Source organism: Bradyrhizobium sp. IC4059 (assembly GCF_020193615.1).
GTDB classification, from domain to species: Bacteria; Pseudomonadota; Alphaproteobacteria; order Rhizobiales; family Xanthobacteraceae; genus Bradyrhizobium; species Bradyrhizobium yuanmingense.
This window is the reverse complement of sequence record NZ_JADYVH010000002.1, coordinates 394,985-615,262: the sequence shown is the minus strand read 5'-3', so window position 1 is coordinate 615,262 and position 220,278 is coordinate 394,985. Positions and strand designations below refer to the sequence as shown.

231 protein-coding genes and 5 pseudogenes (1 of these 236 running past the window's edge) are annotated in these 220,278 nt (G+C 64.6%); 115 read left to right on the top strand and 121 right to left on the bottom strand.

From position 1 onward, the window contains the following. Positions 1-613: 613 nt before the first annotated feature. From I6F12_RS08935 to I6F12_RS08920, 4 genes are all read left to right on the top strand, one after another. The gene (locus I6F12_RS08935; protein WP_225155996.1) at positions 614-4,384 is read left to right on the top strand and encodes a vitamin B12-dependent ribonucleotide reductase; all 3,771 of its coding nucleotides are present in this window, start codon (positions 614-616) and stop codon (positions 4,382-4,384) included. 69 nt (positions 4,385-4,453) lie between these two features. Further along, a complete protein-coding gene (locus I6F12_RS08930) occupies positions 4,454-6,058 on the top strand; it encodes an AAA family ATPase (protein WP_225155995.1) in 1,605 nt (534 codons plus the stop codon). Positions 6,059-6,191: 133 nt separating this feature from the next. Continuing rightward, positions 6,192-6,707: a ParB N-terminal domain-containing protein gene (locus I6F12_RS08925; RefSeq protein ID WP_109143929.1), complete on the top strand. Its 516-nt coding sequence runs from the start codon at positions 6,192-6,194 to the stop codon at positions 6,705-6,707. An 87-nt stretch (positions 6,708-6,794) separates the two neighbouring features. Continuing rightward, on the top strand, positions 6,795-7,658 hold the full coding sequence (locus tag I6F12_RS08920; protein ID WP_225155994.1) for a nitroreductase family protein: 864 nt from the start codon (positions 6,795-6,797) through the stop codon (positions 7,656-7,658). A gap of 139 nt (positions 7,659-7,797) precedes the next feature. Here the strand turns inward: I6F12_RS08920 and I6F12_RS08915 are convergent, their stop codons facing one another. Then, positions 7,798-8,064, bottom strand: coding sequence for a DUF2312 domain-containing protein (locus tag I6F12_RS08915; protein ID WP_025575662.1), 267 nt, complete (start codon positions 8,062-8,064; stop codon positions 7,798-7,800). A 44-nt stretch (positions 8,065-8,108) separates the two neighbouring features. Between I6F12_RS08915 and I6F12_RS08910 the strand changes: the two genes are divergently transcribed. Beyond that, positions 8,109-8,906: a phasin family protein gene (locus I6F12_RS08910; protein ID WP_225150861.1), complete on the top strand. Its 798-nt coding sequence runs from the start codon at positions 8,109-8,111 to the stop codon at positions 8,904-8,906. A gap of 188 nt (positions 8,907-9,094) precedes the next feature. Here the strand turns inward: I6F12_RS08910 and I6F12_RS08905 are convergent, their stop codons facing one another. After that, entirely contained in the window at positions 9,095-9,397 is a 303-nt protein-coding gene (locus tag I6F12_RS08905; RefSeq protein ID WP_225155993.1) for a hypothetical protein, read from the bottom strand. Between the two features lie 298 nt (positions 9,398-9,695). On the opposite strand from I6F12_RS08905, the gene I6F12_RS08900 reads away from it, so the two are divergent. Next, positions 9,696-10,694, top strand: coding sequence for a hypothetical protein (locus I6F12_RS08900; protein WP_225155992.1), 999 nt, complete (start codon positions 9,696-9,698; stop codon positions 10,692-10,694). A 179-nt stretch (positions 10,695-10,873) separates the two neighbouring features. On the opposite strand, the gene I6F12_RS08895 is transcribed toward I6F12_RS08900, so the two are convergent. The 7 genes from I6F12_RS08895 to I6F12_RS08865 all read right to left on the bottom strand — a co-directional run bounded on the left by I6F12_RS08895 (position 10,874) and on the right by I6F12_RS08865 (position 15,692). Continuing rightward, positions 10,874-11,377 (bottom strand): hypothetical protein, encoded by a 504-nt coding sequence (locus tag I6F12_RS08895; protein WP_036022860.1) that lies wholly within the window; start codon positions 11,375-11,377, stop codon positions 10,874-10,876. A 225-nt stretch (positions 11,378-11,602) separates the two neighbouring features. Beyond that, on the bottom strand, positions 11,603-12,643 hold the full coding sequence (locus I6F12_RS08890) for an acyl-CoA desaturase (RefSeq protein ID WP_225155991.1): 1,041 nt from the start codon (positions 12,641-12,643) through the stop codon (positions 11,603-11,605). 223 nt (positions 12,644-12,866) lie between these two features. Then, positions 12,867-13,148, bottom strand: a complete 282-nt coding sequence (locus I6F12_RS08885) for a hypothetical protein (protein WP_036022858.1) — start codon at positions 13,146-13,148, stop codon at positions 12,867-12,869. A gap of 251 nt (positions 13,149-13,399) precedes the next feature. Then, complete coding sequence (locus I6F12_RS08880) at positions 13,400-14,047, bottom strand: cell envelope biogenesis protein TolA (RefSeq protein WP_225155990.1); 648 nt, start codon at positions 14,045-14,047, stop codon at positions 13,400-13,402. A gap of 96 nt (positions 14,048-14,143) precedes the next feature. Then, a complete protein-coding gene (locus I6F12_RS08875; protein WP_057029035.1) occupies positions 14,144-14,548 on the bottom strand; it encodes a VOC family protein in 405 nt (134 codons plus the stop codon). A 237-nt stretch (positions 14,549-14,785) separates the two neighbouring features. Continuing rightward, a complete protein-coding gene (locus tag I6F12_RS08870) occupies positions 14,786-15,145 on the bottom strand; it encodes a cytochrome c (protein WP_128261901.1) in 360 nt (119 codons plus the stop codon). 94 nt (positions 15,146-15,239) lie between these two features. Next, positions 15,240-15,692: a pyridoxamine 5'-phosphate oxidase family protein gene (locus I6F12_RS08865; RefSeq protein ID WP_225155989.1), complete on the bottom strand. Its 453-nt coding sequence runs from the start codon at positions 15,690-15,692 to the stop codon at positions 15,240-15,242. Positions 15,693-15,925: 233 nt separating this feature from the next. On the opposite strand from I6F12_RS08865, the gene I6F12_RS08860 reads away from it, so the two are divergent. Beyond that, on the top strand, positions 15,926-16,276 hold the full coding sequence (locus tag I6F12_RS08860) for a zinc ribbon domain-containing protein YjdM (protein ID WP_036000193.1): 351 nt from the start codon (positions 15,926-15,928) through the stop codon (positions 16,274-16,276). Between the two features lie 6 nt (positions 16,277-16,282). On the opposite strand, the gene I6F12_RS08855 is transcribed toward I6F12_RS08860, so the two are convergent. Further along, positions 16,283-17,197, bottom strand: a complete 915-nt coding sequence (locus I6F12_RS08855) for a DMT family transporter (RefSeq protein ID WP_225155988.1) — start codon at positions 17,195-17,197, stop codon at positions 16,283-16,285. An 85-nt stretch (positions 17,198-17,282) separates the two neighbouring features. Continuing rightward, positions 17,283-17,699, bottom strand: a complete 417-nt coding sequence (locus tag I6F12_RS08850) for a nuclear transport factor 2 family protein (protein ID WP_225113950.1) — start codon at positions 17,697-17,699, stop codon at positions 17,283-17,285. 129 nt (positions 17,700-17,828) lie between these two features. On the opposite strand from I6F12_RS08850, the gene I6F12_RS08845 reads away from it, so the two are divergent. After that, on the top strand, positions 17,829-18,389 hold the full coding sequence (locus I6F12_RS08845) for an Ada metal-binding domain-containing protein (protein ID WP_225155987.1): 561 nt from the start codon (positions 17,829-17,831) through the stop codon (positions 18,387-18,389). On the opposite strand, the gene I6F12_RS08840 is transcribed toward I6F12_RS08845, so the two are convergent. Further along, on the bottom strand, positions 18,386-18,637 hold the full coding sequence (locus I6F12_RS08840; RefSeq protein ID WP_225155986.1) for a hypothetical protein: 252 nt from the start codon (positions 18,635-18,637) through the stop codon (positions 18,386-18,388). The genes I6F12_RS08845 and I6F12_RS08840 overlap by 4 nt on opposite strands. 171 nt (positions 18,638-18,808) lie before the next feature. Then, complete coding sequence (locus tag I6F12_RS08835) at positions 18,809-19,012, bottom strand: hypothetical protein (RefSeq protein WP_025035973.1); 204 nt, start codon at positions 19,010-19,012, stop codon at positions 18,809-18,811. A gap of 241 nt (positions 19,013-19,253) precedes the next feature. Between I6F12_RS08835 and I6F12_RS08830 the strand changes: the two genes are divergently transcribed. Further along, on the top strand, positions 19,254-20,585 hold the full coding sequence (locus I6F12_RS08830) for a hypothetical protein (RefSeq protein ID WP_225155985.1): 1,332 nt from the start codon (positions 19,254-19,256) through the stop codon (positions 20,583-20,585). Between the two features lie 4 nt (positions 20,586-20,589). Here the strand turns inward: I6F12_RS08830 and pdxY are convergent, their stop codons facing one another. Then, a complete protein-coding gene (pdxY, locus tag I6F12_RS08825; protein WP_225155984.1) occupies positions 20,590-21,405 on the bottom strand; it encodes a pyridoxal kinase in 816 nt (271 codons plus the stop codon). Between the two features lie 124 nt (positions 21,406-21,529). On the opposite strand from pdxY, the gene I6F12_RS08820 reads away from it, so the two are divergent. Beyond that, positions 21,530-21,874: a multidrug efflux SMR transporter gene (locus I6F12_RS08820; protein WP_025035970.1), complete on the top strand. Its 345-nt coding sequence runs from the start codon at positions 21,530-21,532 to the stop codon at positions 21,872-21,874. Positions 21,875-21,916: 42 nt separating this feature from the next. Here the strand turns inward: I6F12_RS08820 and I6F12_RS08815 are convergent, their stop codons facing one another. From I6F12_RS08815 to I6F12_RS08805, 3 genes are all read right to left on the bottom strand, one after another. Further along, the gene (locus tag I6F12_RS08815) at positions 21,917-22,123 is read right to left on the bottom strand and encodes a hypothetical protein (protein WP_036000235.1); all 207 of its coding nucleotides are present in this window, start codon (positions 22,121-22,123) and stop codon (positions 21,917-21,919) included. 129 nt (positions 22,124-22,252) lie between these two features. Next, positions 22,253-22,534 carry a hypothetical protein gene (locus tag I6F12_RS08810; RefSeq protein WP_345944146.1) on the bottom strand — a complete coding sequence of 94 codons (282 nt, stop codon included), beginning with the start codon at positions 22,532-22,534 and terminating at the stop codon, positions 22,253-22,255. A 225-nt stretch (positions 22,535-22,759) separates the two neighbouring features. Further along, a complete protein-coding gene (locus tag I6F12_RS08805; protein ID WP_225155983.1) occupies positions 22,760-24,682 on the bottom strand; it encodes an FAD-binding monooxygenase in 1,923 nt (640 codons plus the stop codon). A 99-nt stretch (positions 24,683-24,781) separates the two neighbouring features. On the opposite strand from I6F12_RS08805, the gene I6F12_RS08800 reads away from it, so the two are divergent. Both I6F12_RS08800 and I6F12_RS08795 read left to right on the top strand, forming a co-directional pair. Next, positions 24,782-25,246 (top strand): MarR family transcriptional regulator, encoded by a 465-nt coding sequence (locus I6F12_RS08800; protein WP_036000241.1) that lies wholly within the window; start codon positions 24,782-24,784, stop codon positions 25,244-25,246. 118 nt (positions 25,247-25,364) lie between these two features. After that, positions 25,365-25,796 (top strand): hypothetical protein, encoded by a 432-nt coding sequence (locus I6F12_RS08795; protein ID WP_036000243.1) that lies wholly within the window; start codon positions 25,365-25,367, stop codon positions 25,794-25,796. A 42-nt stretch (positions 25,797-25,838) separates the two neighbouring features. Here I6F12_RS08795 and I6F12_RS08790 read toward each other — a convergent pair whose 3' ends face one another. Then, the gene (locus I6F12_RS08790) at positions 25,839-26,435 is read right to left on the bottom strand and encodes a L,D-transpeptidase (RefSeq protein ID WP_167361659.1); all 597 of its coding nucleotides are present in this window, start codon (positions 26,433-26,435) and stop codon (positions 25,839-25,841) included. Between the two features lie 343 nt (positions 26,436-26,778). On the opposite strand from I6F12_RS08790, the gene I6F12_RS08785 reads away from it, so the two are divergent. Both I6F12_RS08785 and I6F12_RS08780 read left to right on the top strand, forming a co-directional pair. Continuing rightward, positions 26,779-27,852 carry a hypothetical protein gene (locus I6F12_RS08785; protein WP_225155982.1) on the top strand — a complete coding sequence of 358 codons (1,074 nt, stop codon included), beginning with the start codon at positions 26,779-26,781 and terminating at the stop codon, positions 27,850-27,852. 488 nt (positions 27,853-28,340) lie between these two features. Beyond that, on the top strand, positions 28,341-28,571 hold the full coding sequence (locus I6F12_RS08780) for a hypothetical protein (protein ID WP_057029028.1): 231 nt from the start codon (positions 28,341-28,343) through the stop codon (positions 28,569-28,571). Position 28,572: 1 nt separating this feature from the next. Here the strand turns inward: I6F12_RS08780 and I6F12_RS08775 are convergent, their stop codons facing one another. Then, positions 28,573-29,355, bottom strand: a complete 783-nt coding sequence (locus I6F12_RS08775) for an SDR family oxidoreductase (protein ID WP_225155981.1) — start codon at positions 29,353-29,355, stop codon at positions 28,573-28,575. Between the two features lie 127 nt (positions 29,356-29,482). On the opposite strand from I6F12_RS08775, the gene I6F12_RS08770 reads away from it, so the two are divergent. Together I6F12_RS08770 and I6F12_RS08765 are read left to right on the top strand one after the other, a co-directional pair. Next, complete coding sequence (locus tag I6F12_RS08770) at positions 29,483-29,875, top strand: hypothetical protein (RefSeq protein ID WP_036000295.1); 393 nt, start codon at positions 29,483-29,485, stop codon at positions 29,873-29,875. Between the two features lie 107 nt (positions 29,876-29,982). Further along, on the top strand, positions 29,983-30,231 hold the full coding sequence (locus I6F12_RS08765; protein WP_025035957.1) for a hypothetical protein: 249 nt from the start codon (positions 29,983-29,985) through the stop codon (positions 30,229-30,231). 18 nt (positions 30,232-30,249) lie between these two features. Here the strand turns inward: I6F12_RS08765 and I6F12_RS08760 are convergent, their stop codons facing one another. From I6F12_RS08760 to I6F12_RS08725, 8 genes are all read right to left on the bottom strand, one after another. After that, on the bottom strand, positions 30,250-30,435 hold the full coding sequence (locus I6F12_RS08760; protein ID WP_036000257.1) for a hypothetical protein: 186 nt from the start codon (positions 30,433-30,435) through the stop codon (positions 30,250-30,252). Between the two features lie 176 nt (positions 30,436-30,611). Then, positions 30,612-30,893 carry a cell division topological specificity factor MinE gene (gene minE, locus I6F12_RS08755; RefSeq protein ID WP_036000260.1) on the bottom strand — a complete coding sequence of 94 codons (282 nt, stop codon included), beginning with the start codon at positions 30,891-30,893 and terminating at the stop codon, positions 30,612-30,614. Beyond that, positions 30,890-31,705: a septum site-determining protein MinD gene (gene minD, locus I6F12_RS08750; protein WP_036022837.1), complete on the bottom strand. Its 816-nt coding sequence runs from the start codon at positions 31,703-31,705 to the stop codon at positions 30,890-30,892. Before minD ends, minE begins: the two co-directional genes overlap by 4 nt. Positions 31,706-31,726: 21 nt before the next feature. Next, on the bottom strand, positions 31,727-32,425 hold the full coding sequence (gene minC / locus I6F12_RS08745; RefSeq protein WP_225155980.1) for a septum site-determining protein MinC: 699 nt from the start codon (positions 32,423-32,425) through the stop codon (positions 31,727-31,729). 259 nt (positions 32,426-32,684) lie between these two features. Continuing rightward, entirely contained in the window at positions 32,685-33,776 is a 1,092-nt protein-coding gene (locus I6F12_RS08740; protein ID WP_225155979.1) for a substrate-binding domain-containing protein, read from the bottom strand. A gap of 185 nt (positions 33,777-33,961) precedes the next feature. Next, positions 33,962-34,462 carry an SMI1/KNR4 family protein gene (locus tag I6F12_RS08735; RefSeq protein WP_036022833.1) on the bottom strand — a complete coding sequence of 167 codons (501 nt, stop codon included), beginning with the start codon at positions 34,460-34,462 and terminating at the stop codon, positions 33,962-33,964. 94 nt (positions 34,463-34,556) lie between these two features. Beyond that, positions 34,557-34,814, bottom strand: a complete 258-nt coding sequence (locus I6F12_RS08730; RefSeq protein ID WP_036000273.1) for a hypothetical protein — start codon at positions 34,812-34,814, stop codon at positions 34,557-34,559. Positions 34,815-34,880: 66 nt separating this feature from the next. Beyond that, a complete protein-coding gene (locus I6F12_RS08725; RefSeq protein WP_036000297.1) occupies positions 34,881-35,831 on the bottom strand; it encodes a DUF2778 domain-containing protein in 951 nt (316 codons plus the stop codon). 207 nt (positions 35,832-36,038) lie between these two features. Between I6F12_RS08725 and I6F12_RS08720 the strand changes: the two genes are divergently transcribed. Next, entirely contained in the window at positions 36,039-36,479 is a 441-nt protein-coding gene (locus I6F12_RS08720) for a DUF1810 domain-containing protein (protein WP_036000275.1), read from the top strand. A 10-nt stretch (positions 36,480-36,489) separates the two neighbouring features. Here I6F12_RS08720 and I6F12_RS08715 read toward each other — a convergent pair whose 3' ends face one another. Together I6F12_RS08715 and I6F12_RS08710 are read right to left on the bottom strand one after the other, a co-directional pair. Continuing rightward, a complete protein-coding gene (locus I6F12_RS08715) occupies positions 36,490-37,266 on the bottom strand; it encodes a crotonase/enoyl-CoA hydratase family protein (RefSeq protein ID WP_036000278.1) in 777 nt (258 codons plus the stop codon). Between the two features lie 35 nt (positions 37,267-37,301). Next, on the bottom strand, positions 37,302-37,784 hold the full coding sequence (locus I6F12_RS08710; RefSeq protein ID WP_225155978.1) for a tautomerase enzyme: 483 nt from the start codon (positions 37,782-37,784) through the stop codon (positions 37,302-37,304). A gap of 126 nt (positions 37,785-37,910) precedes the next feature. On the opposite strand from I6F12_RS08710, the gene I6F12_RS08705 reads away from it, so the two are divergent. The 3 genes from I6F12_RS08705 (at position 37,911) to I6F12_RS08695 (ending at position 41,465) form a co-directional block, all read left to right on the top strand. Further along, positions 37,911-38,498: a helix-turn-helix domain-containing protein gene (locus I6F12_RS08705; protein WP_225155977.1), complete on the top strand. Its 588-nt coding sequence runs from the start codon at positions 37,911-37,913 to the stop codon at positions 38,496-38,498. A 14-nt stretch (positions 38,499-38,512) separates the two neighbouring features. After that, positions 38,513-39,298, top strand: a complete 786-nt coding sequence (locus I6F12_RS08700) for a fumarylacetoacetate hydrolase family protein (RefSeq protein WP_225128566.1) — start codon at positions 38,513-38,515, stop codon at positions 39,296-39,298. Between the two features lie 85 nt (positions 39,299-39,383). Next, a complete protein-coding gene (locus I6F12_RS08695) occupies positions 39,384-41,465 on the top strand; it encodes a HAMP domain-containing methyl-accepting chemotaxis protein (protein ID WP_225155976.1) in 2,082 nt (693 codons plus the stop codon). 103 nt (positions 41,466-41,568) lie between these two features. On the opposite strand, the gene I6F12_RS08690 is transcribed toward I6F12_RS08695, so the two are convergent. Both I6F12_RS08690 and I6F12_RS08685 read right to left on the bottom strand, forming a co-directional pair. After that, complete coding sequence (locus I6F12_RS08690; protein WP_036022824.1) at positions 41,569-42,159, bottom strand: NAD(P)H-dependent oxidoreductase; 591 nt, start codon at positions 42,157-42,159, stop codon at positions 41,569-41,571. A 50-nt stretch (positions 42,160-42,209) separates the two neighbouring features. Then, positions 42,210-43,157: an AraC family transcriptional regulator gene (locus I6F12_RS08685; RefSeq protein WP_225149530.1), complete on the bottom strand. Its 948-nt coding sequence runs from the start codon at positions 43,155-43,157 to the stop codon at positions 42,210-42,212. A 296-nt stretch (positions 43,158-43,453) separates the two neighbouring features. Between I6F12_RS08685 and I6F12_RS08680 the strand changes: the two genes are divergently transcribed. Genes I6F12_RS08680 through I6F12_RS08670 form a run of 3 tightly spaced genes read left to right on the top strand, consistent with a single transcriptional unit; the run spans position 43,454 to position 46,065 of the window. Further along, positions 43,454-44,566 carry a DUF2336 domain-containing protein gene (locus I6F12_RS08680; protein WP_225156141.1) on the top strand — a complete coding sequence of 371 codons (1,113 nt, stop codon included), beginning with the start codon at positions 43,454-43,456 and terminating at the stop codon, positions 44,564-44,566. Then, entirely contained in the window at positions 44,563-44,895 is a 333-nt protein-coding gene (locus I6F12_RS08675) for a PilZ domain-containing protein (protein ID WP_036033812.1), read from the top strand. Before I6F12_RS08680 ends, I6F12_RS08675 begins: the two co-directional genes overlap by 4 nt. Before the next feature lie 51 nt (positions 44,896-44,946). Beyond that, complete coding sequence (locus I6F12_RS08670) at positions 44,947-46,065, top strand: HD domain-containing phosphohydrolase (RefSeq protein ID WP_225155975.1); 1,119 nt, start codon at positions 44,947-44,949, stop codon at positions 46,063-46,065. A 26-nt stretch (positions 46,066-46,091) separates the two neighbouring features. Here the strand turns inward: I6F12_RS08670 and I6F12_RS08665 are convergent, their stop codons facing one another. Together I6F12_RS08665 and I6F12_RS08660 are read right to left on the bottom strand one after the other, a co-directional pair. After that, the gene (locus tag I6F12_RS08665; RefSeq protein ID WP_036000317.1) at positions 46,092-46,295 is read right to left on the bottom strand and encodes a hypothetical protein; all 204 of its coding nucleotides are present in this window, start codon (positions 46,293-46,295) and stop codon (positions 46,092-46,094) included. Between the two features lie 133 nt (positions 46,296-46,428). Then, a complete protein-coding gene (locus tag I6F12_RS08660) occupies positions 46,429-47,106 on the bottom strand; it encodes a nitroreductase (RefSeq protein ID WP_225114113.1) in 678 nt (225 codons plus the stop codon). A gap of 115 nt (positions 47,107-47,221) precedes the next feature. On the opposite strand from I6F12_RS08660, the gene I6F12_RS08655 reads away from it, so the two are divergent. Beyond that, positions 47,222-48,184 (top strand): alpha/beta hydrolase, encoded by a 963-nt coding sequence (locus I6F12_RS08655; protein ID WP_225155974.1) that lies wholly within the window; start codon positions 47,222-47,224, stop codon positions 48,182-48,184. A 6-nt stretch (positions 48,185-48,190) separates the two neighbouring features. On the opposite strand, the gene I6F12_RS08650 is transcribed toward I6F12_RS08655, so the two are convergent. Continuing rightward, positions 48,191-48,652, bottom strand: a complete 462-nt coding sequence (locus tag I6F12_RS08650; protein ID WP_036000328.1) for a cupin domain-containing protein — start codon at positions 48,650-48,652, stop codon at positions 48,191-48,193. A gap of 202 nt (positions 48,653-48,854) precedes the next feature. On the opposite strand from I6F12_RS08650, the gene I6F12_RS08645 reads away from it, so the two are divergent. The 3 genes and pseudogenes from I6F12_RS08645 to I6F12_RS08635 all read left to right on the top strand — a co-directional run bounded on the left by I6F12_RS08645 (position 48,855) and on the right by I6F12_RS08635 (position 51,071). Then, positions 48,855-49,103 carry a hypothetical protein gene (locus tag I6F12_RS08645; RefSeq protein WP_036000331.1) on the top strand — a complete coding sequence of 83 codons (249 nt, stop codon included), beginning with the start codon at positions 48,855-48,857 and terminating at the stop codon, positions 49,101-49,103. A gap of 291 nt (positions 49,104-49,394) precedes the next feature. After that, positions 49,395-50,447: a type II asparaginase gene (locus I6F12_RS08640; RefSeq protein ID WP_225155973.1), complete on the top strand. Its 1,053-nt coding sequence runs from the start codon at positions 49,395-49,397 to the stop codon at positions 50,445-50,447. Positions 50,448-50,619: 172 nt separating this feature from the next. Then, a pseudogene (locus I6F12_RS08635) lies at positions 50,620-51,071 on the top strand (transposase). Between the two features lie 167 nt (positions 51,072-51,238). On the opposite strand, the gene I6F12_RS08630 reads toward I6F12_RS08635, so the two are convergent. After that, positions 51,239-52,861, bottom strand: coding sequence for an ABC-F family ATP-binding cassette domain-containing protein (locus I6F12_RS08630; RefSeq protein WP_225155972.1), 1,623 nt, complete (start codon positions 52,859-52,861; stop codon positions 51,239-51,241). Between the two features lie 117 nt (positions 52,862-52,978). Here I6F12_RS08630 and I6F12_RS08625 point away from each other — a divergent pair. After that, a pseudogene (locus tag I6F12_RS08625) lies at positions 52,979-53,083 on the top strand (DUF3750 domain-containing protein); the annotation flags it as partial. 60 nt (positions 53,084-53,143) lie between these two features. Here I6F12_RS08625 and I6F12_RS08620 read toward each other — a convergent pair. Beyond that, positions 53,144-54,424, bottom strand: a complete 1,281-nt coding sequence (locus I6F12_RS08620; protein WP_225155971.1) for an amidohydrolase/deacetylase family metallohydrolase — start codon at positions 54,422-54,424, stop codon at positions 53,144-53,146. A gap of 415 nt (positions 54,425-54,839) precedes the next feature. Here I6F12_RS08620 and I6F12_RS08615 point away from each other — a divergent pair, with 415 nt between their 5' ends. From I6F12_RS08615 to I6F12_RS08595, 5 genes are all read left to right on the top strand, one after another. After that, on the top strand, positions 54,840-55,967 hold the full coding sequence (locus tag I6F12_RS08615; RefSeq protein WP_036000349.1) for a TRAP transporter substrate-binding protein: 1,128 nt from the start codon (positions 54,840-54,842) through the stop codon (positions 55,965-55,967). 114 nt (positions 55,968-56,081) lie between these two features. Then, a complete protein-coding gene (locus tag I6F12_RS08610) occupies positions 56,082-56,684 on the top strand; it encodes a TRAP transporter small permease subunit (RefSeq protein WP_025035930.1) in 603 nt (200 codons plus the stop codon). Further along, entirely contained in the window at positions 56,681-58,030 is a 1,350-nt protein-coding gene (locus I6F12_RS08605) for a TRAP transporter large permease subunit (protein ID WP_036000352.1), read from the top strand. The genes I6F12_RS08610 and I6F12_RS08605 overlap by 4 nt, the downstream gene beginning before the upstream one ends. Before the next feature lie 31 nt (positions 58,031-58,061). Then, on the top strand, positions 58,062-59,462 hold the full coding sequence (locus tag I6F12_RS08600; RefSeq protein WP_225155970.1) for an amidase: 1,401 nt from the start codon (positions 58,062-58,064) through the stop codon (positions 59,460-59,462). Then, positions 59,459-59,629, top strand: a complete 171-nt coding sequence (locus I6F12_RS08595) for a hypothetical protein (protein ID WP_157284651.1) — start codon at positions 59,459-59,461, stop codon at positions 59,627-59,629. Before I6F12_RS08600 ends, I6F12_RS08595 begins: the two co-directional genes overlap by 4 nt. Before the next feature lie 74 nt (positions 59,630-59,703). Here I6F12_RS08595 and I6F12_RS08590 read toward each other — a convergent pair whose 3' ends face one another. Beyond that, the gene (locus I6F12_RS08590; RefSeq protein ID WP_036000430.1) at positions 59,704-60,162 is read right to left on the bottom strand and encodes an Rrf2 family transcriptional regulator; all 459 of its coding nucleotides are present in this window, start codon (positions 60,160-60,162) and stop codon (positions 59,704-59,706) included. Between the two features lie 87 nt (positions 60,163-60,249). Between I6F12_RS08590 and I6F12_RS08585 the strand changes: the two genes are divergently transcribed. Together I6F12_RS08585 and I6F12_RS08580 are read left to right on the top strand one after the other, a co-directional pair. Further along, positions 60,250-61,017, top strand: a complete 768-nt coding sequence (locus tag I6F12_RS08585; RefSeq protein ID WP_225155969.1) for a class I SAM-dependent methyltransferase — start codon at positions 60,250-60,252, stop codon at positions 61,015-61,017. A 266-nt stretch (positions 61,018-61,283) separates the two neighbouring features. Then, a complete protein-coding gene (locus tag I6F12_RS08580; RefSeq protein ID WP_225155968.1) occupies positions 61,284-62,531 on the top strand; it encodes a glycosyltransferase in 1,248 nt (415 codons plus the stop codon). 575 nt (positions 62,532-63,106) lie between these two features. Here I6F12_RS08580 and I6F12_RS08575 read toward each other — a convergent pair. Continuing rightward, complete coding sequence (locus tag I6F12_RS08575) at positions 63,107-63,361, bottom strand: hypothetical protein (protein ID WP_036022803.1); 255 nt, start codon at positions 63,359-63,361, stop codon at positions 63,107-63,109. A gap of 163 nt (positions 63,362-63,524) precedes the next feature. Between I6F12_RS08575 and I6F12_RS08570 the strand changes: the two genes are divergently transcribed. Then, a complete protein-coding gene (locus I6F12_RS08570; protein WP_036000436.1) occupies positions 63,525-64,259 on the top strand; it encodes a DUF3750 domain-containing protein in 735 nt (244 codons plus the stop codon). Positions 64,260-64,438: 179 nt separating this feature from the next. Here the strand turns inward: I6F12_RS08570 and I6F12_RS08565 are convergent, their stop codons facing one another. Next, the gene (locus I6F12_RS08565; RefSeq protein WP_225141693.1) at positions 64,439-65,842 is read right to left on the bottom strand and encodes a DUF305 domain-containing protein; all 1,404 of its coding nucleotides are present in this window, start codon (positions 65,840-65,842) and stop codon (positions 64,439-64,441) included. A 433-nt stretch (positions 65,843-66,275) separates the two neighbouring features. Here I6F12_RS08565 and I6F12_RS08560 point away from each other — a divergent pair, with 433 nt between their 5' ends. Next, on the top strand, positions 66,276-67,028 hold the full coding sequence (locus I6F12_RS08560; protein WP_050995868.1) for a hypothetical protein: 753 nt from the start codon (positions 66,276-66,278) through the stop codon (positions 67,026-67,028). A 158-nt stretch (positions 67,029-67,186) separates the two neighbouring features. Here I6F12_RS08560 and I6F12_RS08555 read toward each other — a convergent pair whose 3' ends face one another. From I6F12_RS08555 to I6F12_RS08535, 6 genes and pseudogenes are all read right to left on the bottom strand, one after another. Beyond that, on the bottom strand, positions 67,187-67,765 hold the full coding sequence (locus I6F12_RS08555) for a cupin domain-containing protein (RefSeq protein ID WP_225155967.1): 579 nt from the start codon (positions 67,763-67,765) through the stop codon (positions 67,187-67,189). Between the two features lie 75 nt (positions 67,766-67,840). Continuing rightward, entirely contained in the window at positions 67,841-68,689 is an 849-nt protein-coding gene (locus I6F12_RS37140; protein ID WP_050995869.1) for an enoyl-CoA hydratase/isomerase family protein, read from the bottom strand. Further along, positions 68,675-69,343 (bottom strand): annotated as a pseudogene (locus I6F12_RS37135) (type 1 glutamine amidotransferase domain-containing protein); the annotation flags it as partial. The gene I6F12_RS37140 and the pseudogene I6F12_RS37135, both read right to left, overlap by 15 nt. A 111-nt stretch (positions 69,344-69,454) precedes the next feature. After that, positions 69,455-70,762, bottom strand: a complete 1,308-nt coding sequence (locus I6F12_RS08545) for an epoxide hydrolase family protein (RefSeq protein WP_225155966.1) — start codon at positions 70,760-70,762, stop codon at positions 69,455-69,457. Positions 70,763-70,935: 173 nt separating this feature from the next. Continuing rightward, positions 70,936-73,680: a winged helix-turn-helix domain-containing protein gene (locus I6F12_RS08540; RefSeq protein ID WP_225125637.1), complete on the bottom strand. Its 2,745-nt coding sequence runs from the start codon at positions 73,678-73,680 to the stop codon at positions 70,936-70,938. Between the two features lie 305 nt (positions 73,681-73,985). Then, entirely contained in the window at positions 73,986-74,729 is a 744-nt protein-coding gene (locus I6F12_RS08535; RefSeq protein WP_225155965.1) for a hypothetical protein, read from the bottom strand. A 245-nt stretch (positions 74,730-74,974) separates the two neighbouring features. On the opposite strand from I6F12_RS08535, the gene I6F12_RS08530 reads away from it, so the two are divergent. Together I6F12_RS08530 and I6F12_RS08525 are read left to right on the top strand one after the other, a co-directional pair. Continuing rightward, entirely contained in the window at positions 74,975-76,063 is a 1,089-nt protein-coding gene (locus I6F12_RS08530; protein WP_036022787.1) for an alpha/beta hydrolase, read from the top strand. Between the two features lie 126 nt (positions 76,064-76,189). Beyond that, positions 76,190-77,086: an alpha/beta hydrolase gene (locus I6F12_RS08525; protein WP_036022786.1), complete on the top strand. Its 897-nt coding sequence runs from the start codon at positions 76,190-76,192 to the stop codon at positions 77,084-77,086. A gap of 97 nt (positions 77,087-77,183) precedes the next feature. On the opposite strand, the gene I6F12_RS08520 is transcribed toward I6F12_RS08525, so the two are convergent. Beyond that, complete coding sequence (locus I6F12_RS08520) at positions 77,184-77,888, bottom strand: hypothetical protein (RefSeq protein ID WP_225155964.1); 705 nt, start codon at positions 77,886-77,888, stop codon at positions 77,184-77,186. 303 nt (positions 77,889-78,191) lie between these two features. Between I6F12_RS08520 and I6F12_RS08515 the strand changes: the two genes are divergently transcribed. Continuing rightward, the gene (locus I6F12_RS08515; protein WP_036022783.1) at positions 78,192-78,644 is read left to right on the top strand and encodes a hypothetical protein; all 453 of its coding nucleotides are present in this window, start codon (positions 78,192-78,194) and stop codon (positions 78,642-78,644) included. A 102-nt stretch (positions 78,645-78,746) separates the two neighbouring features. Here I6F12_RS08515 and I6F12_RS08510 read toward each other — a convergent pair whose 3' ends face one another. The 3 genes from I6F12_RS08510 to I6F12_RS08500 form a co-directional block, all read right to left on the bottom strand. Then, entirely contained in the window at positions 78,747-79,568 is an 822-nt protein-coding gene (locus I6F12_RS08510) for a tetratricopeptide repeat protein (protein ID WP_225155963.1), read from the bottom strand. A gap of 69 nt (positions 79,569-79,637) precedes the next feature. Then, positions 79,638-80,339 carry a GrlR family regulatory protein gene (locus I6F12_RS08505; RefSeq protein WP_225156139.1) on the bottom strand — a complete coding sequence of 234 codons (702 nt, stop codon included), beginning with the start codon at positions 80,337-80,339 and terminating at the stop codon, positions 79,638-79,640. Between the two features lie 193 nt (positions 80,340-80,532). Then, positions 80,533-81,567, bottom strand: a complete 1,035-nt coding sequence (locus tag I6F12_RS08500; RefSeq protein ID WP_036000382.1) for a glutamine synthetase beta-grasp domain-containing protein — start codon at positions 81,565-81,567, stop codon at positions 80,533-80,535. A 539-nt stretch (positions 81,568-82,106) separates the two neighbouring features. Between I6F12_RS08500 and I6F12_RS08495 the strand changes: the two genes are divergently transcribed. Continuing rightward, positions 82,107-82,310 (top strand): DUF2735 domain-containing protein, encoded by a 204-nt coding sequence (locus I6F12_RS08495; RefSeq protein ID WP_036022780.1) that lies wholly within the window; start codon positions 82,107-82,109, stop codon positions 82,308-82,310. A gap of 111 nt (positions 82,311-82,421) precedes the next feature. Here I6F12_RS08495 and I6F12_RS08490 read toward each other — a convergent pair whose 3' ends face one another. Next, positions 82,422-82,748, bottom strand: coding sequence for an MliC family protein (locus I6F12_RS08490; protein ID WP_225114128.1), 327 nt, complete (start codon positions 82,746-82,748; stop codon positions 82,422-82,424). Between the two features lie 86 nt (positions 82,749-82,834). Here I6F12_RS08490 and I6F12_RS08485 point away from each other — a divergent pair, with 86 nt between their 5' ends. The 4 genes from I6F12_RS08485 to I6F12_RS08470 all read left to right on the top strand — a co-directional run bounded on the left by I6F12_RS08485 (position 82,835) and on the right by I6F12_RS08470 (position 85,463). Continuing rightward, positions 82,835-83,578, top strand: coding sequence for a tyrosine-protein phosphatase (locus I6F12_RS08485; RefSeq protein WP_036022792.1), 744 nt, complete (start codon positions 82,835-82,837; stop codon positions 83,576-83,578). Between the two features lie 24 nt (positions 83,579-83,602). Next, the gene (locus tag I6F12_RS08480) at positions 83,603-84,283 is read left to right on the top strand and encodes an SDR family oxidoreductase (RefSeq protein ID WP_225155962.1); all 681 of its coding nucleotides are present in this window, start codon (positions 83,603-83,605) and stop codon (positions 84,281-84,283) included. 98 nt (positions 84,284-84,381) lie between these two features. Further along, on the top strand, positions 84,382-85,068 hold the full coding sequence (locus I6F12_RS08475; RefSeq protein WP_225155961.1) for a DUF2161 family putative PD-(D/E)XK-type phosphodiesterase: 687 nt from the start codon (positions 84,382-84,384) through the stop codon (positions 85,066-85,068). 95 nt (positions 85,069-85,163) lie between these two features. Further along, a complete protein-coding gene (locus tag I6F12_RS08470) occupies positions 85,164-85,463 on the top strand; it encodes a hypothetical protein (protein WP_036000395.1) in 300 nt (99 codons plus the stop codon). A gap of 79 nt (positions 85,464-85,542) precedes the next feature. Here I6F12_RS08470 and I6F12_RS08465 read toward each other — a convergent pair whose 3' ends face one another. From I6F12_RS08465 to I6F12_RS08435, 7 genes are all read right to left on the bottom strand, one after another. Then, positions 85,543-86,148, bottom strand: coding sequence for a GNAT family N-acetyltransferase (locus tag I6F12_RS08465; protein WP_109143965.1), 606 nt, complete (start codon positions 86,146-86,148; stop codon positions 85,543-85,545). A gap of 152 nt (positions 86,149-86,300) precedes the next feature. Next, complete coding sequence (locus I6F12_RS08460) at positions 86,301-86,699, bottom strand: PaaI family thioesterase (protein WP_036000401.1); 399 nt, start codon at positions 86,697-86,699, stop codon at positions 86,301-86,303. Between the two features lie 140 nt (positions 86,700-86,839). Further along, positions 86,840-88,042, bottom strand: coding sequence for a kynureninase (gene kynU, locus I6F12_RS08455; RefSeq protein WP_225155960.1), 1,203 nt, complete (start codon positions 88,040-88,042; stop codon positions 86,840-86,842). 8 nt (positions 88,043-88,050) lie between these two features. Continuing rightward, entirely contained in the window at positions 88,051-88,890 is an 840-nt protein-coding gene (gene kynA, locus I6F12_RS08450) for a tryptophan 2,3-dioxygenase (RefSeq protein WP_036033884.1), read from the bottom strand. 31 nt (positions 88,891-88,921) lie between these two features. Continuing rightward, a complete protein-coding gene (locus I6F12_RS08445) occupies positions 88,922-89,734 on the bottom strand; it encodes an alpha/beta hydrolase (protein WP_225155959.1) in 813 nt (270 codons plus the stop codon). A 243-nt stretch (positions 89,735-89,977) separates the two neighbouring features. Continuing rightward, positions 89,978-91,255 (bottom strand): ArgE/DapE family deacylase, encoded by a 1,278-nt coding sequence (locus tag I6F12_RS08440; RefSeq protein ID WP_225155958.1) that lies wholly within the window; start codon positions 91,253-91,255, stop codon positions 89,978-89,980. A gap of 54 nt (positions 91,256-91,309) precedes the next feature. Next, a complete protein-coding gene (locus I6F12_RS08435; RefSeq protein WP_225146683.1) occupies positions 91,310-92,035 on the bottom strand; it encodes a pyridoxamine 5'-phosphate oxidase family protein in 726 nt (241 codons plus the stop codon). Positions 92,036-92,109: 74 nt separating this feature from the next. Between I6F12_RS08435 and I6F12_RS08430 the strand changes: the two genes are divergently transcribed. Beyond that, positions 92,110-93,579: a PLP-dependent aminotransferase family protein gene (locus I6F12_RS08430; RefSeq protein WP_225155957.1), complete on the top strand. Its 1,470-nt coding sequence runs from the start codon at positions 92,110-92,112 to the stop codon at positions 93,577-93,579. Positions 93,580-93,646: 67 nt separating this feature from the next. After that, positions 93,647-93,892 carry a DUF6719 family protein gene (locus I6F12_RS08425; RefSeq protein ID WP_225155956.1) on the top strand — a complete coding sequence of 82 codons (246 nt, stop codon included), beginning with the start codon at positions 93,647-93,649 and terminating at the stop codon, positions 93,890-93,892. A gap of 10 nt (positions 93,893-93,902) precedes the next feature. Here I6F12_RS08425 and I6F12_RS08420 read toward each other — a convergent pair whose 3' ends face one another. Both I6F12_RS08420 and I6F12_RS08415 read right to left on the bottom strand, forming a co-directional pair. Continuing rightward, positions 93,903-94,265 carry a hypothetical protein gene (locus tag I6F12_RS08420; protein ID WP_036022768.1) on the bottom strand — a complete coding sequence of 121 codons (363 nt, stop codon included), beginning with the start codon at positions 94,263-94,265 and terminating at the stop codon, positions 93,903-93,905. A 32-nt stretch (positions 94,266-94,297) separates the two neighbouring features. Further along, positions 94,298-94,462, bottom strand: a complete 165-nt coding sequence (locus tag I6F12_RS08415) for a hypothetical protein (protein ID WP_167361658.1) — start codon at positions 94,460-94,462, stop codon at positions 94,298-94,300. Positions 94,463-94,873: 411 nt separating this feature from the next. Between I6F12_RS08415 and I6F12_RS08410 the strand changes: the two genes are divergently transcribed. After that, positions 94,874-95,086, top strand: a complete 213-nt coding sequence (locus tag I6F12_RS08410) for a hypothetical protein (protein WP_036000463.1) — start codon at positions 94,874-94,876, stop codon at positions 95,084-95,086. A gap of 12 nt (positions 95,087-95,098) precedes the next feature. Here the strand turns inward: I6F12_RS08410 and I6F12_RS08405 are convergent, their stop codons facing one another. Then, entirely contained in the window at positions 95,099-95,647 is a 549-nt protein-coding gene (locus I6F12_RS08405; protein ID WP_036000425.1) for a CreA family protein, read from the bottom strand. 208 nt (positions 95,648-95,855) lie between these two features. On the opposite strand from I6F12_RS08405, the gene I6F12_RS08400 reads away from it, so the two are divergent. From I6F12_RS08400 to I6F12_RS08380, 5 genes and pseudogenes are all read left to right on the top strand, one after another. Continuing rightward, positions 95,856-97,379, top strand: coding sequence for a L,D-transpeptidase (locus I6F12_RS08400; RefSeq protein ID WP_225155955.1), 1,524 nt, complete (start codon positions 95,856-95,858; stop codon positions 97,377-97,379). A gap of 89 nt (positions 97,380-97,468) precedes the next feature. After that, positions 97,469-98,037: pseudogene (locus I6F12_RS08395) on the top strand (glutathione peroxidase). Positions 98,038-98,216: 179 nt separating this feature from the next. Further along, positions 98,217-99,236 (top strand): polysaccharide deacetylase family protein, encoded by a 1,020-nt coding sequence (locus I6F12_RS08390; protein WP_225155954.1) that lies wholly within the window; start codon positions 98,217-98,219, stop codon positions 99,234-99,236. Between the two features lie 9 nt (positions 99,237-99,245). Continuing rightward, positions 99,246-99,797: a dihydrofolate reductase gene (locus I6F12_RS08385; RefSeq protein WP_225155953.1), complete on the top strand. Its 552-nt coding sequence runs from the start codon at positions 99,246-99,248 to the stop codon at positions 99,795-99,797. A gap of 298 nt (positions 99,798-100,095) precedes the next feature. Continuing rightward, a complete protein-coding gene (locus tag I6F12_RS08380) occupies positions 100,096-101,211 on the top strand; it encodes a helix-turn-helix domain-containing protein (RefSeq protein ID WP_051056837.1) in 1,116 nt (371 codons plus the stop codon). A gap of 3 nt (positions 101,212-101,214) precedes the next feature. Here the strand turns inward: I6F12_RS08380 and I6F12_RS08375 are convergent, their stop codons facing one another. Next, entirely contained in the window at positions 101,215-101,667 is a 453-nt protein-coding gene (locus tag I6F12_RS08375) for a DoxX family membrane protein (protein WP_036000486.1), read from the bottom strand. Positions 101,668-102,019: 352 nt separating this feature from the next. Beyond that, entirely contained in the window at positions 102,020-104,329 is a 2,310-nt protein-coding gene (locus tag I6F12_RS08370; RefSeq protein ID WP_225140286.1) for an NADP-dependent malic enzyme, read from the bottom strand. A 239-nt stretch (positions 104,330-104,568) separates the two neighbouring features. Here I6F12_RS08370 and I6F12_RS08365 point away from each other — a divergent pair, with 239 nt between their 5' ends. Further along, complete coding sequence (locus tag I6F12_RS08365) at positions 104,569-106,533, top strand: hypothetical protein (RefSeq protein WP_225155952.1); 1,965 nt, start codon at positions 104,569-104,571, stop codon at positions 106,531-106,533. A 44-nt stretch (positions 106,534-106,577) separates the two neighbouring features. Here the strand turns inward: I6F12_RS08365 and I6F12_RS08360 are convergent, their stop codons facing one another. Together I6F12_RS08360 and aspS are read right to left on the bottom strand one after the other, a co-directional pair. Next, positions 106,578-106,733 carry a hypothetical protein gene (locus I6F12_RS08360; RefSeq protein ID WP_158284410.1) on the bottom strand — a complete coding sequence of 52 codons (156 nt, stop codon included), beginning with the start codon at positions 106,731-106,733 and terminating at the stop codon, positions 106,578-106,580. Positions 106,734-106,902: 169 nt separating this feature from the next. Then, positions 106,903-108,675 (bottom strand): aspartate--tRNA ligase, encoded by a 1,773-nt coding sequence (aspS, locus tag I6F12_RS08355; RefSeq protein WP_225155951.1) that lies wholly within the window; start codon positions 108,673-108,675, stop codon positions 106,903-106,905. Positions 108,676-108,872: 197 nt separating this feature from the next. On the opposite strand from aspS, the gene I6F12_RS08350 reads away from it, so the two are divergent. Genes I6F12_RS08350 through I6F12_RS08335 form a run of 4 tightly spaced genes read left to right on the top strand, consistent with a single transcriptional unit; the run spans position 108,873 to position 111,609 of the window. Beyond that, positions 108,873-110,345 (top strand): protein adenylyltransferase SelO, encoded by a 1,473-nt coding sequence (locus I6F12_RS08350; RefSeq protein WP_225155950.1) that lies wholly within the window; start codon positions 108,873-108,875, stop codon positions 110,343-110,345. 12 nt (positions 110,346-110,357) lie between these two features. After that, a complete protein-coding gene (locus I6F12_RS08345; RefSeq protein WP_225114143.1) occupies positions 110,358-110,930 on the top strand; it encodes a hypothetical protein in 573 nt (190 codons plus the stop codon). After that, a complete protein-coding gene (locus I6F12_RS08340; RefSeq protein ID WP_225114144.1) occupies positions 110,927-111,361 on the top strand; it encodes a hypothetical protein in 435 nt (144 codons plus the stop codon). Before I6F12_RS08345 ends, I6F12_RS08340 begins: the two co-directional genes overlap by 4 nt. Next, positions 111,358-111,609 carry a hypothetical protein gene (locus I6F12_RS08335; protein ID WP_225155949.1) on the top strand — a complete coding sequence of 84 codons (252 nt, stop codon included), beginning with the start codon at positions 111,358-111,360 and terminating at the stop codon, positions 111,607-111,609. The genes I6F12_RS08340 and I6F12_RS08335 overlap by 4 nt, the downstream gene beginning before the upstream one ends. A gap of 4 nt (positions 111,610-111,613) precedes the next feature. On the opposite strand, the gene I6F12_RS08330 is transcribed toward I6F12_RS08335, so the two are convergent. Then, complete coding sequence (locus tag I6F12_RS08330) at positions 111,614-112,621, bottom strand: M23 family metallopeptidase (protein WP_225155948.1); 1,008 nt, start codon at positions 112,619-112,621, stop codon at positions 111,614-111,616. 253 nt (positions 112,622-112,874) lie between these two features. Between I6F12_RS08330 and I6F12_RS08325 the strand changes: the two genes are divergently transcribed. Genes I6F12_RS08325 through I6F12_RS08310 form a run of 4 tightly spaced genes read left to right on the top strand, consistent with a single transcriptional unit; the run spans position 112,875 to position 116,887 of the window. Then, a complete protein-coding gene (locus tag I6F12_RS08325) occupies positions 112,875-113,726 on the top strand; it encodes a phosphodiesterase (RefSeq protein ID WP_225155947.1) in 852 nt (283 codons plus the stop codon). Between the two features lies 1 nt (position 113,727). After that, complete coding sequence (locus I6F12_RS08320) at positions 113,728-114,678, top strand: sugar ABC transporter permease (protein WP_225155946.1); 951 nt, start codon at positions 113,728-113,730, stop codon at positions 114,676-114,678. Continuing rightward, positions 114,675-115,544, top strand: coding sequence for a carbohydrate ABC transporter permease (locus I6F12_RS08315; RefSeq protein WP_225155945.1), 870 nt, complete (start codon positions 114,675-114,677; stop codon positions 115,542-115,544). Before I6F12_RS08320 ends, I6F12_RS08315 begins: the two co-directional genes overlap by 4 nt. 11 nt (positions 115,545-115,555) lie before the next feature. Next, entirely contained in the window at positions 115,556-116,887 is a 1,332-nt protein-coding gene (locus I6F12_RS08310; protein ID WP_057028986.1) for an ABC transporter substrate-binding protein, read from the top strand. 76 nt (positions 116,888-116,963) lie between these two features. Here I6F12_RS08310 and I6F12_RS08305 read toward each other — a convergent pair whose 3' ends face one another. Next, positions 116,964-117,953, bottom strand: a complete 990-nt coding sequence (locus tag I6F12_RS08305; RefSeq protein ID WP_225155944.1) for a zinc-dependent alcohol dehydrogenase family protein — start codon at positions 117,951-117,953, stop codon at positions 116,964-116,966. A 103-nt stretch (positions 117,954-118,056) separates the two neighbouring features. On the opposite strand from I6F12_RS08305, the gene I6F12_RS08300 reads away from it, so the two are divergent. Both I6F12_RS08300 and rnd read left to right on the top strand, forming a co-directional pair. After that, on the top strand, positions 118,057-118,956 hold the full coding sequence (locus I6F12_RS08300; protein WP_225155943.1) for a LysR family transcriptional regulator: 900 nt from the start codon (positions 118,057-118,059) through the stop codon (positions 118,954-118,956). Positions 118,957-119,306: 350 nt separating this feature from the next. Beyond that, entirely contained in the window at positions 119,307-120,455 is a 1,149-nt protein-coding gene (gene rnd, locus I6F12_RS08295) for a ribonuclease D (protein ID WP_036000537.1), read from the top strand. Between the two features lie 165 nt (positions 120,456-120,620). Here the strand turns inward: rnd and I6F12_RS08290 are convergent, their stop codons facing one another. From I6F12_RS08290 to I6F12_RS08270, 5 genes are all read right to left on the bottom strand, one after another. Beyond that, on the bottom strand, positions 120,621-122,003 hold the full coding sequence (locus I6F12_RS08290; protein ID WP_225155942.1) for an aspartate aminotransferase family protein: 1,383 nt from the start codon (positions 122,001-122,003) through the stop codon (positions 120,621-120,623). Positions 122,004-122,199: 196 nt separating this feature from the next. After that, entirely contained in the window at positions 122,200-122,370 is a 171-nt protein-coding gene (locus I6F12_RS08285) for a hypothetical protein (RefSeq protein ID WP_167361657.1), read from the bottom strand. Between the two features lie 30 nt (positions 122,371-122,400). Beyond that, positions 122,401-122,964 carry an isochorismatase family protein gene (locus tag I6F12_RS08280; protein ID WP_036000543.1) on the bottom strand — a complete coding sequence of 188 codons (564 nt, stop codon included), beginning with the start codon at positions 122,962-122,964 and terminating at the stop codon, positions 122,401-122,403. 25 nt (positions 122,965-122,989) lie between these two features. After that, the gene (locus tag I6F12_RS08275) at positions 122,990-123,610 is read right to left on the bottom strand and encodes a GNAT family N-acetyltransferase (protein WP_225155941.1); all 621 of its coding nucleotides are present in this window, start codon (positions 123,608-123,610) and stop codon (positions 122,990-122,992) included. Beyond that, positions 123,597-124,214 carry a hypothetical protein gene (locus tag I6F12_RS08270; RefSeq protein WP_036000548.1) on the bottom strand — a complete coding sequence of 206 codons (618 nt, stop codon included), beginning with the start codon at positions 124,212-124,214 and terminating at the stop codon, positions 123,597-123,599. The genes I6F12_RS08275 and I6F12_RS08270 overlap by 14 nt, the downstream gene beginning before the upstream one ends. 68 nt (positions 124,215-124,282) lie before the next feature. Between I6F12_RS08270 and I6F12_RS08265 the strand changes: the two genes are divergently transcribed. Further along, positions 124,283-125,323 (top strand): LysR family transcriptional regulator, encoded by a 1,041-nt coding sequence (locus I6F12_RS08265; RefSeq protein ID WP_036000552.1) that lies wholly within the window; start codon positions 124,283-124,285, stop codon positions 125,321-125,323. Positions 125,324-125,340: 17 nt separating this feature from the next. Here the strand turns inward: I6F12_RS08265 and I6F12_RS08260 are convergent, their stop codons facing one another. After that, positions 125,341-126,507 carry an autotransporter outer membrane beta-barrel domain-containing protein gene (locus I6F12_RS08260; protein ID WP_225155940.1) on the bottom strand — a complete coding sequence of 389 codons (1,167 nt, stop codon included), beginning with the start codon at positions 126,505-126,507 and terminating at the stop codon, positions 125,341-125,343. A 379-nt stretch (positions 126,508-126,886) separates the two neighbouring features. Here I6F12_RS08260 and I6F12_RS08255 point away from each other — a divergent pair, with 379 nt between their 5' ends. Both I6F12_RS08255 and I6F12_RS08250 read left to right on the top strand, forming a co-directional pair. Beyond that, positions 126,887-127,093, top strand: coding sequence for a cold-shock protein (locus I6F12_RS08255; RefSeq protein WP_027576280.1), 207 nt, complete (start codon positions 126,887-126,889; stop codon positions 127,091-127,093). Positions 127,094-127,118: 25 nt separating this feature from the next. Next, positions 127,119-127,508: a DUF6678 family protein gene (locus I6F12_RS08250; RefSeq protein ID WP_225155939.1), complete on the top strand. Its 390-nt coding sequence runs from the start codon at positions 127,119-127,121 to the stop codon at positions 127,506-127,508. A gap of 13 nt (positions 127,509-127,521) precedes the next feature. Here the strand turns inward: I6F12_RS08250 and purN are convergent, their stop codons facing one another. Together purN and purM are read right to left on the bottom strand one after the other, a co-directional pair. After that, positions 127,522-128,175 (bottom strand): phosphoribosylglycinamide formyltransferase, encoded by a 654-nt coding sequence (gene purN, locus I6F12_RS08245; RefSeq protein ID WP_225156138.1) that lies wholly within the window; start codon positions 128,173-128,175, stop codon positions 127,522-127,524. Positions 128,176-128,189: 14 nt separating this feature from the next. Continuing rightward, positions 128,190-129,263 carry a phosphoribosylformylglycinamidine cyclo-ligase gene (purM, locus tag I6F12_RS08240; RefSeq protein WP_036000563.1) on the bottom strand — a complete coding sequence of 358 codons (1,074 nt, stop codon included), beginning with the start codon at positions 129,261-129,263 and terminating at the stop codon, positions 128,190-128,192. A 156-nt stretch (positions 129,264-129,419) separates the two neighbouring features. On the opposite strand from purM, the gene I6F12_RS08235 reads away from it, so the two are divergent. The 4 genes from I6F12_RS08235 (at position 129,420) to ppx (ending at position 134,575) form a co-directional block, all read left to right on the top strand. Next, on the top strand, positions 129,420-129,962 hold the full coding sequence (locus tag I6F12_RS08235) for a CDP-alcohol phosphatidyltransferase family protein (RefSeq protein WP_028180509.1): 543 nt from the start codon (positions 129,420-129,422) through the stop codon (positions 129,960-129,962). A gap of 92 nt (positions 129,963-130,054) precedes the next feature. Continuing rightward, positions 130,055-130,732 (top strand): DnaA/Hda family protein, encoded by a 678-nt coding sequence (locus tag I6F12_RS08230; protein WP_036000575.1) that lies wholly within the window; start codon positions 130,055-130,057, stop codon positions 130,730-130,732. A 135-nt stretch (positions 130,733-130,867) separates the two neighbouring features. Continuing rightward, on the top strand, positions 130,868-133,057 hold the full coding sequence (locus I6F12_RS08225; protein WP_036000566.1) for an RNA degradosome polyphosphate kinase: 2,190 nt from the start codon (positions 130,868-130,870) through the stop codon (positions 133,055-133,057). Positions 133,058-133,072: 15 nt separating this feature from the next. Next, a complete protein-coding gene (gene ppx / locus I6F12_RS08220) occupies positions 133,073-134,575 on the top strand; it encodes an exopolyphosphatase (RefSeq protein WP_225141654.1) in 1,503 nt (500 codons plus the stop codon). A gap of 4 nt (positions 134,576-134,579) precedes the next feature. Here ppx and I6F12_RS08215 read toward each other — a convergent pair whose 3' ends face one another. From I6F12_RS08215 to ndk, 4 genes are all read right to left on the bottom strand, one after another. Beyond that, positions 134,580-135,704: a PepSY-associated TM helix domain-containing protein gene (locus I6F12_RS08215; RefSeq protein WP_225155938.1), complete on the bottom strand. Its 1,125-nt coding sequence runs from the start codon at positions 135,702-135,704 to the stop codon at positions 134,580-134,582. Between the two features lie 117 nt (positions 135,705-135,821). After that, positions 135,822-137,798: a TonB-dependent siderophore receptor gene (locus I6F12_RS08210; RefSeq protein WP_225155937.1), complete on the bottom strand. Its 1,977-nt coding sequence runs from the start codon at positions 137,796-137,798 to the stop codon at positions 135,822-135,824. A gap of 705 nt (positions 137,799-138,503) precedes the next feature. Next, positions 138,504-139,364, bottom strand: a complete 861-nt coding sequence (locus I6F12_RS08205) for a TerC family protein (protein ID WP_225155936.1) — start codon at positions 139,362-139,364, stop codon at positions 138,504-138,506. 41 nt (positions 139,365-139,405) lie between these two features. Further along, complete coding sequence (ndk, locus tag I6F12_RS08200) at positions 139,406-139,828, bottom strand: nucleoside-diphosphate kinase (protein ID WP_036000620.1); 423 nt, start codon at positions 139,826-139,828, stop codon at positions 139,406-139,408. 304 nt (positions 139,829-140,132) lie between these two features. Here ndk and I6F12_RS08195 point away from each other — a divergent pair, with 304 nt between their 5' ends. From I6F12_RS08195 to I6F12_RS08185, 3 genes are all read left to right on the top strand, one after another. After that, positions 140,133-140,414: a sulfur globule protein precursor gene (locus I6F12_RS08195; protein WP_074447892.1), complete on the top strand. Its 282-nt coding sequence runs from the start codon at positions 140,133-140,135 to the stop codon at positions 140,412-140,414. A gap of 213 nt (positions 140,415-140,627) precedes the next feature. Continuing rightward, positions 140,628-140,801, top strand: a complete 174-nt coding sequence (locus I6F12_RS08190) for a hypothetical protein (RefSeq protein ID WP_167361656.1) — start codon at positions 140,628-140,630, stop codon at positions 140,799-140,801. Positions 140,802-140,847: 46 nt separating this feature from the next. Beyond that, positions 140,848-142,707, top strand: coding sequence for an ABC-F family ATP-binding cassette domain-containing protein (locus I6F12_RS08185; RefSeq protein ID WP_225150950.1), 1,860 nt, complete (start codon positions 140,848-140,850; stop codon positions 142,705-142,707). A 134-nt stretch (positions 142,708-142,841) separates the two neighbouring features. Here the strand turns inward: I6F12_RS08185 and I6F12_RS08180 are convergent, their stop codons facing one another. Beyond that, on the bottom strand, positions 142,842-143,807 hold the full coding sequence (locus I6F12_RS08180; RefSeq protein ID WP_225155935.1) for a tripartite tricarboxylate transporter substrate-binding protein: 966 nt from the start codon (positions 143,805-143,807) through the stop codon (positions 142,842-142,844). 325 nt (positions 143,808-144,132) lie between these two features. On the opposite strand from I6F12_RS08180, the gene I6F12_RS08175 reads away from it, so the two are divergent. Further along, positions 144,133-145,110: a hypothetical protein gene (locus I6F12_RS08175; protein ID WP_225155934.1), complete on the top strand. Its 978-nt coding sequence runs from the start codon at positions 144,133-144,135 to the stop codon at positions 145,108-145,110. A gap of 116 nt (positions 145,111-145,226) precedes the next feature. Here I6F12_RS08175 and I6F12_RS08170 read toward each other — a convergent pair whose 3' ends face one another. Continuing rightward, positions 145,227-145,697, bottom strand: a complete 471-nt coding sequence (locus I6F12_RS08170) for a MarR family winged helix-turn-helix transcriptional regulator (RefSeq protein ID WP_109143994.1) — start codon at positions 145,695-145,697, stop codon at positions 145,227-145,229. A gap of 97 nt (positions 145,698-145,794) precedes the next feature. On the opposite strand from I6F12_RS08170, the gene I6F12_RS08165 reads away from it, so the two are divergent. Together I6F12_RS08165 and I6F12_RS08160 are read left to right on the top strand one after the other, a co-directional pair. After that, positions 145,795-146,163: an antibiotic biosynthesis monooxygenase family protein gene (locus I6F12_RS08165; RefSeq protein WP_036000602.1), complete on the top strand. Its 369-nt coding sequence runs from the start codon at positions 145,795-145,797 to the stop codon at positions 146,161-146,163. Between the two features lie 23 nt (positions 146,164-146,186). After that, positions 146,187-146,660, top strand: coding sequence for a hypothetical protein (locus I6F12_RS08160; RefSeq protein WP_036022723.1), 474 nt, complete (start codon positions 146,187-146,189; stop codon positions 146,658-146,660). Positions 146,661-146,699: 39 nt separating this feature from the next. Here the strand turns inward: I6F12_RS08160 and I6F12_RS08155 are convergent, their stop codons facing one another. The 3 genes from I6F12_RS08155 to I6F12_RS08145 all read right to left on the bottom strand — a co-directional run bounded on the left by I6F12_RS08155 (position 146,700) and on the right by I6F12_RS08145 (position 149,299). Next, complete coding sequence (locus tag I6F12_RS08155) at positions 146,700-147,182, bottom strand: hypothetical protein (protein ID WP_081494469.1); 483 nt, start codon at positions 147,180-147,182, stop codon at positions 146,700-146,702. Positions 147,183-147,340: 158 nt separating this feature from the next. Next, a complete protein-coding gene (locus I6F12_RS08150) occupies positions 147,341-147,793 on the bottom strand; it encodes a DNA polymerase III subunit chi (RefSeq protein WP_057028976.1) in 453 nt (150 codons plus the stop codon). Between the two features lie 6 nt (positions 147,794-147,799). Further along, positions 147,800-149,299: a leucyl aminopeptidase gene (locus tag I6F12_RS08145; RefSeq protein WP_057028975.1), complete on the bottom strand. Its 1,500-nt coding sequence runs from the start codon at positions 149,297-149,299 to the stop codon at positions 147,800-147,802. Between the two features lie 338 nt (positions 149,300-149,637). Between I6F12_RS08145 and lptF the strand changes: the two genes are divergently transcribed. The 9 genes from lptF (at position 149,638) to I6F12_RS08100 (ending at position 159,579) form a co-directional block, all read left to right on the top strand. Further along, a complete protein-coding gene (gene lptF, locus I6F12_RS08140) occupies positions 149,638-150,804 on the top strand; it encodes an LPS export ABC transporter permease LptF (RefSeq protein WP_036000642.1) in 1,167 nt (388 codons plus the stop codon). Further along, positions 150,801-151,898, top strand: a complete 1,098-nt coding sequence (gene lptG, locus I6F12_RS08135) for an LPS export ABC transporter permease LptG (protein WP_036000645.1) — start codon at positions 150,801-150,803, stop codon at positions 151,896-151,898. The genes lptF and lptG overlap by 4 nt, the downstream gene beginning before the upstream one ends. Then, a complete protein-coding gene (locus tag I6F12_RS08130; protein ID WP_225155933.1) occupies positions 151,898-154,387 on the top strand; it encodes an LPS-assembly protein LptD in 2,490 nt (829 codons plus the stop codon). The genes lptG and I6F12_RS08130 overlap by 1 nt, the downstream gene beginning before the upstream one ends. 61 nt (positions 154,388-154,448) lie before the next feature. Continuing rightward, positions 154,449-155,384, top strand: a complete 936-nt coding sequence (locus tag I6F12_RS08125; RefSeq protein WP_036000650.1) for a SurA N-terminal domain-containing protein — start codon at positions 154,449-154,451, stop codon at positions 155,382-155,384. Continuing rightward, positions 155,384-156,451 (top strand): 4-hydroxythreonine-4-phosphate dehydrogenase PdxA, encoded by a 1,068-nt coding sequence (gene pdxA / locus I6F12_RS08120; protein ID WP_225155932.1) that lies wholly within the window; start codon positions 155,384-155,386, stop codon positions 156,449-156,451. Before I6F12_RS08125 ends, pdxA begins: the two co-directional genes overlap by 1 nt. Further along, complete coding sequence (rsmA, locus tag I6F12_RS08115) at positions 156,451-157,308, top strand: 16S rRNA (adenine(1518)-N(6)/adenine(1519)-N(6))-dimethyltransferase RsmA (protein ID WP_225155931.1); 858 nt, start codon at positions 156,451-156,453, stop codon at positions 157,306-157,308. The genes pdxA and rsmA overlap by 1 nt, the downstream gene beginning before the upstream one ends. A 23-nt stretch (positions 157,309-157,331) precedes the next feature. Next, positions 157,332-158,390: an alcohol dehydrogenase gene (locus I6F12_RS08110; protein WP_225155930.1), complete on the top strand. Its 1,059-nt coding sequence runs from the start codon at positions 157,332-157,334 to the stop codon at positions 158,388-158,390. A gap of 74 nt (positions 158,391-158,464) precedes the next feature. Continuing rightward, complete coding sequence (locus I6F12_RS08105; RefSeq protein WP_225155929.1) at positions 158,465-158,701, top strand: hypothetical protein; 237 nt, start codon at positions 158,465-158,467, stop codon at positions 158,699-158,701. Between the two features lie 158 nt (positions 158,702-158,859). Next, positions 158,860-159,579, top strand: coding sequence for a Crp/Fnr family transcriptional regulator (locus I6F12_RS08100; RefSeq protein WP_225112265.1), 720 nt, complete (start codon positions 158,860-158,862; stop codon positions 159,577-159,579). 10 nt (positions 159,580-159,589) lie between these two features. Here the strand turns inward: I6F12_RS08100 and I6F12_RS08095 are convergent, their stop codons facing one another. After that, a complete protein-coding gene (locus tag I6F12_RS08095) occupies positions 159,590-160,327 on the bottom strand; it encodes a Crp/Fnr family transcriptional regulator (protein ID WP_225155928.1) in 738 nt (245 codons plus the stop codon). Between the two features lie 154 nt (positions 160,328-160,481). On the opposite strand from I6F12_RS08095, the gene I6F12_RS08090 reads away from it, so the two are divergent. Both I6F12_RS08090 and I6F12_RS08085 read left to right on the top strand, forming a co-directional pair. Next, positions 160,482-160,721, top strand: a complete 240-nt coding sequence (locus I6F12_RS08090) for a hypothetical protein (protein ID WP_036000675.1) — start codon at positions 160,482-160,484, stop codon at positions 160,719-160,721. Between the two features lie 17 nt (positions 160,722-160,738). After that, on the top strand, positions 160,739-161,440 hold the full coding sequence (locus I6F12_RS08085; protein WP_036022712.1) for a Crp/Fnr family transcriptional regulator: 702 nt from the start codon (positions 160,739-160,741) through the stop codon (positions 161,438-161,440). Here the strand turns inward: I6F12_RS08085 and I6F12_RS08080 are convergent. The 3 genes from I6F12_RS08080 to I6F12_RS08070 all read right to left on the bottom strand — a co-directional run bounded on the left by I6F12_RS08080 (position 161,428) and on the right by I6F12_RS08070 (position 162,954). Further along, entirely contained in the window at positions 161,428-162,039 is a 612-nt protein-coding gene (locus I6F12_RS08080) for a cupin (protein WP_036000681.1), read from the bottom strand. The two genes, I6F12_RS08085 and I6F12_RS08080, sit on opposite strands and share 13 nt — an antisense overlap. A 115-nt stretch (positions 162,040-162,154) precedes the next feature. Further along, positions 162,155-162,640 (bottom strand): SRPBCC family protein, encoded by a 486-nt coding sequence (locus I6F12_RS08075; protein WP_225155927.1) that lies wholly within the window; start codon positions 162,638-162,640, stop codon positions 162,155-162,157. Continuing rightward, positions 162,637-162,954 (bottom strand): metalloregulator ArsR/SmtB family transcription factor, encoded by a 318-nt coding sequence (locus I6F12_RS08070; protein ID WP_225155926.1) that lies wholly within the window; start codon positions 162,952-162,954, stop codon positions 162,637-162,639. The genes I6F12_RS08075 and I6F12_RS08070 overlap by 4 nt, the downstream gene beginning before the upstream one ends. 267 nt (positions 162,955-163,221) lie before the next feature. On the opposite strand from I6F12_RS08070, the gene I6F12_RS08065 reads away from it, so the two are divergent. Next, the gene (locus tag I6F12_RS08065; RefSeq protein ID WP_225155925.1) at positions 163,222-164,424 is read left to right on the top strand and encodes a hypothetical protein; all 1,203 of its coding nucleotides are present in this window, start codon (positions 163,222-163,224) and stop codon (positions 164,422-164,424) included. On the opposite strand, the gene gmk is transcribed toward I6F12_RS08065, so the two are convergent. The 9 genes from gmk to I6F12_RS08020 form a co-directional block, all read right to left on the bottom strand. Next, complete coding sequence (gmk, locus tag I6F12_RS08060) at positions 164,357-165,016, bottom strand: guanylate kinase (protein ID WP_036000695.1); 660 nt, start codon at positions 165,014-165,016, stop codon at positions 164,357-164,359. The genes I6F12_RS08065 and gmk overlap by 68 nt on opposite strands. A 3-nt stretch (positions 165,017-165,019) precedes the next feature. Then, positions 165,020-165,907 (bottom strand): YicC/YloC family endoribonuclease, encoded by an 888-nt coding sequence (locus tag I6F12_RS08055; RefSeq protein ID WP_109144007.1) that lies wholly within the window; start codon positions 165,905-165,907, stop codon positions 165,020-165,022. 117 nt (positions 165,908-166,024) lie between these two features. Continuing rightward, positions 166,025-167,308, bottom strand: coding sequence for an endolytic transglycosylase MltG (gene mltG / locus I6F12_RS08050; RefSeq protein WP_036000702.1), 1,284 nt, complete (start codon positions 167,306-167,308; stop codon positions 166,025-166,027). Between the two features lie 127 nt (positions 167,309-167,435). Next, positions 167,436-168,701 (bottom strand): beta-ketoacyl-ACP synthase II, encoded by a 1,266-nt coding sequence (fabF, locus tag I6F12_RS08045; protein WP_109144009.1) that lies wholly within the window; start codon positions 168,699-168,701, stop codon positions 167,436-167,438. Between the two features lie 108 nt (positions 168,702-168,809). Next, a complete protein-coding gene (locus I6F12_RS08040) occupies positions 168,810-169,049 on the bottom strand; it encodes an acyl carrier protein (RefSeq protein ID WP_008551805.1) in 240 nt (79 codons plus the stop codon). 312 nt (positions 169,050-169,361) lie between these two features. Further along, the gene (gene fabG, locus I6F12_RS08035; protein ID WP_025035827.1) at positions 169,362-170,099 is read right to left on the bottom strand and encodes a 3-oxoacyl-[acyl-carrier-protein] reductase; all 738 of its coding nucleotides are present in this window, start codon (positions 170,097-170,099) and stop codon (positions 169,362-169,364) included. 12 nt (positions 170,100-170,111) lie between these two features. Beyond that, positions 170,112-171,071 (bottom strand): ACP S-malonyltransferase, encoded by a 960-nt coding sequence (gene fabD / locus I6F12_RS08030; protein ID WP_225155924.1) that lies wholly within the window; start codon positions 171,069-171,071, stop codon positions 170,112-170,114. Positions 171,072-171,259: 188 nt separating this feature from the next. Continuing rightward, positions 171,260-172,285: a fatty acid desaturase family protein gene (locus I6F12_RS08025; protein WP_036034039.1), complete on the bottom strand. Its 1,026-nt coding sequence runs from the start codon at positions 172,283-172,285 to the stop codon at positions 171,260-171,262. Between the two features lie 3 nt (positions 172,286-172,288). Further along, complete coding sequence (locus I6F12_RS08020) at positions 172,289-172,993, bottom strand: TetR/AcrR family transcriptional regulator C-terminal domain-containing protein (RefSeq protein WP_036000718.1); 705 nt, start codon at positions 172,991-172,993, stop codon at positions 172,289-172,291. A 347-nt stretch (positions 172,994-173,340) separates the two neighbouring features. Between I6F12_RS08020 and rpsF the strand changes: the two genes are divergently transcribed. The 4 genes from rpsF (at position 173,341) to rplI (ending at position 175,816) form a co-directional block, all read left to right on the top strand. Further along, positions 173,341-173,808, top strand: a complete 468-nt coding sequence (gene rpsF / locus I6F12_RS08015; protein ID WP_025035823.1) for a 30S ribosomal protein S6 — start codon at positions 173,341-173,343, stop codon at positions 173,806-173,808. A 5-nt stretch (positions 173,809-173,813) separates the two neighbouring features. Then, positions 173,814-174,053: a 30S ribosomal protein S18 gene (gene rpsR, locus I6F12_RS08010; RefSeq protein WP_007592020.1), complete on the top strand. Its 240-nt coding sequence runs from the start codon at positions 173,814-173,816 to the stop codon at positions 174,051-174,053. Positions 174,054-174,187: 134 nt separating this feature from the next. Further along, complete coding sequence (locus tag I6F12_RS08005) at positions 174,188-175,165, top strand: DUF2232 domain-containing protein (protein ID WP_057028958.1); 978 nt, start codon at positions 174,188-174,190, stop codon at positions 175,163-175,165. 51 nt (positions 175,166-175,216) lie between these two features. Continuing rightward, the gene (rplI, locus tag I6F12_RS08000; RefSeq protein ID WP_036000730.1) at positions 175,217-175,816 is read left to right on the top strand and encodes a 50S ribosomal protein L9; all 600 of its coding nucleotides are present in this window, start codon (positions 175,217-175,219) and stop codon (positions 175,814-175,816) included. 75 nt (positions 175,817-175,891) lie between these two features. On the opposite strand, the gene I6F12_RS07995 is transcribed toward rplI, so the two are convergent. The 3 genes from I6F12_RS07995 to I6F12_RS07985 form a co-directional block, all read right to left on the bottom strand. Next, on the bottom strand, positions 175,892-176,359 hold the full coding sequence (locus tag I6F12_RS07995) for a PaaI family thioesterase (protein ID WP_036000734.1): 468 nt from the start codon (positions 176,357-176,359) through the stop codon (positions 175,892-175,894). A gap of 11 nt (positions 176,360-176,370) precedes the next feature. Next, positions 176,371-176,967, bottom strand: coding sequence for a TetR/AcrR family transcriptional regulator (locus tag I6F12_RS07990; protein WP_225155923.1), 597 nt, complete (start codon positions 176,965-176,967; stop codon positions 176,371-176,373). Positions 176,968-177,078: 111 nt separating this feature from the next. Beyond that, a complete protein-coding gene (locus I6F12_RS07985) occupies positions 177,079-177,924 on the bottom strand; it encodes a hypothetical protein (RefSeq protein WP_225155922.1) in 846 nt (281 codons plus the stop codon). A gap of 275 nt (positions 177,925-178,199) precedes the next feature. Between I6F12_RS07985 and I6F12_RS07980 the strand changes: the two genes are divergently transcribed. After that, positions 178,200-179,450, top strand: a complete 1,251-nt coding sequence (locus I6F12_RS07980) for a cyclopropane-fatty-acyl-phospholipid synthase family protein (protein WP_036022698.1) — start codon at positions 178,200-178,202, stop codon at positions 179,448-179,450. 9 nt (positions 179,451-179,459) lie between these two features. Here I6F12_RS07980 and I6F12_RS07975 read toward each other — a convergent pair whose 3' ends face one another. Continuing rightward, the gene (locus I6F12_RS07975) at positions 179,460-179,771 is read right to left on the bottom strand and encodes a hypothetical protein (protein ID WP_225155921.1); all 312 of its coding nucleotides are present in this window, start codon (positions 179,769-179,771) and stop codon (positions 179,460-179,462) included. Positions 179,772-180,216: 445 nt separating this feature from the next. Between I6F12_RS07975 and I6F12_RS07970 the strand changes: the two genes are divergently transcribed. Beyond that, entirely contained in the window at positions 180,217-181,722 is a 1,506-nt protein-coding gene (locus tag I6F12_RS07970) for a replicative DNA helicase (RefSeq protein WP_036000744.1), read from the top strand. A 54-nt stretch (positions 181,723-181,776) separates the two neighbouring features. Then, on the top strand, positions 181,777-183,054 hold the full coding sequence (gene alr / locus I6F12_RS07965; protein ID WP_225156137.1) for an alanine racemase: 1,278 nt from the start codon (positions 181,777-181,779) through the stop codon (positions 183,052-183,054). 11 nt (positions 183,055-183,065) lie between these two features. Here the strand turns inward: alr and I6F12_RS07960 are convergent, their stop codons facing one another. Then, positions 183,066-183,281 carry a cysteine rich repeat-containing protein gene (locus tag I6F12_RS07960; protein WP_225155920.1) on the bottom strand — a complete coding sequence of 72 codons (216 nt, stop codon included), beginning with the start codon at positions 183,279-183,281 and terminating at the stop codon, positions 183,066-183,068. A 39-nt stretch (positions 183,282-183,320) separates the two neighbouring features. On the opposite strand from I6F12_RS07960, the gene I6F12_RS07955 reads away from it, so the two are divergent. Then, positions 183,321-184,091 carry an exodeoxyribonuclease III gene (locus tag I6F12_RS07955; protein WP_109144012.1) on the top strand — a complete coding sequence of 257 codons (771 nt, stop codon included), beginning with the start codon at positions 183,321-183,323 and terminating at the stop codon, positions 184,089-184,091. Between the two features lie 175 nt (positions 184,092-184,266). Here I6F12_RS07955 and I6F12_RS07950 read toward each other — a convergent pair whose 3' ends face one another. After that, the gene (locus tag I6F12_RS07950; protein ID WP_225155919.1) at positions 184,267-185,043 is read right to left on the bottom strand and encodes a potassium channel family protein; all 777 of its coding nucleotides are present in this window, start codon (positions 185,041-185,043) and stop codon (positions 184,267-184,269) included. Positions 185,044-185,181: 138 nt separating this feature from the next. Between I6F12_RS07950 and I6F12_RS07945 the strand changes: the two genes are divergently transcribed. The 10 genes and pseudogenes from I6F12_RS07945 to I6F12_RS07900 all read left to right on the top strand — a co-directional run bounded on the left by I6F12_RS07945 (position 185,182) and on the right by I6F12_RS07900 (position 192,422). Then, complete coding sequence (locus tag I6F12_RS07945) at positions 185,182-185,382, top strand: hypothetical protein (RefSeq protein WP_141697612.1); 201 nt, start codon at positions 185,182-185,184, stop codon at positions 185,380-185,382. Positions 185,383-185,549: 167 nt separating this feature from the next. Next, on the top strand, positions 185,550-186,290 hold the full coding sequence (locus I6F12_RS07940; RefSeq protein WP_036000760.1) for a FadR/GntR family transcriptional regulator: 741 nt from the start codon (positions 185,550-185,552) through the stop codon (positions 186,288-186,290). A 51-nt stretch (positions 186,291-186,341) separates the two neighbouring features. Further along, positions 186,342-187,244 (top strand): annotated as a pseudogene (locus I6F12_RS07935) (NAD(P)-dependent oxidoreductase); the annotation flags it as partial. 10 nt (positions 187,245-187,254) lie between these two features. Further along, positions 187,255-187,938 (top strand): amino acid ABC transporter permease, encoded by a 684-nt coding sequence (locus I6F12_RS07930; RefSeq protein WP_225155918.1) that lies wholly within the window; start codon positions 187,255-187,257, stop codon positions 187,936-187,938. Positions 187,939-187,945: 7 nt separating this feature from the next. Then, positions 187,946-188,614: an amino acid ABC transporter permease gene (locus I6F12_RS07925; RefSeq protein ID WP_036000865.1), complete on the top strand. Its 669-nt coding sequence runs from the start codon at positions 187,946-187,948 to the stop codon at positions 188,612-188,614. 1 nt (position 188,615) lies between these two features. After that, complete coding sequence (locus tag I6F12_RS07920) at positions 188,616-189,374, top strand: amino acid ABC transporter ATP-binding protein (RefSeq protein ID WP_036000768.1); 759 nt, start codon at positions 188,616-188,618, stop codon at positions 189,372-189,374. Positions 189,375-189,395: 21 nt separating this feature from the next. Further along, positions 189,396-190,190, top strand: a complete 795-nt coding sequence (locus I6F12_RS07915; protein ID WP_036000770.1) for a transporter substrate-binding domain-containing protein — start codon at positions 189,396-189,398, stop codon at positions 190,188-190,190. A gap of 72 nt (positions 190,191-190,262) precedes the next feature. Next, entirely contained in the window at positions 190,263-190,709 is a 447-nt protein-coding gene (gene rpiB / locus I6F12_RS07910) for a ribose 5-phosphate isomerase B (RefSeq protein WP_036022692.1), read from the top strand. 12 nt (positions 190,710-190,721) lie between these two features. Beyond that, positions 190,722-191,639, top strand: a complete 918-nt coding sequence (locus I6F12_RS07905; RefSeq protein ID WP_225155917.1) for a ribokinase — start codon at positions 190,722-190,724, stop codon at positions 191,637-191,639. A gap of 57 nt (positions 191,640-191,696) precedes the next feature. After that, complete coding sequence (locus I6F12_RS07900; RefSeq protein ID WP_225155916.1) at positions 191,697-192,422, top strand: sulfite exporter TauE/SafE family protein; 726 nt, start codon at positions 191,697-191,699, stop codon at positions 192,420-192,422. Positions 192,423-192,434: 12 nt separating this feature from the next. Here I6F12_RS07900 and I6F12_RS07895 read toward each other — a convergent pair whose 3' ends face one another. Further along, positions 192,435-194,504 (bottom strand): EAL domain-containing protein, encoded by a 2,070-nt coding sequence (locus I6F12_RS07895; RefSeq protein WP_225112249.1) that lies wholly within the window; start codon positions 194,502-194,504, stop codon positions 192,435-192,437. Continuing rightward, a complete protein-coding gene (locus I6F12_RS07890) occupies positions 194,504-195,616 on the bottom strand; it encodes an ABC transporter substrate-binding protein (RefSeq protein ID WP_225156136.1) in 1,113 nt (370 codons plus the stop codon). Before I6F12_RS07890 ends, I6F12_RS07895 begins: the two co-directional genes overlap by 1 nt. Positions 195,617-195,842: 226 nt before the next feature. Here I6F12_RS07890 and radA point away from each other — a divergent pair, with 226 nt between their 5' ends. The 6 genes from radA to I6F12_RS07860 all read left to right on the top strand — a co-directional run bounded on the left by radA (position 195,843) and on the right by I6F12_RS07860 (position 202,103). After that, a complete protein-coding gene (gene radA / locus I6F12_RS07885) occupies positions 195,843-197,288 on the top strand; it encodes a DNA repair protein RadA (protein WP_225155915.1) in 1,446 nt (481 codons plus the stop codon). 167 nt (positions 197,289-197,455) lie between these two features. Continuing rightward, positions 197,456-198,085 carry a CvpA family protein gene (locus I6F12_RS07880; protein WP_036000794.1) on the top strand — a complete coding sequence of 210 codons (630 nt, stop codon included), beginning with the start codon at positions 197,456-197,458 and terminating at the stop codon, positions 198,083-198,085. A 29-nt stretch (positions 198,086-198,114) separates the two neighbouring features. Further along, positions 198,115-199,638: an amidophosphoribosyltransferase gene (gene purF / locus I6F12_RS07875; protein ID WP_225155914.1), complete on the top strand. Its 1,524-nt coding sequence runs from the start codon at positions 198,115-198,117 to the stop codon at positions 199,636-199,638. Positions 199,639-199,653: 15 nt separating this feature from the next. Continuing rightward, positions 199,654-199,797, top strand: a complete 144-nt coding sequence (locus I6F12_RS07870; RefSeq protein WP_225155913.1) for a hypothetical protein — start codon at positions 199,654-199,656, stop codon at positions 199,795-199,797. 66 nt (positions 199,798-199,863) lie between these two features. Then, positions 199,864-200,604 (top strand): SDR family NAD(P)-dependent oxidoreductase, encoded by a 741-nt coding sequence (locus tag I6F12_RS07865; protein ID WP_225155912.1) that lies wholly within the window; start codon positions 199,864-199,866, stop codon positions 200,602-200,604. Between the two features lie 281 nt (positions 200,605-200,885). Then, complete coding sequence (locus I6F12_RS07860; RefSeq protein WP_050991666.1) at positions 200,886-202,103, top strand: ABC transporter substrate-binding protein; 1,218 nt, start codon at positions 200,886-200,888, stop codon at positions 202,101-202,103. A gap of 133 nt (positions 202,104-202,236) precedes the next feature. On the opposite strand, the gene I6F12_RS07855 is transcribed toward I6F12_RS07860, so the two are convergent. The 9 genes from I6F12_RS07855 to I6F12_RS07815 all read right to left on the bottom strand — a co-directional run bounded on the left by I6F12_RS07855 (position 202,237) and on the right by I6F12_RS07815 (position 212,017). Then, positions 202,237-203,493, bottom strand: a complete 1,257-nt coding sequence (locus tag I6F12_RS07855) for a TCR/Tet family MFS transporter (RefSeq protein ID WP_225155911.1) — start codon at positions 203,491-203,493, stop codon at positions 202,237-202,239. After that, positions 203,490-204,872, bottom strand: a complete 1,383-nt coding sequence (der, locus tag I6F12_RS07850) for a ribosome biogenesis GTPase Der (RefSeq protein WP_225149493.1) — start codon at positions 204,870-204,872, stop codon at positions 203,490-203,492. Before der ends, I6F12_RS07855 begins: the two co-directional genes overlap by 4 nt. 125 nt (positions 204,873-204,997) lie before the next feature. After that, complete coding sequence (locus tag I6F12_RS07845; RefSeq protein WP_057028947.1) at positions 204,998-205,534, bottom strand: hypothetical protein; 537 nt, start codon at positions 205,532-205,534, stop codon at positions 204,998-205,000. A 31-nt stretch (positions 205,535-205,565) separates the two neighbouring features. Further along, positions 205,566-206,219 (bottom strand): tetratricopeptide repeat protein, encoded by a 654-nt coding sequence (locus tag I6F12_RS07840; protein WP_036022675.1) that lies wholly within the window; start codon positions 206,217-206,219, stop codon positions 205,566-205,568. Positions 206,220-206,384: 165 nt separating this feature from the next. Continuing rightward, positions 206,385-207,977, bottom strand: a complete 1,593-nt coding sequence (locus tag I6F12_RS07835) for a class I adenylate-forming enzyme family protein (RefSeq protein ID WP_225155910.1) — start codon at positions 207,975-207,977, stop codon at positions 206,385-206,387. A gap of 72 nt (positions 207,978-208,049) precedes the next feature. Beyond that, entirely contained in the window at positions 208,050-208,634 is a 585-nt protein-coding gene (locus I6F12_RS07830) for an NnrU family protein (protein ID WP_057028945.1), read from the bottom strand. Positions 208,635-208,704: 70 nt separating this feature from the next. Next, positions 208,705-209,283, bottom strand: a complete 579-nt coding sequence (locus tag I6F12_RS07825; protein ID WP_225156135.1) for a hypothetical protein — start codon at positions 209,281-209,283, stop codon at positions 208,705-208,707. A 76-nt stretch (positions 209,284-209,359) separates the two neighbouring features. Further along, a complete protein-coding gene (locus tag I6F12_RS07820) occupies positions 209,360-210,337 on the bottom strand; it encodes an ABC transporter substrate-binding protein (RefSeq protein WP_225155909.1) in 978 nt (325 codons plus the stop codon). 57 nt (positions 210,338-210,394) lie between these two features. Beyond that, a complete protein-coding gene (locus tag I6F12_RS07815; protein WP_036034125.1) occupies positions 210,395-212,017 on the bottom strand; it encodes a peptide chain release factor 3 in 1,623 nt (540 codons plus the stop codon). Positions 212,018-212,175: 158 nt separating this feature from the next. On the opposite strand from I6F12_RS07815, the gene sugE reads away from it, so the two are divergent. Next, positions 212,176-212,490, top strand: a complete 315-nt coding sequence (sugE, locus tag I6F12_RS07810; protein ID WP_036022660.1) for a quaternary ammonium compound efflux SMR transporter SugE — start codon at positions 212,176-212,178, stop codon at positions 212,488-212,490. Here sugE and I6F12_RS07805 read toward each other — a convergent pair. From I6F12_RS07805 to I6F12_RS07775, 7 genes are all read right to left on the bottom strand, one after another. After that, entirely contained in the window at positions 212,483-213,487 is a 1,005-nt protein-coding gene (locus tag I6F12_RS07805; protein ID WP_036022657.1) for an inorganic phosphate transporter, read from the bottom strand. The genes sugE and I6F12_RS07805 overlap by 8 nt on opposite strands. A 94-nt stretch (positions 213,488-213,581) precedes the next feature. Next, positions 213,582-214,226, bottom strand: coding sequence for a DUF47 domain-containing protein (locus I6F12_RS07800; RefSeq protein WP_036000836.1), 645 nt, complete (start codon positions 214,224-214,226; stop codon positions 213,582-213,584). Positions 214,227-214,382: 156 nt separating this feature from the next. Next, complete coding sequence (locus tag I6F12_RS07795) at positions 214,383-215,351, bottom strand: branched-chain amino acid ABC transporter permease (RefSeq protein WP_036022655.1); 969 nt, start codon at positions 215,349-215,351, stop codon at positions 214,383-214,385. 1 nt (position 215,352) lies between these two features. Further along, the gene (locus I6F12_RS07790) at positions 215,353-216,216 is read right to left on the bottom strand and encodes a branched-chain amino acid ABC transporter permease (protein WP_036000843.1); all 864 of its coding nucleotides are present in this window, start codon (positions 216,214-216,216) and stop codon (positions 215,353-215,355) included. A gap of 76 nt (positions 216,217-216,292) precedes the next feature. Next, positions 216,293-217,513, bottom strand: a complete 1,221-nt coding sequence (locus I6F12_RS07785) for an ABC transporter substrate-binding protein (RefSeq protein WP_036000846.1) — start codon at positions 217,511-217,513, stop codon at positions 216,293-216,295. A gap of 56 nt (positions 217,514-217,569) precedes the next feature. After that, a complete protein-coding gene (locus I6F12_RS07780; RefSeq protein ID WP_036022650.1) occupies positions 217,570-218,316 on the bottom strand; it encodes an ABC transporter ATP-binding protein in 747 nt (248 codons plus the stop codon). Then, positions 218,309-219,064, bottom strand: a complete 756-nt coding sequence (locus I6F12_RS07775) for an ABC transporter ATP-binding protein (RefSeq protein ID WP_018317619.1) — start codon at positions 219,062-219,064, stop codon at positions 218,309-218,311. Before I6F12_RS07775 ends, I6F12_RS07780 begins: the two co-directional genes overlap by 8 nt. A gap of 340 nt (positions 219,065-219,404) precedes the next feature. On the opposite strand from I6F12_RS07775, the gene I6F12_RS07770 reads away from it, so the two are divergent. After that, entirely contained in the window at positions 219,405-220,052 is a 648-nt protein-coding gene (locus I6F12_RS07770) for a hypothetical protein (RefSeq protein ID WP_167361655.1), read from the top strand. Between the two features lie 3 nt (positions 220,053-220,055). Here the strand turns inward: I6F12_RS07770 and I6F12_RS07765 are convergent, their stop codons facing one another. Beyond that, positions 220,056-220,278, bottom strand: the 3' portion of a protein-coding gene (locus I6F12_RS07765; protein WP_036000881.1) for an ArsC family reductase. The gene runs 137 nt beyond the window's last position; the window shows 223 of its 360 coding nt (coding positions 138-360); its start codon lies beyond the right edge, outside the window — the gene reads right to left on this strand; its stop codon occupies positions 220,056-220,058.

Below are 220,278 nucleotides of genomic sequence, written 5' to 3'. Positions count from 1 at the left end.
GCGGGATGAAGGCCCCGCGTCATCACGGCATGCAAATTTTTTCAGTTGGGAATCCCTGAGGACTCACTGATACTTGGGTCCACGACAGGCGCGGCGAAGACCCCTGTTATCCCCCGCAATCCACCATATTTAGTATTTGATTCAGGAACTCGCACTAGTTCTTGACGGGCGCAGCGGAGAGTCCTAGCTTTCGGTCCGTTCGGCGCGAGTGAGTTTGCGTCCCGCCGGCACTCCCCCAAAGGGTCTCGCAAATTTCAGCTCCGCCAGCCGGCCAAAGGCTGCGGATGAGGGCTTGTCTGCCCTCGGAATGCAGGCTCTTCGGGGCGCCAGAACGGGCCGGCAACAGGCTCGGATGGCATCGATGACGAAGTGACGTTGTGGGGCGTTGAACGCATGTCGCGCACATCCCCTTGGGGGCGGATGGGTGTGGACATGCCGGCGGGATGATTGATGCGACGCATCGAGCTCGCGCCGGGAAAAAACAGGGCCGGATCCACCGGCTGAACTGCGGTGCTCCAAGGCCGAACGGCCGAAGGCGCCGCGAATGCAATGACGACCCGGCACGCCCTCAACGAGGGGCGGGACCGGTCAAAGAAAAGGACGGGGCAAGACCATGCGGATTGAGCGGCGCCACACCACTTCGGGACAGTCACCTTATGCGGGTATCGAATTCCGCCTGACCACGTCGGAGATTCGCAATCCCGACGGCTCGGTCGTGTTCAAGCTTGATAACGTCGAGGTGCCGAGCGAGTGGTCGCAGGTCGCCTCCGACGTGCTGGCTCAGAAATATTTCCGCAAAGCGGGCGTTGCCGCGCGCCTGAAGAAGGTCGAGGAGGAATCCGTCCCCTCCTTCCTGTGGCGCTCCGTGCCCGACACTGATGCCCTCGCCGCGCTGCCCGAGAAGGAGCGCTATGTCAGCGAGCTCTCGGCCAAGCAGGTGTTCGACCGCCTCGCCGGCTGCTGGACCTATTGGGGCTGGAAGGGCAAGTACTTCTCGACCGATGAGGACGCCCAGGCCTTCTATGACGAGCTCCGCTACATGCTCGCCATGCAGATGGTCGCGCCGAACTCGCCGCAATGGTTCAACACCGGCCTGCACTGGGCCTATGGCATCGACGGCCCCGGCCAGGGCCATTATTACGTCGACCCCTTCACGGGCAAGCTGACCAAGTCCAAGTCGGCCTACGAGCATCCGCAGCCGCATGCCTGCTTCATCCAGGGCGTCGGCGACGACCTCGTCAACGAGGGCGGCATCATGGACCTCTGGGTCCGCGAAGCCCGCCTGTTCAAATACGGCTCCGGCACCGGCTCCAACTTCTCGCGCCTGCGCGGCGAAGGCGAAAAGCTCTCCGGCGGCGGCCGCTCCTCCGGGCTGATGAGCTTCCTCAAGATCGGCGACCGCGCTGCGGGCGCGATCAAGAGCGGCGGCACCACGCGCCGCGCCGCCAAGATGGTCGTCGTCGACGTCGATCACCCCGACATCGAGACCTATATCGACTGGAAGGTGAAGGAGGAGCAGAAGGTCGCCGCCCTCGTCACGGGCTCCAAGATCAACCAGAAGCACCTCAAGGCCGTGCTGAAGGCCTGCGTCAACTGCGAAGGCTCGGGCGACGATTGCTTCGACCCCGAGAAGAACCCTGCCCTGCGCCGCGAGATCAAGCTCGCGCGCCGCAGCCTGGTGCCCGACAATTACATCAAGCGCGTCATTCAGTTTGCCAAGCAAGGCTACAAGGACATCCAGTTCGACACCTACGACACCGACTGGGATAGCGAAGCCTATCTCACCGTTTCAGGCCAGAACTCCAACAACTCGGTCTCGCTGAAGGACGACTTCCTGCGCGCGGTCGAGACCGACGGCGATTGGAATCTCAACGCCCGCACCTCGAAGAAGGTGACGAAGACTCTGAAGGCGCGCGACCTCTGGGAGAAGATCGGCTACGCCGCCTGGGCCTCGGCCGATCCCGGCCTGCACTTCAACACCACGATGAACGACTGGCACACCTGCAAGGCGTCCGGCGACATCCGCGCGTCCAATCCGTGCTCGGAATACATGTTCCTGGACGACACGGCGTGCAATCTCGCCTCGGCCAACCTGCTGACGTTCTACAACACCGACACCAAGCGCTTCGACGTCGAGGGCTATGAGCACCTCTGCCGGCTCTGGACCATCGTGCTCGAAATCTCGGTGATGATGGCGCAATTCCCGTCGAAGGCGATCGCCGAGCTCTCCTACGAATTCCGCACGCTCGGCCTCGGCTACGCCAATATCGGCGGCCTCCTGATGACCATGGGCTTGCCCTATGACAGCAAGGAAGGCCGCGCGCTCTGCGGCGCCCTCACCGCTGTGATGACCGGCATCACCTACAAGACCTCCGCCGAGATCGCCGCCGAGCTCGGCACCTTCCCCGGCTACAAGAAGAACGCCGCGCACATGCTGCGCGTGATCCGCAACCACCGCCGCGCCGCGCATGGCCAGTCCAACGGCTATGAAGCGCTCAGCGTCAACCCGGTGCCGCTCGACCTCGTCTCCTGCCCGCAAGCAGACCTCGTCGGCCATGCCCAGGCAGCCTGGGATGCAGCGCTCGAGCTCGGCGAGAAGCACGGCTATCGCAACGCCCAGACCACGGTGATCGCGCCGACCGGCACGATCGGCCTCGTCATGGATTGCGACACCACCGGCATCGAGCCGGACTTCGCGCTGGTCAAGTTCAAGAAGCTCGCCGGCGGCGGCTACTTCAAGATCATCAACCGTGCCGTGCCGGCCGCGCTGCGCGCGCTCGGCTATCGCGAGAGCGAGATCGCCGAGATCGAGGCCTACGCCGTCGGCCACGGCTCGCTGGCGAACGCCCCCGGCATCAACGTCACCACGCTGAAGGCCAAGGGCTTCACCGACGAGGCCATCGCCAAGGTCGAGAAGGCCCTGCCGACCGCCTTCGACATCAAGTTCGCCTTCAACAAGTGGACCTTCGGCGAAGACTTCATCCGCGACCAGCTCGGCATCGGCGCCGAGGCGATCGCAGCTCCCGGCTTCGACCTGCTCCAGGCCGTCGGCTTCACCAAGCGCGAGATCGAGGCCGCCAACGTCCACATCTGCGGCGCGATGACCGTGGAAGGTGCCCCGCACCTCAAGGCCGAGCACTATCCGGTGTTCGACTGCGCCAATCCCTGCGGCAAGATCGGCAAGCGCTACCTGTCGGTCGAGAGCCACATCCGCATGATGGCGGCGGCGCAGCCCTTCATCTCGGGCGCGATCTCCAAGACCATCAACATGCCGAACGACGCCACGGTGGAGGACTGCAAGTCCGCCTACATGCTGTCGTGGAAACTGGCATTGAAGGCCAACGCCCTCTATCGCGACGGCTCGAAGCTCTCACAGCCGCTCAACTCGCAGCTCATCAGCGACGATGAGGACGAGGATGATGCGGTCGAGCTGCTGCATGAAAAGCCGATGGCGGCGCGCGCCACGCATGTGGCCGAAAAGGTCGTCGAGAAGCTGGTCGAGCGCATCGTCGTGATGCGCGAGCGCGAGAAGATGCCCGATCGCCGCAAGGGCTACACCCAGAAGGCGGTCGTCGGCGGACATAAGGTGTATCTGCGCACCGGCGAATACGATGACGGCCGTCTCGGTGAGATCTTCATCGACATGCACAAGGAAGGCGCGGCGCTGCGCTCCTTCATCAACAACTTCGCCATCGCGGTGTCGCTCGGCCTGCAATACGGCGTGCCGCTCGACGAATATGTCGACGCCTTCACCTTCACCCGCTTCGAGCCGGCGGGCCCCGTGCAGGGCAACGACAGCATCAAGTACGCGACCTCGATCCTCGACTACGTCTTCCGAGAGCTCGCGGTGAGCTATCTCAGTCGCTTCGACCTCGCCCACGTCGATCCCAACGAGACGGGCTTCGACGCGCTCGGCAAGGGCGTCGAGGAAGGCAAGGAGCCGGACGAGGACGGCGGCCAGCACGCGACCAAACTGGTCTCGCGCGGCCTCACCCGCTCGCGCACGGACAACCTCGTCGTGATGCGCGGCGGCTCGGCCGCGGTCAGCCAAGGCAACGACAGCGCGCCGTCAGGCGGCAGCCGGGTCACGGCGCTGGCCGCCCACGGCGCTAGCGCCCGCGTCGGCGACGCCATCGAAGGCGCCGTCGCCCTGAAGCAGGAAGCCCAGCACGATCTGTCGCCGACGGAGAAGCTCGAGCAGCTGCAATGGAGCAAGGCCGGCACCGCCGCGACCGCAGCCCCCACCAAGGCCGAGCGCCGCGCGGAAGCCAAGGCCAAGGGCTACGAGGGCGAGATGTGCAGCGAGTGCGGCAACTTCACGCTGGTGCGGAATGGCACGTGCATGAAGTGCGATACGTGTGGAAGCACGACGGGGTGTTCGTGAGAATGTACCACCACTAACCTACAGAAGGCCGCTCCGTAGAGCGGCCTTCACTTTTTGTGGACGAAGTCAATGCAATTCAAATTCGTAATCCCCACGCCATCCGGTGAAATGCAATTCGATGTATCGCCAGGATCTTCAATTCTATTCGTTGGCCCCAATGGGGGCGGCAAGACGAGGCTCGCAGTCAAAATCGAAGAACAACTTGGGCCGCAAGCACATCGCGTCTCAGCGCACCGGCTTCTGAGCCTCAATCCTACAATCGCAAAGATCAGCGAAGGAGACGCCCTCCGCGGTCTCAAATTTGGCGTAGCAACGCCCCATGGCCAAATCGCTCATCGCCCTGGTAGCCGCTGGCAGCAGAACGCTGCCGTTTCACCGTTGAATGATTATGATTACTTGATTCAGGCTCTCTTTGCCGAGCAGGCAAACACTGCTCTAAAGACACATCGGAACACGCGAGCCGGAAGTCGGGAAAGCGCACTACCGACACAGTTTGAGAAGCTAGTTGATATCTGGGATCGCTTATTACCTCAGCGGACGCTGAAGATCACCGGCGATGACATTCAAGTATCTTCAGGCACTCAAGCTGCATACAGCGCTTCCGACATGAGCGATGGCGAGCGAGCCGTATTTTATCTTATCGGGCAAACGCTACTGGCAGCAGAAGGCAGCCTGATCATTTTTGATGAACCTGAACTACATATCCATCGAGCAATCATGTCTCGGCTTTGGGACGAACTTGAGGCCGCGCGACCCGACTGCGCGATTGTCTTCATATCGCACGACCTGGAATTTGTGGCTTCACGCAAGGGGCAAAAATTCGTCTTGCGCGACTACAATCCCGCTACCGGCTGGGCCGTCGAAGCCGTTCCCGAGGACGCTGGGTTCAGCGAAGATATTACGAATCTCATCCTTGGTAGTCGAAAGCCTGTCCTTTTTGTCGAGGGGCAGGGCAGCAGCATCGACCAAGCCATCTACCGGGCGTGTTATTTCGATTGGACTATCATTCCTCGCGGCTCTTGCGAAGAAGTCATTCACGCGGTGGTGACCATGCGTGCCAACGCGACGCTTACGCGCGTGACCTGCTCGGGCATCGTTGATGCCGACGCTTACGATCCCTCAGAACTCGAGTTCATGGAAAGCAAAGGCATCGCTGTGCTACCGGTGTCGGAGATTGAAAACATCCTTCTTTTGCCAAGCGTCCTTCAGGCAATTGCAAAGGCTGAAGGATACGCTGGAACCGCTCTTCAAACCAAAGTGTCCAACATTCTTGAAGAACTCTTTGCACATGCCCGTGACGTCAAGAATCAAACTCCAATCGTTGTTCGATATTGCCGGCGAAGGATTGATCGCACTCTAAAGAAGATCGACCTCAGTGATGCCTCCGACGCAACCGCGCTGGCAGCTGACTACGCGGCAAAGACAGATGCTCTGGATGTAGCAGCTCTCGCAAAGCTCGCGACTGACAGCATTCAGAGCGCCTTAGCCACAAAGAATGCACCCGAATTGCTCAAATGGTACGATAACAAGGGAATCTTGAGTATCGCCTGCAAAGCAAAAGACACATCTAAGGTCTTATTCGAACAGTGGATCGTTCGAGCTTTGCGCAACGATATGGCTCCCGAAGTCTCAGCGGCGATCCGAGCAGCATTACCGGCGATTGCGGCAAGGTGATCTCTGGCCGATTCCGACTTCGATTCCGATCCACACTCCCCCCGAATTACCTTTGCCATCGAGCCCTTCCCTCCTAAACTCCCGCTACCACCGGCATGGGTTCCGACGGGCCCGGTAGAAGCGGAGTAAGGTGATGCCCAAACCGGAAAGCTTCCCGATCGAGAAGATCTTCGTTCCCACGAAGCAGAAGAAGGCCATCAAGCCCGAGATCGTCGGAGAGATCGCGGAAAGCATGCTGGAGATCGGACAACAGGCTCCCATCTCCGTTCGGCTCGACGGAGACCGCCTGGTTCTGGTCGAGGGACTGCATCGGTTAGAAGCCTGCAAGGCGCTCGGCGAGACGACCATTCTCGGTGTCCTTGTTACGGCCGAGCTTGCTCAGCACAAGCCGCTGCTCACCGAGCGACCTGAAGTCGAGGCGGAACGCATCAAGATGGCGCGATTGAAACAGTTGCGCCTCGAGAAGGAAGCCGCCGAGGCATCGGCGGCTGCCTTGAAGGGCGTCAGGCAGGCGGAAGCGCCGCGTACCCGTTCGACGAAAGGCGTGCGCGACAATCCGAAGGCATCCCCGGGCCGGATTGTGAAATCGAAACCGAAATCATTGTCGGACTGGATCACACAGCAAAAGGGCAGCGGCGGCCGCTATTGATGGCCGCCCATTGCGTCCACGCCGCGCTTCCACGTCCGCGCCTGCCGCCCTACACTCCCGCCAAACATAAGATCGGGAGGACCCACCATGGCCGACGCCCCGCTGTTCCAGGACGTGATCCGCCGCCGCCGCAGCGTGCGGAGGTTCGAGCCGGGCCGCAGCGTTGGCCGTGACGTGCTGGAGCGGATCGTCGATTGCGGGCGCTGGGCGCCGTCAGGGGCGAACGTGCAGTGCTGGGATTTCATCGTCGTCGATGATGCCGCGATGCGCGACAAGGTGCTCGCGGTATTCCTGCGCCAGGCGCAGCGGCTGGTGGATCACGCCAAGGGCTTCCCGGCCGTGAAGAAGACCTATCTCGCCAACACCGTCGCGATCATCCTCCTGCTCGGCGATCCCCGCTGGAAGGTCTGCTTTCCGCAGGCGACCTCGCCCGAGTTCGACGCCGAGTACCGCGACAACAACGAGGCGATCTTCTTCTGCTCGCTGGGCGCGGCCATCCAGAACATCCAGCTCGGCGTCACCGCGGAAGGGCTGACCTCGGCCTGGCTCTCTGGCGGCGGCGAGGCCGAGACCAATCGCGAGCTCAGCGAAGTCCTGGGTTATCCCGAATGGATGACGGCCTATGGCACCATCCCGATCGGCTATCCCGCCGTGGACCAGGACCGCCGCTACCGCCGTCCGCTCGGTCAGCTCCTGCACTGGAACGGCTACCAGAAGCAGCAATATCGCCGGCATGCCCAGGTCGATTTCTACGAGAGCACGCTGCGCCCCTTCGCGATGTATCGCGACCAGGAATCCATGGACGCCTGGCCGGACCGCGACGAGATGCTGGGCGAGTGGAAGGATGCCTTCACCGGTCCCGTCAGCAACCCCGCGCAAACCCTCGAAAGCGAAGCCGACTTCTCACACCCGCGGGTGATCGGCCAGGCCACCAAGCGGCGTCGAAGCTGAGCGCCTGAACCTGCTCGGCCTCGCGGCGGCCATGCCAGAAATTTCGGGCTCCGTAACCCCACCCCGCAATTTCGTGCTTGGGTGATGGCCGCAATCCCGGAGATCGCGGCTATCTTTTACGTCGATCAGACAGATCGTCTCACGCCGCTTTCGCCTGCTCCGGCGAGGCCGTCTCCATCGCGCGCATGTAGAGGTCGAGCAGGCTTTCGCGCTCGTCGCGCTCGTTCTTGTCTTCCTTGCGCAGCTTGATGATCTCCTTGAGGATCTTCACGTCGAAACCCTCGCCCTTGGCTTCCGCGAAGACTTCCTTTTTCTGTTCGCTCAACTCCTGCATTTCGCTGTCGAGGTTCTCGATCCGCTCGACGAAGGAACGGATCTTGCCGCCGGGAATGGTGATGTCGGACATGGTGCCTCTTTGCTGACTAAGGTCGTGAAAATGCCCGCAAAGAAATGACCAATGTGTTAACCGAGTTGCCGCACCCGATGCCATCGCGCCGCAGCGATACCCGGGACAGGCGACCACCCCGCAGCTATCTGGATCGGCGACTTCTTGCCGGATGCATCGAAGATGCGGCGGCAAAATCTCACCACATGGCCGCCACGCAAGCGACAGCCCGCAATCGCGATTTCAGCGCAAACGCGACGGAGGCTCGCGGCTTCATCGATATTCAGGAGCCATTTGCAATGTTGAGTGCGGTGGACAACAAGCCAAGGGGAAAATCCGGCCGGCGCGGCGGCAAGAAGAAATCGGGACATCGGACCGGGGCCGGCGAGCAACGCGCAAGTGCAGCGCATCAATTGCCGGATGCCTCGACGGAGAACAGGCAAGAGACCGAGGAAAAGACCGAGCAAGAGCCGAGCCGACACATCAGTGCGGAGATACCTTCGGCTGCGGCCTTGCCGGACGAGGCTTCCGGGATGGAGCTAGCTGCAAGCCCGCCCGTCGTACCGGTCGAACCCTTCCAGGCCAGCACGCAAGCGATTGCCGACGCCTATAGCGACTACATCAGGACCTCGCTTGAGCAAGCCTGGAGCTTCCTGGGAAAGCTCGCGACGGCGCGTTCACCCGTCGAGGCCTTTGAGCTTCAGATGGCGTACGCGAAACAGGCCTGCGACTCGTTTGTCGCCGAATCCCAGAAGATCGCCGAGCTGCATGAACAATTGACCAGAGAAAGGGTCATGCATCTTGAGGGGTTCGTGGCCAGGCTCACCCAGACCACGCTCGAAATCCGCACGATACGTCACTAACGACGGGTGCACATTGCGGCGCCGCGGGACGTAAGGTGGGTTAGCTGGCGGTTGCGCGAAGCGCGGTCCGCCGGCGTAACGCACCACCTCTCCGCCGCCGAGATCAAAGAGGCGGGTTACGCTCCCGACCTGCGCTTTGCGCCGTCGCGGAGCTAACTCACCCTACGCGCCTGAGGACCGCCTGGAGTTCAGTACCCTGACTTCGTGCCGGTGGTCGACCCGGTGCCCGCGCCTGTGGTTTGACCTGTGGTTTGCCCTGTAGTTCTTCCTGGAGCGTAGCTCGACGCGCCGGGGCTGGTTTTCTTCGAGGACTTCGCCTGCTGCTTCTTCTTATGTCCCGGAGCGTAGCTGGAAGCGCCCGGCTCGCCCTTCTTGGAACCCATTTGCTGCATCTCATGACCTGGCGTCTTGCTCGATACGCCCTGAGCAAACACGGCTGGGGCTGTAGCCATGACAACGGCAGCCGAAAGCGCGATGATCATTGCTTTCATGTTGTCCTCCTCGAACAAGCCCCTCAAAGGAAACGGAATGGACTAGCGCCCGTTCCCGTCAGCGAACGCTCATGGCGCCGCGGGGCTGGACGCCCCTGGGATCGCTTCGATCCGCTCGACTACCCTACGAAATGCGCTTTGCGCAGTCGCGGCGACAACCCATCCTACGCGCTCACGCCGCCCGCTCCCTCGCCCGTCATAATTTCTCCTTTGCACACGCGTTGTGTCTGATAGCAGCGAGACCTATCCTTGATCGGACTGCCTCCCATTGACGCCCGACCGGATGGAGAGCGCATCGATGCCTGACACGAACGACCACAAACCCGATACCGACAAGCCTGATGCGGCCAAGCCTGAAACCGCCAAGCCGGACGAGGCGCGCGCCGACGGTGGGCTGGCGCGGGCCTACGACAGGATCAAGAGCGCAGAGGAAGACCTCGCGCGGCTGGACCGGCTGGTTTCCGGAATGGAACGCAACAGCGAAGCCCCGCGGACCTCGCACGCAAGCGCCGCCTCGACGGCAGCCGCCACCTCCGCAAACAAGGCGCCGACGCCGGATGCCAGGGTTCTAAACACCAAGCCACGCAATCAGGGCCTGAGGGGAGACAAGGCCATGATGCGCGCTTTGGCCATTCTCGTGATGGCGATCGGCCTTCTCGGTGCCGCCGTCGCATCGCAATACAGCGACGAGGCGACATCGATCGGCAAGTCCATCATGGCGCGATGGGCTCCACCCGCGAGCGCGCCCCCGCAAGCGTCCGCGGCGGAAAGTCCGGCGCAGCCGGCGACGGTGCTGCTGGCCGCCGCGGATGAGCCGAGCCCGGTGCCTGCGCCGCCGGGGCCTAAGGATGCGGAAAGCGCGCCAAAGCCTGCCGCCACTGCCGCCGAGCCGTCATCGTCCGAGCTCGCGCAATCGCTCAAGGCCATCACCAGCGAGCTTGCGAACATCAGCGGCAAGCTCGAGCAGCTGAAGAGCCGCAGCGAGCAGACCCTGCGCGACCAGGCCGCCACCATCGAGCAGCTCAAGGCCGCGCAGGAGAAGGACGCGGCGGACAATGCGCGCCTCGCCGCGCAGGTCCAGGCGTTGCAAACGCAACTGAGCGCGTCATCGGCGTCATCCGCCTCTGCAGCCGCCAAGCCCGTCGTGCGCAGCGTGGTGAGCAACGACACGGCTGCGCGTGCCCGGGCGCACGCACCAGACGCCGCGCCACGACGGCCGAGGCCGCCGCCGCGAGGCGGCTGGATGCCGCCGCGCTATATGGCCGACCCTTATTATTACGGCGATCCGGATTGGTGAGCCCGTTTCGCGAAGGCGCGCGATTTGAAGAGCCTTAGGGTGGGTTAGCCTGCAACGGCGCGAAGCGCAGTCCGCTGGCGTAACCCGCCACTTTGATTTCAGCGGAGGCAGACGTGGTGGGTTACGCTGCGCGAGCTGCGCCTTGCGCAGTCGCGCAGCTAACCCACCCTACGCTCCCCTCAGCGTATCTCGCTCATCGTCACCTTGGCCGCGATCCCCGTCAGCTCGGGCTCTTGCGGCGCAAGCTCCTCATCGGAAGGGCCGACCGAGACTTCAGCCATTCTGCGTTTGACCTGTTCGCAGGTCTTGCGAACGTCTTCGGTGAACAGCGCGCATTCTTCGATACGCTTGAAGATCTTCCGTCCCTCTTCACGATAGCCTGCCGCCGTTTCTCGCATGAAGGCGATCGCATCATGAACCTGGGCCGTCAGCGCCTCGCATTTTTGCGCAGCGTCGATCAACTCGGTGCCCATGGCCTCGATCTCTTTTGCAGCGGACTCATAGTCGCGAATGACCGCTTCTGCACTGAGCGCACCGACCCGGGACACCCCCGCGGTGTGCTCGACGTAATCAGGCAGATTAACTGAAGTAATGGAGTTTCCCGACCGGATCGAAGTGATGTCCGCTTCGAGTTGGACCAAGTTCACTCCGTCCCGTCTGTGCAATTGTTCGACACTTGCCATGACTGTCCTCCCAATACGCGCCCAGAACCCCAAGCAGCATTGGGTTTATTACGGGGATAAATGCCGTTCTACCTCTATGTATTCTTGACAGTCTCCACTTTGCCACTTTTACCCAATCGCCAACTCTGCACGCAGAGACGGCGAGCCATCAAACTTCAATTTGTCCGCGTACCTGTTCGAAGTGCACTCCCCCGCCGCATCGGCGCCGGGCCATGGTGGGCACGATTACGTTCCGGGGGAGCGACGGTCGTCGCCCTCGAAGGCATTCCCGACGGCGGCTGGCGCAGGCTCGCCCGGCCCTGCATCCGCCGCACGTTGGCGGCCGGCACCGCCCGCCGCGAAAATATCATGCACCAGCCCGACCTTCCCCAGCCCCAGGATGATCAGCCCGTTGATGTCCACCTCGTACCAGGCGTGCGAGATGTAGGCGTCGCGCGGAAAGCGGTGATGGTTGTTGTGCAGCCCTTCGCCAAAGGTGAGCAGCGTGGTCACCAGCTCGTTCGTCGTGCCGTCATGGGTCTCGAAGCGGCGGTAGCCCCAGCGGCCATCGCTGTGGCAGACCGAGTTCACCAGCGAGGTCGCCATCGTCATCAGGTAGCTGCGGAACAGGCCGGCGAACAGGATGCAGCCGATCATCGTGCGCACGCCGCCGAAGGCATAGCCGATGGCGCCCGGAATGATCAGCGCCGAGAGCGCGTACCAGTACCAGCGCGTCCTGGTGAAGAACATCGCGATCGGGTCGGCCAGGATGTCCTTGGCGTAGTAGCTGGCATCGGTGGTCTCGCGGTCCCACACCCAGCCGCCTTGCGCATGCGTCATGCCCTTGGCGAAGCTGGTATAGGGATTGCCGCCGCCGTCGTAATAGGGGCTGTGCACGTCGCCGGGCCGGTCGGAGTGCAGATGGTGCCGCCGGTGGTTGCTCACCCATTTCAGGATCGAGCCCTGCACCGCCATGGTGGCGAGCGCGGCGAAGATCGTCCGCATCACCGGACCGCAGCGGAAGCTGCGGTGCACGAAGTAGCGATGCATGAAGCCGATGCCGATCGTGGACATGATGAACGTGCCGGCGAAGACCGAAACCTCGACCCAGCCGATGCCTTGCCAAAAGGCCCAGACCAGCGCCGCGACCGAGCCGCCGACCATGATGGCGAACGAGATGTAGGAATCGCGAAACTTGGCCTCGACCACCGGACCTTCGGTCAGCACGCCCGGCGGCATCTTCGGCTCCGCAAGCTGCTCGGACGCCACGCTCTCAACCACGCTCATTTCAGCCGATCCATTTACACTGCACTTTTCTGCAGTGCAGCGTACAACCCCTGGTTATCAGAGGCAAGGACCGGGGCGGCCGTAGGAGCACGGGCGGCGCAGCCCCGCCCCTTTCGCTTCTCTGCCGATAGAGAGTGGTGATCATGACGAGCAGGTGCACGTCGTGCCTCTGCTCAGTTCACCCACCCTCATGCGCCGATCAGTTTGGCGTCGGTCGGTGCCTTCACCACCAATACGGCCAGCGCCATCCCTCATAGCGCACATAGGACGGCACCAAGGGCGGTCCGTAGGGATCGACCCGGTCGTGCTCGGGGCGATAGCGATAGCGTGGCACGATGTTGTAATCCCACGGCGTCGGCCTCAGCACCGGCGCCGTGACGATGAGCCGCTCCTGCGGCGCGCGAACGACGACGGCTCTCCGCGTCCGGGCTTCGGCGTCCGAGATTGCAAGGCTGCTCAGAACCAGGGCGGTTCCGAGCGCACAGGCGGCAGTCATCTTGGTCATGCGTTGGTCTCCTTCGCGCGGAGAGTGCAAAAGGATGCCAGGCGAGGCAAGCAAATTTCGCGCGAGGTGCGGACATAAGCGCTGTGCGCTTTGGCGCTCCGACCTCTCCCCGTCATTGCGAGGAGCACTTGCGACGAAGCAATCCAGAATCTTTCCGCGGAGGGAGCCTGGATTGCTTCGCTCCGCTCGCAATGACGCGAGTATGACGGTCTGGATGAGCAACAGAACTCCCGGACGTCGGCACCTGCCTCTCACTCGCGCGCGCGGCGCAGCGCCTGATCCAGCTTGTGCCTCTGCTTGTCCCAGCGCTCCTGCTCCGCTTCGGCGCGCGCCTCGAGCGCGGCCCGCTCGGCTTCGATCGCGCCGGCCTTCGCTTCGTGCTCGCGTCTTGCTTTGTCCAGCGCTGCTTCCGCTGCGGCAACTGCCTTGTCGCGCCGGGCACGCTCCTTGGCGCGGGCGGCCTCCTCCTTGGCACGCGCTGCCTCGCGCCGTCGCTCCTCCTTCTCGAAAGCTGCTGCGGCCTTGCGGGCGGCCGCATCATCGATCTCGCGGGATGCATTCCGGGCCGTCCTGGCGGGACGCTTGTTTGACGTCGGCTTGCTCTCGGCCTTGCTCTTGGACTTGCGCTTGGGCTTGGCCTCACCTGGGCCGAGATCAGTCGGCAGCTCCGCGCTCTCGGTGAACGGGCCGTTCGAGCCGACCGGGCGCCTCAGCACCACGCCCGGCTTCGCCATGGTCGCGGCGACGACATCGGGGTCGTCGGTCTCCCTGGCGACGCCCTGATGGAACAGATTGGAGCTGGCGCCCCAGGCGGCAAGTGCCGCCTTCATCGAGGGCGCGGCGATCGCCTGATCGTAGAAGCCGAGCGAGGTCTGGTACGTCTTCAGCTTCTTTGCCATGTCGCTCCAATGTCGGCGCAGCCTTCCGCAGGCGATCGTAGCCCGGATGGAGCAAAGCGCAATCCGGGTGGCTCAGCACGCTCGGCCCGGATTAGGCTACGCACCTTCCAGCAACGCGTCATACCCTTGCGCGCTGAACGCCAACAGACAAAAACCGTGCCCGAACGGATCGGCCAGCATCGCGATCCGCCCATAGGGCGCATCGCTCGCCGGCACTTCCAGGATCGCCCCGGCAGCGAGCGCACGCGCGACGGCGGCGTCGACATCGTCGACGACGACGTCGATATGCATCGGCGTCCAGTGCCGCTCATAGCGGCGGCGGTCGCCGCCGGCGCCGATGGTGCCAGCCTGCTTGGTCAAGAGATACACCGGCGCGGGCCAGCCGTTGAGCTCGACGAAGTCGGCGCCGAAGCGGCGGCCGACCGAGAGGCCAAAGGCTTCGGTGTAGAACGTCGTGGCTTTCGCCACGTCGGGAACGTCGATGTTGAGGAGAAAGCTCATGAGGGAACTCGTCGCAAGTTGCGAAGCGAGCGTAGCCCGGATGGAGCGCAAGCGTAATCCGGGATGGTGCCGCACCTGACGCCCCCGACCGCGTCCCACGATGGCATCATGCCATTGTTTTGCCCGACGGGTCAAATCCTGTTCGATTTTGCCGAAGTCAGGAAAAACCCCGAGTAATTCCATAGGGATGGCTACTGTGCATGGGGTTGTTTTCGCAACACTTGCTTGAGCCGGCCCTCAATTGCGCTTCAGGCTCAGGATATAGGCCGATAGCACCTCGGCCTGCTCCGGCGAGATCACGAGATTCGGCATGGTCTGGTGACTGGTCCGCCAGAACACCTTGAGCGAGAGCGCGGTGGTGCCGTTGCGGTCGGCGATGGATTGGAAGCTCGGTGCCTCGTCGAAGAAGCCGGCCATGTGCGGCTCGATCGCGTGACACGACTGGCACCACGCCTGCGCCAGGCGATGACCTGCGGCGACCGCGCGCGAGCCGGGCCTCGGCGCCCCGGCGGCGGTGTGAACGAGGCTGAAGAGAAACAGCACCGACAGCGCGATCAGGACGGCGATGCCGATGGAGATTCGAACATTGTGCGACATCGCCCGACCTCACGGCATTTGAATCGTGGAGCAGCCTAGATGTGCACCACGACGCCAGCTTGATCTGCATCAAGCCAGCTCGCAGCTCGCGTCCTCAGCACGTCACGAGATCGGAGTGGCCGAATCCCTTGGAATAATCGAGCAGCGAGATCACCGTCGGTGTGAGACGGATCAGCCGCACCTCGGATGGCTTCGGCACGGGGAGGCCGATGGCCTTCTGCTCGGGATAGCGCGCCATCAAAAGCGCGATCGCCTTCTCGGCCTCGGCTGGATCGGTCACGGCCACCGCCCGCGCCGCCATCGACAGGCCGGTGATCTCCATCACTTGCGCCGGATCGTCATCGATCGCCAGCGACACGCGGTCGTCGCGAGAGATGTTCTGTGCCTTCTGGCTGTCGGGGCCGCAGAGGAAGTAGATGGTGAAACCTTCGTTGGCATAGCCGACGGTCGTCACTTGCGGCCAGCCATCAGCGCGAAGCGTCGCGATCCGCATCGTGCGGTGCTGGTCCAGCAAGGTCTGGATTTTTCGTCTGAGTGTGTCGTCCATCGCTGCCTCCGGCGGTCATTCCTGAAGACACGATACGATCCCCGCGCGCAGTGCCGTTGATGCAGCTCAACGCGCGGCGGCGATGTTGCCTCATTGAAAGCGTCGGCAAGCATCGCCCGGTGATATCGCACCGGCAGGCGCGGCCAGCCCGCGCTGCTCGCAGCTTTTGCTTGCTTTCCCGGTTCCCGCCTCTACGGTCGCGCCGCGAACGAACGCGCGAGACAAGACCCGTCATGACCGACACGATGAAATGCCCGACCTGCAATTCCGAGCACGCCTATCAGGACCGCGATCTCTGGGTCTGCCCGGAATGCGGCCATGAATGGAGCGGCGCGGCGGACGCGGTCGCGGACACGGCGCAGGATGCGGGCGTGCGCGATGCCAACGGCAATGTGCTCGCCGACGGCGACAGTGTCATCGTGATCAAGGATCTCAAGATCAAGGGCTCGTCCTCGGTCGTCAAGGGCGGCACCAAGGTGCGCAACATCCGCCTGCAGGACGCCAGCGACGGCCACAACATCGCCTGCAAGATCGACGGCATCGGCGCGATGAATCTGAAGTCGGAGTTCGTGAAGAAGGCGTGAGGTCCGCTAGCTTTGCCGCTGCGCCAGGTAGAACCCGCACAGCACCGTCACGAGGCCTGCCGTCTGCAGCATCGTGGGCGGCTCGCCGAGCAGCAGCCAGCCGGTGAGCAGCGTCAGCGCGGGCACGCAGGCCGGAAACACCGCGGCGCGGGCCACGCCGAGACGCTGGACGGAGACGGCGTAGAGATAGAGCGCCGCGGGGCCGGCAAGCACGCCCTGCGCCAGCGCCTGGATCGCGTTCTCGGTCATGCCGATCGACGCAATGTGGGCGAGACCCACCGTGGCGACGTAGACCGGCACCAGCAGCAGCGACAGCACGTTGATGACCAGCGCAGCCGGCACGGCCGAGACGCGCCAGCGGCGCAGCATCGCGCCGAACCCGGCGAACATGAATCCGGCAAGCACGAAGATGAGATCGCCCTGAATGCCGTCGGCACCGATGTGGCCGATCGATTCCGCGCCGATCACTCCGAGGCCTCCGACGATGACGAGCGCGCCGGTCAGGCGCGAGGCGGAGATCCGCTCCTTCAGCACGACGGCGGCGAGCAGGAGGCCGCCGAGCGTGGCGCAAGAGGGCTGGATCACGCTGCCATGGCCGAGCGGGACGAACAGGAAGCCGATGTACGAGATCGGCGACATCACGGGACCGCCGAGCACCATCAGCACGAGCCCCCTGCCCCAGCCGATGCCGCAGAGATCGGAGAGTCCGGCGCGCAACACGAGGGGCAGGAAGGCGATCCCCGACCAGACATAGCGATGCACCAGCAGATCGACCGGCGTGAAGCCGGCCTTGAGGCCGTGCCGCGTGGCGGCAAAGCCGAGCGCCCAGAACAGCGCCGCGGCAAGCCCGCAGACCACGCCGAGCAGTGCCGGCGCGGCATCCTTCTTCTGAGCGTCGGCGCCGCTCGTCCGCTGATCCATGGATCACTCGATATGTCGGCTCGCTGAGCCGCTCAACCCACGCGGCTGCAGGGCTGTCACGCGAGGGCGATGCCGACTACGCGTGTTACAGCCCCTCATCGAAGACCATCCGCCATCCCTTGCGCGTATCCATGTATTCCCGCACTTGCCTGATCCGGTCGCCCACCACCTCGAACACGAAGCAATACTCGTTCTCGTACGGCTTGCCGCCCGGCAGCGTGGCGCGCATCCGCTCCTCCACGATCACGACATCGCCGTCGACATACACGCCGCGGAAGACGATATCGATGTCCGAAAACAATCGGTGCATCTCCTGCGCGATGAAGCGCGCGATCTGGTGCGCTCCCACCATGTGATCGGTATGATCGAGCGCGACGGCGGTGGCATTGGCCTTCGGCGCGATCCATTCGGCGTCGTCGGTGAAGAGTGCTGCGATGCGCTCGGGATCGCGTGACGAAAAGGTCTTCCAGGCGTTCAGTACGACGTCTCTCGGGCTGGTCACGATGGGGTCTCCGGCCGTGTTGCGATGAGAACCGCCTTCTAGGCCGCGGTGCGAGCCGCGGCTCGCCGCAATCGGACTCGGTCATCCGGCAGCCCTTCCGCCGCCGCCCCCATGCGCTACCATGCGATCATGTTGAGCTTTGATGTCTGCAACGCCGCGCGCCTGCGCCGCGATCCCCGCTATGACGGCCGCTTCTTCACGGCGGTGAAGACCACGGGCATCTATTGCCGGCCGGTCTGTCCGGCCAAGCAGCCGCTGGCGCGCAATGTGGTCTATTATCCGACGGCGGCGGCTGCCGAGGCCGCCGGCTTCCGGCCCTGCCTGCGCTGCCGTCCCGAGACCGCTCCTTTCTGCCCGGCCTGGAACGGCACGCGCTCCACGGTGGCCCGGGCCATGAGGCTCATCGATGACGGCGCGCTGGATGAAGCCTCGGTGGTCGATCTCGCGACGCGGCTCGGCATCTCGTCGCGTCATCTGGCGCGCCTGTTCGAGCGCCATGTCGGCGCTACGCCGCAGCAGCTCGCCAAGACACTGCGCGTCCAGCGCGCCAAGCGCCTGCTCGATGCCGGCGATGACAGCATGACCGCTATCGCATTCCCGGCCGGGTTCGGCAGCCTGCGCAGGTTCAACGCCGCCTTCGCCGAACTCTACGGCCGCTCGCCGTCAAGCCTGCGCGCGCGGCGAGCTTAGCGGCCCGCGCCAGTGATTACGTCCGCGGTCTTCACCTTGCGCGGGCTGAGCACCTTCGCCTGGTGGACCGAGGCGATTGCGCTTGGCGCTGCGACCTGCTGCTCGAGATGTGCGGCACCGAGCACGCGCAACTGCAGCGGGGAAACCGGGAATCCGTTGGCCTCATAGGTCGGCAGCTCGGCGGCGAAAGCCGCGGTACCGCCCGCGATCGTCAGGAAGGCGGCGATCGACAAGGTCTTTTTGTTCATTGGTGATGCTCCGAGGTGTGAGAGTCGGAGCCTATTTAGGCGTATTTTGCTGCAGTGCGACATACACCGCCGCATTGCAACATCGCATGCAATGCATGACGTTATGCCTAATGCGTCCAGGGATTTGGGCGAATCACGCCGCCTGCGACGCGGCGCCTCCAGAGGAGGTGCTCAGCCGCCGAGCACGTTGCCCCAGCCATCGAAGAGATAGGTCTTCCAAGCCACGGTTCCATCCGCGCCGGGCCGGCTGGCGCGGCGGTAGTCCTCGGCCTGGTCGGCGGTCCAGGTGATGATCGTGTCGGAGAGACGATCGTGCAGGATGGCGGGCTCGGTGGGGTCGAAGGCGTCCATGGGACGAAGGGAGGGATGCGTCATGGCGCCTCCAACGCACCAGCCGCAACAAAGTTGCGGCAACGTCAAATGGAACCGGGCGTTGCACCTCGGCCACAGTTGCCCCGAAAAGCCCGCACTCCCCGATTTGCGCCATTGCGCCGCCACACCGTGGCCCGAACAATCGACGTGCTGCGTGCCTTTCCGTGCGACTGTTTCGTCAGACTGTTTGCATCATCACTGTTCGGGCAAGATTGTTCGAGCAGACCGTTTGGAGGCAGGGATCATGAACGATCGGCGGTCTCTTCTGGTGGCAGTGTCGTGTCCCTCGGCCGTTCTCGCCGGCTGGCTAGCATTGTCTCTCTCCGCTTATGCGCCTGCGCTCATCGAAAACAGCGCCGCCAATGCGGCCGCCATCTCGCGCGCCAAGGATCGTGCCAAGGATCATGCCAAGGATCTCGGCCGCATCGACCTCGCCGACGTGGCGCGCGCTGCGACCCTTGAGGACCGCTTCGCCTTGACCGCCGACATCGCAGCCACCGTCACTGCGCTGCCCGACCCTCCCGCGCCGGCAGAGGCAACGCCGGAAGAGCCCGCCTCCACCATCAAGCTTGCCTCGGCCGACCCGGCGCTGATCCTGCCGGTGGAAGCCGTGCCCGCGCCGCCGATCTTGCCTGAACCGGAGCCCGTCGTCGGCGAGGTTGCCCCCGCCCCTGTGGCGGAGCCCGTCAAGCTCGCATCCACCGATCCCACCGAGATCGTGACGACGGACACATTGTCGGCCGCGGCGATCGCGAGCGACCCCGTTGCGCCTGCGCGCAAGGCGTCACCGCCTGCCGACAACATCGCCGTCCTCGACGAATGCTTCGTCATGGAGGCCTGCATCGACCGCTACCTCTGGGCGCTCTATCAGCGCACCGCCAAGGAAGACACGATGAAGGTGCAGGAGCGGCGCGCAGTCACCATCAAGCGCAAGGGCAAGACCGTCACGGTGATGCGCAGCTTCACCAAGCTGGTCGATCAGGACTTCACCTGGAAGGATCCGCATGCGGCCGAGCGCGCCGGCATGTCGATGATGGACTACGTCATCGGCGGCATGGACAAGAGCTTCAAGCAGAAGCTGTTCCGCATGATGCTCGCGGCCGAAGCCGCCGGCCTGTCGCCGGGCATCACCAGCGCGTTCCGCGACGACTATCGCCAGTCGATCGCGAGCGGCCTGAAGGCCGCCTCCAACCGCTCCTATCACGGCGGCAGCACGCGCGGCGGCTACGGTCACGGCATGGCGGCAGACATCGTCAGCACGCAAGGCAGCAACAGGGCGCAGCGCTGGGTCTCGACCGAAATCCTGTGGAAGTGGGTCGATGCCAACGGCAAGGCGTACGGCATCGGCCGACCCTATCTCGGCCGCGATCCGCCCCATGTCGGCCCGATCGACGGCCAGGAATATATCTCGAAGCGCGGCACCTTCGACCGCAAGGACGTTGCCGGCGTTAAGCCGAAGAAGACACAGGGCCTTGCGAGCGCCAAGCCGCCGAAGGCCGACGTCGCGCGCGAGCAGAAGGGCCCGGCGGCCAAGCCGCAGAAGTCGGCGCAATCGGCCGGCAAGCGCGCGACCTGACGGTTTACGGCTTGCGCTCTGCCGTCGGCAGCGGCACCAGCCGCATCTCGGCCGAGCCGGCGGCCTGCGTGCGCACCAGCACGGCAAAGACCGTGTCGACCGCGCGCCGTACCGCCAACTCCATTGCTTCGCCCTTGGCCAGATGCGCCGCGATCAGCCCGGTGAGGAGATCGCCGGTGCCGTAGGGACGGATCGGCAGGCGCGGCGTCGCAAAGCGCGACAATCGCCCATCAGTGCACAGGATCGTCTCCACCTGGCCCGCCGCCGTGTCAGCGAGGGTGCAGCCGGTGGCGACGACGTCGGTGCCTGCCCCAGCCAGCACCGCGCAGGCCGCGCTGAGGCTCTCGGCGTCGGCGATTGCGACCCCAGAGAGCAGCTCGAGCTCGAACTGGTTCGGCGTCGTCAGGTTCGCCGTCGGCAGCAGCCGGTGGCGGAGCACGTCCAGGATGCCGTCCGCGACATAGACGCGGCCGTCGTCACCGATCACGGGATCGCAGAGATAGACGAGCTTCCCATTGCGCGTGCGCGCCCGCTCGACGAAATCGGCGATGACGGCGGCATTGCCGGGCGAGCCGAGATAGCCGGTGACGACCACCGCGGCCTCGTCGACCAGGCCGCGCTCCTCGACTCCCCTCAGGAGATCGGCGACGAGCTCGGTCTCGAGCACCCGCCCGCGCAGGCTCGGATAGCGCGGATGGTTGGACAGCAGCGTCGTCGGCACCGCAGCGACGTTCACGCCCTCCGCCTGCATGGCATAGGCGGCCGCGCTGTTGCCGACATGGCCGTGGACCACCTGGCTCTGGATGGAGATGACGAGCATGAAAGAGGTCCGTAGAGTCAAACGTCGGGCGACGCAAGCGCTGCGTCCTGTCGCGGACTCGTCATTCCCGCGTGATATTTCCGGTCGCACGTCAGCCATCCGTCGGTCCGGACACAGCCTCCGCATGACCTCCGCCTTCAACGCCTATACGGCTCTCGCCCTCGCCATCGTGTTCGAGGTCACCGCGTCGGCGTTCCTGCAGCAGTCCGCGCAGTTCACCCGTCCCTGGCCGACGCTGGCGATGGTGCTGTTCTACGTCGCCTCGTTCTACGCGCTCTCGGTGGCGATTCGGGTGATCCCGTTGAGCATCGCCTATGCGATCTGGGGCGGGGTCGGCATCATCCTGACCGCCACCGTCTCCTTCGTGCTGTTCCGTCAGATCCTGGACGCCGCAGCCTTCGTCGGCATCGCGCTGATCGTATCAGGGGTGGTGATCATCAACCTGTTCTCGGAGACCACCGTGCGTTGATGCGCGCGGTGCCGACTCTGAGCAAGAGGTCGCGCCCCACCATCACGCTGCGGACAGCTGATCGAGCTCGGACGGCGCGTAGGCCTTGCCATCCTGGTCGGTGACGACCACCCGCCACCCCTCGCTCGCCCACACTTTCGCCTTCGCCACGATGAGCAACCGGCTCTCGCGGGCGAAACTGTACTTCTCGTTGTCGCGTTCTGCGACCATCTTGTAGGCCAATTCGCATCCCCTTGCGTCGCCCTGCACCCGGCCTTGTCGTGGCAGCGGGCTTTGGCGGCAATTCGCCGGGAGCGTGGCAATTTGGTGCCATCCACGAGGCCTGTGGCCGGCCCCGTGCCGTCGCAACAGAGCCGATCTCGTTGCCTCGGATCGGCGCTAGTGCACGCGGATAATGTGCGGGCGGCCGAGATTGATCAGGCCCTGCACCGCCGAAAGGCGGTCATTGAGGGCTGCGATGGTGAGCAGCAGATTGTTGCGACGCTCATCGAGTAGTCCCATTTCTGCGCCCGACAGCTTGGTGCCCGCCCGCTCCTTGTGGATCTCCTCGAGGGATTCGCGCAGTCCGGCAATCAGGCCGGCCAGCTGCTTGGCCTCCTTGGTCATCGACCGCTTCGCGACATTTTGCTGACGGCGCGTCTCCGCTTGGCTCTGTCTCATCGTCATCCTCCGGTGCCCCGCTGCCCCGAGTGGATGCTTACAGCTTTGGATAGACATATTACGATCGATGAAATCTGCCCGCGAAGAACTTTCTTAAATTGTACGCGCACGGAACCCGATCGCGCGGGAGCGGAAAGCCCGGCACCAAGGCCGGGCTTTCGTTGCGGCTAGCCAGAGCTCGGCGGCGGAAACGCGGGCGGAACGGCCCGCGCGGCGCTTTCGGCGTCACCTCGCCGGCAGCATGAATGCGTCGAAGAACGAGGCCAGCCCGGCAAAATCGTTGAGCGGCAGCACGGTCGCGACATACTGGTCGGGCCGCACCACGACCATGCAGCCGGCTGTCCGATCGATGCCGCGCATCGTGAAGACGTCGTGGCCGCTCTTGAGATCCGGGCAGAACATCTTCTCGTAGTCGTACAAGCCGTAACGGCCTTTGCTCGGGAGCAACATCGGCGGCATCGCCTCGATGGCGAGCTCGCGATGGTCCTGCTGAAACACCGCGCGCAGATCGATCACGCTGTCGATGTCAGCCCCAACAGGCGTATATCGACGGATAGGTGACTTCCGGGATTCCGCGAGGAAATTGCACAAGGCACGAATGGCCGAGCCCGACGCTGCCGGGTTCTCATCGGGCGAGAACGCGTAGATGCGGAAGCGGCCATCGGCCCGTGCGGCATGGCCGAGATGTACCGGCTTGGCGTCCGCCAGCCGGATCACCGGCGCGGAATGGAAGCGCGTGCCGATAATGAGGCCCTGCGCGAGGTGCTGATGCGTGGCCGCGCCGGTGAGCATCGACGGCTTGTAATGCGTTGCCGTGCCCGCGGTAAAACGTCCGTGCCGGACGAAATAGTCCTGCGTTTTGGCGGCATCGGCGCCGCCGGCCTTGGCGGCGGAGGCGAGGATATCAGCCCATTCGCGATCGAAATCGATCAGCTCCTTCGCGACTGCCCGGCGCTCGGCCGAATAGGAATGCAACAGGCTTTGCGCACATTGCCTCCGCAGCACGGCGGCGAGCTTCCAGCCGAGATTGAAGGCATCCTGCATTGAAACGTTCATGCCCTGCCCGGCCTTCGGGCTGTGGGTGTGGCAGGCATCGCCGGCGATGAAGATGCGCGGCAGGCGCGTCTCGATCTCGCCCTCCGGCACGTCGTCGAACTTGTCGGTGAGGCGCTGGCCGATCTCGTAGACCGACCACCAGGCGATTTCCTTCACCTCGAGCCGATGCGGCTTCAGGACCCGCTGCGCTTTCGCAATCACGTCGTCGGCGGTGATGTTGCGATTGGCAACGCGTTCGCCGACATCGAGCTTGGCGAGCTCGACATAGATGCGGACCATGTAGCCGCCTTCGCGCGGAATGATCAGCAGGCTGCCGTCCCTGGCCGACTGGATCAGCGACTTGAAACGGATGTCCGGAAAATCGGTCACGGCCAGCACGTCCATCACGCCCCAGGCGTGGTTGGCGGAATCACCGTGCAGCTCGCGCCCGATCGATTTGCGCACCGTGCTGCGGGCGCCGTCGCAACCGACGACGTAGCGGGCCTTGACCGTCTCGACCTTGCCCTCGTTCGCGGCATCGACGCGTTCGAGGCGCACGGTTACGGGATGATCGTCGGCACCGGCCGCCGGATCGACATTCACATCAAGCACGCGTCGGCTGTAATACGGCTCGAGCTTCGCCGGCGACTTGCGCATGACGTCGAGAAAGCAATCATGGACGCGCGCCTGGTTCAGGATGAGGTGCGGGAATTCCGACAGCCCGTCCTCGACGTCCTGCACCCGGCCGCTGCGGACGATCTTCTCCGGCGCCGCTTCATCCGGCTTCCAGAACGTGGTCTCGTTGACCCAACAGGCCTCCTTCAGCACACGCTCGCTGAAGCCATAGGCGTGGAACATCTCCATGGTGCGGCAGGCGATGCCGTCGGCCTGGCCGACGAGGAGGCGGTCCGGCTTCTGCTCGACGATGCACGTCCTGATGTCGGCGAATTGCGCGAGCTGGGCGGCGAGCGTCAGGCCGGCCGGCCCGCAGCCGACGATGAGGACATCGACCTCGCCAGGCACGGCGCCCGCCGCTCCCGATGCCTGAACGCGCGCGGCAGGATCGGCGATTTCAGGGTCGCCCGGCTGAAATCCATTGAGATGGAACTGCATGAGCACCTCCCCCGCAAATTCTGCTTCTTATTGATCAGTATGCTGACTATCAGTATACTTGTCAATGATGCGCACCGCTCTGCCCCGGAGGAGATTTCGGTGAAAGACAACAACGACATGCCCGGACATCTGGCACGCCGCTTCCAGCAGATCTCGGTCGCGGTGTTCCTGGCCGAGGTCGAGGACGCCGGCTTCGATCTCACTCCGGTGCAATACGCCGCGCTTGCAACCATCAAGGCCAATCCGGGGCTCGATCAGGTGACGCTCGCCGGATTGATCGCCTACGATCGCACCACCATCACCGGCGTGATCGATCGCCTCGTCCAGAAGGGCCTCGCGGAGCGGCGCCCCTCCAGCCGCGACCGCCGCGCGCGTGAGCTCGAGATCACCGACGAGGGCCGCCGCACGCTGCGCAAGATCACCCCGGCCGTCGAATCCGCGCAGCGCATCATGCTGCGCGGCCTCAGCGCGAAAGAGGGTGAGGAGCTGATGCGGCTGCTGCGCAAGGCCATCGCCGCCGGCAACGAGCTCAGCCGCGCGCCGCTGCGCGATGCGCAGCTCTGATCGCGGACCATGTCCGTAATTGTCGCAGCGCACGAAACCAGGAACTAACCTTCGGCTGCTAACGTCGGCCGCATTGGGGCGCTTAACGCGCGATTAACTTTGCGGGGCGGAGTTTCGGATGTTCAGGTTCCTCGTTGTGGCCGCGGCCGTCGCGCTCTCGACCGTTCAGGCGGTCGCAGGGGGCCATGGCGGCGGCGATCCTCCTCCGCCGAAGGTCGAGGCGCCAACGGCTCCCGCGAAGGTCATCCTGACCAAGCAGGGGCCCAAGCTCGTCGATCTCAACGGCATGACGCTCTACTATTATGAGCGCGACACCACGGGAAAGACGTCGAACTGCAACGGCAAGTGCATCGAGAGCTGGGTGCCGCTCGCCGCAACGGCCGACGCCAGGGCCGTCGGCGACTTCACCGTGATCAACCGCAACGACGGCAGCAAGATGTGGGCCTACCGTTATCGCCCGCTCTACACCTCGCCCGCCGACAAGGCGCCGGGCGACGCCAACGGCAACGCCACGACGCTGCAATGGCGGGTCGCCCGGCCTGAGAACTAGAGCGTGACAACGCACCTAAATTCGAACTGACCGGCGCAGACCTCAGCCCCGCCAGCGCCCGCCTGCTGCGGCCTGCGCGCTCTGCCCCGGCGGCAGCACCACGACCATCGAATTGAGCTTCACCCGGTCGTAGAGATCGATGACGTCCTCGTTGCGCATCCGGATGCAGCCGGACGAGATCGCCTGCCCGATATATTCAGGCTGGTTGGTGCCGTGGATGCGATAGAGCGTGTCCTTGTTGCCGACATAGAGATAGATGCCCCGCGCGCCCAGCGGATTGGCGGGACCGCCGGGAACGCGCGCGGGATAGGGACCGAGTCGCGCCTGGATATCCGCGGTCGGGACCCAGTCCGGCCATTCCGCCAAGCGACCGACCCGCGCGACGCCGGAGAACGCCATGGCTTCCTCGCCGACGGCAACGCCGTAGCGGATCGCCTTGCCCTCGGGCAGCACGTAATAGAGGTAGCGCGCGTCGGTATCGACCAGGATCGTGCCCGGCTGCTCCTTGCGGTGGTAATCGACGATGTGACGCAGATATTGCTGGGGCACGTTCGCCTTGGCGTAAGGCGCGTGCGCGAGCAACTGACGGTCGCGCGGCGTCATGCTCGCATCCGTCGATGGCGAAAGTGTCGTCTGCATGCAGCCGCCCAGCGGCAGCAGGGCTGCGACGAACAAAACGAGTAGAGATCTTGGCACCGCCGGCCCCCCGATAGCGGAATAACGACGCCCCCGCCGTCACCAGATATTGCCAAAATCGTGCTGAAAACAAGGCGGTGCAGGAACACATGCGCGTGTTCGGCAAATTGGGTTCCATCACCACAAAGGGCGGAAGAGTGTCGCATCATCTCCATCCCCTCGCCTTGCTTTGGTCAAACCCGGCTGGACTCGTGCGACATGGGGACCGGGTATGGCCTCACCTCGGATCAGCCCCGCGCCAATGCGGATGCCTTAACCTCGAACACTGGGCTTCAAAGGAGCTGCGATGCTCGCGACGCTGAACGCCAAGCAAATCGTCGATGAGATCGTGAAAGACACGGTCAAGGACAACGATCCTCACGACGCGGTCCAGATCTCGCCCGAGATCGTGCGGGCCTCGCGCCCCGCCAGCGTGTCGCCTGCGCTGGCGCCAGAGATCGCGCCGCGTCCGGAGCCCAGGTTTGCCCCGGAACCCAAGTTTGCCCCGCAGCCCAAGGTCACGCCGAAGTTCACTCTGGAGCCGGCGCGCGCGCCCGAGCCAAGCATCAACGTCGTCTACGGAAAATCCACTGCGGCACCGTCGATCGACACCGCTGTCCGCGTCACGTCCAGCGATGGTCCCGTGATGAAGAAGCGGTCCTCGGTCGGCAAGTGGCTGCGCGGGGCGTTCGTCACGTTCCTGCTTGCCGGCGCCAGCGTGGCCGCCAGCATCGCCTGGGAGAAGCACGGCGACACAGCAAAGCAGTTACTGGCCGAATGGACGCCGGTGCTGACCTCGCTGCTCCCGACGACCTCGTTGTTGTCTGCGACACCGCAGCAAAGCGCGCCGGTCGCCGCCGCCCAGGCTGCGCCTACCGCAGCGGAAGCCGCGCCCAACCAAACGGCAGATCAAGCTGCTGCGCCGCCCGCGGCTCAGCTAGCTGCGACTGCGCCCGCGGCACCACAGTCGGTCGACGCGGCGCAATCGGTGCAATCGATGACACGCGATCTCGCCGCCATGGCGCAGCAGATCGAGCAGCTCAAGGCCAACATCGCCGAGTTGAAAGCCGGACAGGAGCAGATGGCGCGTGAGATGGCGAGGCCTCCCGCACCGAAGCCGGTCACCGAGGCGAGGCCGCCGGTCGATCCGCGCGCGCGCGCAGCCGCGCTCCCGCCGCAGCCTGCGGCGGCGCCGGTTCGCAAGCCCAAGCCGCCTGTAACGCGGACCTACATGCCGGCCTCTTCGCCCGCGCCGCTCGCGCCTTCGCCGCCGCTATCGCAGGCCGCCGCCGCCACGCCGCCGGCTGCGCCGACCACGACGACGCAAGCCGTTGCTGATGACGACGGACCTATCGTGCGTCCGCCGATGCCGCTGCGCTAGAGCATGATCCGAACCCGAAGGGCCGCGTAAGCGCAAAGTGCGCAGCGGTTTTCCGAACGATCATGCTCAAACAACAACAACCTGAAGCGCGATGACGATTCATCCTGATCGCATCGCGCTTTAGAGCAGCGACGCAGCCTTGCTGTCACGCGCTCACGCACGCTGTCCGAGTCGATGTGAAGCGTTAACTCCGGGCGATTACGGTGAGCGACGTCTCGCTCAAGAGAAAAGGCCGTCGGGATCTATGCCGGCGGCCTTCTCTTGCAGCTGCCGGTTCCCGGAGCCCGGTTCTGCTGCAATTCCATGCCTAATGATCACGCGGGTATATTTAATAAACTCTTAACGAGCCCGCACGTTGCACATCATTTCTGCGCCATAAGCCCAGAGATTGCGCGCTCTGTTCATTCGATAGATGTCGACTCAGTGGTACCATCCGACATGTGTTGAGACTTGCACTGAAGCTCAGATCGTCACACCGGGGAATTCGGATGCCCTACTATTCTTTCGATCTCGTGGTTGGTGGTGAGTTCAAGAACCAGGGTGGAATCATCCTCGAAGACATCGAGGTTGCCTCCGATCGCGCCGACCAATTGGCTTGCGAGCTGTCGCAGGTAAAGCCCGAACTACAGCAGAAAGGTTGCGCGGTGCGCGTCACCGATCGCGATCACAACGAGGTCTATCGCACGCCGCTCGATCCGGTGCCGGCCTGGCAGCGCTAGGCTAATCCAGCACCGGCGCCTCGAACCAGTTCGTCAGCGACAATCCGCCGTCGACGACGAAGGCTGCGCCGGTGACGTAAGCGGACAGCTTGTTCGACAGCACCGTGAGCGCCATCGGTGCGAGATCCCCGGCCTTACCGAGGCGTCCGAGCGGAATGTGCCGCGCCAGCGCGGGATCGGCGACGAACCCGCCGGCTGCGATCGCGCCGGGGACCAGCGCGTTGACGCGGATGTCGTAGCGTCCGAGCGTCTTGGCCAGCTCCTTCACCAGCATCGCCATGGCGGCCTTTGCCGTCGAGTAATGCGCCAGGTTGCGCGGCGTGCCCGCATGTAGCGAGGTCAGAAACAGGAATGAGCCCGGCCGCTTCGCCGCGATCAGCCGCTTGGCGAGCTCGCGCGCCAGGTGAAAGCCGGCATCGAGATTGACGGCATGCATCTCCTGCCAGGTGTTGCGATCGACTGCGAGCAAGTGATCCGCCTCGCGCCGCGGCGGCGAGGCGCTGTGGACCAAATGCGTGACCTCGCCCAGCGCGGAATGCGCTGATGTCAGCAGCTCATCGCAGGCCTCGAGGCTGGCAAGATTGCCGACCCAGGGCACGGCGAGACCTGGCCTCTCGCTCGCGCCGATCGCGGCACGCACCCGCTCCGCGCTGACATCCGCGAACACGGTGCGGACGCCCTCGCCGACCAGGCCGAGCGCGATCGCGCGGCCGATGCCGTTGCCTGCGCCGGTGACGAGCGCGGTGTCGCGTGTGGGATCGAACGGCGTGCTGAACAGGCTCATATCGCGCTCCGATGCTGGGGAGCGCAGGTTAGCCTACTGGGCCGATCGGCGACAATTGTGTCCCGATCCCATTGCCGAGCGGCGCGCCGGACGCTAGCCTCTCGATAAAATGGAGGAGGTCCCAGGGATGCGCACCGGTTTTCTGATGACGGGCCTGTTGCTGTTGGCCGCGCCGGCCCTCGCGGGCGATGCGCCGCCGCGATCGACCTATGTGACGATGGTCTTGCAGGCCTTCGCCGCCAAGGTCGAGTGCCCCAACACCGATCTCGCCTATCAGGACCTCGTGCAGAGGGCGCAGCAGATGCACCTGCCCGACGGCACCACCGAGAAGGTGCGCAAGGCGATCGCCTGGCTGCATACCGGCGGCAAGATGGGCGAGAAGCAGGACGATGACCTGATGGCGGAGGTCGCGATCGCGACCCAGGCGACCGACATGGACCAGCGCCGCCTCGGCATGTCCGGCTGGTGCGAAGCCCAGAAGACCAATCTCGCCGGCCTGATCCGCAGCAAGGGTGGCTAGCGCGCCGCCCCGTTAAGCACGCCGCGACGGAACCTCTGCCGCGGCCCAAAATCGTCATAATTTTTCACAGCATGCGGCCTCTTTCCGAATTCGAACAGGAGGTCCTCATGCGGAGTATCCATTTCGTTTTCGCCGGCGCGATTGCAGCCGCCGCGGTGCTGACTGCGCCCGCACTGGCGAGAAATTCCGACGCCCAGAAGGGCGGGGAAAAGTCCACCTCGCCGTCCTGCAGTGCCTATCAGCAGGCGCCGGACGGCTCGTGGGAACCGCTGCCCTGCAAGGAATCGGGCGAGCGCGCGCAGCCGCAGACACAGAACCGCAATTCGTCCCAAGGCGCCGATCGCGGCGAGCGTTGAAACTCGCGCGTTCGAGTGTCAGCTCTGATGCGGGCCGCGCATGATCTTCATGGCGTCCACGATGTGACGCCATTCCCTGGCCTCATCGGCCTCGCCGCGGCCCTCGCAGGCCTGGGCCTGCTCAGCGGCCTTCGCGATCGCAGCAAAGCCGTGCTGTTCGAGCATCTGCCGGGCAAGTGTATGGACCTGGACCTCGGACATCATGGGCGCTCTCCCGTCTGACCTGCCGCGGTGCAACGCTGCCGCGGGTGGTTCACAACGATCGAGGCGCGGGGCGCGTTCCGTCCAATCGATGTGAACGGCAAGACAAAGGCGGCCCGCCATGCCCGGCGGACCGCCTTCGCACCCACCCCAGAATCGGGAGTCTGCGGCCGCGTCCCCTACGCGACCGCCACCTTCTTGCCCTCGAAATCGTTGGGCACCTCGATGTCGACCTCGAGGGTCGAGACCTCGTCGCCGCGTTCAAGCCGGACGATGACCTTGGTCGGGTCCAGCATCACATGTTTGGACACGACAGCGAGAATTTCCTCACGCAGCACACCGAGCAGATCGGGCTGGCCGCGCATTCCACGTTCATGGGCAAGCAGGATCTGCAGCCGTTCGCGCGCGACGGGTGCTGTGGCCTTCTTGCCGCGGAGGAGTCGAAGCAGACCCATGCTCATGCAGCCCTCCGTCGCAGCAGCCGGTCCATAAATCCTCTGCGCTCGGCAGGAACGTGCATTGTCACGTTCTCGCCGCAGAGGCGCTTAGCGGCGTCCATATAGGCTCGTGCCGGCGCTCCATCGGCATTCGACAGAGTCACAGGCGTGCCGACGTTGGAGGCCTTCAACACGTCCTGGCTCTCGGGGATGATGCCGAGCAAGGGCGTGGCAAGGATCTCCAGGATGTCGTCGATGGTCAACATCTCGCCGCGCGCGGCGCGCGAGGGATCGTAGCGAGTGATGAGAATATGCTTCTCGACGCGCTCGCCCTTCTCGGCCCGCACCGTCTTGGAATCGAGCATGCCGATGATGCGGTCGGAATCGCGCACCGAGGAGACTTCCGGATTGGTGACGATCACGGCCTCGTCGGCAAAGCGCATCGCCATGGAAGCGCCGCGCTCGATGCCGGCCGGGCTGTCGCAGATCACCCAGTCGAACCGGCTGCGCAACTCGGCAATGACCTTGCCGACGCCCTCCTCCGTCAGCGCGTCCTTGTCGCGGGTTTGGGACGCCGGCAGCAGCCACAAATTCTCCAGCCGCTTGTCCTTGATCAGCGCCTGCGGGAGTTTGGCGACGCCCTGCACCACGTTGATGAGATCGAACACGACGCGGCGTTCGGCGCCCATCACGAGGTCGAGGTTGCGCAGGCCGACGTCGAAATCGACGACGACCACCTTGTCGCCGCGCTGCGCCAAGGCAGCTCCCAGCGCGGCGGTCGTCGTGGTCTTACCGACCCCGCCCTTGCCTGATGTCACGACCAGTACCTTACTCATCTGAAATGTCTCCTTTGCTGGTCAGTTCAGTGCTGTAATTCGCATGGTATTCCCCTGCAGCCAGGCCTGCGCCGGCTTGCCGCGCAGGGCCTCGTCGATGTCCTCGGCGGTCTGATAAAATCCGTCGATTGCAAGCAGTTCGGCCTCGATCTTCTGGCAATAGATGCGCGCGCTGGTGTGTCCATTGACGCCCGCCATGGCGCGGCCGCGCAGCGCGCCGTAGACGTGGATGGAGCCGCCGGCGACGACCTCGGCGCCCGAGCCGACCGAGCCGAGAATGGTGACGTCGCCTTCCGGGAAGATCACGGTCTGGCCCGAGCGCACGGGGTTTTCAAGCAGCAGCGACGTCGGCTTGGTCTCGACCTTCGCTTCGGCCTTCTTCGGCGCGCTCGGCTCGACCACGCAGCTGCGTCCGCCCGACAGCAGCGGCGGCATCATCGGCGTCAGCCTTGCCTCCTCCACGCCCTCGATGCCGAGCACGCGGATGTTGCGGTCCTGCAGGCTGGTGAGCAGATGGCCGATGCCGGCCTGGCTGAGATCGACCGAAGACAGGTCGATCACCACCGGCCGTCCGGCGAAAAAGCCGGGCGAGCGCGCAATCGTGGCGTCGATCTCGTGCAGCCAGTCCTGGACCGGAACCGTCGGCGTGAACACGAAAGCCACATAGGAGCGCCCGCGCAGGCGCACCATCTGACGTTGGACCTTTGCTGCAGCCTCCATGGCGGCCGACTCGTTCCCTGTTATTGAATGGTTAACGATGCGGCCGATATGGTTAATGGCTGGTTAATGTCTCCGCGCAGTTACGTGAGTGGAGGCGCGGTCCCGTAGCCTGGATGGAGCCAACGGTCGGCGCGAAAGCGCCGCCCGTTTGTGCAATCCGGGTCTCGCGCATCACCCGGCACTCTCCCGGATTGCGCTGCGCTCCATCCGGGCTACGAAGCTGGGCGCGGCGTAAACACCGCGCCCTCGCCTCTTCCGCTCAGGTCTTGCTGCGCGTCTTGCTGAGCAGATAGTTGTCGTAGAAATTCTCCGCGATCTGCGTATAGAACAGCACCTCCTTCATATACGCGTCGTGGCTCTCCTTGGTCCGCTTGAACAGGTCGCTCTTGGCGGCGAGCTCGTTCAGATGGTCCTGAGTCGCATTGTAGCAGGCCTCCAGCACCGGTTGCGGGAACGCCTTCAGCTCGGTGCCGTTCGCAATCAGCCGCTTTAGCGCACCGGGGTTCACGCTGTCGTATTTCTCGAGCATCCACGCACCGGCCGCCGCGCCCGCCTGGTTGACGATCGCCTGATATTGCTTAGGCAGCGAATTCCATTTCTCGTCGTTGACGATCATGTGCAACATGGCACCGCCTTCCCACCAGCCGGGGAAGTAGTAGTATTTGGCGACCTTGTAGAAGCCGAGCTTCTCGTCGTCGTAGGGACCGACGAACTCGGCGGCATCGATCGTGCCCTTCTCGAGAGCCGGATAGACGTCGCCACCGGCGATCTGCTGCGGCACGACGCCGAGCTTTGCCAGCACATGGCCACCCATGCCGGCGATGCGGAATTTCAGGCCCTTGAGGTCGTCGACGGACTTGATCTCCTTGCGGAACCAGCCGCCCATCTGGGTGCCGGAATTGCCGCAGAGGATGGCGTGCGCCTTGAAGGGTTTGAGCGCTTCGTTGGTGAGGTCGGCGCCGCCCCCGAAGTGCCACCATGATTCCTGATGCCGATGGTTCATGCCGAAGGGCGCGCCGGTGGCATAGGCCAGCGCCGGCTCCTTGCCGATGTAAAAATAGAGCGGCGTCTGCGCCATCTCCACTGATGCGGTGCTGACCGCATCGAGCGCCTGCAGGCCGGGCACGAGCTCGCCCGCCGAGAAGGTCTGGATCTGGAATTTGTTGTCGGTGGCCTCGGCGACATATTTCGCAAATGTCTGCGCCGTGCCGTAAATGGTGTCGAGCGATTTCGGGAAGCTCGACGTCAGGCGCCATTTAATCTCGGGCATGCTCTGCGCGATCGCAGGGGCCGCAACCAGCGTGGTCGCGCCGGCGACCGCACCACCTTGGAGGAATGTACGGCGTTTCATGATGGGTCTCCCTTGAACTCAGCGTCGAATGGATGGCCTGGGCCACGGTTTCTTGGCGAACCGTTTGCCCGTTCCGGGAGCGGAGTTCAAGCGACGGAAAAGAAAGGTCGGGCTTGCACCGGATACCGTGGACCAGCTGGACCCAGCATGTCGCGGCGGACCCGCCCGCTCGGCCCGGCCTCGCCTCAGGCGGCCGCTGCTTCCTCGTACAGGCCGGCGATGAAATCGCTGAACGTCGGTGCTAGCGGCAGGACATAGCCCCATTGATCGGACATCGCCTGCGCCAGTGTCCAGGGCTTTTCGTATTCGGCCATCTCGTGGTCCATGAACCAGATCTCGCCGAAATGGGCCTTGTCGATCGTCATGCAGATCGGATTGCCGCCGTGGTCGCTCATGATCCACAACAGCTCATCGACGGTCGGCCATTGCGGCGTCTGGCGCGTCTGCACCAGCGAGCACTCGTCGGACCGCAATCCCAGGACCTCCTGCACCGAACCCGCCCAGTCCCCATGCGGCCAGTTGAAGTCGGCGCCCCCCTGATGATAGCCGCCGGCGCAGGCCAGCAGGAAGCGGCGATAGTCGTCCGGCAAGCGACAGCCGATGGACGTCTCGAAGGCGGTGAGCGCGGCTTCGGTTGGTTGCTCCGCGCCAACGTCGATGCCTGCAATGAATTCTGCCAATTTCATATTCCCTCTCCCTGGCGCGGACGCGCAAGCCTTCGTCGCACCCGCCTTGCAGTGGGTTCGAGGGCGACGGATCAGGCCAGAGGGAGAGATTCTCTCAGAGCAGCTTGGCGCTGACGAACAGCGCGCGCACGGCGTTGGTTGCCTGCACCGCCAGCATGGCGTTACCGGCGGCGCCTTCCAGGGCCGCGACGGCGTCCTCGTGCAGCGAGCGAAATTCCATCCACTCGACCGATTTGAAGTTGGTCAGGAATTGATAGGCCTGACCGACGGTCGCGATCGCCAGCGTGTCGCCGTTCAGCTTGATCTTGAACGTCGTGCGCAGCGGGGTCTCGGAATTGGATGGATCGCTCATGGGCTGCTTCTGGACGAGGACGGCTTAACGAAGGGGAAACGGCAGCCCCGCCGTCGCAGGCGAATATCAGGAATCGGTGCTCGCGCGCTGCGAGGCGGTCGCCGCGCCGCGCAGACTCGGCACCACGACCAGGCGGTTGAACTCGCCATTGTCGTAGGCCTTGATGAACCGATCATAGTCCTTGATCGAGACGCAGCCGTTGGAATCGCCGCGCGGCCCGAGCAGGTAATTGTGCGTGAGCAGCCCGACGCGGCCAAGCGCGCTGGTGCCTTCGACCGGGGTCATGCGCAGCGCACGGACGCCGTGGAACGGCTTTTCGCGCGGCTTCAGATCGTAGATCGCCGGCGGCGTCGCGCCGACCATCCGCCGGTCGACATGGTCAGGATTGTCCATCAAGGCGCCCAGGCCGGAATGGGCTTCCAGCGCCACGCCGCTCGGCAGATAGACCGCCTTGGCCGAGATGTCATAGACCGCGGTGCGCGAATCGTAGCCGAGCGCGGCGAGGTCCGGCCCCCTGCCGAGCAGGCCGTCGCCGGGCGTCAGCGAGGCCAGCTTGATCTTGTCGGTGAATTTTTCGAAGAAATTGCGGTTGTCGACCCTGAGATTGGTGTCCGCATAGGCCTGGCTGGAGGCGATCTGAGCGGAGAAGTCCGCCTGGACTGGACGCGCGCGCGGCATGGGGATGGCGTCGGCGCGCTGCGAGCGCCTCGCCTCCTCGGTCATGTACCGGTCGTCCTCGGTCAGGATCGAGCGCCAGTCGTCGCCCTGGAGCTTCTGGGCCAGCATGGCCTTGGCATCCCGCAGCTTGAGCTGGGCCGCATTCACCGCGGAGCGCTCCAGCACCCGCAGACCAAGCTCGCGCGGCGACGGGCCGGCTGAGGCCGAGGCGAAACGGTCCTCGAATGAGGGGGCATTGGCCGGCGGCAACGCCGCGGAGACCAGCGGGGTCGAATCGCTGATATCGGCGACCCACGCGGCGGCGCCGAGCGCCAGCGCCATCGCGGCCACAGACAGCAGAATCGTTTCAGCCCGCCCGACACGGCGGCGCGACAACAGCCTCTCGGCGTGTGCTGCGTCGGAAACCATCAGATCCCCAAATCGACCCCCGGGGGGCTTACCCACCCCCACCCGGAGAGACTCTATACCAGCTACCACATTGGGAGCCAAAAGTTAGGCATAATCGGGGCCGCCAAGGCCCTCCAAAGGTATCCCCTAAGGTATCCAATGACCGATCCGTTCGATCTCGATCGCTTTGTCCAGGCCCAAGACCCGGTCTATGGCGACATCTTGGGCGAGCTGACTAGGGGCCGGAAGCAGACTCACTGGATGTGGTTCATCTTCCCCCAGGTCGCAGGTCTCGGCGCCAGCGCCATGTCGCAGCGATATGCCATCGGCTCCCGCGCGGAGGCCGAGGCCTATCTCGTCCACCCTATCCTGGGCGGCCGGCTGATCGAATGCACCAGGCTGGTGCTCGCGGTCGAGGGCCGGACCATCAACGCGATCCTCGGCGCGCCGGATGACGCCAAATTCCGCTCGTCGATGACGCTGTTCGGCGCGGTCTCCGACGAGCCCGTCTTCGATCAGGCGCTCGCCCGATATTTCGCAGGCGAACGCGATGGCGCTACGCTGGATATCCTCGAAAGGCTGGATCAGGCTCGGCATTAGCAGGCGCCGATCAACGTCCTTGGAAGACGGCCGCGCGACGCTCGATGAAGGATTGGATGCCCTCCTTGGCGTCGGCACTGCCGAGCACACGATCGCGAATTTTCGGGATGTAGGCAATCGCAGCCGCTTCGCCAGCTTCGACATAGTTCGCCGCCGCTTCCTTGGTCACCTGGATGCCGAGTGGCGCATTGCGCGCGATCATGGCGGCGAGCGTCATCGCCCGCTCGATCTGCTCGCCTGCAGGCACGACCTCCTGGACGAGACCGATCGCATGCGCGCGCTGCGCCGAAAACTCGTCGCAGAGGAACAGATGATACATCGCATCGCCCCAGCCGGCCCGCGATAGGAAGCGGAAATGCGCGCCGCCCAGCGGTGCGATGCCGCGCCTCGCCTCCATTTGGCAGAAACGTGCATCGTCGGCCGCAACCACGATGTCACCGGCGAGCATCAGCTCGATGCCGATGGTGTAGACGATACCCTGCACGGCCGTCACGATCGGCTTGCGGCAGCGCTTGTTGAGCCCGAACGGGTCGACATTGCCGTCCTTGGTGTTGCGCTTCTCCGCGGTGGGACCGAAGAATTTGGGCATATCGAGACCTGCAGTGAAATCCCCGCCCTCGGCGCAGACCACGCCGACGCGATAGGCCTCGTTGTGGTGCAATTCGGTGAGTGCATCGGACAATTGCTCCATCATCGCAGGCGTGAACGCGTTCTTCTTCGCGGCGTTGGCGATGATGATTTTGAGGACGTGGCCGTGCACCTCGGTGCCGATCTGACCTTCGCTCATGTGCTCGTCTCCCGATTGTTGGTGTTGGCAGCAAGTCAGGCCGGCTGCTGAAGCGCCGCGCGGATCGCCTCGATCCGGGCCGGCGTGAACACGCCGGAATCCAGCAGCTGAAGGATCGAGAGCACGCCGCCGCGCGATCCCCAGCTTCCCTCATCGATGATCTCGAAATTGACCCACCAGGTCGGCGACGGCGCCGGCATGCCGCAGGCCTCCGCAAGCCGCGCCAGCACGTTGCGGATCACCTCGGCGCGCACCGCCGCCGGCCAGGCCGCGTTCATGACGGCGATGTTGACGGTGATGATGTCGCGCGGCTTGTCCTGGTCGCACAGCAACCGGCCGCCGATCGCCATGCTGTCGGACGGAAGGTCGTGGAAATGCACCTGGAACCCCATTCGGGCCGCCGGCGCCCTCTGGCCGACCTCGGGCTCGAGCACGGCGTCGGTCAGGCTTTCCGCAAGCTGCCGGCGCTGCGGCAGGCCGAGCCGTCCGGCCGGTGCGGTGACGGTAATGATGGTCAAATCGGCACCTCTCCACGAATATGACACTCGTCATATCTCAGCACGGCTTGCCTATGTCAAGTGTCATAGTCTAGATGGAGATGGCCAATTGCAGGATTCCCGATGACTGCCACCACACGCGACAGGATGATCGCCGGCGCCGCCGACCTGATGAGCCGCCGCGGCGTCAACGCCACCAGCATGCGCGACGTGGTCCGCCACACAGCGACGCCGCGCGGCTCGATCAGCCACCACTTCCCCGACGGCAAGCCGCAATTGATCGCCGAAGCCGTGACCTTCGCCGGCCGGCAGGTATCCATTCCTCTGGAGAAAGCCATGAACGAACGCGGCGTGATCGGCGGCCTCAAGGCTTTTGTCGCATCATGGCGCCGCCAGTTGGAGGCAACCGGCTTCGAGGCCGGCTGCCCTGTGCTCGCCGTGGCGGTCGATCGCTATGTCGGTGAGCCCAGCGACAAGGACGACGCGGCCGCGCAGCAGCACCTGCTCGACCTCGCCGACGGCGTGTTCGCCGATTGGCGGCGGATCATGCAAGCAGCCTTGTTGCGCGAAGGACTGGCTGCCGAGCGCGCCGAGCGGCTTGCAACGCTCGTCGTCGCCTCGATCGAAGGCACGGTCGCGATGTGTCGCGCCAGCCGCAGCGCCGACGCGCTCGATCAGGTTCAGGAGGAACTGGAGATCGTCCTCGCAACCGCCCTCGCCTGCACAAAAAAATAGATTGGAGACGCGCAATGGACTTATCCCGGCAACGCGAACTCGCCCGTCAGCTCGCCGATTTGCGTCGCGAGGGCCGGCAACAGAGCGGCCTCGACGAACGGCTGGTCCCACCGGATGCGGACACGGCGTACCAAGTCGCGCAGATGGTGGAAGAAGAACTCGGCTGGGATGTCGTCGGCTGGAAGATCGCGGGCATGAAGTCGGGGCTCCAGCGTCAGCTTCGCATCTCCGCGCCGATCTATGGGCGGGTGTTCGCGCCCCTGATCAAGAGCTCGCCCGCTAGCGTCGAGCATGCCAGACAATGCAGCCCGATCCCCGAAGTCGAGTTCCAGGCGCGTCTCGGCGCCGATCTGCCGCCGCGCGCGAAGCCCTATACGGTGGACGAGGTCGGCGACGCCGTCGTCTCGTTGCATCCCGGCATCGAGCTCGCGGAGTGCCGCTTCATTCACGATGCGGCGTTTCCACCGATGCCGGCGATCATGGCCGACGGCTCCGGATCAGGAACGATCGTGCTCGGAGAGCCCATCGCCGACTGGCGTAGCCGCGACGTCGCCACTCAAGATGTCGTCCTGAATTGCAACGGCATCGAGAGACGCCGCGGCTCCGCTGCAGAGGCGATTGACCACCCGCTGGTGCCGCTGGCCTGGCTTGCCAACGAGCTGTCGCGGACCGGCATCGGTCTCAAGGCCGGCCAGACGATCAGCACGGGCACGCTGACCGGTATGCTCCGGCCCAAGGCTGGCGAGACCTACGTTGCCGATTTTGGTCCGCTGGGATCGGTCAGCGCGACCTACAGCTGAGCCGGCCAGGGAGCGTAAACCGCAGATTAACATGGCCGCCCTATCGTCCGGGCAAAATACTTCTCCGTTATTTGCCGGACAGATCATGAAAATCGGTACGCTCCTGACCAGCGCCATCGTCTCGCTCTCGACCGTCGGCGGCGGTCTCGCCGTCTACGTCGCCGCGACGAAGTACCAGACCATGGAACGGATCACTGAAGCGCAGGGGCGGCTCGCAATCGTCCGTGCGGTCAGCGACATCCCGCGCTATCTCAATCCGGAGCGCGGCTTTTCCACCAACATCCTCTACGGACCTGCGGCCATCGACCCTGCGCTGCTGGCCGAGCAGGACAAGCTGCGCAAGCAGACCGACCGCGCCCGCGACAAGATGAACGCGCTGCGCAAGGAGCTGCCCGGCCCGTTCGACGACGGCACCACGATCGGCAGCAACATCGACGGCATCAACGCGAAGTTCACCGCGTTGCGCGAGGCCATCGACAAGGCGCTGGCGGGTCCCGCCGAGGCGCGCAAAGACGCGGCCAAGAAGATCGTCGCCGACAATGCCGTGCTCAACGGCGGCGTGACTGCGCTGCTCAACGAGCAGGTCCGCCGCATGGCGATCCTGAACGGTGACGCTTACCGGCAGGCCAGCTACGCTAATGTCGCGATGACGCTGCGCGACGTCGGCGGCTTCAATTCCAGCCTGCACAAGAACCTCCTCGGCGGAAAGAAGCCGGCGACCGACGCCGAGAAGGCCGACATTGCCCGCTCGCAGGGCCGCAACGATCAGATCGTGATGTCGCTGCAGGAATTGCGCGGCAATCCAACAACGCCGGCGAATGTCGCGGAGGCCCTGGACAAGTTCAACGCGATCTATGTCGAGGAGTTCGGCCGCGAGCTCAAGCTGGTGAAGGACGGCGCGATCACCGGCAAATACGAACACGACATGGACACCTATTACGCCGCCACGCAGCGCGGCCTCGGCACCATCATCGGCGTCCGCGACGCCTTCTACGACAACGCCGAGCAGATTCTCGCCGGCGCTTCGTCGGCCGCGCACACCAGCTTCACGATCGCGCTCGTCGGCCTTGTCGCCGTGCTGATCGCCAGCGCCGGCCTCATCGTGACGGTTCGCCGCCGCGTCTGCGCGCCGATCGTCGGCCTGACGACGCGCATGTCGCGGCTCGCCGACGGCGAGGTTGCGGAGAGCATTCCGGGCGCCGAGCGCTCCGACGAGATCGGCGCGATGGCCGCGGCCGTTCAGGTGTTCAAGGACAACATGATCCGCGCCGATCGGCTCGCGGCCGAGAAGCAGGCCGAGAACGACGGCAAGATGCGCCGCGCCCAGGCGCTCGACGATCTCACCCGCGCCTTCGAGGCCAAGGTGACCGAGCTGGTCGGCGGCCTGTCGCGGGCCTCTGCTGCAATGGAAAGCACCGCGCAGTCGATGACCTCGACGGCGGCGCAGACCAACAGCCAGGCCGCCGTGGTCGCCGCCGCCTCCGAACAGACCTCGACCAACGTGCAGACGGTCGCGAGCGCCACCGAAGAGCTGACCTCCTCGATCGCGGAGATCGGGCGTCAGGTCGCCCAAAGCACGGAGATCGCGGCCCGTGCCGTCGACAATGCCCGCCGCACCGGCGACACCGCGCGGACGCTCGCCGAAGGCGCCCAGAAGATCGGCGACGTCGTGACGCTGATCCAGAGCATCGCCGAGCAGACCAACCTGCTTGCGCTAAATGCAACCATCGAAGCCGCCCGTGCCGGCGAGGCCGGCCGCGGCTTTGCCGTGGTCGCCTCCGAAGTGAAGTCGCTGGCCGGGCAGACCGCCAAGGCCACGACGGAGATCTCCGAGCAGATCACCGCGATCCAGACCGCGAGCGACGAGACGGTGGCGGCAATCCGCAACGTCGCCGACGTCATCGCCGAGATCGACCAGATCGGCACCGCCATCGCCGCGGCGATCGAGGAACAGGGCTCGGCGACCAAGGAGATCGCCCGCAGCGTTCAGGAGGCTGCCCGCGGCACCCAGGAGGTCAACAGCAACATCTCCGGCGTGCAGCGCGCCGCCGACGACACCGGCGCCGCGGCAAGAGAGGTGCTGGGCGCGGCCGAGCAGCTCTCGACCCAGTCGCGCGATCTCGCCGGCCAGTTCGAGCGCTTCCTCGGTGAGGTCCGGGCGGCGTAGCACGCGAAGTCGTAGCCCGGATGGAGCGCAGCGCAATCCGGGACAGTGCCGTTGACGCGCGAGACCCTGGATTACGCTGTCGCTCCATCCAGGCTACGCGACCTCAATACGGCGGCGCCTTGCGCGCGCGCTGTGCTTTCGCCGCCTCGATCCACCAGGTCAGATCGTCGGCGAAGCGCGGAAACGAGCGCTCCAGAGCCTTCCCGCCGTCGCCGATCGGCTCGCCGGCGTCCGACAGCGTCTGCGCGATCGGGCCGACACCGATGGTGCTCGATATCACCACCATGCCCATCTCCGAGAGGGTGCCGTGCCAGGCGGTCGCTGCGCGCGCGCCGGACAGCCGGCCGGCCGAATAGCTCACGATCGCGGCCGGGCGCCAGAACCATTCCTCCAGGAAATGGTCGGTGAGGTTCTTCAGCCCGGGCTGCATGCCCCAATTGTACTCGCCGGTGACGAAGACGAATCCGTCGGCGCCGCGGATCTGCCCGGCCAGCTTCTCCAGCGCCTCCGGCGCCGAGCCCTTGGGATGTTCCTTGTACATCCGGTCCAGCATCGGCAGCCCGATCGCCTTGGCGTCGATGAATTCGACGTCCTCGCCGCGATCGCGCAGCCGGTTGATGACGAAATTCGCAAGGCGGATGCCCATGCGGTCGGAACGGTAAGAACCGTAGAGAACGAGAATGCGATTGCTCATGGCCGAACGGTAGCACGAAACCGGCGCCCAGCCCTACCCGATTTATCGTTCTACCTTCCGCGACCGCGGTCCAGTGTTTGCGACGGCGTCTCGCCGAACTGGTCGCGGTAACTTCTTGAGAAATCGCTGAGATGCCAGAAGCCATACGCCAGCGCGACCGCCTTGACGCTATCGGCCCCGGCGAGAAGGCGCCGACGCACCAGCCACAGCCGATGCAGACGCAAATAGCGGTGCAGGCTCATGCCGCGATAGCGGCGCACGACGTCGTGCATGGTCCGAACGGACAGCCCCAGCTTGCGCGCGATCTCATCGCTGTAAATCGGCTCCGACAGGTCGTCAGACAGCAGCGCGCGGATGTCCTGGAATAGCCTGAAATTCCGTCCGTCGTTGGGTGCAAAGGTCCAGCGGGCCGGAACGATCGTCGCAAAGGCCTCGTCAACGGCTCCGAGCAGGGACTCCTTCATCGCCGCGCCCTTCAACAAGAGCTCCGGTGCCGAAATCGGCCCGGTCGCCTCGGCCAGCACCTCCCTAACCACGCCGCGCAACCGCTGCAAGCCGGCCGTGGAGATTTCAAAAATCTTGAAGCTCGAGAGCGTGGGCGGCCAGCCACGATCCCTCACCTCGGGCCGGAAAATCACCGAGGCGATTTGCCGCTGCACCTCCTCGATGGTGGTGTAGGCCGCCCCGCCGCTGCCAATGACCACGGCGGGTCGCGCCCGTTGCGAGCCGTTAAAGCGAATTGGCACGTTGAGATCATCCATCGTGAAGCCGATCGCCGTGCAATTCTCCACGAGTTGTGCGTCAACCACCCGCGGAAACGCGCGCGTCAAATTCACGTCGCAGCCCGGTAGGGCCAGGATCGTCTGCTCAGCCGAAATCTTCCGCACAAAAGGGGTGAATTCGAAATTCAGCCCGCGTATGGCGCTTCGAAATTCGTCGACGTCTGAAAAACGAAATGTTTTGAGTGCCGACCTCGGCACATCGTCAATGCTGTTCATGGAAATATGAAAAATGCCGCGCCGCTCTGAATGTGCGTCCGGCCGCGGGGTGCCGTTCGCTGCCTCCTTCGGTTATTTCGTTAGAATCGATCCTAACGTGCCCTGATCAATTGGAGACGGGCCGGTTGAAAGAACAATCCGGGACAACCCTGTCTCGCCGAATTTCGATAGCGTTTCCTGCGATTGAGGCGGTGCGCCAATACCGAAGCCGTTGCCATTTAAGATTCAAATTAACGCCTTTGCGGCGGAATAACCGTCGTTTGATTGTGCAATTTATTTCATTTCAGGCTCCTGCCATGACGGCAAATTCGCCTGCCGACAAGCTGGCCGAATTGGAGAACGCGGTCGCAACGTGTTCGCTGGACCGGTGCGCCCGCATTCTCTTCGGCCTTTTGCAACTGCTCACAAGCAGCCGCGGTCGGTCCCAGGAATTGCTCGCCGGTGTGGTCGACGGCGTCCTGCTGCGACTGATCGAGCGGGTCGAGGCCAGCACGCTGATCGATGTCAGCGCGGCGCTCGCAGAGCTCAAAGTGGCTCCGCGGAACACCGTCCGACGTCTCGCTTCGCACCACGATCCGGAAGTCGCCTGCCCTGTCTTGCTCCGCTCGCAGTCACTGTCCACGGCCGATCTCACATTGATCGCAGCCGCAAGCGGCGTACGGCAGCAATGTGCCATCGCCGGCCGCGCGCCGATCGATCCACGGGTGATGGAGACGCTGATCAAGGGTGGCACTTCCAGCGTTTGTCTTGCGCTGATCGGCAACAGCGAGGCAAGATTCTCCGAAGCCGCTTACGTTGCGCTGGTTGAGAAGTGCCTTGTGGATGACGAACTCACCAAGGCACTGGCGCTCAGGCCCGACACGCCCGACACAGTCATGCGGAAGTTGCTGTCGGCCTCGCCGGCGCCGAAATCCGGCATCGGGCCGAACGCTACCGTCTCGCTTCAAGCCGCAACGGCCGCACCCATCGTCACCAAGCTACCCTCCGCGGCCGCCTATGCAAGCGCACGGCCAGAGATCGTTGCACTCAGCCGCATCGGCAAGCTGAACGATTCCACGGTGAACCGCTTCGCCATCCGCGGCGAGACCGCCAACCTCATCACCGCGCTGTCGGTGCTTTCAGGCGCTCCCATCGAGATCGTCGAGCATGTCATGACCGACGAGGATTGCGAGGCTCTCGTCATGGCCTGCCGCGCCTCGCGGCTGAACTGGCAGACCACGCTCGCCATCCTGAGCAACCGCAGCGGCACACGGCTTTCTTTCGCCGAGCGCGAACGCGCGCAGCACATTTTCGAGACGCTGCTGCTGTCGACCAGCCAGTGGACGGTGCGGTGGGGCGAAATTGCCGCAAACGCCAAGGAGTGCGGTCGGGGACATCGCGACGCAAAAAAGATGGGGGTTAGCCGATGAAGTTTGACGGTCGCAAAGCCTTTCGCGTGAAAATGGACCACAGGCAGCCGGTCAATCTCATGGGATCCGACGGCACCTGGCGGCGCAGCTGCGTCCTGCTCGACGTCTCGCAGACGGGCGCGAAGGTCGAGGTCGAGGGCACGCTGGACGTGCTCCAGGCCAAGGAATTCTTCATGCTGCTGTCGTCGACGGGCCTGGCCTACCGGCGCTGCGAGCTGGTCTGGATCGACGGCACCACTGCTGGCATCCACTTCGTCACCGCACAAAGCAAGAAGAAGCAGGCGATTACGCCGGCTGCCGCAGCGCAGAGCTCCGATCAGGCCAAATAGACCGAGAATTCGACCCATCGATTGGAGCCCGCGCTATTCCGGGGCATATCCGTGCAGAACGCGCAAACCACACTCGAACCCACCAGCCTTGGCAGCGTCGCGGTCGCTGCAGCGCCGCGCCCATTCGTTCATGTGCTGGCCGACACGTCCGACAAGCTGGCCGGTGTGTGCTCGCTCCTCGAGCAACGCTTCGCCGTCGCGGGCGAGCGGCTGGACGCCGAGGCCAAGCTGTCAGAGGTGCCGTCCGCCATCGTCATTCGCGCCGAGCTTCGCGATGTCGACAATATCGCGGCGATCAAGAAACGGGCGGGCAAGCTCGCAAAGGCGAAGAAGCGGATTTTCCTGCTGGAGCACACCTCGCATGTCGCCGTTTCGCAGGCCTATGCGCTTGGAGCGACACTGGTCCTTCCGGGCACCATCAACCGGGCGAGGCTGCTGGCGGCGCTGTCCGATCCGCCTGATCCGCTCTCGGCCGCGTCGCGCGAGAGCGCGCAGGCCGACACTGCCGTCGAGACCGCCGCGACCGCGATCGCATCCATGTTTACCTCTGTCACCCTGGGCCAGCCGCTTGACGTCAACGCCACCAAGGAAGCGGGGCGCCAGATCGCCGATCGCATCACCCGCCATGGCCTGACGGAGTGGCTCATGACGGTGCGGCGGCACCACGAAGGAACCTATCAGCATTGCCTGCTCGTCACCGGTGTCGCGATCGACTTCGGACTGAGCCTTGGCGTCGGCAGGGCCGACCTGGAACGTCTCTACTCGGCGGCCATGTTCCATGACATCGGCAAGGCGCAGATTCCGCTCGCCATCCTCGACAAGCCGGGCCGCCTCGATGCCGCCGAGCGCGCGCTGATCGAAACGCATCCCGCCGCCGGCCATACGTTTCTCAAGGACCATGACGGGATCTCGCCGGAGATTCTCGATGCCGTCCGCCATCATCACGAGTACCTCGACGGGAGCGGCTATCCCGATGCGCTCTGCGCCGAGAGCATTGGCGATATCGTCAGGATTCTAACGATCTCGGACATCTTCGCAGCCCTGATCGAGCACCGGCACTACAAGCCGACCATGCCGCGCGCGGAGGCCTACGACGTTCTGTGCGAGATGACAGGCAAGCTGGAGAAGGCGCTAGTCCGCGCGTTCAAGCAGGTCGCGCTCACGCGGTGAGCGCTGTGACCCGTCTCGAGCGCAGCCTAATGCGTCGCACGATGGCTGGCGCGGCGCGGGATGGAGCGGCAGGCCAGCCCGTCGGCCAGCAGCTTCATGTCCTCGTGCCGGCCGCTGCGAATCAGCCGGCCGAACTCTTCGGGTGTGAAAGGAAGACTTGGATCATCATCGATCTTGGGCCGCAGTCGCGGACCGAAGAACCGCCGAACCAGGCTAGCCAGCCGCCGCATATCAATTCCCTCGCGCCAGCAACAAACCTCTCAGTCCGCATATTGTTCCTCCCGCGACTTCGAGATTGCAAGAGGCCACTCGCGACACCGCACCAAAAATTTTCCGCCAGAGAATAATCTCCTCTTGCTCGTGCTAATCGGCAAAACCCACGTAACGCACGAACTGGTGGTTGTGCTCGCGGTCCGAGCGCACGGCGTTCGCGGCAAAGCCGTCGTCGGGATAGCCCATCGCGACACAGGTCATGATGACCTCGTCCTCCGGAATCTCGGCGACCTCGCGCACGATGTCGGAGCGCATGATGCCCTGCCCGTTGATGACCGAGCCGAGCCCGCGGTCCCACGCCGCGAGCACGATGCCGTAGCAGAGCGCGCCGAGATCGAAGTGGCAGACCGCGCCGGGATCGAGCACGCGGTCATAGGTCAGCACCAGCGAGACCGGCGCGTCGAACTGGCGGAAGCCGCGCAGCACCCAGTCCTGCCGCATCGGCTTGTCGTCGCGTGCGATTCCCATCGCGCCGAACAGCTTCTTGGCGATGTCGACCTGCCGGGTGCGATGCACGCCCTGGTATTCGCCATGGCTGACGATGTCGCGCTTGACCTTGGCGCCGCCGGCCATCTCCGACATGTTGCGGCGACGCACCTCCTCCAGCGGATGACCCGTGAGCACATGGACATGCCAGGGCTGGGTGTTCATCGACGAGGGCGCGCGCTTGGCGCTCTCGATGATCGCCTCGATCACCGCGCGCGGCACCGGCTCGTTCTTGAAGCCACGCACGCTGCGGCGCGACTGGACCAGCGTCTCGAATTCCACCTCGTGAACCTCCCTGCCCGTTCGTCCGGCCTCGCGACGCACGCCGGTTGCCGATGCGGCCCGCAAAACCTATGCTAATGACCAAGCAAGACCAAGAACCCTGTGAGGAAAGCCCATGGCCGCACCGCTCGATCCCGTCATCGCCCAGATCATTCCGCTCATGCCGATGCGCGATCCCACGGTCATGACGCCACAGAGCGCCCGCGATTCCTTGCGCGCACTCGCTGCCTCGCGTGCCGCCATTCCGCCGCCGCCGGTCGATAGCGTCGAGGATATCAGGGTGAAAGGCGGCGCCAGTCTGCTTCCCGCACGGGTCTATCGGGTCGGCGCCGCGCCGGCACCGACGGTGGTGTTCTTCCATGGCGGCGGCTGGGTTGCGGGCGATCTCGAAACCCACGACCGGCAGGCGCGCAACCTTGCGATCGAGACCGGCGCGGTCGTCGTCTCCGTCGACTATCGCCGCCCGCCCGAGACGCGCTTTCCCGGCGCCTTCGAGGATGCTTTCGCCGCGGTCAGCGACGTGTTTGGCCGCGTCGCGGAATTTGGCGGTGACGCAACGCGCTTCGGCGTTGCCGGCGACAGCGCCGGCGGCAATCTCGCAGCGACGAGCGCGATCGCCTGTCGGGAGGCCGGCATCAAGCTCGCCGCGCAACTGCTGGTCTATCCGGTCACCGACGTCGTCGGCGCTTATGCCGATGCGCGCGAGAACGCGCGCTATCCCTCGCGCAGCGAGAACGCCGAGGGCTACTTCCTCACGCGGGCGACGATGGAATGGTTCTGCGGCCATTATCTCGCCGATCCCGCGCACGCCGGCGACTGGCGCGTCTCGCCGCTGCGGGCCGCCTCCTTGGCCGGCGTCGCGCCCGCGGTCGTGACCACCGCCTGGTTCGATCCCCTACGCGACGAAGGCGCCGCCTATGCGCGGGCGCTGGAGGCCGCCGGCGTGAAGGTCAAGCACCATGACGGCCCCGGCCTGATCCATGGCTATTTCGGCATGGGCGACGCCTCCGACGTCGCGCGCACTGAGGCGCAGCGCGCGCGGGCCGACTTCAAGGCGCTGCTGATGCGCGGCGCGTGAAGGCGATCAGGCGCTCTGCGCCCGCTGCGCCGCGGTGTGTCCCCAGGTCTCATCCCAGTCCTGGCCAGCGGCATCGACCACGCGGCCGTCGGCCTCGAAAAACTTGTTCGGCACCTGGAAGATCGCCAAGATCAACGCGCCGTCGGGGCACCAGGCGGCATGCCGGCTCCCCGCCTCGCGCCAGATGAATTCGCCGGCCTTGCAGGCAATGCCCTTGGCCGGACCCTCCTTGTCGACGAGCGCGCCTTCGATCACCCAGCTCTGCTCGATGCCGACATGTTCGTGATCGGGCAGCACCGATCCTGGCGCAAAACGCATCAAGGCGGTCATCAGCCCCGTACGGCGATCGAACAGTAGCGTCTTGGCCTCGCAGCCCGGAAAGCGCGTCTTCTGCCAATCCATGTCTTGGGGTCGAACCAGGTGGGAATGCCGATCGGCTGCCTGGTCGTGCGGGATCGCGGCGTCCATCACGATGCTTCCTCTCCATCTCAAGGGACCGACGCTAGCAGGATCGCCCGATGCGGTCAGCGAGCACTGCAACAGAGGCGACATCTTCCGAGCTGGCGCGCAAAAATCAGCGGGCGACCGGGCGGCCCAGTGCTCATCCTGCTTGATTGCGCCACGATTCCCGGCTCCACTCTCCCGGCCATTTCTGGTTCAGGAGACCCCCATGATGAAACGGATTTTTCTCGCTGCGATCGTTGCCACCTTCGCAGCGGGCTCGGCCCTTGCGCAAGAAACCTGCGAGAGCAAGGCCGTCGGCAAGGACGGCAAGCCGCTGGCCGGCGCCGCCAAGACCTCGTTTCTGAAGAAGTGCAAGGAAGACGCCTGCGCGCCCAAGGCCGTCAGCGCCGACGGCAAGCCGCTCGCCGGCGCCGCCAAGAACAGCTTCATGAAGAAGTGCGAGACCAGCGCGTAACGCGCAGTCCGTTCCCGGCTTCTTCAGCAAAGCCACAACCGAAATGCCGTCATGGCCGGGCAGAAGCGCGTCTTCGCGCGAGAATGTCCCGGCCATTTGCTTTTTGTGCCTCCCCGCCGCCAGTTTCCGACACGCGCCGAGCGCGTAAAGCAAACGCGCCGCGACCCTAGACAGAACGCAGCGGCTGACAGATGATGCGACGCTGAGCGAACCGGGGCGCATCAACGAGGCTTCCAGCAAAGGATGGACGAGATGTTGCAGTTCCGCGTGCGTGATCACATGATGGCGATAATGAGCGTGCTCTTTGCGCTGCTCATGATCGTTGACGTTGCCAACGCGAGAGGCCCCGGCCTGCCCAACGTCATGGTTCTCGCAACCGGCGGCACGATCGCCGGCAGCGGGGCGAGCAGCACCACCGTCATCGGGTATACCGCAGCCACGGTGGGCATCGAGACCCTCTTGAACGCCGTCCCCGAGTTGAAAACGGTGGCCAACGTCAAGGGCGAGCAGGTCTTCCAGATCGCCAGCGAGAATATGAACAATGATTATTGGCTGAAGCTCGCCAAGCGCGTCAATACGCTCCTCGCGCAGGACGACGTGGACGGGATCGTGATCACGCACGGGACCGACACGATCGAGGAAACCAGCTATTTCCTGAATCTGGTCGTCAAGAGCAAGAAGCCCGTGGTCGTCGTCGGTGCGATGCGGCCGTCGACCGCGATCAGCGCGGACGGCCCGATCAACCTCTTCAATGCGGTGATCCTCGCAGGCAGTGAAGAGGCCGTGGGCAAGGGCGTGCTCGTCGCCCTCAACGATCAGATCAACGCGGCACGCGACGTCACCAAGAACAACACGTCCACGGCAGACACCTTTCGCACGCCTGAACTCGGCTTTCTCGGCTACATGCAGGGCAACAAGCCGTATTTCTATCGCCAATCGACCCGCCGGCACACGGCGGATTCCGAATTCGACGTATCCAAGCTGGATGTCCTGCCGCAGGTCGACATCGTCTATGGCTACGCCAACATGAACCGGGTCGCGATCGACGCCTTTGTCGCCGCCGGCGCCAAGGGGATCGTGCATGCCGGCGTAGGCGACGGCAGCCTCGCCCGCCCGGCGGTCGAGCCGGCGCTCGACGATGCCCGCAAGAAGGGCGTGGTGATCCTTCGCAGCAGCCGTGTCGGCAACGGCATCGTCGCGCGCAATGGCGAGGCCAAGGACGATGAGCACGACTTCGTCGTCTCGGATACGCTCAATCCCCAGAAGGCGCGCATCTTGCTGATGCTGGCGTTGACCAAGACGACCGACACCAAGGACATTCAGCGGATGTTCTATGCTTATTAGAGCATGATCCGGACCCGGAGGGCCGCCCTAGTTGTAGCCCGGATGAAGCGCAGCGTAATCCGGGGCAGACCAAGCACCGGCACGACTGTCCCTGTAGCACTCCCCGGATTGCCCTGCGCGGCTTCGGCCCATCCTTCGCCCGACTGAAGCGCAATCCGGGAAAGTCCCTCGCATGGTTCGCTATCGGCGAAATTTCGTACCCGGCGGGATGTTCTTCTTCACCGTCACGCTGGACGATCGAATGTCATCCGTGCTGGTTGATCATGTCGACGAGCTCCGCAGCGCATTTCGCGTAACGCGTGCCGAACGGCGGGTCGTTGGAAGCGCATCAAGAGTGCCTTCACACACCGGCTGGCAGCTTCCGGCGCACCGATCTGCCGCAATCATCGCGGCGAGTACGCGCTCTGGCAGCGGCGATTTTGGGAACACACAATTCGTAACGATGCGGATTTCGAGCGCTGCGCCGATTACATTCACTACAATCCGGTCAAGCACGGGCTCGTTGCAGCGGCGATTGAGTGGCCCTACAGCTCGCTCCATCACTACGTTCGCGCTGGTATTCTACCTCCCGATTGGGGAGGAGCCGGCGAGATAAGCGGCAGCTTTGGTGAACGCGGAGACTGATCCCGGATTACGCTTACGCTCCATCCGGGCTACCGGTCCATCACGGCCGCCCGTAGCCTGGATGAAGCGCAGCGCAATCCAGGGATGGTCCCGCGGCACGACACGAGCGCCGACGTCGCACACGGATCCCGGATTGCGCTTCGCTCCATCCGGGCTACCGCCCACCACTAGCTCCGCAAACCCGGCGCCTCCTGGCCGGTGCGCGCGACATATTCGGTGTAGCCGCCGCCATATTGGTGGATGCCCTCCGGCGTCAGCTCCAGCACGCGGTTCGACAGCGTCGCCAAGAAATGCCGGTCGTGCGAGACGAACAGCATGGTGCCCTCGAAATCCGACAGCGCGTTGATCAGCATTTCCTTGGTGGCGAGGTCGAGATGGTTGGTGGGCTCGTCCAGCACCAGGAAGTTCGGCGGGTCGAACAGCATCTTGGCCATGACGAGGCGCGCCTTCTCGCCGCCCGAGAGCACGCGGCAGCGCTTCTCGACGTCGTCGCCGGAGAAGCCGAAGCAGCCGGCGAGCGCGCGCAAGGAGCCCTGCCCCGCCGTCGGAAACGCGTCCTCCAGCGACTGGAATACGGTGCGCTCGCCGTCGAGCAGATCCATCGCGTGCTGGGCGAAATAGCCCATCTTGACGCTGCCGCCCAGCGCCACGGTGCCCTCGTCCGGCTCGCTCGCACCGGCAACCAGCTTGAGCAGCGTCGACTTGCCGGCGCCGTTGACGCCCATCACGCACCAGCGCTCCTTACGGCGGATCATGAAGTCCAGCCCGTCATAGATGCGCTTTGAGCCATAGCCCTTGTGCACGTTCTTGAGTGCGACGACGTCCTCGCCCGAGCGCGGCGCCGGCGGGAAGTCGAACGCGACACTCTGGCGGCGGCGCGGCGGCTCGACCCGCTCGATCTTGTCGAGCTTCTTGACCCGGCTCTGCACCTGCGCCGCATGCGAGGCGCGCGCCTTGAAGCGCTCGATGAACTTGATCTCCTTGGCGAGCATGGCCTGCTGGCGCTCGAACTGCGCCTGCTGCTGCTTCTCGTTCTGCGCCCGCTGCTGCTCGTAGAATTCGTAATCGCCGGTGTAGGTGGTGAGCGAGCCGGAATCGATCTCGATCACCTTGGAGATCACGCGGTTGATGAATTCGCGGTCGTGCGAAGTCATCAGCAGCGTGCCCTCGTAATCGTGCAGGAATTTTTCCAGCCAGATCAGGCTTTCCAGATCGAGATGGTTGCTCGGCTCGTCGAGCAGCATCACGTCGGGCCGCATCAAAAGAATACGCGCCAGCGCCACACGCATCTTCCAGCCGCCCGAGAGTTTGCCGACGTCGCCGTCCATCATCTCCTGGCTGAAGCCGAGGCCGGAGAGCGCCTCGCGCGCGCGGCCGTCGAGCGCATAGCCGTCGAGCTCCTCGAACCGGTGCTGCACCTCGCCATAGCGGGCGATGATCTCGTCCATTTGGTCGGCCTTGTCGGGGTCGGCCATGGCGGCCTCGAGCTCGCGCAATTCAGCCGCGACCTCGCTGACGGGGCCGGCGCCGTCCATCACCTCGGCCACCGCGCTGCGGCCACTCATCTCGCCGACGTCCTGGTTGAAATAGCCGATGGTGATGCCACGATCGATGGAGACCTGACCCTCGTCGGGCAGTTCCTCGCCGGCGATCATCCGGAACAGCGTGCTCTTGCCGGCGCCGTTCGGGCCGACGAGACCGATCTTCTCCCCCTTGTTGAGGGCCGCGGAGGCTTCGATGAACAGGATCTGGTGGCCGGCTTGCTTGCTGACGTTGTCGAGGCGGATCATGAGTGACTTTTGGGGGATTTTTGCGTTGCAGCGTCATAGGCCATACGGGGCGTGAGGGGAAGCCCGGGACAGGCCGGGATTCAGCCCATTCGCTCGTGACCGCTCGGTTCGGGGCCTACGGGCAAATGGGTCGGGCAAACTGCGTCCGGCACGGGCATCTATGCTTCGCTTGCCGGATATGTCGGCTTTTCCATCGGCTGGGTCGAAGGCCCGGAGATCAACGCTCGGCCTGTAAGAACTTTTCGCCGAATCTCGAAGAGACCTGAGACCGGCGCCGCCTCTCTATCTTACTGAGAACGGCGCCTGATACGGCCGCCCGAACGGCACGCCGTTGATGACGGTCTGGATCGGCTTGAGGTGGGCTTTCCCTTCCCTCCTGTTATTGCGCGTGTCGACGAAGCTGACCGGTCCCTCCACCAGCTCCATGATCGCGACGTCGGCGGGCGCACCGACCTGCAGCGTGCCGATCTTCGGCGCGCGGCTGATGATCTTCGCCGGCGCGGTCGTTGCCATTGCGACCACCTGCTCCAGCGTGAAACCGAGCGTCATGAACTTGCTCATGACGTTGGGCAGGAAGGGAATCCCCGGCGAATTGCCGGAGAAGACGTGGATGTCCGAAGAGATGGTATCAGGAGCGCATCCGCCGGGGATCGCCACTTCCGCCACGGTGAAATCGAAGCTGCCGCCGCCATGCCCGACGTCGAACATGACGCCGCGCTGCTTGGCCGCGAGAGCCGCAGGCAGCAGCTTGCCGTCCTGAACGATATTCGTGAACACGCTCGACATGTTCGGGGCGCCCGAATAGGCATGCGTCAGCACGTCGCCCGGGCGCATCAGGTCGAGGATTTGCGACATCAGCTCCTTGGATTCGACGCCGCCGATATGTACCATCATCTTCGCCGGCCAGCCGCACATCTCGCACGCCTGGATGCCGCGCTTGAGCGGCTCGAGCCCATGCTTGAAGATGACGTTTTCCGACATGCGCACCTTGACCCCGAGCAGGAAGTCCGAATTCTCGGCCAGTGCCATGGCGCAGGCTTCGGTCTGCGCTGTATCGATGTTGTGGAGCTCGGCGACCGGGAACGCCGACAGGCCGTTATTGGCGATGTGGACGAAGGCGTACATCCGCGCCCGCGTCTGGGCCACGATGAAGCGGCGCAACGCCGCCAGATTGTTGACGCCGGCATCGCCCGCCGAGACGACGGTCGTCGTGCCCTGGAACTGGACCAGCTCGTCGGCGGGAATGCCGATGGCCGAGCCGTAGGGATAGACGTGACAATGCAGATCGATCAGGCCGGGCATCACCAGCTTGCCTGAGGCGTCGATGCTCTTCAGCGCGCGCTCCGCCGGGATCGCCTCCTGGACCGCCTCGATCGTGCCCCAGCGGATGCCGACATCGCGCCTGGCGCGCAGCGACTGGCTGGGATCGAGCACCTCGCCGCCGCGGATCACCAGATCGTACTTGTCGTTCGGCCCCATCGCCCCGCGCGCGGGCGCGGCGAGGCCGACGGCGGCGGCCGCCGTCGAGAGTGCCAGGAAATCGCGGCGTGACAACGCAAGCATGATGATCCCCCCTCTGTGCTTTTGTTCGCGGCAACGGCCGGGCTGGATGTCCAGATCTGCTTCCGCCGCCAAGGTCGAGTTCACAACGAACGGGATTGGAAATGAAGCCCGGATGATCCGATCCTATGACGGCACGCGAGCCCTGAGGAGCCGCGAAATTTTCCAGAATCGCATCGGGCGGGCACCACTGGCTGAAGTCCGGCTGCATCTTTGCTGCGCCGCGACATGCGCGTGAATATCGAACTGCCTGGAGTCGAACGTCTAAGACCAATAATGCGACACCGGGGCTTGTCGGATGCCGGCAATGCGTCCAAACTGTGATCAAAGTCGCTGGAATGCGGCATACCTCCAGCGGTTCACAACGACAAGCGCGTCGAAACGCGTTCGAACAATCAGGCCGCCAGGGAGGACGTCCATGACTGCAAAGTCCGAAAAGACCAGAACAACTCGTCGCAAATTCTTGCTGACCGCCGGCGCGGCCGGCGCTGCCACCATCGCCATGCCGCAAGTCAGCCGGGCGCAGACAGCGACCCTGAAGATGCAGGGCTCGTGGGGCAAGGCCGATGTCTTCAACGAGATGGCCGAAGATTATGTGAAGCGCGTCAACGATATGGCCGGAGGCCGGCTGCGCATTGACTATCTGGTCGGCGGCTCGGTCGTGCATCCGTTCCAGGTCTTCGACGGCGTTCATGGCGGCCAGATCGACGCGGCACACACGGTGACGGTGTACTGGTACGGCAAGCACAAGGCCGCCTCGCTGTTCGGCACCGGCCCGGTGTTCGGCTTCAACGCCAACGAAGGCCTTGGCTGGATCCACAACGGCGGCGGCAAGGAGCTGTTCGAGGAACTCCAGACTAAGATCATGAACGTCAACATCAAGAGCTTCTTCGCCATGCCGATGCCGACCCAGCCGCTCGGCTGGTTCAAGAAGCCGATCACCAGCGACGCCGATCTCAAGGGCTTGAAATATCGCACGGTGGGTCTGGCCGCCGATCTCTTCCAGGCGATGGGCGCATCGGTCGCGCAGCTGCCCGGCGGCGAGATCGTACCCGCGATGGAGCGCGGCGTGATCGACGGGTTCGAGTTCAACAATCCGACCTCGGACCGGCGCTTCGGCGCGCAGGATGTCGCCAAGAACTACATGATGGGCAGCCATCATCAGGCGACGGAATATTTCGAGATCATGTTCAACCGGACGAAATTCAACGCGCTGCCGAAGGAACAGCAGGCGATCCTGCAATACGCCGCCGAGGCCGTGTCCTCCGCCAACGAATGGAAGGCAATGGATTATTATTCGAAGGACCTGCAGGAGCTGATCAACAAGGACAAGGTCAACGTCCAGCGCACACCGAAGTCTGTGTTCGACGCGCAGATCAAGGCGTGGGACGGTCTGATCGCCCAGCTCGGCTCGGATCCGTTCATGAAGAAGGTGATGGACTCGCAGAAGGAATGGGTGCGCCGCGTGGTTTACTACAACATGAACAACGCGACGGACTACCGCGGCGCCTTCGAGCATCACTTCCCGGGCGTGCTCAAGGTCTGACGGCTGTCGCGGGGGATCGCGTCAGGTCTTATCGCGAGGGCGGCGCAATTGAAGCGCCGCCCACGAGTTGGAGGGGGACATCCGGATGGACTGCTCGCAGCGAGTTCAGCTCGCATGACGAAATTCCTGTTCTTCATCGATGAGCTCAGCACGTGGGTGGGCAAGGCGTTCGCCTGGCTGATCCTCGTTCTCACCCTGGGAGTCAGCTACGAGGTGTTCGTGCGCTACGTGCTGCGTGCGCCGACCACCTGGGCTTTCGACATCAGCTACATCACCTATGGCGCGATGTTCCTGATGGCCGGCGCGTACACGCTCTCGCGAAACGGCCATGTCCGCGCCGACGTGGTCTACCGCCTCTGGTCGCCGCGCACCCAGGCGACGATGGACCTCGTCCTGTATATCCTGTTCTTCCTGCCGGCGATCGCGGCGCTGATGTATTCGGGCTGGAACTACGCCCAGATGTCGGTGCGCTTCCGCGAAGTCAGCATCTTCAGTCCGGCCGGCGTTCCCGTGTTTCCACTGAAGGCGCTGATCCCGCTCACCGGCTTCCTTCTGTTCCTGCAAGGGGTCGCCGAGATCATCCGCTGCGTGCTGTGCATCCGCACCGGTCGATGGCCGCAGCGCCTGCACGACGTGGAGGAGACCGAGAGCCTCGTCATCCGCGAACATCAGCAGCACGCGGCTGAGCCGCAGAGCGAGAAGGGACCAGGCGCATGACCGATCCTCAACTCGGCATGCTGATGCTGGGCCTCTTCATCTTCATCATCATGCTCGGCTTCCCGATCGCCTTCACGCTGATGGCGATGGGCGTCTCGTTCGGCTATTACGCCTACTACACCCCCGGTCAGGACTTCTTTCAGAACCGTATCTTCACGCTTCTGGTGCAGAAGACGTTCGAGGTCACATCCAGCGACGTGCTGGTGGCGGTTCCGCTGTTCCTGTTCATGGGCTATTTGATCGAGCGCGCAAACATCCTCGACCGCCTGTTCTACTCGCTGCAGCTGTCGATGAAGAACGTGCCGGGCGCACTTGCCGTGGCCACGCTGATCACCTGCGCCATGTTCGCGACCGCCACCGGCATCGTCGGTGCCGTCGTCACGCTGATGGGGCTGCTGGCATTGCCGGCGATGCTGCGAGCGGGCTACGACGCCAAGCTGTCGGCGGGCGTCGTCTGCGCCGGTGGCTGCCTCGGCATCCTGATTCCGCCGAGCATTCTCCTGATCGTCTATGCGGCGACCGCCGGCGTCTCGGCGGTCAAGCTTTACGCGGCGGCGTTCTTTCCGGGGTTCATGCTGGCCGGCTTGTATGTCCTCTATGCGATGACGCGCGCGATCATCAATCCCGCGCTCGCGCCGAAGCTGCCCCGCGAGCAGACCGACGTGCCGACCTCAAAGGTCATCTGGGCGCTCGCCACGTCGTTCCTGCCGCTCGCGTTGCTGATCGTTTCGGTGCTCGGCGCGATCCTGTTTGGGCTGGCGACGCCCTCGGAAGCGGCCGCGGTGGGAGCCCTCATGAGCATCGTGCTGGCGGCTGCCTATCGTTCGCTCAACTACGAGATGATACGCGAATCCGTGTACCTGACCGTGCGCGCCACGGCGATGGTCTGCTACCTCTTCATTGGATCCTGGACGTTTTCGGCGGTGTTTGCCGTCCTTGGCGGACAATCGGTGGTCGAGCAGTTCTTCACTTCGATGAACCTTTCGCCGATCCAGTTCCTGCTGCTGACCCAGATCATCATCTTTCTGCTCGGCTGGCCGCTGGAATGGACCGAGATCATCATCATCTTTGTGCCGATCTTCCTGCCGCTGCTTCCGCAATACGGCATCGATCCGATCTTCTTCGGCATCCTGGTCGCACTGAACACGCAGACCGCCTTCAACACGCCGCCGGTCGCGATGGCCGCCTTCTATCTGAAGGGCGTGGCGCCGCCTGAGGTGAAGCTGACCGACATCTTCTCCGGCGCGCTTCCGTTCGTCGGCCTGGTCTTCCTCACCATGGCACTGGTCTACATCTTCCCGGGGATCGCATTGTGGCTGCCGAGCTATCTCTATGGGGCGCGATGAGCGGACCCGGCAAACCGACGAGAGGCTGCGCATGAGTCTCAACGCGCTCGGCCTCGCGGACGCCGCGGCCGGCATCCGCGACGGCCGGCTCAGCTCGGTGGAGCTCGTCGGCGACTGCCTCAGGCGCATCGATGAGGTCGATCGCGATATCCATGCGTGGGCGTTTCTCGATCGCGACCACGCGATGCGGCAGGCCGAGGCGGCCGACGATCATCGCAAGCACGGCAAGGCCACAGGCCCGCTGCATGGCGTGCCCGTGGGCATCAAGGATATCTTCGACACCGGCGACATGCCGACGGAATTCGGATCGGAGCTGTGGGCCGGACGCACGCCGCGGCGCGATGCGGCCGCCGTGGCGCGTCTGCGGGCGGCTGGAGCGGTGATCCTCGGCAAGACGGTGACCACCGAGTACGCGTACTACAATCCGGGCAAGACCCGAAATCCGCACAACCCAAATCACACCCCCGGCGGATCGTCCTCGGGCTCCGCCGCGGCCGTCGCGGCGCTGATGGTGCCGGGTGCCATCGGCTCGCAGACCAACGGCTCGGTGATCCGTCCTGCCGCCTTCTGCGGCGTGGTCGGGTTCAAGCCCACGCATGGCCTCATTCCACGCAGCGGCGCGCTCCAATTGTCGCGCACGCTCGATCATGTCGGCGTGTTCGGGCGCAACGTCGAGGACGCGGCCCTGCTGGCGGAGGTCATGGTCGACTTCGACCCGGAGGATCCGGACACCCGGCCAGTTGCGCGCCCGCCATTCTCTGTGATCGCGGCGAGCGAGCCGCCGTTGCCGCCGCGATTTGCCTTCGTGCGCTCTCCGGTCTGGGATCAGGCCGAGCCGGAGATGCGTGAAGCCTTTGCCGAGCTCGTCGACGCTTTGGGCGAAGCGTGCAGCGAGGTCGAGCTTGGGCCGAGCTTCGACGGGGCCGTCGATATGCACCGCATCATCATGGAAGTTGATATGGCGCACAATCTGCGGCGCGATGACCAGCGCGGCGGCGACAGGCTGAGCACGCGCCTGCGTGAGGCGATCGCGCGCGGCCGCGCGCATCTTGCGGCGGATTATTGCAACGCTCTGGCCGGGATTGCGCCGCTCAACCAGGCCCTGGACCACCTTTTCGATGAATACGACGCCATCCTGACGCCCGCAGCACCGGGCGCGGCGCCCGCCATTGAAACGACCGGCAACCCGGCTTTCTGCTCGCTCTGGACCTATCTCGGCGTCCCCGCCATCAGCCTTCCATTGATGCGCTCGGAATCGGGCCTTCCGCTGGGCGTCCAGCTCGTCGGCCGCCGCGGCAACGACGCCCGCCTCTTGCGCACGGCGCACTGGCTGATCAAGAGCATCGGGCGCATGCGTGGCAGCGGTCGGCGCAACGCCCCGAGCGCCGGATCGAACTCGGCTCCGGGCGCGGAGAAAAGGAAAGTGCGATGACCAATCTGATCACCGGACTCATCGGCCTCGCGCTCATGATCGCATTTCTTGGAATCCTGCTGGTCTGGATCAAGGCCATTCCGCTCATCATCATCGTTGTCTGCGTCGTGGTGCTGGCCGTGATCGATTTCGTGCGATCCCTGCGGACGAACGGCGCGCCTCGCTGAATGCCCCATGGCAAGAAGACGCTTCACTTCTCGGCATTGGCCGGAGCAGCCGGAATTACGACAAGAAGAGAGCTTTAGCGGCCAACCCGTTCGAGCTGCCACCTGGGATCGCCTGCGCAGCGCGCGTCGAGACCTTTGCTCAAGTCTGCGAGGCTCACCGCGCCCAACCGTTCGACCAGCAATGCTTCGGCATCGCGAAGGACATCGTCCACCGCTGCGTTGACGAGTTGCTCGATCGCACAGTCTGGATTGGAATGCTCGTTCCCGATCGCAAATAGCCGGGGACCACCAACCGCACGATAGACATCGAGAAGTGACACGCGCTCGAGGTCGCACGCGATGACCCACCCGCCGCCATGCCCTTTGTCCGACCGGACATAGCCCGCATCGCGCAGCCCCGCCAATGTGCGGCGAACGACGACCGGATTGGTCCCCAGCATCGTGCCGATCGCCTCCGAGGTCATGGGGCCGTCATGTCGCGCCATGTGGAGCAGCACATGCAGCATTCGAGAAAGGCGGCTGTCGTTTCGCATCGGCTGATCTTTCGCACGCATCCCATCATTGGCAAGGGCACGCAGTCATGATACATATGAAGTTACATGACTCGTGAGGTATCCGACGTGCAACAGTTCGAGGATCCAGACCACTGGGACAGCGCAGCCAGGCATTATCGAGAGACCGCGCACCCCTTCACCGCCCTGTTTGCGGAGGCGGCGCTGGCGCGCGTAACCCTGACGCCTCAGAGTCATGTTCTCGATGTGGCAGCCGGCACCGGCGCGCTCGCCCTCGCAGCCGCTCGCACCGGCGCACGAGTCCTGGCGACCGACTTCTCGCCCGGCATGGTCGGATGCATCGCAGCTGCTGGTCTGCCCAATGTGAAGGCGCGGGTCATGGACGGACAGGCGCTGGACCTGCCCGACGCGCATTTCGATGCCGTCTTTTCGATCTTCGGTGTCATCATGTTCCCCGATTGGCGCAAGGGTTTGGCCGAGATGCGACGGGTGACGCGCCCCGGCGGGCATGGCGTGGTTGCGACCTGGCAGGATCGGGGCGCGGCGACCTTCCTCCTGTTGGGCGAAGTGCGGCAAAAGCTGTTCCCTGATCGGCCGGGCATGGCAATGCCTGAAGCCGTTCAGGCCCTGAGCGATCCGGACGATTTCGCCCGCGCCCTCGTCGCTGCCGGCTATCGCAATCCCCGGATCGACACGGTGACTCATGATTTTCTGCTCGACGTCGCGGCGCTCGACGCGCCTGACACGCTCTTTGGCATGTCGCCCGACTGGACCAGCCTGGATCGAAAAGGCGGCGGTGATTGCCGAGGTGCGGGCCAGAGCCGATGGTCGTCCGGTGCTGCCGATAAGCTCGACCGCACTCATTGGCGTCGCTGAACGATGAGGCTCAAACAATAAAGCCTGGCGGGCCGTCACACTATCGGCCGATCTCTCGATCTCCCGAAACCCGAGCGTCTGACCAGTGAGCAGAAACTCGCGCCCGATTGCGACACATGGGTGGGGTGTGGTCAGTGAACTGGGGAGGGACAAACAACTATCGAGCCGCCAGCAAGTTTGATCCTACCGGGAGATCAAAGCTTCATCAGAAGCGGCTTGTCTGAGCAGCGGTTGTCGTCCCAATCCATTTCTCAATGGTCAGAAGCATGCGAGTCGCAATCCATACACTAGGCACCCGCGGCGACGTGCAACCCTATCTCGCCTTGGCGCTCGGTCTGAAGCAGGCCGGACACGAAGTGCTGATCGCCGCGCCCTCGCAGTTCGAATCGTTCGTCGTGAGCCGCGGCATCGCTTTCGCGCATCTTCCGAGTGAATATCTCGCCCTCCTGGAAACCCCGGAAGCCAAGGCGGCAATGGCGGGCGGTGCGGGGTTTATGGCTGGCTTCAGGATGCTGAAGCAGTTCAGGCCGATCGGCCGCCAACAGCTCAGCGCCGAATGGCAAGCCGCCCGACGATTTCGTCCAGAACTGATCATCTATCACCCGAAGGCCATCGCCGCGGCGCATATCGCAGAAAAGTTATCCTGCCCTGCCGTTCTGGCTTCTCCCCTGCCTGGCTTCACACCGACAGCAGCGTTCGCGAGCCCGCTCGTGCCGTTCCGCTCGCTTGGCCCCCTCAACAGACTCACGCACAGCGCGATGGCTCACAGCGCCTACGCCCTCTTTCGCGGGATGATCGGGGAATGGCGGGCCACCGAACTCCACCTCGCAAACACGCCGGAGAAGAAGCTGCGGCCTCGCGCGACGCTCTACGCCTATAGTCCGCATGTCGTGCCCGTTCCGCCGGACTGGCCGAATACTGTCGCGGTGACTGGGTACTGGTTCCTGGGAGGCGACGACGTTTGGCAGCCTGACCCGCAACTCCAGCGCTTCGTAGAGGGCGATGAGCGGCCTGTTTATGTGGGCTTTGGCAGCATGCCAGGTGTCGACCCGACGTCCCTGACGAAACTCGTACTGGAGGCATTGGCCAAGGCTGGGAAACGCGGCGTTCTAGCGGTCGGCGGCGGTGCTCTTCGAGGCGATCTCGGAGCCAGTCACGTCCATTTCATCCAAGGCGCACCGCATGCGCAGTTGTTCCCGCTGATGTCGGCCTGCGTCCATCACGGCGGGGCCGGCACTACGGGGGCTGCGCTTCGAGCTGGCAAGCCGAGTATCATTTGTCCCTTCTTTGGCGACCAGCCGTTCTGGGGAAGGCGCATCGATGATCTGGGTGTCGGACCAAGATCAAGAGGAGTGAGGGACCTTTCAGCCGATTGGCTGGCCGCCGCGATCGCAGAGGCCACCGGAAATCCGTTGATTCAGCAGCGAGCGAACCGCCTTGGCGAAGCGATCCGCGTCGAAGACGGCGTCGCAAGCGCGATTGGCTTCCTGCGAAGCCAACACCTTCTCAATTAGGCCCGAAATTGCACAGGCCGATTCAAAAGGCTCGAGTTGCAATGCAAGTGAGCAGCCCTTGCGGCCGCTCAACGATCTGGACCTGCAGGTGCCTGCTCCTGGTCCACTGCAGGGCGAACGTCAAAGCGCCGCCGCCACAGCGAGTGGACACGCCGCCTTGATCACCGCTACTTCTTAAGGATGCCCGTGTTGGTGTTTCCAAGCTGCTGGACGGCGGCGTTTGCGGCTGGCGTGTTGTAAGACGGTCGAGATCCGCCACCCTCCTGACCGGACGGGGTCACGCCGAGTCTCTGGCCCGTCGTTCCCTGGCCTTTTGCATTGAGCGTGTTGGGCCCCGGCGAACCGCCGGTTCCGCTCAGCGTCGTCCCGTTCGAGAGCGTCGAGCCACCAGCGCCGCCCGAACCGGTTGCGCCCGCCCCTCCAGCGGAGGAAGCACCTCCCGAACCGCCTCCTGAGCTTTGCGCCATGGAAAACGAGATGGTGCCCAGAAGGACAGTCGCGGCCAAAACCAGAAGTCTCATCGTCCACCCTTTCCTATGCCAGCGCCTGAAACCGCTTGCTTCTTGTCACAGTTCCTAGCGGCGGCGAGCGATCCATGCTCCGGCCAGGAAAGCGACGAGCAAGGACCGTAACGGCGCCCTCACCGTCACCTCGCGCAACTGGTCGGCCCATCGCTTCGCCGGCTCTGGCGACGGCGTGCGGGCCTGCGGAGCAAAAGCTCCTCCTTGCTCTCCGGAACCCGGCCGCGGGCCTGAAGTCCGCTCCATGCCGCCCTGATCGTCCGTCAGCCCGGAGGCTTCGGTCATTGCCGCGGCTTCCTTCATGTCCATGCGTGTGCTCCATCCGTTGCGGAACAACTCGATCGATCTTGTGCCCGTCCGACCGAGGTGACAGGCTCGTTCGGCGACCGGGGGCGGCGGCTATGGCGTCGACATCGATGCGAACTATATGTTTGCCGAAGATCCCCGCCGTACCACTCCCTTGAAAAAGCCGTTGCTCATCTTTCTGTTCCTCGTCTTCGCACCGCTTGCCGCATCGGCGGCGAGATATTTTTGGCTGGATGATGGCCGCCAGAACTGGCAAACGGCCGACCGCTCCAGCGCGGGTCTATTGACCTCCGCGACCGACCACCGTGAGGCCGTCATCCGGGTGTTCGGAGCAAGAACGGTGAGATGGCGCGGCATCTTCGCGATTCACACCTGGATCGTCGTCAAAGAGAAAGATGCGCCGACCTACACAAGGTACGACTACACGGCCTGGGGCGAGCCGATCCGCACCAACGGCTTCGCTCCGGACGGGCGATGGTTCGGCGCTGTGCCTGAAATCGTCGTGGCCGTCGATGGCGAGCGTGCGGAGGCGCTGATCCCGAAGATCAGGCATGTGGTCGAAAACTACAGGTTTCGATCCTATGGAGATTACAGCGTCTGGCCTGGGCCCAATTCGAACACCTTCGTGCAGGCCGCACTCGATTCCGTCCCTGAGCTCCGGGCCGTCCTGCCGCCGACCGCGATCGGCAAGGACTTCCCGTACACCGGCAAATGGTTCGGCGTAACGGCGTCCGGCACGGGCATCTACGCCTCGCTTGCCGGATACATCGGCTTCTCGCTCGGCTGGGTCGAAGGTCTGGAGATCAATTTCTTCGGCGCCGTTCTCGGCATCGACATCCGACGCCCGGCGCTCAAGCTACCTGGCCTCGGTCGGCTTGGGGTAACCCCCGGCCTGTCGTGATGGAGAGCGAACTGCTTGGTTGGCCGCACCGTTTGTGGACTGCTCAGTGCTTTCGTAAGAGCTTGGATCGATAGAAGAGCTGGCTGCTTACTGACGTGATGTTTGTTCCTGCCGAGCATCTGTTGCGCTCAAGCGGGACCAATCAGGACGACGGAGCCTGTCGCGCTCATCGCCCTTCCTCACGGTTGCGGAATGTTCTTCTGACTGAGCCATGTCCGCATCTCGCCGATCTCCCGCCTTTGGGTGTCGATGATCTCGCGAGCAAAGTGCTGGTTTCGAGAATCCTTGCCGAACTTGAGGACGATCTCGGCCATGTCGACTGCGCCTTGATGGTGAGGGATCATGCCGAGCACAAAGGCTGTATCGGGATCAGCATTGGTGATGCCTCGCATCATCGGACCGTGCATGCGGTCCATGGCGGCGCGGTAGGCATCCGGAGCCGTCAACCCTATCGCCGCAGCGCCGTGCATGCCATGCGGATGTTCGGGGTTCGGCGTATGGGTCAGCCGCTCTCCAGCCAGCGTTCCGATGTCTCCTTCGAGGCCATAAATCGCAATGTGCAGTCCCCAGTAACCCGTTGTGAAAATGACTAGCGCCGCCGCAAGTCCGGCCGGGACGCCGGCAAGCCTTCGCTTGAGTGCGGGCAGGAAATGCACCTCACGACTATGATCGGCAGCAATGGCAACGACGACCGCCATGATGAGCGCGTGTCCGATCAGGTCGGTTCGCCCGAACGGATAGACGGCTGCGTTGAAGATGATGAAAAGAGCGATGGCCGACAGCCGGCGGACAAGCGGCGTCCAGATCAAGCCGAATCCCATCGTGAATTCGGCGACGCCTGCCATCGGAATAAATACGTCGCGCGGCATGCCGAAGGTCAAGAAGGGCTTTTCCTGCACGAGCGGGTAGAACCAGTCCGGATAGGCAAACTTTTCGAGGCTCGACCACATCAGTGCGATGGCGACGCCCCAGCGCAGCGCCTCGAAGCGATGGTTGCGCCATTCCGGATTGGATGAAGCCTCCAACACCAGATAGGCGGCGACACCGACTCCAAGCGCCAGGTAGTCCAGCAAATGGAAGACATCATAGTCGCGCAGCGCGAGTAGCCACAAGGCGATGATCCCGAGAGCCGCAAGTGGCTGCGTCTTGCGAGAGAAGATCAACCCGGCGATCAGGAGCTGGGTCCAGGACACCCATTCGGCCGGCGTTTTGAGATCTGGCGTCAGGTAGACGCCGCCGACGGCGAAGATCGCCACGAAGAAGGCGGCGATGACGACGCGCACGAAGTCGTCGAGGCGCATCCAGAGAGGGTCGGTGATGCGATCCATAGCCAGCAGGATCGTCTCGCCGGCGCTCGACTTCTCGATGGCTCGTGACGCGAGGAAGAATGCCAGCACGAGCGCAATGCCGGTCCAGAACCATACATTGGTCAACGTGGCCCCGATCGACTGTGGTGGCGCTCCGACAATATAGGGCGCAAACCATTTGACATGTGCGTGCGCCGGCACCGGGGCCGCCACCGATGCGAGGATGATCAGGGCCAGCAGGCAACCAGAGGAGCGAGGCGGCGCGGGATGGTTCAATTTCTGCTCCTCAGGTGGTGAGGTGACTAAAGCGTGATTGAGGCGGGCGGTAGGAGACGAGAACGCCAGAGCATGATGTCAGGGCGATGGCTCTTGTGATAGTTTAGACGTTGCCAAGCGTGCTCCCTACTCTTTCTTCAATCGAGCTGCATCACGGCGGACGCGCGCTGTATGCCGTACAATGCTGAGCGCGCGTACCGCCGTGGCAGCGGGCTATTGCGGCAGGTAGCCGCCGTTGATCACAAGTTCGGCGCCGGTGATGTAAGCGCGTAAGCACGCGTCGAAGGAGGCTGTGAGCTGGTTCACATGCTGTCTTAGTTAAACGGAGTACGGTTGGAAGAAGCCGGATAAGAGAAGGGCATCGCGTCGGCGCAGCGTCCGCTGCCGGAATTGGGCTTTTTCGGTCCAAACGTTTTCAGAAAAGTCATTTGCCATGTGTATTTTCACAAGCCGAGCCCGGCGCGCGGCAGGTCATAACCAAGCAAGCCGACCTTTCCTCTACCTTTTGGCTTCCATACTCTCGGCGGCCTGCGTCATTTCCTTTGCGAGCGCCGCGTCCGCTCAATGCGCGGCGCGCGACGTGTTGCAAAACAAGCTGAAGCTCAAGACGCGCTCGGCTCCGGCGTCGCAACAGCCTATTAAGTCCGCGCGCGACGTTGCGACATGGAAAACGATCACAATAGGTACCTTCGCCGACTCTCTTGCCTTGCGCAACGAACTCGACAGCAAGGGCTGCAATGTCGGTGGTCAAGCCGCTGAAATCCTTGCTAGGTCGACGTTCACCGTTAGCTCTCGGAAGACATATGTGGAGCTTCTCGATCTATCGCCTGCGCAGCTTGGATTCACGTCCGATACCGTGACTTTGGCTAACGTTTACGCACGCGCCCAGCAGTTCGGCCTCGAACTCGCTGCGGCCGAAGTCGGCCCGCAATTGCGTCTTCAATATTTCGACCAGCCTATCGGCGAATTTCTCATCATCGGAATGGACCCGATCAAGACATGGAGCGGCGAGCCGATCATTCTGAATGTGGCAAATGGCGGCGCCGGATTGATACTCATCGGCCAGGATGGTCGCTCCGAAGCGGATATACCCGTAGCATCTCGTTTCATTTTCGTTCGATCCCATCGACCGGCAGCTGGCCGCGACGTCGTCGGGCCAATAGCAGGAGCCTTTCCGCCGCCGTGAGCGGACCGACGCGCTTTTGCATCGAATGTCAGGTCAATTGGCCCTCAGCCGAACTGCCCATGACCGCCGCGAAGCCTGCTCTCGGAGAGAAACCGGACCGGACGAGCAGAGCGGTCGGACCGCAGCTTGTGACCCGTTGCGGTCATGCGACAACCCGCTCATTCAATCCGTTCCCTGCTGACGAACAGTCGTCGCGGATCGATGACTGCAGTATGATGGAACTGCTTATCGATGTGATAGGCGAATTCACCCGAAGCGGAGTTGCTGTGGTCGCAGAGACGACCATTGCTCCTCTCGCTTCCGATTGCGGCCCCCGCACTGCCGCGCGGATCATCTCGCGAGTCGTGATACTCGAGGCCGAGCGGACCGAGCGCCGAGACCTGCGTGACGTACTCACCTGATTTCGCCCAGTGGAAATGCCAGGTCTCGCCCGGGAGGACAATGACGCTCCCAGGTGGATAGGCCTTGAGCTTGTCGTCATCGAAGGCTTCTCCAAGGCCGATATAGAAGACCCCGGATATGACCGTGTAGATCCGGTCCTCCGGATGCTTGTGCGGCATAAGCTTCGTTCCGCGCGGTACTTTAACCCAAATTAGGTACGGCCCCGGTTCGGCGGGGTGACCAACCATAACAGCTAGACGTGCGCCCGCTGGAAACGCCGGGAACGGCTCCCACGTAATTTCTTCCGGCAGAATCGCTCGGAATGTATCCTCATCCAATTGATGCTCGAGGATCATAACCTCTCCTCTGCTAGCGAAGACCTGAGAGGGGGCCGCCTCGGGGCAGCCCCTTGTCGCGGATTCTCCGGATGGTTAGTTGTTCAGCCGGCCGACGTGATATCCGAGCCGGTTCTCAACATCGCCCGGCCGATGGAAGCCACGATCGAGCAGGATCTTGATTCGGCTCTGGCTGGCCGGACGCTGGACCGACGCGAGGAAAGCGTCCCATTCGGGCGCGATGTCCGCATCCGACGGCAGGCTCGCGACGTTGACCAGCCGCTTTGTCTCGGCGATCGCTTGCTTGTCGAAGGAGGCGATTCGTCTGGCCAGGGCGTCAACGAAGCCGTCGAGTTCTGCGTCCGTCAGCGATCGATTGACGTAACCGTAGCGTTCCGCAAGATCCCCGCTGATGTCATCGGCGCCTAGCAGCACCTCAAGGGCACGACCCCGGCCGATCAAGCGCGGGAGCCGCGCCATTGGGCCGCCGCCCGGCACGAGGCCAGCGCCGACTTCCCATTGCGACAGGATCGCATTTTCGCGGCTCGCAAAGCGCATGTCGCTCGCCAGCGCCAGTTCGCTGCCAACGCCGGTGGCGCGGCCACGGACCATGGCGATTGACGCGACCGGCGCGCGACTCAGACGGACCAGCAGGTCAGGTAGCGCCTGCAGTCCGGTGGCCCCCGGCGGAATCTTCGTCGACTCCTCCAGCGGGGCGAAGAAATTGTAGTGCGTCAGGAAGAAGCCCTCGACTGCGCTGTCGAACACGACCACCTTGACCTGCGGGTCGGTCTCGATCGCCGTGATGATTTCGTTGAGCTGCGGAATGTTCTCGGGCCCAAAGATATTCAGCGGCGGAAGGTCGAAGGTGACGCGCCAATAAGATGGCGTGCGGCGTTGCAGCCTGATGCCGCGGGTGGCTGCAGGCTTCAGGAGCTTGAGCAGCGCCTCGGCGCCGGCCTTTGACGAGGCTGGATTCTGGCCGGTGACGAGCCTTCCGTCGGTGACGACAAAGCTCTGCCAGTCCGGCGCCTTTTCAAATAGCCCGCCCAGCCGCCTCAATTCGTCTTCGACAAGGAACGGCACGACCTTCGTCAACCCAACCGCTTCTTCCTCACTGTTGGTGAATCCGGCCACGCGCTTGCCCTTCACGATCGGCTCGCCGTTGTATGTGACGTGCCGGAGCACGCCCGGCGCATGGCAGACGGCCGCCACCGGCTTGCCGGCGTTGTAGAAGGCTTCGATCAGCGCGACGGAATCCGGATCCTCGGCGAGGTCCCACATAGGGCCGTGACCACCCGGATAGAATACCGCATCAAAGTCTGCGGGCTTCATCTGCGACAGCTTGCGCGTATTGGCAAGAACCGCCTGCGCTCCGGGATCCTGCTTGAATCGCCTGGTCAGGTCGGTCTGACCTTCCGGCGTATCGCTGACGGGATCGAGCGGCGGCTGACCGCCCCGGGGCGAAGCTACGGTGATGTCCGCGCCGGCATCAAGGAAGGTGAAGTAGGGCGCCGCAAATTCCTCGAGCCAGAAACCGGTCTTGCGGCCGGTGTTACCGAGTTGATCGTGCGAAGTCATGACCATCAGGATTCTCATTGGAAACTCCCATTGTCGGCGCCATCAGGTGAACACGCCGTGTTTGGTTTGAGTGGCAAGGGGCGTCAGGTGCTGATGGGGGCGCGCAATATCCTCGCGCGCCTCCATTTTTCAGGACGATTGACGCAAAGAGCGGAACGAGGCGCGCATCTCCGCGCTGAACAGCTCGGGCTGCTCCCAGGCGGCGAAGTGTCCGCCGCGATCAAGCCGGTTGAAATGGATCAGCTTGGGATAGGCACGTTCCGTCCAACTCCGTGGGGCGGCGTAGATCTCGTCCGGGAACACGCTCACTGCGACCGGAATAGTGACATTCTTCGGCTGGAAGAACTGAAGCTTGTTCTCCCAATAAAGTCGCGCCGATGACATTGCCGTGTTCGTCACCCAGTACAGCGTTATGTTGTCGAGGATGTCGTCCCGCGTGAGCCCGGCGGTCTCGCCGCCGAAGACTCGGGCAATAAGCTGATGGCTGCGTGTATCGTGGTCGAGGATCCATGCTGCGAGGCCGACCGGCGAATCCGTGATGCCGTACAGCGTCTGCGGCCGGTTGGCCATTTCGATAGCGTAGCCGAGGCCGTGTTTGTAGAAGAAGTCGAGCTGGTTCCACGCGTTCTGCTCTTCGAGACCTGACGGCTGCTTCCCACCGGCCTGGAGCGAAGCCGCAACGTCGTCAGGAACAGTTGCAGGCATGTTGGTGTGGATGCCAACAAGTTCGGGTGCGCCGAGAAGCGCCATCTGTTCGGTGATGGCGTTGCCCCAGTCGCCGCCTTGCGCGACGAACCGCATGTAGCCGAGCCGCTTCATCAACACGATCCAGGCGCGCGCGATGCGCTGCGGATCCCAGCCGGTGGTCTCGGGCTTGCCGGAAAACCCGTAGCCGGGGATCGACGGGATCACCACGTCAAAAGCATCCGACGCTGCCGCCCCGTGGGCAAGGGGATTAACCAGGCGATCAACGATCTTCAGCTGTTCGATGATCGAGCCGGGCCAGCCATGCGTTACGATCAGCGGCAGCGCATTGTCGTGCCGGGACCGAACGTGAATGAAGTGGATGTCAATCCCGTCAATCTCGGTGATGAATTGCGGCAGTGCATTGAGCCGTGCTTCCACCTTGCGCCAGTCGTAGTCCGTCTGCCAGTACTGGACCAGCTTCTTGACGGTCGCGAGCTGCACGCCCTGACTGTCGTCAGTCACGGTCTCCTTCTCCGGCCACCGCGTCGCGCCGAGGCGGTGACGAAGGTCGATCAAAGTGGCCTCGGGAACATGGACGTGGAAGGGGCGGATTTCGCCAGCGGTCTTGCCCGAGGCGGGCTGCAACGGCAGAAGGCTGACGGCTCCCGCGGCGACGATGCCCATGGCGGCGGTACCCAGCAGTTGGCGGCGATCCTGGTCGATCGTTTCGGAAGTGGACTGCGCGATCATTTTAATCTCCTTGGTTTGCGGGCCGTCGATATGGCCGGCCAGGCGGTTCGTGACGCCGCCACACTTGCGCAGAACCTGGGAGATTGCTCGTTAGGTGATGTAAAAGCGCGTTATGCTCCGCTGGGCCGCTTGCTTGCCTCGCGATAACGCGAAGCGTCGCCCACCGAGAATGATCAGGACTGGAGCAGGCCGCGAGCCGACTGCAAATCGGCTGTCTCAAGCCCCTCACTGAAGCGAGCCAACGTCTGGGCTAAAGCCGTCAGCGCGGATTTCTTGCCCTGTTTGCCGGAAAGCACGACCAGCGTAATCTCGGAGCGCAGCCGCCAGGACAACGCGCCTTGCGTCTCGGCGAGTTCAATGGATGATTTGAGGCTCTGCCTCGCGCCGTCTTCGTCGCCGCCCTGGGCCTTCAGCTTGCCGCGAAGCCGGAGCAACTCCGGCATATCAAAAATCTCACCGCCGGCGGATGTACGGGACATCGAGTTGTCGAGCGCTTCAAGCGCTTCCTCAACCCGCCCTAGCCGGCCTAGCCCTTGCGCTAGGTCGGCGCTGAACCCGGATGCGTAGAGTTCGTAGCGGTCGGCGTGCAGGCGGGGCAGCACGTCGTGGAGAAGATCGACGCCGTCCTTCACGTCGCCGCGGGCTACCATCACCTGACCACGGAATCCGTCGGCCACGGCCTGATACGGAACGAAGCCGTGCATCAAGGCGTGTTCGCTCAGGCGCGCGGTCAATTTTTCCACGCTCGCCCAATCGCCGACCCAGCCAAATACTGATGCAGCCCAGCACAGCGCGATGCTGTACATCACAACGTCTTTTGGCGCGGCATCATTGGTGACCGCACGGGCGAGTTCCACCGCTTGATCAGGAAATCCCCGCAACCACAATGTTCGCGCCAGCGGAATGCGTGGCGTGCGCGCAAAGGCGAAGTGGCTGGGACCGGCAACGCGCAGCGCGATGTCGTTTTGCATGGCCTTTTCGAGGTGATGCTGCGCAAGGATCTGATTGCCGGCCAAATGATGGGAAACGCCGAGCAGGACGCTTGCTCCGGCAAGTCCTGCGGGATCGCCGATCTCGCGTGCCACTTCCTCGGCTGCCTCCGCGGACGGTACCAGGCGGTCGCATTCGCCGGTTCGCCGGTAGAACATGTTGAGGCGCGACAGCAGCCGGAATTGGTTGGGTCGATCCGACAATTTCCTTGCGACGGAGAGCCCTCGTAGCAGCGCGGCCTCGGCCTGCTCGCTGTTGCGCTCTGTGAACATGGCTGCGTGACCGAGCGCCGATTGCAGTTCGATTTCCCAGATTCCGCCGCGGTTGGTGTCGTCGAGCGCTCCGAGGGCGCGTTGCGCCACCCGGCTGCACTCGTTGAGCAGGTTCAGTTCGACGAGCAGCGGAGCACTAGCGCCGCTCAAGGGAACGCGCAATTCTGCCGCACCTTCATCCGAATAGGCCCATGACAGCGCGGCACGCACGTCGCCGAGCAGTTCGGAGCGCGCCGGCAGGCCTAGGGCATTTCCGTTCGACCCGCTACGGACCAGCGCGCTCATCACGTATTCCGCGTGCCGTCGCGCGATGGTATTGGCCTCGCCGCTTTCGCTGAGCCTTTTCAGCGCGTAGGTCCGGGTGGTGTCAAGCAACCGATACCGCATCGACGATTTGATTGGCCTGGCTGACAGCAGGGACTTGGCGACGAGTTGCCCGATCATGTCGATGACCTGCTCGTCGTCGGGCTCAGCTCCGGCAACCGCTATTGCAGCTTCCAGGGTGAACGCCCCGGCGAACACGGCAAGCCGCCGAAGCGCCAGCCGTTCGGCGTCGGTGATGAGATTGTAGCTCCAGTCCAGCATTGCGCTCAGCGTCTGGTGGCGCGGCGGTGCCGTACGACGCCCCCGCCATTCCAGTTTCAGCCGACCGTCCAGCAGCGCATCGATCTCGCGCAGGCCGTGCGCGCCGAGGCGAACGGCCGCGAGCTCGATGGCGAGCGCGATGCCGTCGAGTTTCTCGCAGATGCCGGCGAGGAGCCGCATATTGTCGGGACTCATCTCCACGCTGTATCCAGCCGCCGTCGCTCGTTCCGTAAAGAGCCGGACCGCCGGATAGGCCAGCATCTCCTCCGATGTGAGCGCCTGGTCCGCGGGGGGGGTTGCGAGCGGCGGCAACTCGACGATCTGCTCTCCCTGAACCAGCAAGGATTCTCGGCTGGTGGCAAGAATGCTGGTGCCAGGCGCCTGCAGATAGATGGCTTCGGCGAGCCGTGCGGCATGTTCGATGACGTGCTCGCAGCTGTCGAGAATGAGCACGACGCGCCGGCCGCCCAGGAATTGCACGATACTTGAGGTCGGGTCCGCGGTTTGCACGACCAGATTGAGCGCCGAAGCGACGGTGCTTGGAACAAGCTCGCCTTCCTTCAGGGGCCCAAGATCGACGAAGCGCACTTCCTGCGCGCGGCCCGACAATGCGTGGGCAACCGCAAGCGCAACCGTCGTCTTCCCGATGCCGCCAGGTCCCCGCAGCGTAATGAACTGCTCGGCGAGTAATCGCTCCGAGAGGCGCTGAACCACATCTTCCCGTCCGATCGTGCGGGTCAGCAGCAGCGGAAACGACGGTTCGCCCGAGACCATTGCCGCCGGCTTCGGGGCATCCTGCGCCGGCTGGCGCTGTTCGATGGTCGCAACGAAGCAGTATCCCCGATTGGGTACGTTGGTGATGAAGCGCGCACCGTCCTTGCCGTCGCCGAGCACCCTTCGGATCTCTGCGATGTGGACGCGGAGACTGGCCTCGTCCACCGTCAGGTTCGGCCAGGCGTGCGCCAGCAACTCGTCCTTGTGAATAATGTCTCCCGCACGACCAACCAGCAGGCACAGAATGTCGAGCGCGCGGCTACCGATCTTGACGGGACCCTGATCTTTTTCGAGCAATCGGGATTTTTCGTAAAGACAAAACCGGCCGAATCTTACGCCCAGGGAATCAGGCTCGCTCGCGCGAGATGGCTGTGCGCCTCTGTGCTTTGCTGGGAGGCTGGAAGGCATCGCCCGCTACTTCGACAATCGTCGCGATGCAATCCGCGGCGCGCGCGTTGCTTCGTTGCCGTTTATTTCGCGCATTTCACAACTATTCCGGGAAAATTAGCAGTACTGCGGTCGAGGCCAATGAGGAAGCATGTCGCGGGCGGAGCTTCAAATCAATACACAGTTAGGTCATGGGAGATGCGCCCAATATAGGGTCACGATCCGGCATTCGACTCGGCCGGGCTGAAACGAACCACAGATAGATCTATGCCGACCATCAGATCTTCCAGGATCGGCTTCAAATCACGGTCGCGCAGATAGGCGCGCTGCCTGGTCGGAATCGTGATGCCGTCGATCACGACCGGCTCGGAGAAGTATTGGGCGGCAGGAAAATTGCCGGCGATCTGCACGTGATAGTCGTGGCGCCTGATCAGCATGTCGGGTCCGAAATAGAAGTCCTGCTCGAGGCTGTGGCTGGCTAGCCTCTCCGGAAACACGGCCCGCAATCCGCGCCAGATTTCCGCGCCTTCGCGCCATGGTTCGATCTCGCGCAGCGTGAAGCCGCGCATCGTGAGCAGGAATGGCACGGTCAGGCAAGTCCAGAGCGCGTAGCCGCCGAAATAGGCCCGGTGCAGTAGATCCCAGGCGGTACGCATGTCGTGGCCATCGAACGATGCGCGCGGGTTCCTGCGCTCGGCGATTGTCCTGCTGCCGCCGGACAGGATCGCGACGCGGTCGGGGGTGAAGTCACTCCGTTGTCCAGGTTTGCCGATATCGTCGACAGACGCCCATTGCCGGTGCAGATCGACATGCACCGTCCTTGGAAGGCCACTCTGGTGCACGCATTTCAGGTCCCAGAGTTCGCCCGTGATGACGAACGATGCGCTGAGACGGCCGTGCGCCCGCCAGCGGCTTTCGCCACCATGAGCTTCGATCGCTTCGGCCAGGAGCGGAATCATGTCTAATTCTCCCCGTTTCAACCTGGCCATGGTGCCGCCGCCTACGCGCGCGGCGCGAGTTCATAGATGTAAAGCGATGTTAATGGCCGCCCGCGGAAGGCTGGACCGGCATGCGAACCGCCGGAATGGCGCCGTTTCGCGCCAAATAACATCAGTTAACGGGCGGAAATCGCCGTGTCGTTGCACAGTGAGCTCGCAACCAAGCTCGACCGAAAGCTGGACGGGCCAACGACAGGAAAATTACCATGTCCGACAAGATCGACGTTCAGCGCCGCAACTTCTTCGGCACCGCCGCGATGACGCTCGCCACGGCTCAATTTGCTCTGGCCGGCACCTCGCAGGCTGGCCTTACCAAGCTGACCGCCGCAGCCGATGCGGATCTCAACCGGACGAAATCGGGCAGCCTACCAGCGATCAAGCCGGGCACGAATACGGCTTTCTCTGCCCTCAAGCAGATCGATGCTGGCCTGCTCAATGTCGGCTATGTGGAGACCGGCCCGACAAATGGACCCGCGGTCCTGCTGCTGCACGGCTGGCCCTATGACATCTACAGCTTCGTCGATGTCGCGCCGCTGCTCGCCGGCTCCGGCTATCGCGTGATCATCCCGTATCTTCGCGGCTACGGATCGACGCGGTTTCTCTCCCCGACATCCTTTCGCAACGGTCAGCCTTCGGCGATTGCGCTAGACATGATCGCTTTACTCGATGCGCTTAGGATTGAGAAGGCTGTTGTCGCCGGCTTCGACTGGGGCGCGCGGACCGCCAACATCATGGCGGCGCTGTGGCCGGAACGCTGCAAGGCGATGGTATCTGTGAGCGGGTATCTGATCGGCAGCCAGCAGGCCGGCAAGATGCCGCTGCCGCCGAAAGCGGAACTGCAATGGTGGTACCAGTTCTATTTCGCCACCGAGCGCGGCCAGCTCGGCTATGACAAGTATCGCCGGGAATTCTCCAGGCTGATCTGGCAGCTGGCGTCGCCGAAGTGGAATTTCGACGATGCCACTTTCGAGCGCAGCGCGAGCGCCTTCGACAATCCGGATCATGTCGCGATTGTCATTCACAATTACCGCTGGCGGCAGGCGCTTGCCGATGGCGAGGCTAGATACGAGGACATCGAAGCGAAACTCGCGCAGGGTCCTGCCATCGCCGTGCCTACAATCACCATGGAAGGCGACGCCAACGGCGCGCCGCACCCGGAGCCGGCCGCCTACGCCAAAAAATTCTCTGGCAAGTACGAGCATCGGACCATCTCGGGCGGCATTGGGCACAATCTGCCCCAGGAGGCGCCGCGCGCATTCGCAGGGGCGATCATCGATGTCGATGGCGAAGCCTGATCCCGTCGAGCGAACGAGGAGAATGTGACCATGCGCAAGACAAGTGTTCTGGCGGCACTCGCCCTCATCGCGTTGCTCATGCTGATCCAATTCAGCGCGCCGTTTCTCTATGGTTAGGAGATCGGTATGAGCGTGCGGGCAACAAATCGCGATCTGCGTTCGACACGACAGTCGATCGCCTATCGCAGCATCGAGATCGAAGGCCTCGAGATCTTCTACAGGGAGGCAGGGTCGGTCGATGCGCCGACCGTGCTGCTGCTGCACGGCTTTCCATCCTCATCGCGGATGTGGGAGCCGTTGCTGCCGCTCCTTGCCGATCGATATCACCTGATTGCGCCTGATTATCCCGGCTTCGGTCACAGCAGCGCGCCGCCGACATCCGATTTCACCTATACGTTCGACCGGCTCGCGCAGATCATGGACACGTTTGTGACGAAGCTCGGCCTCGCCAAGTATGTCCTGTTCGTTCAGGACTATGGCGGGCCCGTCGGCTTCCGCCTAGCGCTCGCTCATCCCGAACGGGTGCGCAGCATCGTTGTCCAGAACGCGGTGTCGCATGAGCAGGGTTTGAGTTCGCTGTGGGACGCCCGCCGCAGGTACTGGGCCGATCCGGCCGGCGAACTCGATAACCTCAAGGCCAATTTCACCTCGCTGGAGGCAACCCGGCTGCGGCATGTCGGGACCAGCCCGCATCCCGAGCGGTATGATCCGGATAGCTGGACCGACGAGCACGCGTTTCTCTCCCGTCCGGGTCAGGCGGATATTCAGGCGAAATTGTTCCTGGACTATCGCAGCAACGTCGCATCCTATCCGCGCTGGCAGAAATGGCTTCGCGAAGTTCAGCCACCGATGCTAGTGGTCTGGGGAAAGTACGATCCTTCGTTCACCGTGGCGGGGGCAACTGCGTACGTCGACGATGTGCCTGACGCGGAGGTCCACCTGCTTGAAGCAGGTCATTTCGCGTTGGACGAGGCGACCGATAAGGTCGCCGAACTGGTTCGGCGCTTTCTTGCTAATTGCTAGGTGTGGTTGGTTAATGGCGCCTATGGCCCAATGCGGACATCCAGATGCGCGACTTGATTGTCGCCTCCGGAGCAGACGCGACAGAACGATCGGCGCCCTACGCTCTTCGCATCAGCTTGAGCGACGCCGTCAGCCGCAGGCTCCGCTTTCCCGCGAGCGCGATGCCTTCGAGCTCGCCGCTGTCTTCCGTGCAGGTCCCGGAGAAGCCGATGCCGACCTCGAGGCCGCCGAACACCGGGTTCTCGCCTTTCGCCGGCGTGTGCTCCTGGTTCAGCATCTCGCCCTTCCAGCGGCCGTCCGCCGAGGAATAGGCGCCGAGATAGTAGAAGAACGCATCGCCTCCGAGGATGCGCCCGTCGATCAGCAGCATCACGCCGGACAGTCCAGCATCGACGCCGTCGAGAGCGCGCAAGCCCATCCCATAGAGCCCGTTGGCGATGCCGCCCGGTCCGACCGTTCCGCTCGGCGGCAAGCCTTCGTCGTCGAGGCGCGTGAGATTGGCCCAGAACCTGGCGCCGGGCATGGTGTCCGCGCCGCCCTCGAGACGGATCTGGTTGCCGTAGAGCCGGCCACGCGCTCCGATCGAGGCGACGTCGGCGCCCATCAGCGGCTTGTAGCTGGGGTCGAGGTTGTGCCGCTCGGTGATGACCTGGGCGATGATCTCGCCGTCGCGCTCGACATAGGTACCGAGATGCGCGAAGCCAGAATTGCCGCCAAGCATCCTGCCGTCGTGCAGGCACATGATGCTGCAGCCGAACCCATCGTTGATGCCGTATTCAACCTTGTAGAGCCCGTCCAGCAACGTCCTGAACCTGCAAATTGAGAATGAATTGCGGGCTACCTAGCATCGACGCCACAGCGAAGCCACCGGCTTTTCCGCGCATCGCCACCCCGGGGACCTTCGCCCGCCATGATGCCATTATGCCCCTGTTTTGCCCGACGGGTCAAAACTCCACTTCGTAAAACCCGCAGTCAATGTTTTCAGGGACTTGGCTACTATGCATGGGGTTGTTTTGGAGGTTTGTTTGCCGGCCTCCGAAAGAAGCTCCTCGGCCGACCGGTGCCAGGCTCGAACCTGCTCCCACGGACGCACGACCAATCGCGCATGGACACGCAATCAGCCGAGGACGAGCTCAGCGCGATCATCGCCGGCGCCGCGAAGCAGCCGCTGCTCGATGCCGCCTACGCGCTCTGGCGCCAACGCTACCGCCTGGAGGCCATCGCGGGCCGCCCCACCGCCGAAGAGGTGCGGGTCAATCGCACCTTCTCGCCGGAGGAATTCATCATCCAGTACCGCCATGAACGCGCCCACGCCCATGAAGGGCCGATGTTCGGCTATGTGAAGCGCGCTCATCCGCGCGCCGACGATCAGGCGATCCGGCAAGCCATCATCACGGCGGTCAAATTCGAAGACGCCTACAACAAGCACTTCGACTGGAACGGCGATTTCGAGGATTGCGTGGCGCGCGCGGTGAAACAGGCCGCGCGAAAATATCCGCATTATCTCGAGACCACCTACCGCGATGCCCGCAACGATCTCGCCTACTACATGAAGTGAACTAGAGCATGATCCGGAAAAGTGTGAAGCGGTTTTCCGAAAAGATCATGCTCAAACAATAGGCTAAAGCGCGATGACGATTCATCCTGATCGCATCGCGCTTTAGAAGCACAGCGTGGTGACCAGCCTGCCCTGCTTGTCCTTGATCGCATAGGGACAGCGAATGCGCTCCAGCGCCTTCTTGGCATCCTCGTCGCCGAGCGCGGCGGCGCGCTCGTAGTAGGCCTTTGCGGCGTCCTTGTCCTTCGCACCGCCGCGCCCCTCCTGCGCGAAGGCGCCCATCCGCTCCAGCGCGCCTGGATGGTTTTGCGCCGCCGCCTTCTCGAACAGCGCGCGCGCCGCGACATCGTCCTTTGCGCCGCCATCGCCTTCAGACAACATCAGGCCGAGCTGGTACTGCGCTTCCGGATTGGTCTCGACGGCCTTGCCGAGCAGCGCACGGGCTTGGGCGGGATCGGCCGGCGCGGCGCCACCTGCGCCACCGAGCGCTGCGAGATTGCTGACGCCGCGCGGGTTGCCGGCCTGCGCCGCCTTCTCGAAAAGCTTACGCGCCTGCGCCTCGTCCTTGGCGACGCCCGAGCCGGTGGCGTAGGTAACACCGAGCTCGACCATGGCCGCACTGGATCCCTTGTCGGCCGCCTTGCGCCAGACCGCGATCGCCTCTGCGGTCTGCCGGTTGGCCGCATAGGCGCGGCCGAGTGCGAACATCGCGCGGCGCGAGGCGTTTGCCGCCTGCTTGCAGAACTTGACCGCGGTCGCGATGTCGGCGGAAGCGATCTCCGCGACGCCCTTCACGTCAGCCGGCTTGTCGGGATCGCTGGGATCGGCGGCGAGACGGTCACACAACACGAGGTCGGCCGATTGCGCCTGCGCCGTCAGGGGCACGGCGAGCGCAAAGAGCATGGCAAGGAGGAAAGTCCGCATGATCGTCACGTTGCGTCTGTGGCCCGGCAAATTCAAGGCTCAAGTCGGTTCGCGTCTGCGATGGGTGGCTCAGGCGCGATGCATCAGCTTGAGCGCTGCGGTCAGGCGCAAGCTCCGCTTGCCGGCCAGCGCGGTTGCCTCCAGCACCGCCTGCTCCGCGTCGTAGCTGCCGGAGAAGCCGATGCCGACCTCGTGGCCGCCGAAGATCGGATCGTCCTTGGCCGGCGTGTGCTCCTGGTTGAGGATCTGGCCCTTCCAGCGGCCCTTCGCGGCGGTGTAGCTGCCGAGATAATAGAAAGCCGCATCGCCGCCGAGGATGCGGCCCTGGTTCAGCAGCATCACGCCGGTGAGTCCGCCGTCGAGGCCGTCGAGCATGCGCAAATGGATGGAGTAGAGACCGTCGCTGATGCCGGCTTCGCCGACGGCGCCGGCGATCGGCACCTCCTCGTCAGTGATCGGCGTCATCAGCGACTGAAACGGCACGCCCGGCAACTCCTTGAGCTCGCCCTTGAAGCGATAGAGATCGCCGTCGGCCCAGCCCTTCGCGATCAGGGTTGCATCGTCGGTGCCTGCCATGGCGCGGTAGCTCGGATCGGGATTATGGCGGACGGTCTTGATCACGATGTCGACGCCGCTGTCGGTCTTCTCATAGGTGCCGATATGGGCGAAGGCCGAATTGCCGCCGAGCATCTTGCCGTCGCCGGCATGCATCACGCTGCGGCCGACGGTATCGCCGAGCTGAAATCTGACTTTGTAGAAGCCTTCAATCACCAGCCGTGTCCCCGGCCCTGCGCGCATCCGGATGCACTCTATCCCGCTTTCGGCGGCGATGGACAAGTTTCGCGGCGCCCGGGTCGGCAGGCACAGGAACGGTTGTCATCAAAATGCAAAAATCCGCCGGAGCCTTCGCTCCGGCGGATTGAATGCCAACCCGGGCCAGCCCCCAGCCCGGGCCGGGAGGATCTTAGGCCGCGGCCTTCTTGTCGGTCGGCACGGACGAGATCGTCTTCAGGATCTGCGAAGCGATCTGGTAGGGGTCGCCTTGCGAGTTCGGACGGCGGTCTTCCAGATAGCCCTTGTAGCCGTTGTTGACGAAGGAGTGCGGAACGCGGATCGAAGCGCCGCGGTCGGCAACGCCGTAGCTGAACTTGTTCCACGGCGCGGTCTCGTGCTTGCCGGTCAGACGCTTGTCGTTGTCCGGGCCGTAGACGGCGATGTGGTCCATCAGGTTCTTCTCGAAGGCGGCCATCAGCGCCTCGAAATACTCCTTGCCGCCGACTTCACGCATATAGGCGGTCGAGAAGTTGGCGTGCATGCCCGAGCCGTTCCAGTCGGTGTCGCCGAGCGGCTTGCAGTGGAATTCGATGTCGATGCCGTACTTCTCGGTGAGGCGCAGCATCAGGTAGCGGGCCATCCACATCTGGTCGGCAGCGGTCTTGGAGCCCTTGCCGAAGATCTGGAACTCCCACTGGCCCTTGGCGACTTCCGCGTTGATGCCTTCATGGTTGATGCCGGCAGCCAAGCACAGGTCGAGATGCTCTTCGACGATCTTGCGGGCGACGTCGCCGACGTTCGAGTAGCCGACGCCGGTGTAGTACGGGCCTTGCGGCGCGGGATAGCCGGCGGTCGGGAAGCCGAGCGGACGGCCGTCCTTGTAGAAGAAGTATTCCTGCTCGAAGCCGAACCAGGCGCCGGAATCGTCCAGGATGGTGGCGCGCTTGTTGGACGGATGCGGGGTCTTGCCATCGGGCATCATGACTTCGCACATCACCAGCACGCCGTTGGTGCGCGCACCGTCCGGAAACACCGCGACCGGCTTCAGCACGCAATCGGAGCTGTGGCCTTCGGCCTGCTGGGTGGAGGAGCCGTCGAAGCCCCAGAGCGGAAGCTGCTCGAGCGTCGGGAACGACGCGAATTCCTTGATCTGAGTTTTGCCGCGCAAGTTCGGAGTCGGCGTATATCCGTCGAGCCAGATGTACTCGAGCTTGTACTTGGTCATTGAGCCTCTCTGTAGATGATGCGAAAGGTTGGGGGCCCGGGAGGGCCCCCGCACGTTTGTACCCGGCCATCATCGGCCAGCCTTTCCCAAGCATTTCGCGTGCCAAAAGGCCGCAGTACGGGCGGTTTTCCACCGCTTCCGGCTCCTCTTCGCCACAGACGGGCCCTCCACGGCACCGTGCGTCATAGCCGCGCACCTTGGCCCGAAGCTGCGCTGCAAAAATCCGGCGGAAAACGCCCGATTTAGAAGCAGCGGACGCCGACCGCGCATTGCCGATGAAACGCGCATCAACGTCCGGTAACTTTCGCAAACTCCCCCACCCCTCCTCAGCAACCTTCGGAATGGCCCACGCGTTGGTCAGCGGTAGCGTGCCTTGGAGGATGCAGAAGGCTTCCTGCCTACAAATTGAGCGGAAACTGATTTCCTTTTCAGCACTTTCCAATCGGGGATGAGCGGCCGATATGGGGATTCCAGTAACCACAATCGAACGAGTCGGGCGCACCATGGAGGCCAAGGCGCTTCGACCAAGGAGAATCGCAATGATGAACAATGGTCTGAGTCACGGATCTGCAAAGATCTACCAATTCCCCGTCGGCGGCCGTGCGGCCCTCGCCGGACGCCGCTATGGCGAGACCCGCCTTCCCGCCGATCAGGCTTCGCTGCCCGCGAACGTCTCGATCTGCAGCGACAGCTGGTATCACCAGGATGCGGTCGACGAAGCCAAGCCCAAATGGGAACGCTGATGCCAGCTGCTGGTCTGACAGCGCCGGGCTTTCGCAAGCGGCCGGCGGCAGTTTGAAAAAGGGTCGAAACAACGGCGTTTCGGCCCTTTTTAATTCCAGGCGCGCCCGCGCCTAGATCCCGGGCTTGTCGACCACCGCGCAGGCCGTAACCGGCCGCTTCAGGTGTTTGACCGTAGCGGGCCCGGTCTTGGGAATCCTCAGCGTGACTCCCGCCCCCGAATAGCGCATCCCCGAAACCGCCAGCCGCTTGGCGAGCGTAACCGGCTGGCCATCGATCTGGACGAAGGCCCGCTTGTCGTGGTCATAAAAGCCTAGGATGAACTGCGTACCATCGGCGCAGCGGTAGGTTTGGAAGGTCTGCGCATCGGCCTGCCGCGCACCGAGCATTGCGCCCGCCAGCATGCTGACCGTCAAAACAATGGCCTTGTGCCGGCCCATGATCGCCCCCTGTAATAGACCGCAAGGACGCCAAACGTGCATCCGGTGGAACCATAACCCAAGCTCATCCCATGCAAGACTCCTCCCTGAAGGACTCCCCCGCCCGCCATCTCGCCCTTCAGGGTGCGAGCAATTTCCGCGACCTCGGCGGCTATCCGACCATTGATGGCCGCACCACACGCTGGCGGCACATCTTCCGCTCCAACCATCTCGGCCAGCTCACTGCTGCCGACATCGAGGTCGTCCGCGCGCTGGGCGTGCGCAGCGCGTTCGATTTCCGTGGCCTGGAGGAGCGCGCGGCCGGCATCTGCGTCGTGGACGAGATCACGGTGCATTCGCTGCCGATCGAACCGACCGTCGTGGCCGGGCTGCGCGCCGAGCTCGCGAAGGGCACGCTGACCGCGGCCGTGGCGCTCGAGCTCATGCGCGAGTCCTATCGCAATTATGTGCGCCACAACACGCACAGCTTCCGCGCGCTGTTCGGTCATTTGCTGGAAGATCGCGCGCCGCTCGTGATTCACTGCACCGCCGGCAAGGACCGCACCGGCTTCGCCAGCGCGCTGATCCTGCATGCGCTCGGCGTGGCGGACGAGGTCATCGCCGAGGATTATCTCTTGACCAACCGGCACTACAAGCGCGACCCGTCGAACGTCTTCGATCTGCCCGCCGACGTCCTCGACGCGATCGGCAGCGTCGAGGCCTCGTACCTTGCGGCCGCTTTCGAAGCGGTCGGCAGCGAATATGGCGATCTCGAAACCTATTTGCGCGACGGGCTCAAGCTCGGCACGGCAGAGCGAGACGCGCTGAAGGCGCGCTATCTGCAAGCATAGGGCGGCTGTGCCGGGAGAACGATCATGCAAGGCAAGATCTTGATCGTGACGGGCGCAGGCGGCGCGCTCGGCAAGGTGGTCGCAGAAACGGCGCTGGTACGCGGCGCGCGCGTGGCCGGCATCGATCACGCACCTTCGCAAACCGCCGCAAGCGCTGACCACATCGACATCGGGGGCGTTGACCTGTCCGACCCAGCGCAGGCGAGAACGGCCGTCGATGCGGCGGCAAAGCATTTCGGCCGGCTCGACGCATTGATCAACATCGCCGGCGGCTTTGCCTTCGAGACCGTCGGCGACGGCGATATCGCGACGTGGCAGCGCATGCATGCGCTGAACGTGCTGACCGCGCTCAACGCCTCGCGTGCGGCGTTGCCGCACCTTGCCAAGTCCAAGGCCGGCCGCATCGTCAATATCGGCGCCATGGGCGCACTGCAGGCCGGCAACGGGATGGGCCCCTATGCCGCGTCGAAAGCCGGCGTGCATCGCCTGACCGAGGCCCTCGCAAACGAGTGGAAGGGCAAGGTTACCGTCAACGCGGTGCTGCCCTCGATCATCGACACCGCGGCCAACCGCGCCGACATGCCGAAAGCCGACTTTTCCAAATGGGTGACGCCGCAGGAGCTCGCCGAAGTCATCCTGTTCCTCGCCAGCGATGCCGCGAGCGGCGTCACGGGCGCCCTGATCCCGGTCGGTGGCCGGGTGTAGTCGCGTTCCGATCAAAACGTTAGAGGCACCGGCTCCGATTCAATCGGGGCCGAGAACGCTCTAGACTGGCTGCAACTGATTCTCCGATCGGACGTCCCTTGGAAACCGCGCTTTACCTGCCCGTCAAACGCTTCCTCGAAGAGCTCGGCTTCACGGTCAAGGGCGAGATCGGTGGTTGCGATCTCGTCGGCCTCAGCGCGGGCGATCCGCCAGTGGTGGTGATCGGCGAGCTCAAGCTTGCCTTTAATCTCGAGCTGATCCTGCAGGCGGTCGATCGCGCGCCGGCCGGTGACGAGGTCTGGATCGCAGCGAAGATGTCCGCGCGCGGCAAGGGACGCGAGAGCGACGCGCGCTATCGCAATCTCTGCCGCCGCCTCGGCTTCGGCATGCTCGGCGTGACCGATCGCGGCCAGGTCGAAGTGCTGGTGAAGCCGCCGACCGCGGCGCCGCGCCGCGAGCCGAAGGTGCGCTCGCGTCTCGTCGCCGAGCATCAGCGCCGCCAGGGCGACCCCGTGCTCGGCGGCAGCACCCGCGCACCGATCATGACGGCCTATCGCCAGCAGGCGCTGGCCTGCGCGTCGGCCCTTGCCGAAGGGCCGAAGCCGGTGCGCGAGCTGCGCGAACGCTGCCCCGATGCCGGCAAGATCTTGCTTAACAATGTGTATGGCTGGTTCGAACGCACGGAGCGGGGAATCTACCGGCTCACCGAAGCTGGACACGCCGCCCTGAACCGTTGGCCTCAGCAATGGTTGGAGGTCGGCGCAGGTGCTGCGTCACCGCTGTGACACCAGACCGGTGCATAGCTGAGATGCCGCACCGATTTCATATTGCAATGCAACATTGGCGGCACTAGGTATCCCGGCATCAAGATGAGGCCGTTATGAGCGCAGACTGGAATACCAAATATGGCACGCGGCGCGTCCGCCACGATCCCCCGACCCTGGACGAGGCGATCTTCGCCGCTGTCGGCATCACAGACGACCAGGCGCAGCAGGCCGAGATCGCCGCAGCCTTGATGGGGATGCCGCTCGACGTCGTCCAGGCCGAGGTGAAGAAGCAGGCCCGCTCCAACAGCCGCATCACCGCCACCCGCGTGATCGCCGGCGAACAGGGCGCGCAGCGCTCCGTCGTGGTCGAACGCCGCGTCGTCCGCCGCTTCGGCGCCGGCACGCGCAGCTGAGCATTCCTTTCATCGCACCGAACACGAAAGCGGACCGGCCTGGCCGGTCCGCTTTTTGATTCCTGTCCGCATTTCCCGGTTATGCGGCGCGATTGCCGTACATGCTCGAGATCAGCTTCCAGCACGTGCTGTTGAAGCTGAGAAGCGCGCGCCCGGCCGTGAACGGCGAGGCCGCGAGATCGGCAAGCTCGGCCTCGGGCGTCTTGGCGAGGTCGATCGTGCCGGTCGATTCACCATGGCGGAAAGCCAGATGGGCCCCGAACTTCCTGGCGAGCGCCCGCATCGCATGATTGTCCGCGCCCGTCGTGATGCGCAGCTGCTTGTAGCCCTTCCAGCGGGCCTCTGCGATCAGGCGGCGGAACAGCACGGTGCCGACGCCCTGGCGGCGCGCGGAGGCTTCCACGCTGAAGGCGACCTCCGGCAAGGAACCGTCCTCCGGCGGGTGCAGCTCGGCCGCGCCGCGCACCACGCCTTCGACGATATAGGCAACGATGACGGTGCCGTCCTCGGCACAGCGGGCGGCGTAGCGCTCGATGAAGCTGTCGTCGAGAAAGCCGTTGAAACGGTCGTGCCGGCTGCCGGCATCAAGCCTCAGCAGGTGATCGCGCAGGAGCGGCAATTCTTCCTGCTGGATCAGGGTCCGCACATAGCCGGGAACGGTACGGACGGCGTCTTCAAGTACCACGTCAGAACTCCTCTTGGTGTTCCCTCGAGGAGGCGTTCGAATCCCTAGGCCTCCTATATTGTGCATCGCACCATGATTTTCAAGACGGAGACCTGCCCAAGTTTCGGGCACCGAAGCGATCAATTCGTTAATAAAATCAAAGTCCCGTAGTTTCACAGGACCAGCTGGGTCTGGGTCACCACCGCAACCAATTTGCCGTCCTCGGTTTCCAATCTGGTGGTCCAGACCTGGGTCCGCCGACCCCTGTGCACCGGGGTGGCGGTGGCGATGACCGTGGCCCCCTCCTTGGCCCCACCGATGAAATTGGTCTTGCTCTCCAGCGTGGTCGTACCCTTGGCGTCCTCGGGCAGATTGATCACGGTCGCTGCCGCGCCGACGGAATCGGCCAGCGCCATCACGGCCCCGCCGTGGATGGTGTGGTGAAGCGTGCAGAGTTCGGGCCGGACCGTCATCCGCGCCACCACGCGGTCCTTCTCCGCCTCGACAAATTCGACGCCCTTGAGTTCGGCGAACGGCATCTTCATCGCTTTAAGTTTCTCGAGCGGCGTCATCGGATCTCCTCCCAACTTCTTGTTGGCTCAACGTGAATTGCTTCAAGCCGCAAAGCAATGACGTCCGAGGTAATGGCGATGCTGACATCGGCGCGCAGAGCCGGGAAGCGCTGCACTGCGTCCGGGGCACGAGACCACCCTCACGTCACTGCATGCACGACCTGATACTCCGGCCGTCGCCACACCTCCCCCGAAATCACCTCCTCGATGATCTCCGCGGCCCGCACGATCTCGCTCTCGCCGATGTACAGCGGCGCGAGGCCGAAGCGCATGATGTCGGGCGCGCGAAAGTCGCCGACGACACCGCGGGCGATCAGGGCCTGCATCGCGGCGTAGCCGCCGGCGAAGGCGAAGGAGACTTGCGAGCCGCGCAGCTCATGGTCGCGCGGCGTCACGAGCTTGAGTTGCGGACAACGGCGCTCGACTTCACCGATCAGGAGATCGCCCAGCGCCAGCGAACGCGCACGAACCTCGGTAATATCGACCTTGTCCCAGATATCGAGCGAGGCCTCCAACGCCGCCATGGCGAGCACCGGCGGGGTGCCGACGCGCATGCGCTCGACGCCGCCCGCGGACGCATAGGCAAGCTCGAAAGCAAACGGTTTTGCGTGGCCCATCCACCCCGACAGCGCGGCGCGCGCGCCGTCGGCATGGCGCGGTGCGACATAGAGGAAGGCCGGCGCGCCGGGGCCGGCGTTGAGATATTTGTAGGTGCACCCCGCGGCGAAATCGGCACCGCTCCCGGTGAGATCGACCGGCAGCGCGCCGGCGGAATGGGCGAGATCCCAGACCGTGACGATGCCGAGCGCATGCGCTTTCGCTGTCAACTTCGCCATGTCGTGGCGGCGGCCGGTGCGGTAGTCGACCTCGGTGATGTACAGAACGGCGATCTCCTCAGACAATGCGTCCTCGATCTCCTCCGGTGCTACCAGGCGCAATTGATGGCCCCGTCCGAGCGTCGCGATCAGGCCTTCGGCCATGTATAGGTCAGTCGGGAAGTTACCGGTATCCGACAGGATCACCTTGCGCGAGACGCTCATGTCGAGCGCGGCAGCTAGCGCCTGATAGACCTTGAGCGACAGCGTGTCGCCGACCATGACCGAGCCGGCCTCCGCGCCGATCAACCGCGCGATGCGGTCGCCGACATGGCGCGGCTGCACATACCAGCCTGCACTATTCCAGGCGCGGATCAGCTCGTTGCCCCATTCCTCGGTGATCACGCGGTTGACACGCTCGGCAACGCCCAGCGGCAGCGCACCCAGCGAGTTGCCGTCGAGATAGATCACGCCGTCAGGCAAATGGAACAAGGCTCTAGTATCGTCGTAGACGCGAAGCCGGGTCATGGACATCCCTACAGAATCGTACGCACGCGCCAGAGTTCGGGAAACAGTTCGACCTCGAGCATGCGTTTGAGATAACTGACGCCGCCAGTGCCGCCGGTACCACGCTTGAAGCCGATGACGCGCTCGACCGTGGTGACGTGGTTGAAGCGCCAGCGCCGGAAATAGTCCTCGAAATCGACCAGCTTCTCGGCCAGTTCGTAGAGCATCCAGTGGGTTTCCGGCGCCTCGTAGACGATCCGCCATGCCTGCAGCACGCCTTCGTTGAAGCTGTGGGTTTCGCGAACGTCGCGCGCCAGCACCGCAGCAGGCATCTTGAGCCCGTTGCGGTCGGCAAGCCGCAGCACCTCGTCATAGAGGCTCGGCGTCGCGAGCTCGGCTTCGAGCAGCTTGATCGTCTCCGCATCGTGCGCGTGCGGCTTCAGCATGGCGTGGTTGCGGTTGCCGAGCAGAAATTCGATCAGCCGGTATTGCCGCGACTGGAAGCCCGAGGATTGTCCAAGCTGCGAGCGGAAGCGGGTATACTCGCTGGGCGTCATTGTGCGCAGCACGTCCCAGGCCCCGTTCAGCTGCTCGAAGATACGCGACATCCGGGCCAGCATCTTCATCGCGGGTTGCACCTCATCCCGTGAGATCGCACGGCGCGCAGCCGCGAGCTCGTGGATGGCGAGCCGCATCCACAGTTCCGTGGTCTGATGCTGGATGATGAACAGCATCTCGTCATGCGCCTCCGACAGCGGATGCTGCGCACCGAGGATCGCGTCCAGCGCGAGATAATCACCGTAGGACATGCGCCGGGTGAAATCGGTCTCGGCGCCTTCGCTTGTGGGATCGTAATCGCTGGACGTCATGGCTGGCCCTCTCGATCGATCGTCCCTGGTCTCATTCATCGAGGCCGATCAGGCGCGCGGTGATCTGTGACGACGGATCCTTGAGCCCGTCGATCACCGTGAAATGGTTGAGGCCGGGCTCGACGACGAGGTGCGTCGGCACGTCGAAGCCGGTCCAGATGTTCGCCATCAGATCGGACTGGCGGATGAATTCGGGCCGCTCGCTGCCGCCGACCCAGGCCGTCACGGGCGAATGCCCTCGTGGCAGATGCAGCGCCGCGCTTTCCAGCGTCGCCTCCTCCATCGTCATGCGCAGCGTCTCGTTCATTCCCGTCTTCAGGAGCGGACGCAAGTCGTGCAGGCCGCTGATCGAGAGCGTACCGGCGATGCGGTTGTAGACGGCGGACTCGAGCCGACTGTCGTCGCACAGCATGCGCGTGACGAGATGGCCGCCGGCGGAATGGCCGGCGAGCCGGATCGGCCCCGAGACGAGCGATGCCGCTTTGGCGATCGCGGCAGTGATCTCCGCAGTGATATCGGAGATGCGGGCAGCCGGTGCCAGCGTGTAGCTCGGCAGCGCCACCGTCCAGCCATGGTGCCGCGCACCTTCGGCGAGATCGGTCCAGGTCGATTTGTCGAAGCGCATCCAGTAGCCGCCATGGACGAAGACGACGAGACCCTTGCTGTCGCCGTCAGGCAGGATCAGATCGAGCTTCTGGCGCTCGCCGGCGCCGTAGGCGATGTCGGGGCGAAATTTCTTCAGCCCGGCGCGGTAGGCCGCTGCCCGCTCCGCCCACAGCGCCGGCATCTTGTCCGAGCCCGAGATGTGGGCCGAATTGGCGTAAGCGTCATCCCAATCGCGCATCGTTGCTCCCGAGGACTCGTCCGACGAACCGAAGCCAGTCTGCCACCGGTCAGGGCGGCATCCTAGTCTTTCTTTTAAGCTTAAAGGATTGAGGGAGCCGGTGGATTGGGCAGCGACCGCTACGAGGGTACAGGGTGGGCAAAGCGGAGCGTGCCCACCATCTTGGTTCATCCGAGAGAAAGGTGGTGGGCATGGCGCAAGTGCGCCTTTGCCCACCCTACCGCAGTGGCGATGGGGAGACCGCTACGCCTTCTCCACGCCGCACCATTCCGCGATGAACAGCGCCATCGCCTTGGTCGCCTTCTTCAATGACTCCAGGTCGACGAACTCGTTGAAGCCGTGCATCTCGCCTCCGCTGGCACCAAAACACAGACTCGGGATGCCGTGGTTGAGGCCGTAGAAGCGCGTGTCGGTCAGCGCCGTGAAGACGAGGTCCTCTGGCGTACCGCCATAGACCCTGTTGAAGGCCTTACCGAACGCAGCCTCGGGCTCCGCGGCGTTGGTCAGCTCATAGCCTTCCGACAGGAAGCCGGACCATTCGACCTGCGGCGGATTGTTGGCGAGGAAGCGGTGGTTGCGCGAAGCGGCGGCGACGCAAGCCATGATCTCCTTCTGGTGATCGGCGATCGACCAGCCCGGCAACACCGCAATCCGGCAGTCGACATCGCACCAGGCCGGCACGCTCGAGGCCCAGTCGCCGCCCTTGATGATGCCGGCGTTGAAGTTGACGGGATGGTCGAGCGTCTTGAAGTGACGGTCGGCCTTGGCCCGCTCGTTCCATTCGATCTCGAGCTTTTGCAGCGCCTGGATCAGGTGATATGCCGCCATGATCGCGTTCGCGCCGGAGCCTGCGAAGGCAACGTGGGTCGGATGCCCCTTCACGCGGAGGCGGAACCAGATCACGCCGACCTGGGAGCGCACCATCTTGCCGCCGGTCGGCTCCGGAATGAAGCAGGCGTCCGCGCGATAGCCGCGTTGCAGCGTCGAGAGTGCGCCGACACCGGTGCTCTCCTCCTCGATGACCGATTGGAAATGGATCCGCGCCATCGGCCTGAAGCCCGCGGCCTTGATCGCGTCCAGCGCATAGAGCGCACCGATCGTCCCGGACTTCATGTCGCAGGCACCGCGGCCGAACATCTTGCCGTCCTTGATGACCGGCGCGAATGGCGGCGTTTCCCACAATTCCAGCGGACCGGCCGGCACCACATCGCAGTGCCCTTGCAGGATCAGCGACTTGCCGCCATTGGTTCTCGGACGGTAAGTTCCCACCACGGATCGCGCTTTCGAGAAGTCGTGCTCGATCGGACCGAAGCCGCGCAGATCCTTCAAATCCTCGACGTCGATATGCCAGTCGTCGACCTCGTAGCCGCGTTCGCGCAGGAGATCGCCGATCATGTCCTGGCATGGTCCCTCCGCCCCGCGGGTCGAAGGGATCGCGACGAAATCGCGGGTGGTTGCGAGCTGAGCCTCGAAGCCGCTGTCGACGGCGTCAAGAATCCTCTGCTGCGTTTCGGCATTCATTCGGGCGACTCCAGACATTCCAATGGTCCCAGGGAGCGCGCAAACTAGCCGATTTCAGCCGTTCGGGTACTCCAGAAAATATGCATCCCGCAATGCATCTTCGAGCAGCCGGCCTTCGGAATAGCCGTTCAGAGTCGCAGGCCGGCTGACACCATCGAGCAGGCGCGGGCACGGTTCGGGGGCGCCGAGCACGGTGCGGACCGGAATGCGCTCCGCATAGACCGGCAGCGCATAGTCCTCGTCATCGTCGGCGACGCCCTTGGCGCGGATCTTGGCCGAGGCTTCCTCGATTTCCATTGCGATGAAGGACGTCGCCTTGATTTCCTGCGTGGTGCTCTGTCGCAGGCCGGCGGTGCGATCCGGGAAGAAGCGATCGACCATGGCGATCACCGCGCGCTCCTTCTCATCAGGATCGGTGACGAGATAGGCCGTGCCGAACGCCATCACGGCGCGGTAGTCGGCGGAATGGTTGAAGCCGCAGCGTGCCAGCACGAGGCTGTCGAGATGGGCGACCGTCAGGCAGACGCGCTCGCCCTTGCTCTGGTTGCGCAGCATGCGGCTGGCGCTCGATCCGTGCCAATACAGCCTGGTGCCCTCGCGCCAGAAGAAGGTCGGCGTACAATAGGGCTGGCCGTCGATTGCGTAGGAGACGTGGCACAGCATCGAGGAATCCAGGATGCGATGAACCGTGTCGTGATCATAGAAGCCGCGGTCGTGCCGGCGCTTCACCTGGTTGCGTGCCGATGTCGGATAGGAATTCGAGGTCTCGGTCTGGCTCACAGCCGCTCCTGCTCGGATGGAAGAAATCCGGAGCAGTTGTAGCGGCGCATTTGGTCTGCGATAGTTCCAATTCCATGCAAAAAATTCCGACCAATTCGTCCTCCCGAGCCAAGCCCGAGCTTCCGCTCGACCTCACCGGCCCTCACGTCACGGCCGGCGCTTCCGCGGCGCACCGGCTCTATCAGGCGCTGTGCGAGATGATCGTCTCCGGCCTGGTCAGACCGGGCGAGCCGCTGCCGCCGTCGCGCACGCTGGCGAGGCAGACCGGCTTCCGCCGCAACGCCGTCGTCACCGCCTATGAGCGCCTGATCGCCGACGGCTTTGCCGACGCGACGGTCGGCTCCGGAACGTTCGTCGCGGCGCGTATACCCCAGCGCGCCGCCGAGCCGAACAAGCCGAAGGTCGTTCTCGAAGCGCCAAAGCAAGGCGCGTTTGCGCTTGGCTGCACCCATATCGACGAACGCGCCGTGCAGCGTTTTCGCGCTTTCGTCGGCCGCCGCATGCGCGCATTCGGAACCGAGCACCTGCATTATGGCGACCCTCGCGGCAGCCGCGAGCTGCGCGTGGCGATCGCCGACCATCTGTTGTCGGCGCGGGGGCTGCGTTGCGATCCCGACCAGATCATGCTGACCTCGGGCACGCTGCACGCGCTGCGCATCGTGCTGAGCGCGATCCTGAAATCCAGCGACCAGGTCTGGTGCGAGGACCCGGGCTATCCCGCCGCGCGAAAAACCATCGTCCATTGCGGTTATCGCACTGTGCCTGTCGCGGTGGACGAGCACGGGATGCGCGTCGCCAAAGGCCGCATCGCGGCACCGTCCGCGCGCGCGGCCTACGTTACGCCGTCGCACCAGTTTCCACTTGGCGTGCAGATGTCGATGCCGCGACGGCTCGAGCTTCTGGACTGGGCCAAACAGGCCGGCGCATTCGTGCTCGAGGACGATTACGACAGCGAGTTCCGTTATGACGGCGCGCCGCTGATGTCGCTCGCCGGCATCGATCGGCTCCAGCGCGTGATCTATCTCGGCACCTTTGCCAAGACGCTGTTTCCGGGCCTGCGCATCGGCTATTGCGCCCTGCCCGAACGCCTGATCGCGGAGGTGACGGCGGCGCGGGCGGCGCTCGACCGCTTTCCCGGCACGCTGATGGAGGGCGCGGTGGCGGACATGCTCAATTCCGGCGCCTTCGCCGCGAATCTGAAGCGCGTGCGGAAACTCTATCGCGAGGCGCGCGACGTGCTCGCCGAGAGGCTGGAAGTCGCATCCGGTGGCGCGCTTTCGGTGCCGGTGCCCTCACAAGGCCTGCATCTTGTCGCCCGGTTCGATCCTGCCGTCGATCCGGCGGTGGCGGCGCTGGCCAAGCAGGCGGCCGGCGCCGAAGGCTGGCTATTGGCCGACACCTATTCGCGCGGGCGTCCCCTGCCCGGCTTCGTGCTGGGATTTTCCGGACATCCCGTGCCGCAGCTCGTGGCGTCCGCGGAACGTCTCGCGAGGGAATCGCGCGCAGCCTTGGCCGCAAAAGGAAAACCGGCCCGCCGGGCCTGACGAAGCTTCACTATCAGAATCGCCCGCCGCTCCCTAGATTGCGGCATCGATTCCGGGACCTCACATCATGCTGCTGCGCCACGCGACCTGCCTCTCGCTGCTGATCTCCATCGCGCTTGTCTCGACGGCACGCGCTGCCACAGTCGGACGTGAGCAGGACATCGGCGATCTGAAGCTCGGCCAGCGCGTGCACGTGGATGACGGAACCTGCCCCGCCGGTCAGCTCAGGGAAGTGCGCGGCGCGAAGATGACCGACAAGGGAGTCTCGCGCACGAGTTCCTGCGTGCCCCGGCACGGACCGAAAACGAAGTAAGGATCCAGGACTATTTCGCCGGATCGAACATGCACTGCAGGGTCGGTTTGGCGATCTTGGTGAAGGTCGGGCCGATCTCGCTGTGCTTGGAGGCCGGTACCCAATCTGTCTCGATGGTGGGCACGCCGGTCTCGCTGATGCCGCGCAGCAGCGCTTCGCGCAGATCGCGATCCTCGACGGCCGCGGCGGCGTGATCGTGCAGGCAGCCGCAGACCGCTTCCGGATGCTGCCAGCGCCCGAGCATGTGCGGCGCACACTGGCGCACGAATTCGCCACGCGGATCGGGTAGCCTGGAAGGTGAGCGGACCTGCGCCTGAACGGAGTTGATCGTCAGAAGGGACACGAACGCTGCGGCGCAGAGACGAAGCAACATGATAGTTTTGCCGGCTGTTTCGTTGTGTGCAGTCAGAAGCGCGCGGCGACCATGATCGGCTGAGCGGCCGGAACCGCAACGGGCGAGCCGCTGTACTGGAAGGTACCGACACCGGGGAGATTGCCGTCGGGCGCACCCGCCAACGAGGAGCCGGCGAGCACGAAACCGAAAGCAAGGATGAAGCTGAGCGCGCGCATGATCTGTGTCCCAATTCTGTGACCGGCGGTGCGCCGTCGTCGTTATCAGCCTGATAACCATGGGCGGTTTCGCGCGTGATGCGCGAAAAACTGAAAATGGTTTCGTCTTCGTGAGAATTGTTTCGTCCCGGCCACGGCGACGAAACAATTCTCGGAAAATGCCAGTTATTTCAGATAGGTCTGGCGGCAGGCCAAAGTCGCCTGCCAAGTTCCGGCGCCGGCACGGACGTGCACCCCGCCCAGGCGTTGTCACGCGGCCGCCGCGCGCGCTTCACATGCATTTTACGTTTTCTGCTGAAAGGGCGGCAAAAGAAGGCTGGATCCTGTCGAACCGGAATTGGTTCAGCAACGACCCAAGCCATCGAAACCGAGACGCCCGGATCATCGGGCGCATTCACGTGAGGGATGGCCATGATGGCGGGAAATCGCGCAACGCCGCGCGATGAAAATCCACCGACGGAGCGCGCAGATCAACCGATCATTCGCGGCAGCACCGGCGCAATGGCGCTGCAATCGAGCCGCGGCCTCGAGGCGGCGCCGCAGACGTTCGTGCGACTGACCGGATCGCGCCTTGCGACGCCGCGCGATCGCCGCCGGGTGAACGCGAGCGCGTTGCAGGAGTGAACGCGGAGCGCCTCATTGCGTGAAGAACTCGCCGCACTTCTGGACGTTTGCGTCCGCCGGTCCCCACGGCATGATCGGCACGGTCGAGGTCGAGTTCTTGGGCGAGCCTTCGATCAGCTTGTCTGAATAGACCATGTAGACCAGCACGTTGCGCTTGGCGTCGCAGCCGCGCACGATCTGCATCTTCTTGAAGAACAGCGACCGGCGCTGGCGGAACATGTCGTCGCCCTGCTCCATTTTGTGCTTGAACTTGACCGGACCGACCTGGCGGCAGGCCAGCGAGATGTCCGAGACCTCCTCGGCAAGGCCGAGCCAGCCTTTGAAGCCGCCCTTCTCCGGCACCGTGAAATGACAGGCGACGCCTTCGACTTCGGGATCGTCGAGACCATAGGTCGCGAGCTTGTCGTTCGGGCTCATCCATTTGAACACGGTAGAGCGGCGGAAGATCAGATCAGGTTCGTCGGCCGCAGATGCCGACGCCATTGGCGCGGTCAGAGCCAGGAGGAATAAAGCGAGGCCTTTCAGACGGATGCTCGAAAGACCGGGGAAACGAGATGACATGAAGTTCTCCGCTAACAAGTCCCCGCAATGTAGGAACGCAAGCGGCGGTCAGGAAGGCGGCAGAGGAGCGGACCCGGCCGCCGTTTACCGCTCCGTGAGGCTTTTTTGCTACGCCTTGGACAAAAGTAGCTGATGGCAGAACCGCGCTGCTGGTGAACGCGTATCCCCTTTGCGAGACTAACGTCTGATTTGGATAATGGATTCGAGGATGAACAGCGTGAACGGGTGGGGTTCGCCTGCCAAGCCGGCACGGCTGTGGCAGGTCGCCATGTTGACGGCGGCGGGTGCGATCGGCGCAACCAGCGAAGCAAACGCAGCATTTTATTACTGGACGGACTATTCCGACCGGCCCTACTACGCCCGGCCGAACCGGCTTCCCGAAATACCGCGCCAGAAGCCGCAAAAGCGCGGCGCCGCAAGCAAGAAGGACGTCGTTGTCGAGAAGGAAGCCGGCACCAAGCCGCAAGGGCCACTCGTCATTGTCGTCTCGATCGACCGGCAGAAGATGACGATCTACGACAAAGCCGGCGTGTTCGCGGAATCACCGGTGTCGACGGGCATGAAGGGCCACTCGACGCCGATGGGCGTGTTCAGCATCATCCAGAAGCACAAATTCCACCGTTCCAACCTCTATAGCGGCGCGCCGATGCCGTACATGCAGCGGATCACCTGGTCCGGCGTCGCGATGCATGCTGGCGCGCTGCCGGGCTATCCGGCCTCGCATGGCTGCATCCGCATGCCCATGGCGTTCGCGATGAAGATGTGGAACTGGACCAGGATGGGCGCGCGCGTGATCGTGGCGCCCGGCCAGGTGTCGCCGCAAAGCTTCTCCCATCCCGTGCTCGCCTCCATGCGCGTGCCGCCGCAGCCCGCCGCGAGCCTCGCGCCGCAGACCAATGTCGCTGACAAGGCCTATAAGGGCACGACCGAAGCCAAGCCGGTCGAGACCAAGACGGCCAGCGCCGACAGCGTGGTCGAGCTGCGCACCTCGGTCGGCCACACCGTGTTGTCGGACGTGACCACCGGCCATGCGGCTGCGCGCGAGGAAGCCGCGGCGACGGCCGACGAGGTCAAGACGGCCGAAGCGGCCAAGCCTGCGTCCGAAGACGCCGCCAAGCCGGCGACCGAGAACAAGCCTGCCGACAAGGTCGACCCGGTCAAAACGGAAGCCGCGAAGGCACCCGATGCGCCGGCGCTCGCCACCGCACCCGATGCAAAGAAGGACGAGGGCCGCCTCACCGATCCTGCGCCGGCGGCAAAGCCGGACACACCCAAGCGGGCCGGCCAGATTGCCGTCTTCATCAGCCGCAAGGATTCCAAGCTCTATGTGCGGCAGAATTTTGCGCCGCTGTTCGAGGTGCCTGTCACGATCGCCGCGAGCGACCGGCCGCTCGGCACGCATGTCTTCACCGCCGAGCTCGACAAGGCCGATGCCAACACGCTGCACTGGTCGGTGGTGTCGCTGCCCGTGTCCGCCCGTTCCGTGGCGCGCGAGGACGACAACCGCGTGGCGCGCCGCCAGCGCGGTGCCGCCGTGATCCCCGTCGCCGCAAAACCGGTGGTGACGCCGGACAGCCCAGCCGAAGCCCTCAACCGCATCTCGGTCCCCACTGAGACCATGGCGAAAATCAACGAGATGCTGACGTCAGGCGGCTCGATCATCGTCTCCGACCAGGGCATCAACCAGGGCGAGACCGGCGAAGGTACCGACTTCATCGTCCGCCTGTACTAGCTCTCTCGCAGGACCGATAACGCGGTGTTGACGCGCGAGGCCGCAGTGGCGGAGTAATCTGCCCTCGGATCATCTCGGGGGACGCCGTCATGATGAATCGCAGAACCGTGCTGAGCGTCACGCTTGCGGGCGCGTTCGCGCCTGTCACGCGCGCCCTCGCCGATGGCGCCATGAGCCGGATCTCGGCCTACGCCTTCTCCTTCCCCGCATTGTCAGGCGACGACATCCGCCTCGCCACGTTCACCGGCAAACCGCTGCTGGTGGTGAACACGGCCTCGCTCTGTGGCTACACGCCGCAATATGCCGGCCTGCAGGAAATCTGGAACGAGTTTCGCGGGCGCGGACTCACCGTGATCGGCGTGCCGTCCAACGATTTCGGCGGCCAGGAGCCGGTGGCAGCAGCGAGATCACGCAGACCGCTCACCACCAATATGGCGTTACCTTCCCGATCACGGCCAAGGCTGCGGTGGTCGGTGCGAGGGCGCATCCCTTCTACAAATGGGCCGCGGAAGCCCGACCGAAGGAAGTTCCGCGCTGGAACTTCCACAAATACCTGATCGGCCGCGACGGCTATATCGCGGAGGTATTTCCATCCGCCGTCGATCCGGCCGACACGCGGATCAAGACCGCGATTGCAAGGGCCCTGGCCGACACTTGACTCACGTGCACGACTCAAGTGCACGCCATCCGGCTGGGCACAATTGCGACGCGGCATCAAACAGCCGTTGCAATGGCGATGGCCCACCATCTAGGCTAGGATTGTTTTGGGCAGGACGGTTTTTGCCGCAGGCGAAAAGCCACGGCGGAACAACGGGATCAATCTCGAGGGACATCACCATGCGCGTGGCGGCAGGACTGATTTTAGCAGGTGCGATGTCGGTGGCGCTCTCCGGCGCCGCATGGTCGCAGACGCCGGCCGCGAAGCCCGCGGCCGCACCGCAAGCCGCGCCGGCGGCAACACCAGCGGCCGCAACGTCCCCAGGTCCAGCGCCCGCAGCAGCGGCTGCGGCGCCAGCGGGCTTCGTCAATCCGCCCCCGCCGAAACAGCCGCCGCAGCCGGCCCGCGCGGCCTGCAACACGCCGGGCGCCCTCGGCGTCGCCCGCACGGTCGAGATCGACACCACGGGTGGTCCCGGCTTCGGCTTCGAGCACTTCAAGGAGCTCGACTTCCTGCGTGACAAGGAGGTCGTGCTGACCTTCGACGATGGCCCCTGGCCGCGCAACACGCCCGCGGTGCTGAAGGCGCTCGCGGACGAATGCACCACCGGAATCTTCTTCATCATCGGCAAGCACGCGACCTACGAGCCGGAGGTCCTCAAGCAGGTCTACGCAGCCGGCCACACCGTCGGCGCCCACACTTGGTCGCACGCCAACCTCAACAACAAGAAGCTCAACGAAGCGCAGCGCAAGGACGAGATCGAGAAGGGCTTCGCGGCGGTGAAGTGGGCGCTCGGCGGCATCTCGCCCGCGCCGTTCTTCCGCTTCCCGGCGCTGCAGCATCCGCCCGAGATGGTCACCTATCTCGGCAACCGCAATGTCGCGAGCTTCTCCTGCGACATCGACTCGTTCGACTTCAAGGCTTCCAAGCCCGAGAAGATCGTCGAGACCGTGATGAAGAAGCTCGACACCAAGGGCAAGGGCATCATCCTGATGCACGACTTCCAGAAGCACACCGCGGAGGCCCTGCCCGAGCTGCTCAAGCGGCTGAAGGCCGGCGGCTACAAGGTGGTAGCGATGCGCGCCAAGTTCCCGGCCTCGACGCTGCCGGAATACGACCAAGAGCTGCTCAAGGATCTCAAGCTGCCGACGGTGAGCCAGCGCCCGGTCAATTCGGTGGTGACCACCGTTTCCGAATAGCCGTCGCACTTGTCTTTCCGTATCGAAGGCTACGTCATCGTCTCCGCGGACGGCATGCTCGCCGATCCGTCGCACATCATGCCTGAGACGTTGAAATTCGAAGGTGACAAGCGGTTCTTCGAGCAGGCGCTCGATCGCGCCGCGCTGATCGTGCACGGCCGCAACTCGCACGAGCAGCAGCCGAATTCGGCCAGCCGCAAGCGGCTGATCCTGACCCGCAAGATCAGGGACCTCACCGTCGATCCGGAGATGCCGAACGCGACGCTGTGGAATCCTGAGCATGCGAGCTTCGAGGAGGCCTGCGCCTTCGCCGACGTCGCATCCGGCATGGTCGCCGTCATCGGCGGACCGGTCGTGTTCGACCTGTTCATGGACCGCTACGACACGTTCTGGCTGTCGGAGGCTCCGCATGTGCGGCTGCCCGGCGGCGAGGGCTGCTTCGTCGGCGTGCCCCAGCGGACGCCTCACGAGGTGCTGGCTGCGCACGGGATGAGGCCGGGTGCGCCCTACCTCCTCGACGCGGCGCATGAAGTGACCGTGACCCCGTGGCGGCGGGGGTAGCCTGCCGGCAGTGGCGGCGCTTACGCCGGCTCCGACCCAAACTGGAAAAACAACCCCATGCACAGTACCTGCAACATCATACCGTTCCGCATATTGCTGATGTGCCGTGCTAAAATTGGTCCCGCCGCCGGCCAGCGCAAAGCCGGCTAGCATATTTGCCGAGACCCGAAAATCGGCCCCGACGGCGGTCGTGGCGCTATAGCCAACGTCCGCGGCGCGGCGTCAATACGAGCCAACGGCTGCGACACACCGCATCAATAGACTGAGACAAAAGAGCAAAAACTAACCCACGGCCAGAATGAGCGACGACTGCACGACGACTAGTCCGACGGACGCTTCCGGATTGAATGACGATGTCGCCCCGATATCGTCCCTGCTGCCGGCATTCGGCTTCAGCGCCGATCAGATGGAGACGGAGGCGAACATCGCAGCGTGGCGGGAAGCCGTCGCCACGCTGTTCGAGGTGGACGAGCTCGCCGCCGGCGAACCGGGCCCGTTTCGCGCCGACCTCAGCTCCTACGCCATGGGACCGGTGCTGATCGGGCTGAGCCGTGCCAGCGGCCAGCGTTTCCGCCGGACGGCCGAAACGATCGCGCGCAGCGGCGTCGACCACATCATCCTCCAGCTCTATCTGAAGGGCGGCTATGACGGCGTTGCCGGCACACGGCCGATGCGCGTACGAGCCGGCGACATCTGCCTGTTCGATCTCGCCCAGGCGCTGGAGACCAAGGCGACGGCGTTCGAGAATGTCACGCTGGTCGTGCCGCGCCCGATGTTCGCCGCCCATCTCTTGCGGGTCGATGATTTGCATGGCCTGGTGCTGCCGGGCAGCAGCGTGATCGCGCGATTGCTGGCGGGGCATCTCACCGCCCTGTTCGAATTTGCCCCGCGCATGAGCCTCGACGAATGCCAATCCGTGGTCGAGGGCACGGTGTCGCTGCTGGCCGCGTGCCTTCGCAACGAAATCGAACGGGGCGAGGCCGATGCCGACCATGGCGTCGCGGCAAGCCCGTCCTTGATGCGGATCCGCCAATATATCGAGGCTGGCCTTGCCAGCGAGGATCTGTCGGCCAATTCGATCGCCGCCCATTTCGGCCTGTCCCGGGCCTCGCTGTACCGGCTGTTCGCCCCGGTCGGCGGCATCGCCGACTACATCCGCAGCCGCCGGCTGCACCGCGCCTTCTTCGACCTCGCCAATTCGGGCGCGCGGGGCCCCCGGATCAGCGAGGTGGCACGGCGCTGGCAGCTCGGCACCGACGCGCATTTCACGCGCTCGTTCAAGGCCGCCTACGGCATCACGCCCCGCGCCGCACGGGAGGCCGCCCTGCTCGGCCGACAGCGCGGCAGCGATGGAGCGAGCAGCGCGACGATTTCCCGCTGGATGCGCGAGATCGCGCCGCCGAGAGCGGAGTGACCGCTAGACGTCGCCGTAGGCCGCCTCGGCCGGACGCGTGGTGCGGCCATAGCCGATGATCATGCAGAGCGCGCCGATGATCGAGAGGTTCTTGAGCGCGTCGACCAGCATCTTGGCGTTGTCGGGCGCCGCCATGTTCCAGAAATCGTAGAACAGGACGGTCGCGACGGCGACGTAGACGATCAGCAGCATCGCGAAGAAACGCGCGCCGAAATTCAGCGCGATCATCAGCCCTGCAATGATCTCGAGCCCGCCGATCGCGATCGCCAAGAGCTGCGGCGTGGTCATGGCGGTCGCCGTCTCGACCTGCTGGGCATAAGGCGCGACGACATCGGGCACCACGAGCTTGGTTGCGATGACGTCGGCGGTGGCCTGGATGGCAAACAGCTTGGTCGCGCCCGTGTAGATGAACAGCACGGCGAACAGGATTCGCCCGAAAGTCACGAACGCTGGCATGATCGGCCTCTTGGCAAGCTCAGAGCGCAGAACGCTTGAGGAGATTATGGAGAGTCGTGCGCCGGTTTACAAACGGGGAAATGGCGAACTGATAGGAATTCAAAATTGCCGGTCTCTTCCCTTCTCCCCCTTGTGGGAGAAGGTGGCTCGCCGCGAAGGGCGAGACGGATGAGGGGTATCTATCGGCACGGGCAACTCGCGAGATCCCGACTCGCGGAAACAGCCCCCTCATCCGGCGCCACGGCCGAAGCTTCGCTTCGGCGTCGCTAAGAACGGCGGCCGAAGGCCGCCTATGCCACCTTCTCCCACAAGGGGAGAAGGATTGCACCTCCAGCGGCGCGACAGCGGTGCCTTACGTAAACAACGTCGGCTGCTGCCGCGAGGCGCGTTCCTGCGCTTCCACCACGGCCACGGCCGTCATGTTGAGGATGCCGCGTGCCGTCACCGAGGGGGTGAGGATATGCGCGGGGCGCGCCGGGCCGACCAGGATCGGGCCGACGGGCAGCGCGTCCGCCAGCGACTTGATCATCTGATAGGCGACGTTGGCAGTATCCAGGGTCGGCATGATCAGGATGTTGGCCTCGCCCTCCAGCTTGGAATGCGGCAGCACCATCCTTCGCGCAGCTGCGGAGAGCGCGGTGTCGCCCTGCATTTCGCCGTCGGCCTCGATCTCCGGATGCTTGTCCTTCAGAAGCTGGGTCGCCAGCCGCATCTTGCGCGAGGAATCGGTGTCGTAGCTGCCGAAATCCGAATGCGAGACGAAGGCGATCTTCGGCTTGATGTTGAAGCGCTGGACGTGGACCGCGGCGAGCGATGCGATCTCGGCAAGCTCCTCCGCGCTCGGATTGGGGCGAACTTGCGTGTCGGCGATGAAGAAGGCGCCTTTGCTGGTGATCAATAGCGCCAGCGCCGCATAGTCGCTGATTCCAGGCGAGAAGCCGACGATCTCGCGGACGTGGCGCAGATGGCTCATGTAGCGGCCCTCGACGCCGCAGAGCATGGCGTCTGCTTCCCCGCGCGTCACCGCAAGCGCGGCGATCACCGTATTGTTGGTGCGCACCACGGTGCGGGCTGCATCCGGCGTCACGCCGCGGCGACCGGCGACCTCGACATAGGACTGCACGTAGGAGCGGTAGCGCGGATCGTCCTCGGGATTGACGAGGTCGAAATCCTTGCCGGCCCGGATCGAGAGGCCGAAGCGCTTGATGCGCGCCTCCACGACCGACGGACGGCCGACCAGGATCGGCCGCGCCAGCTTTTCCTCCAGCACGACTTGCGTGGCGCGCAGCACGCGCTCGTCCTCGCCTTCGGCATAGATCACGCGCACCGGCTGGGTCTTGGCCTTGGCGAACATCGGCTTCATGACGAGGCCGGAGCGGAAGGCGAAGCGCTCGAGCAGCGCGGTGTATTCGTCGAAATTGGTGATGGGGCGCGTTGCGACGCCCGATTCCATCGCCGCCTTCGCCACGGCCGGCGCGATGCGCAAGATCAACCTGGGATCAAAGGGGCTCGGGATCAGCGAGCCCGGACCGAAGCCCTGCGTCTCGCCGGTGTCGAAACCCTGCGCGACGGCATCCGACGGCGCCTCGCGCGCGAGCTGCGCGATCGCCTCGACGGCGGCCTGCTTCATCTCCTCGTTGATCGCGGTGGCGCCGACGTCGAGCGCCCCACGGAAGATGAAGGGAAAGCAGAGGACATTGTTGACCTGGTTCGGGTAGTCGGAACGGCCGGTGCAGATCATGGCGTCGGGGCGCGCCTTGCGCGCCTCTTCCGGCATGATTTCCGGCACGGGATTGGCGAGCGCCATGATCAAAGGCTTGTCGGCCATCGCCTTGGCCATCTCCGGCTTGAGCACGCCCGGCGCCGAGAGCCCGATGAAGATGTCGGCGCCGCCGATCACGTCGGCGAGCGTGCGCTTGTCGGTCTTCTGCGCATAGACCGCCTTCCAGCGGTCCATCGAGGTGTTGCGGCCCTCGTGCACGAGGCCGTCGATGTCGCAGACCCAGATGTTCTTGCGCTGCGCGCCCATTGAGACCAGGAGATTGAGTGTCGCGATCGCCGCGGCCCCTGCCCCCGACGCGACGATCTTGACCTCGGACAGCTTCTTGCCGTTCAGCCTCAAACCATTGGTGATGGCGGCGGCGACGATGATCGCAGTGCCGTGCTGGTCGTCGTGGAAGACCGGAATCTTCATGCGCTCCTTCAAGCGCGCTTCGATCTCGAAGCATTCCGGTCCGCGGATGTCCTCCAGATTGATGCCGCCGAAGGTCGGCTCCAGCGCGGCCACGGTCTCGACCACACGGTCGATGGTGTCGGCGGCGATCTCGATGTCGAACACGTCGATGCCGGCGAATTTCTTGAACAGGACCGCCTTGCCTTCCATCACCGGCTTGGAGGCCAGCGGACCGATATTGCCGAGGCCGAGCACCGCGGTGCCGTTGGAGACCACGGCAACCAGATTGGCGCGCGTGGTGAGCGTGGCCGCCTCGGCCGGGTTCTTGGCGATCTCGGTGCAGGCCGCGGCGACGCCTGGCGAATAGGCCAGCGCAAGGTCGCGCTGGTTGGCAAGCGGCTTGCTTGCCTGGATCTCGAGCTTTCCAGGGCGCGGCAGACGGTGGTAGGCGAGCGCCGCCTGGTGGAGATCATCAGAATAGGACGACATGCGGTGTCTCGCCTCGCGTTACCGGCCTCAAAAATGCGATTCGACGGCCCAAGCGGACCGTATTTCCGGGTCATGGAAACGGGATGAAGCACGGCCGAAGGCCCGGTGGCAACATCCGATTGCATCCCCGTCAACAGGGCGCGCCGTCAAATATTTGAAACCATAGCTTTCTCTGGACCGCGCGGCGTTTCGCGAATATGGCAGGTTGCGCGATCCAAAATCGGCAATCGGAGCTGGGAATGAAGCGAATCCTGATCGGCCTCGTCGTGGCAGCGGTGCTCGCCGCGGGCGGATGGTTCGGCTTCAATCTGTATGTGCAGAACCGGGCGACCGCCGAGGTCGAGGCGGTGTTCGCGCAGATCCGCTCGGGTGGGGGCAAGGCGAGCCATGGCAAGATCGGGTTCGAGCTCGCGACCCGGACGCTGACGGTGGAGGACATCAAAGTCGAGCCTGCCCAGGCGCAGCTCGCCACCTTGAAGGTCGCCAAGATCACGGCCGTCGGTGTGCGCCAGCCGGACGAGGCTCGTTTCTCGGCCGACAGCATCGAGGCGTCGGGCGTCGAGGTCGGCTTTACATCCACCGAGCGGATCACCGTGAAGGCGAACTACAAGCTCCCGCAGATCACCGCGCGCAATTTTTCCGGCCCGACCCGCGCAGAGGGCACGCCGGTGACCGGCTCGATTATCGACATGTACCGCTTCATCCTCGCGCAATACGCGAACATCTCGGCGTCGGAGATCGCGGTGCCGACCCTCGAGGTCAACGTCGATGCGGGCGGCAATGCCGGCGGCGGTGATTATGTCTATTCGGGCGTGTCCATCCAGAACGTCAACCGGGGCAAGATCGAAACGGCGAAGATGGACCGCGTCGCCCTTACGGTCGACCTGACCCAGCCGGGCAGGCCCGCGAAGATGACCGGCGAATTGTCCGGCCTGGCCATCTACGAATTCGACCCAACCGCCGTGAGGGCTGCGCTCGATCCGCAAGGATCGAACGACGACAATTTTCACAGGATCTATCGGCGCATCTCGGTCAACTCCTATGTCGTGACGGCGGCTCCCGGCATGCGCATGCAGGTGGACGGGTTCACCTTCGACGACATTGCCATCCGGCCCTCGAAATTCCGGCCGGCCGAGATCATCGCGCTGGTGCCGGCCGACGGCTCGATCCCAACGCCGGCACAGTCGCGTGACATGATCGAGAAGGTGGCCGACCTCTTCGACGGCTTCCAGATCGGCAAGGCCGAAATTGGCCGGCAAACGGCCGAGACGCCGCAAGGGACGGGACGGCTCGACGCGGTCAAATACGATCAGGACAGAATAACGCTGGAGGGCCTCGACATCCCGATGCCGCAGGGCCAGTTCAAGATGGACCGCTTCGCGTTGAAGTCCTTCAGCGTGGCAAATCTGATGCGCTGGGCGGCGAGTCTCCAAACGCCGGGACGGCCGCCCTCGCCCGATCAGATGGTCGGCCTATTCCGCGTGCTCCAAGGTGCCGAGATCAAGGGCGTGGTCTCGCCGTACAAGACGACGCGGCAGCTCTTCACCATCGATACGATCAGCCTGAACTGGGGGGAGTTCGTCGGGCCGATCCCGAGCAAGGTCAATCTGGTCGTGAAGATGGTCGCGCCGACCGATCCCGCCAATCCGGGGCTGCAGCCGCTGATCGTGGCAGGCGTGGACAAGCTGGCGATCGATCTGGATCTCGGCGCGGCCTGGACGGAATCGTCGGGCGCGTTCGCGCTCGCCCCCGCTACGCTCGATCTCGGCAACCTCGCCAGGCTGCAGACCCGCGTCGCGCTCGTCAATGTGCCGCGCGGCCTGTTCACGACCGACCCGGCGCAGGCGATGGGTCAGGCAGCGCTGGTCGAAACCGGCGCGCTTGAGGCCTCGCTGCGTGACGGCGGCGTGGTCGATCTCGTCGTGGCGCAGTTCGCACGCATGCAGAATGTCAGCCGCGATGCTGCCCGCAGCGCCATCGTCGCGATGATCAGGGCGCAAGGCGAGAAGATCGCAGGGACCAATAGCGATGCCAGGGGCGCGGTCGACGCGCTCGCCGGATTCGTGGAAGCGCCGGGGCAGACGCTGACCATCAAGCTGACGCCCCGCGCCAAGGTGCCGTTGATGCAATTGATGCAGCTCTCGCAAACCGACCCGCAGAGCGCGCTGGCGCAGTTCAGGATCGAGGCCTCGACGGGGCTATAGTTCGATCTCCCGGATGCGGCTCGGGAGGGCTTCAACTCGTGTCGTCAGTGAAGTCCCGTCGGTCCGGGGCGACCGGGCATGCAGTCTTTCATCGTTCCCCCCTTCAGGAGGCGGCAGTCCCAGTAAAAGTCGAGCATCATGCCGGCGATAAGCAGCGCAATCACTGCCAAGACTAGGGCGGCGACGCGACTGTTGCTCATTGAGCTCTCCGTCCACGACGCGACCTTAGATCGATGTCACGATTAACGTCAACTTGAACACGACGAAGACGAAAAGAGCAAGTTCACCGGAATTCTTGGGCCCCAGCTCAGCAGCGCATCACTCGCGTGCCGCGCTGCGTCCGGGGCACCAGACTAGAAACCGTCAAATTCACTTCTGCGGCAGGTTGACCCGCACATGCAGCTCGCGGAGCTGTTTTGTGGTGGCTTCCGACGGAGCGCCCATCAGGAGGTCCATGGCCTGCTGGTTCATCGGGAACAGCGAGATCTCGCGCAGATTCGTGGTGCCACAGAGCAGCATCACGATGCGGTCGACGCCGGCGGCCATACCGCCATGCGGCGGCGCGCCGTACTGGAAGGCGCGGTACATGCCGCCGAAGCGGTCGACCACTTCCTGCTCGCCGTAACCTGCAATCTCGAACGCCTTCACCATGGCTTCCGGCACGTGGTTGCGGATGCCGCCCGAGGCGATCTCGTAGCCGTTACAGGTGATGTCGTACTGGAACGCCTTGATCGTCAGCGGATCCTGCGACTTCAGCGCCTCCAGGCCGCCCTGCGGCATCGAGAACGGGTTGTGCGAGAAGTCGACCTTCTTGTCGTCCTCGTTGTACTCGTACATCGGGAAGTCGACGATCCAGGCGAGCTCGAACCGCTCCTTGTCGGTGAGGTTCAATTCCTCGCCGACCTTGTTGCGGGCGAGACCTGAGAACTTCCAGAACTTGTCGGGATCGCCGGCGACGAAGAAGGCGGCATCGCCTTCCTTGACGCCGAGCTGCGCGCGGATCGCGGCGGTGCGCTCGGGCCCGATGTTGTTCGCGAGAGGACCTGCGCCCTCGCCGCCCTCGCGCCACATGATGTAGCCGAGGCCGGGCTGGCCCTCGCCTTGCGCCCACGAGTTCATGCGGTCACAGAAGGCGCGGCTGCCGCCGCCCGGTGCCGGGATCGCCCAGACCTGGTTCTTGGGATCTTCGAGCATGCGCGCGAACACCTTGAAGCCGGAGCCGCGGAAATGCTCGGAGACGTCCTGCATCTCGATGGGATTGCGCAGGTCCGGCTTGTCGCTGCCGTACTTGAGCAACGCCTCGGCGAACGGAATCCGGCGCCAGCCCTTGGTCACCGGCTTCCCCTTGGCAAACTCTTCAAAGACGCCCGTGATCACAGGCTCCATCGCCGCGAAGACGTCTTCCTGCGTCACAAAGCTCATCTCGACGTCGAGCTGGTAGAACTCACCGGGCAGACGGTCGGCGCGCGGGTCCTCGTCGCGGAAGCAGGGCGCGATCTGGAAGTAGCGGTCGAAGCCCGACATCATCAGCAGCTGCTTGTACTGCTGCGGCGCTTGCGGCAGCGCGTAGAACTTGCCGGGATGGATGCGCGACGGGACGAGGAAGTCGCGCGCACCTTCCGGCGAGGACGCGGTCAGGATCGGCGTGTTGAACTCGAAGAAGCCCTGCCCCTCCATGCGCCGGCGCATCGACTTGATGATCTCGACGCGCGTCATGATGTTCTGGTGCAGCTTCTCGCGACGCAGATCCAGGAAGCGATACTTGAGGCGGATGTCTTCGGGATATTCCTGGTCGCCGAACACCGGCAGCGGCAGGTCGCCGGCCGGTCCCAGCACCTCGATCTCGCTGATGTAGACCTCGACCTTGCCGGTCGGCAGGTCGTCATTGTCGGTGCCATCGGGGCGGCGGCGGACCTTGCCGTCCATCTTGACCACGAATTCCGAGCGCAGCTTTTCGGCCAGCGAGAATGCCGGCGAGTCCGGGTCGACCACGCACTGGGTCAGGCCGTAATGGTCGCGCAGGTCGATGAACAGCACGCCGCCATGGTCGCGGACGCGATGGACCCAGCCGGAGAGGCGGATGGTCTCGCCGATGTTGCTCTCGCGGAGCGCGCCGCATGTATGTGACCGGTAGCGATGCATGGTCGTCCCAAAATCAATGTCTGAAGGAAGCGAATCGAACGGCCCGTGATGGCCGGTCCGAAGTTGCGGCAGGGTTTACCCCGGCAGGACGGGGGCGGCAACCAAGGGAACGGCCGGATTTGGACCTCAGATGCCCATTTTTGGCTTATCCGGGGGCGAACCTTTGCCGATTGACGTTCCAGCCCTATCTTGAGGTCATGACGGTGCATTTCCCCTTCCAGAACTCCTATTCGGCGCTGCCGGACAACTTCTTCGCCCGCGTCGCGCCGACCCCCGTCGCCGCGCCCCGGCTGATCAAGCTGAACCGGCCGCTGGCGGTCCAGCTCGGGCTTGATCCTGATGTGCTGGAGACCCCTGAAGGCGCGGAAATCCTGGCCGGCAAGACGGTTCCCGCCGGAGCGGATCCCATCGCCATGGCCTATGCCGGGCACCAGTTCGGGCATTTCGTGCCGCAGCTCGGCGACGGCCGTGCCATCCTGCTCGGCGAGGTTATCGACAAAGACGGCGTCCGCCGCGACATCCAGCTCAAGGGAAGCGGCCCCACCCCATTCTCCCGCCGCGGCGACGGCCGCGCGGCGCTCGGCCCGGTCTTGCGCGAATACATCGTCAGCGAGGCCATGTTTGCGCTGGGCATCCCGACCACGCGCTCGCTCGCCGCGGTCGTCACCGGTGAGCACGTCATCCGCGAGACCGCGTTGCCCGGCGCGGTGCTGACCCGCGTCGCCTCCAGCCACATCCGCGTCGGCACCTTCCAGTTCTTCGCGGTCCGCCGCGACACCGAGGCGATCCGCCGGCTCGCCGACCACGTCATCGCGCGTCACTATCCGGAGCTGCTTCAGGCGGAGCGGCCGTATCACGCGCTGCTCGCCGCCGTGGTCGCGCGCCAGGCCGAGCTGATCGCGCGCTGGCTGCTGGTCGGCTTCATTCACGGCGTGATGAACACCGACAACAGCTCGATCTCGGGCGAGACCATCGATTATGGTCCGTGCGCCTTCATGGATTCCTACAATCCTGCCCAGGTGTTCTCCTCGATCGACGAGATGGGCCGCTACGCCTATGCCAACCAGCCGCGCATCGGCTTGTGGAATCTGACGCGCCTCGCCGAATGCCTGCTGCCACTGTTTTCGGACGAGCAGGAGAAGGCGGTGGCCGAGGCGCAGGACATTCTCGGCGCGTTCTCCGATCAGTTCAGCGCCGCCTATCAGGCCGGCCTGCGGCGGAAGGTCGGCCTGTTCACCGAGCGCGACGGCGACGATGCGCTGATCCAGGACCTGCTGGATGCCATGGCCAAGAACCAGGCCGATTTCACCCTCACCTTCCGCAAGCTGGGCGACGCCGCGGCCGATGAGGGCGCCGACGTGCGCGCGCAGTTCATGGAGCCCGCAGCCTTCGACGAATGGGCCGGCCGCTGGCGCGCGCGCATCGCGCTGGAGCCACAGAGCGCAGCCGAGCGGCAGGCCGCCATGCACGCGGTCAACCCGATCTTCATCCCGCGCAACCACCGCGTCGAGGCCGTGATCCAGGCCGCGGTGAACGACGAAAATTACGCGCCGTTCGAGGAGCTGGTGAAGGTGCTGGCGAAGCCGTTCGAGGACCAGCCGGAGTATGCAGCCTACGCCGATCCGCCGCTGCCGGATCAGCGCGTGTTGCAGACGTTCTGCGGGACGTGAGGCAAGCGGAATATGCATCCCGAATGGCGCCTCGAAGTGGCGGAACTACTTGTTGCCCGACGCTATTCGGAAGCGCTCACGCTGGTTCGCCAAGCGATCGAGGAAGGCAACATGTCCGCACGCGTGATTCTCGCGAAGATGGGCGAGAATGCAGGCCTCGTGCGTGATGAGGTCGATCGTCTGATCGATGAGGTCGAAACTACCATGGCCCCCGCAGACGTCGAAACGCATCTCGAATTGAGTAGCGCGTATGACCGAAGGCTCGGCAACCTCCCCTATCTCGAGAAGGACAGGCGGTGCTTCGATCACCTGCTGAAAGCGGTCGAACTCGGAGCCGGACCGGTTTACACGACCGCGCTGGCCATCAAATACGGGATGGGCACGCTGTCCGTTGAGGCCAATCAGGACGAGGCCGTCCGCTGGCTCAAACATGCAATCCAGCAAGGTAGCGTTGAAGCCGCCGATCAATTGCAGAGGCTCTATCGACACATCGAGCAAACGCGGCGCAAACGCGAGATCTCCGGCAGCAATGCGTCCGCCCACTCGGTCACTCTGGTCCAGCGAACTGAGAGCGATCGGTCGTGATCACGCAACTCCCGGACGACTTTCGGTTCTCCGGACCCGAAATGCCGCTCTGCTCCCTCGCAATTCGGATCGCAGACCTCGCAAAACGCTTCGGCTTCACGTTGATCCATTATCAGGACGACGGCCTCGGCTGGGCCGCCTCGATGTTCGTGAGGCTGGAATCCGGGCGGCCCCTCTTTCTGACCGAGCACGCGCATGCAGTCGAGCACCTCGGCGCAAAGGGCCCTGTGGTCGAGGTTGATGCGCAAGATATCGCGGAGATCGATGTCAAACCATTTGTCGGCGAAGTGTTGGAGGCTTTCCAGCTGTCACTCCAGGATGCCGACTGGATCACGCCGGTCGACAGGGCCTATGCGCGCGATTGGATCCGCTGGTGGGCCGACCATGTTGCGAAGCGAGATCGAGCGGGCAACGGAGAGTCGCCGACATGAATGATCCACTCACTGCCAACGAGATCGAGGCGATCAAAGCGCGATGCGAACAGGCTACCGCCGGTCCGTGGAAATCGTTCATCGAGACGCGCGAGAATATCAGCGGATCTGACTTCATCCAGACCGAAGGCGAGGATATTTACCTCACCGGCGCAACGGAAGCCGATCAGGACTTCATCGCTCACGCGCGGCAGGACATTCCAAGACTGATCGCCGAAATCGAGCGTTTGCGCACGATCGATCGTTAACCCCCTACTTCGTCGCCTTCCTGACGCCGCCGAACGATGCCACGTCGAATTTCTGAGGATCGACGGTCTCGTAGCGTGACCACTCCATGTCCGGCATCTTGCCGTAGCGTTCGCTCCAGGCCTTGTCCGTCGTCGTGTTGCCGGGAGCGACGGGGCGAAGCTCGAAATGCAGCACCTTGCTCGGGCCGATCTCGCCGATCGTATCCTTCGCTTTGACGGTCGCTCCCACCCTAAGTGTCTCGCCTTTCGGACCGACCACGCGGCCGAGCTGGACGTAGCGCGTGTAGACGATGCCGCCATTGGGATAGGTGTGCTTGAGCACGACGTATCGGCCGCAGCCGCCGATCCCGGGGAAATCGGCCGGCGCCTGCTCGCCGGTCTCGATCTTGACGATAACGCCGTCCGCCATCGCTGCCACCGGAGCGCCCGGCTTGTCGGCGGTGAAATCGACACCGGGATGCTCGTCGTGAGTCCAGCATCCGCAGGATGTCATCGTCGTGTCCGCCGGCTTGTCGGCACGTGGAAAGCTGCGCGGGGTCAGGAATTCGTTGACCAGCAGTCCCGGCCCGTCAGGGGACGTGAAGGCATGGATCGCATAAAGCGAGAGCTTGTCCCCGACCGGCACTTCGCCCGGCAGGAAGCCGTAGACCACATCCTGGATAAAGACCTTGAGCTCGCGCCCCTTGGCGGAGCGCACCGTGATGCAGTTGGTCGCCCGCAGGCTGTCGGCATCCTGCTTGGGCATGCCGCTCATGATCAGAGACCGCTTGAGCGCTCCGTTGGCACACGGCTCGCCGTGAGAGGCCAGCGTGACATCGAGCTTCAGCGGCGACATTGGGTAGACGTCCATGCCGGTGGCGGGCCGCCGGCGCGCCAGGAATTCGTCGAGATCGGTCTCCTTGTAGCGGGCGAAGTTGAACTCGGCCGCGGTCGCACGCGGACCGGTGCTCAACACGGCAAGCAGGACGGAGAGAGCAAGCAATCCCAGCTTGCGGAAGACTCGCGGCGGCATTGGGGAAACTCGTGATGCAAATGAGGCTTGGACCCAGCAAACCATGACCGCATCTTCACGGCAAGGTAGCTCCTTCACTGCAGCGCAATCGTGAGGCGCCGTCCGCGTCGCATCTGCCCCCGGAGGCGTGTCCACATCTTCAGCAGGCCGCGGGAACCGCTGTCATCAAACTGAAACACACGCGCTCTAACGGGCTGACAGCGCCGTCTTGCCGGAGGCGCCGATCCTCCCACCGTCTCCATTTAGGCGCGCCATGCCCTTTAAATTCATCCACCTCACCGACACGCATCTCGCGAACCCCGGCTCGATGCTCTATGGCCTCGATCCGCGCGCCCGGCTGGATGCGGCGATCGCCGACATCAACAAGCACCAGTCCGACGCTGCGTTTGCGGTCGTGACCGGCGATCTCACCCATTGGGGCGAGCCTGAGTCCTACGCCAACTTCGCCGAGGCGATGACGGCGTTGAAGATTCCCTACATCGCGATGGTCGGCAATCACGACAAGCGCGTCACCTGCCTGGACGCGCTGAAGGCGGCGCCGCGCGATGCCAACGGCTTCGTGCAGGGCACGCGCACCACCGAGCACGGCCTGTTCGTCTTCCTCGACACGCTGGACGAGACCAGCCATGCCGGCGAGATGTGCGCAAGGCGCCTCGGCTGGCTGGCGAGCACGCTCGCCGCCGCATCCGCCGACCAGGAATTCGTCGTGTTCATGCACCATCCGCCTTTCCCGGTCGGCGTCCACGCCATGGACGAGATCGCGCTGAAGCAGAGCGCCGAATTCGCGGAAGTCATCGCGCCCTATCGCGCGCGGATCCGCCACCTCTTCTTCGGCCATGTGCACCGGCCGATCTTCGGCAGCTACGGCAAGATCCCGTTCTCGACGCTGCGCGGGACCAACCACCAGGTCTGGTTCGAGCTTGACGTTGCGGCCAGCGAGCATCTCGCCAGCCACGAGCCGCCGGCCTATGGCGTCGTGCTGATCGACGACGAGAACCTCGTCGTGCACAGCCACGATTTCCTCGACCAGAGTCTGCGCTTCCCCTTCGAGCCGCCGGCAGGAGTGGACGGCCGCGACTACGCGCTCAATTTCCGGGCGCGATGAGATGAGCCTCGCTGAACCCGCGGCTCTCCCGGTCGCGACGTCGGCGGCACCGCGTCTACACCTCCTGAAGCGGTTCACGAGCCGCGTCAAGGCTTCGCTGCCGGCCTATCTGCTGCTCCTGCCCTCGCTGGTCTTCCTCGCGCTGTTCACCTATGGCGCGATGGGGCGCGTGCTGATCGATGCGCTCTATCAGCGCGCGACGCCGAAGGCGCCGGTGCGTTTCGTCGGCTTTGAGAACATCAGCGCGGTGCTTGCCGACCCCGCCTTCGCAGGCGCCGTCGTCAACAATTTGATCTACGCCTTCGGCACGGCGGTGCCGAGCATTGCGCTTGCGCTGTTGTTCGCGCTGGCGCTGTCGCGCACCAACGCGGTGACCAGCGCGCTGCGTGCCGCGCTGTTCCTGCCGGTGCTGATCCCCATGGTTGCGGCCTCGGCGCTGTTCCTGTTCATCTTCCTGCCGAATGTCGGCCTGCTCGACTATTACATCGGCCGGCTGCTGCCGGTGCTGCCGAACTGGCTCGGCGATCCCGACATCGCGCTCTACGCGATCATGGTCATCACGGTCTGGAAGAACGCCGGCTATTACATGCTGTTCTTCCTCGCCGGCCTCCAGGCCGTGCCCGAGGACGTGATGGAGGCCGCGCATCTCGACGGCGCCGGACCGTATCGGCGGCTGCGCCACATCATCCTGCCGGAGCTCAAGCCCACCTTCCTGTTCGTCACCGTCATCGCCACGCTGAATGCGGTGACGCAGGTCGACCACGTCTTCGTCATGACCCAGGGCGGGCCGTCCAACGCGACCAATCTCGTGCTGTTCTACATCTACCAGCAGGCGGTCGAGCACTACGACATCGGCAAGGCCTCGGCGGCGACGCTGCTGACGCTGGCCGCGCTGATGGCCCTCACCGCGCTGTCCTTCCGCACCATGGCGAACCGCGAGGGCGGGCCATGAAGCTGATCGATACACTGTGGAAGGACGCCCCGCTCGCCACCCGCGGCGAGATCACGCCCAAGCTCGGCTTCGCCCTGACCGTGCTGCTCGCAATGGTCTGGCTGATCCCCTTCCTGTGGATGGTCGTTGCGACGCTGCGGCCGGCCTCCGACGGCATCAACACCATGGCCGAGCTGATGCCGAGCCTCAAACCCACGCTCGACAATGTCAGAGACGCCTGGGAGATCGGCGATTTCCCGCGCTACACGCTCAACACCACGATCATCTGCACCGGCATTTTGCTGGTGCAATTCGTCACGATCACGCTGGCGGGCTTTGCCTTCGCGCGCCTGGATTTCGCCGGCAAGACGCCGATCTTCTACCTGTTCCTGATGCAGCTGATGCTGGTGCCGGTGCTGCTGATCGTGCCGAACCTGTCGCTGGTGGCGCAGCTCGGTCTCTACGACACGCTCACCGGGGTGATGATGCCGTTCTTCGCCTCGGCCTTCGGCACCTTCCTGATGCGCCAGGCGTTCGAGGCCATTCCGACCGAGCTGGAAGACGCAGCCCTGATCGACGGCGCGAGCCTATTCCAGCGCATCCGCCACATCTACGTGCCGCTGTCGATGCCGAGCTTCTCGGCCTTCGCCATCATCTCCGTGACCAGCCACTGGAACGACTTCCTGTGGCCCCTGATGGTGATCAATTCGCCGGACAAGCGCCCGCTCACGATCGGCCTCTCCGTCTTCACCAAGACCGCCGAAGGCACGCAGGCCTGGGGCACCATCGCCGCCGGCACGCTCATGGTGATCGCGCCGCTGCTCGTCGCCTTCCTGATCTTCCAGAAACGCTTCATCAGCTCTTTCGTCACCTCAGGCATCAAATAGGAGATTTTCCGATGCTGTTCTCCCGCAGGCTCATGCTCGGCCTTGCCATGGTAGGCACAATGGCAGGCGCCCTCGCCGTTCCGGCCAAGGCCGAAGGTCCGACCGAGGTCGACCTGTTCTTTCCCGTCCCCGTCGACGGCAAGCTCGCCCGCGACATGGGCACCCTGATCAAGGAGTTCAACGAGACTCATCCCAACGTCAAGGCGACCGCGGTCTACACCGGCTCCTACGACGACACGCTGATCAAGACGCGCGCCGCGATCAAGGCCGGCAAGCCGCCGGCCGCCGTGATCATGTCAGCGAACTTCCTGCTCGACATGCAGATCGAGAACGAGCTCACCAATCTCGATGCGCTGATCAAGGCCGACGGCACCACCAAGGACCAGTTCCTCGGCCAGTTCTTCCCGGCGCTGCACGGCAATGCCGTGATCAACCGCTCGGTCTACGGCGTGCCGTTCCACAATTCGACGCCGCTGCTCTACATCAACGCCGACAAGGCCAAGGAAGCGGGCCTTGATCCGAGCAAGCCGCCGCAGACCTGGGCCGAGCTCACCGACTGGGCCAAGAAGCTGACCAAGCGCGAGGGCGACAAGGTGACCCAATGGGGCATCGCGATCCCCTGCGCCTACGACTATTGCGGCTGGATGATGGAAACGCTCACCATGAGCAATGGCGGCCGCTACTACAACGAGGAGTTCGGCGGCGAGGTCTATTACGACACGCCCTCGATGCTGGGTGCACTGACCTGGTGGAATGACCTCATTTACAAGCACAAGGTCCACACGCCCGGCGCCACGCCTGGTCCCGCCGTCAGCACCTCCTTCATCTCGGGCAATGCCGCGATGATGATGCTGTCGACGGGCTCGCTCACTTACGTGCGCGACAACGCCAAGTTCCCCTACAAGGTCGCCTTCATCCCGCGCAACGTCCGCAACGCGGTGCCGATCGGCGGCGCCTCCCTGATCATGCCGGCCGGGCTTGAGGCCGACAAGCAGAAGGCCGCCTGGACGCTGATCAAGTGGATGACCTCGCCCGAGAAGAGCGGCTGGTGGAGCCGCGCCACCGGCTATTTCGCGCCGAACATGGCCGCCTACAAGACGCCGGAGATGGTCGAATTCCTGGCCAAGAACCCGGACGCCAAGACCGCCGTCGAGCAGCTCGACGTCGCAAAGCCGTGGTTCGCGACCTACAAGACCGTGCCGGTGCGCAAGAACCTCGAGGACGAGGTGATGCTGGTCCTCAACGGCAAGAAGCAGCCGAAGGAAGCCCTCGCCGCTGCCCAGAAAGCCGCCGACGAGACGCTCAAGCCGTACAACGCTGAGACGTCGCTGAAGCTGCCGTAAAATCGGTAGTCCATCGCACGAACAAGCTTCGGCGCCCCGTCATGCCGGGCGCCGAATGCGTTGGGAATGTGCTCGATCAGATCGTCACCACGATCTTGCCGAACTGATCGTTCGACTCCAGAAACCGATGCGCTTCGACGATGTCCTCGAAGCGGAACGTTCGGGCGATGACAGGCTGCAACGTGCGATCCGACAGCCCGTCGAGAATGAACGCCTTGGCCTGCGCGAGGCGCGCGGGATCGCGGATGATCTCGTGCACGAGGTAGCCGCGCAACACCAGGCTCTTCGTCAACACGTTGAATAGCGGAAACGGCGTCGGCTCAGGACTCAATCCACCATATTCGATCAGGATTCCGCCCGGCGACATGGCCGCGGTCAGCGGCTCGAACGCGGGACCACCGACGGCGTCGAAGACGACGCGGACCCCGTTTGATCCGGCGATCGCCTGCAGCCGCGCCCGAATGTCGTCTTCGTCGGAGGCGACGACGTGGGCCGCGCCGGCATCGCGCAAGGCCCGAAGCTTGGCCGAGGTCCGCGTCAGTGCGACCGCGGTCGCGCCGGCCCGGTTCGCAATCTGAATCGCCGCAATCCCGACGCTGCTGGATGCAGCGGTGATGGCGACGATGTCCCCTCGACCAAGTCGGGCGATGTCGACCAAAGCGCCGTAGGCCGTCAGATACTGCATCCACACGGCCGCCGCCTTCTTGAAGCCGAGCTCCGGCGGATGTTTCACGATGAGTTCGGCCGGAAACGTCGCGAGCTCGGCATAGGCCGGCCATCGCACCATCGACAGCGGCGGCACGATGCTCACGATATCGCCTGGCACAAAGCTCGTCACATCGTCCCCGACCGCTTCGACGATGCCGGCCGCCTCCAACCCCAGCCCCGACGGAAATGTCGCGCGCTCGATATAGGTCCCCCTTCGCAACAGGGCCTCGGCGCGATTGAGGCCGAGTGCCTTGACCCGGATCTGCACCTCGCCCGTCGCCGGTGGCGGAACATCGATGGTCTCGATGCGCAGCACGTCGGGACCACCATGGCGATGAAAGCGAACGGCGCGGGCCATGGATGCACTCCAAAACAGTTGAACTGAATAGAGCTATGCCGTTCCGTACGAAGGGGATAAATCGCCGAAGCACGCCAACAGTCGAAACCAGGAGTTTCCAATCATGGACCGCCTGACCAGCATGGCCGTCTTCGTCAGGGCCGTCGATCTCGGCTCGTTCGCGGCTGCGGCCGACGCCCTGGAGATGTCGGGGCCAATGGTGGGCAAGCACGTCCGCTTCCTCGAAGAACGCCTCGGGGCACGGCTCCTCAACCGCACCACGCGGCGCCAGAGCCTGACCGACGCCGGCCAAGCCTACTACGAACGCTGCCGCGCGGTGCTGAGCGAGGCCGACGCCGCAGATAGCGTCGTTGCCGACCAGTTGTCGGAGCCGCGCGGCAGGCTGCGCGTCACCATGCCGGCCCTGCTGGGACGGCACTGCATTGCGCCGTTGCTGATGAAGCTCGCGCGGAAATATCGGCATCTCGAACTCGACCTCTCGTTCGGCGATCCGATTGCCGACATCGTCGAGGCCGGCTACGATCTGGCAATCCGAACCGGCGATCTCGACGACCAGTCCGGCCTGATCGCACGGCGCATCGCAAGCCAGCGCATGGTGGTATGTGGCGCGCGGTCGTATTTGCGCACGAGCGGCAAGCCGAAATCGCTCGACGATCTCGCCGCCCATCAAGCGATCATCTATCGCGGCTCAGGGCGTGTCCGGCCGTGGCTCTTTCCGCAGGAGGGCGCGCCTCCGCGCGAGATCATGCCATCGGGCCGGCTCCGACTCGACGACCTGGAGGCGATTGCCGATGCCGCGGCACAAGGCATGGGTCTCGCCTGGCTTCCCTATTGGCTGGTCCGCGAGCGCCTCGACACGGGTGCGCTGGTCAATCTCTTCAGCAGTCAGCCCCAATTCCTCTACGAGTGCCACGCTCTCTGGCCGCGCTCACCCCGGCTGCCGCCGAAGGTGCGCGCCGCCGTGGACATCCTCGCGACCGGCTTGCCGAAGCTGATGGCGTGACCATGGCTGCCCCAATTAACTTCTCGTCCACCATCCGGCCCGGCCTGGCGCCGGTAACCACGAGAATTAACAGACCCTCAACGCACCCCCGACAAATCTATCAATGTTTCTGGAGATTTCGCCGTGGATCTGTTGGTTTTCGAGTTCCTGGGATTGGCCTTGGTCGCCATGTGCGTGATCGTGGTGGCGCTGCCCTGCGCCCGCAAATCCTCGCACCGGATCCGTTACGAATAGGAATTTCGTCGGAAAGGGACGATTCCGGCCCGATGCAAGGCTCGAATTCGCTTAGAGCCCCTTGACATCACAGCACTTTCGGCGGAACGGCTGATACCAAGTGTCATGGGCCGTTCATGGATTTAATTACCACCACCGCTGACCTCGCGGCTGCCTGCAGCCGGCTGGCCAAGCACCCCGTCATAACAGTCGATACCGAATTCCTGCGCGAGACCACTTACTACCCGCTGCTGTGCGTGGTGCAGATGGCCAGCGCCGAGGAAGCCGTGGTCATCGACACCCTGGCCGAGGGGATCGATCTCAAGCCGTTCTTCGAGCTGATGGGCAACGAGGGCGTGCTCAAGGTGTTTCACGCCGCCCGCCAGGACATTGAGATCATCTGGCACCAGGCGGGCATCATCCCGCACCCGGTGTTCGACACCCAGGTGGCTGCGATGGTGCTCGGTTACGGCGACAGCATCGCCTATGACGCCCTGGTCGAGAAGGTCACCGGCCACCGCCCGGACAAGACCCACCGCTTCACCGACTGGTCGCGCCGGCCGCTGACCAAGGAGCAGATGCATTACGCGGTCTCCGACGTCACCCATCTGCGCGACGTGTTCGCCGCGCTCGACGCCGACCTGAAGAAGCGCCGCCGCAGCGAATGGGTCTCCATCGAGATGGAGGTCCTGACCTCCCCCCGCACCTATGATTTCCATCCCGAGCGCGCCTGGGAGCGCCTGAAGACGCGGGTCCGCAAGCCCAAAGACCTCGCGGTGCTGATGGAGGTCGCGGCCTGGCGCGAACAGGAGGCGCAGAGCCGCGACGTGCCGCGCGGCCGCGTGCTGCGCGACGAAGCCGTCACCGATATCGCGACCCACGCGCCGACCACGCTGGAGAAGCTCGCCCATCTGCGCTCGGTGCCGAAGGGGTTCGAGAAATCCAAATGGGGCGCGGACATCATCGCCGCGGTCGAGCGGGGGCTGGCGCGGGACTTCTCGAAGCTGCCCAAGCTGGAGAAACCGCGCAACAATTCCAACGGCGCCGCCATCGTCGAGCTGTTGAAGGTCCTGTTGCGGATGACCGCCGAGCGCCACGCAGTCGCAAGCAAGGTGATCGCGACCGTCGACGACTTAGAGGAGATCGCGGCGGACGATGAGGCCGACGTGCCCGCCTTGCGCGGTTGGCGCCGCGAGCTGTTCGGCGACGCCGCGCTGAAGCTCAAGCGCGGCGAGCTCGCGCTCGCGATCGAGAAAGGCCGCGTGATCGGGGTGCAGCGGGCGTAGGGGCACGCTGTCGCGCCGATTTCCCGTCATTGCGAGCCAACGGCTCCGCGCGAAGCGCGGCCCGATGACAGGTTCAGGGAAGCAATCCAGAATCCCTCGTCGGAAACAGTCTGGATTGCTTCGTCGCAAGAGCTCCTCGCAATGACGACGTGAGAGCGACGAGCCTTACGCCGGCGTCAGCTTCGCCACTTCGCTCTTCATGTCGTTCAGCACGCCGGAGATCGCGTCCACCAGTTCGTCGATCTGGGTCTTGGTCGTGATCAGCGGCGGGCAGATCGCGATGGCATCGAGCATGTTGCGCGAGATCACGCCGCGCTCCTGGAGCATGCGGCTGGCGATGCCGCCGACGGCGCCCGGCGTAGTGGCGGCGGTCTTGCGCGCCTTGTCGAGCACGAGCTCGAGCGCGGCGATCATGCCGACGCCGCGGACCTCGCCGACCAGCGGGTGGCTGGCGAGTTCACGCAAGCGGCCCTGCATGTAGCCACCGAGCTCGGCCGCGTGTGCGACTAGGCCGCGCTCCTCGATGATCTTGAGGTTCTCCAGCGCAATCGCCGAGCCGACCGGATGGCCGCCTGCGGTGAAGCCGTGGCCGAGCACGCCGATCTTGTTGCTCTCGTCCGCGATCGGCTCGAACATGCGGTCGTTCAGGATGATCGCCGAGAGCGGGAAATAGCTCGATGTGATCTGCTTGGAGACGACGATCGCATCGGGCTTGATGCCGTAGGTCTCGCAGCCGAACATCTTGCCAATGCGGCCGAAACCGCAGATCACCTCGTCGGCGACCAGAAGAATGTCGTACTTCTTCAGGACCTTCTGGATCTTGTCCCAATAGGTCGCCGGCGGCACCACGACACCGCCCGCCCCCATCACCGGCTCGCCGAAGAACGCCGCGATCGTATCCGGCCCTTCCTTCTGGATCAGGGCGTCGAGCTCCTCGGCCCGGCGCGTGGCGAAGGCTTCCTCGCTCTCGCCGGGGGCGCCGTCCTTGTAGAAGTGCGGCGAGCCCGTATGCAGGATGTTCGGCAGCGGCAGGTCGAACGAGCGGTGGTTGTTCGGCAGGCCCGTGAGGCTGGCGGATGCGATGGTGACGCCGTGATAGGCACGCAGGCGGCTGATCACCTTCTTGCGCTGCGGTTGGCCGAGCGCGTTGGAGCGATAGGCGATCAGCTTCAACACGGTGTCGTTCGCTTCCGAGCCGGAATTGGTGAAGAACACCTTGCTCATGGGCACCGGCGCGAGCGCGACCAGTTTCTCGGCGAGGTCGATCGAGGGACCGTGCGATTTGGCGGAGAACGTATGGTAGAACGGCAGCGCCTGCATCTGCTTGTGCGCCGCCTCGACCAGTCGCTTCTCGTTGAAGCCGAGCCCGACGCTCCACAGGCCCGCCATGGCTTCGAAATAGCGCTTGCCCGACGCGTCGAAGACGTAAGGCCCCTCGCCGCGCTCGATCACCAGCGGACCGGCCTGCTGATGCGTGCGCGCATTGGTGTAGGGATGGAGCTGATAGGCCACATCCCGGGCCTCTTGCGAATTGGGCAGCATGGACATTTGCGATGATCCCTAAAAGCGTCACGCCGCCGGCGGGCCGGCGTCATCACTCGATGGCGAGTACTTGTCTCAAGTACTTGGCTATTGCCACGACGCAAAACTTGCAATGCCAATTCGTCGGCGGCAAGCGCTCAGCAGCGATGCACAAAGCCGCACATGACAGGACCGCGGATCGCAGAATCGGGCTGGGCAGCTCTCACGCCGCGCCGTCGTCGTCCACTTCGTCGGTGGCGGAAACGGCTTCCCTCACCTCCATCAGCGCCATCGAGAGCAAGTAGACCGTCGTAGGCAGCCCAAGCCTGCGCGCCTTCTCGGCGGCATGCGACAGATCGCTCGCCAGCTCCTTGAGCTCGTCTCCCCGCGACAATTCTCAACCCCATCGACCGGCCGCGGCCGCCTACACCGCAACGGCGCCGCTGGTTCTGATCAGTTCGGCGCTGGACTGGACTGTAGCAAAATTCGCAATGACATCCACTACCGCATGCCGGTAGGCCGCGGCATCGTCCGTGCCCGGCTGCCGGCAAGCCACCGCGTCGGTGATCACATGGTAGCGATGACTGCGGTGAAACCCCTCGACGGCAGTGGCCAGGATGGTCTCGTCCAGGGAAAAGCCGATCAGGATGCAGCGTGTGGTGCGGATAGCGGACATGTGGCCGCCAAACCGCGACGAGCTGTAGGCGGAGGGCAGCGGGTGCTCGAACGTCATCTCGCCCGGTTGTGGCCTGGTCTCCGCGATCCAATCGGTCAGCCTGGATGACGGATTGAACCAGGCCGCCTGCGCGATGCGCTTCAGATGCATCACCGGCCATAGATTGCTGCGCCACAGCGTCAGGAGTTCCAGGCAGCGCGCCGCCGTCGCATCGCCGTCGCGGATAACGTGACGGCGGCCGGGAGTCAGGTACTCGACCTGAAGATCCGCACAGACCAGGATCGGCGGATCATCGTGCATTGAAACCAGCATCGAGTTGCGCGCAGCTGCACCTGTTTCAGCGGTCGGCGAGCGCGAGGTCCCGCAGCGGCGAGGTCACCGTCCGCCCGGCCGAGGCATCGAGCACGCCAGGACGGTCCCAATCGCCCTCGGGACGAATAATCACATAGGGATCGCTATCCAGCGTGATGGCGTCCGGGCCCGGCTCGATCTCCAGCAGCATCTCCGTGTAGGAGAAATCCGAGAACGTGATCTTGCGGTTGTGACCGAGCGGCTTGGCGCCGAAATGGGCCCAGAAATCGACCAGCCGGTCCTGCGCCTGGCCGTAGATCTTGCGAAAGCCCTTGCGCTTCACATAATCGACACTGGCCTGCACCAGCTTGAACGAGACGCGCGAGCGCCGATATTGGTGACGCACCGCAAGCCGCTCCACCTTGGCGAAATCGCCGAAGAAGCGCACCCGCAGGCAGCCCGCAGGCTCGTTGCCGACGAAGCCGATGAAATGCGCCGCGACCATGTCGTTGCCGTCGAACTCCTCCTCGAACGGACAATCCTGCTCGGCGAGGTAGACCGCCGAGCGGATGGCGGTCACCAGCATGAGATCGCTTGGGTCGCGCGCGAGGCGGATGGTGATGGCGCGGGAACAGGGCTTGGCGACTGGAATCCTAGTACCGTGCATCTGCAAAGCTCCTTGATTGGATGATCGCTCCCGGCATGCGCATCGGCTGTCGATGCCAGGGCCGCTCGTAGCACCAAAGGTCGGGTTGGAAGCTCGGGACGGGCGCAAAGCCTGTCGCCTTCATGATGTCGCGTCCGGCCACCGTTGACGGCTGCGCATAGCAATCCGCATCGCGAAACCTTATCTGCCGCAGATGAGCCGCGGCCTTACCGAGACCGGCGATGCCGCGGCCCGTCGCCGCGATCGCCCAGATGTAGATGGCAGCGACGTCTTCGTCTGCCGATGCGAGATAACGCGTCTCGGGCGCGGTGAGGCAAATCTCGTCGAGCAGCAGCGCGTCATGTCCGCGGTCATTGAGAAACAGGAAGGCCATGCCGCCGACGAGCTTGCCTTTGCGGCTGAATGTCAGGATGCTCTGGGGATCGAACACGTAATATTTGGCAAGCTCCGCCGTCCCGATCTGCACGCCCGGCACCAGCCGGTGCGCCATCTCCGAAAGCGCTCCAATTTCGGAAAATTGCGCACAGCGGACGTCGACGTCCGGGCTCAGCGGCAAGGCATCGAAATCATGCCTTGCGGCAAACGTGCCCCTTTCCATACTCATGTCGCGCCTCTATCGTTCGAGGCTTTCATGCCCCGCTACGACGAGCTTAGCGGTTGGGGATCAGGAGTATGCAGCAGTTATTGCACCGGGGTGCTGCGATGATGCAGCACCGTGAAGAAGCCCTGGGCGCGTCCTGGGATGATTTGAAGCTGTTTTTAGCGTGCGCAAAATTTAAAAGTTTTCGGAATGCCGCCGAAGAGCTCGGCCTCACCTCCACCACGCTGATGCGCCGCATCGACCGGCTCGAGGAGAGCATTGGGTGCAAGCTGTTCCTGCGCGACCAGAGCGGGCTGACGCTCAGCGATGAAGGCGCCGCGATGATCGCCGACGTCACGCATATGGAGCGTCATGCCTTCAACGTCTTCCGCCGCGCGGCGCGGTCCTCGAACGACACCTCGGGCACCGTTCGCGTCGCGGTGACGGAAGGCCCCGGCAATTTCTGGATCCTGCCGCGGCTGATCGACTTCCAGAAGACGTACCGCAAGATCACGGTCGATCTGCGCTGCGCGATGGAGCAGGCCGACGTCGCGCGGCTCGAATCCGATATCGCGATCCAGCTCGAGCCGCCGACCAATCCCGATCTGATCGTCGCCAAGCTCGGCCGCCTCCACATCTATCCCTTCGTCTCCAAGGAGTATGAAAGCCTCTACGGCGTGCCGGCAACGCTCGCCGAACTGAACAATCACCGCATCATCAAGCAGAGCGCGCCGCAGGTCGACGACGGCGCCTATGCCCGCGTGCTCGGGCTGAAGTCGCTCGAAGGCATCGTCGGGATCAAGACCAATTCGTCGGTGGGCGTGCTCTACGCGGTGGAGCGCGGCGCCGGCATCGGCTTCCTGCCGACGGTATCGATCGCGCTCGGTGCGCCGCTCGTTGCGGTCGATCTCGGCGTCAGCCATCACGCCGATCTCTGGCTCACCTATCACAAGGAGTTCCGCAGCTCCGAGCGGCACAAGATCGTGGTCGACTGGCTGAAGAAGATCTTCGATGCCAGGACCTATCCCTGCTTCCGCGACGAGTTCATCCATCCGAACGCGCTGGTGCCGATGATGACGGCGGCGCGCGAGGGCTTCGGCCTGGCGGGATACGTGGCGACGGCGCCGACTTAACGCAGGCGAGCGTCAGCTCACCATTTGTATTCGAAGCCGAGCGTGCCCTGGTGCGAGGTGAGCTCGTTGCGAAATTTGCCGTCGTAATTGACGTAGAGCCTCGCCACGTTGGTCAGGCTGAGCGAAGCCGAGGCGCCGGCATCCGCGCCGTAACGGCTCTCGCCGATGCCGGGGACGATGACGTTCTGGGCGCCCAGACTGACCTGGATGGATCCGAGGTCCTGGTGGAAATTGTCGACGAACTTGCCGTAGGCCGAGAGGTCCAGGATCTTCTGGTCGATGATGAAATAGCGGCCGACCTCGGCCCCGAGCATGATGCGCGCGCGCGAGAGCGCCGACGAGCCGACGTTGAGCGGATCGAGCCCGCCGGTCTCCTGGAACGCGGCGCTGGTGGCACGCACATATTCCAGCGCGCCCTTGGGCACGATGCGCATCTCGTCCTTGGTCCAGTAATAGCTGATCTCGGTCAGCGCGCCGTCCACGGCGGCGCGATAGCGCGCGGTCGCAAGGCCAAGGCCGGTATCGCGGCTGGAATGGACCTTGCCGAAGCCGTGCACCACGGCAAAGGCCCAGGTCCACGGGCCCTTGTCGATTGAGCCGCTGAAGCCGAGCTGGGTCAGATCGAGGGTTGCCGATTGCAGCGCCAGCGGCACGTCGATGTCGGTGTGGCTGTGGTCGACGGAGAATCCGATGTTGACGCCGGGTGCGAGCCGCGCGCCAAAGCCGGCAACGCCGCCGAAGGTCTTGCGCTTGTCGCCGACGAAGTCGCCTTGCGCTTCGGTGCGGACCGAAAGGCCATAGCCCTCGAACCAGGTGCGGTAGCGCGGATCTTCCGCAGCCACCGAGGCGCCGCCGCCGCCCGGATTGGTGCGGAACGCCCGGTTGACGCCGCCGGAGGCCTGATTGCCGAGCCGCTCCAGAAAGCCTGAGCCGAAATTGAGCATGCTGTTGCCGGCTGACTGATTTTGATTGGTCGAGGTCGGCGACGGAATCGGGGTCGGTGACGGCGTGGGTGTCGGCGTGGGCGTCGGGGTCGGTGTGGGCGTGCTTTGCGCGAAGCCGGGGCTCACGGCCGCCATCGTCACGACCAGCGCAAACGCCATCGCGAGCGCAGCCACGATCCGCCGGACGCGGTCCAGCCCGATCGTCTGCCGTCTCCCGGAGAGCTGCGCGGCGCAGCGCATGACGATGAATCCCGAAAGCGAAGTGGCGGCGCGCAAAAATGCAACACGGTCTGCGGCGCTTGCGGCGATTTGGGCCGAACTGCCACGAGGGGTCAACCGGTTGGCGCATAACGGCCGAGGCTATTGCACCGATTGTGGTTCTGCTGCCACAGGTCGCAAATTGCGCTTGAAGGCACCTGGCTTGCTCTTGAAATCCGCGCGCGGCTTGCTAGCCGGCGAATTTCATGTTGCAATAACGTTCACAATCGGAATTGGCCGTTTGCTGTGCGTTTCGCGACATTGCGCCTCAAGACTCGAACAGACTTCCGGGAGCCCGTTTGTGGCGTGGCACGCGAAAAAGCGGCCGCGTCGTTTTTATATCTAGTGGAGGAGACGAGCGATGCCGCAAAAGGGCACCGTCAAATGGTTCAACCCGACAAAGGGCTATGGGTTCATCAAGCCGAATGGCAGCGACAAGGACGTGTTCGTCCACATCTCCGCCGTCGAGCGTGCCGGACTCTCTACCCTCAACGAGAACCAGGTGGTTGAATTCGACCTCGTGGAGAACCGCGGCAAATCATCCGCGGAGAACCTCAAGGTTTCCTGATGTCTCTCGCGGCATGCGAGCGATCATGACGTTGCCCCCGGCTCTGCCGGGGGATTTTGTTTGTGGCGGACAGATGGCTCAGCAGTCCGACTACTATTCGGTCGCCAATGACACAAAATGGCGCGAACTGCGCGTGGCCGTGCTCGAGCTAGCTCCGTCCGAACAACCCCGATTTCGCTGCAAGAACCTGGAAACGGGATACCTGAGCCAGTGGGATGGCGAATGGCACTATCACTGGACGATCGGCGGGGGGGATTGGATGGAATGGGCTGAACTATCTGTCGAGACGGCGGCTCAGCGCGAGCGTGTCCGCACAATCCTGAAACGCATCCGGTTTGCCGGAGAGGAAACGGCTGAGGGGTTTCGCATCTACGGATACATCCGCAATGGCGAGACTGCAGATTTTGTCGAATAAGCCAGACCGCGTTTCAGCGCACCACCGGCGCAATCAGAAAATTCTCCGACGCTGCGCTTCCCGCCGTCTTGCAGACATCGCCCTCGATACGGACCTTGCCGGTCGCGAGCAGCCGCAGCGCCTCGGGATAGATGTGGTGCTCGACCTCGAGGATGCGCTCCGACAGCGTCTCCGCGGTGTCGTGGTCGCTGACGGGAACCGCGCCCTGCATCACGATCGGGCCGGCATCGGTCTCGGGAATGACGAAGTGCACCGTCGCGCCGGAGAGCTTGACGCCGGCGCGCAGGGCCTGGCCGTGCGGGTCGAGGCCGGGGAACGATGGCAGCAGCGAGGGATGGATGTTGAGCATCCGCCCGTACCAGGCCTTGGTGAACTCGGCCGTGAACAGGCGCATGAAGCCGCCGAGACAAATCAGCTCGATGCCGTGCTTGTCGAGCGCGGCCTGCAGCACCGTCTCGAAGCCGGCGCGGTCCTTGCCGAACGGCTTGCTTTCGATCACCTCGGTGGTCACGCCGCTCGCCCGGGCGCGTTCGAGGCCGGGCGCATCGGCCTTGTTCGAGATGACGAGCGAGATCTCCGCCGGGAAATCCGCGGCGGCGGCTGCCCTGATCAGCGCAGCCATGTTGGAGCCGCGCCCGGAAATCAGGATGGCGACGCGGCGCTTCATCACGGCGCCAGTCATTATAGCGCCATGTCGAGGTGGCCGTTATAGACGACGCGGTGCTCGCCCTCGGCCGGAATCACGGTGCCGAGCTGCGCCACGGTCTCGCCTGCGTCGGTGAAGACTTCGACGACCTTGTCGACCTTGTCGGGCTCGACGATCGCGATCATGCCGATGCCGCAATTGAAGGTGCGCAGCATTTCCAGCTCGGCGATGCCGGCTTGGGCCGCCAGCCATTTGAACACCGGCAGCACCGGCAGGCGTGCCAGGTCGATGCCGACACCGAGATGCTTCGGCAGCACGCGCGGGATGTTGTCGGTGAAGCCGCCGCCGGTGATGTGGGCGAGCCCCTTCACCGCCCCGGTCTCGCGGATCGCGCGCAGGCAGGATTTCACGTACAGCCTGGTCGGCGTCAGCAGCGCGCCGCCGAGCGTCATCACCGGCGCGAACGGCGCCTGCGCCTCGAAGCCGAGGCCCGACTGCTCGACGATCTTGCGGACCAGCGAGAAGCCGTTGGAATGCACGCCGGACGAAGCGAGACCGATCACGGCATCGCCCGCGGCGATGTCCTTGCGCGGCAACAACGTACCGCGCTCGGCGGCGCCGACGGCAAAGCCGCCGAGATCGTAGTCGCCGTCCTTGTAGAGGCCGGGCATTTCGGCAGTCTCCCCGCCGATCAAAGCGCAGCCGGATTCGCGGCATCCCTCCGCAACGCCCGCGACGATGGCGGCCGTGGCCTCCGGATCGAGCTTGCCGCAGGCGAAATAGTCCAGGAAAAACAGTGGCTCGGCGCCCTGGACCACGAGGTCGTTGACGCTCATGGCGACGAGGTCGATGCCGATGCCGCCATGCAGGCCGGTCTCGATCGCGATCTTGACCTTGGTGCCGACACCGTCGGTCGCGGCCACGAGGACCGGATCCTTGAAGCCGGCCGCCTTGAGGTCGAACAAGCCGCCGAAACCGCCGATCTCGGCATCGGCGCCCGGCCGCGCGGTGGCGCGCACCATCGGCTTGATCAGGTCGACCAGGCGGTTGCCCGCGTCGATATCGACGCCTGAATCGGCGTAAGTGAGGCCGTTTTTGCGGTCGGTCATGCCCGATTTCCAGTGGGTTTGCGGCTGGTTACGTTGAATTCCGGGGACGCGCAATGGCTCGCATGGCGCTCCCCGCTATACTATGTAGACATATCAACCGGTTCAGCCTGCAACGGGCCGGATTTGAGGTCAGAACCGGTGCCGGGAAGCGCTTTCGTGAGTATTCCGAATATCATTACCTTGGGCCGCATCATGCTGGTCCCGATCATCGTCTGGGCCATCGTGTCGAGCCAAATGGAGGTGGCGTTCGCCGTCTTCCTGATCGCCGGCATCAGCGATGCCGTGGACGGCTTTTTGGCCAAGCGCTTCAACATGACGAGCGAGCTCGGCGCCCTGCTCGATCCGCTCGCCGACAAGGCGCTGCTGGTCTCGATCTACATGGCGCTCGGCATCTGGGGCGCGATCCCGCGCTGGATCGTGATCCTGGTGGTCTCGCGCGACATCATGATTGTCGCCGCCGTGATCGTGTCCTGGTTGTTCGACCGGCCGGTCGAGATGAAGCCGTCGAAAGTCTCCAAGCTCAACACGGTGGCACAAGTGGCATTCGCAGCTTTGGTGCTGGCGGCGCTTGCCTTCGGCTTCAAGCCCGCGCCTTATGATATCATCCTGATGGGTCTCGTCACGATCTTCACGCTCTCCTCCGTGTCGCTCTATCTCGTCGAGTGGCTGCGGCACATGAGCACGATCGAGGCCAAATGAGCGGGGAAGCAGCCCAGCAAAAGGCCAAGTCCCGCACCATCAAGTCGAATCTCTACAAGCGGGCCGGCGCGCCGGCATGGAGCAGAGCAAGCGTGGCAGGCCGCGTTCATCCCCGACAATTGGCGTTTGCGCTTCCGCATGCGGAGAGCCTCAGCCGGGACAACTTCCTCGAAGGCCCCGCCAATGCGGCCGGTCTAGGCCTCATCGACGGCTGGCCGGAATGGCCGAACCGGATCATGTGGCTGGCGGGCCCGGAAGGAAGCGGCAAGAGCCATCTCGCCGCGATCTGGGCCGAGGAAGCCGGCGCCCGCTCGACCACCGCCAATGCGCTGACCGCGACGGACGTGCCCGGCGCGCTCGCCACCGGCGCGCTGGTGGTCGAGGATCTCAAGGCTGGGGACTTCGACGAGCGTGCCCTGTTTCACCTGATGAACCTCGCCCGCGAGGACGGCGCGTACGTCCTGTTCACCGGCCGCGAGGCGCCGGCCGCGCTTCCGATCGAGCTTCGCGACCTGCGCTCGCGCCTGCGGGCCGTTCCGGCGGTCACGCTGCTGCCTCCCGACGACCAGCTGTTCCGCGGCCTCATCGTCAAGTTCTGCGCCGACCGCCAGCTCAATGTGGACGAGAGCGTGGTCGGCTACCTCGCGACGCGCCTGGAGCGGTCCTCGGCTGCCGCCCGGCGGGCCGTCGAGCTGCTCGACAGCGAAGCCCTGCGGCTCGGCCGTCCCGTCACCCGGGCGCTGGCCGCCGAGCTGCTCCGGGACGCCTGACAAGCTCGCGGGCCCGCTTGACGCGGCGCGGGGGCGGAACATCAATGTCATCGAAACGTCATCGCTCTAACACATGCTCCCGCCGATTTTTGCGCTTGAGTCGCAATTGGGGTGAACTGGATGGACCGACTTCTGATGGACTCTGCGCAAGCTGTTGAAACGAAAGAGAAAGCCCCGGAAACCGAGAGCCTTCCGGCGATCGCGTCCAGTCCCGAGCGGTTCATCAACCGCGAGCTGTCCTGGCTGCATTTCAACCGCCGCGTCCTGGAGGAATCGGTCAACCCGAGCCACCCCGTGCTGGAGCGGGTGCGATTCCTGTCGATTTCGGCCAATAACCTCGACGAGTTCTTCATGGTTCGCGTCGCCGGCATCAAGGCCCAAGTCCGCGAGGGCATCGCCGAGCGCAGCCCCGACGGCCTGACGCCGTCCGAACAGCTCGCGCTGATCAACCGCACCGTCTCCCAGCTCGCCTCCGACCAGCAGGCGATCTGGCGCGACCTGCGCGCCACGTTGGCCGAGGTCGGCATCGTGCTGGTCGACGGCAAGGACGTCACAAAGGCGGAACGAACCTGGATCGAGGACTACTTCCTCCACAACGTGTTCCCTCTCCTGACCCCGCTGGCGATCGATCCGGCCCACCCCTTCCCGTTCATTCCGAGCCTCGGCTTCACCATCGCACTGCAGCTCACGCGCGCCGCTGACGGCAAGCAGATGAACGCGCTGATCCGCATGCCCGGCAAGATCGACCGCTTCATCCGCCTGCCGGCGGATGGCACGGTGCGCCTGATCTCGCTGGAGCAGGCCACCGCCCTGTTCATCAACCGCCTGTTCCCCGGCTACAATCTGCACGGCCAAGGCGCCTTCCGGATCATCCGCGACTCCGAGCTCGAAATCGAGGAGGAGGCCGAAGATCTCGTCCGCCTGTTCGAGACCGCACTGAAGCGCCGCCGCCGCGGATCGGTGATCCGGCTCGAGATCGACGCCAAGATGCCGGAGCAGCTGCGCAGCTTCGTGCAGCACGCGCTCTCCGCCGCCGACGACGAGATCTTCCTGGTCGACGGCGTGCAGGCGATGAACGAGCTCTCGCAGCTCACCCGCCTCGACCGGCCCGACCTCGAATTCACCCCTTACGTGCCGCGCCACCCCGAACGCGTGCGCGAGCATGGCGGCGACATCTTCGCCGCGATCCGGCAGAAGGACCTGATCGTCCACCATCCCTACGAGTCGTTCGACGTGGTGGTGCAATTCCTGCAGCAGGCCACGCGCGACCCCGACGTCGTTGCGATCAAGCAGACGCTCTACCGCACCTCTAACAATTCACCGATCGTGCGCGCGCTGGCCGAAGCGGCCGAGGCCGGCAAATCAGTCACCGCGCTGATCGAGCTGAAAGCGCGGTTCGACGAAGAAGCCAACATCCGCTGGGCACGCGATCTCGAACGCGCCGGCGTGCAGGTCGTCTACGGCTTCCTCGAATTGAAGACGCACGCGAAGCTCTCGATGGTGGTGCGCCGCGAGGGCGGCAGCCTGACGACCTACGTCCATACCGGCACCGGCAATTATCACCCGGTCACCGCGCGCATCTACACCGATCTCTCCTACTTCACCTCGGACCCGACGATCGGCCGCGATGCCGCGCGCGTGTTCAATTTCATCACCGGCTATGCCGCGCCGAGCGATCTGGAAAAGATGGCGGTGTCGCCGCTGACCTTGCGCAAGCGCATCATCGAGCACATCCAGGGCGAGACCGCACATGCGCGGCATGGCCGTCCCGGCGCGGTCTGGATGAAGATGAACGCGCTGGTCGATCCCGATATCATCGACGCGCTCTACGAGGCCTCGCAGGCCGGTGTCCAGGTCGAGCTCGTGGTGCGCGGCATCTGCTGCCTCAGGCCCGGCATTCCCGGTCTGTCGGAGAACATCCGCGTCAAGTCGATCATCGGCCGCTTCCTGGAACATGGCCGAATCTACTGCTTCGGCATGGGCCAGGGACTGCCGAGCGCGAAAGCGGCTGTGTATATCTCGTCCGCCGACATGATGCCGCGCAACCTTGACCGCCGCGTCGAGGTGCTGTGTCCGCTGCAAAATCCGACGGTGCATCAGCAGGTTCTCGAGCAGATCATGGTCGCGAACCTGAAGGACAATGAGCAGAGCTGGCAGTTGTTGCCGGATGGGTCTTCAACGCGTATGAAGACCGCGAAGGGCGAGGAGCCTTTCAACGTCCACAACTACTTCATGACGAATCCGAGTCTGTCTGGCCGTGGAAAGTCGCTCAAGGAATCCTCGCCGCGTCGTCTCACGCGCCGGAACGAACGTCATCAATCCTGATCGGGGGTTTGCGACGTGAAGCGGCCGCGCAAGCGCGGCTCGAGCGTCGCGGTTATCGACATAGGCTCCAACTCGGTCCGCCTCGTCGTCTACGAGGCGCTGGCGCGCAGCCTGATCCCGATCTTCAACGAGAAGACGCTGTGCGGCCTCGGGCGCGAGGTGCAGAGCACGGGCCTGCTCGCGCCCGACGCCATCGACAAGGCGCTGACCTCGCTGAAACGGTTTCGCGCGCTGTGCCGGGTGATGAAGGTCGGACGCGTGTTCGCGATCGCGACCGCCGCATGCCGCGACGCCTCCAACGGCCCCGATTTCATCGCCAGGGCCGAGCGGATCTGCGCGGTGAAGATCGAGATCCTGTCGGGCTCGCGCGAAGCACGACTGTCCGCGCTCGGCGTGATCTCCGGCATCCACCATCCAGACGGCATCGTCGGCGACCTCGGCGGCGGCTCGCTCGAGCTGATCGACGTGCGCAGGAACGCCGTACGCAGCGGCGTGACGCTGCCGCTCGGCGGCCTCGCACTGCAGGACCTCGCCCACAAATCGCTCAAGCGCGCCGACCGCATCGTGCGCGAGGAGATCGACGGGGTCCAGTTACTCACTGCCGGCCGCGGTCGCACCTTCTATGCCGTCGGCGGCACCTGGCGCGCGCTCGCGCGCATCCACATCATCCAGAGCGGCTATCCGCTCCAGGTGATGCACGGCTATTCCATTCCGGCTGCCGAGGCGCTCGACTTCTCGCGCCGCCTGCGGCGCCTCGCCGCCGCCGACATGCTTGCCGACATCGAGATCGTCGCCGATGCGCGGCGCCCTCTCCTCACCTATGCGGCGCTGGTGCTCGAGCACATCATCCGCGTCGCGAAGCCAAAGAACATCGTGTTCTCCACCTTCGGCGTGCGCGAGGGCCTGCTGCACGAGAAGCTGCCCGAGACCGAACGCAACAAGGACGGGCTGATCTGCGCGGCGGAGGAGCTGAACCAGCTGCTGTCGCGTTCGGCCAGGCACGCGCGCGAGCTGATTGCCTGGACCGACCGCTTGGTGCGCGTCGTCAAGCTGCGCGAGACGGAAGTGGACCGCCGCCTCCGCCACACCGCGTGCCTGCTCTCCGACATCGGCTGGCGCGTGCATCCCGATCATCGCGGCGAGCAGACGCTCAGCCTCGTCGTCAACGGCAATTTCGGCGCGATCACCCACACCGAACGCGCCTTCGTCGGCCTGTCGGTGTTCTATCGCTATGCCGGCCTCAGCGAGGAAAACCAGCCGCCGATCACCATGCAGGAGCTGCTGACGCCGGCCCAGCTCGAACGCGCGCGCCTCCTGGGCGCTGCGTTCCGCGTCGCGCATCTGATCTCGGCCGCACGTCCCGGCGTCCTGCCAGCCACGCATTTCCGCAGCCAGGGCCGCAAATTGATGCTGGTGTTCGAGCACCGGCTCGGCGACCTCGTCGCCGACCGCGTCGGCAGCCGCTTCCGTCAGCTCGCCCGCCTGGTTGGCCGCGCCGGTTCAATCGTCAGGCGCTGACCTCTCAGCCGGGCCTCATCTTCCCGGGCCGTCTCTTGAGCCACATCATCGCGCCGCTGACGAAGAGGACTAGCGGTGCGAAGCCGGCCGCGAACACCAGCAGGCGTCCTGCGAATCCGAACGTCGCGCCATTGTGGAGCCAGAGCTGCTCGGCGAGATAGCGGTCCCCCATCGACATGGTGCCCGGCGTGCGGTCGTGCACCACAGCGCCGCTCCACGGATCGAGCCAGATCGCTCCACGCGACCGCACCGCGGGATCAGCTCCATCAGGACGGAATTGCACCCGCCAGGTGTTGCGCGTTGCGGTCGGCGGATTGAGCATGGCGACCGTCGCACCGGGCTTGACCTCTTGCGCGCGTCGCATGATCGCGTCAGGTGAGAGCACCGGCGTCCCTGCCGGAGGCGGCATTTCGACTCGCGGCGAGCGATCAGGCGTCGGCTGCGACACGAGGCCGACGATGGGCCGCACCAGGTCGGGAAAAACGATGCCGACGCCGGTGATCGAGATCAACAAGAGCACGGACAGCGCCCAAAAGCCTGCCGCACCGTGAAAGTCCAGAACAAATCGAAGCAGCGAGACGTTCTTGCGCACCGAGATCGATCGCCAAAATCGCCCCGGCTTCGGCCACCAAAGGAAGAGACCCGAGACCGCCAAGCCGAGCAGCACGAACCCGGCCACGCCGACCAGTTCCTTGCCCCAGAACTCGTAGAGCAGCAGCGTGAAATGGAGACGGTAAACCTTGAGCGCGAACGCGTTGGCGTAGTCACGCCGCCCGAGCACCTTGCCGTTGGAAGGATCGACCATGGTCGTCCACCGGTTCGGGTAGCTGCCTGGCGTGGTCTCGTGCGAATGGATCACGATCCAGACCGGCCAGGTCCGGTCTGGCGCCAGGATCGTCGCGATCGGCGCGGGATCCGCTGCTGCGGCGGCGTGCATCACCTCCGCTAACGTGACGCTCTGCTCCGGACCGGCGGGCGCATAGAGCGCCGGATTCAGGGCGACATCGATCTCCCGGTAGAAGACGATGAAGCTTCCAGTCAGGCCGATCAGCACCACGACGATGCCGCCGATCAATCCGAACCAACGGTGCACCCACAGCAGCGCGCGCTGCACGCGTCCGGGCATCATCCTGGATCGGGCGGGCGCCGAGCCGCCTCGACGTGGTGCCCTGATTGTTTGGTCCATTCAGAGCACCCGTCGTCTGCGCCCGATCCAGCTCCGCAGCCGGCCCGAGGAGGCCAAAGCTCAGAAGTCGGTCGACATCGACAAGAGCAGGGTTCGGGGCGAGCCTTGCGCTAGCGCAGAGAAGCTCGCGACGCCAGCCCAGTAGTTGGTGTCGAACACATTCTGGACCAGGGCCCGAACCGTCACTGGCCGGTTGTTGATGCGCGTGGTGTAGCGCGCGCCCAGATCGAGCCTCGTCCAGGCCGGAACAACCTGCGTGTTTGCCCCATTCAGATATTGGTGCCCGGTATAGATGGTGTTGGCGACCAATGTCAGCCCCGGTGCGAACGGGGTGTCCCATTCGGCGGACAGATTGGCCTGCACCTCGGGCACTCCGATCGGCGTCTTGCCGAGATTGGCCAGCGTGTTCGTCTTCGTCAGCTCCGCGTCGATCAACGTCACGCCGCCAAGAACGCGAATGCCCGGTTGCACTTCTCCGAACACCGTGAATTCCACGCCGCGATTGCGCTGCTCCTGATCAGCCCGGAAGACGTTGCCGGCACCCGTCTGCCCCGACGGCTTGGTGATCTCGAACAGGCTGATCGTGGTCGCGAGCGTGCCGAAATCGACCTTGACGCCTGCTTCCTTCTGCTTGCTCAGATACGGCGCAAGGACCTCGCCTTGATTCGCCGCCGTCGTCGGTGCGGTATCGCCCTTGCTGAGCCCTTCGATATAGTTGGCGTAGAGCGAAACGTTGCTCCAGGGCTTGACGACCACGCCGACCATCGGTGTGAACGCCGTCTGGTCGTAGGCCGAGCTCACGGCGCCCGTGGTGGTGTTGTAGTTGTTCGACCTAACGCCCTGCTGCCTGACGCCGATCGTCAGCTGAAGCCGCTCCTGGAGAACCGACATGGTGTCCGCCAGCGCAATGCCGGTCAGCTCGGTGTCCGACAGCCGCGGCACGGTCGCGGGAGCCGCAACGAACTGCTGGGGACGGGCGATCGGCGCATAGATGTTGGACAGCACCGGCGTGCCGTTCACCAAGCCGCGCACAACCTCGTCCATGTAGTAGCTGCCCTGCAAGCTCACGGCATGGCTGATCGCGCCGGTCTCGATCCGGGCCCGCACGCCGGCGTCGGCCACGTTCCTCTCGATGTCGAATTTCGCCCGTCCCGGCGTCGATGTGGTGTTGCCAGCCGCGTTCAGGATCGTCGGCGTCCCGAACAGACGGTCGACCTGGGTCCTGCCGCCGCCGACATTGGCGAACACCGTCACTGCGTCAGTCACGTCGTATTCGGCGCGCGCCAGAAGCGAGTTGTCGTGAACCTTGGCAAATTCCCAGGATTGCGTGACGTTGCGCCGTCCGACCGGCGCGGTCGGAACGGCGACGCCGGTTGCGACCAGGAACGGTCTCGTCGGCGCGTCGAACTTTTCCTCCTGATCGATGAAATCGAGCGAGGCCCTGAACTTCTCGCCGCGATAATCGAACGCTGCGGAGCCGACATGCGCCTCGCGGGACTGATTGTCCAACGGCGTATCGCCGTTGTGATAGCTGCCATTGACGCGAATGCCGAATTCGCGGTTCTCGCCGAACCGCCGGCTGACGTCGAGATGCGTGCCGAGCTGGGTGTTTGACGCGTAGTCAGTCGTGACCCGCGTGAGATCGACATCCCCGGCACGCTTCGGAACGATGTTGATGGTGCCGCCGACACTGCTGTTCGGCGCCATCCCGTAGAGCAGCGCGGTCGGGCCTTTGACGATCTCGATGCGCTCGACGTAATCGGTGAACACGCGGTAGTTCGGTGCAACGCCATAGACGCCGTGGAAGGCGATTTCCCCGACATTGCCTTCCCCGATCGGAAAGCCGCGGATGAAGAAGGAATCGAGAATGCCGCCGGTCTGGCCGGTGAAACGGACCGAGGGATCGTTGCTGACGACGTCGGCGACGGTGACGGCCTGTTGATCTTCGATCTTCTTCGCCGTGTAGCTTGTGATGTTGAAGGGCGTATCCATGAAATCCTTGTTGCCGAGCAAACCGACCTGGCCTCCACGTGCCACCTGCCCGCCTGCGTAAGTCCGCGGCAGTGCACCGGGCCTCGCAGCCGTCGGGGTCGCTTCCGCCTGCAATTTAGCCCGCTCGTTCGCGGGCGCGCCGCGGCCCGCCCTCCTGACTGGATTGGCTCGTGAACGCGCGCGCGGCTTCGGCGCGTCTGCGGTGACGGTCACCGCCGGCAACGTGCTTCCCCCCGCGGCCTGGGGCGCAGCGCTCTGCGCGCTGCTGCCGTGCAGGACGCCGTCGCTGCACAAGGCAATGGAGACTACGGAAACCGCGAGGGCTCTCGGGCTGGCGCACGTCAGAAGCGTCTTGATGCGAGCGGCAAGAACGGCAACAGGACGACAAAACACTTTCGACGACATCGCACCTTCCGATTTCATGAACATGAACGTCGGGGCGAGGTGCCGTGGGAACCCTCGTCGAGTCAACGAAAGCACCCTTGAATCTTAGTAGTTTATAATAAGACAAGGTCTAAATCGCGTGAGGGTTGCGAACGACCACTCTCCACGCAACGCCCGCGCGCACGCGCGCGCGACGCGAGCTCTCGCGAAGCGTGATGCGCGCCGGTCATACGAATGCAATGATGGGAGGATTCGGACGAACCCGTGGCCGGTGATCGCTCGCGTCCTGCCAACGCGGGAAGCGCCTCAGTGATGTGGACGCCTCTCATCGCTGGAGGGGCGGCCGCACCGATCACCGCTTCAACGTCACTCCGTGGAGGCCTTGGCGTGCCGTTCGGAGGATTCGAGGGCAGCCGCGGTGAGACTGCGCCGGCGCCAAATGGTGCCGACCACCAGCACGACGATGACTCCGATCACAGCACAGAAATACTCGCCACCGGCCCCGCCATGGCCGAATTGCGGGGGAACGCGAAGGGCGCCGAGCACGCCGTCCAGCGAGGCGCCGAACGGCCCCTCGAACAGCGCATGCAGCCGCGGCGTGACCCCGGGATCGGTCGCCATCACCTCGCCCGCGATCCAGCCGAGCAGCGCTGCACCGGCCCAGACCAGCACCGGGAGCTTTGTGAGCAGTGCCATGATCAGCGCGGCGCCGGCGACGATCAGCGGCACGCTGATGGTAAGGCCGAGGATCAGCAGCGGCACGCTGCCATTGGCCGCGGCAGCGACAGCAATGACGTTATCGAGACTCATGACGATGTCGGCCACCACGACGATCTGGATGGCGTGCCACAGATGCGCGGCAGCGGCGACGTCGTTCTCGTCCTCGTTCTCCGGCACCAGGAGCTTTGCCGCGATCACGATCAGCGCAAGGCCGCCGACCAGCTTGAGGTACGGCAGCTCCATCAGGGTGGCGACGATGCCGGTGAAGATGATCCGGAGCATCACCGCTGCGCCGGCGCCGAAGATCATGCCCCAGAGCCGATGCCGCGGCGACAGACCGCGGCACGCGAGCGCAATCACCAGCGCGTTGTCGCCGGAGAGCAGGATGTTGATCCAGATGATCTTGCCGACCGCGATCCAGAAAGTCGGTGCGGCCATCTCGTTGCGGAACTGGGTAAAGAAGCTCCCGATCGTAGCGGGATCGAAGATCTGCCAGAGCCAGTCCACAATGAGTCCCTTCGCCGGTCGCCTCTAGTCTGCCGACTGGATCAGCCGACGATCTCGTTACCCGAGAAGAACTGCGCGATCTCGATCGCGGCGGTCTCCGGCGCATCCGAACCGTGCACCGAGTTCTCGCCGATCGACTTGGCGTAGAGCTTGCGCACGGTGCCCTCGGCAGCCTTGGACGGATCGGTCGCGCCCATCACCTCGCGGTACTTGGCGATCGCGCCCTCGCCTTCCAGGACCTGAACCACGACCGGGCCGGAGGTCATGAATTCGACGAGCTCGCCGAAGAAGGGGCGCGCCTTGTGGACGGCATAGAAGGTCTCGGCCTGCTCCTTGGTCATGCGGATGCGCTTCTGCGCGACGATGCGCAGGCCCGCCTTCTCGATCACGGCGTTGACTGCGCCGGTCAGATTACGCTCGGTCGCGTCGGGCTTGATGATCGAGAAAGTGCGTTCGATGGCCATGATCTTGTCCTTGGGGAGAAAGCGGTGGTTCGGGGTTGCGGGGCTTATATCGGCGCCTTCGCCGGACGGCAAGCGACCGCGGAACAGCCTCATAGGCGGTTTCCGCGAGGGGATGGCTCCGATCCGCTGGATGACGACAATTTCACCCAGATGAACCCAATCTGAAACCGCCGTCAGGATCCGGTTCAGCTTCCCCGGCGTAAGGTTGGGCCCATCGAAACCGAAGCCTGACCTCAGGCGGACCGTTTCGGCGGCCTTTCCATCGGCGCGATAGCCCCGCGCTGGCAGTCTTCAGGAGATAACCATGTTGAGGAAACTTTCGCTTGCCGCTGTCGCCGCGGTCGCGCTGGGAGCTGCGCTGGCGCCGACCTCTGCCTCCGCTCATTGGCAAGGCGGCGGGCATGGCGGTGGCCGGCACCACGGGCACGCGCACCATCACCATGGCCATCACCACGGCCATGGCTGGGGCGGACCGCGCTTCTACGCCGGCGGTCCCGTCTCCTACGGTTATGGCGGCTGCTATGTGCGCCGGCTGGTCCCGACCCCCTGGGGACCCCGCTGGCGGCTGATCAACCGCTGCTACTGAATCCGTCAGCACCTTCCGAAGGCTACCTAAGCCCCCCAGGTACCTTCCAAGAGAAGCCCCGGCGCCCCCCTCGCCGGGGCTTTGCCTTGAGCGTACAAAGCGCCGCTCATACAATTTTTACGAGAATACCCGGCTTTCCCCAAAGCCAGCGAAACCATTTCGCCGGCAATGACTTGGTACCGTGTCTTTACTTCGAGAACACGGAACCTTGCGATGGCTGGGCTTTTTGCCAATGACAGCGAACAGATCGACCGGCGCACCAGCCGCTCGATTTGCGATGCCGTGGGCGAACGGCTGCAGCAGAGCCTCCGGCCCGAGCCGCGCCTTCCAACCCATCTCGAGCAGCTCCTGAACGAGCTGCAGCGGCGCGAGCGCGAGACGCACTAACGCAAAAACGAGTTGCGTTCGCCGCGCCTTGCGGTGACAAGGCCGCATGCTCGCCATCACCGACCTCTCCATCCGCCTCGCCGGACGCCTTTTGATCGACCAGAGTTCCGTGCAGATCACGCCCGGATCGCGCGTCGGCCTGGTCGGACGCAACGGCACCGGCAAGTCGACGCTGTTCAAGGTGATCCGCGGCGAGCTTGCGGCCGAGCACGGCTCGGTGACCCTGCCGCCGCGCTGGCGCATCGGCAGCCTTGCGCAGGAAGCGCCGAACGGTCCCGAAAGCCTGATCTCGGTCGTGCTCAAGGCCGACCTCGAACGCGACGCGCTGCTCAATGAAGCCGAGCACGCGACCGATCCGCACCGCATCGCCGAGATCCAGACCCGCCTCGTCGACATCGACGCGCACTCGGCGCCGAGCCGGGCGGCGGCGATCCTCTCCGGCCTCGGCTTCTCCGCCGCCGATCAGCTCCGCCCCTGCGCCGAGTTCTCCGGCGGCTGGCGCATGCGCGTCGCGCTCGCCGCAACGCTGTTCGCGGCGCCCGACCTTCTGCTGCTCGACGAGCCCACCAACTATCTCGACCTCGAAGGCACGCTGTGGCTGGAGGATCACCTTGCGCATTATCCGCGCACCGTGATCGTGATCAGCCACGACCGCGACCTCCTGGAAAGCTCGGTCGACCAGATCCTGCACCTGGAGCGCGGCAAGCTCACGCTCTACAAGGGCAGCTACTCCTCTTTCGAGGAGCAGCGCGCCGCGCGCGAGCTGCTCGACGCCAAGGCGGTCAAGCGCCAGGAGGCCGAGCGCGCTCGCCTGCAGTCCTTCGTCGATCGTTTCAAGGCCAAGGCGTCCAAGGCCCGCCAGGCACAGTCTCGCGTCAAGATGCTGGAGCGGCTGAAGCCGATCACGGCGCTGGTCACCGAGGACGTGCGCGAGATCAGCTTCCCGGCGCCGGAAAAGATTCTGTCGCCGCCGATCATCGCCGTCGACAACGCCTCGGTCGGCTACGACCCGGCGAGCCCCGTGCTCAATCGCGTCACCTTGCGCATCGACAACGACGACCGCATCGCGCTGCTGGGTGCCAACGGCAACGGCAAGTCGACGCTTGTGAAACTGCTCGCGGGACGGCTCGCGCCGTTCTCGGGCAAGGTGACGCGCGCCGACAAGCTGTCGATCGCCTATTTCGCGCAGCACCAGCTCGACGAGCTCAACGAGGACGCCTCCGCCTACGACCACGTCCGCAAGCTGATGGGCGATGCGCCCGAAGCCAAGGTGCGCGCCCGCGCCGGCGCGATCGGCTTCTCCGGCAAGGCGGCCGATACCAAGGCCGGCAAATTGTCAGGAGGCGAGAAGGCGCGCCTTCTCCTGGGCCTTGCGACCTTCTTCGGCCCCAACATGATCATCCTGGACGAGCCGACCAACCATCTCGACATCGACAGCCGCGGCGCGCTTGCAGAAGCGATCAATGAATTTCCCGGCGCGGTGATTATGGTCTCGCACGACCGCTACCTGATCGAGGCCTGCGCCGATCGGCTCTGGATAGTCGCCGATCGCACCGTGACCAATTACGACGGCGATCTCGACGAGTATCGCCGCCTGGTGCTGTCCACGCGCAACGCGGAAGCCCCGCGCGAGCGCAGTGCGCCGCCTGAGAAGCCGCAGCGGCCGAAAGCGGACAATCGCGGCTCGCTGAAGAAGCGCATCGCCGAAGCCGAGGCCGAGATCGCCCGCGTCAGCGAGATCATCGCCAAGATCGACACGGCACTCGCTTTGCCCGACATCTTTACGCGCGATCCCAAGCAGGCGGCGCAGCTGTCCAAGGCGCGTGCCAATGCCGCCGACGCGCTGGCACGCGCCGAGGAGCAATGGCTCGAGGCGAGCGCGCAGTTCGACGAGGCGGCGGGCTAACGTCTCCACCGCACTCCAACCAAACGTGCAAAACAACCCCATGCACAGTACCGGCACTATGGCACCGGCAAGCGAGCCTTTGAACAAGCTGCTTTTTGCCCGCTCGGCCTTCAAGCCCGGCGGGACGCAATAGCTCAATCCGCGTATTGCCCGGCGGCCTTGATGATCGGCGCCCAGCGGTCGATCTCGCTGGTCAGCATCGCGCCCAACGCCTCCGGTGTCGCCTTGTCCTGCGGGACCGGCTCGGTGTTGATGTCGTTGAACCGGGCGATCAGCGCGGGATCCTTGAGCGCGGTCTGCAGCGCCGCCGTCAGCTTCTGAACGACCGCCGGCGGCGTGCCCTTGGGCGCATAGATGCCGTGCCAGACACCGAGCTCGAAACCCTTCAGGCCGGCCTCGTCGGCCGTCGGCAGATCGGGCAGGCTCTTCAGCCGCTCCTTGGTGGTGATCGCGTAGGCCTTGACCTGCTTGGCCGTGATCGGCCCGGTCGTGTTCGTCGCCTGGTCGCAGGTGAGATCGATCTGCTTGCCGAGCAGGTCGTTCATGATCGGGCCGTTGCCCTTGTAGGGCACCGTGGTGAGCTGCTTCTGGATCGCGGTCATGAACAGCATGCCGCACAGATGGGAGGCCGCACCCAGGCCGGCGTTGGCGTAGGTCAGCTTGTCGCCCTGCTGCTGGGCGTAGGCGACGAGCTCCTTGAGCGTGTTGGCCGGGAAATCGGGCCGCGCAATGATGGTCATCGGCGCGTTGGTCACGAGCCCGATCGGCGCAAAGGCCGTCTTGGTGTCGTAGCTGAGGTTGCGGTAGAGCGCCGCCGCGGTCGAGATGCCGACGTGATGGATCAGCAGCGTGTAGCCGTCCGGCTGGGCGCGCGCAGCGCGGGTCGTGCCGATGGTGCCGCCGGCACCGGTCGCGTTCTCGACGATGACCTGCTGTCCCAGCGATTTCGCCATGCCGGCCGCGGTCAGGCGCGCGATGGTGTCGGTCGGCCCGCCCGCCGCGAATGGAACCAGCATGGTGATGGGCCGGGTCGGATAGTCCTGGGCGAATGCCGCACCGAGCGGCAAAAGCAGCGCCGATACGAGGGCTATGAACCGCATTAGTTTCCTCCGGATTGTTGTTTGCGCCATCAAAGCGCATTCCGGGGCGCGCGGCCATCACGAAAGCGACGTCAGCAGGAGTGTTGCGATCACGATTATGGTCGGGCCACCAACGCAGACGGATATCTGAGCGACTGCGACCGGGCCCGTGGCAAGCAGCCGGCAATTGATCAGGCGGTGCGCTAATGCGCGACGAGATCCTGAGCTGTCACGCTTTTGGCTGTTCGCTGCGCATGAACTCTCCGGAAAACCGCTTCGCCCTTTTTCCGCATCATGCTTTAAGTTGTCAGTTGTGGGATCACGACAATCTGGGCCACCACTCGACATGCGATTTCAGCGGCATTTGCATCTATTGGCTGCGGCTCTACTTGCGGCGTTCGCTGCGACCATTGCGTTCGTCATCCCATCTTTCATGCAGATCGAAGAGACGATCAATATCGTCGTGATCACGCAAGGCCTGAACCTGACCATGACGACGTTCATGGTCGCAACGGCGCACGCAGTGCTGCTCGGTCTTCCCCTCTATCTTCTCATCAGCCGCAAGCGATCGCACGTCGGGATTGCGGCCTGCGCTCTCGGAGGTTTCGCCGTCGGGGCAATGCCATTCGGCGTCCTAGCATTGATTTCCATGATCGGTGGCGGCACGCCGACAACGATCAATTGGTTCAACGGCGCACCACCCCCGTTTGGTTGGATCGAGTACGTCAGCACCTTAGGACTCCTGGGTTCGTTGGGCCTTGTTGGCGGCCTCACCTTTTGGGCCGCCATACGAATATCCGGGTCTGATGAACGATCATGGCGTGTCGTTTCTGCAGCCGTCCTTCTGACATGCGGCGTCTTCGTCCTGCCGGTCGTCGTAAGAGACAAAAGCTGCCACAATCTCTTCCGGGACAGCCGCACGCCCGTCCGACTACAAGTCCATGCAAATCTAAGGGTGCCGCCCGAAGAATGGAAAAAACTCGAGCAAACCTTCGCCGACTTCGGTCAAGCGCAAGCGCTATCAATTCGGCGCAACGTACACAGCCAGGATGGAAACGTCATATGGCGGAGCGTAAGCCTGTGCAACGATGCCGGAATCAGCATCAGCGTGGACGACGAGCCGTGGCTCGCTCGTATCCATCCTACTCGTGCGGATGAAGGCATGACCCTCAGCATCTATTCTCTAAGGTCGGGTTGGGACTGGAAGCCGCTCACCCGCCATCTGCTCGGCGAGCTCGAGAAAATTTGGCCCGAGAAAACTACATTCAGGGGACTGAGCGGTCAGATCCTGTTGTTCGAAGATGCAATGAAGGGACGGCCGTAGCCGTTACCTTACGTCTGCTTCCTCTTCGGACTTGGCTGCCCTCGGCATCGGCTGCTGGTCCGGATTGCCTTCGATGGAGGACATGCGACCTGCACACGGCCTCGCCATCGCCCACCTCACGTCTGCGCCTCGGCTTCGCTCTCGAGCTTCGTCCGCAGTGCCGCGACGATGCGATGAACCGTTTGCAGATCCTTGACCGCAAGCCCTTCGGAAAGGCTGTTGACCCACGGCATCTGCAAAGCCATGGCGGCGTCGAAAGCGCGCCGCCCCTTGTCGGTGAGGACGACGAGCTGTGCGCGGCGGTGATGCGGATTGGCCTCGAAGGCAACGAGGCCTTCCGCATGGAGGTCGTTGACGATCCGCTGCACGTTCTGGCGGTTGCCGCCGAGATCGCGGGCGAGCCAGGCTACCGGCTGCGGTCGCTCTGCCTGCACGATGGCGCCGAGAATCTGCCAGCGGGCGCTGGTGAGCCCGAGCGGGGCCACCAAACGGTCCCCTGCGGTCAGGAGCAGGCTGTTCAGCCGGAACAAGTCAAGCATGAGGTTCGTCAGGGCATCGCCGGCCGGCGTCCGTTGGGATTTCCGCATCCGTCACCATAGACAGTTATTGACATCATGATGTCAAATTACTAGATTGGCCATAGTACCATATTGACATCATAAAACCATCTCGACGGAGTTCGTCATGGCACGCTTACGCCCACTGGACCCTGACTTTCCCATCGAGCGTCAGCTCGGCATTGACACCGGCCCTTTGGTGCTGGTGAATCTGTTCACGCTCGACAAGGCCGACGAACAAAGCTTTCTCCAGGTCTGGCAGGACGATGCCGCCTTCATGAAGCGGCAGCCCGGCTTCATCTCCACCCAACTTCATCGGGCGATCGGCGAAAGCCCCACGTATCTGAACTACGCAGTTTGGCAGACGAATGCCGACTTCCGGGCTGCGTTCACGCACCCCGAGTTCAGGTCGAAGATCTCGGCTTACCCTGCATCCGCGGTCGCCTCCCCGCACCTGTTCCAGAAAGTCGCGGTGCCCGGCATCTGCGTCGCGTAGCTCGCTTCGAAAACGGCAGACCCATGACCAAGATCATCCACCCAGTCGCGGGAGCGGTCGCACTGATCACCATTGCGACTTTCTGGCTTTCCACGGCTCTCACCGAGCTGTTTGCGTCACACGAGACCATAGCCATGGTGAAGACCGCCATACCGTGGGGCTTCCTGCTGCTCATTCCGATGCTTGCGGCGACGGGAGGCTCGGGATTCGTCCTGGCAAAGCAGCGGCGCGCCGGCCTGATCGGTGCGAAGATCAAACGCATGCCGTTCATTGCCGGCAACGGCATCCTGATTCTGATTCCCGCCGCGTTGTTTCTTGCCTCCAAGGCGAAGGCCGCGGAGTTCGACACCACGTTCTACGCCGTGCAGGCTCTCGAGCTGGCCGCCGGAGCAGCGAACATCGTTCTGCTCGGTCTCAACATGCGTGACGGCCTCAAGATGAAGGGCCGTTTCCGCGTTCGCGAGCCTGATCGCTTGAGCACCAAGCCGATCCTCTGAGCGCGAAGATTCTTTCACTGCTGCGGAAGTGATCCCCGCCTATGCCTGCTTCTTCTTCCCCTTGGCCGCCCTCGGCACCGGCTGCGGGTCCGGATTGCCTTCGATCGAGGACAGACGTCCGGCGGTGAACGTGTAGATGCCGGCGCGCGGACCAGTGGTCCAAGTGACGACGGCGACGCGGCGGCCGCCAGCGTCGTTGGACAGGTTGACGGTCGAGGGCGCGCCGATGCCGCGCACCACGTCGCATTCGGTGTGGCCGAGCGCGACCGTGCCGCCGATCGGCGCGGGCGTCGTCGAGGCATTGGCATCGGCCGGTCCGGGCGGCGGCGCCATGCCGGGACAGGCGCCGTCGGCGCTGACGAGATCCTCAGCCCGCACCGGCTTGTCGGGGGTCAGCGGCGGCGATTCGATCGAGATGTTCTTGATGAAGAGGCGGCCGGGTTTCTGGAACCATTCGGCATCCTTCGACAGCAAATCGGCCCCGCCCGCGCAGCCCGCGACCAGCGGTGCTACGGCAGCCAACGCAATCAAGAGCGAGCCGGGAAGCTTTTGATGTCGCACGATAAACGAATTCCCCACGTGAAGGACCAGCCCTAAGCGATTGTCCCAACATCCCTTTGCGGCATGAAGGTGGCCGAAGCCAGCATCGCCCGAAAAGTGCAAATTATCATTAATTGCGGCTAACTGCGCTTCTGCCACCGGCCGCGGTCGTCGGCCTGCCAATAGGTGACATCAAATCCCCGCGCCTTGCAATCCGTCCAGGCGGTGCGGGCGAGCGCAAGCGCGTCGGGATCGTCGCCGTTGAACAGCAGCACCATGCGCTCATAGCCCTGCGCGTCCTCCGGCAGCGCGGCGTTGTCGACCAGGAAGCGGACATTGGCCCCATTGGGATTGCCGCCCTCGATCGCCAGCACGATCGGCTGGTCGGCAACATCGTTCACCCGCCATGTCGCGTGCGGCAGGAATGAATCGTCGCGATAGGTCCACAAGTGCGAGTCGAGCGCATCGGCGCGCTCCTCCGAGGTCGACTGCACCACGACGCGCCAGCCGCGCTCGAGCGATTTCTCGAGAAGCGGCGGCAACACATTCTCCACCGTCATGTTTTGCAGATGGTAAAACAGCACTTCAGTCATGTCGGGTCATTTGCGCTCGTAATGGTCGGCGACCAGGCGGTCCAGCAGGCGAACGCCGTAGCCGCTGCCCCAGCTCTGGTTGATGTCGGTCTTCGGCGCGCCCATGGCGGTGCCGGCGATGTCGAGATGGGCCCAGGGCACGCCGTCGACGAAGCGCTGCAAGAACTGCGCGGCGGTGATCGAGCCGCCATGGCGGCCGCCGGTGTTCTTCATGTCGGCGAACTGGGAATCGATCAGCTTGTCGTATTCCGGGCCGAGCGGCATGCGCCAGACCTTCTCCCCGCTCTCGATGCCTGCCGTGAGCAGCCGGTCGGCCAGTTCGTCGTTGTTGGAGAACATGCCGGCATGCTCGGTGCCGAGCGCCACCATGATGGCGCCGGTCAGCGTCGCAAGGTCCACCATGAATTTCGGCTTCACCTTCTTGGCGACGTACCAAAGCACGTCGGCGAGCACGAGGCGGCCCTCGGCGTCGGTGTTGATGATCTCGATGGTCTGGCCGGACATCGAGGTGACGATGTCGCCCGGCCGCTGCGCGTTGCCGTCGGGCATGTTCTCGACGAGGCCGATGGCGCCGACCGCGTTGACCTTCGCCTTGCGCGCGGCGAGCGCATGCATCAGGCCGACGACGCAGGCCGCGCCGCCCATGTCGCCCTTCATGTCCTCCATGCTGCCGGCCGGCTTGATCGAGATGCCGCCGGTGTCGAAGCAGACGCCCTTGCCGACGAAGGCGACGGGGGCCTCGCCCTTCTTGGCGCCGTCCCAGCGCATGATCACGGTGCGGCTCGGCCGCGCCGAACCCTGGCCGACACCGAGCAGCGCGCCCATGCCGAGCTTCTGCATCGCCTTGACGTCGAGCACCTCGACCTTGACGCCGAGCTTGCGGAGCTGACCCGCTCTGCGGGCGAACTCCTCCGGGAAAAGCACGTTCGGCGGCTCGTTGACGAAGTCGCGTGCGATGATCACACCGTCGACGACATGGCCGGCCGCGGCGAACGCTTTCTTCGCCGCACCGGCATCGCCGACCGCAAGCGAGACGTCGGCGCGCGCGCCGCCCTCCTCGCCGTCCTTCTTCTTGGTTTTGTAGCGATCGAACTTGTAAGCGCGTAAGCGCAGGCCCGAGGCGATCGCAACCGCCTGCTCGCTGGTCAGGGCGCCACCCGGCAGCTCCGCCAGGATGGTCATGGCGCTGGTGCCGGCGGGCAGCTTGCTGGCCGCCACCCCGCCGAACTTGAGGAAATCGTTGGCCTTGAGGCCGGTCGCCTTGCCGGCGCCGATCACGATCAGCCGGGTCGCCTTCACCCCCTCCGGCGCCAGAATGTCCAGCGCAGCACCACTCTTGCCCTTGAAGGCGGCCGCAGCCGCCGCGCGCTTCACAATCTCGGCAGCGCCGCCGAGGGCCTTGACCGTCGCCGGACCGAGCTTCAGGCCGTCGTCGCAGAACACGACCAGGATGCCACGAGGGGCGGCAGACAGCGGGACAAAGCCGACCTTGATGGCATCGGACATGGATAACTCCTCCAAAAGATGGGGCTTTTCGTCGTTCGGGCGTTCCAGCCACAACCGGAGCTGAACGGCGATTCACTGAGGCGTCCCCCACTATGGGCCACCCGCCCGGCAGATGCCAAGCTCCGCCGTGGCCCCCACGCCACAACAGCGAAATATTAACCATATGATAAGGGTGCCACGGGGCAGCCATTTTGTTGACGGATCAAAGGGATGGTAGTGAGAGGATGAACTGGCGGAAGAGCTGTTGGCCGACCTTGGGGATCCCCTGATCGGGGATTGGTTGGGCAGCCGGAATTCCGATCGGAATTGGGGCTTGGTGGGAATTCGTGCGGTAGCGCATGGGGTCGATCGATAGGTATATCTTCCGCACGACGCTGGCGTCGTTTGCGTTGGTCCTGGTCAGCCTCACCGGCGTGATCTGGATTACGCAGGCGTTGCGCGGCATCGACCTGATGACGAGCCAGGGTCAGACCATCCTCACCTTCCTCGGCATCACCAGCCTCGTGATCCCGGCCCTGGTCCTGATCATCTCGCCGATCGCGCTGATGATCGCGATCTCGCACACACTGAACAAGCTCGCGACCGATTCCGAGATCATCGTGATGAATGCCGCCGGCTTCTCGCCGATCCGGCTGTTCGTTCCGTTCTTCTATGCCACCTGCGTGGTGGCGCTGCTGGTCGCCTTCATCGCGGCCTATCTCGCCCCAGACGGGATGCGGCGCATCAAGCAGTGGGATGCCGAGATCACCGCGGACGTGCTCACCAACATCCTGCAGCCCGGCCGCTTCGCCCGGCTCGACGAGAACCTCACGATCCGGATTCGCGAACGCCAACCGGGCGGCATCCTCGCCGGCATCTTCATCGACGACCGCCGCGATCCGAACGAGCGCGTCTCGATTGTCGCCGAGCACGGCGAGGTCGTGAAGAACGAGACCGGCTCGTTCCTGGTGCTGGAAACCGGCAATCTCCAGCGCTTCGAGGCGGGCAAGCGCGATCCGGCGCTCGTGGCCTTCGGCCGCTACGGCTTCGACATGTCGAAATTCGCCAAGGGCCGCGACGTCACCCTCGGCATCCGCGAGCGCTATCTCTGGGAGCTGTTCTCGCCATCCGACAACGATCCCGTCTACAAGCAGATTCCAGGGCAGTTCCGCGCGGCCTTGCATGACAGCCTGCTCGCGCCGATGTATCCGTTCGCCTTTGCGGTGCTGACCTTTGCCTTTCTCGGAGCGCCGCGCACCACTCGCCAGAGCCGCAACTTCTCCATCGCCTCCTCGATCGTGGCGGTGTTCGGCCTGCGCATGGCCGGTTTCGCCTGCTCGGTGATGGCGGTGAAGTCGCCGGGCGCGGTGCTGGCTCAATATGCGATGGTTTTCGGCGCCATCGGCGTCGGGCTTTGGATGATCATCCGCGGTGTCGTGGTCGAACCGCCTCCCGGCCTGATGGAGGCCATCAACCGGTCGAATGCACGGATCGCACGGCTGTTCGGACGTCCGGCCACCGCATGAGCATGCTCACCAACACACTGGGGCGCTATTTCGCCGGCCGCTTCGTGGTCGCGGCGCTCGGCGTCTTCGGCGGCATTTTCCTGCTGCTGGTGCTGGTCGACTACATCGAGATGGTGCGCAAGACCTCGGGCCTTGCATCCGCCTCCGCGCTCATGGTGGCCGAGACCTCGCTGTTCCGGGTGCCGCAGCTCCTGGAGAAGCTGACGCCGTTCTGCATGCTGATCGGCGCCATGACCTGCTATCTCGCCCTCTCCCGCCGGCTCGAGCTCGTGGTGGCGCGCGCCGCGGGCATCTCCGCCTGGCAGTTCATCGCGCCCGCGCTCGGCAGTGCGCTCCTGATCGGCGTGATCGCCACCGTCGCCTACAACCCGATGTCGGCCAATTTGCGCGAGCTGTCCAAGCGCATGGAGGCCGAGCTGTTCGGCTCCGCACCCGGCGGCGGCATCCAGGACGCCTCCGGCTTCTGGCTCAACCAGATGACCAGCGACGGGCAGACCATCATCAATGCGGCGCGCAGCGAGCAGCAGGGCATCCGGCTGACCGGGCTGACGCTGTTCCGGTTCGACCAGGACCAGCACTTCAAGGAGCGGGTCGAGGCGCGCGAGGCGACGCTGGATGCCGGCCGCTGGCTGTTCAAGGGCGTCCGCCGCTTCTCGCTGGACGGACCGCCGATCGACCAGGCCACCCTGGAAATTCCGACCACGCTGACCGAGGCGCAGGTCCGCAACAGCTTTTCCACCCCCGAGACTGTGTCCTTTTGGCAACTACCGAGCTACATCCGCTCCTCCGAAAGCTCGGGCTTCGCGACAGCCGGATACCGACTCCAGTATCAGAAGCTTCTGGCACAGCCGTTTTTGCTCGCAGCCATGGTGATGCTCGCGGCCTCCGTGTCGTTGCGCTTCTTCCGGATGGGCGGCGTGCAGAAGATGGTTTTGAGTGGCGTGGGCGCAGGCTTTCTGCTCTACGTTCTGTCGAAAGTAACTGAGGACTTGAGCAAGGCTGAGTTGATGCATCCGATCGCTGCGGCGTGGTTGCCCGTTGTGGTGGGCGGCCTCACCGGCTTTTTGGCCTTGCTCTATCAGGAGGACGGATAGTGACTGCCGTCCGCCGAGGGCACGTGTCTCGTTTGACGCGGCGCACATGGGTGCGCGCGAACGGGCGCGACTTGTCCGTCCGCAGGCTCCTGATTGCCGTCGTCGCGGCTGCCTCGCTCGGCGGCTTGATCGACGCTGCCGCCGTGGCGCCGGCGAAGGCCCAGAGCTTCACCTACAATCCGCTGCCGCCGCGTGCGAAGCCGCCAAAGGCCCCCAACGACAACCAGATGCTGGTTCAGGCCACCGAGGTGAACTACGACTACAACAACTCGCGCGTCTCCGCGGTCGGTAACGTGCAGCTGTTCTACAACGGCACCAGCGTCGAGGCCGACCGGGTCATCTACGACCAGAAGACCAAGCGGCTGCATGCCGAGGGCAACATCCGCATGACGGATGCCGACGGCAAGATCACCTATGCCGAGATCCTGGATCTCTCCGACGATTACCGCGACGGTTTCGTCGATTCGCTGCGCGTGGACACGGCGGACCAGACGCGCATGGCCGCGAGCCGCGCCGACCGCTCCAGCGGCAATTACACGGTGTTCGAGAACGGCGTCTACACGGCCTGCGCGCCGTGTAAGGACGATCCGAAGAAGCCGCCGCTGTGGCAGGTCAAGGGTGCCCGCATCATCCACGACCAGCAGGAGAAGATGCTGTATTTCGAGACGGCACAGATCGAGTTCTTCGGCGTGCCGCTCGCCTACATGCCCTATTTCTCGACGCCCGACCCGACGGTGAAGCGTAAATCCGGCTTCCTGATGCCGGGCTATATTTCGGGCACGGACAGAACGGGCTATGGCGTCGAGGTTCCCTATTACTGGGCGATTGCGCCCGACATGGACGCGACCATCACCCCGCGCTTCTTGTCGCGGCAAGGCGCGCTGCTGCAGGGCGAATTCCGCCAGCGCCTGATCGACGGCGCCTACCAGATCCGTGCCTACGGCATCTACCAGCTCGATCCCGGAGCATTCGCGGGGCTGCCCGGCGACCGCGAGTTCCGCGGCGCCATCGACACCAAGGGTCAGTTCGCCCTCAACGACAAATGGGTCTGGGGCTGGGACGGCGTGCTGATGTCCGACTACTATTTCTTTTCGGACTACCGGCTCTACCAGTACCGCGATCCGCTCGGCTCGTTCCTGTTGCTGCCGACGGAAGCGCTGTCGCAGCTCTATCTGACCGGCGTCGGCAACCGCAGCTTCTTCGATGCGCGCACGATGTACTGGCTGAGCTATTCGGGCAACCAGAGCCAGGTGCCGATCGTCTACCCGGTGATCGACTATTCCAACGTGCTCAACTATCCCGTCTTCGGCGGCGAGTTCAGCTACAAGACCAATTTCGTGAACCTGTCGCGCGACGAAGCGGTGTTCGACCCGATCACGACGCTCGCCAACACCAACAGCCTGTGCACCACGGCATCGGCCGATCCGCTGGCGCGGATGCCCTCGCAGTGCCTGCTGCGCGGCTTCCCCGGCACCTACACCCGCCTCACCGCGGAAGCGCAGTGGCGCAAGTCCTTCACCGACCCGTTCGGCCAGATCTGGACGCCGTTCGCGAGCCTGCGTGCCGACGCGATCAGGTCCTCGGTCTCCAACCAGCCCGGCGTGTCGAACTACCTGCCCGTCGGCGACACCGAGGCGTTCCGCCTGATGCCGACCCTGGGCCTGGAGTACCGCTATCCCTTCATCAACGTTCAGCCCTGGGGCTCGACCACCCTCGAGCCGATCGCGCAGATCATCATCCGGCCGAACGAGACCTATGCCGGCAGGCTGCCGAACGAGGACGCCCAGAGCCTGGTGTTCGACGCCTCGAACCTGTTCAGCGTCGACAAGTTCTCCGGCTACGACCGCGTCGAGGGCGGCGGCCGCGCCAATGTCGGCGTGCAGTCCACCACGCAGTTCGACAGGGGCGGCGCCGTTAAGGTGCTGTTCGGCCAGTCCTACCACCTGTTCGGCCTGAACTCCTTCACGGTGCAGGATGCCATCAATACCGGCCTCAACTCCGGCCTCGACAAGCCGCGGTCGGATTACGTTGCGAGCGCCAACTACTCGCCGAACAGCACCTACACGTTCAGCGTCCGCTCCCGCATGGACGAGCAGACCTGGAACGTGCAGCGCTTCGAGGCGGAAGGCCGCGCCAACTTCAATCGCTGGTCGGTCAGCGTGTTGTACGGCAATTACGCAGAGCAGCCGGAGCTGGGCTATCTGACCCGCCGCGAGGGCATCCTGACCACGGGCTCGCTGAAGGTTGCGACCAACTGGGTGGTGTCGGGCTCGGCGCGCTGGGACCTCGAGGCCAACAAGATCAACCAATATGTGCTCGGTGCCGGCTATGTCGACGATTGCTTCGTGCTGGCGGCGAATTACGTAACTTCGTATAGCTATTCGGCGGGCACCGCACCGCCCACGCTGAGCCACGCGTTCATGTTCCAAATCGGCCTGCGCACGCTGGCGAACTCAACGACCTCCAGCAGTTCCGCCGGCCTCCAGTAAATGGTTTGAAGTGCCGGCCGCGTTTGCCCTATCTCGACGCGGCCGACATGCGAGCGACATCATGACGACGCCATTGCCTGTCTTCCGCCTCCTTCTCGCCATCGGTGCCGGGCTGATCTTGGCCGCCCTGCCCTCGCCGTCGCGCGCGCAGAACATCGCCGTGATGGTCAACGGCGATCCCATCACCGATTTCGACATCGAGCAGCGCATCAAGCTCGACCAGCTGTCGACACAGAAGACCCCCAGCCGGCAGGAGGTCATCAACGTGCTGATCGACGACAAGGTCAAGATCAAGGAAGGCAAGAAATACGGCGTCGATCCCAGCGTCTCCGACATCAACCAGTCCTATGACGGCATGGCGCAGCGCATGCGCATCACGCCGGATCAGCTCACCAAGTCGCTCGAATCCAAGGGCGTCCGCCCGGAGACGCTGAAGAGCCGCATGAGGGCCGAGATGGTCTGGGGCAGCCTCGTGCGCGGCCGCTTCAAGGAGAAGCTGCTGGTCGGCGAGCGCGACGTCGCGCAGGCCGTGCAGGCGCAGACCGGCGAAAAGCTTCAGATCGAGGGCACCGAGTACAAGATGCAGCCGATCGTGCTGATCGTGCCGCGCGGCTCGTCGGCGGCGTTCCTGGAAACCCGGAAGAAAGAAGCCGAGTCCTATCGGGCCCGCGTCGGGAGCTGCGAGGAGGCCAATTCGCTGTTCCGCTCGACCCCGAACGCGACCATCCGCGACACCGTCACCAAGACCACCGCGGAGCTGCCGGAGCCGCTGCGCAAGGTGCTCGACGACACCCCGATCGGCCGCCTGACCGCGCCCGAGATGACCAAGAACGGCATCGAGATGGTGGTGCTGTGCTCGCGCAAGCCGACCATGATCGACACGCCGAAGAAGCGTGAGGTCCGCGAGAAGATGTATCAGGAGAAGTACGAGAAGACGCAGAAGGCCTATCTCGACGAGCTGCGCAAGGCGGCGATGATCGAATATCGCAACCGCTGATGGCCAAGCCCTTCTCAGAGCCCTCCACCGAGTCCGCAGCCAAGCCTCTTGCAACCAAGCCCCATGCAGCCAAGCCCCTTGCCCTCACCGTGGGAGAGCCCGCCGGCATCGGCCCCGACATCACGATCGCGGCCTGGCTCAGGCGGGGCGAGCTGAACCTGCCCGCCTTCTATCTGCTCGGCGACGAGGCCCTGATCGCGCGCCGCGCCAAGGCACTCGGCGCCGATATCAGGATCGCCGCGGTGGGCCCCAGTGAAGCGGGTTCCGCGTTCACGGACGCCCTGCCCGTGGTCGCGACCGGCGAGCGCGCCACCGCCGAGCCCGGCAAGCCCGATTCATCCAGCGCGCCGGCCGCGCTCGCCTCGATCCGGCAGGCGGTCCTCGACGTGCGCGCGGGCCGTGCCGGTGCCGTCGTCACCAACCCGATCGCCAAGAGCGTGCTCTACCGCGCCGGCTTCCGTCATCCCGGCCATACCGAATTCCTCGCCGAGCTCGCCGCGGAGAACGGCCGCGTGCCGCAGCCGGTGATGATGCTGTGGTCGCCCCAGCTCGCCGTCGTGCCCGTGACCATCCACGTCTCGCTGCGCGATGCGCTGGGCGAGCTCACCAGCGAGCTGATCGTCTCGACCGTCCGCATCGTCGCCACCGAGCTGAAGTCCCGCTTCGGCATCGCAAGGCCGCGCATCGCGGTCTCCGGTCTCAATCCCCATGCCGGCGAGGACGGCTCGCTCGGCCACGAGGAGCAGACCGTCATCGTCCCGGCGCTGAAAGCGCTGCGCAACGAAGGCATCGAGGCCAGAGGGCCGCTGCCCGCCGACACCATGTTCCACGAGGCGGCGCGACGGACCTATGATTGCGCGGTCTGCATGTATCACGACCAGGCGCTGATCCCGATCAAGACCGTCGCCTTCGACGACGCCGTCAACGTCACGCTCGGACTGCCCTTCATCCGCACATCGCCCGATCACGGCACCGCCTTCGACATCGCCGGCACGGGCAAGGCCAATCCGGCGAGCCTGATCGCCGCGCTGCGGCTCGCCAGCCGCATGGCGGCTGCGACAAGCTGATGAGCGCGATCGACGACCTCCCGCCGCTGCGCGAGGTCATTCGCCAGCACGCGCTGTCGGCGCGCAAATCGCTCGGCCAGAACTTCCTGCTGGACCTCAATCTCACCGCGCGCATCGCGCGTGCGGCCGCACCGCTCGAGGATTCCACCATCGTCGAGATCGGCCCCGGCCCGGGCGGGCTGACGCGGGCGCTGCTCGCGCTCGGCGCCCGCAGCGTCATCGCCATCGAGCACGACGAGCGCGCGATCCCCGCCTTGCAGGATATTTCCGCGCGCTACCCGGGCAGACTCGAGATCGTGCATGGCGATGCCATGACCTTCGATCCACGCCCGCTGCTCGCGGGCGAACGCGCCAAGATCGTCGCCAACCTGCCCTACAACATCGCGACCCAGCTTCTCATCAACTGGCTCATTACCGAGCCGTGGCCGCCCTGGTACGAGATGATGGTGCTGATGTTCCAGCGCGAGGTCGGCGAGCGCATCGTCGCGCGCGAAGACGAGGAGGCCTATGGCCGGCTCGGCGTGCTCGCCAACTGGCGCTGCGAGACCAAGATCCTGTTCGACATTGCGCCGTCCGCCTTCGTGCCGCCGCCGAAGGTCACCTCCTCCGTCGTGCGCCTCAAGCCGCGCGCAGAGCCGCTTGCCTGCGATCGCAGGCTGCTCGAGCAGGTCGCCGCCGCCGCCTTCGGCCAGCGCCGGAAAATGCTGCGGCAAAGCCTGAAATCACTGAATGTCGATCCGGCGCGGCTTGCACGAGCCGCCGGCGTCGACGCGACGCGGCGCGCCGAGACCATTCCCATCTCCGGCTTTGTTGCCATGGCGCGTGAATTGGCGGATATACGCAGCGAAACCGAGTAACCAAGAATTCCGGAGGAAAGAAAATGGCGTTGATGCGTCGGCAGTCCCTGGTCAAGTTCGATGCGCCGCTGTGCGAGACCATCGTCGAGACGCCCAAGCCGCAAGGCCGTGAGGTCCTGGTCCGCATCGAGCGCTGCGGTCTCTGCCATTCCGATCTCCACATCCAGGACGGCTATGCCGATCTCGGCGGCGGCAAGAAGCTCGACACCACGCGCGGCATGACGCTGCCCTTCACGCTCGGCCACGAGATCGCGGGCGTCGTCGACGAGGTCGGCCCCGATGTTCCGGCCAGCCTCGTCGGCGCCAAGAAGGCGGTGTTTCCGTGGATCGGATGCGGCCAGTGCCGCGACTGCGCCAATGGCGACGAGAATCTCTGCGTCAAGCAGCGCTTCCTCGGCGTCTCCATCGACGGCGGCTTCGCCACCCACGTTCTGGTCCCCGACGCCAAATATCTGCTCGACTACGATCCCCTCCCGGTCAACCAGGCCGCGACCTTGATGTGCTCCGGCGTCACCGCCTATGGCGCGCTCAAGCGCCTGGCCGACCGTCCGCGCCAGCGCAATCTGCTGCTGATCGGCCTCGGCGGCGTCGGCATGATGGGCCTGTCGTTCGCGCAGGCGATGTTCAAGCAGCCGATCACGGTCGCCGACCTCTCGCCGGCCGCGCGCGAGACCGCACTCAAGAACGGCGCCGCGGTGGCCTACGATCCGGCCGAGCCCGACGTGATCAAACGCATCCTGAAGGAGACCGAGGGCGGCTTCGACGAGATCGTCGATTTCGCCGGCAACGAGAAGTCGATGGCCTTTGCCGTCGCCGTTGCCGCGCGCGGCGGCAAGATCGTGGTCTCCGGCCTGATGGGCGGCCAGTTCACGCTGCCGATGGTGCAATGGGTCTACAAGCGCATGACCATCGAAGGTTTCATGGTCGGCACGCTCGCGGAGGCTCACGAGCTGATGGCGCTCGCCCGCGCCGGCAAGATCAAGCCGACGCCGATGCGCGAGGAGCCGATGGGCGACGTGCAGAAATGGATCGACGAATTGCGTGCCGGCAAGGTCGTCGGCCGCATCGTCCTGAAGAACTGACCGCGGCGCGGCGGGTCCGACGCAAGTCTCGCCCGCCGCACGGAACGCCTGCGGCCGCGCCGCGTTGGCTGCGCATGTCGATCCGTTGCACCGTCGAAAGCGCATTCTTCATCGCCTGGAGCTGCCTGGAGAAGAGCGGCGAGCTCGGGCCGCCGGACGCGAGCGCGAACTTCCTGCTCGACGCCATCGAGGCCCAGCTTCGAACCGGTGAGCGCCGGCAATTGATGCTCGCCAACCGGGCGATCGACGCTTACCGCGCCGCTGCGTCACAGGGCCGACTGACGGGGGATCGCGAAGTCCGCTGCGTCTGACGATCCTCGCTGCCGTCCAGCCCGCTGAAGCCGCGACGCCGTGCTCTGGTTTTCAACGTTCGAACGTCCGTTGTGTGCACTTTGGAACCGTCGGTTCCGCCGCGGAAACGTAGGTTTGCCGCTGGCGCCGATTCCCGGCCCGCCCAAGAGAACACAATGTGACCGGTCGGCCCCAGAACGATCTGCTCCGGCAGCTCAATCATCAGGATTTCGAACTGCTCGCGCCTCACCTCCAGCCGATCGACGTCGAGGCGAGCTACGTCCTGCATCACGCCGGCGACGACGTCGCCGCGGTCCATTTTCCATGCGGTCCCGCGCTGGTGTCGTTCGCCGTGCCGGTCGAGGACGATCGCGAGGTCGAAAGCCTGCTGGTGGGGCGCGAGGGCGCGGTCGGCATCGCCGCCGGCCCCAGCCCTTCGCTCGCCTATTCGCGCATGGTCGTGAAGTTTGGCGGCACCCTGGTGCGGCTGCCGTTGCGCGCGCTCGAGCAGGCGCAGCAGAGATCGGCGACGCTCCAGGAGGCCTTCGCGCGCTATGCCGACTGCCAGTTCGCGCAGCTCTTGCAGACTGCGGCTTGCAACGCTGCGCATTCGATCGAGCAGCGGGCCGCCAAGTGGATCATGTCCGCGCAGGAACATATCGGCGGAGCCGAGATTCCTCTCACCCACGAGCAGCTCGCCGGCATGCTGGGCGTCTCCCGCAGCTATGCCAGCCGCGTCATCCAGATGTTCAAGGCGCGGCGCATCCTCGCGACCCGCCGCGGCGCCATCCTGATCCTCGACGCAGCAGCGCTCGAAGCGAGAGCCTGCTGCTGTAACGATTGGGTGAAGAAGCATTTCCACGAGGTGCGCGGTGGAGCGGCACCCGCGGAGGGTTGATGCCTCCGCCTCACGCATGCGGCGGCGACTGCCGCTTCAGATGCAGATAGGTCGGACTGAAATCGCCGAGCCGCTGCAGCTCGCGCCATTTCAGCACGACCAGCTCGCCATCACGAAGATCCATCGCGCCGCTGCGCCTGAGATCGGCGAGCGTCCGGTTCACCGTCGCGATCGCCATGCCGAGCGTCTCGCCGAGTTGCGTGAGACTGATCGGCATGCGGCAACGATTGCCGCGCACCAGCTGCGCAGCGCGGGCGCGGTAGAACAGCTCGCAAAACAAGTGCGCCATGCGCGTCTGCATCGGCCGGGCGCTGTTGTTGGTGATGGCCTCGCGAAAGATCGCGGCATCGCGCAGCGTCTCGCGCCAGACCGCGAGGGCGAAGGTCGGCCGCCGCCGGAACGCGATGAACAGTTCGCGGTGCGGGATGAACGCCACCGACGCCGGCCCGAGCGCACTGAGCCCGTGATCCATCTGGTCGATGAACAACCCCTGCGCATCCGGAAGATCGCCGGTGAGATGGAACGCCAGATATTGCCGCCGCCCGCTGCCGAGCAGGTGATAGCGGGCTACCATGCCGGAGACGACCAAAGCGGAATGCTCGGGCTCATCGCCTTGACGGATGAAATCCTCATTGGTTGCGAAATCGCGCAGCATGAAGGTCAACGCGCGAATCTCGCCCATATCCTCCTCTGCGAGCCCGGTGTGCTCGCCGAGGTTCCGTATCAGCACGTCGTGAGCTTTTTCCATGGAGCCGCCAAAAATCGCGCCGGTTCTATCAAATGATACGTCCGGCTTGCGTTCAGCGGACTAGAACGCAGATCGGAAGCACAGGTTGCTAACCGGCTTGCGACGCATCGATCGCAGCCACCCCATCCCCCCATTCGGACCAGCCGGCCTTAACATGAAAAGCACCACTCTCCTGGAGCGCATCCGGCGCCTGTTCGCATCCGATGCCGGCGAGCATCTGGACAGCATCAGCGACGCCTTGCTGAAGGGAACGCTGAGGGAGCCGGTCCGGCCGATGTCGGATCAGGAGCTCGCTCGCGCCATCCGCGAGTTCCGCTCCGTGCCGGTTTCCGACTGGACGCTTGCGAAACTGTCGCGTCGCCTGGCCGAGGCGTCCGTGCCGCGGGACGGCTGAAGCTGCACGCGAGGCCCATGCCACATCCGAAATTCATCGTCCGTCTGCAGACGATCGAAGGCCTGTCCGAGGACGAGCGCCGCCAGATCGCGGGCTTGCCGTCCACGCTGCGCCAGGTCGCGGATGGCGAGATCGTGCTGCGCCAAGGCGAGGCCGCGAGCCGCTGTGTCTTCGTCGTCAGCGGCTTCCTCTACCAGTCGCGCATCGTCGGCGATCGCAGCCAGACCCTCGCCTTCCATGTTCCCGGCGACATGCCATGCCTGCACACGCTGCTGGTCTCGCCGATGGACGCGGATCTCGTGGGGCTCGGCCCGACCATCGTCGGCACCGTCGCCCACAGCCAGCTCCGCCAGCTGCTCGACAGCTCGATCCACCTGACCCGCGTCTTCTGGCGCGAGACGCTGATCGACGCGGCCATCTCGCGGCAATGGATCGCCCGCCTCGGTGCGCAGGCGGCGCTGCCCAAGGTCGCGCACCTCATCTGCGAGCTCGCGGCAAGGCTGGAGATCGTCGGCCTCGTCAAGCGCAACTGCTTCCAGATGCCAATGACGCAACGCCACGTCGCGGACGCCTGTGGCCTGTCCATCGTTCACGTCAACCGCACCATCCAGGAGCTGAGGCATCGCGGGTTGATCGCCTGGGACGGCAGCGAGATCGAGCTGCTCCAGCCCGACGAGCTGCGCAGACTTGCGGATTTCTCGCCTGATTATCTAAGCTGAGCGGACCGCCACGCGGCGAGCAGCGGTCCGCCGCTCCCCAGCACGGGATCCGTCTTCGGCTTGCGGACCTTGGCGATGCGCTTGACCGCGTCGGGACGCTGGCGCGTGTCGGTGCACTCGTCATAGGTGCCGTCCTGCGGGTAGGCGCCGACGACCATAAAGTCCCGGCTGGATTCGATCAGCCGGTGGCCGGTGCCCGCGGGCAGGACCAGCACGTCCCCGGCTTTCAGTTTCAGGATGCGGCCCTTGATCCCGCCGCACTCGATCCTCGCCGTGCCGCGCGCCACGCCCATCACTTCATGGATCTGCGAATGATAGTGGACGAAGTCGTACACGGTGTCGCGCCACGACCGGCCCCAGCCATTGGTGTCGAACAGCGTGTCGATGACGACCTCGGGCGGAAAGCGCCGACCGTTCAGCTTCACCGCGCCGCGATAGAGCAGCGCCGGGAAGCGCGGATGGTTCGGCACGATGCCGTCATCGCGAAAGTGCATGGCCGTGGGCTTGCGGGCCCGTACCAGCCCCCGCAGCGTCGCTGCATCGGGCTGCTCCTCTACCAGCTTCTTGGCGAAGTTCTTGATCTGATCCTTGACCGGCATGACGTCTCCTCAGCCGCGAAATAACGGCTGCGGAGGTGAGAAGTTTCCGGGCCCGATCGGAGCAAGGCCCGACAGGGCCTCTCCTCGTCATGACGCGGCGTCGGAAGGAAGCGCGTCAACGCTTGGCGGCAATCAGTTCGGCAAACTGCCGCAGATAGAGCGGCCAACCCTGATCGCTGTCAACGCCGCTGCGGACGCCTTCCCAGCCCTCGCCATGCCGATCGAGGCGACGGTGCTCCAGCTCCAAGCGGGTCCGGCTTGGTGTCTCCGCAATGAACCGGACCTCCCATTCACTCGTCTTGGCGGGATCGGTCTCGATTTGCCAGCGCGGGCTGATGTCCCAACTCAAGAGGACTCGATTGGGTGGTTCGAACGCCAACACGCGCGCCCAGCGGCATTCGCTGCCGTCGATCCCCCGATCATAAATGCTTCCGCCCACCCGAGGTTCGAATACGGTCTCTGCGATGGGAACGGCGAGCAGATTGTGCTCGCGCGGCTTGAAGCTGCCGAAGTCTTCGGTGAAGACCTTGAACGCGCGCTCGATCGGCGCCTCGACGACGATGGAATGTTTGACGGCCGCAATCGATACACGTGTGTTCATCTGGATCCCTCCGATGGTTTTTCGACGGCTAGTTTGTAAGCGGCCAACGTGTCGCTCCAGAACCGGTCGAGCCAGGCTCGCATCTGGCCGACTCCCGCCGGATCGACGTAATAGACGTTGCTGGCGCCCTTCGGCTCTGCACGAACCAAGCGGGATTCGCGCAGCACCTTGAGATGCTGTGAGACGGCCGACTGGGACACGGGCAGCTGTCGCGTGATCTCGGCGACCGTGCGTGGCCGTGCACCGACAAGCTCGAATATCCGCCTGCGGGTGGGATCGCCGAGTGCGGCCAGTTGTGCGCTGTCCTTAGCCATAGACACTCACCGCCCCATGCCACGCTTGTTCGACTTGTCATAAGTTATTACTAATGATTAGTGCTGACTTATTATCGTGTCAACCGGCTTAGGTCGTGGCGTGGAACTCTGATCGTGACGTTGGGAGAGTCTCATCCGGGGCGGAACGAACGTCGCGCAGGCCCGATTCAAGCCACATCCTCTCCGGATTTGCGGCTCATTGCCACCCAAGTCTTTGACGAGAAGGGGCTCGTTGAGAGTTGCGTCATGCGTAACCGGGAGACCAGGATGGGCAACCGCGCCGCAAAGTTCATTTCGACCCTCGTCGCCAGCATCCTCGCGGGCGCGCCATTGGCCGCGGAATCGCAGAACGCGCCGACGCCATCGAGCACGGCCGCCGCCGCGCCCGACTGCCTGGCTTCGCCGAAGGATGCCACGCCGCAGGGCCAGCACTGGTACTACCGCCTCGATCGCACGACGAAGCGCAAGTGCTGGTATCTGCGCGCCGCAGGCGGCAAAGCCGCACAGACCGCGCAGGCGACGACCGATACATCCGAGCCGGATGCAGCACCGCCGCAGGCCGTGCAGAACGCGCGCGCGGAATATATCGCGCCGCAGACGAGTGCCGCAGCGGGCACGCCGAACATGGCCGCGCCCGCGCCGGCTGCAGCGAATGCACCCGCGGTCGCGCCGCAGCCGCCGAGCAGCGTCGCTGAAACCAACGCGCAGCAGCCGGCCGTGACCGCGCGCTGGCCCGAGGCCTCCACAGCGTCCACCGCGCCAGCGCATCAGCCGGCGGAAACCACGGTTGCAGCAGCCGCGCAGCCAAACGCGAAGCTGTCAAAATCCCCTGCTCCGCTCTCGCCCGCGGCCGATGGCACGACTGACAAGTCCGGCGGTTCGCTGCAGATGCTGATGCTTGTGATCGGCGGTGCGCTGGCGCTCGCCGGCATCCTCGCCAGCGTCATCTACCGCTTCGCCGGCGGACGCGTCCGCGCCAGGGCCGCCGACCGCCGCGGGCATTGGGACGATTGGGCGCCGCAGGACCATGACGGAAGCCACGCGCCCTGGCGCGATTCACCGCCGGCCGCCGCCCAGCCGCCCCGCCCGATCGACTTCGATGCGGCACGTCCGCAACCGACAAGACAAGTGACGAAACTCGCCGCGATCGGCCGCGAGATCGAGCTGATCGACGCGCGCAGGCAACGTGCCGTCGCTCCGGCCGCAAAACCGGTCGAGTCCAGAAGCGACAAGGTCGAGATCAAGTTGTTCGATCGGGCTGCTGCACCCAAGCTTGCCGCCAACGAAATTGAGGCGGATCGCGATGACGCGCCGGCAGGTCGGGATACCGATGCCGTCGATGTCGACGCGATCACGACGATGCTGGAGCAGCTGGCGAAGGAAGGGCCGCGCCTGTCGCGGCCTAACCTTGAAGCTGACCTTGCAAACTTCGCACGAAGCCTACGAGGCCAATCCGCCGCTCGCGCTTGAGACGCTCGGCCTTCAGGATCGACTGCACCTCGGCGAAGGCTTCGTCGACCGCGTGGTTGATCACGATGTAGTCGTACTCGGCCCAGTGACTCATCTCGTCGCTGGCGCGGCTCATGCGCTTGCGGATCACCTCGTCGGAATCCTGCGCGCGCGAATGCAGGCGCTTCTCGAGGTCGGCGGCCGAGGGCGGCAGGATGAAGACGCTGACGACATCGGCGCGCGCCTTCTGTTTCAATTGCTGGGTGCCCTGCCAGTCGATGTCGAACAGCACATCCTGGCCGGCCGACAACGCCGCATCCACGGGGCCGCGCGGCGTACCATAGCTGTTGTCGAACACCGTCGCCCATTCCAGCAGTTCGTCGGCCTTCACCATGGCATCGAACGTCGCCTTATCGACAAACGTATAGTCCTTGCCGTTGACCTCGCCCGGCCGCATCGCGCGCGTGGTCGCAGAAACCGACATTTTCAAGCCCGGCATCCGGTCGATCAGCATGCGCGACAGCGTCGTCTTGCCCGCGCCTGATGGCGAGGACAGCACGAACATCAATCCGCGCCGCTCGACACCGTCAGTTCCGTGACCGCCCGTCGTCATCGATCACTCCAGATTCTGCACCTGCTCGCGGAACTGCTCGACCACGTTCTTCATGGCGAGGCCCGTGTTGGTCAACTCGATGTCGTTCGACTTCGAGCAGCAGGTGTTGACCTCGCGGTGAAACTCCTGCGCCAGGAAATCCAGCTTGCGCCCGATCGGGCCGCCCTTGCCGATCAGCTCGCGCGCCTGCGCGATGTGGGAGGCGATGCGGTCGAGCTCCTCGCGGATGTCGGCCTTGGTCGCGATCAGGATCGCCTCCTGCATCAGGCGGTCGGAGTCGAAACGGTCGGAGGTGTCGAGCAGCGCTGCGATCTGCTCAGCGAGCTTCGCCTTGATCGCCTCCGGCTTGCGGCCGGGCGCGGCCTCCGCTCTCTTCGCCAGCTGCTCGATCTCGTCGACGCGCTGGGTCAGGATCTGCCCAAGCGAAGTGCCCTCGCGCTTGCGCATCGCAACGAGCTCGTCGAGCGCCTTGTCGAAGGCCTCGGCGGCAGCAGTGCGCGCTGCCTTGTCCTCCTCCTCGTCGCCCTCGGGCTCGGCGACCTCGACGACGCCCTTGATGGCGAGCAGGCCGTCGATGCTCGGCGCCACCGCGTCGACCTTCCCCGAGATCAGCGCGGCGGCCTTCAGCACCGCGTTGAGCACGTCCTCGTTGATGCGGACGGTGGCGGCGGCATTGGTGCGCTTGACGGTGAGATTGGCATAGACGGTGCCGCGCGAGAGCAGCTCGCCCGCGCGCTTCTTGGCATGGGCCTCGAGCTCATCAAACCCCTGCGGCAGCCGCACGCGCAAGTCGAAGCCCTTGGCATTGACCGACTTCAACTCCCATTCGAACGTATACGGCCCGCTTGCGCCGTGGCATCTCGCAAAGCCGGTCATGGACGACAGCGCCATCAGTTCAAATTCTCCAGGAACACGGGATTCGCGAGGCTATCAAGCCACGCGAATCTTAAGACTATTTTGCCGGAAAGTGGAATCGGCAATGTCCGCAAGCCGATCTGCGCGCAAGGCTCAGCGCTGAACCACCGGCGGCGAGCCCTGCACCGCGCCCTGCCGGGCCGGTGGGGGATTGGCTGGAGCAGCCGGGCGTGCTGCCGGCGGCCTCTTCTGCTGATTGGGCCGTGCCGGCGTGGCCGCGGTCGGCGCGTCGGCAGCGCCAGGCGCGGCAACGGCCGGCGGCTGCGCGTCCTCGGGCGGCTCGACCGTGTCGTTCTGGATCTGCTTCTCCATCGCGCGGAGCTTGGCGACGTTCTTCTGGTGCGCGTCGTAGGTTTCGGTGAAGGCATGCCCGCCGGTGCCGTCGGCGACGAAATAGAGGTCGCGGGTGCGGGCCGGGTTGGCGGCAGCTTCGAGCGAGGCGCGGCCCGGATTGGAGATCGGGCCCGGCGGCAGGCCGTCGATCACATAGGTGTTGTAGGGCGAGGGCTGCGTGATCTCGCTGCGTTTGATCGGCCGGCCCAGCGTTCCCTTGCCGCCGACGAGGCCGTAGATGATGGTCGGATCGGACTGCAGCTTGATCCGCTGCTTCAGCCGGTTGACGAACACCGCGGCGACACGGCTGCGCTCGTCCGCCTTGCCGGTTTCCTTCTCGATGATGGACGCCAGCGTGACCAGCTGCTCCGGCGTCTTGACTGGAATGTCCTGATTGCGGCGTTCCCAGATCTCCGACAGCACACGCTTGTGCGCCTGCTGCATGCGCTGGACCACCTGCTCGCGCGGGGTGCCGCGCGGGAATTTGTAGGTCTCCGGGAGCAGCGTGCCTTCGCGCGGCAGCTCGCGCACGCTGCCGGTGAAGATGTCGTTGTCGGACAGCCGCGCCACGATCTGCTCGGAGGTCAGGCCTTCGGGAATCGTCACGGCGTGCTGCACCACCTTGCCCTCGACGATGGTGCCGATGACGTCGCGCAGCGAGGCGTTCTTCTGGAAGGAATACTCACCCGGCTTGAGGTCCGAGCTCGCCTTCAACGCGGCGACGCTGGCGATGAACACCCAGGGATTGACGTCGGTCACGCCTTCCCGGTTCAGCGTCTCGGCGATGTCGCGCTTGCCCGCACGCTGCGGGATGTTGACGATCTTGTCCTCCTTCAGCGGTCCGGGCGCCTCGAGCACCTGGCGGCCGTAATAATAGACGCCGCCGGCGCCGAGCATGGCGATCAGCAGAAGGGTGATGATGGCGTTGCCGACGACGACGAACGGATTGCGCGCGCGGTCCGACCGCTTGGGCGGCGGCGGAAGTTGCTCGGGCTCGAGCGCGGCCCGCGGACTCCGGGGTGAAATGGGCGGCCTTTCACTCATCGAAACAACCTGAATCCTGCCGGTTCAATAGCGGCCCGACAATCGCTTGCCCTGCCAAAAACGCACGCGCCCACGTCCATGACTATCGCCGAATACGGCAAAACGGTGGATTCGTCTCAAACACAAACTAACTGACTAGGCGCCGGACGATCACCGACGCATTGGTACCGCCAAAACCAAAAGAGTTCGACAACGCGACGTTGACCTCACGCTGCTTCGACTTGTGCGGCACGAGATCGATCGCGGTCTCGACCGACGGATTGTCGAGATTGATCGTCGGCGGCACGACATTATCGCGAATCGCCAGAATCGCGAAAATCGCTTCGATCGCACCGGCCGCGCCGAGCAGATGGCCGGTCGACGACTTGGTCGAGGACATCGCGACCTTGGAGGCGGCGTTGCCGAGCAGACGCTCGACCGCGCCGAGCTCGATCTCGTCGCCGAGCGGCGTCGAGGTCCCGTGCGCGTTGATGTAATCGAGATCGGACGGCGTCAGCCCGGCACGCTTGAGCGCGGCCGACATGCTGCGGAAGCCGCCATCGCCGTCGGGCGACGGCGACGTGATGTGATAGGCATCACCCGACAGACCATAGCCGATCACCTCGGCATAGATCTTCGCGCCGCGCCGCCTGGCGTGCTCCAGCTCCTCCAGCACGAGGACGCCGGCTCCCTCGCCCATCACGAAGCCGTCGCGGTCTTTATCGTAGGGACGCGAGGCCTTTTCGGGAGTCTCGTTGAAACCGGTCGACAGCGCGCGCGCGGCGTTGAAGCCGGCAATGCCGATGCGGCTGATCGGCGACTCGGCGCCGCCCGCGACCATCACGTCGGCATCGCCCAGCGCGATCAGGCGGGCGGCATCGCCAACCGCATGCGCGCCGGTCGAGCATGCCGTGACCACCGAATGGTTCGGCCCCTTCAGCCCGTGCGCGATCGAGACGTAGCCGGAGGCGAGATTGATCAAGCGGCCGGGAATGAAGAACGGCGACACCCGGCGCGGCCCGCGCTCCTTCAGCAGGATCGCGGTATCGGCGATGCCGTTGAGGCCGCCGATGCCGGAGCCGATCATGGTGCCGGTCGCGCACTTGTCCTCTTCGGTCTCGGGATGCCAGTTGGCGTCGTCGAGCGCCTGACCGGCCGCGGCCATGCCGAAGATGATGAAGTCGTCGACCTTGCGCTGGTCCTTCGGCTCCATCCACTTGTCCGGATTGAAGCTGTCGTTCGAGCCGTCGCCGCGCACGACCGTGCAGGCGATCTTGGTCTGCAGATCGGAGACATCGAAGCTCTCGATCCTGCGCGCACCGCTTTCGCCGTTGAGGATGCGCTTCCAGGTCGGCTCGACGCCACAGCCGAGTGGCGAGACCATGCCGAGACCCGTGACGACAACCCGCCTCATATCCGAAAACTCCGCATCGAAAGAATCACGGCCAATAACAAGAAACCGGCTGACCGCTGCGAAGCGGCCCGTCCGGTTTCAATGTTGTCCCCGCGAAATTGAAGAGCCTTAGCTCTTCGCGTTCTTCTCGAGAAACTTCGTAGCGTCGCCGACGGTGAGAATCGTTTCCGCAGCGTCGTCCGGAATCTCGCAACCGAATTCCTCTTCGAACGCCATCACCAGCTCGACGGTATCCAGACTGTCGGCGCCGAGGTCGTCGATGAAGCTCGCGTTGTCGACAACCTTCTCGGGTTCAACACCAAGGTGTTCGACCACGATCTTCTTAACCCGCTCGCCAATGTCACTCATTGCTTAACCTCGTGTTGTTCCCTGTAGACCCGACCCCCCGGGACGATACGAGCCGTCGTGGTCGTTTGACTGCCTTCGCTTACGAACTTTGATTTGGCCCATCCTAACCGATGGAGGCCCCGGCGAACGACGGCCAAAGGCTCCGCATCGCCAATATACAGGGTTTCAAAAACCTGCAATGGCGTTCTTTGCCCATCCGTTGGAGGTCCGGTTATCATACTTCAATTGCCTTGACTACAAGCCTCATTTCGCTCCGGAAACGGCCGTTTGCCGCATGCCGCACCGCCGTGACAGGCGACGCGGCACGAGATGTCAGATCATGGCCATGCCGCCGTTGACGTGGATGGTCTGCCCGGTGACGTAGGCTGCTTCGTTCGAGCTCAGATAGACGGCGGCCGCTGCGATGTCCTCGGGCGTCCCCAGGCGGGCGGCCGGAACCTTGGTGAGAATCGTTTCGCGCTGCTTGTCGTTGAGCGCATCGGTCATCGGCGTCTTGATGAAGCCCGGCGCGATGCAGTTCGCGGTCACGCCACGCTTGGCGTATTCGGCCCCTAACGTCTTGATCATGCCGATCAGGCCGGCTTTCGACGCCGTATAATTGCCCTGCCCGGGATTGCCGGTGACGCCGACCACCGAGGTGATGGCGACGATGCGGCCGAAGCGCTTGCGCATCATCAGCTTGGTCGCGGCGCGCGCCAGGCGGAAGGTCGCGGTCAGATTGACGTTGATAACCTCGTCCCAGTCCTCGTCGCGAAGCTGCACGAAGAGATTGTCGCGCGTGATGCCGGCATTGGCGATGAGAATGTCGACCTGGCCCATCGCCGCTTCCGCAGCGGGCACCAGCGCCTCGACCTCATCGGCCTTGGAGAGATTGCAGGGCAGCACGTGGGCGCGCTCGCCGAGCTTGCCGGCAAGCTCGTCCAGCACCTCCTTGCGCGTCCCTGAAATGGCGACGGTGGCGCCCTGCGCGTGCAGCGCCTGCGCGATCGCGCCGCCAATGCCGCCGGTCGCGCCGGTGACGAGCGCCTTTCGGCCAGTCAGATCGAACATTGATGGACTCCTTTAAGCCTGCTTCGCAGCGGCCAATGCATCCTTGGCGGCGGCAATATCGTTCGGGCCGCCGACCGCAATGCCGACGGCACCGTCCGCGATACGCTTGACGAGACCGGTCAGCACCTTGCCGGCGCCGATCTCGAAGAAGCGGGTGACGCCCTGCCCGGCCATGTAAGCCACCGACTCGCGCCAGCGCACCGTGCCGGTGACCTGCTCGACCAGGCGGCGGCGGATCTCGTCGGGATCGGTGATGGCGCTCGCCAGCACGTTCGACACCAGCGGGGCGGCCGGCGCCTTGATCGTGACCTTCGACAGCGCTTCCGCCATGGCATCCGCAGCCGGCTGCATCAACTTGCAATGGAACGGGGCGGACACCGGCAGCAGCATCGCGCGCTTGGCGCCCTTGGCCTTGGCGATCTCGACGGCGCGATCGACCGCAGCCTTGTCGCCGGAGACGACGACCTGGCCGCCGCCATTGTCGTTGGCGGCCTGGCAGACCTGCCCCTGCGCCGCCTCGCCCGCGACCTCTATGGCGGCCTCGTAGTCGAGACCGAGCAGCGCGGCCATCGCGCCGGCGCCGACCGGGACCGCCTTTTGCATTGCGAGACCGCGGGTGCGAAGCAGACGCGCGGTATCCGAAACCGTCAGGCTGCCGGCCGCCGCCAGCGCCGAATATTCACCGAGCGAGTGGCCGGCGACGAAGGCCGCGTCTCGTCCCACGGAAAAACCAGCCTCGGCCTCGAGCACGCGCAAGGTCGCGATAGACACGGCCATCAGCGCCGGCTGGGCGTTCTCGGTGAGTTGGAGAGTTTCGGCCGGACCTTCCCAGATGATGGCCGTCAGCTTCTCCCCGAGCGCGGCATCGACCTCGTCGAATACGGCGCGCGCCACCGGAAAGGCGTCGGCCAGGGCCTTGCCCATGCCGACAGCCTGGGAACCCTGCCCAGGAAATGTGAATGCAGCCGTCATCGGCGCTCCCTGCTGTCAGGCATGATCCCTGTTCTGAACCGGCAGCCGATTTACGCCCGGCCTTAGGCCGTGGTTCCTTGGGCCATGGTTCCGGATCATGCTCCAAAGGGGGCCGTAGACACCGTCCGGGGCCGCACTGTCAAGCCGAGACGGGAACTTGGAGCAGCATTCAACGGGGAATAAGCCCCTCAAAACCCGCCGGCGGTCTGGTTGGCATCGACGTCCGCTCCTGCCCGCGCTCGGCGCGCACTGTTCACCAGTTGCCCCGGCCGATCCTCGCGGTTCGGCTTTGCCGTGGCCAGCCGCAGCACCGAAGCGTAGTTCGGCTGCACTTCCATGCGATCGGCGTACCGGCTCGCACTCAGCAGCCGGTGCACCTTCGGCAGATTGTAGCAGGGCACGTAGAACAACAGATGATGCTCGAGGTGATAGTTCACGTAATACGGCGCGATGAACAGGCGCTCGAGAAAATTGGCATGCGTCGTGCGCGTGTTGCGCAAGGGGTCGCTACTATCGGGGACGACGGCGTGCTCGGCGATATTGCGGATGCGGGTGATGACCATCATCCACGTCAAGAGCGGCACCAGCCAGAGCAGCGGATAGGCCCACCACACGCCGGCCGCGGCGAGCGCGGCAAACATGATCCCGTTGACCACACATTGCGGGCCGAGCATCTCCCAGAAATGCGCTGCACGTTGCCGCCATGACCAGTCCTTTGGCCCGAGCGCGTTGAGCAACTGCGCCTTGCGCTGCTGGTAGCCGGTCTGCCCGGTGATGTCGCGGATGAACTTGCGGCGATAGCTCAACTTGGTGATCGGAAACGGCGCCGACAGCACGAGGTCGGGGTCGTCCTCCTGCTGGGTGCGCGCATGGTGCTGAAGGTGATAGCGCCGGTAGCTGCGCGTCTCCGCAAACAGCGGATAGGCGCAGAACCACTGGCTCAGCGTCAGATTGGTTTTCTCGTCGGCGGACAGGCAACCATGTGCGCCGTCATGCATCAGGATCGCAAGGCCGAGCTGGCGCGAGCCGATGATGGCGACGGCGAAGATATAGGTGAGCGGATTGGGCCACCACGCGACCAGCGCGATGGCTGCAATGATCAGCGTCCAGGCGTGCGCGATCAGCGCAGCGCCTTTCCACGTCGCGCGCTGGCGCACCTCGGCCAATTGATCGTCGGTCAGGAAATCGCGGGCACGCATGCGAAGCGCGGTCATGGCCTAACCCTTTCCATTGGAATTGTCGGATGCCTCGCGCGCCTCGACGAGACGCAGGCGGGCGGTGTCTTCAGTGGATTTCGCCTGCTCGCCCAGCACGCGCAGCATCTCGGCGCAGAGCGCCTCGGGCGAGCGGCCCATCGCGTAGCCCTCGAGAATGACGCCGATGGCGACGGCCCAGAACCGCCGCGAGCTTTCGTCGGGCGCGCGCAGCGAGCGCCAGCCGTGCCGCGCGACCTGCCCCGCATAAGCGCGCGTACCCTCGCTGTGCAGGCGCTCGATGGTGCGCTCCACCAGCGGCGCGAGATCCTGGCGACGCCGCGTCAGCGTCAGCGCCTCGGCGAAGAAGGCGACCGAATCGCTCGCCGTCACGGTCTCGGCCAGCGCGTGGGTGTATTCCCCGGGAGTCCGCGCCTTGAGCGCCGCCTGCTCGGTGGCCCGCGCCAGATACAACAGATCGCGGCAGGCGCATTCGACAAACAGCGCCTCCTTGGTGCGGAAGTAATAGGTGATCTGGCTCGGGAACGCGTCCGCGGCGGCCGCGATGTCGGTAATCGACGTGCCTGACAGCCCCCGCTCCCGAAACAGCGGGCTCGCAGCATCCAGGAGCAGTGACCGCATCTTGCGGCCGGCCGAGCGCGTCGCGCGCGCGGCGTGCTTGGGGTCGCCTGCCGCTTCGAGCGGCGCATCGGCCGACGCTTCTGCCATGGGATCCTTTCACTGATTTATTTGTATGTTATACAAACAAACAGATCAAGCCGAATCTTGGTATGGAGGATGGGGTTCTTGTTCCCGTTGGAGGGCGGACCGGCTCGGCTCGAAGATGCCCCTCCACCTTGCAAAGCCGGCCAAAATCCGTATAAGGCGCCCATCCGCAGACCCCGGCCGGGAGCTGAACGGACGGTCTCAGCAAATCATTCGTGATTTTGGTGTGGCAGGGCCAGTCGGCCCGTCGTCCCGTGTTTCCGCCTTCTGAGCTTGATCCCAGAGTCCTTTCCGAAGGCCTCTTAAGGGTTTGACGCCGGGCGATGCGCCAACATGAGGAAAGGACGACCATGCCTCTTTACGAGCATGTTTTTCTCGCGCGTCAGGACGCGAGCCCGCAGCAGGTCGAAGAGCTGACTGCGCAGATGACCGGTATCGTCGAAGGTCTCGGCGGCAAGATCACCAAGACCGAGAATTGGGGCGTGCGCTCCCTCACCTACCGCATGAACAAGAACCGCAAGGCGCACTTCGTGCTGCTCAACATCGACGCGCCGTCCGCGGCGATCGCCGAGATCGAGCGCCAGGAGCGCATCAGCGAAGACGTGATCCGCTATCTCAGCGTCCGCGTCGAGGAGCTCGAGGAAGGCCCGTCCGCGATGATGCGCAAGGCCGACCGTGATCGCGAGCGTGACGATCGCGGCGGTGGCTTCCGCGGCGAGCGTGAAGGCGGCTTCCGTGGCGACCGCGAGGGCGGTTTCCGCGGTGATCGCGGTCCGCGCCGTCCGCGCGATGAAGCTGAAACCACGGATGGGGAGTAAGAATCATGGCTGAAGCTGGTGCACGCCGCCCGTTTTTCCGTCGTCGCAAGAGCTGCCCGTTCACGGGCGCCAATGCTCCGAAGATCGACTACAAGGACTCCAAGCTGCTGATGCGTTACGTCTCCGAGCGCGGCAAGATCGTGCCGAGCCGCATCACCGCGGTGTCCGCGAAGAAGCAGCGTGAGCTCGCCCGCGCCATCAAGCGCGCGCGCTTCCTGGGCCTCCTGCCCTACGTCATTCGCTGATACGACCAATTCGACCGGCGGCGGCTAGCGCCGCCGGTCGCGACTTTTCGAACTCATAAGGCTTCCGGGTCGTCCGGTCGCCGATGGTTGGGGCAAGCGACGCCTCTAACCGCTCGAAGGGAGCGGGACAGCTGATGATGGCCTTTGGACTGATAGCCCTGATCGCCGGCGCTGCGTCGGCCCTGATGTTCGCCTCGATCATCTCGGGGGCGCTGATCGCGCTCGTCCTGTTCTATCTCGCTCCGCTCCCCCTGATGGTCGCCGCGATCGGCTGGGGCCCGCTTTGCGCGAGCATTGGTGGCATCGCCGCCGCGATCGGCCTCGGCGCCCTGTTCGGCCTGCCCTACTGCATCGCCTTCGCCGTCACCGTCGCGTTGCCGGCGTGGTGGCTCGGCCATCTCGTCCTGCTCGGACGTCAGGTGGGAAGCGCCGCGTCTGCCACCGGCACAGCGCCCTCCGCGGAGCCGGAGGTCGAGTGGTACCCGGTCGGCCGCATCCTGCTCTGGATTGCAGGCTTCGCGACGCTGACCACGATGGCCGCTTTGCTCACTCTCGGGACCGACGCGGAGACCATCACCGGCACGTTGCGCCGTGGCCTGACGCGCCTCCTGCGCGCCACCGACCCGCAAACTTCGGGCGAAGCCAGCCAGTTCGTCGACGCGCTGGTGCGCATCGCACCCGCCGCCGCCACGATTGCCGCGACGATGACGCTCACTCTCAACCTCTGGCTCAGCGCCAAGGTGACCGCGACGTCGGGCCGGCTGCGCCGTCCCTGGCCGGACCTCAAGACCACCGAGCTGCCGCAGATGACGCTGGTGGTGCTGTGCATCTCCCTCGCCTTCTGCTTCACCGGGGGGCTGCTTGGCATCGTGGCGCAGATCGCCACCGCCGCGCTGATGATGAGTTATGCGCTGGCCGGTTTCGCCGTATTGCATACGCTGACGCTCGCGCTGAACGGCCGCACGTTCTGGCTCGGCTCGACCTACGCCGCCGTGGTCGTGTTCGGATGGCCCGTGGTCGCGATGGTGATCCTTGGGCTTGCGGATGCCTTGTTTGGCTTGCGCGAACGCTTCCTGCGCAGCCGGCAGCCGCCGCCACTGCCTACACCTTGAGTTCAACCCCGAAACTGAAACCTTCGAGAGCACTTCAAAAGGAGAACGAATATGGAAGTCATTTTGCTGGAACGCGTCAACAAGCTCGGCCAGATGGGCGAAGTCGTGAAGGTTCGCGACGGCTACGCTCGCAATTTCCTGCTCAAGCGCGGCAAGGCGCTGCGCGCCACCGCCGACAACCGGGCCAAGTATGACGGCATGAAGGCCGAGCTCGAAGCGCGCAACCTCGCCTCGAAGGCCGAGGCGTCCAAGGTCGCCGAGAAGATCGAGGGCAAGAACATCATCGTGATCCGCCAGGCCTCGGAAGCCGGCCAGCTGTTCGGCTCGGTCAACGTGCGTGACATCGTGCTCGCGTTCGAAGCCGACGGCGTTTCGCTCGCCCGTCCGCAGATCCAGCTCGACGCGCCGATCAAGACCATCGGCAAGCACTCGATCACCGTTGCCGTTCATCCCGAAGTCGAGGTCGAGATCACCGTCACGGTTGCCCGCAGCCAGGACGAGGCCGAGCGCATCAACCGCGGCGAGGACATCTCGACCCGCAATGAGGATCGCGATGCGGCCGCCGAGGCGATCGCCGCCGCCGGCGAGTTCTTCGATCCGGAAGCCCAGCACGACGAGGTCGCGCCGGCGCCGGCTGCGGAAGAGAAGTAAGCAGCTCAACTCGTCATTCCGGGACGGTCCGCAAGACCAGACCCGGATGACGATCCCGATCAAAGCCCGGCTGCCTCACGCGGCCGGGCTTTTCGTTTTGGCAGCGACGTCCTCGCTCAGCATCGCGATCGAGGCCAGCGCGGTGGCCGTATGCTTCTCGACGCCGTCGCTGACGCAGAACACGTCGGCGGCGACCACCGCGACCTGGCGGCCCGGCTTGATCACCCGGGCGCGGCAGATCAGCTTCTCGCCGACCGCGGGCGACAACAGATTGAGCTTGTATTCCGCCGTCAGCGCCGGCTGGCCGCGCGACGTGGCGGCTGCGATCGTGGTGGCGTTGTCGACCAGGAAGGCGGTGACGCCGCCATGGAAGAAGCCGTGCTGCTGTAACAGCTCCGGCCGGCGCTCCACGGCGATGGTGCAGGTGCCGCGCGACAATTCGGAGAGCTCGGCGCCGACCAGGTTCATGAAACCCTGCCGGCCGATATTGGCGTGGATGCGCTCGGCAATCGGCGCAAATTCCGGATCAGCTTCGGCCCGCATGCGATCTCCCCTTATTGCTTGTTGATGCGATCGAACGGCCTCAGCGCACGATTGGCGCAGGCGATCAGCGTGTCCGCCTCGATGCGCGGATCGGTGCGCTCGCGACCCGACAAATAGGCGCGGCAGAAAATCTGCGCCGGACCGATCAGCTGGCTGACGAACATCACCGGCGTCATCGGCAGAAGTTCGCCGCTTGCCACCAGCGGCGCGCGCCAGCGCTCAATGCCTTCGGCAAGCCGCGCATTCTGCGCCCGCTGGGCGTCGCGCACGTCTTCGCCCCACTCGCTGCGCGAGATCTCGAAGAGGTAGCGCGCCTCGCGCCGGCTGGTGACGACCCAGTCGAGATGCGCCCGGATCAGGCGATCGATGCCCCGCTCGGCGTCGGGGCCGGGATCGAGCGCGGCCAGTATCGCGGCGTGATAGTGCCGCAAGACCTCCAGAAACAACGCACCGGCAAGTTCTTTCTTCGAACCGAAGACGTGGAAGAAGCTGCCGTTGGAAGCCCGCGCGCGGGTGCGGATCGCAGCCACCGTCGCGGCTTCGAAGCCGACGCGGTCGAACACGGCAAGGCCGGCCGCCAACAGATCGTCTCGTACGCTCGCCGTCATGGGCGCCTCCTAGAGCAATACTCTAGAGTACTACTCTAATGGCGGTCAAGTCGATGCGAAGGCCGCGGATGGGCGCGGCCTTCGCATCGTCGATCGAAAGATCCGGGTGACTTAGCGCGAGATCGGCGGCACCGGCGGACCGGAGGACGCAGGCGGCGCCGGCGGCGGGGCTGCAGCGGTCGCGGGCGGCGCCTGTTCCTGCGGCTTGGCCGCGGGGGCCGGCTCGGCAGGTTTCGGAGCAGCCTCTTCCACCGGCTTGGGCGCGGCCGGCTCAGCGGGCTTGGCGGCGGCTGGAGCGGCCGGCATCACCTGCGGGACCGGATCGGGCCGCAGCGCCGGCGTCTCGCTGCGCGGCTCGACCTTGGCGCTGTCAGGCTTGACGGGCTCCGGCTTCGGCTCGGTCTTCTTGTCGTCGGTCGTCGGCGCCGCGGCATCGACCTTCGGGGCTTCCTCCGTGCCGGGCTTGGCGCGCCGCTTGCCTTTGCGTGCCTCGGGCGCAGCCTCTCCCTCCGGCTTGGCACCCTCCTCGGCCGGCCGAGCCGCACGCTTCTGGCGCGTACCCTCGGCGGCAGGAGCAGCGCCCTCGCCCTCCGGCCTCGCGGCATCCTGCGCGCGCTGGCGTCGACCCTGTTGTTCAGGCGCGGCGCCGTCCTTCTTGGCGTCCTTGGCCTGATAGCGCGTGTCGGTGGCACCGTTCGAGATCAGATAGGCGGAGAGGACGCCCGCCATATCCGAACTCGTCGTGTAGTGCTGGCGCAGGAATCCCGGCAGCGAGCCGGGCGACACGGACTTCAGCAGCCCGCGCGGGCTCTTGTGGCAGACATTGCAGGTCTGCGAGAACAGCTGCGACGGGGTCTTGCCAGCCTCGAGGTTCGTCGCCTGCGCAAGAACGGAATTAGCCGCACCGAAGCCAATCAGAAGCAACACCGTCGCGAGGCTGAGCGCTCGGCTCGACATTCCCATCATCTCCGTTGAATTTCCGCAAATGCAGCCGGCATCCGGCGCGGCGGCGGTCACCTTTTAACCGATTGAGCCGCGAATGGAAGCAGGTCCGCGCGCAAGGATGTGATTAAGCGGTTTTCGAATATCTACTTTGAACACAGTGCAACTAGCGCAGCCGGAACCGGCTCGCTAGATTTGAATGCAAACGCATAGGAACCGCTGCGGCGCCTGGGCGTCAGTTATAAAGGCCGGGTAGTCGCATCTTTCGGGTTCGCTCGAGAGGATTGCCGATGGACCGTTTGTTGCGTCGATTTCTGTCCCAATTCATCCGCCGCGGGTCGTTGACGGTGACCAGCGCGAGCGGGTCGAAGTTCACCGTCGGCGACGGCTCCGGCGAGCCGGTCGCAGTCCGCTTCGTCACTGCGGACTCCGAGCGGAGGGTCCTCGTCAATCCCGAGCTGGGGCTGGGCGAGGCCTACATGAACGGCGAGTTCGTGGTCGAGCGCGGCACCATAGCTGATGCCCTCGCGATCCTGCTCGATCAACCCGACCCATTGCCGCAGTGGGCAAAGCCGTGGTGGCACCTGCGCTACCTGACGCGGCACCTCAAGCAGTTCAATCCCCGCCCGCGCTCCCGTCAAAACGTCGCTCATCATTACGATCTCGACGGCCGGCTCTATTCGCTGTTTCTCGATGCCGACAAGCAATATAGCTGCGCCTATTTCGAGACGCCCGAGATGTCGCTGGACGACGCGCAGCTTGCCAAGAAGCGGCACATCGCGGCGAAGCTTCTCGTCAGCAATGGCCAGCGCGTGCTCGACATCGGCTCCGGCTGGGGTGGCCTCGGGCTCTATCTCGCCGAGATCGCGAGCGCCGACGTCACCGGCATCACGCTGTCGACCGAGCAGCTGGAGGTCGCCAATGCGCGCGCCGCCGAAAAGGGCCTGACGGGCTCGGCCAGATTCCAGCTCCAGGATTATCGCGACGTCGAAGGTACGTTCGACCGCATCGTCTCCGTCGGCATGTTCGAGCATGTCGGGGCGAGGTTCTACGACGCCTACTTCCAGCGCTGCGCCGAGCTGCTGAAGGAAGACGGCGTCATGCTGCTGCATTCGATCGGCCGTTCGCAGGGCCCGGATTCGACCAATCCGTGGATCGCCAAATACATCTTCCCCGGCGGCTACATTCCCGCGCTCTCGGAGGTGCTGCCGGCGATCGAGCGCGCGGGCCTGCTGGTCTGCGACATCGAGATTCTGCGCCTGCACTACGCCGAGACGCTGAAGGCCTGGCGCGAGCGGTTCATGGCGCGGCGCGAGGAAGCCGTGCAGCTCTACGACGAGCGCTTCGCCTTGATGTGGGAATTTTACCTCGCGGCCTGCGAGATGACGTTCCGCAAGCAAGCCATGATGAACTTCCAGATCCAGATCACCCGTCGCCAGGGCGTGGTGCCGATGACCCGCGACTATATCCCGCAGGAAGAAGCCCGGCTGCGGGCCCGGGAGGGCGCGGCCATGCCGAAGCTCAAGCTGGCTGGTGAATAGGTCCGGATCCTAGTGACGCAGGGTCGAAATCCCGGACGTCCGGAAAGACGCCGTTAACGCCAATTGCGCCCGCAATTCCAGCAGGATTTCGGGGGCGACCGGCTGGCGACGTACCTCGGGCCGCTCCGCGTGCTTCATAGCCGCGATCAGCCCCGACAGCCAAAGCCGGCTGCCTGCCTCGCTTCGCCAGTTCTGGTGCTGCCGTTCTGGCTGCATCGTTCGCCTCGTATCCCTGTTGGCGGGGAATGAGATAATCCCCTGCCCATCCGCCTGTTCCGACATGACACCCGAAAGAATCCGGGGAGATGTGATCTGGTTCACAGAAGTCTGGTCGGGCCTGGCTTAGACCGTCGCCATGAGCAAAGAGACCCAAACCTCATTCGACGTGCAGGACGACCTCCGCACCGATTACGCCCTGATCGTCACCGGCGTTGGGGCGGCTCTGGTTGCGCTGGTCTACCTCCTGCTGGTCTGAAGCTGAGCCGAATCGGTCAGCGTGCGTCATTTTGCGCGCCTCTCGGTAGGTCTGCGCGTCAGCCCCCAGGGTTCACGGGTTTCAGGATTTTTCCGCGGCGCGATCACAGCCCTCTGCGCCGAGCGAGCTCCGCCAAAATCCAGTCAAGCGCGGCGCGTGCTGCGACTGCTAATCATCCACCATTTTAACTGAGCGGTTGATAGCGGTCAGCTTTTGCTTCCGCTTTGACCTGCGGCGGCGCTTTATCCCGGCCCCGCATCCGCCCAAGAAAATTGCTAAGCACGTCCGACCATGGCACTGACTGATTCGAACGTTCTCAAACTCGCGCCCGATGCCGGAACTCCCGCCTATCGGAGCGCACCGCACAATATCGAGGCGGAACAGAGCCTTCTGGGCGCAATCCTGGTCAACAACGACGCCTTCTACCGCGTCTCCGACTTCCTGGAGGCCAAGCACTTCTTCGAGCCGCTGCACCAGACCATCTTCGAGACCGCCGGCAGCCTGATCCGGATGGGCAAGATCGCCACCCCGGTCACGCTGAAGACGTTCCTGCCGGCCGATACCGATGTCGGCGGCATGACCATCGGACAATACCTGGCGCGGCTTGCGGCCGAAGCCACCACCATCATCAACGCCCAGGACTATGGCCGCACCATCTACGATCTGTCGTTGCGCCGCGACCTGATCGGCATCGGCGAGGACATGGTCAACGTCGCCTATGACGCCCCGGTCGACTTCCAACCGCGGGCGCAGATCGAGGATGCCGAGCGAAAGCTGTACGAGCTCGCCGAGTCCGGCCGTTATGACGGAGGCTTCCAGAAATTCTCGCAGGCCCTCACCGTCGCGGTCGATCTCGCGGCCAAGGCATTCCAGCGCGACGGCAAGCTGTCGGGCATTTCGACGGGCCTGCGCGACCTCGACACCAAGATGGGCGGCCTGCAGCATTCCGACCTCATCATCGTCGCGGGACGCCCCGGCATGGGCAAGACGTCGCTGGCGACCAACATCGCCTACAACGTCGCGCAGGCCTACGTGCCGGAGCTTCAGGCCGACGGCACCATGAAGGCCGCCAATGGCGGCGTGATCGGCTTCTTCTCCTGCGAAATGTCGGCCGACCAGCTCGCCACGCGTATCGTGGCCGAGCGCACCGGCATTCCCTCCTCCCACATCCGCCGCGGCGGCATCACGGAGGCCGATTTCGAGAAGATCCGGCAGGTCTCGATCGAGCTGCAGTCGCTGCCGTTCTACGTCGACGCCACCGGCGGCCTCTCCATCGCGCAGCTGATGGCGCGCGCGCGCCGGCTCAAGCGCCAGAAGGGCCTCGATCTCCTGGTGATCGACTACATCCAGCTGCTCTCGGGCTCGGGCAAGCGCGCCAGCGACAGTCGCGTGCAGGAAATCACGGAGATCACGACCAGCCTGAAGGCGCTGGCCAAGGAGCTCAACGTTCCCGTGATCGCGCTGTCGCAGCTCTCGCGTCAGGTGGAATCGCGCGACGACAAGCGGCCGCAGCTCTCGGACCTGCGCGAATCCGGCTCGATCGAGCAGGACGCCGACGTCGTGCTGTTCGTGTTCCGCGAGGAATATTACCTCGCCATGAAGGAGCCGCGCCCCGGCACCGAAGAGCATGCCAAATGGCAGGCCGACATGGAACGCACGGTCGGCCGCGCCGAAGTCATCATCGGCAAGCAGCGCCACGGTCCGACCGGCACCGTCGAGCTGCACTTCGATGCCTCGGTCACGCGCTTCGGCGACCTCGCGCATGACGGCCAGCTGCCGGACCGCAGCGACTACTAGATTGTTCCCCGGGTTGAACGGGGCCGGTCTCTTGCGTAAAACGACGCCATGACAATGGCGTCCGCCCCGAAATCAATCCCGCAATCCGGCCCCCTCTCCCCGGAGGCCAACCAGGCTGCCGCGCTCGCCGCCTTCGGCGGCGTGCTGACCGTCGATCTCGATGCGATCATCGCCAATTGGCGCAAGCTCGAGAAGACCGCGGTGCCGGCCGAATGTTCGGCGGTGATCAAGGCCGACGCCTATGGCTGCGGCGCCGAGCAGGTGTCGCGCGCCCTGAGCAAGGCCGGTTGCAAGACCTTCTTCGTCGCCACCATCGAGGAAGCGCGCAAGGTGCGCGCCGCCGTTCCGGAGCCCACGATCTACGTGCTCGGCGGCTATTTCCAGAACACCGGCGAGCACTACGCCAAGATCAATTGCCGTCCGGTGATCGGCGATCTCAACGAACTCGCCGAATGGGACGTGTTCTGCCGCCGCACCGGCTGGAACGGGGGCGCCGCTGTTCACATCGACACCGGCATGAACCGGCTCGGGCTGACGCTGTCGGAAGCGCAGGCCATCATCCCCCGCATCAACGCCGGCGACCACGGCATCACGCTGGTGATGAGCCATCTGGTCTCGGCCGAGCAGCTCAACAGCCCGATCAATGCCAGACAGCTCGCGACCTTCCGCAGCATCGCCAGTGAGTTCACAGGCGTGCCGGCGGCGCTCGCCAACTCCTCCGGCATCTTCCTCGGCGCGCCCTTCCAGTTCGACCTGGTGCGCCCGGGAGCTGCGCTCTACGGCGTCAACCCGACGCCGGAGGCCGACAATCCCATGCAGCAGGTCGTCGACCTCAAGGCGCGCATCGTGCAGATCCGCAGCATCGATCGCGGCGAGACCGTCGGCTATGGCGGCACCTGGACCGCGCGGCGGCCGACGAAACTGGCGATCATCGCAGTCGGCTATGCCGACGGCTATTTCCGCGCCGCCAGCTCCAATGACGGCACCCGCGGCGCCGATGTCATCGTGGCCGGCAAGCGCTGCCCTGTCGCGGGCCGCATCTCCATGGACCTGATCGCGATCGACATCACCGATCTGCCGCCGAACGCGGTGCGGCGCGGCCACATGGTGACGCTGCTCGGCGAAGGCATCACCGTCGACGAGCTCGCGCACCATTTCGGCACGATCGGCTATGAGGTGCTGACCAGCCTCGGCCGCCGCTATGCCCGCGTCTACAAGGGTGGCAATGTCGAGGAGCCGCTGACGAAGCCGGAGCCCGCCTCGAACGCCGGGCAGCCGCCTTCCCCACCGTCGATCGAACAGCCGTCGGCGTTGCCGCCGCTGCCAAGTTAAACCACCCGCACCTACTTCTTCTTTCTGCTGTCCAGCGCCGTCTTGCAGGTGGCGCTGAGCTGGTCGCGCTTGGCGTTGAGACAGGCGACGATGCCGCTGCCCGGCGCGATGCCGGCGCAGAATTTGTCGTAGTCCGCCTTGCACGCGCCGCGCGTTTCGGCTGACTGTGCCGTGGCCCCGGAGAACGCGACGACTAAGGCGGTAGCGGCAAAGCTCAACTTGGACATTGTATCTCCGGGGACGAAAGGCAGAGCCGGTAGCTCTAGATGAAGATCGCGACATTCAACATCAACAACATCAACCGCCGCCTGCCCAATCTGTTGGCATGGCTGCGAATGGCGAAGCCCGATGTCGTCGCGCTTCAGGAGTTGAAGGCAAGTGATGGCGAATTTCCGGCGGCCGCCATCGAAAGGACCGGCTATGGCGCGGTGTGGCGTGGACAAAAGACCTGGAACGGCGTCGCCATCCTCGCCCGCAATGCCGAGCCCGTGCTGACGCGCGACCGTTTGCCGGGAAAGCCTGCCGATCTCGAAGCGCGCTACATCGAGGCCGCCGTGCGTGGCGTCATCGTCACCAGCATTTATCTGCCCAACGGCAATCCGCAGCCGGGACCGAAATTCGACTACAAGCTCGACTGGTTCGCGCGGCTGCGGCGCCACGCCAACACCTTCATCAAGCAGGACCTGCCGGTGGTGCTCGCCGGCGACTACAATGTCGCGCCCACCGAGATCGACATCTATCCGACGCGCTCATGGGACAAGGATGCGCTGATCCAGCCGAAGAGCCGCGCAGCCTTTGCCGCGCTGGTCGAGCAAGGCTGGTGCGACGCGATCCGCGAGCTGCATCCGGACGAGCGCATCTACACGTTCTGGGACTACAAGCGGAACCGCTGGCCGCGCGATGCGGGCCTGCGGCTCGACCATCTCCTGCTCAGCCCTGCCCTCGCCCCGCGCCTCGCCAAAGCCGGCGTCGACAAGAAGATCCGCGGCGAGGACGGCGCCAGCGATCACGCGCCGGCGTGGGTGGTATTGCGATGACCCAAACGCAGTCAGCAGCGGGCCGCCCGATAAAACCTGAAAACAACCCCATGCACAGTAGCTGGCCCCAGTCCGCTCAATGACTTACGGGTAAACCGAAATCAAAGTTGATCCGTCGGGCAAAACACTGGCATGATGTCACCATCGAAGGCGTCCACGTGGCGCCGAGGGCTCTTCAGATCGCCCCTTCATCGGGAATGTTGAGGACGGTGCCGCAAGCCTTGCAATGCACCGCGTCGGCATCGTGCCTCTGGAGCCCGCACGTCGGGCATGGAAACCGCACCTTGTGGGGACTGAGGAGCGCGCGGGCGAGATTGAAGAACAGCGTCACGCCGAAAATCATGATCACGACGGTGATCAGACGACCGAACGTACCCGCCAGCGTGATGTCGCCGAAGCCGGTCGTCGTCAGCGCCGTGACGGTGAAATACAGGGCATCGGCATAGTTCCGGATCTCGTCGTTGCGAAACTTCTGGGTCTCGTAAACGATCCCGGTCATCACGAAGATGAAAACGGCGAGGTTCGTGACGGCGAAGATGACCTCTTCGTTGCGACGAAAGAACGGGGAATCGAGGCGCAGCCTCACGAGCATCTGGTAGTCGCGAAGCAGGCCCAACGTCCGCAGAATCCGGAGAAAGCCGCCCGCCTCGCCGGCAAGCGGCGCCAGGAAGGATACGATCGCAACCATGTCTGCCCAGGTCGCGAGCTGGGTGAATTTTTGAAACGGATGCCGATCGACCAGGAGCCGGCCGGAGAAGTCGGCCAGCAGAATAACGCCGAACAGGACGTCGAGCGTCTCGACGATGTCACTGGGCGGCAGGAACGAGGTCGCAATAATGAACAGCACCGTCACGATATCGAAGATGAGCAGCGCATAACGGAAGCGCACGCCGTCCGGCGTTGCGCCCTCGTAAAGGAGTCGGACGTTGCTTTTGAGAGACGTGAGGGTCACTGCACCATGATCGCGGTTTGCACGGATGTTGGCAACTCGGAGCGTGTGCCGCAACCGACGACGTCTGTATACCTAGAGTGGGCCTCGCGATTAGGAACCCGGACCGCGACGCGGTGTTCAGCTCTCTTTGGGGGCTGAATGCTCAAACCCGACGATTGTCGCAAGCTTGCGGAGCAATATCGAGCGCGCGCGAATGATGCCACATCGGCGAAGCGCCTCGCCAATGTGCTTCTGAGCGTTTCCAACGCCTATCTCGCTCTGGCGAGCCAACTGGAGCTCCTTGCGTCCGTCGAACATCAGGAGCACGCGAGGAGAGCCGGTCGGAACGTTCAAGGCTGAGCCGTCAGACGAAAGATGCAAACCGAGCCGGCGGCGGCGCCATGAAGCCTCATCATTGCGGTGCCCCGCGATCGAGTTCGCCCCGCTGATCACTCGGAAGGAAGCCTCTTGACCTCCGCGGCCTGGTAAGCATACTGGTCTGACCACGATCAGACCAAGAGACGGGGATGGAGTTCAAGCGAGCCGCCGACGGCGAAAAGGGGTTCGAGAAGGTGTTTGCCTTCCTGCGCGAGCGCCTGCTTACCGGCTCGCTCAGGCCGGGCGACCGCCTGATTTCGGAGCGCGAGCTCGCCACCCTGCTCGGCGTCAGCCGGCCAATCGTCCGGGAGGCGCTGCGCGCCCTCACCGTCCTCGGGATCGTCGAGATCCGCGACCGCATCGGCACCGTCGTGACGCGGCCAGATGTCTCGGTGCTGAACGACTTCTTCACCTTCGCCCTCGCCCAGCAGGCCGACATGCTCGAGGACGTCATGCAGGCGCGCGTCGCGATCGAATGCCAGGCGATCCGGCTCGCCTGCGAGCGCGCCAACATCGCCGATTTCGAACGGCTGCAGCGCGCGCTGACGAAGATCGGCGAGACCATCGACGAAGCCGATGCCGGCGGCATGGCGGATTTCGACTTCCACCGCGCGATCGTCGTCGCCTCACATTCGGAGACGCTGAGCGTGCTGCACGCCTCCATGGCGGGCCTGTTGACACATTCGCATCGCAGCCGCCGCGAGCTGGTGCAGGCCTTCCCGTCGATGAAGACCTACCTTGTCGACGATCACCGCCGCATCTTCGAAGCCCTCATTGCGCGCGATCCCGAGCGCGCGGATGCGACGCTGCGCAAGCATTTCGCCATCGGCGACGAATACCGCAGACGCGCCGTCGTCGGCGACATCGACAAGACCAGTGCCTCGGGCTGATCGCGCACAGCCCTTCAATCAAGACGCCAATTAAACAAGAAACGGACTGACGACATGGGACGGAACGACAAGGGCAAGGTCGGCTTCATCGGCATCGGCACGATGGGGCGGGAGATGGTGCGCAACCTGCAGGCGGCGGGCCACGCGGTCCGCGTCTTCGATCTGAACGAAGCCGCGCTGGCCGACAGCGTCAAGGAAGGCGCGACGCGTGCCAAAAGCCCTGCCGATGCCGCGCAAGGCACCGATATCGTCATCACCATGCTGCCCGACACGCCGCACGTCGAGGCGACGATCTACGGCGAGCAGGGCCTGCTGAATTCCCCGCCGCCGGGCAAGCTGATCGTCGACATGAGCACGATCTCGCCGGTCGCCGTCCGCCGCATCCATTCGGACCTGCAGAAGACAGGCGTCGGCTTCATCGACGCGCCGGTCTCCGGCGGGCCGGTGGGCGCCAGGAACGCCGCGCTCTCGATCATGGCCGGCGGCGATGCGGACACGTTCGCCAAGGCCGAGCCGTTCTTCCGCGCGATGGGCACGACCATCACCCATGTCGGCGCATCCGGCGCCGGCCAGACCGTCAAGCTCTGCAATCAGCTGATCTGCGGCATCAACATCCAGGCGATCTGCGAGGCGCTCGCGCTCGGCCGCGCTTCGGGCCTCGATCTCAACCTGCTCCGCCGGGTGCTGCTCGGCGGCTCCGCCGCTTCCTGGATGCTGGACAAGCTCGGCCCCGCGATGATCGCCGGCGACGTTTCCGCGGGCTTCCGGATCGATCTGCAGCTCAAAGACCTTCGCCTGGTGCAGGAGCACGCACAGGCCCTGAACGTGCCCCTGCCTGGCACCGCGCTCGTCACCAGCCAATACGTCGACGCGCGCGCCCATGGCGAAGGCAGCAACGGCAACCAAGCGCTGTTCCGCGTCTATGACCGCATGACCAACCAGACCACCGGCTGACCCTGGAACGATGAGCCTCCAACTCGATTTTCCCGCAGTGCTGGAGCGTTGGCCGAGTTTCCTCGCCGGCGCGGTGCTCACGCTGGAGTTGGCTTTCTTCGCGACCGTGCTAGGCGCCCTGCTCGGCACGCTGGCGGCGGTCGGACGCGGCACGCACAACGCGCTGATCGCGGGCGCCTGCAAGGTTTACGTCGAGACCATTCGCAACACGCCGCTGCTGGTGCAGATCTTCCTGGTTTACTTCGGCCTCGCCAGCCTCGGCCTGAAATACTCCGCCTTTACCGTGGCCGTTGCCGCGCTGACCATCAATGTCGGCGCCTATACCGCCGAGATCATGCGCGCCGGCTTCGAGGCGATCCCGCGCGGGCAGATCGAAGCCGCCGAGGGCCTCGCGCTGTCGCGCTTCCAGATCTACTGGCACATCATCCTGCTGCCGGCGGTCGAGAAGGTCTATCCTGCGCTCACCAGCCAGTTCGTGCTCCTGATGCTGGCCTCCTCGGTCTGCTCGCAGATCTCGGCCGAGGAGCTCACCGCGGTCGCCAACTACATCCAGTCGGACACCTATCGCGCGTTCGAGACCTACATCATCGTCGCCGTGCTCTACGTCATCCTGTCGCTGGTGATGCGTGCCGGCTTCTGGGGCCTCGGCCTCCTCCTGTTTCCGCGCCGGCGCCGGCTCGGCACGCCGTTGTGAGATGACCATGGGCGGACATCTCAACATCAATCACCTGATGTTCCTCGGCCAGGGCGCGCTGTGGACCATCGGTCTGTCGCTGATCGCGCTGATCGGCGGCGGCATCGTCGGCTTCGTGATCGCACTGGCGCGCATCTCGCCGCTGAAATCGGTGCGGCTCGCCAGTGCGATCTATGTCCAGTTGATCCAGGGCACGCCGCTGCTCGTCATCCTGTTCCTCGGCTATTTCGGTCTTGCCGCGATCGGCCTGAAGGTCTCGCCGCTGGTCGCGGCCGGTGCCTCGCTGACGCTCTACGTCGCGGCCTATCTCGGCGAGATCTGGCGCGGCTGCATCCAGTCTGTGCCGAAGCCGCAATGGGAAGCCGCCGAAGGCCTGGCGCTGAGCCGCACCCAGCGCATGGTCAAGGTGATCCTGCCGCAGGCGATCCGCATCGCGACGCCGCCGACCGTCGGCTTCATGGTGCAGATCATCAAGAACACCTCGCTCGCGTCCGTGGTCGGCTTCGTCGAGCTGATGCGCTCGGGCCAGATCGTCAACAACTCGCTGTTCGAACCGTTCGCCATCTACGCCATCATCGCCGTCACCTACTTCGCCATGTGCTATCCCCTGTCGCTGTTCAGCCAGAGGCTGGAACGGCAGATGGGTCGTGGCAGGTCCAACCTCGCGCCAACCTGACATGCAGCAAAACGCCCCCTCCTCCGAACCGATCGTGTCGCTCCACAACGTGCAGAAGAGCTTTGGCGCGCTCCGCGTGCTCGACGGCGTCTCCTTTGCCGTTGCACGTGGCGAGGTGCTCGCCCTGATCGGCCGCTCCGGCTCCGGCAAGAGCACGGCGCTGCGCTGCATCGACCGCTTCGAGAAGGTCGACGGCGGCCAGATCGTGGTCTGCGGGCATCGCGTCGACCGTCCCGACGTGAACTTGCGTGCGCTACGCCAGGACGTCGGCATCGTGTTCCAGAGCTACAATCTGTTTCCGCACCTCACCATCGAGCAGAACATCACGCTCGCGCCCTGCGCGGTGAAGGGCATGGCGACGTCGCAGGCCAAGGATCTCGCACGAAAAGTTCTGGCGCAGGTCGGGCTGGATGAAAAGCTGCACGCCTATCCCGAGCAGCTCTCGGGCGGCCAGCAGCAGCGCGCCGCAATCGCCCGCTCGCTCGCCATGCAGCCGAAGGTGATGCTGTTCGACGAGGTCACCTCCGCGCTCGATCCCGAACTCACTGGCGAAGTGCTGAAGGTGATCGAACAGCTCGCGGCTGACGGCATGACCATGGTGATGGTTACCCACGAAATGGGCTTCGCCAAGGGCATCGCCGACCGGATCGTGTTCATGCATCGCGGCAAGGTCCACGAGACCGGACCTGCCTCGATCCTGACGTCGCCGACCACGCCCGAACTCACGCAATTCGTGGGGACGGGGAACCTAAAATCATAACAGGGAGAGGAGAACCAAGGGATGACCAACAGAATGGTGCTGGGGACTGCCGCCGCGTTGTGCGGCCTCATCATGATGGCGGCAACGCCCGCGTCGGCCGATCTGCTCGACGACATCATGAAGGCGAAGAAGATCCGCATATCGACCGACCTCGCCATCCCGCCCTCGGGCATGATGGATTCCACCATGAAGCCGACGGGCTCCGATGTCGAAGTGGCGCAGATGCTCGCCAAGGATTGGGGCCTCGAGCTGGAATTCATCCAGACCACCGGTGCGACCCGCATCCCGAACGTCCTGACCGGCAAGGCCGACATCATCATCTCGACCCTGTCGGTGACGGCCGAGCGTGCCAAGGTGATCGACTTCACCAAGCGCTATGCGACGCTGCAATCCGACGTCGGCTGCCTGAAATCGTCGACCGTGAAGGACTGGCCGGACCTGAAGGACAAGTCGATCGGCGTCTCGCGCGGCACCACGCAGGACACAACCTTGTCCAACATGAAGGACAAGGACCTCAAGATCGCGCGCTATGACGACGATGCCACCATGGTGACGGCGGCGGTGTCGGGCCAGGTCGACTGCGTCGGCTCGTCCGCGACAATCATCAACCAGATCGGCGTGAAGAATCCCTCGCGCGTGTTCGAGTCCCGGATTCCGCTGGCGACCTTCGACCTCGCGATCGGCCTGAAGAAGGGTGAGCAGCCGCTGATGGACAAGCTCAACGCCTGGATCACCGACAACGTCAAGAACGGCAAGCTCAACGCCATCTACAAGAAATTCCACGGCGTCGATCTGCCGGCGGACATGCGCAGCTGAACTACGGGGAAAGATATCGTGACAGCCGCGCGCGGCTGTCACGATCAATGCAAAGATCAAGAAGGACAAAGAATGCGTCTCGTCATCGGATCCGACCACGCCGGCTGGCCGCTCAAACAGACCGTCATCGACCACATCCGCAAGCTCGGCCACGAGGTCATTGATGTCGGTTCCTATGACGACAAGCCGGTGGATTTCCCCGACATCGCCCGCGCCGTGGCGGCGAAGGTGACGTCGGGCGAAGCCGCGCGCGGCATCATGGTGTGCGGCACCGGCGTTGGCGCCTCGATCGCCGCCAACAAGATGAAGGGCATCCGCGCCGCGGTCTGCCACGACGTCCACTCCGCGCATCAGAGCGTCGAGCATGACGACGTCAACGTCATGTGCATCGGCGCGCAGATCGTCGGCGCCTGGCTCGCTGTCGATCTCGTGTCGTCGTACCTGTCCGCCGAATTCTCCACCGACGAGGATTTCCGCCGCCGCGTCGAGAAGCTGCGCGTCATGGACGAGGAAGGCTGAGGGCTCTCCGCCATGATCCTGGTGTTCGGATCGCTCAACATCGATCTGGTCGCGCAGGTTCCGGTGATTCCAGGTCCCGGCCGAACCGTGCTGGCGCCGTCCTACCGGACGCATTTCGGCGGCAAGGGTGCCAATCAGGCCGTTGCCGCCGCGCGGATCGCCGGGCCTGGACGCGTGAGCATGGCTGGCCGCGTCGGCCGGGACGGATTTGGCGACAGCGCGATCGAGAACCTCAGAGCCAACGGCGTCGACGCCGACGGCGTCATCAGAGCCGACGAGCCGACCGGCTGCGCTTTCATCACCGTCGATCAGGCCGGCGAGAACGCAATCACGGTGGCGAGCGGCGCCAACATGACGGCGCGTGCCGGCGATCTTGCGAGCGAGCTGTTCAATTTGGACACCGTGCTAGTGCTTCAGATGGAGGTGCCCTTTGCGCACGCGCTGGAAGCTGCCCGAAGAACCGCCGCGGCCTCCGGCACCGTCATCTGGAACCTTGCACCCGTTCCGGAGCAGATGACGCGTGAGATGGTCACCGAGCTTCTCGCCGTCACCGACTATCTCCTCGTCAACGAGCACGAGGCGCGCGACGCCGCCACCGCCATCGGCCTGGCGTCCGCCGACTACGAAGCCGCAAGCGCCGGACTCGCGAAGTCCGGCAACCTCACCTGCATTGTCACCGCCGGCGCACAAGGCGCGCTCGCCGTGACGGCGGAAGGCACCCGCCTGCGGGCGCCCGCCCAGCGCATCACGCCGGTGGACACGACCGGCGCCGGCGACACCTTCGTCGGCGCCTTTGCGGCGATGATCAGCGAAGGCGTGTCGCTGCAACGCGCGCTCGAAGTGAGTTGCGAAGCGGCGGCTTTGAAATGCCTCAAGGCCGGCGCCCAGACCGGCATGCCCATGCGCAGCGCGATGGGCTCCCTCGCGTAGGACTGATCGCCCGCATCGCTGCCCGCGGCTAAACTCTCCCGATTCCTGGAGGCTGTTTTGGCCTTTCTCTTCCTCCTCGCCGTCGGCCTCGTCGCCGGCACCATCTCCGGCATCGTCGGCACCGGCTCGTCGATCATGCTGATGCCGGTGCTGGTCTATGCCTATGGGCCGAAGGAGGCCGTGCCGATCATGGCGGTGGCCTCCGTCATGGCGAATTTTTCGCGGATCCTGGCCTGGTGGCGCGAGGTCGATTGGCGGGCCTGCGCGGCCTATTCGGTCACGGGCATCCCGGCGGCGGCGCTCGGCGCGCGGACGCTGCTGGCACTGCCCTCGCATGCCGTCGATCTCACCATCGGCCTCTTCCTGATCGCGATGGTGCCGGTGCGGCACTTTCTGGCGCGGCACGAGCTCAAGGCCAATCTCTGGCATCTCGCCATCGGCGGCGCGCTGATCGGCTATCTCACCGGCATCGTGGTCTCGACCGGGCCGCTCAGCGTGCCCTTGTTCCTGTTCTATGGCCTGTCCAAGGGCGCGTTCCTCGCCACCGAAGCGGCCTCCTCGCTGGGGCTCTATTTCGCGAAGTCGGTGACTTTCGAGCGTTTCGGCGCCCTGACCGGGGAGGTCTTCATCAAGGGTCTGATCGCGGGCGCCTCACTGATGTCGGGCGCCTTCATCGCCAAACGCTTCGTGCTGCATCTGAGGCCGGAAACCTTCCGCCTGCTGATGGACGCGATCATGATCGCAGCGGGGCTCTCGATGCTCTGGACCGCAACGCAGCCGTGACCCAGCCGCTACTCAGACAGCGAATTCGGGGGTGATCGATGGGCCGTCAGAGACGACGCGGCTCGCCACGGCCGGCTGCCCGTCGAGCCATTGCAGCACGGCCTCGAGTGGCTGCGGCCGCTGATAGAGGAACCCCTGCCCGAGCCGCACTCCGATCTCGCGCATGGCCTCCGCCTGCTCGGCGCGCTCGATGCCTTCGGCGACCAATGTCAGTCCCAGCGTGGCGGCGAGCGAGGCGATGACGCCGACAATGGCCTTGTCCTCGGCGCTGTCGGGGATCTCGCTGATGAACGCCTTGTCGATCTTCACCTTGTCGAGCGGAAACCGGCGCAGATGGGCGAGCGAAGAGTAGCCCGTGCCAAAATCGTCGAGCGCGATCGTGGCTCCCAGGCGCCGCAGGCGATGCAGCGTTTCGGAGGCGCTGGCGATGTTGTTGATCAGCGACCCTTCCGTGATCTCGAGCTCGAGCATCGATGCCGCGACACCGAAGCGCGCACAGGTCGCGCGCAGCTCGGCGGCGAGCGAGTGGTCGGCAAGCTCGGACGGCGGCAGATTGATCGCGATCCGCAGCTGCGGCCTGCCCGCAGCGGCCAATTGCTGCAAGGCCCGGCAGGCATCGGTCAGCACGTAGCGGGTCAGCCGCGCATTGTTCCCGCTGCGCTCGATCAGCGGCAGGAATTCGCCGGGGCCGATCACGCCGTGCTCGGGATGGCGCCAGCGGATCAGCGCTTCCAGACCGACGACCTCATGGCTGTCGAGATCGACCTGGCTCTGGTACCAGACCTCGAACTGGCCCTCGGCGAAGCCGGTGGGAATTGCGAGCTCGAGATCCCTGCGGCGGCGATAGTCGCGCTGAAGCGCTTCGTCCAGCACGGCGACCGTGCCGGGCGCCTTGCTCTTGGCGTGATAGAGCGCGATGTCGGCGAGCGTCGGCAGATGCGACAGTTCCGGATCGTCGGCGTGGCGCACGGCAAGACCGATGCTGGCGCGCGGCACCACCTGCTTGTCATGGAGGCGGATCGGCTCGGAAATGGCATCGAGCACGCGTTGAGCGAATGCGTGCGCGGCCTGCTCGTCGCTCACCTCGGGGCGAATGACGACGAACTCGTCGCCGCCGAGCCGGGCGACCCAGTCCTCGGCTTCGACCGCGCGACGTAGGCGCTGCGAAATCTGGACCAGGAACGCATCGCCGGCCTCGTGACCGAAGGTGTCGTTGATGCCCTTGAAGTCGTCGAGATCGATGAAACAGAACGCGACCAGCGTATCCGGCGCGCCTCCATTCTGGCTCGTCACGGCGAGGCGCTCGGTCAGGGAGCGCCGGTTCGGCAGCCCGGTGAGCGGATCGTGCGTCGCCATGTGCCCGAGCCGGTCCAGCGCGCCGGACGTCGTGTGCTGCATGGCGTTGAAAGCGCGCGCGAGCTGCCCGAATTCGTTCGAGGACGTGACATCGGCCGGATAGGCCCGGCCGTCCTGCTTGCTGCGCTGGATCGCCGACATCATGGCCGCGAGCGGCCGGCCGATGAAGATGTTGGCGGAGATGCGCATGGCGATCAGGGTCGCGAACGTTGCCAGCAGCCCGACGACGAGCAGCAACAGCAGGCGGCTGCCCGCATCCGCGTACAGCGTCGCACGCGAATAGGCGATGGCGATGCGGCCGGCCTGAACGGCCATATTGCCGTTGCTGTAGTGTATCGGGTGCGAGACTTCGGCGACCGACTGGCCTTGGGGGCGCGCGACCACGCGGGCGATCGCAGCGCCGGTATCGTCATAGACGGCCGCCGCCGCAATGGTCTCGTCGTGCATGATCTCGTTGAGCACGCCCGTGACCTGGTCGTAGCGCATCTTCCAGAGCGGCTCGGCGATCAGCTCGGCCCGGCTCTCGGCGACGCGGGCCATGCGGGCGTCGAGTTGCCTGAGCTGCGACCAGAAGCTCGATGCCTCGACGCCGGCGGAGGCGAGCAATTGCACCAGCAGCAGAACGGGCACGGTGGCCCAGATCATCGCGTGGACGACCGAGCGCAAGCGCGGCGGCGCTGCCTGCTCGTTGCGATCCGGCTCGGTCATCGCCTCATCCTTGCGCATCAGTCGGCAACGCCTTCGGCGACCGGCAGCGACGAGATGAGCGCATCGAGGGAAAAGTCATATTGACCGCAGCGCCCGGCCTTCGCCCGGAACCGCGCGAAGTCGATCCGGTCGAACGCACGGGTCTTGATGAGGTCGCCGACCGAAGCGAGATTGTCGCGCGTGATCGCTGACGTCTTGACCTCGACGCGGGGCGAGACGGCTGCAAAATCGCAGCCATCGGCATAATCGCGCAGGAGAATGATGGACCAGCCGCCGAGCAGGAAATGCCCGCCATCGGTCAGGAGCATGCGGCCCGCCTTGATCTCGCGCAGCGCATCCTCCGACCAGTTGAGGCCGACCACCTGGATGTTCTCGCCGGGCACGAGGCCGGCGGCGATCGTCGCGCGCAGCGCGCCGAGCGCCATCGGATCGTTTCCGGCCCAGATCCCGGCGGGCCGGATCTGCTTGCGCGCGGCCCAGCTCAGGTAATTTGCCGTGACCCGCTCGGCCTCGGACTTCGTCCAGTTGGCGAACAGCATGCGGTCCACCACGACGTCGGACGCAGCATCCACCGCGAGCGTGAGGCCGGCGTTGCGGGCGATCGAGGCGGGCGTGGTCTCGTCGCCACCGATGCCGAGAATGTGGATCTTGCCGTCCGCGCTCTGCCATTTCTCGGCACGCGCCGCCGTGATCAGCGCATTGGCCATCCGCGCGCCCGCGGTCTGAAGATCGGTCGTGATGTCGCCAAGCCAGGTCTTGAGCTTTTGCCTGGGCGGTCCAAGGCGCACCGCGTCCTCGCCGATCAGCGTGTTCGAAAGCAGCAGCGTCTTGACGCCCGCGGCTTCGGCCGCCTCCAGGATGGGAACGGCGGCGGATTCCTCGTTCGACAGGATGAGGAAGTCGGGCTTGTCGGGACGGGCCACCACGCCGAAGCCGAGCTCCTGCATGGTGCGGTGGTTCCGCTCGCTGGTCAGCACCTCGACATGGGCATCGAGCTTGCGGCCGGCGGCCTGCATGGTCTGCGCGACCATGTCCCAATAAACCTCGCCGGACTTGCCGGGATTGACGAAGACGATGTTGAGGGGCTTGGCGATGCTACCGCCAACGGACCCGAAGACGCCGCAGGCCATGCCCGCCGCGAGCAATATTCGCAGGAATCTCGTCAATTTCGCCGCCCCCATTGGTTCCGAGATTGGACCCACGTCCGCTAAGAATTGGCAAAATCGCACCGGGCACAGCGGCGCAGGGCTAACGAAAGGTATATCTCCCGTGCCGAATTGAGATATTCGAAGCGCCGGCGATCGGCCTGCCAATCCGTGCTATCAGCACATCTGAAACCCGCGACTCGCGCTCCCCATGGCCAAATCCACACTGTCCTTCGTCTGCCAGAACTGCGGCGCGGCCTATAACCGCTGGCAGGGCAAGTGCGAGTCCTGCGGCGAGTGGAATACGCTGGCGGAAGAAGACACCAGCGGCAGCGTGCCGGTGTCGATCCGCTCCAAGCGCAAGGGAAGAACCTTCGCGCTGGAGAGTCTCGCCGGAAAGAGCCCGGATGCGCCGCGCCTGTCCTCGGGGATGAGCGAGCTCGACCGCGTCACCGGCGGCGGCTTCGTGCGCGGCTCGGTGCTGCTGGTCGGCGGCGATCCCGGAATCGGCAAGTCGACGCTGCTGACGCAAGCGACCAGCCTGCTCGCGCGCGCCGGCCACCGCGTCGTCTACATCTCCGGCGAAGAGGCGGTCGCCCAGGTGCGCCTGCGCGCCGAGCGCCTCGGGCTGTCGGACGCGCCGGTGCAGCTCGCGGCCGAGACCTCGGTCGAGGACATCGTCTCGACGCTGTCGGAGGGCGCGGTGCCCCGGCTGATCGTGATCGACTCGATCCAGACCATGTGGACCGACACGGTGGAATCGGCGCCTGGCACGGTGACGCAGGTGCGCGCCTCGGCGCAGGCGCTGATCCGCTTCGCCAAAAAGACCGGGGCCGCCATCATCCTGGTCGGCCACGTCACCAAGGACGGCCAGATCGCCGGCCCCCGCGTGGTCGAGCACATGGTCGATGCGGTGATGTCGTTCGAGGGCGAAGGCTCGCAGCAATTCCGCATCCTGCGCGCGGTGAAGAACCGCTTCGGGCCGACCGACGAGATCGGCGTGTTCGAGATGACGGGCCTCGGCCTGCGCGAGGTCACCAACCCCTCCGAGCTGTTCCTGTCCGAGCGCGACCTCGGCACGCCCGGCACCGCGGTCTTTGCCGGCATCGAGGGCACGAGGCCCGTGCTGGTCGAATTGCAGGCACTGGTGGCCCCGACCTCGCTCGGCACCCCGCGCCGGGCCGTGGTCGGCTGGGATCCGAGCCGGCTCTCAATGGTGCTGGCGGTGCTGGAGGCCCATTGCGGGGTCAAGCTGTCCGGCCACGACGTCTATCTGAACGTTGCCGGCGGCCTTCGCATCCACGAGCCCGCGGCCGACCTCGCCGCTGCCGCGGCCCTGGTGTCGTCGCTGGTTAATGCGCAGTTACCCACCGATGCCGTCTATTTCGGCGAAATCTCGCTGTCGGGCGTGGTGCGCCCGGTGGCGCAGACCCCGGCCCGGCTCAAGGAAGCGGCAAAGCTCGGCTTCCAGCGCGCCGTGCTGCCCGAATCGGCACGGGGCGATGCGGGCGGCGATGCCGGACTGTCCCTGAACGCGGTGAACAGCCTGACGACATTGGTGGCCGAGATCGCAGCGCGGGGCTCCCGCCGGGGCGAATCCGGTGCACAGCCAGAGAAAAATGCCACACCGGCCAGATTCCGCCGCGGAGAGGGTTAGGTGGAGGTGACGCCGGAGGCCTCCGCCGCTATACAGCCGTCACAAAAGCAGCATGGGATTGCGTGGTTGCGGCCTTGCCGGGAACGCCTTCTGCCCTTCTTTTAGGGCAGCGGCCAAGCACCGATTCGCTAGAGCACCTTTGAAGTACGAGCGGACCAGACCAGCCGATGCCAGTAACCATCCTCGACCTGATCCTGCTCGGTGTGATGCTGATCTCGGGCCTGCTCGCGATGGTTCGCGGCTTCATGCGCGAAATCCTGTCGATCGCGGCCTGGGGTGCCGCGGCGATCGTGACGCTGTATTCGTTCTCGAAGCTGCTGCCGACCGCCAAGACCTATTTCAACAACGACACGGTCGCGAGCGTCGTCGTGGTGGCCGGCGTGTTCATCGGCACCCTGGTCGTGGTCTCCGTCATCACGGTCCGGATCTCCGACATGATCCTGGATTCGCGGATCGGCGCGCTGGATCGGACCCTCGGCTTCCTGTTTGGGCTGGCTCGCGGGCTTTTGATCGTCGTGGTCGCGTTCCTGTTCTTCACCTGGCTGGTGCCGGACAAGCAGCGCCCCGACTGGGTCAGCGGGGCCAAGTCCCGCGTCGTGCTGCAGGGAACCGGCGATTGGCTGATGGCCCTCTTGCCTGACGACCCCGAGAACACCATCTTGAAGAGATTCAAGAAAAACAAACCAGATGATGATCAAGCTGAATCCGAGCAGCAGCCTTCGGGCAGTGGCGACGGGTACAGTAAGTCGGCTCGTGACGGCATGAAAAAGCTGATCGAGAAACCTGCGGCGCGTTGATAGGGCCCCAAAAGAGAGGCGAGAACGAGATGCGACACCCTGACCAGGACGCCCTGCTTGATCTCGATCCAAACGCCGGTCCAGGCCCGGCGGCGCTTGAGCTTCAGGACGATCTGGAAGGCGATACGCTGCGCGAGGAATGCGGCGTCTTCGGCATCTACGGCCACCCTGATGCGGCCGCCATCACCGCGCTCGGCCTTCACGCGCTCCAGCACCGCGGCCAGGAGGCCGCCGGCATCGTCTCCTACGACGGCAGCCGCTTCCACTCCGAACGCCGCCTCGGCCTCGTCGGCGACACCTTCTCCCGCCGCGAGGTGATCGACCGCCTGCCCGGCAATGTCGCGGTCGGCCATGTCCGCTACGCCACGACCGGCGCGACCATCCTGCGCAACGTGCAGCCGCTGTTCGCCGAGCTCAATGCCGGCGGTCTCGCGGTCGCTCACAACGGCAACCTCTCCAACGGCCTGACGTTGCGCCGCGAGCTCGTCAAGAACGGCGCGATGATGCAATCGACTTCCGACACCGAGGTGATCCTGCACCTGGTGGCGCGCTCCAAGCGCGTCCGCTTCATCGAGCGCTACATCGACGCGCTGCGCGAGATCGAGGGCGCCTATGCGCTGGTCTCGCTGACCAACAAGAAGCTGGTCGGCGCGCGCGATCCGCGCGGCATCCGCCCGCTGGTGCTCGGCGAACTCGACGGCTGTCCGATCCTGACCTCGGAGACTTGCGCCCTCGACATCATCGGCGCCCGCTTCGTGCGCGATATCGAGCCCGGCGAAGTCATCGTGTTCGACGAGAACGGCCAGGACATCCACAAGCCGTTCCCGCCGATGGCGCCGCGCCCCTGCATCTTCGAATACATCTACTTCTCGCGGCCGGATTCCATCGTGCACGGCCGTTCGGTCTACGAGGTGCGCAAGGCCTTCGGCGCGCAGCTCGCGCGCGAGAGCCATGTGCCTGTCGACGTCGTCGTGCCGGTGCCGGATTCCGGCGTGCCGGCCGCGGTCGGCTACAGCCAGCATTCCGGCGTGCCGTTCGAGCTCGGCATCATCCGTAACCATTATGTCGGCCGCACCTTCATCCAGCCGACGCAGGCGATCCGCGAATCCGGCGTGCGCATGAAGCACTCGGCCAACCGTGCCGCGATCGAAGGCAAGCGCATCATCCTGATCGACGACTCGCTGGTGCGCGGCACCACCTCCAAGAAGATCGTGCGCATGATGCGCGATGCCGGTGCCAAGGAAGTGCACTTCCGCCTCGCTTCGCCCCCGATCCTCTATCCCGATTATTACGGCATCGACCTGCCCGACCGCGGCGGCCTGCTGGCGGCGACACATACGCTGGAGGAGATGCGCGAGCTCATCGGCGCCGACTCGCTCGCCTTCCTGTCGATCGACGGCATGTACCGCGCCATGGGCGAGCCGGGCCGCGACCCCGCCAATCCGAAGTTTGCGGATCACTGCTTCACCGGCGTCTATCCGACCCACCTCACCGACCAGACCCAGACCGAGCCGCAGCCGCGGCAATTGTCGCTGCTGGCGGAGGCGAGCTGACGCGAGGCCGCGACGATGCAGGTTGCCATCGCCATAGTCTGCGGACTGGTGTTGATCGGCTTTGTTGTGTTCGCCTTCAGACAAGGCATGAAGGTCACCCCCGACGGCTCGGGAAACGGAACCAACAGCGACAATGTTCAATCGGGCGGCGGTAGCTAAAGCTTGAGGGCCAAATTCCGTCGTGGCTGGGCTTGTCCCGGCCGTCCACGGCTGTAAAACCCCGCCATGACAAAGCCCCTCGCTGACCGTATCGCTCTCGTCACCGGCGCCTCGCGCGGCATCGGTTTCGCCACGGCAATCGCACTGGCGAAAGCCGGCGTGCATATTGTGGCCACCGCACGTACGCAAGGAGGGCTGGAAGAGCTCGACGACGAGATCCGCAAGGACGGTGGCAGTGCCACCCTGGTGCCGCTCAACCTCACCGATTCCGACGGCATCGCGCGTCTTGGCGCCGGCCTGCACGAGCGCTACGGCAAGCTCGATATCCTGGTCGGCAATGCCGGCGTGCTCGGCCCGTCCTCACCGATCGGCCACATCGAGCTGAAGACCTTCACCGACGTGATGGCCGTGAACGTCTCCGCGAACTTCCAGCTGATCCGCTGCATGGAACCGCTGCTGAAGCAGTCCGATGCCGGCCGCGCCGTGTTCATCACCTCGGGTGCCGCCAACAAGGCCACCGCTTACGTCAGCCCCTACGCGGCCTCCAAGGCCGCACTGGAGACGCTGGCACGTGCCTGGGCGCAGGAAACCGCAAACACGAAGCTGCGCGTCAACCTGTTCAATCCGGGCCCGGTGCGCACCCGCATGCGGGCCACCCTGATGCCCGGCGAGGATCCGGCGACGCTCGACACGCCCGAGCAGGTCGCAGAATTCATCGTGCCGCTGTGCGCGCCCGACTGGACCGAGACCGGCAAATTCTACGATTACAAGACCCGCACCCTGATGAGCTTCCGCGCGCCGGCCTGATTGCCCTCCGACGCCTTGGACGTCATGCCGGCGGTAATGTCCGTACCGCCGAGTTCGATACCGGAAAGCACATTTAGAATTTCAAGCCGACATCGAACGCGCTGAAATAGCGTCTCAACGCATTTTGCCCAAAAGTTAACCGATGGATGACGCTACGACGCAGCGTCATCCGGCTTTAGGTGCATTGCCGTCGGCCATGGGACACTGTAGAGCGTCAATTGGAACAAGGCTCCCGAAGAGAGCCGTCCGCATATTTGACAATGGAGGAAGCCTTTATGACGATGCCCGCACGCCGCGCCGCGGCTCTTCTGGCCTGTGCCGCTTTCGGCTTTGCCACATCCGCCTTCGCGCAAGACAAGACCATCAAGATCGGCGTGCTCAACGACATGTCGAGCCTCTATGCCGACATCGGCGGCCCGAACTCGGTGGCGGCAGTGAAGATGGCGGTCGAGGATTCCGGCCTGAAGGCCAAGGGCTGGACCATCGAGGTGCTCTCCGGCGATCACCAGAACAAGCCCGACATCGGCGTCAACATCGCCCGGCAATGGATCGACGCCGACAAGGTCGACGCCATCGCCGACACGCCGAGCTCCGGCGTCGCGCTCGCGGTGAGCAACCTCGTCAAGGAAAAGAATGCGGTGCTGCTCAATTCGGGTGCGGCCACCGCCGACCTCACCGGCAAGGCCTGCACGCCCAACACCGTGTCCTTCACGTACGACACCTACATGCTCGCCAACGGCACCGGCAAGGCGCTGACCAAGGCGGGCGGCGACAGCTGGTTCTTCCTCACCGCGGATTATGCCTTCGGCCATGCGCTGGAGCGTGATACCGGCGCGGTCGTCACGGCGACCGGCGGCAAGGTGCTCGGCGGCGTCAAGCACCCGCTGAACACGGCCGACTTCTCCTCCTTCCTGCTGCAAGCGCAGTCCTCCAAGGCCAAGATCATCGGCCTTGCCAATGCGGGCGGCGACACCACCAACGCGATCAAGCAGGCCGCCGAGTTCGGCATCGTCCAGGGCGGCCAGAAGCTCGCCGCGCTGCTGCTGTTCATCAACGACGTGCACTCGCTCGGCCTGAAGACCGCGCAGGGCCTGACCTTCACCGAGTCGTTCTACTGGGACCTCAACGACCAGACCCGCGAATGGTCGAAGCGTTTCCAGAAGGTCTCGCCCAAGGGCTCGATGCCCTCGATGACGGTTGCGGGCCTCTACGCCGAGATCCTGCATTACCTCAAGGCGATGGAAGCGCTCGGCAGCAATCCGCGTGACGGCGCCAAGGTCGTCGCCAAGATGAAGGAGCTGCCGACCGACGATCCGCTGTTCGGCAAGGGCCCGCTGCGCCAGGACGGACGCCGCCTCATCCCCGCCTATCTGTTCGAGGTGAAGAAGCCCGAGGAGTCGAAGGGGCCGTGGGACTATTACAAGCTGGTCGCCACCATCGCGCCGGAAGATGCGGCCAAGCCGCTCAAGGACAGCGACTGCCCGCTGGTGAAGAAGTAGGATCGTAGGGAGCATGCGGCTGCGCAAAGCGCAGTCCGCTGGCGTAACCCACCTCTTCCGCCTCCGCGGAAATGAAAGAGGTGGGTTACGCCTCGCGGTTTGCGCTTCGCGCGAACCGCGAGGCTAACCCACCCTACGAGACTGTCCTGGTCGCACCCAGCGACCGCACCGCGATCGCCACGCACACCACCATCAGCACCGCGGCGAGCAGGAACGGTGCGCCGGGCAGATGCAGCGGCGCGCTGGCGCCGATGAAATAGGAAAATGTCAGCGTGAACAGGAACGGGCCGACGAGCTGCGACACGCTCTGCACGCTCGCGGTTGCGCCCTGCAGCTGGCCCTGCTGATCCGGCGCGACGAGCCGCGTCATCAGCGCTTGCGAGGCGGCACCAGAGATGCCCCACAGCGCCAGAATGGGAATCCCGAGCCAGGATAGCGGTCCGGTCGGCGCAGCGCCGAGGACCACGAATCCGATCGCGCCACAGCAGAGGCCGAGCAGGAGCGCGTTGCGCTCGCCGAGCGCATGCACGATGGGGCCGATCGCAAAGCCCTGCACCACCATGGCGCAGATGCCGACCATGGCGAGCGTCAAGCCCACCGTCTTGGCATCCCAGCCGTAGCGATAGGTCGCGTAGAGCACGAAGGTCGAGGGCAGCACGACATGGGCGACCTGCGCGATGAAGTTGACGATCGACAACGCGGCAAGCAGCGCGTCGGAGCGCAGCAGATGCAGCGCCCCGAGAGGACTGGCGCTGCGCCAGCGCAGCGGCGCGCGCTTGTCGGGCGCCAGCGACTCCGGCAGCACGAACAGGCCATAGAGCGCGTTGGCGAAGCTCAGGGCCGCCGCGGCCCAAAACGGCAGCCGCGGATCGATGTCGCCGAGCAGGCCGCCGAGCGCTGGCCCCAAGATGAAGCCGGCGCTGAAGGCCGCACCGATCCGGCCGAAGACCGCCGCACGGCGTTCCGGCGGCGTGATGTCGGCGATATAGGCGAAGGCGGTCGAGATGCTCGCCGAGGTGATGCCGGAGATCACGCGGCCGATGAACAGCCACGCAAGCGACGGCGCCAGCGCCATCAAGACGTAATCGGCCGCGAGCCCGAAATTCGACAGCAGCACCACCGGCCGGCGTCCGAAACGATCGGACAGCGCACCAAGCACCGGCGAGAACACGAACTGCATCAAGGCCCAGGCGGTGCCGAACAGGCCGAAGATGCGCGCGGCATGTGCGGTGTCGTTGTCGACGAAGCTTTCGATCAGCTTCGGCAGGACCGGCATGATCACGCCGAGCGCGACCATGTCGAGCAGGATGGTGACGAAGATGAAGGCGACCGCGCCGCGCGGGGCCGGCGCTGCGTCCTGCACCACCGCCTCGCCGGCACCGTCGCTCACGATGGCCGCTTGCGCTTGTGCGCGAAGGGATTGGCCTTCTCGCGCAGCGTGATGCGCACCGGCGTGCCCGGCAGCTCGAAGGTCTCGCGCATGGAATTGGTGAGATAGCGCAAGTAGGATTGCGGCACGGCGTCCGCGCGCGAGCAGAACAGCACGAAGCTCGGCGGCCGGGCCTTGGTCTGCGTGATGTAGTTCAGCTTCAGCCTGCGGCCGGAGACCGCCGGCGGCGGGTTGGCCTGGATCGCCTGCTCGAACCAGCGATTGAGCGCCGAGGTCGGCACGCGCCTGTTCCAGATCGCATAGGCGTCCTGGATCGCCTGCATCAGGCGATCGATGCCCTCGCCCATCAAGCCCGAGACGGCGACGATGGGCACGCCCTTGAGCTGCGGCAGCCAATGATCGGCATCGCGGCGCAGGCCGGAGATCGCGCCGCCGCCCTTGGTCTCCATCAGATCCCATTTGTTGACGGCGAGCACGACCGCCCGTCCCTCGCGCTCGATCAGGTCGGCGATGCGCAGGTCCTGCTCCTCGAAGCGGTTCTGCGAATCCATCATCAGCACGACCACTTCGGCAAAGCGCACCGCGCGCAGTGCATCCGCAACCGAGAGCTTTTCCAGCTTCTCCTCGATGCGCGAGCGCCGGCGCAGGCCCGCGGTGTCGAAGACGCGGAAATCGCGGCCCTTCCAGTTGATCTCGACCGCGATGGAATCGCGCGTGGTGCCGGCCTCGGGGCTGGTCAGCAGCCGCTCCTCGCCGAGCAGATGGTTGATCAGCGTCGACTTGCCGGCATTGGGCCGGCCGACGATCGCGACCCGAATCGGGCGCGTGGCCGCCTCTTCCTCGGAGATCGGCGCGTCGTCCTCATCGTCGTCTTCCTCGACGGGTTCGGGCATCAGCTTGGCCAGCGCATCGTAGAGCTCGCCCATGCCCTCGCCGTGCTCGGCCGAGATCTGGATGGGATCGCCGAGGCCGAGCGCGAATGCTTCCATTGCGCCGGCATCGCCGTGCTTGCCCTCGCTCTTGTTGGCGACCAGCAGCACCGGCTTGTCGGCCTTGCGGGCGAAATCGGCGAAGGCGCGATCGGTTGGCGTCAGGCCGATGCGGGCGTCGACCACGAAGAACAGCGCGTCGGCCTGCGCGATCGCGGTCTCGGTCTGCTCCTGCATGCGCGCGGTCAGCGAGCCCTTGGCGCCCTCGTCGAGGCCGGCGGTATCGATGATGGTGAAGCGGAGATCACCGAGCCTGGCCTCGCCTTCGCGGCGGTCGCGGGTGACGCCCGGCAGGTCATCGACCAGCGCGAGCTTCTGCCCAACCAGGCGGTTGAACAGCGTCGACTTGCCGACATTGGGCCGGCCGATGATGGCGATCGTGAAGGACATCGGTCATTCGTGCGCTGCCGAGGCTGCGCCTGTCAATGCAACGGGAAATATTGTTTGAGCATGATCTTTTCGGAAAACCGCTTCACACTTTGCGCTAACGCGGCCCTCCGGGTCCGGATCATGCTCTAGCGCGAGAAGCTGCCGCTCGGCAGCGGTGCCGGGAAGGCGCTCTGCGATTGCTGCTGCGGGGGCTTGGTCGGCTGCGCCTGCTGGGCCGGCTGATCCGGCGGCGGCGCGGTGGTGCGCCTGCGGACGATCTTGTGCTTGGGCGGCGGAGCGGACGTCGCTGGTGCTGCCTCCGGCTGGGCCTCGCCGTCGACCTCGCCGACGGGCGCTTCGGCCGGCGCGGCGGACTGCTTGGTATTCTTTGCCTTGGCCCCCTTTGCCGGCTTGGCCGGCTCCGGCTCCGCAGGCAGGGCCGCGACGGCAGGTGCGTTCGGGTCGGGCTGCTGCTGCTGTGCGCCTTTGTAGAGATCCCTTGGCACGCCCTGCTCGAGCCCCGGCACCCCCTCGGGGAAGACCGGCTTGCGGTCGCCCGGCAGCTTCTTCTTGGTGTCGAGGAAGTCGAGCAGATCGCTCGGATCGAAGCTGGAGCAGCCGCCCAGGGCGCCGGTGAAGGCGATCAGGACGGCGGCTGCGATCAAGCGTGGCGTGCGGCGCATCTTGGTGTCTCGTTACGTCAGAGAACCGTCGTCAGCTTTTGGCGACGGGTGGCAACAAAGCCTGGAGCGCCTCGGCGCGAGAGCGCAGGCCGGGCGGCGTTTCGCCGTCTCCGTCAATCGCCTCGAGCCATTTGCGGGCTGCAGTCATGTCGTTGTTACGCCAGGCCGACAGCGCCAGCATCTCGCGGGCGGTGTGGCGGAAGGTCGATTTCGGCGCGGCGGAAGCTTCCAGCCGCTGCTGGATGTCGGCATAGCCGGCGCTGTCGAGCAGGAGCCCCGCGGCGCGGATCTTGGCCAGATCCTGCCACTCGCCGCCAATGCTGCGGTCGGCGGCGATGTCGTCATACATCTTCGCGGCCGCCTTGGGATCGCGGCTCGCGGCCTCCGCCGCAGCACGTAGCCGCGCCAGGGTGCGATAGCCGGACGGCGCCTTGGCGGCGAGCTCGGTGAAGGCCTTCTCGGCGTCCTCGTGCTTGCCCTGCTCAGACAGCTCGGCGGCCTTCTCGAAAGCGGCGCCGGCCGCGGCGGCCTTCTGGGCCTCCAGGTACCTATACCCCTGCCAGCCACCGGCGCCGGCGACGATCAGCACCATCAGCGCGATGAAGTAGATCGAATACTTGTCCCACAGCTTCTTGAACTGTTCGCGACGTACTTCCTCGTTGACTTCGTCAAATAATTCAGACACTTATGCCAATCCCATGCCCGTCCGGGTGCGCGCGCCAAAGCGTTCGCGTCAGGAATCCCGTCCCCGTGTGGCGGCGAGGTAGCCTAACGATATGGCGGTGGCAAGGCAAAGCGAGCCCGATCAAGGCGTTAACCACCCGGGACATCCCGAATGCCCCTGCCCGGCTCAAGCTCCCAGCAGCTCCCGCAGCTGGCGCTTCAGCACCTTGCCGTTGGCGTTGCGCGGCAGCGGGTCTGCCGTGATCGCCATGGTTTCGGGAACCTTGTAGTCGGACAGGCGCTCGGCGCACCAGGCGCGCAGGTCCGTATCGGTTACCGGCTGTCGCGTCACCACCACGGCGTGGACGCGCTCGCCCAGCACCGGGCAAGGCCTGGCAATGATCGCGCTCTCGACCACGGCGGGATGGCCGGCCAACACGGATTCGACCTCGGCCGAATAGATCTTCAGGCCGCCGCGATTGATCATGTCCTTCTGCCGGTCGAACACGCGAACGAAGCCTTCCGCATCGACCGAGCCGAGATCGCCGGAATGCCAGAATCCGCCCGTAAAGCTTTCGGCGGTGGCCTTCGGGTTATTCCAGTAGCCCTTGATCACGGAGGCGCTCTGGATCCAGAGCTCGCCGATCTCGCCGGGAGGCAGCTCGCGCCCGTCCGGGCCCATCACAGCGATGCGCGCGCCGGGACACGGCAGACCGACGCTGTCGATGTGGCGCTCGGTCAGCTCGCCCGGCATGATGGTCGAGGGCGAGGTCGTCTCGGTCGCGCCGTAGCAGTTCATCAGCTTCAGGCCGGGAATCTTCGCCTTGAGCTTCTCGATGGTGGCGACCGGCATCGGCGCGCCGCCGAAGCCACCGATCCGCCAGCTCGAGAGATCATAGCCGTCGAAGTCGGGCTGGAGCAGGCAGAGATTGTACATCGCCGGCACCATCACCGTGTAGGTGACGCGCTCGCGCGAGGCGAGCTTGAGGTAATCGGCGGCCTTGAACTCGGGCATGATGATCAGCGTGCCGCCGCAGCGGATCATGGTCGTGATGTTGGCGACGACGCCGGTGACATGGCCGAGCGGCACCGCTGCGATCGAGCGATCGGCTCCCGTCAATTGCAGGCAGGATACGAACACCATGGAGGAATGGACGATGTTGCAATGGGCCAGCATCGCGCCCTTCGGCTTGCCCGTGGTGCCTGAGGTGTAGAGGATCATCGCGGTGTCCTCTTCGCTCACCTCGATCGGTGCCGATGCCGGAGCGTTTTCGGCGAGCGAAGAGAAGCTCGACCGCGCGGCATCGTCATCGATGGCAATGCGATGGATCACATCGGGCACGTCCTTTGCGTCGGGCAGTCGCTCGGCGAGCGAGGCCTCGTGGATCAGGATCTTCGCGCCGCAATCGGCGAGCACATAGGCGATCTCCGGCTTCTGCTGACGCGTGCTGAGCAGCACGGTCGCCAGCCCCTCATGTGCCGCGGCAAACAGCAGCAGCGGAAACTCGATGCGGTTGCCGAGCAGGATGGCGAGGCGATCGCCACGCTGCAATCCGAGCTTACGCAATCCCGCAGCGATCCGCGCGGCCTGCTCCGCTGCCTGCCGCCAGCTCAGACGGACATTGCCGCAGATCAAGGCTTCGCCATCGGCATTGCGTCCGCGCGCCTCCGCGATCATCGCCCAGAGGCTCGATGGCCGATCGCAAAATGCCGGCACCACCCGCTCGCCAAAACGCGACTCGAGCCGCATCGGCGGGATCTGAGATTGCGACCAGTCCATGGGATGCCCTCGGCTTGTTGCTCTCGTTATCTTCCCCGCACGGTCAGGCGAGCCCCGTCTTGCGCCGATCGGCTAGACCCCGATCACGGGCACACCGATCACCACCGGATGGAACGCGAAGGCCAGGGCCAGATAGGCGACCACGCCGACCGCGACCGCGATCAGATCGTTGGTCGGGCCGCCGACCGGAATCGGCGGGGCACCGGCGTCGGTGCGAGCTTTCAGCGAGATGCGGTCATAGACCGCCCAGGCGAGGAACGAGCCGAACAGGATTATGGAGCCGAGATCGCCATTGGCGAGCAGATGCGCCGCGGCCCACAGCTTGATGCCAGCCAGCATCGGATGCTTCAACGTCGCATAGATGCGGCCACGCATGTAGGACGCCACCACGAGGATGACTGCAGGCAGCATCAAGGCCAACGCGATGTGCTTCATCGCCTTCGGCGGATACCAGACGTCGATCCAGCCGGAGCTGCGGTAGTGGGCATAGCCCCAGATGATCAGCGCCAGCCCCGCGAGTGAGACCGCCGAATAGAGGAGCTTGTAAGTCCCCTCGCCCAGCCTCGCGATCGCCTGCGCGCGGGCCTTCCGTCTGGTTGTGAAAATATGGGATGCAAAAAACAGCACCAGCCCCAGGATCATGACCAGCAGGCCCACGACATCCTCCCCGCAAAGCAGCCCCCGCCACTGAGGTATCATCGATCGGCCGATGCTCGCAACTCGCGCGCTATTTGCCGAGCTCCCGATTGTCGACATAACGGATCGCGATGGGCCGCCCGGCCAACGCCCCGCCGAGCCCGCTGGTCAATTTCAGCGGCAGACAGGCCTTCAGCGATGCATTGATGGCGTTCAGATAGGTCGTCCGGGTGTCCGCCGGCACGCCCGCAGTCGCGTATGTGAGGCGCGGCGGGCCGATCAGGCCGCCGGTCTTGTTGAAGCTGAAGCGCACCGACATCTGCATGCCTGCGCGCGCATGGTCCGATGGCGGCGACCAGCAGCTGCGCAGCGCGGCGAAGAGATCGCCGATCGTGTCGAGATCGTGATCGGGCTTCCGGTATTTGGCGCGGTCGGCCTCGGCAGGCACGCTCTCGATCGTGAGCTGGAGGTTCTGGCCGTAAGGGTAGTCGATCTCGGGAATACAGGGGCCGGGCTCGAGCGGGCTGCAATAGGATGGCGTGCAGGGCTCGCCGTCGAGCACGCTGCAAGGCTCGTGCGCGAACGGAAGCGGATTGATCTGGCGTCGCTGCGCGTCGGCGGCGATCGAGGTCATTGCCAGCAAGGCAAGAACAAGAATGCAGCGCCACATGTACCGGGACCGCAATGGCATTTGCAACAGGTGGCGACGGCTATAAAAGCTTCAAGGCTGGCCGCGATGGTTCGCTTCACTCGACAATCTGATCCGCTTGCGCCACCAGCGTGGGCGGTAAATTCAGCCCCAACGCATTGGCTGTCTTGAGATTGAGCAGGAACTGGAATTCATTCGGTTGTTGGACTGGCAAGTCTGCGGGACGGGTTCCTCTCAAGACGCGGTCGACATAATCCGCCGAGCGACCGACGAGCTGCGTAATCGAGACTCCGTAAGACATCAGCCCGCCGTCCGTGACGAAGGACGGGAACGGATACATCGCCGGCAGACGATGCGCGGCCGCCAAGTTCAGAATCAATTGCCGATGAACGAGTGGAAATGCGTCGGGAAAGATCAGCAGCCCGCCGTCTGGCTGCTCTGCAAAGCGGGAGATCGCCTGTTCGAGCTCGGCGGCGTTGTGCGCCGGCGCCGGAACGAGCTGGAGCTGGACTGCCGGAATGGCCGCTTGCACGGACGGCATCAAGATCATGGGCGCCGTGCGCGGATTGAAGATTGCGGCAACCCGTCGTATCGCCGGGGCCGCCTGCTTGAGCAATTGCAGCCACTTGCCGGCCATTTCAGGCTCGAAAGTCGTGAAGCCCGTGATATTTCCGCCCGGCTTGCCCAGGCTTTGGACGAAACCGGCACCCACGGGATCGGCAACGACCGTGAAGATGATCGGCAAGGTCGGCGCGCGTCGCCTCAGGGCTTCCACAGAGGGAGTGCCGATTGCCAGAAGCACCTCCGGCCCCCACTTCACGAGCTCCGCCGCCTGGGCATCGGCAACATTCGGATCGCCGGCCCACCAGCGATACTCGATATGGATGTTGCGCTCCTGTTCCCAACCGAGTTCACCCAGACGCTGTCTCAGTTTCTGGTAGCCGGCCTGGCTCTCCGGATCGCTCGCCCTGCCTCCCGCCAACACACCGATCCGCCGCACATTCCCCTGCGCGGATGTGCTCAGCGGAAAGGCCGCCGCGCCTGCAGCGAGCATGATGAATTCGCGCCGCCTCATGACCGTCGACCTCGCTATGCGTTGCCGTCCTGCATCACGGAGAACGTCTGGGAAACATTACCCCTTTTTCTTGACGTCCTTGACGTTGCTGAACTCGATGCCCTCGGCACGCTCCTTGGTGTAGCCGAGGTAGAACTCGTTGCGGGCGAGATAGACAGGATCGCCGTCGACGTCGTCGGCAATGCTCGAATTATTGGCGGCGATGAAGCTGTCGAGCTTCTTGCGGTCCTCCGAGGAGACCCAGCGCGCCAGCTGGAACTCGCTGACCTCGAATTCGACCGGCAGCGAATATTCCGCCTCGAGCCGGGCCTTGAGCACATCGAGCTGCAGCGCGCCGACCACCCCGACCAGCGCCGGGGCGCCGTCGCGGGGGCGGAACACCTGCACCACGCCCTCTTCCGACATCTGCTGCAGCGCTTCCTTCAGCTTCTTCGCCTTCATCGCGTCGGTGAGACGGACACGGCGGACGATTTCCGGCGCGAAGCTCGGCACGCCGACGAAGTTGAAATCCTCGCCCTCGGTCAGCGTATCGCCGATGCGCAGCGTGCCGTGGTTGGGAATGCCGACGACGTCGCCGGCGAAGGCTTCGTCCGCGACCGAGCGGTCCTGCGCGAAGAAGAATTGCGGGCTCGACAGCGGCATGCTCTTGCCGGTGCGCACGAGCTTGGCCTTCATGCCGCGGCTGAGCTTGCCCGAACACAGGCGCGCAAACGCGATGCGGTCGCGGTGGTTGGGATCCATGTTGGCCTGGATCTTGAACACGAAGGCGCTCATGCGCGGATCGGTGGCCTCGACCTTGCGCTGGTCGCTGTCCTGTGCGCGCGGCTCGGGCGCGAACTTGCCGAGGCCCTCCAGGAGGTCGCCGACGCCGAAATTACGCAGCGCGCTGCCGAAATAGACCGGCGTCAGGTGGCCTTCGCGGAACGCGTCCAGCTCGAACGGCTTCGACGCCTCGGTGACGAGCTCGAGCTCGTCCTTCACGGCGGAGACGTCGAGATTGGCGTTGAGCTTGGCGAGCTCTTCGATCTCGATCTCGAGCGCCGCGCCGGTCTTGGCGCCGCCGCCTTCGAGCAGGCGCACGCCGCCATTGACGACGTCATAGGTGCCGAGGAAGTCGCGGCCGCGGCCGACCGGCCAGGTCATCGGCGTGGTGTCGAGCGCCAGCGTCTTCTCGATCTCGTCGAGCAGCTCGAACACGTCGCGACTCTCGCGGTCCATCTTGTTGATGAAGGTGATGATCGGGATGTCGCGCAGACGGCACACCTCGAACAGCTTTCGGGTGCGCGCCTCGATACCCTTGGCCGCGTCGATCACCATCACGGCGGAATCGACCGCCGTCAGCGTGCGATAGGTATCTTCCGAAAAGTCCTCGTGGCCCGGCGTGTCCAGCAGGTTGAAGACGAGGCCTTCGAACTCGAAGGTCATCACCGAGGTCACCACCGAGATGCCGCGTTCGCGCTCGATCTTCATCCAGTCCGAACGCGTGTTGCGCCGCTCGCCTTTGGCCTTGACCTGGCCGGCGAGGTTGATAGCGCCGCCGAACAGCAGCAGCTTTTCGGTCAGCGTGGTCTTGCCGGCGTCGGGATGGGAGATGATCGCAAAGGTCCGCCGCCTCGCCACCTCGGCGGCAAGCGGGGAACGGGCCGGCGATTCGGCTGTGGTGGCGGCGATGTCGGACATGGCGGGAGCGTGTGGCAGGGAAAACGGGCCTGATCAAGCCTCATTTGGTGATTGCGAAGGTTTCCGGCCAGCCCCATATCCCCCTTTTGGGAGGACGACCTCCCTGCCCATCAGCACACCAGCCGCGGGGACGACCCTGCCTTGAATGGAGGGTCGTCATGGCCTGGAGCATCCTGTTCGTCGCCGGTCTCCTCGAGATCACCTGGGCCATCGGCCTGAAATACACCGAGGGCTTTAGCAAGCTTGTCCCGTCCGCGGTCACGCTCGCGGCCATGGCCGGCAGCGTCATCCTGCTCGGATTTGCGCTCAAATCCCTGCCCGTCGGAACCGCCTATGCGGTCTGGACCGGCATCGGCGCGGTCGGCACCGCGACGCTCGGCATGGTTCTGTTCGGCGAGCCGGCGACGGCCTTCCGCCTCGCCAGCATCGGCCTGATCGTCGCCGGCATCATCGGACTGAAGCTCGTCACTTGACGAGCTGGACCACCCACCAGGTCAGCGCGGCCACGATGCCTGAGGCCGGGATCGTGATCACCCAGGCATAGACGATGGAGCTTGCGACGTTCCAACGCACGGCCGAGACGCGGCGGGCGGCGCCGACGCCGACGATGGCGCCGGTGATGGTGTGGGTGGTCGAGACAGGAACCCCGAGGTAGGTCGCCATGAACAGAGTCACCGCGCCCCCGGTCTCGGCGCAAAAGCCCTGCATCGGGGTCAATTTCGTGATGCGCAGGCCCATGGTGCGGACGATGCGCCAGCCGCCCATCAGCGTGCCCAGCGCCATCGCCGCCTGGCACGACAGCACCACCCAGAACGGCACCGAGAACTCGCTGCCGAGATGGCCCTGCGAATAGAGCAACACCGCGATGATGCCCATGGTCTTCTGCGCGTCGTTGCCGCCATGGCCGAGCGAATAGAGCGAAGCGGAGACGAATTGCAGGATGCGGAAGGCGCGGTCGACCGCGAACGGCGTCGAGCGCACCGAGGCCCAGGACACGATCGCAACCAGCGCCATTGCGAGCAGGAAGCCAACCAGCGGCGACAGCACGATCGCCAGCACGGTCTTGGACAGGCCGCTCCACACCGCGGCCGAAATACCGGCCTTGGCCAAGCCGCCGCCGACGAGCCCGCCGATCAGCGCGTGCGACGACGACGATGGAATGCCGAGCGCCCAGGTCACGAGGTTCCAGACGATGGCGCCGACGAGGGCTGCGAAGATCACCTGGGCGTCGACGACCGCGGGATCGATGATGCCGGTGCCGATGGTCTGGGCGACGTGCAGCCCGAACACCAGGAAGGCGATGAAATTGAAGAAGGCGGCCCAGAACACCGCGAATTGCGGCCGCAGCACGCGGGTCGAGACGATGGTCGCGATCGAATTGGCGGCGTCGTGCAGGCCGTTCAGGAAGTCGAACAGCAGAGCGACGGCGATCAAGCCGACCAGGACGGGAAAAGCCAACGCAGCATCCACGGCGAGGCCCCTACGCTTTGCGCATGATCTCCGCGCAAACGCGTTCCGCGTTCGTCGCGAAGGAAAACCGCTGCACACTTTTCCGGATCATGCTCTAAACTTGCTCAATGACGATGCTGTTGATTTCGTTCGCAACGTCATCGAAACGGTCGGCCACCTTCTCGAGATGGTCGTAGATCTCGACCCCGACGATGAAATCCATCGCATTGCCGTCGCGATGCTTGAGGAACAGCTCCTTCAGGCCGATGTCGTGGAGATCGTCGACACGGCCCTCAAGCTTGCCGAGCTCCTCGGTGATCGCGGTCAGCATGGCGACGTTCTTGCCGATCTCCTGCATCAGCGGCAGCGCACGGCCGACCAGATTGGCGCATTCGATCAAGAGTCCGCCGATCTCGCGCATCGGCGGCTCGAAGCTGCGCACCTCGAACAGCATCACGGCCTTGGCCGTCTGCTGCATCTGGTCGATGGCATCGTCCAGCGACGTGATTAGGTTCTTGATGTCGCCGCGGTCGAACGGGGTGATGAAGGTGCGGCGCACCGCCGTCAGCACCTCGCGGGTGATATTGTCGGCGTCGTTCTCGAACTGGTTGACGCGCTGGCAATAGACCGGCGTCTCCTCGCCCCCGTTGAGCATGCCCTGGAGCGCGACCGCGCCCTGGATCACGGTCTGGGCATGGCGGTCGAACAGGTCGAAGAACCGCTCTTCCCTGGGCAGGAACGCACGAAACCATCGCATCATGGGGGTAGGCTACCGGTTGGAAATGGTCAGGCCCGTGAGGGCTGTCATAAAACTGTCATAGACCATTTTCGATCCGCGCGCGTGTCGCCTCACGCCCGCGGAGCCGGGTCATCCACCGCTTTCATGCATCTATGAAACTGATGCAATATCAGTTATTTAGAGCGATCGCCGGAAGTAATGCGCGATTTCGCCGACGACGCCGCGGCGGAAGGTGAGCACGCAGACCACGAAGATCGCGCCCTGGATCACCGTCACCCACTGGCCGAAGCCGGCCAGATATTGCTGCATGGCGATGATCACGAAGGCGCCGACCACGGGACCGAAAACGGTGCCGAGCCCGCCGACCAGCGTCATCAGCACGACCTCGCCCGACATCGTCCAGTGCACGTCGGTGAGCGAAGCGTTCTGCGCCACGAACACCTTCAGCGCACCGGCAAGGCCGGCGAGCGTCCCCGACAGCACGAAGGCCAGGAACTTGTATTGGTCGGTGCGGTAGCCGAGCGAGATCGCGCGCTGCTCGTTCTCGCGGATCGACTTCAGCACCTCGCCGAACGGCGAGTTGATGATGCGGAAGATCAGGAGGAAGCCGGCGAGGAAGCCGACCAGCACGACATAGTACAGCACCGTCGGCTTGGACAGATCGAGCACGCCGAACATGCGTCCCTGTGGGATGCCCTGGATGCCGTCCTCACCATGGGTGAACGGGGCCTGGAGATAGATGAAGTACAGGAGCTGCGACAGCGCCAGCGTAATCATCGAGAAATAGATGCCCTGGCGTCGGATCGAGATGTAGCCGGTGACGATCGAGAGCACGAACGCCGCGGCGACGCCGACGAGAATGCCGAGCTCGGGCGGCAGCGCCCAGACCTTCAGCGCATGCGCGCTGCAATAGCCGGCCGTGCCTAAGAACATCGCGTGGCCGAACGACAGCAAGCCGCCATAGCCGACCAGCAGATTGAAGGCGCAGGCGAGCAGCGCAAAGCACAGCGCCTGCATCACGAAGAACGGATAGACGCCCGTGAACGGCACCGCTGCGAGCAGCAGCGCCATCACTGCGAATACAATCATCTCGTCGCGCATTGCGCGCGGGGTCACAGGAAGCGTGTCGTCCGTCAGGGTTGTCATCTCAGGCCGCCCTTCCCGTCAATCCCGTCGGCTTCACCAGCAGCACCAGCACCATCAGCACGAACACGACGGTGTTGGAGGCCTCGGGGTAGAAATACTTGGTCAGGCCTTCGATCACGCCGAGCGCAAAGCCGGTGATGATGGAGCCCATGATCGAGCCCATGCCGCCGATCACCACCACCGCGAACACGACGATGATGAGGTCGGCACCCATCAGCGGCCGCACCTGGTTGATCGGCGCCGAGAGCACGCCGGCGAGCGCGGCAAGGCCGACGCCGAGACCGTAAGTGAGCGTGATCATGCGCGGCACGTTGATGCCGAAGGCACGCACCAAGGTCGGATTTTCGGTCGCGGCGCGCAGGTAGGCGCCGAGCTGCGTCTTCTCGATCAGGAACCAGGTCGCAAGGCACACCGCCAGTGAGAACACGACGACCCAGCCGCGGTAGATCGGCAGGAACATGAAGCCGAGATTCATGCCGCCCCTGAGCTGGTCGGGGATGGCGTAAGGCAGGCCCGAGGAGCCGAAATAGTTCTGGAACACGCCCTGCACGATCAGCGCGATGCCGAAGGTCAGGAGCAGACCGTAGAGATGATCGAGCCCGGTCAGCCATTGCAGCATGGTCCGTTCCAGGATCATGCCGAAGATGCCGACGATGATCGGCGCCAGCAGCAGCGCCCACCAATAGTTGATGCCGCCGAGGTTCAACAGGAAATAGGCGACGAAGGCGCCCATCATGTAGAGCGCGCCATGGGCGAAATTGATGATGTTGAGCATGCCGAAGATGACGGCAAGCCCGAGACTGAGCAGCGCGTAGAACGAGCCGTTGATCAGTCCCACCAGTAGCTGAGCGTAGAGAGCCTGCATCGATCCCGCACCCGGTCCCTTCTATTCCTCAACAACAGGCCGGCACCGCTGCGGCGCCGGCCCGCATCGTTCACCGTTACTTCTTCACCAGCGGACAGGCGCTTTCCGAAAGCGGCCGGAAGGCCAGGTCGCCGGGGGTCGTGCCGATCAGCTTGTAATAGTCCCAGGGGCCCTTGGATTCCTCGGGCTTCTTGACCTCGAACAGATAGGCCGGATGCAGCTTGCGACCGTCCGCACGGATCGTTCCCTTGCCGAACAACGCATCGTCGGTCGGCATCTCCTTCATCTTGGCGACCACCTTGGCCCCGTCATGCGGATTGCCGCCCATCGCCTCCAGCGCCTTGAAATAGTGCAGCAGGCCCGAATAGACGCCGGCCTGCACCATCGAGGGCATCGCCTTGTTCTTCATGCGCTCGGAAAAGCGTTTGGAGAAGGCGCGCGTGCCGTCGTTCATGTCCCAATAGAAGGTCTCGGTGAAGTTCAAGCCCTGCGCCACCTTCAGACCGAGCGAGTGCACGTCGGTGATGAAGAGCAGCAGACCCGCAAGCTTCTGGCCGCCCGAGACGATGCCGAACTCGGACGCCTGCTTGATGGTGTTGGTGGTGTCGCCGCCGGCATTCGCCATGCCGATGATCTTGGCTTTGGAGGCCTGCGCCTGAAGCAGGAAGGACGAGAAGTCAGCGGTATTCAGGGGATGCTTGACGTTGCCGATCACCTTGCCGCCCGACTTCACCACCACCGCGGCGGTGTCGCGCTCGAGGGCATGGCCAAAGGCGTAGTCCGCGGTGAGGAAATACCAGGTGTCGCCGCCCGCCTTCACCAGCGCCTGCCCGGTACTGTTGGCCAGCATATAGGTATCATAGACCCAGTGGACCGTATTCGGCGAGCATTGCGCGTTGGTGAGATCCGACGTCGCCGCACCTGTGTTGATCAGGATGGAATTCTTCTCTTTGACGATATTGTTCACCGCCAGCGCAACGCCGGAGTTCAGGACATCCATGAAGATGTCGACCTTCTCGACGTCGATCCATTGCCGAGCAATTGTGGAGCCGATGTCGGGCTTGTTCTGATGGTCGGCGGAGATCAGGTCGAGCTTCCAGCCCTTGGCAGCGAGCCCGGAATCCTCGATCGCCATCTGTGCGGCGACGGTCGAGCCGGCGCCACCGAGATCGGCATAAAGTCCTGAATTGTCGGTCAGCACGCCGATTTTGATGTTCTTGTCCTGCGCGACCGCGCCGCCTGCCGCGCCGAGCGCCAGGGCCGTCCCGAGCAACATTGCCGAAATGCTGTGCTTCATAATCCGACCTCCCAATATTCCTTTGATAGTTACTCTCGATCGTCCGGCCTGCTCGGCTACACACCGAGATAGGTGTGGAGCTTGTCCATGTTGGCGGCAAGCTCCGAATTGGAAAACCCGTCAATGATCTTGCCGTGCTCGACTACGTAATAGCGGTCGGCGACGGTAGAAGCGAAGCGGAAGTTCTGCTCGACCAGGAGGATCGTGAAGCCCTCCTTCTTGAGCCGCGCAATGGTATGGCCGATCTGCTGGATGATGACGGGTGCAAGACCCTCGGTCGGCTCGTCCAGCATCAGAAAGCTCGCGCCGGTGCGTAGGATGCGCGCGATCGCCAGCATCTGCTGCTCGCCGCCCGACAGCTTGGTGCCCTGGCTGTTCAGCCGCTCCTTCAGGTTCGGGAATAGCTCGAAGATCTGGTCGAGCGGCAAACCGCCTTCGCGGACAACCGGCGGCAGCATCAAATTCTCGCGGACGTCGAGGCTGGAGAATATGCCCCGCTCTTCCGGACAGAAGGCGACGCCCATGCGCGCGATCTTGTCGGAGGTCGCGCGGATGATCTCCTGGTTGTTGAACTTCACCGAGCCGGTGCGCTTGCCGATGATGCCCATGATCGACTTCAGCGTCGTCGTCTTGCCGGCGCCGTTGCGCCCGAGCAGGGTGACGACCTCGCCCGCGTTCACGTCGAAGTTGATCCCGTGCAGGATGTGAGACTCGCCGTACCAGGCTTCCAAGTTGCGGACTTGCAGGATGTTCCCGCCGGTCGCAGCCCTGGCCGGAGCCTCGGCGATCGCTGTATCAGGCATGACCGGCTCCCAGGTAAGCTTCCTTGACGCGCTCGTCCTTGGTGAGCTCGGAGTAGTGGCCTTGCGCGAGCACCTGCCCGCGCGTCAGCACGGTGATGATATCGGAGAGGTTGGCCACGACGCTTAAGTTATGCTCGACCATCAGGATGGTGTATTTCGCGGAGATGCGCTTGATCAGCGCCGCGATCTTGTCGATGTCCTCGTGGCCCATGCCGGCCATTGGCTCGTCGAGCAGCATCATCTCCGGGTCGAGCGCCAGCGTGGTCGCAATCTCAAGTGCACGCTTGCGCCCATAGGGCATCTCGACCGCCGGCGTGTTGGCAAACTCGTTGAGGCCGACATCGTTCAACAGCTCGCGCGCGCGGTCGTTGAAGCGGTTGAGCACCGACTTGGAGCGCCAGAAATCGAACGAAGAGCCATGCTGGCGCTGCAGCGCGACACGGACGTTCTCGAGCGCGGTGAGATGGGGAAACACCGCCGAAATCTGGAACGAACGGACCAGCCCCATGCGGGCCACATCCGCCGGCGCCATCGCGGTGATGTCCTGCCCTTTGTACAGGATTTTCCCGGCCGACGGCTTGAGGAACTTGGTCAGAAGATTGAAGCAGGTCGTCTTGCCGGCCCCGTTCGGGCCGATCAACGCATGAATGCTCCCACGGCGAACCTTGAGCGCAACGTCGCGGACGGCGAAGAAGCCCGCGAACTCCTTGGTCAAGCCTTCCGTTTCGAGAATGAACTCATCGGCCAAACAGTTTTCCCCCTGCCCGCGCGCGGCGCGTGGCTGTCCTTGTTGCTTCGGCTGTCCGGAGGACTTGCAGCCCACCGGGGCGCCGCCTCCGGGCGCGGAATATGCCGGAGGTGACGGGGGTTAGGCAAGGCGGAAAGCTGAGCAGGTCAGGCCTCCGGCCGGGGTACAAATGCTCCCTTAGTCGCAGAGGTCGATGTCGTGCCTGCCCGGCCTTTCCGGTTCGCAAGGCACCGGCCATCAAGCCGTCGTTAACGGTCTTTCGTCTCCCGCGCCAGCCTTCATCGAAAATTTTCCCGCAAGCCCGATCATCCCAGGGTTTTCACGCGCGGAGAATATTGTCTTGGATTTTGCAAGCGCCGCTCCCTCCGTCGTCAAGTCGATCCGCCAGCGTGATCTCCTCAACACGTGGCTGCGACTTTATGCGCGCCAGCAGATCGCTCCCGCGATCTGGGAGTATCAGCCCGCGCGGCTCGAGGAGGAGCTGTCGGATCTCATCTATTATACGGTGGAGCTTTCGACGCCGACGCCGCGTCTGGTCATCCAGAGCGAAGGCACGCGCATCTCGCGCGCCTATGGGCATACCGGCAAGGGCGTTTCGCTCGATGATTACGTCGGGCCGCGGCTCGCACCATACGTGATGCCGATCTATCATGAATGCGTCGCGCGCGGCCTTCCGATCTACAGCGTTGCCGACGTCGACGACGCCTATGGCCGAATCGTCGCGTATGAGCGGCTGCTGCTGCCGTTCCTGACCGACGGCAGGGTCAGCCACGTCATCGCGTCAGTAAAGACCTTCTGCGAGGACGGCGGCTTCGAGATCAAGAATCTGATGCGCGGAAATGACGCGCTGCCGCGCCCGAAGCTGCGGGCCGTGATCGATCGCGAGCTGTTTCATCGCGCCCCCGGCCGCATCGCACCCGCCGATCCGGTCGAGTTCTCGGACCAGCCGGGCCGCGCCATCTCCAACGAGATCATTGAGCTGAACTAGCCGTCAGCGCGCCTTGCCGCCGACCTCCTTGGCATAGATATCCGGCTTGAAGCCGACCAACAGCTTGCCGCCGATTTCGAGCACCGGCCGCTTGATCATCGATGGTTGCGCTAGCATCAAGGCCAGCGCCTTCTTCTCGGTGAGGCCTTCCTTGTCGGAGTCGGGCAGCTTCTTGAAGGTCGTCCCGGCGCGATTGAGCAGGGTCTCCCAACCGACCTTGTCGCTC

Excerpts from the sequence above, each read along its gene's own strand:
- I6F12_RS08935 (WP_225155996.1), top strand. The coding sequence starts at position 614 with ATGCGGATTGAGCGGCGCCACACCACTTCGGGACAGTCACCTTATGCG.
- I6F12_RS08930 (WP_225155995.1), top strand. The coding sequence starts at position 4,454 with ATGCAATTCAAATTCGTAATCCCCACGCCATCCGGTGAAATGCAATTC.
- I6F12_RS08925 (WP_109143929.1), top strand. The coding sequence starts at position 6,192 with ATGCCCAAACCGGAAAGCTTCCCGATCGAGAAGATCTTCGTTCCCACG.
- I6F12_RS08920 (WP_225155994.1), top strand. The coding sequence starts at position 6,795 with ATGGCCGACGCCCCGCTGTTCCAGGACGTGATCCGCCGCCGCCGCAGC.
- I6F12_RS08915 (WP_025575662.1), bottom strand. The coding sequence starts at position 8,064 with ATGTCCGACATCACCATTCCCGGCGGCAAGATCCGTTCCTTCGTCGAG.
- I6F12_RS08910 (WP_225150861.1), top strand. The coding sequence starts at position 8,109 with ATGACCAATGTGTTAACCGAGTTGCCGCACCCGATGCCATCGCGCCGC.
- I6F12_RS08905 (WP_225155993.1), bottom strand. The coding sequence starts at position 9,397 with ATGAAAGCAATGATCATCGCGCTTTCGGCTGCCGTTGTCATGGCTACA.
- I6F12_RS08900 (WP_225155992.1), top strand. The coding sequence starts at position 9,696 with ATGCCTGACACGAACGACCACAAACCCGATACCGACAAGCCTGATGCG.
- I6F12_RS08895 (WP_036022860.1), bottom strand. The coding sequence starts at position 11,377 with ATGGCAAGTGTCGAACAATTGCACAGACGGGACGGAGTGAACTTGGTC.
- I6F12_RS08890 (WP_225155991.1), bottom strand. The coding sequence starts at position 12,643 with ATGAGCGTGGTTGAGAGCGTGGCGTCCGAGCAGCTTGCGGAGCCGAAG.
- I6F12_RS08885 (WP_036022858.1), bottom strand. The coding sequence starts at position 13,148 with ATGACCAAGATGACTGCCGCCTGTGCGCTCGGAACCGCCCTGGTTCTG.
- I6F12_RS08880 (WP_225155990.1), bottom strand. The coding sequence starts at position 14,047 with ATGGCAAAGAAGCTGAAGACGTACCAGACCTCGCTCGGCTTCTACGAT.
- I6F12_RS08875 (WP_057029035.1), bottom strand. The coding sequence starts at position 14,548 with ATGAGCTTTCTCCTCAACATCGACGTTCCCGACGTGGCGAAAGCCACG.
- I6F12_RS08870 (WP_128261901.1), bottom strand. The coding sequence starts at position 15,145 with ATGTCGCACAATGTTCGAATCTCCATCGGCATCGCCGTCCTGATCGCG.
- I6F12_RS08865 (WP_225155989.1), bottom strand. The coding sequence starts at position 15,692 with ATGGACGACACACTCAGACGAAAAATCCAGACCTTGCTGGACCAGCAC.
- I6F12_RS08860 (WP_036000193.1), top strand. The coding sequence starts at position 15,926 with ATGACCGACACGATGAAATGCCCGACCTGCAATTCCGAGCACGCCTAT.
- I6F12_RS08855 (WP_225155988.1), bottom strand. The coding sequence starts at position 17,197 with ATGGATCAGCGGACGAGCGGCGCCGACGCTCAGAAGAAGGATGCCGCG.
- I6F12_RS08845 (WP_225155987.1), top strand. The coding sequence starts at position 17,829 with ATGTTGAGCTTTGATGTCTGCAACGCCGCGCGCCTGCGCCGCGATCCC.
- I6F12_RS08840 (WP_225155986.1), bottom strand. The coding sequence starts at position 18,637 with ATGAACAAAAAGACCTTGTCGATCGCCGCCTTCCTGACGATCGCGGGC.
- I6F12_RS08835 (WP_025035973.1), bottom strand. The coding sequence starts at position 19,012 with ATGACGCATCCCTCCCTTCGTCCCATGGACGCCTTCGACCCCACCGAG.
- I6F12_RS08830 (WP_225155985.1), top strand. The coding sequence starts at position 19,254 with ATGAACGATCGGCGGTCTCTTCTGGTGGCAGTGTCGTGTCCCTCGGCC.
- pdxY (WP_225155984.1), bottom strand. The coding sequence starts at position 21,405 with ATGCTCGTCATCTCCATCCAGAGCCAGGTGGTCCACGGCCATGTCGGC.
- I6F12_RS08820 (WP_025035970.1), top strand. The coding sequence starts at position 21,530 with ATGACCTCCGCCTTCAACGCCTATACGGCTCTCGCCCTCGCCATCGTG.
- I6F12_RS08810 (WP_345944146.1), bottom strand. The coding sequence starts at position 22,534 with ATGAGACAGAGCCAAGCGGAGACGCGCCGTCAGCAAAATGTCGCGAAG.
- I6F12_RS08805 (WP_225155983.1), bottom strand. The coding sequence starts at position 24,682 with ATGCAGTTCCATCTCAATGGATTTCAGCCGGGCGACCCTGAAATCGCC.
- I6F12_RS08795 (WP_036000243.1), top strand. The coding sequence starts at position 25,365 with ATGTTCAGGTTCCTCGTTGTGGCCGCGGCCGTCGCGCTCTCGACCGTT.
- I6F12_RS08790 (WP_167361659.1), bottom strand. The coding sequence starts at position 26,435 with ATGCAGACGACACTTTCGCCATCGACGGATGCGAGCATGACGCCGCGC.
- I6F12_RS08785 (WP_225155982.1), top strand. The coding sequence starts at position 26,779 with ATGCTCGCGACGCTGAACGCCAAGCAAATCGTCGATGAGATCGTGAAA.
- I6F12_RS08780 (WP_057029028.1), top strand. The coding sequence starts at position 28,341 with ATGCCCTACTATTCTTTCGATCTCGTGGTTGGTGGTGAGTTCAAGAAC.
- I6F12_RS08775 (WP_225155981.1), bottom strand. The coding sequence starts at position 29,355 with ATGAGCCTGTTCAGCACGCCGTTCGATCCCACACGCGACACCGCGCTC.
- I6F12_RS08770 (WP_036000295.1), top strand. The coding sequence starts at position 29,483 with ATGCGCACCGGTTTTCTGATGACGGGCCTGTTGCTGTTGGCCGCGCCG.
- I6F12_RS08765 (WP_025035957.1), top strand. The coding sequence starts at position 29,983 with ATGCGGAGTATCCATTTCGTTTTCGCCGGCGCGATTGCAGCCGCCGCG.
- I6F12_RS08760 (WP_036000257.1), bottom strand. The coding sequence starts at position 30,435 with ATGATGTCCGAGGTCCAGGTCCATACACTTGCCCGGCAGATGCTCGAA.
- minE (WP_036000260.1), bottom strand. The coding sequence starts at position 30,893 with ATGAGCATGGGTCTGCTTCGACTCCTCCGCGGCAAGAAGGCCACAGCA.
- minD (WP_036022837.1), bottom strand. The coding sequence starts at position 31,705 with ATGAGTAAGGTACTGGTCGTGACATCAGGCAAGGGCGGGGTCGGTAAG.
- minC (WP_225155980.1), bottom strand. The coding sequence starts at position 32,425 with ATGGAGGCTGCAGCAAAGGTCCAACGTCAGATGGTGCGCCTGCGCGGG.
- I6F12_RS08740 (WP_225155979.1), bottom strand. The coding sequence starts at position 33,776 with ATGAAACGCCGTACATTCCTCCAAGGTGGTGCGGTCGCCGGCGCGACC.
- I6F12_RS08735 (WP_036022833.1), bottom strand. The coding sequence starts at position 34,462 with ATGAAATTGGCAGAATTCATTGCAGGCATCGACGTTGGCGCGGAGCAA.
- I6F12_RS08730 (WP_036000273.1), bottom strand. The coding sequence starts at position 34,814 with ATGAGCGATCCATCCAATTCCGAGACCCCGCTGCGCACGACGTTCAAG.
- I6F12_RS08720 (WP_036000275.1), top strand. The coding sequence starts at position 36,039 with ATGACCGATCCGTTCGATCTCGATCGCTTTGTCCAGGCCCAAGACCCG.
- I6F12_RS08715 (WP_036000278.1), bottom strand. The coding sequence starts at position 37,266 with ATGAGCGAAGGTCAGATCGGCACCGAGGTGCACGGCCACGTCCTCAAA.
- I6F12_RS08705 (WP_225155977.1), top strand. The coding sequence starts at position 37,911 with ATGATCGCCGGCGCCGCCGACCTGATGAGCCGCCGCGGCGTCAACGCC.
- I6F12_RS08700 (WP_225128566.1), top strand. The coding sequence starts at position 38,513 with ATGGACTTATCCCGGCAACGCGAACTCGCCCGTCAGCTCGCCGATTTG.
- I6F12_RS08695 (WP_225155976.1), top strand. The coding sequence starts at position 39,384 with ATGAAAATCGGTACGCTCCTGACCAGCGCCATCGTCTCGCTCTCGACC.
- I6F12_RS08690 (WP_036022824.1), bottom strand. The coding sequence starts at position 42,159 with ATGAGCAATCGCATTCTCGTTCTCTACGGTTCTTACCGTTCCGACCGC.
- I6F12_RS08685 (WP_225149530.1), bottom strand. The coding sequence starts at position 43,157 with ATGAACAGCATTGACGATGTGCCGAGGTCGGCACTCAAAACATTTCGT.
- I6F12_RS08680 (WP_225156141.1), top strand. The coding sequence starts at position 43,454 with ATGACGGCAAATTCGCCTGCCGACAAGCTGGCCGAATTGGAGAACGCG.
- I6F12_RS08675 (WP_036033812.1), top strand. The coding sequence starts at position 44,563 with ATGAAGTTTGACGGTCGCAAAGCCTTTCGCGTGAAAATGGACCACAGG.
- I6F12_RS08665 (WP_036000317.1), bottom strand. The coding sequence starts at position 46,295 with ATGCGGCGGCTGGCTAGCCTGGTTCGGCGGTTCTTCGGTCCGCGACTG.
- I6F12_RS08655 (WP_225155974.1), top strand. The coding sequence starts at position 47,222 with ATGGCCGCACCGCTCGATCCCGTCATCGCCCAGATCATTCCGCTCATG.
- I6F12_RS08650 (WP_036000328.1), bottom strand. The coding sequence starts at position 48,652 with ATGGACGCCGCGATCCCGCACGACCAGGCAGCCGATCGGCATTCCCAC.
- I6F12_RS08645 (WP_036000331.1), top strand. The coding sequence starts at position 48,855 with ATGATGAAACGGATTTTTCTCGCTGCGATCGTTGCCACCTTCGCAGCG.
- I6F12_RS08640 (WP_225155973.1), top strand. The coding sequence starts at position 49,395 with ATGAGCGTGCTCTTTGCGCTGCTCATGATCGTTGACGTTGCCAACGCG.
- I6F12_RS08630 (WP_225155972.1), bottom strand. The coding sequence starts at position 52,861 with ATGATCCGCCTCGACAACGTCAGCAAGCAAGCCGGCCACCAGATCCTG.
- I6F12_RS08620 (WP_225155971.1), bottom strand. The coding sequence starts at position 54,424 with ATGCTTGCGTTGTCACGCCGCGATTTCCTGGCACTCTCGACGGCGGCC.
- I6F12_RS08615 (WP_036000349.1), top strand. The coding sequence starts at position 54,840 with ATGACTGCAAAGTCCGAAAAGACCAGAACAACTCGTCGCAAATTCTTG.
- I6F12_RS08610 (WP_025035930.1), top strand. The coding sequence starts at position 56,082 with ATGACGAAATTCCTGTTCTTCATCGATGAGCTCAGCACGTGGGTGGGC.
- I6F12_RS08605 (WP_036000352.1), top strand. The coding sequence starts at position 56,681 with ATGACCGATCCTCAACTCGGCATGCTGATGCTGGGCCTCTTCATCTTC.
- I6F12_RS08600 (WP_225155970.1), top strand. The coding sequence starts at position 58,062 with ATGAGTCTCAACGCGCTCGGCCTCGCGGACGCCGCGGCCGGCATCCGC.
- I6F12_RS08595 (WP_157284651.1), top strand. The coding sequence starts at position 59,459 with ATGACCAATCTGATCACCGGACTCATCGGCCTCGCGCTCATGATCGCA.
- I6F12_RS08590 (WP_036000430.1), bottom strand. The coding sequence starts at position 60,162 with ATGCGAAACGACAGCCGCCTTTCTCGAATGCTGCATGTGCTGCTCCAC.
- I6F12_RS08580 (WP_225155968.1), top strand. The coding sequence starts at position 61,284 with ATGCGAGTCGCAATCCATACACTAGGCACCCGCGGCGACGTGCAACCC.
- I6F12_RS08575 (WP_036022803.1), bottom strand. The coding sequence starts at position 63,361 with ATGGACATGAAGGAAGCCGCGGCAATGACCGAAGCCTCCGGGCTGACG.
- I6F12_RS08560 (WP_050995868.1), top strand. The coding sequence starts at position 66,276 with ATGTGTATTTTCACAAGCCGAGCCCGGCGCGCGGCAGGTCATAACCAA.
- I6F12_RS08555 (WP_225155967.1), bottom strand. The coding sequence starts at position 67,765 with ATGATCCTCGAGCATCAATTGGATGAGGATACATTCCGAGCGATTCTG.
- I6F12_RS08545 (WP_225155966.1), bottom strand. The coding sequence starts at position 70,762 with ATGATCGCGCAGTCCACTTCCGAAACGATCGACCAGGATCGCCGCCAA.
- I6F12_RS08535 (WP_225155965.1), bottom strand. The coding sequence starts at position 74,729 with ATGATTCCGCTCCTGGCCGAAGCGATCGAAGCTCATGGTGGCGAAAGC.
- I6F12_RS08530 (WP_036022787.1), top strand. The coding sequence starts at position 74,975 with ATGTCCGACAAGATCGACGTTCAGCGCCGCAACTTCTTCGGCACCGCC.
- I6F12_RS08525 (WP_036022786.1), top strand. The coding sequence starts at position 76,190 with ATGAGCGTGCGGGCAACAAATCGCGATCTGCGTTCGACACGACAGTCG.
- I6F12_RS08515 (WP_036022783.1), top strand. The coding sequence starts at position 78,192 with ATGGACACGCAATCAGCCGAGGACGAGCTCAGCGCGATCATCGCCGGC.
- I6F12_RS08510 (WP_225155963.1), bottom strand. The coding sequence starts at position 79,568 with ATGCGGACTTTCCTCCTTGCCATGCTCTTTGCGCTCGCCGTGCCCCTG.
- I6F12_RS08500 (WP_036000382.1), bottom strand. The coding sequence starts at position 81,567 with ATGACCAAGTACAAGCTCGAGTACATCTGGCTCGACGGATATACGCCG.
- I6F12_RS08495 (WP_036022780.1), top strand. The coding sequence starts at position 82,107 with ATGATGAACAATGGTCTGAGTCACGGATCTGCAAAGATCTACCAATTC.
- I6F12_RS08490 (WP_225114128.1), bottom strand. The coding sequence starts at position 82,748 with ATGGGCCGGCACAAGGCCATTGTTTTGACGGTCAGCATGCTGGCGGGC.
- I6F12_RS08480 (WP_225155962.1), top strand. The coding sequence starts at position 83,603 with ATGCAAGGCAAGATCTTGATCGTGACGGGCGCAGGCGGCGCGCTCGGC.
- I6F12_RS08470 (WP_036000395.1), top strand. The coding sequence starts at position 85,164 with ATGAGCGCAGACTGGAATACCAAATATGGCACGCGGCGCGTCCGCCAC.
- I6F12_RS08460 (WP_036000401.1), bottom strand. The coding sequence starts at position 86,699 with ATGACGCCGCTCGAGAAACTTAAAGCGATGAAGATGCCGTTCGCCGAA.
- kynU (WP_225155960.1), bottom strand. The coding sequence starts at position 88,042 with ATGACCCGGCTTCGCGTCTACGACGATACTAGAGCCTTGTTCCATTTG.
- kynA (WP_036033884.1), bottom strand. The coding sequence starts at position 88,890 with ATGACGTCCAGCGATTACGATCCCACAAGCGAAGGCGCCGAGACCGAT.
- I6F12_RS08445 (WP_225155959.1), bottom strand. The coding sequence starts at position 89,734 with ATGCGCGATTGGGATGACGCTTACGCCAATTCGGCCCACATCTCGGGC.
- I6F12_RS08440 (WP_225155958.1), bottom strand. The coding sequence starts at position 91,255 with ATGAATGCCGAAACGCAGCAGAGGATTCTTGACGCCGTCGACAGCGGC.
- I6F12_RS08430 (WP_225155957.1), top strand. The coding sequence starts at position 92,110 with ATGCAAAAAATTCCGACCAATTCGTCCTCCCGAGCCAAGCCCGAGCTT.
- I6F12_RS08425 (WP_225155956.1), top strand. The coding sequence starts at position 93,647 with ATGCTGCTGCGCCACGCGACCTGCCTCTCGCTGCTGATCTCCATCGCG.
- I6F12_RS08420 (WP_036022768.1), bottom strand. The coding sequence starts at position 94,265 with ATGTTGCTTCGTCTCTGCGCCGCAGCGTTCGTGTCCCTTCTGACGATC.
- I6F12_RS08415 (WP_167361658.1), bottom strand. The coding sequence starts at position 94,462 with ATGCGCGCGCTCAGCTTCATCCTTGCTTTCGGTTTCGTGCTCGCCGGC.
- I6F12_RS08410 (WP_036000463.1), top strand. The coding sequence starts at position 94,874 with ATGATGGCGGGAAATCGCGCAACGCCGCGCGATGAAAATCCACCGACG.
- I6F12_RS08405 (WP_036000425.1), bottom strand. The coding sequence starts at position 95,647 with ATGTCATCTCGTTTCCCCGGTCTTTCGAGCATCCGTCTGAAAGGCCTC.
- I6F12_RS08400 (WP_225155955.1), top strand. The coding sequence starts at position 95,856 with ATGAACAGCGTGAACGGGTGGGGTTCGCCTGCCAAGCCGGCACGGCTG.
- I6F12_RS08390 (WP_225155954.1), top strand. The coding sequence starts at position 98,217 with ATGCGCGTGGCGGCAGGACTGATTTTAGCAGGTGCGATGTCGGTGGCG.
- I6F12_RS08380 (WP_051056837.1), top strand. The coding sequence starts at position 100,096 with ATGAGCGACGACTGCACGACGACTAGTCCGACGGACGCTTCCGGATTG.
- I6F12_RS08375 (WP_036000486.1), bottom strand. The coding sequence starts at position 101,667 with ATGCCAGCGTTCGTGACTTTCGGGCGAATCCTGTTCGCCGTGCTGTTC.
- I6F12_RS08370 (WP_225140286.1), bottom strand. The coding sequence starts at position 104,329 with ATGTCGTCCTATTCTGATGATCTCCACCAGGCGGCGCTCGCCTACCAC.
- I6F12_RS08365 (WP_225155952.1), top strand. The coding sequence starts at position 104,569 with ATGAAGCGAATCCTGATCGGCCTCGTCGTGGCAGCGGTGCTCGCCGCG.
- I6F12_RS08360 (WP_158284410.1), bottom strand. The coding sequence starts at position 106,733 with ATGAGCAACAGTCGCGTCGCCGCCCTAGTCTTGGCAGTGATTGCGCTG.
- aspS (WP_225155951.1), bottom strand. The coding sequence starts at position 108,675 with ATGCATCGCTACCGGTCACATACATGCGGCGCGCTCCGCGAGAGCAAC.
- I6F12_RS08350 (WP_225155950.1), top strand. The coding sequence starts at position 108,873 with ATGACGGTGCATTTCCCCTTCCAGAACTCCTATTCGGCGCTGCCGGAC.
- I6F12_RS08345 (WP_225114143.1), top strand. The coding sequence starts at position 110,358 with ATGCATCCCGAATGGCGCCTCGAAGTGGCGGAACTACTTGTTGCCCGA.
- I6F12_RS08335 (WP_225155949.1), top strand. The coding sequence starts at position 111,358 with ATGAATGATCCACTCACTGCCAACGAGATCGAGGCGATCAAAGCGCGA.
- I6F12_RS08330 (WP_225155948.1), bottom strand. The coding sequence starts at position 112,621 with ATGCCGCCGCGAGTCTTCCGCAAGCTGGGATTGCTTGCTCTCTCCGTC.
- I6F12_RS08325 (WP_225155947.1), top strand. The coding sequence starts at position 112,875 with ATGCCCTTTAAATTCATCCACCTCACCGACACGCATCTCGCGAACCCC.
- I6F12_RS08320 (WP_225155946.1), top strand. The coding sequence starts at position 113,728 with ATGAGCCTCGCTGAACCCGCGGCTCTCCCGGTCGCGACGTCGGCGGCA.
- I6F12_RS08315 (WP_225155945.1), top strand. The coding sequence starts at position 114,675 with ATGAAGCTGATCGATACACTGTGGAAGGACGCCCCGCTCGCCACCCGC.
- I6F12_RS08310 (WP_057028986.1), top strand. The coding sequence starts at position 115,556 with ATGCTGTTCTCCCGCAGGCTCATGCTCGGCCTTGCCATGGTAGGCACA.
- I6F12_RS08305 (WP_225155944.1), bottom strand. The coding sequence starts at position 117,953 with ATGGCCCGCGCCGTTCGCTTTCATCGCCATGGTGGTCCCGACGTGCTG.
- I6F12_RS08300 (WP_225155943.1), top strand. The coding sequence starts at position 118,057 with ATGGACCGCCTGACCAGCATGGCCGTCTTCGTCAGGGCCGTCGATCTC.
- rnd (WP_036000537.1), top strand. The coding sequence starts at position 119,307 with ATGGATTTAATTACCACCACCGCTGACCTCGCGGCTGCCTGCAGCCGG.
- I6F12_RS08290 (WP_225155942.1), bottom strand. The coding sequence starts at position 122,003 with ATGTCCATGCTGCCCAATTCGCAAGAGGCCCGGGATGTGGCCTATCAG.
- I6F12_RS08280 (WP_036000543.1), bottom strand. The coding sequence starts at position 122,964 with ATGCTGGTTTCAATGCACGATGATCCGCCGATCCTGGTCTGTGCGGAT.
- I6F12_RS08275 (WP_225155941.1), bottom strand. The coding sequence starts at position 123,610 with ATGCACGGTACTAGGATTCCAGTCGCCAAGCCCTGTTCCCGCGCCATC.
- I6F12_RS08270 (WP_036000548.1), bottom strand. The coding sequence starts at position 124,214 with ATGAGTATGGAAAGGGGCACGTTTGCCGCAAGGCATGATTTCGATGCC.
- I6F12_RS08265 (WP_036000552.1), top strand. The coding sequence starts at position 124,283 with ATGCAGCAGTTATTGCACCGGGGTGCTGCGATGATGCAGCACCGTGAA.
- I6F12_RS08260 (WP_225155940.1), bottom strand. The coding sequence starts at position 126,507 with ATGCGCTGCGCCGCGCAGCTCTCCGGGAGACGGCAGACGATCGGGCTG.
- I6F12_RS08255 (WP_027576280.1), top strand. The coding sequence starts at position 126,887 with ATGCCGCAAAAGGGCACCGTCAAATGGTTCAACCCGACAAAGGGCTAT.
- I6F12_RS08250 (WP_225155939.1), top strand. The coding sequence starts at position 127,119 with ATGACGTTGCCCCCGGCTCTGCCGGGGGATTTTGTTTGTGGCGGACAG.
- purN (WP_225156138.1), bottom strand. The coding sequence starts at position 128,175 with ATGAAGCGCCGCGTCGCCATCCTGATTTCCGGGCGCGGCTCCAACATG.
- purM (WP_036000563.1), bottom strand. The coding sequence starts at position 129,263 with ATGACCGACCGCAAAAACGGCCTCACTTACGCCGATTCAGGCGTCGAT.
- I6F12_RS08225 (WP_036000566.1), top strand. The coding sequence starts at position 130,868 with ATGGACTCTGCGCAAGCTGTTGAAACGAAAGAGAAAGCCCCGGAAACC.
- I6F12_RS08215 (WP_225155938.1), bottom strand. The coding sequence starts at position 135,704 with ATGATGCCCGGACGCGTGCAGCGCGCGCTGCTGTGGGTGCACCGTTGG.
- ndk (WP_036000620.1), bottom strand. The coding sequence starts at position 139,828 with ATGGCCATCGAACGCACTTTCTCGATCATCAAGCCCGACGCGACCGAG.
- I6F12_RS08195 (WP_074447892.1), top strand. The coding sequence starts at position 140,133 with ATGTTGAGGAAACTTTCGCTTGCCGCTGTCGCCGCGGTCGCGCTGGGA.
- I6F12_RS08190 (WP_167361656.1), top strand. The coding sequence starts at position 140,628 with ATGGCTGGGCTTTTTGCCAATGACAGCGAACAGATCGACCGGCGCACC.
- I6F12_RS08185 (WP_225150950.1), top strand. The coding sequence starts at position 140,848 with ATGCTCGCCATCACCGACCTCTCCATCCGCCTCGCCGGACGCCTTTTG.
- I6F12_RS08180 (WP_225155935.1), bottom strand. The coding sequence starts at position 143,807 with ATGCGGTTCATAGCCCTCGTATCGGCGCTGCTTTTGCCGCTCGGTGCG.
- I6F12_RS08175 (WP_225155934.1), top strand. The coding sequence starts at position 144,133 with ATGCGATTTCAGCGGCATTTGCATCTATTGGCTGCGGCTCTACTTGCG.
- I6F12_RS08170 (WP_109143994.1), bottom strand. The coding sequence starts at position 145,697 with ATGCGGAAATCCCAACGGACGCCGGCCGGCGATGCCCTGACGAACCTC.
- I6F12_RS08165 (WP_036000602.1), top strand. The coding sequence starts at position 145,795 with ATGGCACGCTTACGCCCACTGGACCCTGACTTTCCCATCGAGCGTCAG.
- I6F12_RS08160 (WP_036022723.1), top strand. The coding sequence starts at position 146,187 with ATGACCAAGATCATCCACCCAGTCGCGGGAGCGGTCGCACTGATCACC.
- I6F12_RS08150 (WP_057028976.1), bottom strand. The coding sequence starts at position 147,793 with ATGACTGAAGTGCTGTTTTACCATCTGCAAAACATGACGGTGGAGAAT.
- I6F12_RS08145 (WP_057028975.1), bottom strand. The coding sequence starts at position 149,299 with ATGTCCGATGCCATCAAGGTCGGCTTTGTCCCGCTGTCTGCCGCCCCT.
- lptF (WP_036000642.1), top strand. The coding sequence starts at position 149,638 with ATGGGGTCGATCGATAGGTATATCTTCCGCACGACGCTGGCGTCGTTT.
- lptG (WP_036000645.1), top strand. The coding sequence starts at position 150,801 with ATGAGCATGCTCACCAACACACTGGGGCGCTATTTCGCCGGCCGCTTC.
- I6F12_RS08125 (WP_036000650.1), top strand. The coding sequence starts at position 154,449 with ATGACGACGCCATTGCCTGTCTTCCGCCTCCTTCTCGCCATCGGTGCC.
- pdxA (WP_225155932.1), top strand. The coding sequence starts at position 155,384 with ATGGCCAAGCCCTTCTCAGAGCCCTCCACCGAGTCCGCAGCCAAGCCT.
- rsmA (WP_225155931.1), top strand. The coding sequence starts at position 156,451 with ATGAGCGCGATCGACGACCTCCCGCCGCTGCGCGAGGTCATTCGCCAG.
- I6F12_RS08110 (WP_225155930.1), top strand. The coding sequence starts at position 157,332 with ATGGCGTTGATGCGTCGGCAGTCCCTGGTCAAGTTCGATGCGCCGCTG.
- I6F12_RS08105 (WP_225155929.1), top strand. The coding sequence starts at position 158,465 with ATGTCGATCCGTTGCACCGTCGAAAGCGCATTCTTCATCGCCTGGAGC.
- I6F12_RS08095 (WP_225155928.1), bottom strand. The coding sequence starts at position 160,327 with ATGGAAAAAGCTCACGACGTGCTGATACGGAACCTCGGCGAGCACACC.
- I6F12_RS08090 (WP_036000675.1), top strand. The coding sequence starts at position 160,482 with ATGAAAAGCACCACTCTCCTGGAGCGCATCCGGCGCCTGTTCGCATCC.
- I6F12_RS08085 (WP_036022712.1), top strand. The coding sequence starts at position 160,739 with ATGCCACATCCGAAATTCATCGTCCGTCTGCAGACGATCGAAGGCCTG.
- I6F12_RS08080 (WP_036000681.1), bottom strand. The coding sequence starts at position 162,039 with ATGCCGGTCAAGGATCAGATCAAGAACTTCGCCAAGAAGCTGGTAGAG.
- I6F12_RS08075 (WP_225155927.1), bottom strand. The coding sequence starts at position 162,640 with ATGAACACACGTGTATCGATTGCGGCCGTCAAACATTCCATCGTCGTC.
- I6F12_RS08070 (WP_225155926.1), bottom strand. The coding sequence starts at position 162,954 with ATGGCTAAGGACAGCGCACAACTGGCCGCACTCGGCGATCCCACCCGC.
- I6F12_RS08065 (WP_225155925.1), top strand. The coding sequence starts at position 163,222 with ATGGGCAACCGCGCCGCAAAGTTCATTTCGACCCTCGTCGCCAGCATC.
- gmk (WP_036000695.1), bottom strand. The coding sequence starts at position 165,016 with ATGACGACGGGCGGTCACGGAACTGACGGTGTCGAGCGGCGCGGATTG.
- I6F12_RS08055 (WP_109144007.1), bottom strand. The coding sequence starts at position 165,907 with ATGGCGCTGTCGTCCATGACCGGCTTTGCGAGATGCCACGGCGCAAGC.
- mltG (WP_036000702.1), bottom strand. The coding sequence starts at position 167,308 with ATGAGTGAAAGGCCGCCCATTTCACCCCGGAGTCCGCGGGCCGCGCTC.
- fabF (WP_109144009.1), bottom strand. The coding sequence starts at position 168,701 with ATGAGGCGGGTTGTCGTCACGGGTCTCGGCATGGTCTCGCCACTCGGC.
- I6F12_RS08040 (WP_008551805.1), bottom strand. The coding sequence starts at position 169,049 with ATGAGTGACATTGGCGAGCGGGTTAAGAAGATCGTGGTCGAACACCTT.
- fabG (WP_025035827.1), bottom strand. The coding sequence starts at position 170,099 with ATGTTCGATCTGACTGGCCGAAAGGCGCTCGTCACCGGCGCGACCGGC.
- fabD (WP_225155924.1), bottom strand. The coding sequence starts at position 171,071 with ATGACGGCTGCATTCACATTTCCTGGGCAGGGTTCCCAGGCTGTCGGC.
- I6F12_RS08025 (WP_036034039.1), bottom strand. The coding sequence starts at position 172,285 with ATGACCGCGCTTCGCATGCGTGCCCGCGATTTCCTGACCGACGATCAA.
- I6F12_RS08020 (WP_036000718.1), bottom strand. The coding sequence starts at position 172,993 with ATGGCAGAAGCGTCGGCCGATGCGCCGCTCGAAGCGGCAGGCGACCCC.
- rpsF (WP_025035823.1), top strand. The coding sequence starts at position 173,341 with ATGCCTCTTTACGAGCATGTTTTTCTCGCGCGTCAGGACGCGAGCCCG.
- rpsR (WP_007592020.1), top strand. The coding sequence starts at position 173,814 with ATGGCTGAAGCTGGTGCACGCCGCCCGTTTTTCCGTCGTCGCAAGAGC.
- I6F12_RS08005 (WP_057028958.1), top strand. The coding sequence starts at position 174,188 with ATGATGGCCTTTGGACTGATAGCCCTGATCGCCGGCGCTGCGTCGGCC.
- rplI (WP_036000730.1), top strand. The coding sequence starts at position 175,217 with ATGGAAGTCATTTTGCTGGAACGCGTCAACAAGCTCGGCCAGATGGGC.
- I6F12_RS07995 (WP_036000734.1), bottom strand. The coding sequence starts at position 176,359 with ATGCGGGCCGAAGCTGATCCGGAATTTGCGCCGATTGCCGAGCGCATC.
- I6F12_RS07990 (WP_225155923.1), bottom strand. The coding sequence starts at position 176,967 with ATGACGGCGAGCGTACGAGACGATCTGTTGGCGGCCGGCCTTGCCGTG.
- I6F12_RS07985 (WP_225155922.1), bottom strand. The coding sequence starts at position 177,924 with ATGTCGAGCCGAGCGCTCAGCCTCGCGACGGTGTTGCTTCTGATTGGC.
- I6F12_RS07980 (WP_036022698.1), top strand. The coding sequence starts at position 178,200 with ATGGACCGTTTGTTGCGTCGATTTCTGTCCCAATTCATCCGCCGCGGG.
- I6F12_RS07970 (WP_036000744.1), top strand. The coding sequence starts at position 180,217 with ATGGCACTGACTGATTCGAACGTTCTCAAACTCGCGCCCGATGCCGGA.
- alr (WP_225156137.1), top strand. The coding sequence starts at position 181,777 with ATGGCGTCCGCCCCGAAATCAATCCCGCAATCCGGCCCCCTCTCCCCG.
- I6F12_RS07960 (WP_225155920.1), bottom strand. The coding sequence starts at position 183,281 with ATGTCCAAGTTGAGCTTTGCCGCTACCGCCTTAGTCGTCGCGTTCTCC.
- I6F12_RS07955 (WP_109144012.1), top strand. The coding sequence starts at position 183,321 with ATGAAGATCGCGACATTCAACATCAACAACATCAACCGCCGCCTGCCC.
- I6F12_RS07945 (WP_141697612.1), top strand. The coding sequence starts at position 185,182 with ATGCTCAAACCCGACGATTGTCGCAAGCTTGCGGAGCAATATCGAGCG.
- I6F12_RS07940 (WP_036000760.1), top strand. The coding sequence starts at position 185,550 with ATGGAGTTCAAGCGAGCCGCCGACGGCGAAAAGGGGTTCGAGAAGGTG.
- I6F12_RS07930 (WP_225155918.1), top strand. The coding sequence starts at position 187,255 with ATGAGCCTCCAACTCGATTTTCCCGCAGTGCTGGAGCGTTGGCCGAGT.
- I6F12_RS07925 (WP_036000865.1), top strand. The coding sequence starts at position 187,946 with ATGGGCGGACATCTCAACATCAATCACCTGATGTTCCTCGGCCAGGGC.
- I6F12_RS07920 (WP_036000768.1), top strand. The coding sequence starts at position 188,616 with ATGCAGCAAAACGCCCCCTCCTCCGAACCGATCGTGTCGCTCCACAAC.
- I6F12_RS07915 (WP_036000770.1), top strand. The coding sequence starts at position 189,396 with ATGACCAACAGAATGGTGCTGGGGACTGCCGCCGCGTTGTGCGGCCTC.
- rpiB (WP_036022692.1), top strand. The coding sequence starts at position 190,263 with ATGCGTCTCGTCATCGGATCCGACCACGCCGGCTGGCCGCTCAAACAG.
- I6F12_RS07905 (WP_225155917.1), top strand. The coding sequence starts at position 190,722 with ATGATCCTGGTGTTCGGATCGCTCAACATCGATCTGGTCGCGCAGGTT.
- I6F12_RS07895 (WP_225112249.1), bottom strand. The coding sequence starts at position 194,504 with ATGCGCAAGGATGAGGCGATGACCGAGCCGGATCGCAACGAGCAGGCA.
- I6F12_RS07890 (WP_225156136.1), bottom strand. The coding sequence starts at position 195,616 with ATGGCCTGCGGCGTCTTCGGGTCCGTTGGCGGTAGCATCGCCAAGCCC.
- radA (WP_225155915.1), top strand. The coding sequence starts at position 195,843 with ATGGCCAAATCCACACTGTCCTTCGTCTGCCAGAACTGCGGCGCGGCC.
- I6F12_RS07880 (WP_036000794.1), top strand. The coding sequence starts at position 197,456 with ATGCCAGTAACCATCCTCGACCTGATCCTGCTCGGTGTGATGCTGATC.
- purF (WP_225155914.1), top strand. The coding sequence starts at position 198,115 with ATGCGACACCCTGACCAGGACGCCCTGCTTGATCTCGATCCAAACGCC.
- I6F12_RS07870 (WP_225155913.1), top strand. The coding sequence starts at position 199,654 with ATGCAGGTTGCCATCGCCATAGTCTGCGGACTGGTGTTGATCGGCTTT.
- I6F12_RS07865 (WP_225155912.1), top strand. The coding sequence starts at position 199,864 with ATGACAAAGCCCCTCGCTGACCGTATCGCTCTCGTCACCGGCGCCTCG.
- I6F12_RS07860 (WP_050991666.1), top strand. The coding sequence starts at position 200,886 with ATGCCCGCACGCCGCGCCGCGGCTCTTCTGGCCTGTGCCGCTTTCGGC.
- der (WP_225149493.1), bottom strand. The coding sequence starts at position 204,872 with ATGTCCTTCACGATCGCCATCATCGGCCGGCCCAATGTCGGCAAGTCG.
- I6F12_RS07845 (WP_057028947.1), bottom strand. The coding sequence starts at position 205,534 with ATGCGCCGCACGCCACGCTTGATCGCAGCCGCCGTCCTGATCGCCTTC.
- I6F12_RS07835 (WP_225155910.1), bottom strand. The coding sequence starts at position 207,977 with ATGGACTGGTCGCAATCTCAGATCCCGCCGATGCGGCTCGAGTCGCGT.
- I6F12_RS07825 (WP_225156135.1), bottom strand. The coding sequence starts at position 209,283 with ATGTGGCGCTGCATTCTTGTTCTTGCCTTGCTGGCAATGACCTCGATC.
- I6F12_RS07820 (WP_225155909.1), bottom strand. The coding sequence starts at position 210,337 with ATGAGGCGGCGCGAATTCATCATGCTCGCTGCAGGCGCGGCGGCCTTT.
- I6F12_RS07815 (WP_036034125.1), bottom strand. The coding sequence starts at position 212,017 with ATGTCCGACATCGCCGCCACCACAGCCGAATCGCCGGCCCGTTCCCCG.
- sugE (WP_036022660.1), top strand. The coding sequence starts at position 212,176 with ATGGCCTGGAGCATCCTGTTCGTCGCCGGTCTCCTCGAGATCACCTGG.
- I6F12_RS07800 (WP_036000836.1), bottom strand. The coding sequence starts at position 214,226 with ATGATGCGATGGTTTCGTGCGTTCCTGCCCAGGGAAGAGCGGTTCTTC.
- I6F12_RS07795 (WP_036022655.1), bottom strand. The coding sequence starts at position 215,351 with ATGACAACCCTGACGGACGACACGCTTCCTGTGACCCCGCGCGCAATG.
- I6F12_RS07790 (WP_036000843.1), bottom strand. The coding sequence starts at position 216,216 with ATGCAGGCTCTCTACGCTCAGCTACTGGTGGGACTGATCAACGGCTCG.
- I6F12_RS07785 (WP_036000846.1), bottom strand. The coding sequence starts at position 217,513 with ATGAAGCACAGCATTTCGGCAATGTTGCTCGGGACGGCCCTGGCGCTC.
- I6F12_RS07780 (WP_036022650.1), bottom strand. The coding sequence starts at position 218,316 with ATGCCTGATACAGCGATCGCCGAGGCTCCGGCCAGGGCTGCGACCGGC.